Below are 205214 nucleotides of genomic sequence, written 5' to 3' on the forward strand. Positions count from 1 at the left end.
CTCCCGATAGATAGTGTATCCACCGAATAGTTCGTCGGCGCCCTCCCCCGAAAGCACCACCTTGACGTGCTTGCGGGCTTCTTTCGCCACGAAATACAGCGGGACCAGCGCTGGATCGGCCACCGGGTCGTCCAAATACCATACGATCTCGGGGATTGCCCGAGCGAACTCGGCGGGGGAGACCACCTTCACGATGTGTCGCGCGCCGATCGCCGCCGCGCTCTCGGCGGCCACGTCGACCTCGGAGTAGCCCGTGCGTTCGAACCCGGTGGTGAAGGTGATCAGGTTCGGATTGTGCCGCATGGCCAGTGCGGCGATCGCGGTGGAGTCGATCCCACCGGAGAGGAATGCGCCGACGGTCACATCGGCGCGCATGTGCTTGGCGACGGAGTCCTCCAGCGCCGTGGCGATCTCGCGGTAGCGTGCCGTCGCCGAGCCGGGAGCGAACGGCCGGACCGGGAATATCGGGGTGAAGTATCGAGTGACGACAGGCACCTTCCCTGGCCGCACAGTGGCGTAGCTGCCCGATTCGAGCCTGCGCACGTCCCGGTGCAGGGTTTCGGGCTCCGGTACGTACTGCAACACTGTGTAATGCTCCAGCGCGCGTGGGTCCACCGCGTCGCCCAGCCGCAACACGGACAGCAGTTCCAGCAGGCTCTTCTTTTCGCTGCCGAACGCGGTCCCGCCCGGCCCTGTGGCCAGGAACAGTGGTTTTATGCCGAAGGGATCGCGGGCGAGGAACAGTTCCTGCTTTTCGGTGTCCCAGATTGCGAAGGCGAACATGCCGCGCAGCCGCCGCACCGCTTCAGGACCCCAGTAATGGAACGCCGCGACAATCGCCTCACTGTCTCCCTCGGTTCGGAAGATCCCGCCGTCCGGAAACTCGGTGGCGTGCTGCGCGGCGATCTCCGCGCGTAGTTCCAGGTAATTGTAGATCTCGCCGTTGAAGGCGAGTGCGTAGCGTTCGGGGTGCTCGGGCGGGCCCCAGCGCAGCGGCTGATGCGAGTGTTCCAGGTCGATGATGGACAGCCGATTGAAACCGATGACCAGGTGCTCGTCGTGCCAGGTGCCACGTTCGTCCGGGCCGCGGTGGCGCACACAGTGTAAGGCGTTGTAGACCTGCTCCACCGTGTCCGGCGCCGCTTCGTCAGATGCTAGGAATCCGAGCAGTCCACACACGGCGTCGGTAACCTCGTTTCGCACAGTTGGGGTATGCGCTCATCGACCGGAGCGCCTAGCGGAAAATGTCGAGTCCGAGTATGCCGCACCCGTCGAATCCACGCGTCACGCACACGACATCCGGAATGGAAGCACAGGTGGTGATCATGGTCGGTGCCTTCGATCCGGTGTCGAAACCGACCCGGCGACATACCGGGGTGCTGTTTGGTCTACGCTGCGTAGTACTCAGGTCTCTCTCAGGCGATCCGTGCGCGGATGCCGCGGACGCGGTGGTCCGGAGAGCGTTCTGAAGCAAGCTTAGGACGCACTGTCAGGGTCGATCGCAGCCCCGGACAGTGCACTGTCGGAATGTGTGGCGACCAGGAAGGCGTGAGCGTGGCGCACAAGGCGAGCGAAGAGATCGGGGCACGACCCGCCGTGGGTCGGCAGGGCCGCGTCCTTCGGCGGGCCGGGCTGGCGGTGTCCTTGGGGATCACCGCGTTGCTCGTCTCGGGCTGCTCGATCGACAATGTTTGGTTGCGGTTCGGCTGGCCCTCCGGTGTCACACCGCAGGCCACCCGAATGCGGGAACTGTGGACTTGGTCGGTCATCGCAGCATTGGCAATGGGCGTGCTGGTCTGGGGTTTGACCTTCTGGACGATCACCTTCCACCGCAAGAAAGCGGACTCGCCGGAGTTCCCGCGGCAGACCGGTTACAACGTGCCACTGGAGCTGACCTTCACGGGCATCCCGGTCCTCATCGTTTTCGGATTGTTCTGGTCGACCGTCGTCGTGCAGAACTACGTACACGAGAGGGTGCCGAATCCTGACGTCACGGTCGATGTGACCGCCTTCCAATGGAATTGGAAGTTCGGTTACCGCGGTGTCGATTTCAAGGACGGCTACCAGTACAACGGCATCGATACCGCCCGTGAAGCGCTGAACAAGCAACAGCTCGACCAGTATGCGGAGCGGACAGAGAACGGCCACCCGCGGCCGGGCCCGGTGCACGGTAAGCCGGCTAATGACATCCTGTCCTACCTGCACTACGACAAGGTCGAGACAGTAGGTACCAGTACCGAGGTCCCGGTGCTCGTGCTGCCGACCGATAAGATCATCGAGTTCCAGCTCACTTCCGCGGACGTGATCCACGCTTTCTGGGTGCCGGAGTTCCTGTTCAAACGCGATGTGATGCCGAACCCGAAGGAGAACCATTCCGAAAATGCCTTCCAGATCTCCAAGATCGAGAGGGAAGGCGCGTTCGTCGGTCGCTGTGCTGAGATGTGCGGCACTTATCACTCGATGATGAACTTCGAGGTCCGAGCGGTCACGCCGGAGAAGTTCACCAAATATCTGGACGCGCGACGGGCGGGCATGACCAATGCCGAGGCGCTCGCTTCCATCGGTGAATCCCCTGTGGCCACCTCCACCACGCCGTTCAACACCAAGCGCGATATCAAGAGCGCGGCCCAGAGCAAGTGAGGAACTGATCTGACATGAAGATCGAAGCACGGATTTTCGAACTGCTCACGGTATTTTTCGTTTTCATCTCGATCGTTTACGGCTACTTCACCGGCCGATCGCGTACCGGCATCGAATGGGCGGGGACCACAGCCTTAGTGCTGACTGCGGGCTTGTCGCTGATCGTCGCGACCTATTTCCGCTTCGTCGCCCGCCGTATCGATCTGCGTCCGGAGGACTACGAGGACGCCGAGGTCGTGGACGGTGCGGGCGATCTGGGTTTCTTCTCGCCCGGTAGTTTCTGGCCCATCTGCCTGGCGGCCGCTGGTTCGGTGGCCGCTCTCGGCTTGGCGTTCTTCCAGTTCTGGCTGATCGGTCTCGGTGTCGTCCTTGTTCTGATCGCCGCAGGCGGACTGGTGTTCGAATACCATATCGGCCCGGAGAAGCATTGACCCGGATCAGTGCTTGGCTCGAACGCCCCACCGGATTCCCGGTGGGGCGTTGCGCGTATAGCGCGGATCAGTCGCTGACGGAGCGCGGGCTGCGAACCTGCTGGGTGGTACCACGGCCTACTCTGTCGAATAGCGTAGTGCCTTCTCCGAGCGACAAATCTCCTCGACCCCGGCGACAATGTCGCGCAGCAGTTCCGACGGTAGAGCTGTGGGCCGCAACCGGCAGGTGAATGTGATCAGCCCGTGATCCTCGACAGGCAGGCCGCGTGCGGCTGATTCCGCGCGTAGGTAGCGAGAGCGCACGCCGTAGGTCATCGCCGAAATGACAGTGAAGCAGCCGGTGCGTTCCCGGTACCCGGCGAATAGGTCATGCAGACGGTAGAACACCGACATATAGCTCGACAGCGGGGCGAAAACACCCACACGGTAGGCCGGGCCACGCTCGGATGAGCTGAGCGCAGTGTCAGCCAGATACTCCGCGTCGCGCAGCGTCTGCACCTTTGGTGCAAACAACACTGCACCCGCGGCCGCGTTGCGGACCGGCATGCCCGCCTTGCCGCTCGTTGCCGAGGCGATAGCGCCCAACGATTTCCGCGCCCGTGACCCCACCTCGCGGCGGGCCCGCAGTGATCTGGTGGGCGCGGTGGGGCAAAGACTCGACCACTGCCCGAACCGCACAGTGCCCAGCTGCACATGCCCGGTGCCGACCGGCCTGGCCACTTTCAGCGGCGCCGTATCGACCCAGCGGCCGACCTGCAGTTCCGCATTGCCTGGCCGGGCGATCTCGGCATGGGCGTGTTCGACGAACGAATCGAAGTCGAGGAAACGATCGGCGCTGGTGCTCAGCCAGGTGCGGTCTTTATCCACCTCGATCGTGTCCAAGGTGAGCGCGGTGATGATCCCCGCCCGCCCGCCCGCTCCGAGCAGGCGCTGGAATCGCTCGGTGTGGTGTGTGCGCCCACAGGTGCCGATGCGCCCGTCGGTATCCACGTATTCCAAATCGACAACCTGGTCGATGAACAGGCCGTACTTATGTGAGGCCGTGCTGACGCCGCCGACCGAGGCGAAGCCGCCCGCAGTGATATCGCGGTGATCACCGATGATAGGCAGACCCAGCCCGTGGGTGCCGAGCTTACGGTCTATCTCCGAAAGCTTGGCACCTGCCTGTACTCGGACGGTACGCCGACCGAGATTGATGTCCAGTACCTTGTTCATCCGCCGCAGTGACACCACAGCTGGCGCAGCAGGAAGGGACACTACAGCCGGCGCAGCCGGAAGGGGGACCACAGCCGGCGCAGCCGGAAGGGCGAGCTCTTCACCAGCCTGTCCGCCGCCGTACACCATCAACTGTTCTGATCTTCCGCGTGAATCCCGAACCGTGCGAACGACATCGGCGGTATCACGGGGGAGATATTCTTCGGTGGCGCAGGCAGTGCGCGGCGTGCTCATAGCAGAGAAGCTAACCACAGCACGGTTCATACCGCTTGTCCTGAGCTGGATGCTATCGCGAGGTAGGCGTCAGATCCGGAAGTGGACGGGTGAAAGGGTGCTGGATGCTTTGGAGATGGACAAAACGCTTCCCGTGTCTGCGGTCTCGGGTGGGCTTGGAGGTGTAGTCAGCCCGCGGCGGTGTCGGGGATGCGTACGTCCTCGGGGCGGTTGCCGCTCGGCACGCCCTTCTTCAGGCTGTGCGCGTAGACGTCGACGTATTCCTGGCCGCTGAGGAGCATCAGTTCGTACATAACCTCGTCGGTGACGGCACGCTCGACGAAGCGGTTGCCCGCCATGCCTTCATAACGAGAGAAATCGATAGGTTCACCGAATTTGACGGTTACCTTCCGGTGGCGCCAGCGGAACGGTCCGGGCGGGCTGACCTCATCGGTACCGATGACGGCCACCGGAATCACCGGAACACCGGTTTCCAACGCAAGTCGGGCCAGGCCGGTCTTGCCCTTGTACAGACGGCCATCGGGGGATCGGGTGCCCTCTGGGTAAAGACCTACCATGCGTCCTTGATCGAGCAGTTTGCGCGCTGCGGTGAGTGCGTCCTCGGCCGCATCCGCACCACTGCGATCGATCGGGTACTGACCGGTGGCGCTGAAGAAGAATTTCTGCAACCGTCCTTTGAAGCCAGGAGTGGTGAAGTACTCGGCCTTGGCCAGGTAGTTGATCCGTCGCGGACTCAGCAGCGGCGCGAACAGCCAGTCGGAGAAGGAGAGGTGGTTACCCGCCAGGATGGCTGGACCGTCTGCCGGGATGTTCTGCGCTCCTTGGACCGTAGGCCGGTTGTAGAGATGGATGAACGGTCCCAGTAGTACGAACTTCAGCAGCCAGTAGAACATGAACGTCCTTCCCCCGGACCTGGGATAGTAGCGGGTACCTGCGTCAATAGCCGACTCTACCGCTGGCGCGAGATCACATCCAACTGTGTTGGCGAATCTCACCACACCTCGGCGCCGACCGCAAGCACTGGAGCTGGTCGACGTGTCGCGATGTACTGGTGTGGCGTGGGGGTCGGGTCAGCGGCTGGTCTGCGCCACCTGCGCGTGTGTGCGCAGACCAGCCCGCAGCGCCGTTTTGGCCAGATCGGCGGCGCCGATCATGCCCGCTGCCTCGCCGAGCTGTGCGGTCCTGATGCGAGCCAGTGGCCGGTGGCCTGCGCCGGTCATCGCGCGGGCGTACTCTTCGCGTGCCTCGTCCAGAAACAGCGGTGCCGAACTACCGACACCACCCGCGATGACCACCAGGTCCGGATCGAAGAGGTCGCTGACGAAAGCGAGCCCGAGTCCGAGCCAGCGCGCGAAATCGGCCATCACCCGCAGCGCGAGTGGATCGCCATCCTGTGCGGCGCCTGCGACTCGGCGTCCGGTGAGTGAGCCCGGATCGCATGCTACGTCCCTGGCCAGTACCGACCGCGCCGGCGCAGTGGCAAGCATCTCGATCGCGGTATCGGCCAGTGCCGTCCCGCTGCAGTAGCGCTCCCAGCATCCTTGTTTGCCACACGGACAGGGTCTGCCTTCTGGAACCACTCGTAGGTGGCCGAGTTCCGGTGCGGCGCCGTGGGTGCCTCGATACAGCTTGCCTTCGACGAGCAGAGCCGAACCGATGCCGGTACCGATCGCGATGAGTACCACGTTGTGCCCGCCCGTCGCGGCGCCGAACCGGTATTCGGCCCACATCGCGGCGTTGGCGTCGTGCTCCAGGATCACCGGTAGTTCGAGACGCTCGGTGAGTCGGCGCGCGACCGGGGTGTCCTGCCAGGGCAGATGCGGGGCGAACCGGACAGTGGAGCGGTCGCCGTTGACGAACCCGGCGACCGCCAGGCCCACCGCACTGATCGGGTGCCTGTGGCGCAGATCGCGCACGGCCAAGTCCAGCGCGTCCTCCAGCGCTCGCGCCGAATGCGGCGTCGGCGCTTGGACGGTATCCAGCACCTCGCCACTGTCATCGACCACGGAAGCGCGAATATTGGTACCGCCGATGTCGATTCCGACGGTCAGCGGGCACGCGCGGGCCATCTGGCGTGTCATACCTTGATTGTCACGGGAATGTCCACGTATCGGGATCGTTCACGATCCTCCGCGTCCGTACGTGGGCCGTGCCGATGCGGCGCACCGGTTTCCGGGTCGGTATCGGTTGGCATGACCGGTTCTACCGGCACTCCCGCTAGAGCTTCGCGCAACACGGTGACGACCGCGGTGCCATGGTCGGCGACCGCGGTCAACACCTCATGGTGCTCCCCACGCACTAACGCTGCGGCCGCACACACTGGGCACCAAGTGCAGCTGGACCATTCGATCGGCCCGTCAGCGGCCCGTCGCAGCACCGGTTCGACCCGTTCCAGCACTGCCTCGGCCAGCAACTTCAGTTCCGTGACGAACTCTGCGGCACCATTCGGCGGGGCGTGGGCATCGGTTTCCTCTTTCTCAGGTCGGTGTGGATCACCGGTCATGTCCATCGCTTTCGGACTCGCGTGACCAGAGTTGTGGATCGGGTCGGAACCGGATCACCAGGTGCCCGTCGTCGAACTCGGCACCTTCGATCGCGCACCGTCGTAGTACCGGCGCCAGGCGCACCCGGCGCCGGACTCCGTCCGCTCCCACGATCAAATCGTCCTCCACTCGGCCAAGGCGCAGCGTTGCGGCGTCGACAACCGGAAGGTGCATGCGCATCGCGTACACCGACTGCACCCCGGTGCCGGATACCCGGCGAATCACCGGTGCGCCGGAACTCACGTCGACTTCCGCCGGATTCTTGCCCAGCATAAGCCTCGGATAGCCGATGCTTCCTGTCGAGTCCACCGCGTAGGACAGCGCGGTCAGCGAGTTCAGCCCGATCGGCTCGGGGCCGGTGTGTGGTGCGACCACCACCGGGATACCCGGCATTTTGCGCCGCAACTCGGCGATTACCTCGGTCTGTTCGCTGCGTCGATTCGAATACCATTGCACCGCAGGATGTTCGGCGCGCACCGAACCAGCAGGTGAGTCGAGGGCAGGTAGTACCTTGTTCACCACCACGGCATCCATCCGCAGACCCAGTAGTGCGGTGGCGGAGCGTACGCGCTCGGATTCGGCCACCGCGACTCGTTCGGCAAGCGCGATCAGCCGAGCCCCGGTACGTCGGTGGTCAGCAAGTAGATCGCGAACCTCGGTGACCGCCTTGATAATTCGTTCAACCGTGGCCGCGAGCACGGCGCGGCGCAGATCGGTGCCGATAGCCTCCAGCGTCCTCGCCCGTGGTGGCCAGATTCGCTCCAGATAGCCCAGTAGTGTGTCCGGCGCGGTGACAATGCGCAGCATGTCTGCCGATGGTGGGCAGTCGACCACAACCAGATCCCAGTCGTCCTCTGCGGCGAACTGGGTGATCTCCACCAGCATCAGCAGTTCCTGCACACCAGGAAGCCCGGTCAGCTCCGCCGGATCCAGTGCGGCGATATCGATGCCGTGGCCATGACCGCGCCCCATCGAGACCATCCGGACCACATCGCGGAACCGGTCTTCGAGCAAAGCGAGTGAATCCACCTCGATCACGTCCAGGCCGGGGAGCACAGTCGAGACTCCGGTCACGGTGCCCGGTTCGTGCGGAACCCGGAAGCCGAGCGCGTCGCCCAGGGAATGCGCCTGATCGAGTGAGGCGACCAGCACACGTAAGCCGGACTTGGCCGCGGACATAGCGGTGGCGCACGCCAGCGTGGTCTTACCTACCCCGCCCTTGCCGATGAACAGCTCGACCCGGGACTTGTGCGCGGTCAGCCCTCGACCCGTTTCTTCAGTTCTTTCAGCGCGGTATCGGTGATCACCTTCTCGGCCTTGCGCTTGAACATGCCGATCATGGGAATGTTCAGATCGACGGTCAGCGTGTAGACGACTTCGGTGCCGCCTCCGGGCTGATCGATCAGCTCGTAGGTGCCGTTCTGCATCTTTTGCAGTTCACCGCTGAGTAGCGTCCAGCTGACTGCCTTGCGATCAGGGCGCCAGTCGTAGGTCAGGACGTAGGTGTCTTTGACTACGCCGGCATCCAGAATGAAGCGGGCGGTCTCGGCCAGGCCGTCCGGGCCTCGCTCCAGCACTTCCACGGACTTTGCCGCCGATACCCACTCGGGATATGATTCCAGGTCGGCGATGACAGACATCACCTGCTGCGACGGGGCCTCGATGGTGATCGTTCTCTGGGTCCTGTCGGCCATGCGGACAGCAATTCCTTTCAGCGTGCGGGTGAGCCGGGTGTCATGACAGGTACGCGGGCGTGACACCGGCGGGGCGACCTGCCTCCAGCCGGGACTTCAGTTCGAACGACATGCCTTTACCCGCAACCCGGCGAGCTCGGTTGGCGGTGGCAAGCTTGCCCGCAGGCAGCGCGGGCACCGGCTCGGCATGTAAAAAGTAGTGCAGGATCACCCCGTCGAGCGAGGGCTCCAGCCATACCTCCATAGTTCCGTTCAACGCGCCTGTCACTGCCCAGCGGATACCGTTCTCCCCTCGATCCTCCCGGATTTCCAAGACCAGGTCCGGCCACCAGCGGCGCCAATTACTCGGTCCAGCCAGCAGCTCGGCGACGGCGGCCCCCGGTGCGGCGACGAAAGTCTGATCTGCGACCTGGATACTGCTCACTCTGCTGAGCGTAGTAGATACGGTGCTGATCACCGTAGCAACTGTCGCAAGCGTGCGCCCAGGTCGTCCCAGTGCCAACACTGCTCGACGAACGCGCGCCCCGCTCTGCCCATCCGCGCGGCTGCTTCCCGGTCGGCCAGAATCTCCACAAGAGCGTTAGCGATCTGCTGCACGGAGCGGCCGTCCACCACGCGACCGGTTTCGCCCTCACGAACGGTTTCCGGGGCGCCGCCGGAATTGCCCGCCACCACCGGGACGCCGGAGGCGGATGCTTCCAGGTACACAATGCCCAGGCCTTCCACGTCCAGTCCCGCGCCTCTGGTCCGGCACGGCATCGCGAAGACATCGGCGAGTGTGTGATGGGCGGCGAGTTCACTGGACGGAACCCGGCCGGTGAACACGACATCGTCGGAGACGTCCGCAGCGGCTGCCAGCCTGCGAAGCTTCCCCTCTGCGGGGCCGCTCCCCGCAATAACCAACACGGCGCCCCGGACCCGTGCGCGGATATCGCGCATCGCGAGGATCAGCGCGTCTTGCCCCTTCCGAGAAACCAAGCGCGACAGACACAGAATAGTCGGGCGGTCGCTCAGACCGTAGCGTGCGCGCAGCTCGGCGCGTGCTTCCGGATCCGGATGGAACACCTCGGTATCCACACCGGGCGGTAAGTACTCCAGCGCCGCATTCGGTCCGAACGCGGCGGCGAACCGGCGGCGAGTGTAGCGGCTGACATAGGTGACTACATCGGTGTGCTCGCCGATGCCACGCAGTATCTGCCTGGCTCCGGGCAGCATCGACCAACCGACTTCATGGCCATGCGTACTAGCCAGCACGCGCTCGGTGCCCGCCCGGCGTAGTGCCGGGGTCAGCAGCGCCAGTGGCGCCGCCGCACCGAACCACACCGTGTCGCACTTCTCGCTCTGGACCAGGCGCGCGGCCCGGCGCTGCACGAGTGGAGACGGAAGCATCAGCGTGGTGGGGTGGCGAACCACCTGGAACTTCTGATTGGCATCGAATTTCAGATGGCTGTCGCCGCGCCAGCGTGGAGCGTAGACCACCAGGTCATCAGGGGGCAGCTGACCGACCAGTGCTTGCAAATACGATTGGATACCACCCGGCCGTGGCGGGAAATCATTGGTAACCAGCAAAGTTCGGGCCATGAGCAACAAAGTACTCGGTCCGATTCGCGATGGTGCAGTCGCGGGTTCGCGACCCCGCGACGGCTTCAGGCGGTCCGGGCATCGAGCCAGGCGCGCCAGCCGGTGATGAGGTCGGAACGGGTGATACCGAGGACTTCGCGGAAGATGCGGTCTTCGGTGATGGCGTTCTGCTCGGCTGCGGCAATGTGCTCGTAGAGTTGGACAAGGCGGGCCTTGCCGTACTTTCCAGCGATGAAAGCGCAGAGTGACCACGCCTTCTCATAGGCGAATGCGGCGTCGGGGCCGGAGAAATCGGCGTCGGAGGGGAGACCGTACGGAGTATCGCCAGTGCGGACGTGCGCGGCGACAGTAGGGGCGACATCTGTGAAGCGCCGACCTCGGCCGTGGTTGGCGGTGTAATCGGCGAAACCTTCCAGCATCCACAGCGGTGCACCATCCACGGTGCGGGCACGGGTCGCGAGGTGGGTCAGTTCGTGTCGCAGCAGGGTCACGATACCGTCGGTGCCGAGGCGCCGACCGGCATAGGGACTGAAGACCACGCGTTGGCCGGTGGGTTGGGTACCCGGCGTGAACGGATCGGCGACCGTCGCAGCAGCGACCTCGGTGGGAACGAGGGTGCTCGTGCGTAACAGGCCGGCGAATTCGGAGGGGGAGGATGCCACGACCACCAGCGCCGACTGCGTCCACTCAGGTCCCAGCATCTCGGTCACCGCATCGATGGCGGCGGAGAGTTCGCGCTCTAGGATATCGATGTCGTTCTGCTGGCTCGGATGGCCGACAACCAGGGACTGCTGTCCATCGCCGGTCGGCACCGGGCGGATGATAGTCGGTCCGAACGGTTCGATGATGCGCTGTATCCTAGCTACCCTGGGGTCGACGGCGGCTGTACGGCCTACGGCGTAGGTCGTATCCGGCTGGGTGGTGCGTAGTGTAGGCAGTATCGCGTTCGGGGGCATGAGCAGTGTGGCACCCAGGCCGGTCAGAACGATCATGATCGTGACAGTGAGGAAGAAATCGAATCGCCGGCGCGCTGTGCACCAGACGCGAAATCTCCGTATTCCGGTTGTCATCGCGCCCTGTCCCGGCTGATGTCGCGGCATGTCCTGCCCAGTGCCGGGAAGCGAAGGCATCGCCGTTCGGCATCGGGCGCGCCGCGTAGACCGCTCGGATCGTTACCGGTCATCTGCCGCTCGGACTCGCGGAGCTGGTGCACGGCTTACTCATGACGATCAGTCCTACTCATGACGATCAGTATCGCCGAGCGGAGTGGAACGGTGTCGAGTCCATAGGCGCGACCGCAACGGGAACTCCGAAGGTAGAGGCATGCAGCATGAGCCCATTGCCCGCGTAGATGCCGACATGCGAGATATCGGGGTAGAAGAAGACGACATCGCCGGGTTGTAGATCCTTCTTGGCGACGGGTGTGCCGTAGGTGGCCTGCTGGGAGCTGGTGCGCGGCACTTTCTTGCCTACTTGTCCGAATGCCCACTGGACCAAGCCGGAACAGTCGAATTGATTCGGACCACTAGCACCCCAAACATAAGGGTCGCCGACGCGGGTGAGCCCGGCTGCCAGGGCACTGGTGTCGCTGCCGGGGATGAGACCTCGTAGCAAGGTGTCGCGGTCGAAGCCGGGTGGGAACGGAGAGCCGGCCAGCATCGACTTGTCTTTGGTCGACAGCGCGCTCCATGCCCGTACCACCTGGGTGATAGAGGTGTCGAGGTCGCTGCGTTTGCGGTCCAGTTCGATGCGTACCGCCTCGGCTTGCCGTGCTGCCGTGCGGGCGGCGTCGGCGGCCGCACGGGCCGCCGCCTCGGCCGCTTCGGCGGCGTTGGTGACCTTGTGATAGTGGTCGAGCTGTGCGGCGGTCTGCGCGGTGACCACGTCGAGGGTGGACATCTGGTCGAGCAGTTGTTGCGGCGAGTCGCTGACCAGGACGGCGAACAGCCGGTTGGTTCTGGCGCCCTGGTATGCGGCGATCGTGGTGCGGTCGATGACCGGCTGGTATCGGCGCACCTCGGCGCGGGCGCGGTCGGCTGTGGCGGTGCGTGCGGCCAGCTCGGCGTCGGCCTTATGCTGCTCGGCGAGCTTCGCGTCGGACTCGGCCGCTGCCGTTAGGGCCTGTTGGTTGAGTTGTTCGGATTGCCGGGACAGCTGGATCATCCGCTGGACGGCCGCGGTCGCGGTCGCGGGGACGGGGGCAGCGACCGGGTCGGCGCTGGCGGGACCGCCGCCGCAGAGGCCGGTGGCCAGGATTCCAGCTGTCAGCGCTGTTCCTATCAGACGTTTTGCTCGTCTGCTTCGTTGATGTCGACTTCGGTGACGTCGACTTCGGAGATGTTCTGCCACCGCCCGCGCCTGCTCCGTTCTTTCGTGCAGCGTTCTCTCGTGCAGCAGGCGAGAGGCTTTCGCTGAACCCGGAAGTGCGCCGGATAGGCATCTATACAGATGCGCAACCGGGCTACCCGATAAAGGTCTCAATCAGGTTACGGAACGGCATGGGTGATGTCCAGTAGGACGCAATGCGATCACGGGTTCCGTAATGCTACCGATTCACGGCTGCGGTTCGGCAGCGATTCTCGGAGGATTCCTCAGAATCGGCGAGCTCCCGCGACCGGCATCGAGGAAATCGGTGCTAACTGTACGGGCGTACCAGAGGTGGCCGCGTGCACCACGTTGCCGTCACCGGCATAGAGACCGGAGTGCCCCCCGCCGTAGAAGGACACCAGGTCGCCCGGCCGCAGATTGCTCAGCGACACCGGGGAGCCTGCGGCGAGCTGTGCGCCGCTTGTGCGTGGCAGCTCGCGGCCCGCCTGCCGATAGGACCACTGAACCAGCCCGGAACAGTCGAATGCGTTGGGACCTGCGGCGCCGTAGACATATGGAGAGCCGATCTTGCTCAGTGCCGCGCCGAGGGCGATATCGCCGACAGACTTCTTGGGGGTGGTGAAGGGCGCTGGGACGGCGGGGGGCTCAGGGGCAGTGAAGGGGCTGGGGGCCGGTGTGGGCAGCTCGAACCCTGGGATGCCGTGCGGAATCCGGATCTCGTTCGGGATCTCGATGGTTCCCACGCCGGGAATAGTCACTGGTTGGGCCGAAGCCGGGGCAGCGGGCAGCAGGAACGCGCCGAAGGTGGCAGCGCCGACGGCCCCGGCGGCAACAGTGCGCTGTGCCTGACGCTTGACGGCGTTGGTCGTCATGATGCGGTACTCCCAATCTGCCTCACGACGCCGCATCCGGTGATGCCGCGGACTTCGTCGGCGCCGCACCGTGCGGCGCGACGGACTCCGTGAGGTCTCGAAAAGGCTACGAAAAGATCACGGTGTTATGTAATCCCGGGAATGTGAATGACGAACTGCCGGTGAATTCATCGAACGGCCGGTGTGAGTTATGTCCCACCGATCACGAAAAGATAACAATAGTGAAATTCCGCATGTGTTACGGTTTGCCGCCTCGGTGTATCCCTGTGGATGAAGTAGCTTTCTTGCCTGGGGTGATAGCAGTTCTCGCAGGTGGATTCGATGGAATTGATATAGCTATCGACATGGCGGCCTGTTCGCTCTCCGGGGGAGCGGTGCGCCGACGCGCCCGGCGGCTATTTGTCGCACCCTATTCGGCGCGTCCGAATATTTGATGCATATAACGAATTACTGTGATCTACATCTCATTCAGGTATTTCTAGATCAGCTCCAGGTAAAGATGCTTCGTTGCCATGGCGTCATCCGAGTATTCGTGGTGTGCGCCGTGTTGTCGGACCATGGCTTTACGCTGCGAGTCGTGTCCGACCTCGCACCACGCCCGGCTGCCGACCAGCAACTGACTTTTGACGAGCTGGACGCCCCTCTTTTCGACACCACATTCGTGGTAGTGGACCTGGAGACCACAGGAACCAGCCCTGATGTCGATGCCATCACCGAGATCGGCGCGGTGAAAGTGCGTGGCGGGGAGGTGCTCGGCGAGTTCGCGACGCTGGTCGACCCGGGCCGTCCGATCCCGCCTGCCATTGTGCGCGTTACCGGGATCACGACTGCGATGGTGCATGCCGCTCCCCGGATCGAGGCGGTACTGTCCAGCTTCCTGGAGTTCGCGGGATTTGCCGGAGCCACCGACTGCACCGCGAGCGCGGTGCTCGTAGCGCACAACGCTCGGTTCGATACGGCGTTCCTGCGGGCCGCCGCGACTCGATCCGATATCTCCTGGCCCGCGCCGCGGGTGCTGTGCACAGTACAGCTGGCCCGGCGGGTGCTCGACCGCGCTGAAGCGCCCTCGGTGCGGTTGAGCGTGCTGGCCCGGTTGCTCGGCGCTGCCACGATACCGACGCACAGGGCACTGCAAGACGCTCGCGCGACCGTCGACGTCCTGCACGCCCTGATCGGACGGGTCGGTAACCAAGGCGTACACAGCTTTACCGAGCTGCTCGACTATCTACCCGATGTCGCGCCCCAGCAGCGCGCCAAACGCTTCCTCGCGGCCGATCTGCCCGCTGCCCCAGGAGTGTATCTGTTCCGTGGCCCCTCCGATGAAGTGCTCTATATAGGTACGGCCGTGCAGTTGCGCCGTCGCGTTCGTACTTACTTCACTGGTTCGGAGACCAGGAGCAGGATGAAGGAGATGGTGTCGCTGGCGACACGGGTCGACCACGTCGTGTGCGCGCATGCGCTAGAGGCGGGCGTACGGGAACTGCGGCTACTGGCGGCGCATACCCCGCCGTATAACCGAAGGTCGAAGTTCCCGCGACGAGCCTGGTGGCTCGCCTTGACCGAGGAACCGTTCCCGCGGTTGTCGGTGGTGCGGGAACCGTCCCGTGATGCGTTGGGGCCATTCAACTCTCGCGCTGACGCGGCCGATCTGGGCACGCTCATCGCGGAGTACACCGGTCTTCGAACCTGCACGAAACGGCTGCCTCGGCGCGGGATTCACGATTGTCCGCCCACGGCCGTAGGCGGGTGTCCGGCAGCGACGGAAGGTCACCCGCTGGACCAGGCGGAATACGCGACCGCTCCCGAGCTCGTGCGCGCACTGTTCGCAGGGCGCGCGGACGCACCGCTGCGGGCCATGCTCGACCGGATCGAGAGCCTATCGCGTGCCGAACATTTCGAGGCTGCCGCGCGCTTACGTGATCGCACGGCCCTTGCGATACGAGCGCTGTACCGGATCCAGCGACTGGTTGCGCTTGCGTGTATCGCCGAACTGATCGCCGCGCATCCCGACGGTAGCGGCGGTTGGGAACTCGCGGTCATCCGGTATGGCCGTCTCGCCGGAGCGGGTACCGCACCGCATGCCGTGCCACCGATGCCGATCGTGGACCAGATCACCGCTACCGCCGAGACAGTCGCACCCGTGCATGCCGCCGCCGGTGCGAGTACGGCACCGCTGCGTGGTGCCCTACCAGAAGAAGTGGCTTTGATCGTGCGCTGGCTGGCGCGTCCAGGAGTGCGGATCGTGCGGACCACCGAGGGCTACCGCGAGCGGATACACAGCGCGGCGCGCTGGCTGAGCTGGGCGGAGACGGCCGCCACAGCGGCGCGGGCGCAACCCGCCGAGCAGTCGTATCTCAACCACTTAGGCTGAGCACCATGATTACCGCGATTGTCCTGATTCACGCTGATAACGGTCGTATCCCCGAGACCGCGCAGGCGGTCGCGGACACTGAGGGGGTCGCGGAGGTCTATTCCTGCGCGGGAGATGTGGACCTGATCGCACTTGTGCGGGTTCGTGATCACGAGCGGGTCGCCGAGGTGGTGACCGGCCGGATCGACAAGACGCCAGGGGTGCTGCGCACCACGACTCATATCGCCTTCAAATCATATTCGCGCGTCGAGGTCGAGGCGGGTTTCTCCCTGGGGGAGTAGTCCAGCGGCTCAGCTGTCGCCTAGCGTCCGAGTCAGCTTGGCCCAGCGCGCCAGTAGCGCGGCTGCCTGGCCGGTATCGATCGCCGCTGCGGCGCGATCGATACCCGCGGTGAGTGCGTCGTGCACATCGCCCTCGGGATCGCCCTCGCCGCGTGACCAGCCGTAGGCCACGATCGCGGCGGCGGAGTTCAGCAGGACCGCGTCCCGGACTGCCCCGTCGGTGCCTGCGAACACGTCGCGGGCCACACCGGCGTTCACCTCGGAATTCCCGCCGCGCAGTGCGTCCAATGCGACGCGGGGAATGCCGAGCCGAATGGGATCGATGGTTGTGCGGCGCATCCGCCCACCAGAGACGATCCACGCGTCGGTGGTGTCGGAGGTGGTGATCTCGTCTAAACCGTCGTTGCCGCGCACCACCAGCGCGGCGTCACCGCGTTCGGCGAACACGCCCGCGAGCACCGGAAGCAGATCGGCGAACGCGCAGCCGACCAACCCGGCGCGCGGCTGTGCCGGATTTGTCAGTGGACCGAGCACGTTGAAAACAGTGGGGATACCGATCTCGCGGCGCGCCGCTCCCGCATAGCGCAGGGCGGGATGGAAGACGGGTGCGAAGCAGAATCCGATGCCGACTTCCCGCACACAGCGCGCCACCGCCTCAGGTCCGAGCGTCAGCCGTACCCCGAGCGCCTCCAGTACGTCGGCGCCGCCGCTCTTGGAGGACGCTGCCCGATTGCCGTGCTTGACGACCGGCGTGCCGGTCGCGGCCACCACGATCGAGGACATGGTGGAGATGTTCACCGAGCCACAGCGGTCGCCCCCGGTACCGACGATATCGACCGCATCGCCGTCGATCCGCACCAGGCGGGCGTGGTCGAGCATGCCTGCAGCCAAACCAGTCAGCTCGTTGGGAGTGGGGCCTTTGATCTTCATGGCGATACCGAAGGCCGCGATCTGTGCGGGGGTGGCGTTATCGGACATGATCTCGTTCATCGCCCATGCCGTGTCGTCCGTGGCCAGGTCGCTGCCATCGGCGAGGGCTCCCAGCACCTGAGGCCAGCTGCGCACGCTCATTCCACACTCCCGTCCCACCGATTCGCCGACCGACTCATCCGGAATGCAGCCTAGTCTGCGAGCGGTTGTCCCCGAGTGCCCGGTTGCAGTGCTTCCCAGCCGTCGGCAGTCCCATCGTGCCGCTGCGCGAGACCGGCCATCCGGACGCGCTCCTGCGCGCAATGCAGCGCGTTCAGCAGTTGGACGCGCTGCAGAAGCACCGATTCCAAGGTGTGGGTGCCCGGTTCGCCCACCCGTGGCGCTCGGGAGTAGCCGTCCTGCGCTGCGATCGCGCAGACCCTCTCGACCTGTGCGGGCGGAATACGCAGATGATGCCGCAGCACTACAGGCGCGTCCGCGTCCAGTGCTGTCGCGCGGGCCAATACGGTCGAGCACGCCTCCGCGTCGTCGAAGCCTGTCGCGACCACCACCAGCTCAGTGCTGTCCGGGTCCAGCGTCGTGGACCGGTGTCGCCGGAAGAACCGTCGCCATAGCCATACGGACCCCCTCGCCTCCATCTCAGCTTCTCCTTACCCTTATTTGTCATGCTGACGACACCCTTATTCGTCATGCTGACGACACCCTTATTCGTCATGCTGACGACACCCTTGTTCGTCATGCTGACGACGCGCTCGTAGGTCGGTGTGACTCACACACACCGCGCCCGGTCGAGCGCTTGCGGTCCGCTGTGTTCCTCGACACGAGGAACGAGTTCCGTACCCGGATATTGCTGTCGTACTACGACGAGTCATACTTACCCCGTGACGACCGCAGTAGGGACCCCAGGATCGGCCATTACCCAGCGTGTGCATTCGCTGAACCGGCCCAACATGGTCAGCGTCGGTACCATCATCTGGCTGTCGAGCGAGCTGATGTTCTTTGCCGGCCTGTTCGCGATGTATTTCGTCGCGCGCGCCCAGGCGGCCGGTAACTGGCCGCCGGAACCGACCGAGCTGAATCTGAAGCTCGCGGTGCCGGTCACGGCTGTGCTGGTTGCCTCGTCTTTCACCTGCCAGATGGGGGTGTTCGCTGCGGAACGCGGTGACGTGTTCGGCCTGCGTCGCTGGTATGTGATCACACTGCTGATGGGCACGTTCTTCGTCGCGGGCCAAGGGTACGAGTACCTGAGCCTCGTCCATGAGGGCACGACGATCTCCAGCAGCGTCTACGGATCGGTGTTCTACATCACCACAGGCTTCCACGGTCTGCACGTCATCGGTGGTCTGATCGCATTCGTGCTGCTGCTGATCCGCACGAAGCTCAGCAAGTTCACTCCGGCGCAGGCCACTGCGGCGATCGTCGTCTCCTACTACTGGCACTTCGTCGACATCGTGTGGATCGGATTGTTCGCCACGATCTACTTCGTCCGCTGAGTGTCGTCGCCATGCGGCCGAGCCCGTGCGGCGTAACCCGAAATCTTTCGTACAAGTCGGTTCCGTCTACTCCAAAGGGACACAGATGAGTTCATCCCCCCCGTCAGCGCCAGAGCCCGCGAGCCCAGGGAACGGCCAGGCCAGCAAGACGCGCAGGCAGCGCCGCGTCCGCCGTCGCATTGCGGGCGGGCTTGCGCTGCTGGTGGGTCTCGTCGGAGCAGGCTTTCTGGCATCGGCCCTGACTCCCGAACCGCAGCGCGCCACCGCGCACGCGGATCAGTCCGCGCTGATCCGCGAGGGCAAGCAGCTGTACGACACATCCTGCATCACCTGCCACGGTGCGAACCTGCAAGGCGTGCCCGACCGCGGTCCCAGCCTGGTCGGGGTCGGTGAGGCCGCCGTCTACTTTCAGGTGTCTTCTGGCCGTATGCCGATGACACGCAACGAGGCCCAGGTCGAACGCAAGCCACCGAAGTTCGACGCGCACCAGACCGATGCGCTGAGCGCGTATGTGGCGGCCAACGGCGGCGGTCCGACCGTGATCCGGAACAAGGATGGCAAGATCGCCCAGGAGTCGCTGCGCGGCTCGGATATCGCCCGCGGTTCGGAGCTGTTCCGGATGAACTGCGCGTCCTGTCACAACTTCACCGGCCGCGGCGGGGCCTTGTCGTCCGGTAAGTACGCGCCGCCGCTGGACCCCGCCAACGAACAGCAGATCTACACGGCTATGCTCACCGGTCCGCAGAATATGCCGAAGTTCTCCGACCGGCAGCTGAGCCCGGAGGAGAAGCGCGACATCATCGCCTACGTCAAGAACGCCACCGAGGAGCGGGGCCCAGGCGGCTGGGATCTCGGCGGGTTCGGTCCAGCGACCGAGGGACTGGTCATCTGGGTGGTAGGCATCACGCTCGTGGTCGGTGGCGCGATGTGGATCGGATCCCGGTCATGACGAGAATGGCGCCGGTCATGACCGGCCTGCGCCCGGAGGCGGTAGTTTGCGTGATCGCGGTAGTCCGAGAGACCCGCGGTAGTGGGCGTGACCACGGCGGGCGCCAGGTCATGTCGAAAGGACACAGGCCATGAGCGATAAGGAGCGAGACGACATGGGTCGGCCGGATAAGGGCCACGACGCACCATCGTCGAACGAACAGTCGGTGCCGGCCACCCCGGCTGAGCCGACCGTGCCGGAACTCGACGCGATGTCACGTGACGAGCTGGTCGAGCTCGGTACCGAACGTGACGATGTCGACGTCGTCTACCGTCGCGAGCGTTTCCCGATCCCGGGCACCCGCGCGGAGAAGCGGGCCGAGCGCGCGGTGACCTTCTGGTTCGCGGTGTCCGGTATCGCGGCCGCGGCGCTGGTCGGCGTCTTTCTGTTCTGGCCGTGGGAGTTCAAGGGCAAGGACGAGGAAGGCCATGGGGTCTACTCCCTGTTCACTCCGCTGATCGGCCTGACCTTCGGTATCTCGGTGCTGGTCATCGGTATCGCGGTGGTGTTGATCCGTAAGACGCTCATCCCCGCCGAGTTGTCCGTCCAGCAGCGGCATGATGGTCCCTCGCCTGAGGTCGAGCGCCGGACCCTGGCCGCCGAGCTGCAGGACGCGCTGGATACCTCCACTCTCGGCCGCCGTAAGATGCTCACCCGTACCGCGGGGGCCGGCGTCGGTGTACTCGGCCTCGGCTCGCTACTGGTGTTCGCCGGCGGCCTGATCAAGAACCCATGGGCCAAGGGCGACAAGTCGCCGCTGTGGGTCTCGGGCTGGACCCCGGACTACGAGGGTGAGACCATCTACATCCGCCGCGATACCGGTCGCCCGCAAGATGTGGTCCTGGTGCGTCCGGAGGATCTGGACGCGGGCGCCATGGAGACCGTGTTCCCGTGGAAGGAGAAGTGGCGCGGGGACGAGCACGCCACATTCAAATCGCTGCGCGGTATCCGCAACGCCGTCATGTTGATCCGGCTGCGCACCGAGGACGCAGAGAAGGCGATCAAGCGCAAGGGCCAGGAGAGCTTCAACTACGGCGACTACTTCGCCTATTCGAAGATCTGCACTCATCTCGGCTGCCCCACCTCGTTGTTCGAGCAGCAGACCAATCGGATTCTGTGCCCCTGTCACCAGTCGCAGTTCTCCGCGACCGAGTGGGGCAAGCCGGTCTTCGGTCCCGCTGCTCGCGCGTTGCCGCAGCTGCCGATCACCGTCAATGCTGAGGGCTTCCTGGTCGCCAACGGCGACTTCATCGAGCCGCTCGGCCCGGCCTTCTGGGAGCGCCGCTCATGAGTCCTTCTGTCGCATTACAAGCCAACGAGGCGGATGAGCGGTATCGTGCCGCGGCGTTCGTGAAGCGGTCGATCAACAAGGTCTTTCCGACACATTGGTCGTTTCTGTTGGGTGAGATCGCGCTCTACAGCTTCATTATCTTGTTGTTGTCGGGTGTGTATTTGACCTTGTTCTTCGATCCGTCGATGAGTGAGGTCGTTTATGACGGTGCGTATCAGCCGTTGCGCGGTGTGACGATGTCGCGGGCGTATGAGACGGCGCTGAACATCTCGTTCGAGGTGCGTGGTGGCCTGTTTGTGCGGCAGGTGCATCACTGGGCGGCGTTGTTGTTCGCGGCGTCGATCATCGTGCATTTGTTCCGGATCTTCTTCACCGGCGCGTTCCGTAAGCCGCGGGAGGCGAACTGGGTGATCGGTTCGCTGTTGCTGATCTTGGCGATGTTCGAGGGGTTCTTCGGGTATTCGCTGCCGGATGATCTGCTCTCGGGGACCGGGCTGCGGGCGGCGTTCTCCGGGATCACGATCTCGATCCCGATCGTCGGTACGTGGTTGCATTGGTTGATGTTCGGTGGGGATTTCCCGGGCGAGATCATCATCCCGCGGTTGTATGTGGCGCATGTGTTGTTGTTGCCCGGGATCATCCTGGCGTTGATCGCGGCGCATGTGGCGTTGGTGTGGTATCAGAAGCACACCCAGTTCCCCGGGCCGGGGCGCACGGAGAACAATGTGGTCGGTGCCCGGATCGTGCCGGTGTTCGCCGCCGATCAGGGGGCGTTTTTCGCCTTCACCCTCGGGATCGTGGGGATTATGGGTGGGGTATTGCAGATCAACCCGATTTGGAATCTGGGTCCCTACAATCCCTCGCAGGTGTCGGCGGGTTCGCAGCCGGACTTCTACATGATGTGGACCGACGGGATGGCGCGGTTGATGCCGGCGTGGGAGCTGTATCTGGGTCCTTACACGGTGCCCGCGGTGTTCTGGGTGGCGGTGGTGATGGGGTTGGTGTTCACGGTGTTGATCGCCTACCCGTGGATCGAGAAGCGGCTCACCGGTGACTCGAGTGCACATCACAACCTATTGCAGCGGCCGCGGGATGTTCCGGTGCGTACCGCTATCGGTGCGATGGCGATCACGTTCTATGTGGTGTTGACCTTGTCGTGTGTCAACGACATCATCGCGCTGAAGTTCGATATCTCGTTGAACGCGACCACCTGGATCGGCCGGATCGGTCTGCTGCTCGGGCCGCCGATCGCCTACTATCTGACCTACCGGTTCTGTTTGGGTCTGCAGCGCAGCGACCGTGCGGTGCTCGAGCATGGTATCGAGACCGGGGTGATCAAACGGTTGCCGCATGGTGAGTACATCGAGGTGCATCAGCCGCTGGGTCCGGTGGACGGGCACGGACACCCGATCCCGCTGCAGTACCAGGGCGCGGTGGTGCCGAAGAAGATGAGCAAGCTGGGTTCGGCGGGTAAGCCGGGCACCGGTAGCTTCCTGAGGCCGGATCCACGGCAGGAAAGTGAACAACACTTCCAGATCGAACACGCGGAAGAACACAAACAGCTGAGGGCGCTACAGCGGGTACAGGAAAGAGCCAACGGGAACGACGGCCACTGACCCTGTGCGGACCACGGCCCCGAGTCGCCTCAGGCGGGCTCGGGGCCGTTCGCTGTTTCGTGGCGGGGGCGTCAAAGGCGTGGTGTCGCGCGGCGGGCAGCCTCGATCGCTTCGAACTTGGCCAGATTGTGCCGAGCGTCGGCCAGCGCGTCGTGCGCGTCAGGCGGGGTCCGGGGGAGTTCGGGACGGCCGTGCGCCTCCCAGTGCTGGCGTAACTCGTTGGTGTATCGAGGCAGCGTGGTGGGCAGATCGACCATGGAACCCCACAGCTGACACAACGCCACATGATCATAGGCGCTGGCCCAGGCCCACAGCTGCGGCTGCACACTCGATCGCGGCACGAGGAACGTGTACAGCTCGTCACGGATCCGCGTGCGGCTACGCCATAACGGGGAGGAGGGCGAAGGTAGCTGTGGCAGCACATATTTGCGCACCCACGGACCCGCGCGGTCGGGATCGAATTCGGTGGACACCGCGTAATACTCCCGGCCGTCCTCGCAGACGACACCGATGGAGATCAAGTCGATGGTGTTGCCGTCTTCGATGAATTCACAGTCGTAGAAATATCTCAGCGAGATCGGTCTCTCCTCGGCATCGGTGCCGTTACGGCAGGGGTGTCGGTGCCATTGCGGCAGGTGACGGGTTCCCTGGCAACTTTATGGTGATGGGTGATGGTCGTTGCGCAAGGGGCCATAGGTGGAGATCTTCGCCACGTGGGGTGGCTGCGGAACCACCCGGATACCGGGTGTTCCCGAAGGGCCGGTGATCCGTATCCTGAACAAGTGAACTGGACCGTGGACGTACCCATCGATCGCCTACCGCAACTGCCGCCGCTGCCCACTGAGCTGCGCAGAAGGTTGGACGAGGCGTTGGCGCGTCCCGCTCTGCAGCAGCCTTCCTGGGATCCGGGGCAGGCGGCCATGATGCGCACGGTACTGGAGAGCGTGCCGCCGATCTGTGTGCCCGCTGAGGTGGAGGAGCTGCGCGGACAGTTGGCCGAGGTTGCCCGAGGCGAGGCGTTCCTCGTGCAGGGTGGCGACTGCGCGGAGACATTCGCCGACAACACCGAGCCGCACATTCGGGGCAATATCCGTACCTTGCTGCAGATGGCGGTCGCGCTCACTTACGGTGCGAGTCTGCCAGTCGTGAAGGTGGCGCGGATCGCGGGCCAATACGCCAAGCCGCGTTCGGAGAACATCGACGCGCTCGGCTTGGAGTCCTATCGCGGCGATATGGTGAACGCGCTGGTCGCGGACCCGGCACTGCGCGCGCACGACCCCTCACGGCTGGTCCGTGCCTACGCCAACGCGAGCGCGGCGATGAACCTCGTGCGGGCATTGACCGGAGCGGGCATGGCCGACCTGCACAAAGTGCACGACTGGAACCGCGATTTCGTGGCCAAATCACCGGCGGGCGCGCGCTATGAGGCGTTGGCTGAGGAGATCGACCGCGGCCTCGCGTTCATGACGGCGTGCCGGGTCGACGACCCGAGCCTGAAATCGGCTCGCATCTACGCCAGCCACGAAGCGCTCGTGCTGGACTACGAGCGCGCCATGCTGCGTTTGAGCGAGAACGCGAGCGGTGAGCAGGTGCTCTACGACCTGTCCGCGCACTTCCTCTGGATCGGTGAACGCACCCGCCAGCTCGACGGCGCGCACATCGCGTTCGCGGAGTTGATCGCCAATCCGATCGGCCTGAAGATCGGCCCGTCCACTACTCCAGAGCAGGCCGTGGAATACGTCGAGCGACTGGATCCGAACAACGAACCAGGCAGGCTGACCATCGTCTCTCGGATGGGACATACCAAGATCCGCGAAGTCTTACCATCCATCATCGAGAAAGTACAGGCCACCGGCCACCAGGTGATCTGGCAGTGCGATCCGATGCATGGCAACACACATAAGTCGTCCACCGGCTTCAAGACTCGTCACTTCGACCGCATCGTCGATGAGGTGCAGGGCTTCTTCGAGGTACACCGCGCGCTCGGCACCCACCCCGGCGGTATGCACATCGAACTCACCGGCGAGGATGTCACCGAATGTCTCGGCGGCGCCCAGGATATTTCCGATCTCGACCTGTCCGGTCGCTACGAGACCGCCTGTGATCCGAGGCTGAACACCCAGCAGTCCCTGGAACTGGCCTTCTTGGTCGCGGAGATGTTGCGCTGAGCGCCTGCGCTCCGGCTTCAGTCAGGGCAGTGCCACGAGGGTGACGGTGTCGCCCGCTTCGAGATTGGTGCCGATGGCGGGGATTTGTGAGACCACCAGTGAACCGTCCATCGACGCGAACTGTCTTACCTTGACTTTCAGGCCGAGGGACTGCAGTTTTGCGCGGGCGTTGGCGACGGTCGACCCGAGCACATCGGGCACTTTGATGGCATTGGAGACCAGCAGCACGACGCTGTCGCCGGTGTGCACAGTGTTGCCCGCTGCTGGAATTGTGCCGATGACCAGGTCCGCCCCGATACTACGGTCGAACTGCGTCGTGGTTTCGCGTACCTCGATCCCGGCGTCTGTGAGGACCCTAGTGGCTTCGTCGGTCGATTTGCCGCGTATATCGGGGATCCGCACCGGTTGCGATCCTTTGCTGCGGAATACCTTTACCCGAGCGCCGAGCGACAGTACTGTTCCCGGCGCCGGTTCCACCTTGGCGACGGTGCCCTTGGGGACAGTGCTCGGCGCCTCCCCGGCGTCGACCGGTTGCAGTCCGCCATCTCTGATCAACTGGTTGACCCGTGCCACCTCATCGCCCGGTCGGACGTCCGGCACCGTGGGTTTTCCGCTGGAGACCAGGACTGCGACCATCGTGCCTTTGGTGATCTTGGATCCGGCCGAAGGGTTGCTGCCGACCACCCCGCCTACCGGGATAGTGTCCGAAGCTCGCTGCCGGATCTCGGTATCGAATCCGGCGTCTCGAAGAATGGCGACGGCATTGTCGGTGTCCAGGCCCGCGATCGCAGGAACCGCCGAATAACGGCCGAACCCGAGCCACCAGCCGCCTGCGCCGACCAGCAGCGTGAGGACCGCGACGATGGCCACCCACAGCCATACCGTGCGTCGGGACCGGCCTGATATTCCGGTGTAGGACGAGTACGACGCCACGGGGCGTGTCTGGCGTGCTGGTGGCTGATCGTGAGTATCCGGTGGATTGTCCCCGAATCGAGGGTGCTGCGCGGTCACCACTTTGGTGTGCTGTACGGGTTGCGGTGGGGGCTGCTCGCGTAGCGAAGCTCCAGCGCGGCTCGGTCGTCCCTTGGGATCCGGCGCAGCAGCCTGATAGCCGGCGCTGAGATGCTCAGCCGATTCCTGCGGCGTGGGCACGCGGTAGATGGGCAGCTGCAGTGTCATGCCGATCTGTCGCACTGCTTGCGCCATCTCGTTCGCATCCGAGAACCGGTGCACGGGTTCGCGCGCGGTCGCCTTCGCAACCAACTCGTCGAATTCTGGTGGCACACCGGCGATGAACTCACTCGGGCTCGGCACATCGTTCTCGATGCGCTGATAAGCCACCGACAGTGAGGTGTCGCCGGTGAAAGGCACGTGGCCGGTGAGCATCTCGAAGATCAGCACACCGAATGAGTAGACATCGCTGCGCGCGTCAGCGGTGCCGCTGGTGACTTGTTCTGGAGACAAGTAGGCGGCGGTGCCGAGAATGACACTCGCCGAGGTGGTATTCGCCGCAGCAACCGCACGTACCAAACCGAAGTCTGCGATCTTCACCTCGCCCGAGTCGGAGATCAAGATGTTTTCAGGCTTGATGTCGCGGTGCACCAGCCCCGCCGCATGGGCTACCCCGATAGCCGCGAGCACCGGCTCGGCGACGGCGCGCACTGCGTGTGGCGGCATCGGGCCGCGTTCGCGCAGCAGTTCACGTAGGGTGCCGCCCTCGACCAGCTCCATGATCAGGAAGGGATGCTCGCCGTCGATACCCTGGTCATATACCGCTACCAGCGACGAATGCTTGAGCGTGGCAACCGAACGCGCCTCGAACTCGAATCGGGCCAGAAACTGCGGATCGCCGGCGAACTTCGGATCCATCACCTTGATGGCGACCGGGCGCCCCAGGCGGGTATCGACCCCGCGGAAGACCATCGACATGCCGCCGCGGGCGATCGGCGCATCGATTCGATAGCGCCCTTCCAGCATCTGGCCGATCAAGTAGTGTCCTCCGGCTTCCAGAAGTTTCCCCCGCGATGCCTGCGACAAGCGAGCAGCCGCCGTAGTGCGGCCCCACGATGGTAACGACATAACCGGCCTGGGTGTCTCGCGACGTGTGATGCGCGACCGTCTACCGTTGTTCGAGTGAGTGCATTTCCTTGCAGTGACGACGTCCTTTCACAGTCGGTTCCCTTGGTGTCGTTGCCGGAGGTGGCTGATCGGCTCGGGCTGGTGGTGACCCGAGTGCATCAGATGCTGCGCGATCATCAGCTGATCGCCGTGCGTAGAGCGGGTGTGGCAGGCGTCCCCGAGTGCTTCTTCGACGAAACCGGGGCGGTGGTGAAGCCATTGTCCGGGCTGATCACGGTGATGCGCGACGCCAAATACACCGACGAGGAGATCTTGGAGTGGATCTTCACCGAGGATGACAGTCTGCCGGGCAAACCGATCGACGCCCTGCACGGTCCGTTGGCTCGTGAAGTACTGCGCCGAGCGGCCGCAGAACCATTTTGAGTCGATCATCGGGTTCGGCCGATCCATCGGGCTCGCGGGTTACGCGGTACCCCGTCGCGTAACCCGTACGAGGTGTGGTGGTTCGGCGTGATGCTCGAGTGGCAGCTTCGGGGGTCAGTATCGGTGTCCACTGCGGAGGGCGGCGGTGGCGAATTCGGTGGCGGCTACGCGAAGGCGTTGGTGGCGGGGGACTACGGCCCGGTGGGCGAAGACAGTGTAGTCGCTGCGCTCGATGTACTGGAGGATATCGGCGTAGAGAGTAGCCGCAGTGCGGATAGCCGGGCGTACGCGCGGTTCGAGCAGGTCGATGCCGGGCTCGGCACGACGATAGAAGTCACGGTTGACCGCGATGAAATGGGCCAGCGCGCGGCGAACACGCTGATCGGTGCGTCCGGTGTCGCGGCAGTGGATGAGCAGGCTATCGGATACGCCGAACGCGGCGAGGGTATCGGCGGGCAGATAGACCCGATCGCGATCGAGATCTTCTGCGATATCACGCATGAAGTTGGTGAGCTGGAACGCTTCGCCGAGTGCGGCGGCGGCCGGTTCGGCCTCGGACACTGGGACGACCGTGCCGAGCACCGGAAGTAGCTGCAAGCCGATCGCGGCGGCGGAGCCGCGCATATACTCGCGTAATTCGGCCATGGTGGTATATCGGTTCCGGAAGGTCGCAGCGCCGGGCACGTCCATCCGCATGGAATCGAGGAACGTCCAGAAGTGTCGTGTATCGATGTCGTAGCGCTGGATGGTGTCGGCGACGGCGGTCAGAACAAGCCTTCGCAGCGATGACTCGGTTTCCGCGACAGGATCCGGCGATCTCTGGCGACCGTGCGGTTCTATTGCTGCTCGCAGCTCCCGCTCGATCGAGTCGATCTCTTCGCCCGGTCCGCATACAGGGATATCGCTGCCGAGTGCGACATCCTGCCTGCCCGGATGATCGACGATGTCGTCGACCATCCGGGCGAATGCGTACAGTGCGTGCACAGCGGTTCGTCGCTCGGCCGACAGAAGCCGAGTGGCCAGGAAGTAGGTGCGGCCATGGGTGGCCGCGACCTGCTTGCATGCGTGATAGGCGCGCGGCAGCACAGCCGAGGCCACACGATAGCTGCGGGTCATGAGGCGGAGGTGGTGCTGCGTGTCGATGTGGCGCGTAGCCGCAGTGGGTCTACGGTACGCAAAGAGAGTGCCGCCACGATGGCGGCGAAGGTGGCCGCGGCGACATGCCAGAAGTTGTCCAGGCCGTTCGAGCCGTCCGGCTGGAAAACCAGCATGAGCCAGGTGCACAACCCTACCAGCGTCATCAGCGTTGTCGTGGACAGCGCGAACCCGGCGGCCAGCGCAAGCGGCCATGAATAGTACCAAGGCAGCGCGGCGGGCGAGAGAATGACGATCGCGACGAACGCGATCAGGATGCCGAGCACTGCTTCCCGTTCGCTGTGCCGGAACCGCCACCAGGTCCAGGCCAGGACCGCGATCAAGGCCAGGGCGCAGCCCATCCTGGTTACGGTGAGCACCGAATCCAGCCCTAGCGGGGTCACCCAGGTGACCGCGTGGGCCATGGCGGTCGGCAGCGAGAGCCAGTTGATGATCTTCTTCGACCCCGATAGCGCGCTCAGCCAGCCGATTCCCACACCGGCGATGGCGGAAGCGGCCACGAACACCGTCGCGAAAACACTCAGGCCCAAGCCCGCGATCTTAGCGAAAGTCAGCGCGGGATGTGGCATGTCTTCGGTCGGCTCGGCCGCATCTCCGGGTTGCTCACTCGCGGGCAGATTCGCTGGGTCGTGCCCGACCCGCTGCGCTGCGCGGCGCTCGCGCTCGTGCAGCATCCAGATCCACACCAGGAACGGCAGCGCCACCCCTGCGGTCGCCTTGATGGCCACCCCGATCGCGACGACCACGATGCCGGCTACATGGCGACGCTCCAACACCAGCGCGATGCCCGCGCACATCAGGCCGACCATCAGCATTTCGTTGTGTACGCCGCCGATCAGGTGGATCAGCACCAGCGGATTGAGCACCGCCAACCACAACGCGAGAGCGGGTTTACCGCCGAGGTGTCTGGTCAGATACGGTACGGCCCACATCATCAGCATCAGGCCAGGTAGCATGACCAATCGCATCGCGATGGTGCCCGCCACGACATTGTCGCCGGTCACGGCGGTGATCGCGCGGCCGAGCAGGAGGAAGACCGGACCGTAAGGCGCTGTGGTCGTAGTCCAGACCTGGCTCACGTTGTCCAGCAGGACCCCGGGATTCGCCACCGGCCCGTCCTGATAGGGGTCGAAACCATCGCGCAACAGCGCGCCCTGGGCCAGATAAGAGTAGGCGTCCCGGCTGAACATCGGCACGGCGAACAGCAGCGGGGTGATCCAGATACCGACAATGGCGCGCAGCTCGTTGGGTGTCGGGCCGGTGCGGGCCCGGTCATCCGATCCGATCAGGACCCGCCCGAGCCGGACCCACGCGGTGATCATGAGCAGCACACCGGTCCAGACGCACACGGTCGACAACGCGTAGCCGTGTCCGAAGCGCAGCCAGGACAGATGCATGGCCTCCAACAGCGGGTCGCGTCGGCGTACGCTGCCCGCGCCGAATCCGCCGAAGGTGATCATCACCGCACCGAGGAATCCGAGCAGCGCGGCATGGCCCTCGGGGCTTCTGGCGAAGTCGGAGTAGACGCGCATCCTCCACAGGAAACCATGCGAGACGGCTGATTCGCGGTAGGGAGAGGTAGGTACTGTGTGGTCGGCGCTGTGGGGGGATTCCGGCCCTTCCGCGCGTGTTTCGGGGGATGCCATCTGGTGTCGGTTCCCCCGAGTGGTCGGCGGTCGTAACCGCGAGCGGATAGGTCGGCGCTCAGTTTACGGCGTCGTGCCGAATGCTGTCCGATTGGTGCGCGAGGCCGGGTGCCGAGCGGTCCGGGCCGCGCCGGAGATACGAGTTGCCGCCAGTTTTCCGGAAAGCAGTGCGGTCGGCACTCCGACACCAGGAGTGGTGCCGCAACCAGCGATGATTACGTTCGCACTGGACCGGGGGAAATTGTTCGGCCGGAACGGTCCGGTTTGCCGGAAAAGGTGTGCCGCGGAGAATGGAGTGCCTGCGAGCATGCCGTAGTCGAGCCACGTCTGCGGCGTGTCGAGTCGGTCGACGGTGAAATTCTCGGCAATCCCGCGATATCCCCGCGTTTCCAGTACCGTGAGCAGTTCCCGCAGATAAGCGGGGCCGAGCCGTGGCCAGTCCAAGGGTGCGGCTGCCAGGTTCGGGCATGGCGCGAGTAGGGAGAACGGCTCGTAGCGTGCCCCGGACCGTTCGATGAACAGTGTGGGATCGGTGTGCGCGGGGCGGGTCAGCAGCAGTGAGGGGTCGCTCATCAGCGCGCCGCGGCCGCGACGCGCGGTGATCTCGGAGAATGTATCGTCCCAGGCCCGTCCGAACTCGATGACATGGTGTGCTCGCACCGGCCAGCGCGCCGTGACCGCGGCGGGAACAGTGCCATGCGCGACCACCGCCGAAGGCGAGGCCCGCAGGCCGCGTCTCGGCCGCACACCGAAACGATCGAGCGACCCGAGGTCGGCGGTGAGCACGAGTGCGTCACAGTCGAAGGATCGCCCGTCGGCTGTACGAGCGCGCCGGGCCCTGCGGCCCGCGTAGTCGATTCCGACTACCTCGGTGCCGAGTTCCAGTGTGCCGCCCGCATCGGTGAACGCCTGTGCCAGCGCCACGGCGATCGCTCGCATACCGCCTCTGGGAAAATAGACGCCAAGCGAGGTGTCCATATGCGGAATCGCGCCGTACACGGCGAGCGCTTCGGCGGGCGGCACACCGACATAGAGGGCTTGGAAGGTGAACAGGCGGGCCAGGCGCGGCTCGCGCAGGAACCGGTGCACTCTGGGGCCGAGCTTGCCGAAGCCGCCCAGCCGCACCAATTCGACCAGCGCGCGCCGCTTTGCCCGCAGTCGTACCAGGTCCAGTGGCGAGTCGAAATTGGTGTCCATGAACTCGGTGAACTCGGCTGTGTAGATGCGCGCCAGCCAGTCGCGCAGGAGCAGGTAACCCCGCGCTTCGGCTGGGCCGCAGGTCCGTTCGACCTCCGCGGCCATCGCGGTAGGGTCGGCGAACAGTCTGATCTGGGTACCGTCTGCGAACCGTGCGTGATAGCTCGGCGTCAGCTGATGCATGCGCAGTGGAGGGACGCAGGTTTCCGGGCTGCGGCCGACAGCGCCGAGCGCGTCGGTGATCAGCTCGGGCAGGGTCAGTACGGTGGCGCCGGAATCGATGACATAGTCCGCGCCCAGATAGCGGCCGACTCGGCCGCCGGGATGATCGGCCCGTTCGAGCAGTGTCACCGTACGGCCCGCGCCGGTCAGGTATAGCGCGGCGGAGAGACCGGCCAGCCCGGCGCCGACGACCACCACTCGATCGGTGGGCCCGGCAACAGTTCTCATGTCGTTCTCCATTCTCGCCCGGACGTGCGCAGGATTGTGCGTCGTCGAGCGGTTCACGCGGTGCGCTCGGTCGCGGCCAGCGCCATGGCGTGTAGTCGTTCTTTCGCTACCGGAGTCGCCGAGCTGCCCTTGATGGCGGCAAGCCCCCGGTCGGTGAGCTCGGCGATTCTGTGCTCGACCGCGTCGACTGCGCCGAGTTCGATGAGTAGCGCGCGCAGTCGTTGTACCGCGTCCGCGGTCAATTCGGTGCCGATCCCGCTGCGTAGCAGCGTGGCCGCGGCGGGGGCGGTGGCGTCCGCACGGCGCAGTGCCTCGGCCAGCAGTACGGTGCGCTTGCCTTCGCGTAGGTCGTCGCCCGAGGGCTTACCGGTCACCGCCGGGTCGCCGAAGACCCCGAGTAGATCGTCTCGCAGTTGGAATGCGATGCCGATCGCGGTGCCGAACGTCCGGTACGCCTCGATCAGCCCCTGGTCGGCCGCGGCGAGGGCTGCGCCCAGTTCTAGTGGGCGTTCGACGGTGTAGGCAGCGGTTTTGTACCGATTGATCCGTAACGCGGTCTCGATCGATTCGTCGGCATCCGCCTCGCCGGTGATGTCGAGCAGCTGGCCGCCGAGTACCTCGGTGCGCATGGCGGCCCATACCGGCGCGAATCTGCTGAGTGCCGCGTGCGTCAGACCGGCCGCATGCACCATGTCATCTGCCCAGGTCATCGCCAGATCGCCGATCATGATGGCCACGCTGGTACCAAAGTGCGCGGCATCGCCTGCCCACCCGCGCTCGCGGTGGCGCTGTGTGAAATCCACATGCACAGTGGGGAAACGACGGCGGGTATGAGAAGAGTCGATGATGTCGTCGTGGATCAGCGCGCAGGTCTGGACCAGTTCCAGGGCCACGCAGGCGGTGAGTACCGCGTCGGCCTCTGGTCCGTGCGCATCGCCACCCGCGCCGAGCCAGCCGATCCACGCGAACGCGGGCCTGGTGCGCTTTCCGCCACGCAACACGAACTGCTCCAGCACGTCTACGGCCTCGATGAAGACCGGACCGAGTCGTTCGACAGTCGCGCGACGGGTGCTGAAGAAACTGGTCAAGACATCTTCTACGGCGATGCCGAAGGCAGAGGTGCCCGGCTGCGGCACGGCAGTGTGTGGAGTTCTGGCGGACAGGGAGGCCTCCAGGGTCGTGCGGACAATGGACGCACGGGGTCGAAGAGCGCCCGAGCGCTGCGGGTGATTCAATCAGCCGAACGGGTACGGTCCGGGCCGATCGGCACGGCGGACACGCCGCCTGTTTCGAAGAATACGCGGGAGTCCGAGCGAGCAGGCAGTGCCGCCACCGGACACCTCTAAACTAGATCGGTGACTTTCGACAACGCGCGGGGAAGCTCGAACCCTGCCCGGCCTGCTCGGACATCTCCGGGTGTCTCTGGAACACCTTCTGTTGTCCAGAGCTTGCGGGCTCATACGGGGCATGCGGTGCCGTTCTCGGTGGAGTTCAATCCACCCAGGGACGAGGCCGCCGAGGCGCGGTTGTGGCGTGCGGTGCGGCAATTCGAGCGCATGCATCCGGCGTTCGTGTCGATGACCTACGGCGCGGGCGGTTCCACCCGTGGCCGCACCGTGCGAGTCACCGGTGAACTCGCACGGGAGACGACGCTGTTGCCGGTTGCTCATCTGACCGCGGTAGACCACAGCGTCGCCGAGTTGCGCTCACTGGTCGGTGCATACGCCGATTCCGGTATCCGCAACATTCTGGTACTGCGTGGTGATCCGCCGGACGACCCCCTCGGGGAGTGGCACAAGCACCCCGACGGAGTCTCCTACGCCGAGGAGTTGGTGCGCATTGTGCGCGATCTCGGCGACTTCCATGTCGGTGTTGCTTCATTCCCACAAGGCCACCACCGTTCACCGGACCTGGCGACCGACACCGCGTTCCTGGCCGCGAAATTGCGGGCCGGCGCGGAGTACTCGATCACTCAGATGTTTTTCGACGTCGAGCACTATCTGCGTCTGCGCGATCGGATCGCGGTGTTCGATCCGATCGAAGGCGCCAAGCCGATCATCCCGGAACTGATGCCGATCACCTCGCTGCGCACTGTGCAGCGTGCCGAACAATTATCCGGCAGAGCGCTCCCCACCGCCGTCATGGAGCGGTTGCGCGCAGCGGCGGGCGATGATGAGGGGAACGCCGCGGCGGTGCGCGCCGCTGGTATCGAGATTGCCACTGAGATCGCGCAGCGGCTGATCGACGAGGGTGCGCCCTGCCTGCACTTCATCACCCTCAACTTCGCCAAGGCGACCAGCGAGGTGCTAGCCAATCTCGGCTACGGTGTCATGGGTGCGCCGATCAGTGCCTGACCCCGTGCGTCGGAAGTCCGGTCGCACACTGTAGGTGGGTGCGTGAATCGCTGTGGTCGTATAGTTTTCATGCCTCTGCCTCTGCGTGGGCCGGGATCGGAAGCCCGCCAGGGAGTCGCTGTCCGCCATACGCCCTGCTGTATGTGTTGCCGGAATACTGTGCTCGGCGATACGGCACAAGAGTTCAGGGGAGCGTGCGATCCTTCCAGCGCGCTGTGCCACGGCGCCGTGCCCGGTGCGAACGCGCCCACAGCAGCAGATATGCCCCTACTGACAGGGGATGGGCGAGGGCGGCGAGAATGTCGGCGCGACCGAGTGGCCCGCCGGTCTCGAGGGAACGGGCCAGCAGTCTGCTCATTACCGCGGCGAGCCAGCCGATCGAGCCCATGCGCCGGATCGAGCCCTTACCGAGGACGGCGGCCGCGGGCGGCACCAAATAGACAAGGGCGGACAACAGCCCTACCGCGGCCCCTCCTGCCACTGTGCCTCCATAAGCCGACCAGAGCCAACGGGTGTAGCCCATGCTCAGCTCGGCCGCACCGCGGTACATTCTGGTGCGGGTCAGCGGGCCCGCGGCCACTAGAGTGGTGGGATGCCCGGCTCGACGCAGCATGCGGGCGAGTTCGAGGTCCTCGGTGCGGCTTCCCGCCACCGCCGCGTGGCCACCCACCGCGCGATAGCGCGCGAGATCGAACACGAGAAACTGACCGCAGGCCACCGCGGTCGATGGCCGCGGGCTTCGTTCGGCCACGGTGATCGGCAGGGTCGAGGCCCATGACCAACACAGCAATGGTTGCACCACGGCCTCAGCTGCCGACCCGGTCAACTGCAGCGGCCACGGCGAGATCAGAGCGGCTCCCCGCTCGCGCAGGATGCCGACCGCTGCCGCGAGTGCGGTTGGGGCCAAACGCACATCGGCGTCCAGGAAGACCAGCACCGGCGCTGTCACTGTCGCGGCCAACCAGGCACAAGCCGCGGCCTTCCCGGTCCATCCTTGGGGTGGTTCGGATTCGGTGCGCGATAGGGTGAAGCGTGGATCACCTGCGATCGCCGCGCGGGCGGCGACAGCGGTGCCGTCGGTGGACCCGTCGTCGAGAATGCGTACCGACAGCTCTGGTATGCCTACCTGCGCGCGCAGATCGGCGATCAGATCAGGAAGCCGGTCGGCTTCATTACGCGCCGGGATACAGACAGTGATCGGCTCGCGCACCATGGCAGGCGTCTCTGTCAACTGCCGCACGGTGATTCGGTTGTACAGCGCGACACCCGCGCCGAGTATCGCCAGTGTGGCGGCGCAGGCGGTCGGGATCGAGCCCGCGGGTAACGGCTTCGGCTGATCGGCACTCAGCATATGCGCCACGCTATCCCGGTGCGCGGGCCGAGTGTTCAACGGTTCTGTGTCACCCAACGCCACCAGCGGATCAGGGAGAATCCGGTGCCGGGCGGGGCGGGGTTGCGGTCCATGTACGCCATAACGGCGACGATGGCGGCGACCGCGAGTGTGATGCCGCCGACAATGCCCGCCCAGCCTGCGAACGAACGAGTGTTCGGGTCGGCGTATCGGACCTCAGCGTGCACCGTGGAAACATCACCGGGCGAAAGTTTCCAGGAGACGGTGTTGTCGCCCTCGCGGATGCCGTTGGTTCTGGTGACGTGTGCCGGAAACGCGATGGTGAATCGCACATCGGAGCCGTGCGGTGGAACGGATTCCAGATCGATCCGGCCACTCAAGTCGACCAGATCTCCGGTGCGTTGGAATTGCAGCTGGAACAAGCCTTGGGTCTGTTCGGACAGCTGCCCGAGTTGCTGCACTTCGCCGAACGTCAGATCGTCGAAGAACACCTGACTGCCCACGTATCCATCTCGAGTGTACGGTTCTATCCGTAATTTCGCGGCGATGGCTTCCGGTGCTTTGAGCTGAGGGCCTTTGTCTCCGGGGTCGCCGGGCACCGCGGCGACTACGATCCGGCCCGATACCCGGTCGTTGGACGAGACGCCCATCGACACTTGGACGCGCAGGCAGCTCGCGAGCATCGGGACCAGTAATGCCGCGAGCAGGAAGGACGCCGTGGCACGTGCTCCGGTGTGTCGGGGCCGTTGCGGCGGGCGTTCCGGGGTGGCGGGCTTCATAGGGACTGGACTCGACTGCACGGGGATATCGTGCCAGGTGGCACGGCAGGCAAGGAAACGCTGGGCGCGAGACGTGTCGGCGTGCTGCGCCGAGTACCTCGGGCCGGTCATCTCTGTGTACGGGCCGCTCTGAGCAGTAGCGGGACGCCGAGCACCCCCATTCCGGCGAGACCGTAGCAAGCGGAGAAGGGGAGGTCGAGGAATACCGCATGCGCCAGTGCCGATCCCAGCCACGTCCACAGGAACAGTGCGACCGGTACGGCGAGCGCGATCGCGCCAGGTCGCGATGGCGGGAGGCGGTCAGGTGCCGCGTGTTCCCAGATCGTCAGTGCTCCGGCTATCGCGAGAGCGACGCCGAACCATCCCAGATAGTTCGTATATGGAATCTGCTCCAACCCAGGTAGCCCGGAGGTGGTGTCGCACCAGGTCCACTGCCCGTCGGCGACCATCTGCGGATCCAGGAACAGATCCCAGCCCACCGCGCCGGTCGCGGTCAGCACGATCCGCGGCACCGTACGTCGCGACACTATCCTGGCCACTATGTACACAGGATAAATTCCTCCTGCCCAGGCCAGCGCGATGAGCAACGGCACATCGAACAGGGTGGGGCCGAGCCGGTCGGCGGTGTATGCGTAGCGGCCGAACGGTACACCGGTCGCGACGCCGACCACCTCCGCCAGCAATCCGATACCCGAGACGAGCACCAGAAAACCGATGGCATACCGAATACCCCTGGTAGCAGTCGCGTTGGCCAGTGCAGCAGCAGCGCACAGCAGCACGATCGTGACGGTACTGCGGTCACGCGCAGCACCCGTAGTGAGGGGATAACTGATTTGCGCGACCACCGCCGCAGCGACGAGGGCCAGTGGTAGGAGGAAACGCGGCGAACGCGATCCCCGCGAGGTGGGACGTGCAGTCCGGGCGCGGTATGGCCGCGGTGACTCGGCGTTGTTCAGAGCCGTGTTCGGCGCGTCGTCCGGGTCTGTCATCGTCTCAGCCTGCGGCGCCGTATGTCGCGTAGTGCTATGTTCGCGGCGTTGCGGCCGCTCGTTCCGCAGACACCGCCGCCAGGATGGGTGGACGCGCCGGTCAGATACAGTCCTGGCGCGCCAGGTACTCGTTGACCGGACAGTTCCGGCAGGGGGCGCCATAGCATCATCTGGTCCAGCGACATCTCCACATGCATGACGTTTCCGCCGATAAGCCCGAGCTCACGCTCCAGATCTACTGGCGTCTGCACATGCCTGTGCAGCACCGTTTCGGTGAAACCAGGCGCATAAGAATCGACTTCGGCGATGATCCGGTCGCTCTCCTGCTGGGCGAGCGTAGCCCAGTCGCTGCCGTCGGCAGGTCGATAGGGGTGCCATTGAGCCCACAACGACAACTGATGTTCGTCGGGCGGCACGATGGTCGGGTCCAGCGCGCTGAAGCTCATCGCCAGCACCACTGGCCGCGGTGGTATCTCTCCTGCCAGTGCCGCACCGTGCGCGCGTCGCAACTGTGCGCGATCGGATACCAGTAATTGCAGCCCGTGAGCGGAGTGTGTGGCCGGGCTGCCCGGATAGTGGGGCAGTTCCCGGGTGGCGACTCGTACCACCATGCCGATCCCGGGCCCGACACGAATGCGCCGCCGCCACTCGTCGAGCACCGCACCGTCGAATCCACCCGCACGTAGCAGATCGATCGTGGTCAGTATGTGAGTGCCCGCGATAACGATGTCGGTACGCACTTCTCGTCCCGACACGGTGCGGACTCGCCAGCCCTTGCCGTCACGGAACAGTGCCGATACCGCGTCGCCCGTGGTCACTGTCCCGTTGGCGGCGCGGAGCCGCGCCGCCAGGGCCGCGGTCAGTGCGCCGCTGCCGCCGACCGCGCGACCGGGGGGCAGCGTGTGCATGAGTGCGGCGAAGCCGACCATCGGTGCCGTGCCTGGTTCCGACATCGGCGGGCCGGATTGCGCGCCGAACCACGCCAGTGCCGCTTTCAGGCGTTCATCCTCGAAGAAAGTGTCCAGCAACGCGTCTCCGGATTGCAGGAACTCCCGAGACAGCGCGCTGCCGCCGTTGGGTGCGTCCAGGCCCCAGAACGACCGCACCAGCCTGCCTGGCGTCGGACTGATACCGAAGGCCCGCATGACGCGGGTACTCCGTGGCCCCCACATCCGGACGAACCGGCGATACGCTGTGGCATCCCTGCTGCTACAGGCCGCGGCGATCGAGGAGCAGGTCGACTCCAGGTCACGGTGGAAAACGATCGCCGGGCGGTCTGCGTGAGCGGGGGCGAATCCCCAAGGATCGCAATCTATGTAGCGTAGCCCGAAGCGGTCGAGTTCCAGATCTTCGGGGATCCCGGTATGACGGATCATGATGTGTGCCGACGAGCCACGATCGACCTGATGGCCTGGGAACCGTTCGACCGTGGATACCGCGCCGCCGAGTACATCGTCGCATTCGAGCACTTCGACCGAGTGCCCGGCGCGGGCGAGGTAACACGCGGCGATCAGGCCGTTGTGGCCGGAGCCGACTACAACCGCTGTCATGGGACTCTCACAACGGCAGCCGCCGACCGAGGATCGCGAACGGCCTGGTGTCGCCCGCGAACACGAAGTTACGGATCACATCGGTGAATCCCTGCCTGCGGTACAGCCGCCAAGCGCGATTGTTCTCACCGACGACCTCGGGGGTGGACAGCAGTACGGTCTGCTCGGCCCGATCTCGTAGCAACCGTTCCAGCAGGGTGGCGCCGATGCCATGGCCTTGAGCGGTTGGATGCACATGGAGTTCGGTGAGCTCGAAGTAATCCGAGAGTAGTTCTCGCGCGGAATGTTCCGGCCAGCCCGACCGGCGCATTCCGTTGTGCACCTGTTGGTGCCACCACTGCTGGGTGGCACCGCGATAGCCGTAGGCGACTGCCATGATGGGTGCCTTCCTGAGATCGATCCGACCGGAGTCATCGGGTAACACGGCGGCGACCGCTCGCCAGCCGGGTCTGGTCATGTGTTCGGTCCACATCGGCGCGCGATGACGTTCGGTGCCACGCGGATAGTCCATGGCCGCCACGTATACCGCCAGCGCGTCGGGCAGCCGGGAGCGCAGAGCCGCCACGGAGAGGTCGACAATGGCGGGTGCGGGAATGTGATTGGGCTTGACAGCGGTCATGGCTCTCATCGGTTGCGCGCGGACACGGGAGTTTGTCGGGGGGTGTCTCTACTATTCGAGTTCAATTGAAACGTTCGAATACCTGTTCTGTTCGGGCAGTGCCGGAAGGCGGTGCGGCACGCCGCCTCCAGCCTAGAGACCCGGCCAGGGCGCGTGATGGTGGAGGGACGGCAATGTCTGGTCGAGTGGAACATCCGGGGCGGCCCGGCCGGGCCGGCAAGCTGTTGGCGCGGGCGGATGGCTTGCTCATGCAAGCGGCGGGGGAACGAGATCCGCGGGAGCGGTTTCGTACCGCCTATCTGGCTGCGCTGCGTGGTGCGGGGGCGGTGATCGCTCTCACGGCCGCCGATGCCGCGCCGAGGGCGCGATCACGGAACGCGTGGGTGCTCCTGCAGCGCGCCGCGCCCGAGTTCGTGATGTGGGCGGACTACTTCAGCGCGCACTCGGAGACCAGGGCCGCGTTGGAGGCCGGACTCGACCGGTGCATCGACAATCATGTGGCGGACGAGTTCCTTTCGCGAGTCGGCGCCTTCCTCCATGACGTGGAAGATCTCCTCTCGGCATCGGCTCGATTGCGACCTGCGCCGGGCGGTACCGGAGGTATGACAGCTTAGTTATCGGCGAGTAGGTGGTCTGGCCCTGTTCGAACTCGTATCATTAGTGTCGGATAGCCGCCAAGGTCGGCTATCTGCCGCCTACCCGGAGGCGGCAGCCACGTCCTAGTGCCGGGGGAGGTACCGTGCCACTCTCCGAGCACGAGCAGCGCATGCTCGAACAGATCGAGAGCGCTCTCTATGCTGAGGATCCCAAGTTCGCCTCGTCCGTCCGTGGTGGACGGCTTCGTACGACGTCGAGTCGTCGTAGACTTCAGGCCGCGGCGTTGTTCGTCCTCGGCCTCTCCCTCCTCGTCGCAGGTATCGCGGCGCCCGTGAAGCCTGGTGGCTTTCCGATCATCAGTCTGATCGGATTCATCGTCATGTTCGGCGCGGGTGTTCTGTTGCTACTCGGCGCATCCAGAAGCGCCGCCAAGAACGAGCGATCCGGTGGGGATGCTTCCTCCGGAGGCTCGGGCGGCCATGCGGGCCGTCAACGAAAGTCCGGCGGCTTCTCCGAGCGCATGGAGGACCGCTTCCGGAGACGGTTCGAACAGGAGTAGCCAACCCAGGCGATCGGTAACCTCAGCACAGACTGCGACGCCGCACCGTAGAGGGTGCGGCGTCGCAGTCTGTCGGTGTGCTCACTGGCGTCGCGGATGAGCTCCGGCGGAATTCTTGTTTCCCCACCTTCTCCCACGCCCTTCCCCGCAAGTGTTCTTCACGGGTGCGCATGAGCTGTACCAGGGCATTTGCTGAGTATTTTCGGGTACTAGATTGAAGACACGACGCGTGTCGGCAGAACTCGCGAAAGTCCCCCACCACAGTGATAGCTGTGCTGAGCTGCGGAATCGATTGAGCCAGGAGTCGGATCACTGCTTGTTTCGATTGAAAGTGGGGGAAAGTGGGGTAATGTGGGGCGCGCAGTACCGAAAGGCCGACCATCGAGGTGATCGACTAGGGAGGTATCGAGATGTTTCTCGGTACCTACACGCCTCGCTTGGATGACAAGGGGCGACTCACGTTGCCTGCGAAGTTTCGAGACGATCTGGCGGGAGGGTTGATGGTCACGAAGAGTCAGGACCACAGCCTTGCCGTGTATCCGAAAGAAGAGTTCATCGCGCTTGCCCGGCGTGCCGCCGCCGCGTCTCGAAACAATCCGCAGGCCCGCGCGTTCGTCCGGGCGCTCGCAGCCGGAACGGACGAGCAGCGTCCAGACGCGCAGGGCCGGATCATGTTGTCGGCCGAACATCGTCGCTACGCCGATCTGAAACGGGATTGTGTGGTGATCGGTTCGGTCGACTTCCTGGAGATATGGGATAAGCAGGCGTGGGAGTCCTACCTCGCCGAGCACGAGGAGGACTTCTCGCAAGCAAGAGACGAGTCGCTGGGCGGGATCTTCTAGCCGCGAGCGAACGAGTGCCGCGCGGTCTCTGCCCGGGCGCGGACCCTGACGTACTTCCCCGACGCCAGGCGCCGAAGTTCGGTCAGAGACCACGGGGCATTCGTATCCGTAGCAAAAGCACTGTGTATCAAGGCAGCACCGCCTATCCAGGCGATTTGGTCGTGGTGCGGGACAAGGCGAGGCAAGACTCCGGGAGGCCGAGGTGAACCGTGAACAGCGCGGCCCCCGCCATGTTCCGGTTCTGCTCGAGCGATCGGATGCGCTGCTGGGACCGGTTTTGGCCGAGCCGAGCGCGGTCTATGTCGACGCGACTCTCGGTCTCGGTGGTCACGCCGAGCATTTCCTGCGCACCTATCCCGGCCTCCGGCTGATCGGTCTGGACCGGGATACCACCGCATTGCAGCTGGCCAGTGCGCGGCTGGCGCCGTTTGCAGACCGAATCACGCTGGTACACACTCGCTATGACGGGATCGCCGACGCATTGCTCGAAGCAGGGCTTTCCGCCACCGGCTCGGTCGCGGCGATTCTGATGGACCTCGGTGTCTCATCGATGCAGTTGGATGAGGCCGAACGTGGCTTCGCCTACGCCGTCGACGCCCCACTCGACATGCGGATGGATTCGAGTGGTGGGCCCACCGCTGCCGATGTGCTCAACACCTACAGTCACGGCGATCTGGCCCGTGTGCTGAAAACCTATGGGGAAGAACGCTTCGCGAGCCGGATCGCTGCCGAAGTACTTCGGCGGCGCCGGAGTAAGCAGTTCAGTACCAGTGCCGAGCTGGTGGAGCTGCTCTACGCCACGATCCCCGCGGCCGCTCGCCGTACTGGCGGGCATCCGGCCAAACGCACCTTTCAGGCGCTGCGGGTGGAGGTCAACCGGGAACTGGAGTCGCTACGCGCCGCGATGCCTGCCGCGCTCGCCGCACTGGGCGCAGGTGGCCGCATCGTTGTCATGTCTTATCAATCGCTAGAAGACAAGGTGGTCAAGCAGGAGCTCTCCGTGCACACGACATCCAGAACGCCGGTGGGCCTTCCGGTCGAACTACCCGGTATGGGGCCGGAGTTCAGGATGCTGACTCGCGGCGCAGAGAAGGCGACAGAGCAGGAGATCAGGGAAAACCCGCGCGCGGCACCGGTAAGAATGCGCGCGGCAGAGCGTATCCAGGAGGCGCGGTGAGGAATCATGGCGCAGCGCCTTGTCGCGCCGATCGGGTGCGGGTGTCCCGCATGGGCACTGTAGGCGCGGTGAGGAATCATGGCGCAGCGCCTTGTCGCGCCGATCGGGTGCGGGTGTCCCGCATGGGCACACGAGGCCGGAGTGCGCGGCATCATGCTGCGTTGTCCCGGCGTCTCGCGAGGGCAGAGGAGGGGAACCGATGAGCATGCGGACACGAGCTGTCGAGGCGCCGGACCGGGTCGCCCGGCGGGTAAAGGATGCCGAGCGAGTGAAATCCGGTGCGGCGCAACGTGCCTACACGCGGCGTCGGGTGCGTGCTGAGAATCGTTCGGACACCGCGCTGCTACCTACTGTGCGGCGCTCGGCTACAGCCACGCGCGTCCCCTTCGTCGCTGCCGTTATCGCGCTGCTCGGTTGTGGGCTCGCGCTTACTCTTGTGCTGACCACCCGGGCCACCGAGGACAGCTATCAGCTCAGCGACGTGCGGGCAACCAACCAGCGGTTGGCCGACGAACGTGCCGCGTTGCAGCGTGAGGTGGAAGCCGCCGACTCCGCGCCGGAGTTGGCCGCGCGAGCACGGGAACTCGGTATGATTCCGGCCGAGGATCCGGCTCGTTTGGTGATCGGTCCGGATGGCGCGGTCACGGTGATCGGCACGCCGAAGCCCGCGCAGGGTACGCCGGTGCCGCCGTTGAATACTTCTCCGGCTCCCCGGACCGGCAACGTCGAGGCCAGGGGTGAGCGGGTGCTTCCGGCTCAGCCAACGCCCGGCGCACCGCCACGGGATCAGCCGGCTCCCGCGGCGCGTGACGACGCTCGTATGACCGTTGTGCCGACGAGCGCTGTTCCGGTGCCTCCTGCGGTCGGTGCGCTCCAGGGGAAGCCTGTCGAAGCGACGGCGCCAAGAACAGGAACGGGCGCATCGCACCAGGTATCGGCTGTCCCTGATGGAGGTCCCCGGTGACCTATCCCCGCCGGCCAGCACGGCGCCGACGGCGCATGTCGTCTGCGTCCCGCGGTGTGGGCAGACCGCGTCGAGCCGCCCCGCCCGCGCCATTGCGGTTGCGCCTCGGTGTCGGACGAGTGGTGATGTTGGCCGCACTCGCTGTTGTCGCGTTGCAGTTGCTGTGGGTGCAGAGCATCGCGGCCCCTGGACTGTCAGCACAGTCTGCCAGTCAACGCACCACCCACCAGGCCGACCCGGCGGTCCGCGGACCGATCACCGACCGCAACGGCAGATCGCTGGCCTTCACCATCTCCGCCAAAGCCTTGACTTTTCAACCGGTCCGGGTTCGCCGGGAGCTGGCAGCGGCCAAGGCTGCCAGTGACACGGCGCCCGATCCGGACGAACGGTTGCACGACATCGCCCGCACTGTTCACCAGAAGCTGGGCAAGGCCGCCCCCTCGGAAGCGGATCTGCTGACGAAGCTGCGTAGTGACGACCTGTTCGTGTATTTGGCCCGCAATGTGGATCCGCAGGTCGCGGGTGAGATCACCAAGCAGTTCCCCCAGGTCGGCTCAGAGCAGCAAAGCATTCGGGTGTATCCCGGTGGTTCCTTGGCAGCGAACGTCGTCGGTGCCACCGGGTGGGACGGTCACGGACAAATCGGGCTGGAATCCTCCCTGGACTCGATACTGGCCGGAACCGATGGGTCTTACACCTACGATCGTGGCTCCGACGGTACGGTCATCCCGGGCAGCTGGCGCGACGAGCAGCCTGCGGTCGATGGGTCGGCGGTCGAGCTGACCTTGGATTCGGATCTGCAGTACTACGTGCAGCAACAGCTGCAGCAGGCCAAAGATCTCTCCGGTGCGGGTGCCGCTTCGGCGGTTGTCCTGGATGCCAAGACCGGGCAAGTTCTCGCCATGGCCAACGACAACACCTTCAATCCGGCGCTGGGACCGCAGAGGTGGGCCGACGCCAACCTGAGCAATCCATCGGTCATGGACACGTTCGAACCTGGTTCGGTAAACAAGATCATCACTGCGGCCGCAGCTATCGAATACGGTGTCACTAGTCCCGACGAGGTGCATCAGGTGCCCGGCGCTATCCGGATGGCGGGTGTCACAGTGCACGACGCATGGTCGCATGATGTCGAGCCGTACACCACCACAGGAATTTTCGGCCGTTCGTCGAATGTGGGCACGCTCATGCTCGCCCAGCGGATAGGCGAGGATCGTTTCGCCGATATGGCGCACCGGTTCGGGCTCGGCCAGCGCACCGGGATCGGTCTGCCGGGAGAGAGTTCAGGGCTGATGCCGGACCAGGCGCAGTGGTCCGGTGGCACATTCGCGAACCTGCCCATCGGGCAGGGGCTTTCGGTGACCACGCTACAGATGACCGCCATGTACCAGGCCATCGCCAATGACGGTGTCCGTATCCCACCCCGGATCATCCGGGCGGTGATCGCGCCGGACGGTACCAAGACCGAGAGGACTCAGCCCGATGGGGTACGGGTGGTAAGTCCGCAGACCGCGGCCACCGTGCGGACTATGTTCCAAGCAGTTGTACAACGCGACCCGATGAATGCGAATCAGAACGGTACCGGTTGGCCTGCGGCTGTCGAGGGCTATCGGGTGGCGGGCAAGACCGGAACCGCGCAGAAGGTGGACCCCGATTGCCGGTGCTATTCCACGTCGTCGTTCTGGATCACTTTCGCGGGCATGGTCCCTGCGGACAACCCACGTTACGTGATCGGGCTCATGCTCGACGCACCCGTGCGTAGCTCCGACGGCAGCGGTGGTGGTTCGGCGGCTCCGCTATTCCACAACATCGCTTCGTGGGCGCTGCAGCGTGATCGCATCCCACCCTCGACGCAGCCGCCCGAACGATTCGTGCTGCAAGCGGGGTGATCGGTGCGCCGCCTCTGCACGATCGGCGTGTGAGGCATGCGGAAGGCATCGGCACTATATGGAGGAAATTGCAGGTGGAGGTGGCATTCGAGAAGCGGCGGCACACGGCGGTGCGTGCTGGCTGCCGCAGTCTCGTTTCGTGGCTTCCGCCCTCCGCGTGGGATGTTACGGGTAACAAAGGCGAAGTCATAGGGTGCGGTAGGCGTCGTCGGCGACTGTGCAATGGGGCCGCGTGGCCCCGTCGTGATCGGACGACGGTAATCTGACACGTCGATCGATTCCCGAAAGGAGCCTGGTTCCTGTGCAGTCCGGTCAACCGCGCGTGCTGCGGCCTGTGCATGTGCAGGCGACACCGCTGGCGTCGCTGGCTGCTTGTATCGGGGCTGTGGTGGGCCCGGACACTGCGATGAGCCCGAAATCGGTGATGCGTGATGTGTCGGTCACCGGCATCGAACAGCGCTCACATGCTGTCTTGCCCGGCGACATGTTCGCCGCGTTGCCAGGGGCTCGCGCACATGGCGCGCGTTTCGTGCGGGACGCGCTGGCCCGTGGCGCGGTCGCGATAGTGACCGATGCGGCGGGCGCGGAGTTGGCCGGTCGCCTGGAGGTGCCGGTGTTGGTGCTGGAGCATCCGAGGGCAGTGCTCGGTGAGCTGTCGGCAACGATCTACGGCAACCCATCCGACCGGTTGCGTATTGTCGGGATCACCGGAACCTCGGGCAAGACGACAACCTCTTATCTGGTAGAGGCTGGTCTGGCCGCTGCGGGGCTGTCCACCGCGCTGATCGGCACTATCGAGACGAGAGTCGGTGGCAGGCGGGTGCCGAGTGCGTTGACCACCCCGGAGGCGCCGCAGTTGCACGCGATGTTCGCTCTCATGGTCGAGCAGGGGGTGGACGCGGTGGTGATGGAGGTATCCAGCCACGCGCTGACGCTGGGCCGAGTGGACGGGGTGCGATTCGCGGTAGGAGCGTTCACCAATCTGTCCCAGGACCATCTGGATTTCCACGCTGACTTCGATGATTATTTCGCCGCCAAACGTAAGCTGTTCGAGCCGGATTCACCGGTGGCGGCGCGTACCGCCGTAGTATGCGTGGATGATGAGTGGGGGCGGCGACTGGCTGCCGGGTTGTCGAGCCCTACCACTGTATCGACCACTCGGGACGCCGTCTGGACTACCACAGGCGAGTTTTCGGCGCCCAGCGGTGAACAGGACTTCACCGTATCCGGGCCACAAGGGGAGGTCGCGGTGCGGCTGCGACTTCCCGGCCGTTACAACGTCACCAATGGTCTGCTCGCCGTCGCTGTGTGCGCCGAGGCGGGAGTCGAGCCCTCGGTCGCCGCGCCCGCGCTGGCAACTGTGGACGTGCCGGGCAGGATGCAGCGGGTAGAGCGCGGTCAGAGCTTTCTGGCGATGGTCGACTACGCGCACAAGCCTGCGGCGTTGGAGTCCGTGATCGCCACGCTGCGTAGCCATCTGGAGGCGGATACCGGGGGACGGCTCGTGGTGGTGGTCGGTGCGGGCGGCGATCGTGATACAGGCAAGCGACCGTTGATGGGCGCAGTGGGCGCGCGCGGCGCCGATTTGCTGATCATTACCGACGACAATCCGCGCAGCGAGGACCCGGTGGCCATTCGCGCCGCCATACGTTCAGGCACGCTGGAAGTGTCCGAGGTCGAACGCGGTGTGGTGTGCGAGATCGGCGACAGGGCGGAGGCGATCGCGGCCGCGGTGGCGTGGGCGCGCCCCGGAGATGTGGTGCTGATCGCGGGCAAAGGACATGAGATAGGGCAGGAGATCCAGGGCGTGAAGTACCCGTTCGATGACCGCGAGGTACTCGCGGACGCATTGGAGAGACTGAGTCCGCAAGGTAACCACGCGGAGGACTTGACGGTTTCATGATCGAGATGACATTGCGGGAGATCGCCGATGCCGTCGGCGGTACGCTGCACGATATCGCGGACCCAGAGGTGCGAGTGACCGGCGCGGTCGAATTCGATTCGCGTCGTATCGGTTTCGGTGATCTGTTCTTGGCGCTGCCCGGCGGCAGTTCCGACGGCCATGACTACGCGGGCGCGGCGATCACAGCAGGCGCGGTCGCGGTGCTGGCGGCACGGCCGGTCGGGGTGCCCGCCATTGTCGTCGCGCCTACTCCCGGTGCTGTGTCGGCGAGTTCGGTTGCCCTGGCCAATGATCCGGATGGTTCCGGTGCGGCTGTGCTCGCTGCCTTGGCCATGCTGGCGCGCACTGTCATCGCGCGTTTGATCGCCGAGAGCGGGCTCACTGTTGTTGGCGTCACCGGCTCTTCTGGCAAGACCTCGACCAAGGATCTGTTGGCCGCTGTATTGACTCCGTTGGGCTCAGTAGTCGCCCCGCCCGGATCGTTCAACAATGAGCTCGGTCACCCGTGGACCGCATTACGCGCTGATGTGGACACTCGATTCCTAGTGCTCGAGTTGTCCGCTCGGGGGCCGGGGCATATCGCCGCGCTGGCCGAAGTGGCGCCGCCGCGTATCGGTGTTGTGCTCAATGTCGGCACGGCGCACCTCGGTAAGTTCGGCAGCCGCGAGGCCATCGCGAAGACCAAGGGCGAATTGGTCGAGGCGCTGCCTTCTACGGGACTCGCCGTGCTCAACGCCGATGATCCCAAGGTCGCCGCGATGGCCGCACGCACTTCGGCGCGGGTAGTGCTGGTCGGGCAGGCCGAGACCGCCGATATCCGCGCCACCGAGATACGACTCGACGACCAGGCCAGGGCCGCGTTCACTGTGCACACTCCAGTAGGCAGCGCACCGGTTCGGTTGGCCGTGCACGGCGAGCACCATGTCGGCAATGCGCTGTCGGCGATCGCGGTCGCGCTCGAATGCGGTGCGGGTCTGCACGATGTGACAGCCGCACTGTCCGGTGCGCACGCCGCATCGGTGCGCCGAATGGATGTGCGGACCACCGCCGACGGGATCACGGTCGTCAACGATTCCTACAACGCCAATCCAGACTCGGTCCGCGCCGCACTCAAGGCGCTGGCGAGCATGGCGTGCGCAGGCCGGACTCGGCGACGCAGCTGGGCGGTGCTCGGCGAGATGGGCGAGCTCGGAGAGCAATCCGTACTGGAGCACGATGCGATCGGCAGGCTCGCTGTACGGCTGGATGTCAGCAGAGTTGTCGTCGTCGGTACCGGAAGGCCATCCAGGGCGTTGCATCAGGGAGCCGTGCTGGAAGGGTCGTGGGGTGAGGAATCGGTCCTCGTTCCGGATATCGAGGCGGCGATCGCCCTGTTGGACGAGGAAGTCGTAGCGGGTGACGTCGTGCTGGTCAAAGCATCCAAGTCGGTCGGCCTGTGGGAGGTCGCCGAGCATCTGACCGATCCGGGCGCCGTGGCTGTACGCAGTGTAGGCACGACAGGCGGTGGGGCGGGGCACGGTACGGGCGGTGGGGCGGGGCACGGCACGGAGGCAGCAGGATGAGACAGATTCTCTTCTCCGCAGCGATTGCGCTGACGGTCTCGATCCTGCTCACCCCGCTGTTGATCAGGCTGTTCGCCAAACAAGGCTTCGGCCAAGAGATCAGGGTCGACGGGCCGGCCAGTCATCAGGCCAAGCGCGGCACTCCGACCATGGGCGGCGTCGCCATTCTGGTCGGGATGTGGGCAGGCTATCTGGGATCCCATCTGATCGGTATCGGCTATAACGCTGAAGGGCCGACGGCATCGGCGTTGCTGGTACTCGGCCTGGCCACGGCGCTCGGCACGGTGGGTTTCATCGACGACTTCATCAAAATTCGTAAGCAGCGCAACCTTGGTTTGACCGCGGCGGGTAAATACCTTGGTCAGTTGTCCGCGGCTGTGGTCTTCGGCATACTCGCGCTGCAATTCAACGGGGCGAGCGGGCTGACTCCTGCCAGCAGACATCTGTCCTATGTGCGCGACATCAGCACGGTGACCATGGGTGTGGTCGTCTTCCTGGTGTTCGTGTGCTTTGTGGTCGTCGCGTGGTCCAATGCGGTGAACCTCACGGACGGATTGGACGGACTGGCCGCCGGATCGATGAGCCTGGTCTTGGGTGGGTACGTGATCATCACTTTCTGGCAGTACTATCACGCCTGCGAGACCAAGCCAGAGGCTGGTTGTTACAACGTGCGCGATCCGCTGGATCTCGCCCTTGTCTGTGCCGCGGGCGCGGCGGCGTGCGTGGGATTCCTGTGGTGGAACGCGGCTCCGGCCAAGATCTTCATGGGTGACACCGGTTCGTTGGCTCTGGGCGGCTTGCTGGCCGGTCTGTCCATCACCACTCGTACCGAGCTGCTGATGATAGTCATCGGTGCGCTGTTCGTCGCCGAAACGGCATCGGTGGTGTTGCAGGTCGCGGTCTTCCGCACGACGCGCAATCGATTGTTCAAGATGGCTCCGTTCCATCATCACTTCGAACTCAGTAAATGGGCCGAGACGACGGTGATCATCAGATTCTGGTTACTGGCCGCGATAGCCTCCGCTGTCGGGCTCGGACTGTTCTACAGCGAATACCTTTCTGCGGTCGGGTGAACGAGATGGTCGAACATTCTCCTCGGGCGCTACGTTCCCCTGGGCCCATGCTGGAATTCCTACGCGGTCGAGAGGTCCTGGTCGCGGGTTGGGGTGTCTCCGGGCGCTCGTTGGTCGAGCCATTGCGTGATATCGGTGCTCGCCCGGTGGTCACCGACAGCGGTGCCGCCGCACTGGCCGAGGCTGCCGGGCTAGGCGTGGATGTAGCCACCAGCGCGGAGCTGGAGGTCGTCGACTGGAGCCGGTTCGCGTTGGTGATCACGAGCCCGGGTTGGCGACCGGATTCGCCGGTGCTCGTCTCTGCGGTGACCGAGGGCACGCCGGTATGGGGCGATGTGGAATTCGCCTGGTGGGTCGACCAGGCCAGGATCTACGGACCAGTCCGAAAATGGCTGGTTATCACTGGTACCAACGGCAAGACCACGACAACACAGATGACCCATGCGATCCTGCGTGCTGCAGGTATCGCCAGTGTTGCTTGCGGCAATATCGGTCTTCCGATCCTGGACGCGTTGCGGCGTAATCCGGGTCCGCAAGTGCTCGCCGTCGAACTGTCCTCGTTCCAGTTGCATTGGGCGCCGTCGGTGCGACCGGAGGCTGGGGTGGTGCTCAATATCGCCGAAGATCATTTGGATTGGCATGGTGGTCTGGACGCCTATGCTGCGGCGAAGGCCCGTGCGCTGCTCGGTCGGGTCGGAGTGGTCGGTCTGGACGATCGGGTCGCGGCCTCGCTGGTGCGTAAATCCAAAGCTCGCCGGACTGTGGGTTTTCGGGTCGGGGTGCCTGCGGACGGCGAACTCGGTGTGGTCGACGGCAAATTACTCGACCGTGCGTTCACCAAGGCCGCGATTCTCGCCGAGGTCGGCGATATCAGCCCGCCTGGTCCTGCGGGTGTCGCTGATGCGCTTGCTGCGTCCGCGCTGACCAGAGCGATCGATGTGGCGCCCCAGTTCGTTCGAGAGGGCTTGATAGCGCACAAAGTCGGTCCGCATCGATCGGCGCTTGTACGCGAGCTGGCCGGGGTCGAGTTCGTGGATGACTCCAAGGCCACCAATCCGCATGCGGCCCGCTCCTCGATCCTGGCGCATCCACACGTGATCTGGGTGGCCGGTGGCCTGATCAAGGGTGCACATATCGAGGACCTGATCGAGGAGGTCGCAGCCAGGCTGGTCGCGGCGGTGTTGATCGGCGCCGACGCACCGGTGATCGCGGCCGCGTTGGCACGACACGCGCCCGAGGTACCGGTCGTGGAGTTGGCCTTAGGAGACGATGCGGGAATGGGTGATGAAGCGGCAGCGGTCGACAAAGCGTCGAAGATGGCTGCTGCTGAAGCCATGATGGCGCGTGCGGTACGCGCGGCGGCGGGATTCGCCCGCGGTGGCGACACCGTTCTCCTGGCGCCTGCCGCTGCGTCGCTGGACATGTTCGTCGATTACGCGCACCGGGGTCGCAGTTTCGCCGCAGCGGTGCATACCTTGGAAGACGGTGACATCGGACGGCGACTGTGACGGAAGCGGCGCGACGTAAGCGTGGGCCGGTTCCCCGATTCGGAACCTGGCTGGCGCGGCCGCTCGCGTCGTTCCATCTAGTGGTCACCATCGCCACCCTGCTCACCGTGCTCGGATTGGTGATGGTGTTGTCGGCTTCCAGTGTCGAAGCCTATGCAGACGGTGGATCGGCCTACTCGCTGTTCATCCAGCAAGCACTGTTCGCCGTGGTCGGAGTGGGGCTGTTCTACCTGGCGCTATGTATTCCGCTGCGCAGGCTGCGGCAGTGGTCTTTCCCGCTGTTCGCGTTGTCGGTGCTCGCGTTGGTCCTGGTGCTCATCCCTGGTATCGGCACGCAAGTGCAAGGAGCTCGACGCTGGCTGGTATTCGGGCCGATCTCGGTGCAACCATCGGAGATCGTGAAGGTGACTCTGGTGGTCTGGGGGGCGCATCTGTTGGCCTCCCGCCGTGCCGCGCACGCGAATCTCAAGGAGATTCTGGTTCCGCTGGTTCCCGCCGGCTTGCTGGTGTGTTTGCTCGTGGTGCTGCAACCGAATCTGTCCACCACGATCGCTCTTGGTATCGTGCTCGCTGCGCTGCTGTGGTTCGGTGGCCTTCCAGTGCGCCTTTTCGTGACGATCGCACTGTCCGGTGCGATCGCCGCAACAGTACTCGCATTGTCCGCGGGTTATCGCTCCGATCGTATGCGGGCCTACTTCAACCCGGGAGATGACCCTCAGGGCATCAACTATCAGGCCCGTCAGGCCCGGTATTCTTTGGCCGATGGCGGCATCTGGGGGCGTGGACTCGGTCAGAGTCGGGCCAAGTGGGATTACCTGCCCAATGCGCACAACGACTTCATCTTCGCGATCATCGGTGAAGAACTGGGATATTTCGGTTGCGCGCTGGTGCTCGGTTTGTTCGCCTTGTTCGTCTATACCGGTCTGCGTATCGCGTCCCGTTCGGTAGATCCGTTCCTACGGCTTCTCACTGCGTCCGCGACGACGTGGATCACCGCTCAGGCGCTGATCAATACCGGCTACGTGGTCGGCTTGCTTCCGGTGACCGGTCTGCAGCTGCCGCTGGTCTCCGCGGGAGGATCATCCCTGGCTATCACGCTGTTCATGTTCGGTGTCATCGCGAACGCGGCCAGACATGAGCCGGAGGCGGTGTCTGCACTGCGTGCCGGATACGACGGTCGTTTCAGCAGGCTGTTGCGATTGCCTGAGCCCGAGGTGTACGCACCGGCTCGCCCCAGCGTGGCGCGGCGGGGCCGGACGAGCGGATCTGCGGAGCTCGGACCGCCGCCGCTGTCGCAGAGCAGGCGTGCGCGGTACGGTACCGAACCGGTGCGGCGCCGATCAGCGCAGAGCAGGGGCACCAGCTCGGCACGCGCTACTCGAGCATGGGAACCCAGCTATCCGGTCAATCACGCAAGAGAACGGGGAAAGTCCAGGTGATCTCGGTAATTGTCGCAGGTGGCGGCACAGCGGGACACATCGAGCCCGCACTGGCAGTGGCGGACGCTTTGCGGCGACTCGACGGGTCGATCCGGGTGACAGCATTGGGTACCGAACGTGGGCTGGAGACTCGTCTGGTCCCCGAGCGGGGCTATCCGCTGGAGTTGATCCCTCCGGTTCCCTTGCCGCGTAAGCCGACGGCTGAACTGTTGCGGTTGCCAGGACGAGTGCGGGCCGCAGTGGTCGCCACCAGATCGGTGATCGAGGAGGTCGCCGCCGATGTGATCATCGGATTCGGCGGTTATGTGGCGCTGCCGGCGTATCTCGCTGCCAGCGGGGTGCTGCTGCCTCGTCGGCGCGCGGTTCCTGTGGTGGTGCACGAAGCGAACGTCAAGGCAGGCATCGCGAACAAGATCGGCGCACGCCGCGCCGCGCGAGTGCTTGCCGCCGTCCCCGGTTCGGGCCTGCCGAATGCTCAGGTCGTGGGGATACCGGTGCGCGAATCGATTACCGGACTCGACCGTGCCGCGCTCCGCGCTGAGGCACGCGCGCACTTCGGCCTGCCCGCCGTGGGGCCGGTACTGCTGGTTTTCGGCGGTTCCCAAGGGGCACGGACCTTGAATAAGGCGGTGTCCGCGGCCGCACCTCAGCTCGCCGCCGCCGGCATCTCGGTGTTGCACGCGCACGGTCCGAAGAACACGCTCGAGCTGGACGGCTCCGTTACCTCCGGTCAGCTGAACGCCCGCTATAGGGCGGTACCGTATCTGTCTCGGATGGATCTTGCATATGCGGCTGCTGATGCGGTGGTCTGCAGGTCGGGCGCGATGACCGTCGCGGAGGTCTCCGCAGTCGGGCTGCCTGCGTTCTATGTGCCACTGCCACACGGTAACGGGGAGCAGGAACTCAATGCTGGGCCGGTGGTGGGTCAAGGTGGTGGCAGAATCGTCCCCGATGCCGAATTGACGCCGAAGTATGTGATCGATGAGGTGATTGCGCTGCTCATGGATTCCGCACGGCTTATCGAGATGGGTCGGGCCGCCGCCAGCGCCGGACACCGCGACGCCGCCGACGCAGTGGCGCGAATCGCGAGGGAGGTGGCCTGCTGATGAGCGACGTCGTCGCGTCCGGGGTGAGGCCACACGTTCCAGAGCGGATCGCGCTGCCGCCGGAACTGACACGTGTCCATATGGTCGGTATCGGAGGGGCTGGTATGTCCGGTATCGCCCGGATTCTGCTTGCCCGAGGTGGTGCGGTGTCGGGTTCGGACGCCAGGGAGAGCCGTGGTGTACTCGCACTGCGAGCACGGGGCGCGCAGGTGCGGATCGGACACGACGCTACCGCGCTCGACCTGCTGCCAGGCGGCCCGACCTCGGTAGTCACCACGTACGCGGCTATCCCGAAGTCCAATCCCGAACTGGTCGAGGCCGCTCGACGTGAGATTCCCGTGCTACTGCGTCCCACCGTACTGGCCGCCCTTATGCAGGGACACCGCACTCTGCTCGTGTCCGGCACGCACGGCAAGACCTCGACTACCTCGATGCTGATCGTTTCATTGCAACACTGTGGGGTCGACCCGTCCTTCGCGGTAGGGGGTGAGTTGAACGAGGCGGGCACCAATGCTCATCACGGCACCGGTGATATCTTCGTGGCCGAAGCTGATGAGAGCGACGGCTCGCTGCTGCAGTACGAACCGGATGTCGCCATCATCACCAACATCGAGTCCGATCACCTGGACTTCTTCGGTTCCGACGAGGCCTACGTGCAGGTCTTCGATGATTTTGTCGACCGGCTCGCTCCGGGTGGTCTGCTGGTAGCGTGCCTGGACGATCCGGGTTCACTGGAGTTGGTCGAGCGGCTCGGCGCGCGATTGGCGCAGAAGAACGTTCAGGTCCTCGGCTATGGATCCGGTGATCTCGCTGACGCGCCGGTCGCGGTGGGCGCTCGGCTGCACAGTTGGCAGCCGCGTGATGTCGGAGGGATCGCGCAGTTCCAGCTTTCCGACGAGGCCGCTCCGCGCACTCTGCGGCTCTCGGTGCCGGGCAGGCATATGGCGCTCAACGCGCTCGGCGCCCTGCTCGCAGCCCGTGCTACCGGCGCCGACGTGGGCGACATCGTCCAGGGCTTGGAAGGGTTCGGCGGTGTGCACCGCCGGTTCCAGTTCGCCGGACGGGAGAACGGCGTACGCGTCTTCGACGATTATGCCCATCATCCCACCGAGGTGCGCGCTGTCCTCGGCGCTGCCGCCGAACTGGTTCAACAGGAGGCACGGGACGGCGCCCGGTCTCGGCAAGGGCGGGTCATCGTGGTTTTCCAGCCGCACCTCTACAGCCGCACCGCGACCTTCGCGCAGGATTTCGGTGCTGCGTTGAGCTTGGCCGACGAGGTCGTCGTGCTCGACGTTTACGGTGCCAGAGAAAAGCCGTTGCCCGGAGTGAACGGTGCGCTGGTGGCGCAGGCGGTTACGAAACCGGTGTACTACCAGCCGGACATGTCTCGGGTCGGTCGTCAGGTCGCAGGGCTGGCGCTGCCTGGCGATGTGGTGATCACCATGGGTGCGGGGGATGTGACCATGTTGGGTACACAGATCCTCGACGGGCTCCGGGCGCGGCCCCAGCACGGACGGTGACCCGACATGCGCGGGTTCGGAGCGGGGCGTTGGACCGGACGTCGCATGGGTGATCGGTTCGGCGCGCCAGAATGGCGCCGAATCCGGATATGGGGATCGCTGGTTGTGTGCGTGCTTGTCGGGGCAGGCATTATTGCCTGGTTTACTCCGGTGTTCTCGGTGCGCACTGTGCAGATCGAGGGCGCGGTCACCGTGCCCGAACAACAGGTGCGTGATCTGCTGGAAATCCCCCCTGGCCGCCCTATGCTGCGTGTCGACACCGCAGGGATAGCGCGGCGGGTGGCGAGTATTCCGAAAGTACGTGCAGTGCGGGTACAGCGGGTTTTTCCGTTCACTGTTCGGATCACGCTTGTCGAGCGGACTCCAGTGGTGTTCTATGAGGGCCCGCAGGGTGCGCACCTGCTCGACGCGGAGGGAGTGGAATTCGCGATCGGACCTGTGCCGATCGGCGTGCCGAAGCTGATCACCGATCATCCGGGCGGTGCGGACCCGGTGACCGAGGCTGCGGTATCGATACTCGCCGTCATGCCCGCCGCGTTGAGCATTCAGGTGGACGAGATTGTGGCACGGTCCATTTCAGATATTTCGCTCACACTGAAGGATGGACGCACGGTACTCTGGGGCGGGGCCAGCGACGCCGAGCGGAAGTCGGCGGTCGTACTTCCTCTGTTGACGCGTCCTGGAACGGTGTTCGATGTTTCGAGTCCCAATCTGGTCACGGTAAAGTGACACACGCCCAAGGTATTCAGCAGACTTTCACTGGTCCGGAAGCAGTCCCGGCGTGCGGGGGTGGGCCTGGGGGCACCGCCGTACCATACGGTGTATGGCGCGGCGTGGCGAGCAGGATCATGCAAGATTCCGACTCCGATCTCGGCGCGCCTGCTCGCGCATCGAGACGGTTACGAATAGCGTTCCACCCCAATGGGATACTTGACATAATGCTGACCCTATGGTTTAGCTTTAGGGTTTGCCCGAGCTACGGTTCGCTCACTACAGCGGTCCGGACCACGGCTCGGGTCGAAAAGTGGCGTGCCGAGAATCCGGAAACGACCGGCTTTAGATCTAAGGAAGGCGAGAGCCCATGACGCCCCCGCACAACTACCTTGCGGTGATCAAGGTCGTCGGTATCGGCGGCGGCGGTGTGAATGCCGTCAACCGGATGATCGAGCAGGGACTCAAAGGTGTCGAGTTCATCGCGGTCAATACCGATGCGCAGGCGCTGCTGATGAGCGATGCCGACGTCAAGCTCGATGTCGGCCGGGAACTGACCCGAGGTCTCGGGGCCGGTGCGGACCCCGAGGTCGGTCGTAAAGCCGCCGAGGACCACAAGGACGAGATCGAAGAGGTGCTCAAGGGCGCCGATATGGTCTTCGTGACTGCGGGGGAAGGTGGTGGTACCGGTACCGGTGGCGCCCCGGTCGTCGCGCAGATCGCTCGCAAGCTCGGGGCGCTCACGATCGGTGTGGTCACCCGTCCGTTCTCGTTCGAGGGCAAGCGACGCGGCAATCAGGCCGAAGTGGGCATCAATTTGCTGCGCGAGTCGTGCGACACACTGATCGTCATCCCGAACGACCGATTGCTCCAGCTCGGTGACGCTGCGGTGAGCCTGATGGACGCCTTCCGTTCGGCGGACGAGGTGTTGCTCAACGGTGTGCAAGGCATCACCGACCTGATCACCACTCCCGGTCTGATCAACGTCGACTTCGCGGATGTCAAGAGCGTGATGTCCGGAGCGGGCAGCGCGCTGATGGGCATCGGTTCGGCGCGCGGTGAGGGTCGTTCGGTCAAAGCGGCGGAGACGGCGATCAACTCACCGCTGCTCGAGGCATCCATGGATGGTGCGCACGGGGTACTGTTGTCGATCGCGGGCGGATCGGATCTGGGTCTGTTCGAGATCAACGAGGCCGCATCGCTGGTCCAGGAGGCCGCGCATATCGAGGCCAACATCATCTTCGGCACCGTGATCGACGACTCGCTCGGCGACGAGGTGCGGGTCACCGTGATCGCGGCAGGTTTCGACGGCGGTGGTCCTGCCCGGCGCACTTTCGACCCCGCGAGCCGAGTCACCATAGGCTCGGCGCGTTCTGGAGAGATCGGGCAGAGTCGCGTCGGTGAGCTTCCGCCGCGCAACTCCGACAGCACGACGGGCGCCTCCGCACCTGGCGCGGTGCCCAGCTATCGAGAGCCTGAACGGACACGCACCCAGGCCGAGCCTGCCGTCCCGAACAGTCCGCGCTCGCCCATCGCGCCGTCGGATGCCGACGACGATGACGATGTGGACGTGCCGTCATTCATGCGGAGGGGCTAGCTGCCCGCGGGTTTCCGAGAATCCGGGACTGAGTTCGGGAAGCGGTCCTTGTAGAGGCAGCGCGCGGGCTTCCGCTGCGCGGCACTAGGCTCGCGTTATGACTATCGCGTCGGCAACGACTGTTCGACGGGTCACCACGACCAGGTCCGGAGGCTACTCGGAACCACCGTACGACTCGTTCAACCTCGGTGGCCATGTCGGTGACGATCCGGTGGCTGTGCGGCGCAACCGGGAACGGCTGGCTGCGGGAATCGGTCTGACACCCGAGCGTCTGGTCTGGATGGAGCAGATCCATGGTCGTGCCGTGGAGATCGTCGATAGTCCGCGCGTCCAGCCCGTTCCCGCTACCGACGCCCTCGTGACGACCACGCCCGGCCTAGCGCTCGTGGTGCTTACTGCCGACTGTGTTCCCGTTCTGCTGTCCGACGAGGAGGCGGGCGTGATCGCCGCGGTACATGCCGGACGCGTAAGCGCGCGTATCGGCATAGTGCCGCGCGTGCTGGCTGCGATGGCGTCGGTCGGCGCGCGCCTGGATCGGGTCGGCGCTTTCCTCGGACCTGCCGCGTCCGGCAGGCAATACGAGGTTCCCGCCACGATGCGTGCGGATGTCGAAGCGCATCTGCCCGGTAGCGCGACCACGACGGTGCGCGGCACCCCGGGACTCGATCTGCGTGCGGGCATCGCACGGCAGCTCACCGAGGCGGGTGTCGCGGCAGTTGCAGTCGATCCGCGCTGCACCATTGAAGACCGAACTCTGTTCAGCCACCGACGTGGCGCGCCGACCGGTCGGATCGCCGGAGTGATCTGGATGGAGGCCTGAGCATGAGTAGTCAGGTCCGGAGGAGGCAGTGCAGGTGAGAAGCACCGAAGTGTGGGCTACCGGAACAGAGGGAGCTGCGGCCAGAGCCGCCGAGTTGTCCGAAAATCTCTCCAGCTTGCTCGCGCGGATCGAGGCGGCTTGCCGAACAGCGGGCCGGGAACCGGAATCGGTGCGACTGCTGCCGGTGACTAAATTCTTCCCTCCCTCCGACGCGGCGATCCTCTATCAGCTGGGCAGGCGGGAGTTCGGTGAGTCGAGAGAGCAGGAGGCCGCGGCCAAGGTCGATGTGTTGCGTGCTGCGGACCACTCGGACATCCACTGGCACATGATCGGACGGTTGCAGCGGAATAAAGCGCGGAATGTGGCCCGTTGGGCGCACACTGTGCATTCGGTCGACAGCGAACGTCTGGTAAACGCCCTTGCCGCCGGCGCACGCGCCGCGCTGGACGCAGGGGAACGAACCGAACCGCTCCGGGTATTGCTCCAGGTGAGTGTGGATGACGACTCGGCACGCGGCGGTGTCACGGCAGCAGGACTTCCGAAACTCGCCGAACAGACAGCGGCCGCACCGGAGTTGCTTTTATCGGGTCTGATGGTTATTCCGCCGCTGGATACAGAAGCTGATGCCGCATTCGCGCGGCTTGCGGCTTTGCGCACCCGATTACTCGCTAATCATCCGAAAGCGACAGAGTTTTCCGCGGGGATGTCCGGTGACCTCGAGTCCGCGATCGAACACGGTTCGACGCTTGTGCGTGTCGGTACCGCCTTGATGGGCGTGCGACCGATAACCTCGGCGTAGCAAGGAAACCTCATCAGTCACATTCGACACATATGCTGGGAAACTGACGGGGACTGAGCAAGACTTCAACACCCGGCCGCCACCGGGGCCGAAGGAAGGTCGACCAATGAGCACGCTGCACAAGTTCAAGGCGTACTTCGGCATGGTTCCGCTCGAGGATTATGAAGACGACTACGTCGATGATCGTGCCCCTCGAGGTGTGGACGAGCGCGGCATGCGCCGGCCCCGTGGCTACTCCGACCGCGACGGTTATGTCGACCATTACGGTGATGATCGCTACAGTGCGGACCGCTTCGACCCCGACTACCCCGAGCCTGCCTACAAGGCGCCGTACCAGGCGGGGTACTCGGTGTCGCGGCACGATGACTACGCCGACGAGCACTATGGCGCCGACCGTTACGAAACGTCCCGGCGACCCACCCGGATCGATTCCGCCCCGTCGGGACGCTTCCGGGCAGGCGGCAGTGCCTCGACGTTGCGCGGTACCACCCGTGGCGCGTTGGCTGTCGACCCCGACGCTGAGGAGCGCAGGCTGGAGGAGCGTGTTCGCCCTGAGCCCGCCTCCGTGCGCAGGCCAGGGATCTTCGAGGACGGAGGTCCCTTGTCCAGAATCACCACGCTGCGTCCCAGGGACTACAGCGAGGCTCGGATCATCGGCGAACGTTTCCGCGAGGGTAATCCGGTGATCATGGATCTGGTGGACCTGAGTAACGCCGATGCCAAGCGGCTAGTCGATTTCGCCGCGGGTCTCGCCTTCGCGCTGCGCGGGTCGTTCGACAAGGTCGCGACAAAGGTGTTCCTGCTCTCACCTGCTGATGTCGATGTATCGGCCGAAGAACGCAGACGCATTGCGGAAACTGGCTTCTATAACCAGAAATAAGTCCGTGATCGGGGGTTAGAGCGGACCGATAGAAGGTGACGCGGCGCGGCCATTTTGCGCGACGCGATTTTTACGGCAGAGTGAAGCCGTGGCCTTGTTCGCGGTGTTGTACTTCGTGCTGTTCATCTTCTGGCTGTTGCTGATCAGCCGGGTACTCATCGAGTTCATCCGTAACTTCGCCCGAGACTGGCGTCCTAGGGGTATCCTGGTCGTCGTTCTCGAGGTGATCTTCACGATCACCGACCCTCCGGTGAAACTCCTGAGGCGGTTGATACCACCGGTATCACTGGGCGGAATTCGCCTGGATCTGTCGATAGTGGTCCTGCTTTTCGTCGTCTTCATCCTGATGTCGGTAGTAGATGGACTCGGACAATCCGTAGCCCCCGTGTGACAGAATGGGCCGTGAAGACAGCTTGCTAGATCTCCAAAAGACGCTGAAGGGATCCTTCTATGCCGCTGACCCCAGCCGATGTGCACAACGTCGCGTTCAGCAAACCGCCGATCGGGAAGCGCGGCTACAATGAGGATGAAGTAGACGCATTCTTGGATCTTGTGGAGCAGGAGCTCTCACGTCTGATCGAGGAAAACGCCGACCTGCGCCAGCGGGTCGCCGAACTCGACACGGAATTGACCGACGCGAAGAAGAACCGTGGCTCTGCTGCGGTGAGTACCGCGAAACCGCCGCCGCAAGCTTCACCGGAGCCGGTCAAGCCGCCGGTTCCCGTCGCGCAGCCCGCTCCGGTGCCTGCCGCGCCCGCAGCCAAGGAGACTCCCTCCTCGGACGCGAACCAGCAGGCGGTCAAGATGCTCAATATCGCCCAGGAGATGGCGGAACGGGTAACCAGTGATGCCAAGTCCGAGGCGGAGAGCTTGCTGTCGAATGCCAGGGCGAATTCTGAGCGACTGGTCACCGACGCACGGACACGGTCGGAGACCATGATCGCCGACGCCCGCCAGAAATCGGATGAGATGCTGTCGGATGCGCAGACTCGTGCGGACAGCCAGCTGCGGCAGGCAAAGGAGAAGGCCGACGCATTGCAGGCCGACGCCGAGCGGCAGCACTCCGAGATCATGTCGACCATTACTCAGCAGCGCAATGTACTGGAGAGCCGGATCGAGCAGCTCAAGACATTCGAACGGGAATACCGGGTGCGGTTGAAGTCGTATCTGGAGTCGCAGCTCGAAGAATTGGAGAACCGCGGCTCGGCTGTCCCGGTCGACGGCGGCGAAGCATTCGCCGACACCGGTTCGACGAACAATCTCGCGCCTGCCTCGTTCGCCAAAGGGAGTAAGTAGCGGCCGAGCGCAGCAGTGTAGACCGCTGAGAGGAAATGTCGAACCGCCTGGCATGCCTTGGGGGTCATTGTGGTCGTCCTTACACTAGTCCTCGCTGCGATTGGTTTTGTCCTACTCATGGTTTCGCTTGTTACTGGATCGGTGGCCTGGGCGTGGGGATGCATCGTGGTATGTGCCCTCGGCGCGGTGATCTTGCTGGTGAGCGCTTTGTCCATGCGGAGACCGGATCATGATTCCCCGCATGCCCGCCGTAGCGTCGAACGCTGAAGGTGGTTTTCTCGATAGAGTTCCAGTCGGCCCCGCAATACGCATTGACTGCCTCGGTTAGAATCGAACAGGATATGGCGTCGATCCGGCTATCACCGGGGAGTCTTCGGAGGAACGGTGCCGCGGCTCTCGTAGTGTGCACTCAGTAGAACCGAACGGGTGAGCCCGTCACAGCTCGTGAAATAAGAGGTCCGGTGTTGCGCTACGCCGGACAAGCGGGGTGGTACCGCGGTTTCGGCGCACCAGGCGCTGTTATCGTCCCCGTGTCAGGATACGGCACGAGGAGACGCATCCGCGATGGCGGACCACACTTCCAGCGACAGCACCTACCCGCGCGTTGATATGAGCGCAGGCAACGGGATGTCCTTTCCCGAGATGGAACGTCGTGTACTCGACGCGTGGGCGGTTGCGGGCACATTTCGCGCCAGCATCGAAAACCGTTCCGGTGCATCGGAGTTCGTCTTCTACGACGGCCCGCCTTTTGCCAACGGCCTGCCGCATTACGGTCATTTGCTCACCGGATACGTCAAGGATCTCATTCCGCGTTTCCAGACTATGCGCGGTAAACGGGTGGACCGGCGCTTCGGATGGGACTGCCACGGATTACCTGCGGAAATCAAAGCCGAAAAACAGCTCGGTATCACGGACAAATCACAGATCGACGCGATGGGGCTCGCGGAATTCAACGAGGTGTGTAAATCCTCGGTGTTGCGTTACACCGGGGAATGGCGTGACTATGTGACACGTCAAGCTCGATGGGTCGACTTCGACAACGACTACAAGACCTTGGATACCGACTTCATGGAGTCGGTCATGTGGGCTTTCAAATCGCTCTACGACAAAGGCTTGATCTATCAGGGTTTCCGAGTATTGCCCTACAGCTGGTATGAGCAGACACCGCTGTCGAATCAGGAGACCCGTCTCGACGATGCCTACAAGATGCGACAAGACCCGGCGGTCACAGTCGATATGACATTGCAAGTCCCCACTGATCACCCGCTGCGCGAACTCGACGGGGCCAATGCGCTGATCTGGACCACCACGCCGTGGACATTGCCGTCCAATCTGGCGATCGCGGTGCATCCTGATGTTCGTTACGCGCACGTGCGTGCCGCCGATGGTAAGCGCTATCTGATCGCAGCCGAACGTGTCTCACACTATGCGCGGGAATTCGGTGCGGATGTGGAGGTACTCGGCGAGTTCGATGGCGTGGCGCTGGCCGACTTGTCCTATGCTCCCCCGTTCGATTTCTTTCTCGGCCATCCGAACGCACACCGTGTACTCAACGCCGATTACGTCACTACCGACTCCGGCACCGGAATCGTGCATCTGGCACCGGCTTTCGGTGAAGAAGACATGGACGCGGCCACGGCTGCCGGCATCGAGATCGTGCAGCCTCTGGACGCGGGAGGCAAGTTCACTTCGATGGTTCCCCCCTATGCGGGCCTGATGGTATTCGATGCCAATCCGGTAATCATCAAGGATCTCAAGGCTGCGGGAAAGTTGTTGCGGCACGAGACGATCGAACACTCCTATCCACATAGCTGGCGTTCCGGACAGCCGTTGATCTATATGGCCGTGCCGTCGTGGTTTGTCGCGGTTACCACGTTCCGTGAGCGGATGGTCGAGCTGAACAAACAGATCACCTGGGTGCCAGAAAACATCGGCAGCGGGCAGTTCGGTAAATGGCTCGAAGGTGCTCGGGATTGGAACATCAGCCGTAATCGCTACTGGGGAAGCCCGATTCCGGTGTGGGTGTCTGATGATCCGGCCTATCCGCGTATCGATGTGTACGGCTCTCTGGATGAACTCGAGCGTGATTTCGGCGTACGCCCGAAAGATCTGCACCGGCCGATGATCGACGCGCTCACCAGACCGAATCCGGATGACCCGACCGGTAGGTCGACCATGCGCCGGGTGCCGGAGGTATTGGACTGCTGGTTCGAGTCGGGCTCGATGCCGTACGCCCAGGTGCACTATCCATTCGAGAACAAGGAGTGGTTCGACAGCCATTTCCCTGGTGATTTCATCGTCGAGTACAACGGGCAGACCCGCGGCTGGTTCTATACGCTACATGTGCTCGCGACCGCGTTGTTCGACAGTCCTGCATTCAAAACCGTTGCCGCGCATGGCATTGTGCTCGGCGAGGACGGGCTGAAGATGAGCAAGTCCAAGGGCAACTACCCGGATGTGAACGAGGTATTCGACCGAGACGGCTCCGACGCGATGCGCTGGTTCTTGATGAGTTCACCAATTCTGCGTGGTGGTAACCTCATTGTGACCGAGCGGGGCATCCGTGAAGGTGTCGGTCACGTACTGCGGCCGTTGTGGAACGCCTGGACCTTTCTGCAGTTGTATGCCGTGGGTACCGGGACGTGGCGGACAGACTCGCCGAATGTGCTGGACCGCTATATTCTGGCGAAGCTGGCGCAGACCAGAAACGTCATGACCGATGCGTTGGAGATATACGACATTGCGGGTGCCTGCGAGGAACTGCGCTCGTTCGCCGACGCGCTCACCAACTGGTATGTGCGGCGGTCCCGTTCCCGATTCTGGAGCGAGGACCGTGATGCGGTGGACACGCTGCACACTGTGCTAGAGGTGGTCACCCGGCTGGCCGCACCATTGTTGCCGCTGATCACCGAGGCGATCTGGCGCGGCCTGACCGGTGCGGACTCAGTGCACTTGGCGGATTGGCCGCACGAAAGCGAGCTGCCGGATGATCCGGAGCTGGTCGCGGCCATGGACGAGGTACGTGTGGTGTGCTCGACGGTGCTCAGCCTGCGCAAGGCGCAGAATCTGCGGGTGCGGCTGCCGTTGGCCGAGGTCACCATCGCTGCGGCCGATGCGCGACGGTTGGCGCCGTTTGCCGACATCGTTGCCGACGAGGTCAACGTCAAGAAGGTGGACTTGACCACCGATGTGGATTCGCATGGACGTTTCGAGCTGGTGGTCAATGCTCGCGCCGCGGGGCCGCGCCTCGGCAAGGATGTGCAGTCAGTGATCAAAGCGGTGAAGGCCGGGGAGTGGTCCGAGGACGTCGATGGCGTCGTCACTGCGGCTGGAATCGCATTGTTACCAGAGGAATACACTCAGCGCCTGGTTGCCGCCGAACCGGAGTCGACTGCGGCGTTGCCCAAAAATGCCGGCTTGGTGGTGCTGAATTCGGTCGTCACCGAGGAGTTGGAGTCCGAAGGGTGGGCTCGTGATTTGATTCGTGACCTCCAGGAAGCTCGGAAGTCCGCTGGTCTCGACGTATCCGACAGGATCGCCGTGGTTCTGGATATCCCAGCCGACCGGGTCGGATGGGCCGACACCCATCGCGATCTGATCGCGGGCGAAATCCTCGCCATCGCGCTGACCTTCGGTGATGCGGGCCCGGAGGCCGTCGACCTGGTCGGTGGTGTGCGGGCCAAAGTGACCAAGGTCTGATAGCCCGAGCGCGAGACACGCCGGGCGCGACAGTATTGTCGCGCCCGGCGTGTCTGGGAGTGTGGCCAGACGGCCCGCGGTGACCACGGTTCCCACGAGGTTGCCGACGTGGCCGGGCGAGAGCTTCGCATGTTCCGATCTGATCGCGATAGCCGGATGTTATGCACATTATGTGAAACTAAGCCAGAGTTATTTATGTGATATAGATCACATGCTGAAAGTTTGCTGAATCTCTGTTCATGATCGAAGACGCACGGCAGAATCGCGATATTGCCCCTGGTTCGGGATAGTCGCAGGGGTGGCACGAGTTTTCATTCATGGAGTGTCCTATCTGAAACTGTGCGCATAGGGCGGTTGTGCGCCTGGGTGCGGTTGACCACGGCTCTGTCTCGATGACTTTGTTGGCGCCGTGTGTCAGTCATAGTTGCCGAGCGATTGCCTGCTGATCGGGCTCATGGAAAGGGCGAGCACGTGCCAACGAAATCTTTTCGATCTCTACGTCGCAGCACCCTCGGATTCTCACTATCAGTCATTGCGGTCATCCTGCTTGCCGGGCCCGCGTGGTCCGACACCAGCGAGTCGGGCAGCGTATCCGGCGGCCCCGGCCGCGCGTTCGTCAGCAGCAGCGCGGTCGCATTGCCTTTGCCCAGCCTGCGTGGTATCGGCGCGCTGGCAGCGGCTACGACACAGCTCGGCAAGCCTTATGAATGGGGCGGAACCGGCCCGTTCAGCTGGGACTGCTCTGGCCTGGTGCAGTGGGCGTACCGTCAGGTCGGAGTGAAGATCCCTCGCACGACCTGGCAGCAGGCGAAGGTGGGAACACCCGTCCCGCGATATGCTCTTTCGCCCGGTGATGTCGTAGTGCTGAACCGAGACGGTTCACACGTCGGGATCTACGCGGGCTACGGTCAGGTTCTCAACGCCTACGACTGGGGTGTGCCGGTCGGCTATACCCCGTTGCGTCAGTTCGATATCTACGCTATTCGTCGCTTCTGAGTGTTTCGTCGCTTCTGAGTGTTTCCAGGTCAGGAACACCTAGGTGCCGCGGCGAGTCCGCGCTGGAAGCATTTCTGGCGAGCGGCCCCGACCCGAGCTTGTGCGATGCGGTCGGGGCCATGGCGCGGAAACATACTCGTAGTCGAATCGGATAACACCTCGCTGCTGCCGGGGAAGGCGCGATCCAGATGTCGATCAGCTGCCGAGGTCGGCAGCGAGGCTGCGCAGCAGCGGTCCGTACTGCGGATGCGCCAGCGCCGAGGCGAACTGCGCGACCAAATAGTCGGCCGGATTACCGGTGTCGTACCACCGGCCCCGGATCACCTGGCCGAATACCGGATTGTCCGCGGCATAGACATTGATCGCGTCAGTGAGATACACCTCGCCGGTACGGTGCTCGCACCAGGCCTCGGTATGTGCGCGCAGTTCCTGGATGATTCCCGGGGTGACCACGTAACCACCGATTGCAGCGAAGGACGATGGTGCGTCCTCCGGCTTCGGTTTTTCTCGCAGCCCTGTGATGCGTAACAGGCCGTTGCCGTGGTCGTCGGTTACCACCGGAACGCCGTAGCGGTGCGATTCGGTGGAGTCCATCGGCATCAGCGCCAGGACGGGGGCGTCAGTGGCCGCGTAGGCGTCGATGAGTTGCTGAGCGCGCGGCACTTTCGCGACGAACACATCGTCCGGCCACAGCACCAGCATCGGCTCGTCACCGAGGTGGCGGGCGGCGTTGAGCACCGGGGTGCCGTTGCCGTATGGGCCGTGCTGATCGAGGTAGGTGATATGGCCGAGCCGGGACAGCTCGCCGACTTCCTCGACTGCGTCGGCGAAGACGACCTTCCCATCCGCGCGTAGCTGGGCCACTAGTGCCGGGTTGGGGCGGAAATGGTCTTGGATCAAGGATTTCCCGCCGCTGACCACAATGGTGATATCGGTGATGCCTGAGGCGACCAACTCTCGAACTGTGTGCTCGATCACCGGCTTATCCCCGACCGGAAGCATCTCCTTGGGGATGGCTTTGGTCAGCGGAAGCAGCCGTGAGCCGATACCGGCGGCCGGGATGACGGCCTTGCGGATGTCCATGGATCCGATCATCACACACCAGGACGTGCCTACCGTGCTGTCCGCACGGCTTGTCCATGGCTGTTCAGTACTTCTGGATACATCCCCTGCGCGGTGCATAGGAGCAGATCAAGGCATCGATGCGGAGCTGGTGATCCGGCGAGTATCTGTGCGGGTTTCGCGGCAAGCGGGCAGCGCCTGCGGGTGCGTCGTCACCAGACCGTGCCATCGGGTGCCGAAATATGTCGGTGGACCCGCGTACATTGCTGCTGTGCGTACCGAGAAGGCATCCGGTGAGTTCGCGCCTGCGGCCATGGTCGGTGCCACGCACAGCGAGAAACCGGTGCGCGGGCAGTATCCTGCCGTGTTCGATTCCGCCGTTCCCGCGGTGTTCGATTCCGCCGTTCCCGCCGATGCGGACAGTGTCGCGCGCCGCTGGGTTCTGCACATCGACATGGACGCGTTCTTCGCCTCGGTCGAACAATTGACCCGGCCTACATTGCGGGGTAGGCCGGTATTGGTCGGAGGGGCAGGCGCCCGTGGCGTCGTGGCCGGAGCGAGTTACGAGGCGCGGGTATTCGGCGCGCGCTCGGCGATGCCGATGCATCAGGCACGCAGGCTGGTCGGCGTCACCGCGGTGGTGGTACCGCCGCGTGGCGCGGTGTACGGGGCGGTGAGCGGACAGGTCTTCGACGTGCTGCGCAACCGTATTCCGGTGTTGGAGACGCTGTCGTTCGACGAGGCATTCGGTGAGCCCGCCGAGTTGGCGGGCGCTACGGTAGCCAGAGTCCACGCGTTCTGCGAAGAACTGCGTGCGCAGGTGCGCGCCCGCACCGGGCTGACCGCGTCGGTCGGCGCGGGCACCGGAAAGCAACTGGCCAAGATTGCTTCCGGGCTGGCCAAACCCGATGGGGTCCGGATTATTTCACCGGTCGAGCAGCAGCGCTTGCTGGCGGGGCTCCCGGTGCGCAAGCTGTGGGGTATCGGGCCGGTCGCGGAGAGCAGGCTGCGCACGCTCGGCATCGAGACGGTGGGCGCCTTCGCCGCCCTACCGGAATCGGAGGCGATATCAATCCTCGGCGGCGGTGTCGGCGGCGCGCTACACCGGCTGGCCAGAGGGATCGACGATCGACCGGTCACCGAACGGGCCGAGGTCAAGCAGATCGGTGCGGAGACCACCTACGACAACGATATCGTCACCCTTGTCCAGTTACGGCAGGCCATCACAGAGATGGCCGGTTCGGCACACCGGCGGTTGATCGAGGATGGTCGTGCGGCCCGCACCGTAGTGCTCAAACTGAGGAAATCCGACATGAGCATCGTCACCCGCTCCAGCACGTTGCCGTACGCGACCGAGGATTTGCCGACTCTCCGTGCCGCCGCGCAGCGTTCGGCTCTCGACCCGAGGGAGCTGGGCCCGATCCGGCTGGTCGGAGTGAGTTATGGGGGTTTGTCCACGGTCCGGCAGGAATCGCTGTTCCCCGAATTCGATCGTGGTCCGGCTGCCGAGATCCCTGTAGCAGGGACGTCGCCGGGGCAGGAGTCGCCCGAGGACACGGCAGCCGCGGCAGCCGCGGAGTCACTCGCCGCGCCCGCCAGGACCGCCACCGTCTGGCATCCCGGTATGGATGTGACCCATCCCGAGCACGGCCATGGCTGGGTGCAGGGTGCGGGGCAGGGCGTGGTGACCATTCGTTTCGAAACCCGTTCGACCGGTCCGGGGCCCACACGCACCTTCGCCGCTGCCGATATGGCCCTCGTCCCAGCCGATCCACTGGATAGTCTGGCGTGACGGACGCATGCCGCGGCTGATCTCGCCGCTCAGAAACTCGCGGTCGTCGCTGGCGACATTCGTCGATCAGGTATGTCCTGGTGGAGCGTTCGTTGCCGGTAGCCTGAGGCCTCATGCAGCGCTGCCGTTCGGGCGGCGGTTGTTACGGTGGAACACAATACGGACCTCCTCGAACGTAAAGGACGAGCAGTTGAAGCTTCGTAAGACTAGACGCATCGCGATCGCCGGCCTGGCCATCGTCGCCGCGCTCGGCATGACTGCCTGTAGTAGTGACGACAAGGACAGCGAGTCCGCCGCCAAGACGTCGACCAGTGCTAAAGCGTCGGCTACTACGACCGCCTTGCCGCCTGCCCCGACCGTCGCGGAACTGAACGCCGATCTCGCTCGCGCGCTGGACCCGTCGGTTCCAGCTGCGGAGAAGTTGGATAAGATCCAAGGCGCCGAAGCCGATCCGACACTGCCAGACCGCTTGGCCAAGGCCGCGGCAGGCTCCGATGTGAAGATCGTGGTCACCGACGTCACCTCGTTCGGTGACAGCGTGACCGCGAAGGCCACGTTCACTGTGAACGGCCAGGAGAACCCCGTTGACGTTCCGTTCGTCGTCGACAACGGCAAGTGGAAGATCCAGAAGGCATGGGCCTGCAACATGCTGACCAACCTGGGCCAGCAGTCGACGGCCTGCAGCTAGTTCGCGCGTTCCGGCCGGGCCGGTCGCCGGGGACGGACCTGGCGACCTGTCCGTTGTCGTAAGCGCCGAGGCAGACCGAATCGCCAAGCCTGCTGCGCGCCCGTGGGCAACCTGCGGGGCAGGGCCAGGCTCGGATGTGCCGTAGCCTTGCGATCATGTCGATTACCGTGCAGACGTCGGGGACTACCGGACTCACCACGGCGCAAGTCGAGCAGCGTCGCCGGGACGGTCTGACCAACGATGTCCCTGCTCGCGCGAGTCGCTCGGTCCGCGACATCATACGGGCGAATGTCTTCACCAGGATCAACGCCATTCTCGGCGTCCTGCTGATTGTGGTGCTTGCCACCGGTTCGATCATCGATGGCATGTTCGGCCTGCTGATCGTCGCCAACAGCGCGGTCGGAATCATCCAGGAGATTCGTGCCAAGCGCACGCTGGATCGGCTGGCCATCGTCGGTCAAGCCAAACCGACCGTGCGCCGGGACGGTACGGCTGTCGAGATCGCGCCGAGTGCGGTGGTGCTCGACGACTTGATCGAGCTCGGCCCTGGCGACCAGATCGTCGTGGACGGCACAGTCGAAGAATCCGCATTGCTCGAGGTGGACGAGTCATTGCTCACCGGCGAGGCCGATCCGATCGACAAGACGGTCGGCGCTCCGGTGCTGTCCGGCAGTTTCGTTGTTTCCGGATCGGGCGCCTATCGCGCCACCAAGGTCGGCCGGGACGCTTACGCGGCGCGGCTGGCCGAGGAGGCGAGCAAGTTCACCCTGGTGCGCTCCGAGTTGCGCAGCGGTATCGACAAGATCCTGAAGTTCATCACGTACCTGCTCATCCCCGCGGGTCTGTTGAGTATTTACAACCAGCTGGTCTCCAGTAAAGAGTCGTGGCAGCCCGCAGTTACCGGGATGGTCGCCGCGCTGGTACCGATGGTGCCGGAGGGACTGGTGTTGATGACCTCGATCGCGTTCGCAGTCGGTGTGGTGCGGTTGGGTCAGCGCAAATGTCTGGTGCAGGAGCTGCCGGCTATCGAAGGATTGGCCCGCGTCGATGTGGTGTGCGCGGACAAGACCGGCACGCTGACCGAGAACGGCATGCGGTTGTCGGACCTGAAGATCTTGAGCGCCTTCGACGACAGCGAGGTCCGCGCCGCGCTGGCCGCGCTGGCCGCCGATGATCCGCGTCCGAATGCCAGTGTGCAGGCGATCGCCGAGGTGCTGCCGGACAGACCAAGCTGGCAACGTACTGCTGTCGCGCCGTTCTCCTCGGCCAAGAAGTGGAGTGGCGGTTCCTATGGTGTGCACGGCGACTGGCTGCTCGGCGCGCCGGACGTGCTGCTCGACCCTGGCTCCGCGGACGCGGTTCTCGCCGAGAAATTGGGTTCCTCCGGTCTGCGTATCCTGTTGCTGGCGTGCAGCGACCGTCCAGTAGACGCGCCGGACGCCCCCGGTAGGGTGCGCCCCGCTGCCCTGGTCGTGCTGGAACAGAAAGTGCGACCTGATGCTCGGGACACCCTCGAATACTTCGCAGACCAGGATGTCTCGATCAAGGTGATCTCCGGTGACAACGCCGTGTCGGTCGGTGCGGTGGCTTCCTCGCTCGACCTGGCGGGTGGCGACCATGCCATCGACGCACGAGAGTTGCCGGAGGATCGCGACCGATTGGCCGATGTCCTGGAGTGCAGCACTACCTTCGGTCGGGTCCGTCCGGATCAGAAGCGTGCCATGGTCGCGGCCCTACAGACTCACGGGCATACCGTGGCGATGACCGGTGATGGGGTGAATGATGTTCTCGCGCTGAAAGACGCGGATATCGGAGTGGCGATGGGTTCGGGTAGCCCGGCCACTCGTGCGGTGGCGCAGATCGTGCTGCTGGACAATAAGTTCGCCACGCTGCCTTTCGTCGTCGGTGAGGGGCGTAGGGTCATCGGCAATATCGAGCGGGTGTCGAATCTGTTCCTCACCAAGACCGTCTATTCGGTGTTGCTGGCCTTCCTGGTCGGGGTCGCCGGGGTCGGCTCGCAGATCTTCGACTACGAACCCATCGCCTATCCGTTCCTGCCTCGGCATGTCACCATCGCGGCCTGGTTCACGATCGGTATCCCGGCATTCGTTCTTTCGCTCGCGCCCAACAATGAGCGCGCGCGTACCGGGTTTGTCGGGCGGGTGATGCGGTTGGCCATCCCCTCCGGTGTCGTGATCGGCGTGGCTACTTTTGTGTCCTACTTGATCGCCTACGCGGGTCCGGATGCGAGCGAAGAGCAGAAGATCCAGGCGGGCACTACCGCGCTCATCACGCTGATCATGATTGCGGTATGGGTGCTGGCCATTGTCGCGCGACCATATGTGTGGTGGAAGGTCGTACTGATCGCGATATCGGTGGCGGCGTATACCGCCCTGTTCACTGTTCCGTTCACCCGGAACTTCTTCAAGCTCGACCCTTCGGATCCCGCGTTGACCGGTGCCGCGCTGGCGTGCGGTGCGGTCGGTATCGTGCTCGTCGAGGTGGTCTGGTGGGTGAGTGCGGTGGTACGCGGTGAAGAGCGGAGGCTATTACCCAGCTCACCGAGCGGGGCTGCCCGATAAATCTGCCGCTCGAGGCATTGTGCTATGAGAAGCCTTGTGCGAGGAGGTATTCGGGATGAGAGTACCTTCTCCGAGTATGGAGATACTGCTGCACCAGATCGACGCGTTCGCAGAGGCACCGTTCTCGGGCAATCCGGCTGCGGTGATGCCGCTGCTGTCCTGGTTGCCAGATGTAGTGCTCCAACAGTTGGCCGAGGAGAATAATCTCGCCGAAACCGCTTTCTACACCGCGCGGTTACCACCAGAGGCCGGCGCGCCGCCTGGTGAGTGGCCGGCCTTTCACCTGCGCTGGTTCACCCCGAAGGTCGAGGTCGATATGTGTGGGCACGCTACCTTGGCCAGTGCCGCGCAGATTCTGGTCGATACCCATCCTGAGGCAGACCGGGTGAGCTTCTACACACGCAGCGGCTGGCTGCATGTCGATCGCACCGATGATGACGAATTCGTCCTCGATCTGCCTGTGGTGCCGAGCATTCCGGTATCGCCGGATCCGGCGCTCGTCGCGGCACTCGGGGTACATCCAGTGCGCGCGTATTCCGGCACTGACGAGGTGATCGTTGTGGCGACAGAACAGGAAGTGCGCGGCGCCGCGCCGATGCTGTCCAGTTTTCCCGCGTTGCCGCGCGCGGCGATCATCACCGCCCCCGGTGACTCGGTCGACTTCGTCTCCCGGCTCTTCGCCCCAGGCGTGGGTGTGCCCGAAGACCCGGTGACCGGATCCGCGCACGCTCAGCTGGTTCCGTTGTGGAGTGAGCACCTGGGCCGTACTGGGTTGCGTGCCAGACAACTGTCGCGTCGCGGTGGCAGCCTGCGCTGTGAGCTGGCCGGTGACCGTGTGCTGCTGGTCGGCCGTTGCTGCCGCTATCTGGATGGGGTCGTTACGCTGTCGGACTCATATTCGGTCGGAAAGTAGGCTTTATCGTATGGGCAGGTGCGGGTCGGAGCGCGCCCGCCGCGCGCAGCGCAGGCATATCGCTCACAGTAGCGGGATCGGTCCGTCGTCAGGGCCGGGCGCGACGATATCGCGATAGCCGGGAAGCAATGGGACGACTGCGAAACTGCCTGCCACCGCGTCGGCGGGGAGTGCTTGGACGGCGCGAATGCCATTCTGGTCGGCCAGGCTTCGCAGTTCGGCCGGCGTGCCGTGCACAACGAGTCCGACCACGCACGCGCAGCCCGCCCGAAGCTGTGCCGCGGAGAAGGCGGTGATACGGGCGGAGCGTTCGTCAGCGGGAGTGGGGAGCAGCCATGCCGCATAATGTGCGGAGTGCACCGCTGCGCCGATATACGCCGGAACGGGCACGGTGACCAGCGGAGTCCGCACCCGGATAAGCGCCACGTGGTACAGCACTTGGGCAATGCGCATCCCGCCGCTGTATGCCGGGATCTGTTCCGGTGTAAGGGGCTCGGTGAACGACACGAGTGCCCAGCGTCGATCGGCGGTCCGGTCGGCCAGCGAGTCTCGCGCTCGCGCCAGGTACGCCGCGACCCGCTCGCCTTGTTCCGGGCCGAGCCTATCGGTGGACACTGCGGGGCGATACGGCGGAATCAGCGCGCCCAGCGTGAAGACCAGGGCGGCCGACACAATGGCTACCGCGGTGAAGGCAGCCCGCCACGAAGGCATCCGGAGATCAGGCATCGCGAAGGATGTCGAGGGCGTATCGCAGGTCGTCCGGGTACTCGCTGGTTATCTCCAGATAGCGACCATCCACGGGATGCTGGAAACCCAGCGATCGGGCATGCAGCCATTGGCGTTGCAGTCCGAGCCGCTCGGCAAGCCGGGGGTCCGCGCCATAGGTGAGGTCGCCACAACAGGGGTGGCGGATCGCGGAGAAGTGCACCCGGATCTGGTGGGTGCGGCCGGTTTCCAGGTGGATATCCAGCAGGCTGGCCGAATGGAACGCCTCGACCGTATCGTAGTGTGTGATGCTGGGTCGACCCTGGGCGGTGACGGTGAACTTCCAGTCGTTGCCGCGGGCTCGGCCGATCGGGGCATCGATGGTGCCGCTGCTGGGGTCGGGGTGCCCTTGCACCAGAGCGTGGTACCGCTTGTCGATGGTGCGCTGCTTGAATGCGCGTTTGAGCACGGTATACGCATATTCGGACTGAGCGACCACCATCACTCCTGAGGTGCCGACATCCAGACGATGCACAATGCCCTGCCGTTCATGAGCGCCCGAGGTAGAGATGCGGTACCCAGCCGCGGCCAGCCCGCCCACTACAGTCGGTCCGCTCCAGCCGACACCGGTGTGCGCGGCCACGCCGACCGGCTTGTCCACCGCGACGATGTCGTCATCGGCATAGAGGATCTTCATACCCTCCACCGGTTCGGCCTCGATAGTGAGCTGCCGCCTGGGTTCGGGGAATATCACTTCCAGCCACGCTCCGGCGATGAGTCGATCAGACTTGCCCGCGGTCACGTGGTCAAGATGTATGGAGCCTTCCTCGGCGAGTGCGGCCACGGCGGTGCGGGACAGGCCGAGCAACCGGGACAGTCCCGCGTCGACGCGCATCCCGTCGAGCCCGTCGGGAACGGGCATGGTCCTGGTCTCCCTCATGTCGCGCTGTCCTCGCTCGCATTGTCTTGCTTGCCACGACCGATGCGGGTGCCGTTCGGCTCGAAGCCGAACATGGTCAGCGCTACGAGCATGATTGCTCCGCACACGATGGCGGAGTCCGCGACATTGAACACCGGCCACCAGCCGATCGCGACGAAATCGACCACATGTCCCTGTAAGGGACCCGGCTCGCGGAACAACCGGTCTACCAAGTTGCCCAGCGCGCCGCCGAGCACCATGCCCAGGCCGATCGCCCACCACAGCGAGCGCAAGGTGCGACCGATACGTACCACGCCGATCACCACCGCGACGGCGACCAGAGTCAGTAACCAGGTCATGCCGGTGGCCATGGAGAATGCCGCGCCCGGATTGCGCACCAGGCTCAGGCGCGCGAAGTCGCCGATGATCGGTACCGGTTCACCTGGTCTCAGGTGCGTGACCGCGAGGGTCTTGGTGAGCAGATCCAGGCCGAGTACCACTGCGGCGAGGGCGAGCAGGGCGGGAAGGCGCCGCGGCGAGGTGGTCGGGGTCGCAGGATCGGCGATGTCTGCTTGGCTTTCCTCGGGCGGCCGGTCGTCACTCACGCCGACCATCATCTCTCGAGCCGCATCACGGTCGGTGCGCGCGTCCGGTTGCCTCGGCAGGCGCGGCGATTCTCGGACACTTCGATCGGCGCGCACCCGGATGTCGCAACCGACACCCGAGTATCGCCCGTACCCTGTTCCATGTGACGGTGTTGCCTTCCCCCCACCTCTCCCGGATCGCGCATCCGGGTGTGCTGTTCATGGTGCTCGCGGTCGGGCTCTCCGCTTTCGGGGTCGGTTGTGCCGACCGCGCGAAATCGGGTGGCGAAACCGATACCACCGAGCCGTTGGGTATCGGTAAAGAAGTGACCGTTCCCATACCGGCAGCGGTGACCACGGTCGTCTCCAGTGGTACGGAGCCGCGCTCACTGCTTCGGCCGGAGTATCCAGCAGGCACTGTGCAGCAGGTTACGCTCTATTCCGCGCATCACATCGAACAGCAGCTCGACAGGCAATCACCACGTGACTTCTCTACTCCCGCGCTGACTATTCCCATGACCGCGCAGACCACTTCCGAGGGCATCGATCTGATCCTCGGCATGGTCACCTCGCCGGACCCGACGCTGGCCAAGGCACTCACCAAGATCGGTGGCTCACAAGCTGGTTTCGATCTCAGCGAGCTCGGCGCGATCACCGAGCTGCGGCTCGAGCCGGCGCCGGAGGTGTCGACTACTGCCCGTACCGCTCTGGAACAGGCGTTCTATCAGGCTGTTTACCGATCGATCGCGTTTCCCGACGAGCCTGTCGGCAAGGGCGCGGTGTGGACGGTGCGACAGGAGGTCACCAGTGGCGTCCCGCTCGATCAGGTGACCACTGCGACACTGACCGAACGCGAGGGCGATCGGCTCACTATCGAGCTGCATGTCACGCAGACGCCGAAGTCGTTGGTGTGGACTCTCCCGAACCACGCGGGCACCCTGGACATCCGGGACTATGTCATGCAGGGCACGGGCGTCATCACGGTAGACCTCGGCCTGCCGTTGCCGGTATCGGGGTCTATCACGGTCGGTGGCCATCAGGTCTACCGAGATCCGCGTACTGCCAGCACGCTGCGGCAGAAAATCGATACGCAGGTGTCGTGGGTCGAATGACGCGCGCGGACGATTTGTCGACCTGACCACCTGTGCGCGATGCAGCCCTCGCTTTCCAGGTGCGAATCACCGACACCGGCCCGGCACTCGGCTCATGGATGGTGATCGTACGGATCGGCAGCACATTGGCGTAGACAGCGATGAGCACGCCGGAGTCCGTCGACTCCGGCGTGCTCAGTGCGCTGAACACCGCGTAGGCGCGTTGGTCGCGGGATGGCGCAGTTCATTGATCCCTATGGATCGGCCTGTGGCACCGAGCCGATCAACCCGCGGTGATCGAACCACCCTCGACCCGGATTTTCTTCGGTGCGAGCGGAGTGGTGGCCGGCCCCTTCACCACCGAACCGTCCAAACCGAACTTGCTGCCGTGACACGGGCAGTTGATGGTGCCGTTGGACACGGTGGATACTGTGCACCCTGCGTGGGTACAGACCGAAGACAGCCCGACGAAGGTGCCCGCACTAGGTTGGGTAACCACGATGCCGCCGACGATCACGCCCCCGCCGACCGGGACATCGGCGGTTTTGGCCAGCACTTTCGCCGACTGTCCGGTACCGGAGGACTCGTTGTCGTTGTCGTCGTCGGCGGCGGGAGCTGGGTTCGCCGCGGGCGCCGCGTTGGTATCGCCATAGGTGGTGCATGCGGCGAGCGCTGCCACGGTGACAGCGCCCGTGCCCGCGATGACGACGCCGCGGCGGGTGTGGATTTGTTCGTCGAAGGTCATGTATCGGATTCCGTTCAGAAAATCAGGCCGTTGTTCTGGAAGAACCACAGCGCGGAGGTGAGCCAGAGGCCGGTGAGGCCGGTGAACACCAGGCCACCCGCGACCGGGAGAACCCAGCCGGGCAGGCCCTTCCTGGTGAGCAACAGCATCTTGGTGACGAAGGCTCCGTAGAAGAAGCAACCGAACAGCGAGTGCAGCAGAACGCGGGACTGGTACTCCTGGAAGCCCAGTGCGTACAGGCAATGCACCGCTACAGGGATGCTGGCCAGTACGGCCAGCCTGCCCGACCACACATGGGCGGCACCGATCCAGCGCGGTGTCACCAGGCCGGGAAGCTTGCCGTATATCGCCAGTGCCGAGACTACCTGTCCCAGGGCCAAGGCGAAGGCGAGCGTGGCCAGCCAGGTTTTCACCGCCGTCGGACTGGAGAAGCCGGCTATGTTGACAGAGAAGAACCGCGGATCGTGCGCTCGGCCGTACACGCCGAGCGCCACGGCTACTGCGGCGCCGACCAGCACGGGGAGCGCGATCGCCATGGCCGATCCGGCGCCGGGCCGGGCCGGGCCGGTCGGTGTGGTCGCGGGCTCAGCCGACATCGTCACCACCCTCGACCCTGCTCGCGGTGACTTGTTTACCGCCGACGAACGCCGTTGCATCCGATGCCAGGCCGGGAGCCGGTGCGGTCGCGCCGTCGGCCGTGCGGTGGACACCGGTGACGGTGCCGTCTGCGGCAATGATCCAACTCTGGCGGACGTCGCCCTCGCGGTAGACGTAGAGTCCAGCGGGCGCTTGCACGGGTGCGGTGGTGAAACTCCATCGCATGCCGCCGAGTGTCAGCGTCCCGGTCACGGTCGTGCCATCGTAGCGGCCGTCGAGCCGAGCATCACCCTTGCCGGTGAGTTGAAGTGCCGTGCCGAGCGCGTCACCACGTAGCCAGGCTTCGACGGTCGCGCCGTCACAAGCGTAGGCGATCGCCTTTTCGCCTTCGACGGCGATCGCCAAGGTGAGTGATGCGCCGGTCGCGAGAGGGATGGTGCCTACATAGTCGGCCTGCGCAGGCAGGGAAGGGCTGGTCGGTGGTGGTGGTTCGGCTGTAGGTGGCGGTGCGCCCGATCCGGTTGTTGTGCCCGGTGGCGTGGCTGCCGGCTCATTGTCTTTGGACATGTTGACTACCAGAAGGACCACACCGAGCGCGAGCGCCGCCGCCAGGGTGAACCAGGGCCCGAGACGTTTCATGCAATCTCCTCGAACATGCGATCGGCGCTGTGCCGATACCGCTTACCTCTTCTTCACGACGACAGGCGCTTGACGGTTCAATTCTGATCACAGTCCGGTGCTCTGGGTGGGTTGCGGTGGATTCGACGCTGGGAAGGTGGCTGCGCACCGCACTGCGGCAGTGCGGTGCGGATTCGCGTTATCGCGCGGGCCGCCCGGTCTACGTGGCGTAGGCGCGCGGACGGCAGCCGCCCATCGAGCGATTCGCCAGGACGCGCCGATGTTCGGTGTCGTCGACACGCCGGACGCCTGTACGGGGTGGCAAGCCCTGCCGAACTCGTCGGCGGGTCGTCTTAGAATCGGTCCAGCCACCCCCCGTCGAGACCTTGGGAGGAAGGACCGTCTTGGCCGCCTCGTCCGGATCGTTCGTCCATCTGCACAACCACACCGAGTACTCCATGCTCGATGGGGCGGCTAAGATCTCACCGCTGTTCGCCGAGGCGCAACGGCTGGGGATGTCCGCGGTCGGGATGACCGACCACGGCAATATGTACGGGGCTTCGGAGTTCTACAATTCCGCCAAGAAGCACGACATCAAGCCAATTATCGGGATCGAGGCCTACGTCGCGCCGGGCTCCCGGTTCGACAGCAAACGTGTGCGGTGGGGTGATCCCAGCCAGAAAGGTGACGATGTCTCCGGCTCGGGCGCGTATACCCACATGACCATGGTCGCGGAGAACGCGACCGGACTGCGCAATCTATTCAAGCTGTCCTCGCTGGCTTCGCTCGAGGGGCAGCTCGGCAAGTGGGCGCGGATGGACGCGGAGATCATCGCCGAGCATGCCGAGGGCATCATCGCGACAACCGGTTGTCCCTCCGGCGAGGTCCAGACCCGCTTACGGCTCGGGCATGACCGGGAGGCGCTGGAAGCCGCGGCCGGGTGGCAGGAGATCTTCGGCAAGGATAACTTCTTCCTCGAGGTGATGGACCATGGGCTGACCATTGAGCGCCGGGTCCGGGAAGGGTTGCTGGCCATCCGCGACAAACTGAGTATTCCGCCGTTGGCCACGAACGACTGTCACTACGTCACCAAGGACCAATCGAGTAACCACGAGGCACTGTTGTGCGTGCAGACCGGCAAGACGCTGTCGGACCCTACCCGTTTCAAGTTCGACGGTGACGGCTACTATCTGAAATCCGCCGCGGAGATGCGCGCGCTCTGGGATGCCGAAGTGCCCGGCGCGTGCGACAATACAGTGCTGATCGGCGAACGCGTTCAGTCCTATGACGAAGTGTGGGCCTTCAAGGACCGCATGCCGATCTTTCCTGTACCCGAAGGGGAAGACCAGGATTCCTGGCTGCGCAAAGAGGTCGACCGTGGCCTGGCGCGCAGGTTTCCTCGCGGTGTGTCGGAGCAGTACTACACTCGCGCCCACTACGAGCTGGATGTCATTGCGCAGAAGGGTTTCCCCGCGTACTTCCTCGTCGTCGGCGATCTTGTGGCGCATGCGCGGGCTGTCGGCATCCGGGTCGGTCCCGGCCGTGGTTCGGCGGCCGGGTCGCTGGTGGCGTATGCACTGGGCATCACCAATATCGATCCGCTACCGCACGGCTTGCTGTTCGAGCGGTTCCTCAACCCGGAACGCCCTTCTGCACCCGATATCGATATAGACTTCGATGATCGCCGTCGTGGTGAGATGGTTCGCTACGCTACCGAGAAGTGGGGCAGCGACCGGGTCGCTCAGGTGATCACATTCGGCACCATCAAGACCAAGGCCGCGATCAAGGACTCCGCGCGCGTTCAGTTCGGCCAGCCCGGCTTCGCTATCGCCGACCAGATCTCCAAGGCGCTGCCACCGCCTATCATGGCCAAGGACATTCCGCTGTCGGGCATCATGGATCCTGACCATGAGCGGTACAAGGAGGCCGCCGAAGTCCGTGAACTCATCGGCAACAATCCGGATGTCGCCAAGATCTACGAGACCGCGCGCGGCCTGGAGGGCTTGATCCGCAACGCCGGTGTGCACGCCTGCGCGGTCATCATGTCCTCCGAGCCGTTGATGGATGCCATTCCGGTGTGGAAGCGGCCCCAGGACGGGGCGATCATCACCGGCTGGGACTACCCGTCATGCGAGGCCATCGGTCTGCTGAAGATGGATTTCCTCGGCCTGCGCAACCTCACCGTGATCGGTGACGCGCTGGACAATATCAAGGCCAACCGCGGCATCGATCTGGATATGGACAATTTGCCGTTGGACGACCCCGCGACCTACGAATTGCTCTCACGTGGTGACACGCTCGGCGTTTTCCAGCTGGACGGCGGCCCCATGCGTGATCTGCTGCGCCGTATGCAGCCCACTGGCTTCAACGATATCGTCGCCGTGCTCGCGCTGTACCGCCCAGGCCCGATGGGCATGAACGCGCACAACGATTACGCCGACCGCAAGAACGGGCGGCAGCCGATCACGCCGATTCATCCCGAGTTGGCCGAACCGCTCGAGGATATCCTCGCCGAGACTTACGGACTGATCGTCTACCAAGAGCAGATCATGTTCATCGCGCAGAAGGTCGCTTCCTATTCGATGGGTAAGGCCGATGCGCTGCGCAAGGCAATGGGCAAGAAGAAGCTGGAGGTTCTCGAGGCAGAGTACAAGGATTTCCATGCCGGCATGACCACGAACGGGTTCTCCGAGGCCGCGGTGAAGGCGTTATGGGATACCATTCTCCCATTCGCCGGTTATGCGTTCAACAAATCGCATGCTGCGGGCTACGGCCTGGTCTCGTTCTGGACCGCCTATCTCAAGGCCAACTACCCGGCCGAGTACATGGCGGGCCTGCTCACTTCGGTCGGCGACGACAAGGACAAGGCAGCGGTCTACCTCTCGGACTGTCGTCGCCTCGGTATCACCGTGCTGCCACCGGATGTCAACGAATCCGAACAGAACTTCGCCTCTGTCGGCAAGGACATCCGCTTCGGCCTCGGCGCTGTGCGCAATGTCGGCGCGAATGTCGTCTCCTCGATCATCCAAGCACGCAAGGAGAAATCGAAGTACACCGATTTCTCCGACTACCTGAACAAGATCGATGCCGTCGCCGCGAGCAAGAAGGTCACCGAATCTCTCATCAAGGCAGGAGGTTTCGATTCGCTCGAGCACCCACGCAAAGGCCTGATGCTCATCCACTCCGATGCTATCGATGCTGTGATGGCCACCAAGAAAGCCGAGGCGATAGGACAGTTCGACCTATTCGGCGGTATGGACGCGGATGAGTCGGTGACGTCGGTATTCACTGTGAAGGTGCCCGATGAGGAGTGGGAATCCAAGCATCGGCTCGCGTTGGAGCGAGAGATGCTCGGGCTGTATGTGTCCGGACATCCGCTCACCGGCATCGAGCATGTGCTCGCGGCACAGGCAGATACGCAGATCCCCGCCATTCTGGAAGGTGATATCAAAGACGGCACGCAGGTGACCGTCGGCGGCATCCTGGCTTCGGTGAACCGGCGCATCAACAAGAACGGCCTGGCATGGGCGTCTGCGCAGCTGGAGGACCTCACCGGCGGTATCGAGGTGCTGTTCTTCCCGCAGGCGTACTCGGTGTACGGCATGGACGTCGTCGAGGATGCTGTGGTGCTGGTGAAGGCGCGCGTCTCGGTTCGTGACGACCGGATCTCGTTGATCGCCAACGATCTCGCCGTACCCGACCTGTCCGCGGTCGGTGTGGCCAAGCCGCTGTCGGTCACCATCCCGACTCGCATGTGCACCCCGGACAAAGTCGGTGCGCTCAAGCGGGTGTTGAGCAGCCATCCGGGTACTTCGGATGTGCACCTGCGCCTGGTCGGCACGGGTGATAGGACCACGCTGTTGAAACTCGACGATCGGCTACGGGTTTCGCAGTCCTCCGCGCTGATGGGGGACCTGAAGGCCCTGCTCGGCCCCGGCTGCCTCACTGCCTGATCGTCACCGCGATACCGCGATACCGCGGGTGTGCGCGCCTAAGAACCGGGGCGTGGCTTCGAGGTAGAACGACTCGGCGTAGCGGATCTCGAAGCCGGCGTTTGCCAGCAGGCCGCGAATATCGCGGTTCAGGTGGCAGCCACCGAATAATTTCTTCTGTATCGGGTTCAGGCGGTTCTGCCAGGTTCGCACCGTAGGGTCTGGTGCGAGTCCATGCTCGAGGAAGTGCAGGGTTCCACCGGGGATCAGCACGCGGCGCACCTCGGCCAAGGCGGTGGCGATATCGGGGATGGTGCACATGGTCCAGGTGGACAAAGCGCAGTCGAAGGCATTGTCCGCGGCAGGCAGCATCTGTCCGTCCAGTCCGATCCGGGCTATCGGCACAGTGGCCGCGGCGACGCGCTTGCGCGCAAGTCGCCAGCCGGTATCGGCGGGCTCTACCGCGCTGACCGACTGGACCGAGACTGGATAGAACGGGACATTCAGTCCCGAGCCGAAGCCGATTTCCACGACCTGTCCGTGTAGTTCGGCGCACACCCGTTCGCGCAGCGGATCGTTAGATCGTATTCCGCAGGTCATACTCACGATCCGGGGGAGAATTCGCTCGCGATAGCAGCTCACCCCTTCACTCTCACATGGATCACCGGCTCGGACCAGGGCCGAAGTGCTGTCGTGGGCGTGCGGTAGGGCTGTCGATACCGCAGGCGGACCTCGCGCGGCGGACGCGGCGGACCGAAAGTGCGGTCCGCGTTCGGGCCGTGTGTCCGCACCAGGCGAATCGGTCGTGTGCATGGGATGCTGGGCGAGTGACTGTGTTCGAGGTGTGGGCGCCGCTGCCGGAATCGGTGCGACTGGACCTGGACGGAGTCGTCCACTCGATGGCGCGGTCGCCGGGCGGATGGTGGCGGGCCGATGTGCCCGCCGAGGTGGGGGCCAGGTATGGGTTTCTGCTCGACGATGACCCGAAGGTGCTGCCCGATCCGCGCTCTCCCCGCCAACCGGACGGGGTGCACGCCCGCTCGGCGCTACACATCCTCGATCCGGCGCTGTGGACTGATGCGGACTGGACCGGGCGTCCACTGGCTGGGGCAGTCTACTATGAGCTGCACATCGGAACCTTTACCACGGAGGGCACCTTCGATGCCGCGATCGAGCGGCTCGATCATCTGGTCGAGTTGGGTGTCACTGTGGTCGAGGTGATGCCGGTGAATGCTTTCGACGGTACCCACAACTGGGGGTACGACGGTGTGCTTTGGTATGCGGTGCAGGAGAGCTACGGCGGACCCGACGGCCTGCAGCGGTTCGTGAACGCCTGTCATGCCCGTGGGCTGGCGGTCTGCCTGGATGTTGTCTACAACCACCTCGGGCCTTCCGGTAACTACCTGCCGCGCTTCGCGCCCTATCTCACCGAGGGAAACAACACCTGGGGACAGTGCCTCAACCTGGATGGTCCGCAGTCCGATCAGGTGCGCAAATACATCATCGACAACGCGCTGCGCTGGTTAGGTGTTTTCCATGTCGACGCACTGCGCCTGGACGCGGTGCATGCTTTGATCGACCGCACTGCGACACATCTGCTCGCCGAACTCTCCGTCGCCGCCGAGCGCTTGGCCGCCCATGTACGCAGGCCACTGACGCTGATAGCGGAAAGCGATCTCAATGATCCGTCGGTGATCACCCCGCGTGCGGCCGGTGGCTTCGGGCTGACCGCGCAGTGGAACGACGATTTGCATCACGCTGTACACACCGCCGTCTCTGGTGAACGGCAAGGCTATTACGCCGATTTCGGTTCGCTGCGTTGTCTGGCTCAGACTCTCACATACGGATTCTTCCACGCCGCGACGTATTCCAGCTTCCGTGGTCGCACTCACGGCCGTCCGATCGATCCGGCTCTGCTTCCTGGTAGTGCGCTGTTGGCCTATACCTGCGATCACGACCAGATCGGTAACCGTGCGCTCGGCGATCGGCCGAGCGCCTATCTGACCGATGGCCAGCTGGCGATCAAAGCCGCTCTGGTGGTGTGCGCGCCGTTCACGCCGATGCTGTTCATGGGAGAGGAGTGGGGGGCACGCACGCCGTTCTCGTTCTTCACCTCGCATACCGATCCGATGATCGCCGCTGCCGTCGCGAAGGGGCGCGAGGATGAGTTCGCCGCGCATGGCTGGCTCGCAGACGAGGTGCCGGACCCACAGGATACCCGGACATTCCTGCGCTCGAAGTTGGATTGGGGCGAACTGGAAGAACCGAGTCGTGCTCGGCTGTTGTCCTGTTACCGAGCATTGCTCGCGCTGCGCCGGGAACGTGCGGAACTCAGCGACCCATGGCTGTCACATGTTTCAGTGGACTACGACGAGCGGGCGCGGTGGTTCGTTGTCCACCGTGGCGCACTGTCCTTGGTGTGTAACCTGGACGAGGACCAAGTCGCCGTGCCGATTACTGGTATTCCGTTGCTGTCCTGGGAGCCGCCGACGATCGGCCCCACTGCGACGATCCTTCCGGGTCACTCCTTCGTACTGGTCGAAGCGACGTAACCAGCTTTGCGACGAGCTTGTGGAAGTCGATACCAGGTTCTTTTCTCGGTGACTGTCGAATAACAGGCCCGCAACTGTCCGAACCGGGACCTTTGTCAACTGTGAGATGCGCCACTACCCTGGGGGGTATGAGCACCATCCCTTCCGGGGACTCGGCAGTTCTCCCCCCGGGAATGGGCGGCAGCGCAGCCGCCGAATTCGCACCGTTCGTGCGTGCTTTCGCACGGGCATTCGGCAACCGCCGAGACACCGGCGCGGCATTCGCTCTATACCGGTATGAAGAGCCGCTGGTAGACATCTGGATTGGTTCCGGAGGCGACGCTCCGTGGACGAGAGACACCGGCACGATCGTCTTCTCCGCTACCAAAGGGATCTCCGCCACAGTCGTGCACCGCCTCGCAGACCGTGGATTGCTCGATTATGCGGCTCCTGTCGCCGAGTACTGGCCGGAGTTCCGTGCGAATGGCAAGCATAAGATCACTGTCCGCCAGCTGATGACCCACCGAGCCGGGTTGTCCGCACTGGCGCCGGTCGCGACCGGTATGGCCGATGTGCTGGACCATCAACTCATGGAGCATCGCCTCGCCGCGGCGAAGCCCGACCATCTGCTCGGAGTTCCCGCCTACCACGCTCTTACTTTCGGGTGGCTGGTCTCGGGCCTGACTCGCGCTATCACAGGTACCGCTCTGCGCGAGTTGATTCGTACCGAGGTCGCCGAGCCGCTCGGCATAGACGGCCTACACCTGGGCAGGCCCCCAGCCGGGGCGGCGATCACCTACGCGCCACTGACTGGTCTCCAGCTCGGCATGTTCGGAAAGTCGCTCAGTACTGCGTTTCTCGGCCGCGGCCATCGGCTTCCCGGTGCTCTCGGTGCCGTCACTCGCTGCTTGTTCTTGCCCGGCCTGGAAGGCATTCTGCAGGGCGCGAACCCGCCGATCCTGGACACAGAACTCGGTTCGGCGAATGGAGTGTGCACCGCGTCCGCGCTGGCCGCCATGTACGGCGCGCTTGCTTGCGACGATTCCCCGGCCGAGTGCGGGTACCTCGGTGGCCGGACGGTCAAGGCGTTGCGGCGCATCGAGACCTTCCAGCCCGATCGCGCGCTGTTCTACGCGCCGATGCTGTGGCGTCTCGGCTATCATTCGATGCCGATACCGGGTGCCCCCACTGGGTTCGGACATATCGGTATCGGCGGGTCGTTCGGCTGGGCCGAACCACGACAGGGACTCTCGGCCGGGTTCGTGCACAATCGGTTCTCGGCTACTCAACTCGGCTACGACCAGTCGGCAGCCTTCTGGCTGCTGCCGCTCGCCCTGAAGTGCCTGCGCACTATGCGTTCTGGGGTGCGGGTGGCGAAGACGGCGGCGGCGGCCTGAGGTGTGTAGCGCAGCCCGCGCGATGCAGTTCGGTCAGGTCAAATAGCGGTAGGCCGGTGAGCCGGGCTCGAGACGCTCGCACTGGATCGGGGAGCGCAACATCCGTTCCAATAGCGGTGCCAGCCCGCCAGGGGTGCCGAGTTCGATGCCGACCAGCGCCGCGCCCGTCTCTCGGTTGTTCCGCTTGACGTATTCGAACAGCGTGATGTCGTCGTCGGGTCCGAGTACCTCGTCGAGAAAGCGGCGCAGGGCTCCGGGCTCTTGTGGGAAGTCCACCAGGAAATAGTGCTTGAGACCGCGATGCACGAGCGAGCGCTCGATGACCTCACCATAGCGGGACACGTCGTTGTTGCCGCCGGACACCAGACATACCACCGTAGCTCCTGGCTGCAGAGCGAGCTCTGCGAGTGCTGTGACAGCGAGCGCGCCCGCTGGTTCGGCGATGATGCCCTCATTCTGATACAGGTCGAGCATGGCCGTGCAGATCGCGCCCTCGTCGACCTGAACCATCTGAAAAGCGCCTGCGCCGCCCTTGGGCTCGGTAGTGGTCAGTAAAGGTAGCGAGGCATGTGAGACCACCCGGCCACCGAACCCGGATACCGCGGCGAACGGGACGGCGCCGACTCTGCGCACCGCGGCGCCGTCCACGAACGGATCGATCTCCGGCAGCGTCACCGGGCCGCCTGCCACCAGCGCAGCGGTCATCGAGGCCGCGCCCGCGGGCTCGACGCCGAGAATGCCGGTACGCGGCGACCGCGCGCGCAGGTAGGTGCCGACACCCGCGAGGCAGCCGCCGCCGCCCACCGGCACCACCACCAGGTCCGGGGAGGTATCGAGCTGTTCCAGGATCTCCACGGCGATAGTGCCCTGGCCTGCCGCGGTACGGGCATCGTCGAAGGGCGGAACCATGGTCGCTCCGGTACGCGCTACATCGGCGGCGGCGGCCATGGCCGCGGCATCATAGGTCTCGCCGACGGCGATCAGTTCGACGAACTCCCCGCCGTGCGCCCGGATACGATCGCGCTTCTGCCTCGGCGTGGTGGTGGGCACATAGATGCGGCAGGTGATCCCCATCGCCTGGCAGGCGAACGCGACGCCCTGCGCGTGATTGCCCGCGCTGGCCGCGACCACGCCCGCGGCGCGCTCGTCCCCGGTCAGCTGTACCACCAGATTGTAGGCCCCGCGCAACTTGTAGGAGCGGACCGAGCTGAGGTCTTCCCGTTTGAGATAGACGTTCGCTCCTGTCAGAGTGGACAGTCGTCGGCTGCGTTGTAGAGGGGTGGGATCGATGACGTCGGCAATTCGCTTGCCGGCAGCATCGATCTCGTCCACGGTGAGCACGGGACGAGAAGCGGACAGTGCGTCGAGGACCTCGAGCGGATCGGGCATCTGAATATGCTGCCACCTGGTGTGCTGGTGTGTTGCGGCGGGTAGCGACCTGGCGGTCGTACCGGAACCGAGTGGCCAGGTCCGTAACCAGACAGCCGGAGGCCGTCACGGTGGATCGATTCCGTGACGATCACGCTTCGGTTACGCGACCTGGCCCACTCACCATGAGCTGCCGGGCGCGACCTAGCGAGGGGTGAGGACGAAGACGGGGATCCGTCGATCGGTCAGCGTTTGATACTTGGCGTAGTCCGGCCACGCCACCACAGCACGATCCCACCACAATGTCTTCTCGGCACCGAAGACCTCCCGGGCGGTGTAGTCCTTGGTGACCGTACCGTCACGCAATTCGACGTGTGGTTCGGCCTTGATGTTGTAGTACCAAACCGGGTGTTTCGGCGCACCGCCCAGCGAGGCGACAACAGCGTACTCGCCATCGTGTTCAACTCGCATCAAGGGGGTTTTGCGCAGCATGCCTGTTCTGGCCCCCTTACTGGTCAACAGGACAACAGGCCGACCCTGTATGGTAGCGCCCTCGGTGCCTCCGGAAGACTCGTATTCCTCCGCGTGCGCGCGCGCCCAGTCGGAAGTGCTCGGTGCGTACTCACCTGTCAATGCCATATCAGCGATAACGTGACACTGACGGGATATATTCCCCGCGAAGGAAGTTCGCCGGCCCGAACTTCTGTTTCCCGATACTCTGTGAAGGTGGCACTCGGCTCTTCCTCGGCGCACGTCGCGACACTCGATATCGCTGGCAGTGCGTGGCCGGTGTACAAACTCGACGCACTGGTCATCGGGCTGGCAGCCTGCCTGCCTTTGGCGTTGATCACTGGATCGCCGCAGATCGCGGTGCTGGTCGCGGCCGGGGGCGGTGTGGCCAGGTGGCTCGGGGGGCGGGTGGCTGTCCGCTGCGCCGCTCGAGCACGCGGTATCTCGTAGCCGCGCCCTCGTTGTGATCAGCGGACCAGCAACGCGACCGGCAACCGGGCGAACACGGTGCTCAGCCTGGCCTTTCCTTGGAATGTGTGGCCGGTCAGCCGGTCGGTCCACCTCCCTGGAGGGAAATCGAGAATGGTTTCTCCCCAACCGCTTTCGGCCAGACGAATGCTGTGTCGGGTCGTGGCGACGATCACCTCGGGTGACTCGCCCACCCGACCGCGGGCATAGGCAACCACATTGCCAGCATGCGCACCGGTGGCGAACAGGGGTCGGTAGCTGCCGCCGACGAAGCAGCTGGGGCGCTCGCGGCGCAGCCACAACGCATAGGCGACGATCCACATCTTCGCAGCACCGGTGGTATCCAGTGCCGGTGTACCGGTGAGCGACTGGAGCATAGCCGTACGCGCGGCAAAGTCCACCAAGCGGCGATTGTCCGGGTCGACCAGAGAATCCTCCCACAGTTCACACCCTTGGTAGACGTCCGGGATACCTGGGCCGCACAGCTGTAACAGCTTCTGCGCTAATGAGTCCGACCATGCATGCGGGGCCAGCTCGTGCACCAGGTCACCGAGTTCCATACCGACAGGTCCATCTATTACCGCGTCCAGCCATGTGTGCACGGCGGCTTCGAACTCGGCGTCAGGCTCTTCCCATGAGGTCTTGGTGTTCGCCTCTCGGATCGCTTTCTCGGCGAACCCGTGCAGACGTTCGCGCAAGCCGGGCACCGATGCGGCAGGACGCCCGTCCGCAGGCCACACGCCGAACATGTTCTGCAACAGGAAAAGCGCGGTCGCGCCGTCTGGAGCCGGAGTGGTCGCCAACCAGGCTTCCACGCTACGTGCCCAGGTCTCGGCGGCTTGGGACAACACGCCGATGCGGGCTCGTACGTCCTCGCCACGCTTGGTGTCGTGCGTCGACAGCGTCGTCATGGTGGCGGGCCAGCGCAGTGCGCGTTGGCTGTTGGACAGGTGGAACTCGTTGAGCGAGTAGCCGAACCGGGCCGGGTTGCCGCCGACTTCCTGCAAGGAGACCAGCCGCACGGCCTGATAGGACATGGTGTCCTCGATGGCCTTGGCAGTCACGGCGCCGCATACCTGGCTGAAGCGTACCGCGGCGGTTCCGTCGACGGCCAGCGCCGTGACCAGTACCGACAGCGGCTCGGACAGCTCGCTATCGCGCTTTTCCACCTCGGCGATGACTGCGCAGGTTGTCTCGGCCAGCGGGGCATAGTCGGCTCGGTATACCGGCATGAACGCCAGCACTTCGATGGTGGCATTCGTCAGCGCAGGCGTATCGACGTTCTCGGCATTCGCATCCCGCTTGATTGCCGTCACCAACCGCCGGACTTCCGGAACCAGAATGCTTTCCGCGATCTCGCGCTTGATCCGGTGTTCGGTTTCATCCATCCATACCCGGTCACTACCGTGCCCGGCGACGCGCCGCGACAGTTCGGTGAGCGCTGTCGCGCCGTGCGGGTCGATCAGCACGCCGCCGAAGCAGGCTAGTGCCTCGTATCCAGTGGTGCCGTCGATCGGCAGCGTCGCGTCCAGTGGCTCTCGCTCGGACAGGACTTTCTCTGCCAGCAGCAGCCTGCGCGGGCCGATGAGCCTGCGCAGCCGAGCGAGGTAGCCGGTGGGGTCGGACAATCCGTCCGGATGATCGACCCGCACACCGTCGATCAAATCGTGTTCGCACCAGGCGGCGAGTTCGCGGTGGGTGATGTCGAAGACCTCGGGGTTGTCCTGGCGGATCGCGGCCAGGCCGCTGACTGCGAAGAACCTTCGATACGTGCACAGCCCGGCCTTCCAGCTCACCAGACGATAGTGCTGCTTGTCGTGGATACGCAGAGCATTGTCGCCGTCGGTGCCCGGTGCGATCGGGAACCGCAGATCGTGTAGTGCCAGCATGGGTTCGACACCGGAGCGGTCCACACTCAACAAGGCTGGATCGTTCTCGCTGTGTAGCACCGGCAGGGCCAACCTACCGCCCGCGCCGTTTCCCTGACTCCAGTCGATGTCGAAATAATGGGCGAACCTGGATTCTCGGCCGTTGCGCAGTACATCCCACCACCAGGGATTCTGCTGCGGGTCGGCGACACCGACATGATTGGGCACCAGGTCGATGATCAGCCCCATACCCCGGCTGCGCACTTCGTCGGCGAGGGCCTTGAGCCCCGCAGGCCCGCCGAGGGCCGCGGAAACCGTAGTCGGGTCGGTGACGTCGTAGCCGTGCGTGGAACCGCGCTTCGCGGTCATGACCGGAGAAAGGTAGAGATGCGAAATGCCCAGCTGTTGCAGGTATTCCGCAATGTTGCGAGCTTCGGCGAAGGTTATCGCGTCCGGTCGTAACTGCAGTCGATAGGTGCTGCGGATCGCCGTCGGGCGGGTGGGCTTGCGACGCAGGGGTACTGGGTCGGTTATGTGCATCTCGGGAGAATCGTTTGCGTTCATCGGCATTCGGGTCGGGCGGCCTGGCGGAAGACGAGCAGACAACGAGCCTCGACGGTAACAGTGGCGCCCCCGGCATAGCTGATATCGGTCGGGACGACCGACGTCGAGCAGTCCAGTGCTACCGACCATTCCGCATTGTCGTAGGTGGTAGGTAGCGCGAAGTCGAGGGACTCGTCATGGGCGTTGAAGCACAGCAGGAACGAGTCGTCGGTGATGCGTTCACCGCGTGGTCCCGGTTCGAGAATGCCCGCGCCGTCGAGATAGACCGCCAGCGATTTGCCGAATCCGCTGTCCCAGTCGGCTGCGGTCATCTCTTCTCCGGCCGGGGTGAGCCACGCGATGTCGCGTGCGTTATCGGTCGACCGGATCCGTCCGCCGGCCAGGAAGCGCCTACGGCGGAAGACAGGATGGGCAGCGCGCAGTGCGATCACGGTGCGAGTGAATTCGAACAGATCGGCATTCGTGTCCCGTAAGGACCAGTCCATCCACACCAGTGGCGAGTCCTGGCAGTACACGTTGTTGTTCCCGTGCTGGGTGCGCCCCATCTCATCGCCGTGCGCCAGCATCGGTACGCCCTGGCTGAGCACTAGTGTCGCCAGCAGATTGCGGCTTTGGCGGGCTCGCAGCGCGAGGATCTCCGGATCGTCGGTCGGCCCCTCGGCGCCGCAGTTCCAGGACCGGTTCCAGTTCTCGCCGTCGCGGTTGTCCTCACCGTTGGCTTCATTGTGTTTCTCGTTGTAGGACACCAGATCGCGTAGTGTGAACCCGTCGTGCGCAGTGACGAAGTTGATGCTTGCGCTCGGCCTGCGTCCGGTCGCCTCGTACAGATCCGAGGAGCCGGTGAGTCGGGAAGCGAACTCCCCCAGTGTCGCCGGTTCTCCACGCCAGTAGTCGCGCACGGTGTCGCGGTATTTGCCGTTCCACTCCGTCCACAGGCCGGGGAAATTACCGACCTGGTAGCCTCCCTCGCCTACATCCCATGGTTCGGCGATGAGCTTGACCTGGCTCACTACCGGGTCCTGTTGCACCAGATCGAAGAACGTCGACAGCCGGTCCACATCGTGTAGTTCGCGTGCCAACGTCGCGGCCAGGTCGAAGCGGAACCCGTCGACGTGCATATCCAGAGCCCAGTAGCGCAGTGAGTCCATGATCAGCTGAAGAGTGTGCGGATGGCGTACGTTGAGACTGTTGCCGGTGCCCGTGTAATCCATATAGCACGAGAGGTCGTCGTCGGCCAGACGGTAGTAGGCCGCGTTGTCGATGCCACGAAAGCCGATCGTCGGGCCGTGGTGATTGCCTTCGGCGGTGTGGTTGTAGACCACGTCGAGAATCACCTCGATACCCTCGGCGTGCAGGGCCCGTACCATGGCTTTGAACTCGGTGACCGCTGAGCCTGCGCGGCCTGTCGCCGCGTACTCATTGTGCGGCGCCAGATAGCCGAAGCTGTTGTAGCCCCAGTAATTCCGCAGGCCCTGGTCCAGCAATACCCGATCGTGCAGGAACTGATGTACCGGCATCAGTTCCAGGGCGGTGATGCCGAGCCCCTTCAAGTGCGCGATGACCGCGGGGTGCGCAATGCCGGAGTAGGTGCCGCGTAACTCCTCTGGCACCTCGGGATGCGTCATCGTCATGCCCTTGACATGTGCTTCGTAGATCACCGTCTCGTGGTAGGGCCGCCGGGGTGCGCGGTCGGCGCCCCAGTCGAAATACGGGTTGATCACCACGCCGGTCATGGTGTGGCCGAGCGAGTCCAACCCATGGGTGTAGAGCGAGGGGTGGTCGTCGAAGGTGCCGTCGAATGCTTTGCCGTACGGATCGAGCAGCAGTTTACTCGGGTCGCAGCGCAGACCCCGGGCCGGATCGTATGGCCCGTGCACTCGGAATCCGTAGTGTTGGCCGGGGCCGATGGAGGGGAGATAGGCATGCCAGACATAACCGTCGACCTCGTCGAGCTCGACCCTGGTCTCGGTGCCGTTCTGGGCGATGAGGCAGAGTTCGACCGCGTCGGCGACCTCGGAGAACACCGAGAAGTTGGTGCCTGCGCCATCGTAGGTCGACCCGAGGGGGTAGGCGGCGCCGGGCCAGACACCAAGAGGTGCTGGGTCGCCGGGAACTGCTTCGGGCTGAGCCATGGCAACGACAGTAGCGGGCCGCGCGGCATCTGCCAGGGGCAGCGGTAGTGGCTGGGTGCATCGACAGAGACCCGAGCTGCCACGTCGGTCGCGGCCGCGACCGCGAACGGGCCTTGGGATCGGCCACGGTAGCCGCGGTCATACAGTGGAATCCGAGGCATCGGGGTGTGCTGGTCGTGGTGGCCGCATTATCGGTTACTCGCAGCCGCCACGACAGGAGACGGGGATGGCCGATCCGTAGTGCGAATGCTAACTTGAACGGTGTTCAAGTCACCCCGCCTGTCGGGGCCGAGGCGCGAGGATTCCTGTGGTAAAGACCCCTGACGAGATCGCCGCTCGCGATGCCGAGCATGTCTGGCATCCTTACGGAGGCTTCCCCGCGACCACTGTGCCATTAGTGGTGGCGAGTGCCGCGGGCACCAGGTTGAATTTGGCTGATGGGCGCGAACTGGTAGACGGTATGAGTTCGTGGTGGGCCGCCATCCATGGCTACCGGCATCCGGTGCTCGATGCTGCGCTGGCGGCTCAGGCACAGCGGATGAGCCATGTGATGTTCGGTGGCCTCACTCATGAGCCTGCGGTCCGGTTGACCGAGATGCTGGTCGAATCGGCCCCGGCCGGGCTGGACAAAGTGTTCCTGTGCGACTCCGGCTCGGTGTCGGTCGAGGTCGCTATAAAGATGTGCCTGCAGTATTGGCGTTCTTTGGGTAAGCCGGGTAAGAGGCGGCTGCTCACCTGGCGCGGCGGTTACCACGGCGACACGTTCACTGCGATGAGTGTCTGCGACCCGGAGGGCGGCATGCACTCGCTGTGGACCGATATTCTGGCGCCCCAGGTATTCGCGCCGGTACCGCCGCGGGAGTACCGGCCGGAATATGTTGCGCAGTTGCGGCATTTGATCAGCGCGCACGCCGATGAGCTCGCGGCGGTCATCGTGGAACCGGTGGTTCAAGGTGCGGGTGGGATGCGCTGGCATCACCCCGATTATCTGGCTGACTTGCGCAGGCTGTGCGATGAGTATGGTGTGCTGTTGATTTTCGATGAGATCGCGACCGGTTTCGGCCGCACCGGAACGCTTTTCGCGGCCGAGCAGGCTGCGGTGTGCCCGGATGTGATGTGTGTGGGTAAGGCGCTGACCGGCGGCTACCTCACGTTGGCCGCTGCGCTGTGTACCACGCGGATCGCCGAGGCGATCAGCGCGGCGCACGGTGGTCTCATGCATGGGCCGACATTCATGGGTAATCCGCTGGCCTGCGCAGTCGCGGTCGCGTCGATCGAGTTGTTGCGATCGCGAGACTGGCGCGGAGAGGTGGCGCGAATCGAAGCCGAGTTGGAGGCGGGGCTCGCCCCCGTACGCGACAGGCCTGGCGTGGTCGATGCGCGAGTGCTCGGCGCGATCGGTGTGATCGAGCTGGATCATCCGGTGGATATGCGTGTCGCGACCGACGCCGCTATCGCGGCCGGGGTATGGCTGCGACCGTTCCGCAACCTGGTGTACACCATGCCGCCGTTCATCAGCACGTCCGATGACATTGCCACGATCACTGCCGGAATGCGGTCTGTGGTCGCCTCGTAGCGGCAGTAGCGGCTCGCGCTCAGGCGATCCAGGCCGAGGCGGCAGTGCTGTTTCGGCCGCAGTGAGTTCCGTGCCGACGATGGCGGCGTCGATCCGTTCCACGACAGTCGACAGCGGACGGGTGCTGCCATCGTGTTGGCGCCGTTCACCACGGGACGATGTGGGTATCGACGCTGGATCCGCAGTACCGCCTTGCTCGGAGGCTAGTTGAATTGAACAGTGTTCAAGTATGCTGCCCAGCTGTGATGACCGATCCGCTGGCCTGGTTGGACTCCAACGCTATCGCCCGTACTGCCTCGGGACTGCGTCGTGAGCTGCGACCGCGCTCTACCCAGACGCCGTTGATCGACCTCGCCTCCAACGACTATCTGGGGCTGGCCCGCCATCCCGAAGTGATCGACGGTGCGATCGAATCGGTGCGCCGCTGGGGTGCGGGATCGACCGGGTCGCGCCTGGTCACCGGCACCACTGTCGAACACGAACTGTTGGAGAACGAACTGGCCGAATTCGTTGGCGCCCAGGCAGGACTCGTGTTCTCTTCCGGATACGCTGCCAACCTCGGCGCAGTCACCGCGCTCACCGGTCGGGGCTCGCTCGTAGTCTCCGACGCGGGCAATCACGCCTCGCTGGTAGATGCCTGTCGGCTCTCCCGGGCTCGAGTGGAGATCGCGCCGCACTGCGATGTGGGGACGGTGGACCGGCTGTTGTCGGAGCGCGCCGAGGAACGCGCAGTGGTGCTCACCGATTCGGTGTTCAGCGCTGACGGCGATCTCGCGCCATTGGTCGACTTGTATCGGGTGACCAGAGTCAACGGCGCGGTGCTTCTCGTGGACGAGGCGCATGGTCTCGGTGTACGTGGCGCTGGTGGGCGCGGGCTCGCGCACGAGCTAGGGCTGGCAGGGATGCCGGACCTGGTGATCACCGCGACACTGTCGAAATCCCTTGCCGCACAAGGTGGTGTCGTGCTAGCCAGTTCGCGGGTACGGGCCCATTTGATCGATACTGCACGTACCTTCATCTTCGACACCGGCTTGGCGCCCGCTGCGGTCGGGGCGGCACGGTCCGCGCTGCGTCTGCTGCGCGCCCGGCCAGAGTTGGCTGGGCGGGTGCTGCAACGCGGTGCGGACATCGCCAGGATCGCCGGTGTGTCCGCCCCGGATTCGGCGGTGGTTCCGATTGTGCTCGGTCCAGCACAGGTGGCTTTCCAGGCTGCGCAGACGTGCCGGACGCGTGGACTGGAGGTGGGCTGTTTCCGTCCGCCGTCGGTTCCGGAGGGCACCTCGCGGCTACGCTTGACCGCGCGTGCCGACCTCACCACAGTCGAACTCGATACCATCGCAGCAGTACTCGGCGAAATACTCGCCGAGGCAAGGACTGTCGCAGCCGCGCGAGCGGTCAGGCCCGGAGGCGGCAGCGTAGCGTGTCCACGCAGGGCTCCGCTCGCGCGGGGAGTGGGCACAGCGTGAGCGGTCAGGCCCGGAGGCGGCAGCGTAGCGTGTCCACGCAGGGCTCCGCTCGCGCGGGAAGGAGGACAACAGCATGACCATTCTGCTGATCACCGGAACCTCGACTGATGTCGGTAAAACCGTCGTTACCGCCGCCCTCGCCGCTACAGCGCTGGCGGATGGCCGGTCGGTAGCGGTGTGCAAGCCGGGACAAACCGGCGTCGCGACCGGTGCGCCCGGCGATCTCGCGGAGATCCAGCGTCTGTCCGGCGTCACCCGGACGGTCGAACTTGCCCGCTATCCCGATCCGCTGGCACCGGATACCGCTGCCCGGCGAGCCGGGCTACCGGAGCTGACTCTGGCCGAGACCGCCGCCGCCGTCGATGCCTTGACCGACGCTGATCTCGTCCTGGTCGAAGGCGCGGGTGGATTGCTGGTGCGTTTGGGCGACTTCACGCTACTGGAGCTGGCACAAAAGCTCCGTGCGCCGGTCCTGTTGGTTACCGCACCCTGGCTCGGCACGCTCAACCACACCGAGCTGACCACTCGTACGCTGTCTTCAGCGGGTGTGCGGTGTACCGGGCTGGTGATCGGCGCATGGCCCGCCGAGCCGGATCTGGCTGCCGAGTGCAACTGGACCGACCTCCCCCGAGTCACTGGTGTCGACTTGGTGGGCGCGGTGCCCGCAGGAGTAGGTGGCTGGGAGCGCGACCGGTTCACCGCCGCTGCCCCGGGCTGGTTCAACTCGCGCTGGTCGCCTCTCGGCTGATCGTGCGCCCGGTTCGGGCGGTGTCACCGATCCTGTGGGCTTGGCGGCCCCTGGTACGTGTGCTTACAGTGGAATGGGTGTCGCCCTTGGCCGAAAGGCACCCGTCTACTGTCTCCGACTGGGATGATGCGCGGCGCCGGGCCCGGCTACGAGCCACCCGATCGGGGCGTGGGTGGAAGACCTTGCGGCGCACCAGGATGACATTACTGCGGGCAGCTGTCCTGCTATTGGCCGGACCCTTGCTGTTCGCGCAGTACTGGAAGTACGACGTTGTTCCGGAACAGGTGCGGTTGGCGCACACTGTCCCGGCTATCCTGCCTGTCGCGCCGCCACTCGATCCGAAGAACTGGGATACCGTCGTGGTGGATCTCGTCGGGCTCGGTGGCTTGGACGCCAGTGATACCGCCGCGGCGTTGCCCGCGCTGCGTACGATGGGCATGGTATGGGCGATCCGTTACGACAACCGCGGTATCGACACCAAGGTGATCGCTGATCTGATAATCCGAGCCGCGGAGTCATCAGGACTGAAGAACGTGGTGCTGGTGGGGCACAGTATGGGGGGCGTGATCGCGCTGGAGGTCGCCGCGCATATCCATCTACACAGTGATCGCAGAATGGTCGGCGTGATCCTGGATTGCACACCGATGGATCTGGACGCGGTTCGCCAGGAGAGTCGTGTTCACGGTGAGGAAATGTTGCGCTGGATGGGCTGGTTGCCCGGTGCGAGGGAAAGCCGCATCCTGCGCCTGGCTGTGGAAACCTATGCTCGCCGAGACCGTTTCCTCGTCCGCAGTGACATAGTGCCCAGCATCCGGTTCGGTGACTTGAGTGAAGTGCTGGCTGAGGTGATGCGGGAGAAGATCTTTTCCAGTAAAGCCGCGAGCAACGGTTTGATCGAGTCCCAATTCACTGCCATTGTGGCGGGCGGCGCCTCGGATGATTTACGGGCACTGGCCAAACGCTCGGGTCATAAGCCGCGTCCCGCCATTGTGTTCATCCGGCCACGCGACCCTGGGCGTGACCGCGTGGTCGATGTCGAGTACTCCCACCGTGAGCTGATCGAGCAGTCCGGTGGGGTGAACGGCACATTGCTGGTCGTGCTCGCGCGGAACACCGGGCATGCCAATCCGAAGCAACGGCCCGTCGAGTACAACAGGCTGATCGAGCAGCAGATTCTGCCATTCATCCAGCGCTATCAGCAGCAGGTCAGGCAATCGGTCGTAGCGGCGCCACCACGCTGACCAGGTTCTGGTCGGCGGGAACCGGTCCGGATTCCGGTCAGCGGGCACTGGTGCCGAGCAGGTGGCGTACACCGGTGACGAAGATGCGCAGACCGAAGTCGAACCGTGCTGTGGCATCGGGGGTCTGCTCCAGCGGGGTCGCCGGGTCGGGAAGAGCGCCCACCGAATCCATCTGCATTCTGGACTGCTCGTCGACGGTCTGCCCTAGAACGTAGTACAGCAGGGTGAATGCCGCGAGTTCGGCCTCTTGGCGTGGTATGCCCGAGCGGATCATCGTGTCTACCATGCGCTCTCGCCCCCTGCTCGTGGTGAGGCGGGACGCGTATGTCGCCGAGACCAGTTCGGCGCCATCGCGATAAGCCAGCAGGCAGTCGCGCAGACGATGCGCCAATTCGGTGACTTGTCCAGACCAGTCACCGGCCTCGGTCGGATCGGACATGGGTGCGAGAATCTTGTCCGCGACCGCGCCGAGCAATGCCTGTTTGTTGGGGAAATGCCAGTACAGTGCGCCTGGCTGGACCTGAAGGGATCCGGCCAGCCTGCGCATCGTGAGATCGGCGAGGCCGTACTGATCGAGAATCGCGACGGCGCCTTCGATCACGTCCGCCCGGTGCAGCTGCACAGGAAACCTTTCCGCGTGTTTTGACTCACTCCTGTCGCTACCCTAGCCTGAACGGCGTTCAAGTTGCACGGCCGCCTCGGCCGGACGAAGGGATGCGTGCAGTGACCCAGGCCCCCGCAGATTCCGCAGCACCACGGACTCATGTCTCGGCGTCGGACATCCTGTCGATCGCTCGTGAGCAGGTACTGGAGCGCGGTGTGGGACTGGACCAGGACCAGACTCTAGAGGCGCTCCGGCTCGGTGAAGACCGACTGGAAGAACTGCTGGCCTTGGCCCATGAGGTGCGCATGAAGTGGTGCGGCCCCGAAGTCGAGGTCGAGGGCATCATCAGCCTCAAGACCGGTGGCTGCCCCGAAGACTGTCACTTCTGCTCGCAGTCGGGTCTGTTCCAGTCGCCGGTGCGCGCAGCCTGGCTGGACATCCCGAGCTTGGTCGAGGCTGCCAAGCAGACCGCGAAGACCGGGGCCACCGAGTTCTGCATCGTAGCGGCCGTCCGCGGCCCGGACGAGCGGCTGATGGCTCAGGTCGCCGCAGGTGTCGAGGCGATCCGCAATGAGGTCGACATCCAGGTCGCCTGTTCCCTGGGCATGCTCACTCAGGAGCAGGTCGACCAGCTCGCCGCCATGGGCGTGCACCGCTACAACCACAATCTGGAGACTGCCCGCTCCTACTTTCCGAAGGTAGTCACCACGCACTCCTGGGCCGAGCGCTGGGACACCCTACGCATGGTCCGCGAAGCGGGAATGGAGGTGTGTTGCGGCGGTATTCTCGGTATGGGTGAAACCCTGGAGCAGCGCGCCGAGTTCGCTGCGAACCTGGCCGAGCTGGAGCCCGACGAGGTGCCGCTGAACTTTCTCAACCCGCGCCCGGGCACTCCGTTCGGTGACCTAGAGGTACTGCCTGCCGCAGATGCGCTGCGGGCCGTCGCCGCGTTCCGGCTCGCGCTGCCGCGCACCATGCTGCGTTTCGCGGGTGGCCGGGAGATAACTCTGGGCGATCTCGGCGCCGAGCGGGGCATCCTGGGCGGCATCAATGCCGTTATTGTCGGTAACTACCTGACCACCCTCGGCAGGCCCGCGGAGCGGGATCTAGACTTGCTCGGCGAACTGAAGATGCCGATCAAGGCGCTCAACGAAACCCTCTGACCGGGATCGATGTGACGCAAGAGGCTCCAGCCGTGAGTACTGTCGTGGATATGGATGAGCGCTATAACCCGTTCACCGGTAAGCGGATCGTGCCGGGGCTCGACGACGTGATCCCCGAGGCCGCCGTGCTGGGCCTGGAGCCGCCACGGTTCTGCGCTGAGTGCGGGCGCCGCATGATCGTGCAGGTGAGCCCGGACGGCTGGTGGGCCGAATGCTCCCGGCACGGCGTGCTCGATTCGGCGCAGCTGGAACACCGCTAGTGGCTTCGGCAGCGGCGTCGCCGCCGGAGTGGGTTCATCGCGAGGCACGTGCCGCGACGGTGGTCGCCCTCGCGGTGCTGGTGTTCAGCGCGATCGGCGGTGTCGGATGGGCCATGCTGGCGCCGACCCAGCGACTGCTGGTGGTCGGGCCGGAAAGCGGTGTTCCATTGACCGGCGAGAGCTTGCATCAGTTCGATGCGCTGGCGCTGTTCGTACTCGTCGGGGCGGTGACCGGTGTGCTCTCGGCTATAGCGGTGTGGCGGTGGCGCTCGATGCGCGGGCCACTGCTACAGCTCGGCCTGCTGATCGGCTCCGGGGTGGGGGCGCTGGTGATGGGTGGGGTCGGCGAACAGGTTTCCGAGTGGCTGCATCCGCGCTCACACAACCCGCCGGTCGGCCAGGTCATCGAGCTGCCTGCGGCGGTGGGCAGCCTGTTCGCGCTGATCGTGCAACCGCTGATCGCGTCCTTCGTCGTGCTGTTCCTCGCCGCGTTGAGCACATCGGAGGATCTGGGCACCGGTCGCCGAACGTTCGGCAATAGCGGCGGATTCCGTGGTGTCGGAAGAGCTTTCCCATTCTCCGGTGCCACCGCAGCCGGGGGAGAATTGTCCGGGTCCGGCTGTCGGCCTGTCGCCGAAGGACATTCACTGCCGGAGTTTCGGTCATAGCCCTGACCCGGCGACCGAACCGCTGCCACGGGCATCGGGTCGCGTCGAGCGGTGTCCGTGTCCTGCGCTGTAACCCAGTTATGTACGGCCATCGTCGTATGGTCTGCTCGATGGCGGCTAGCGGACCTCGTCCAGCGCTGGAAGCAGCTGGTGACGCCATGGTCGCGTGGGCTACGCTCACGGACGATGAAAAAGGTTTCACCACAACGGCTCGGAGTCGATTTCGGCCGGGTCATCCAGGGGGCTTGCTTCGAGCCGGGAGCCGAGGACACCACGTTCCGCTCCGGCAGCGCCGACGATGCTCTGCGAACACCACCCAGTGATAATAGTTTCGAAGTGCTGGCCCGGTTGGTGCCGCGCTTCGAGGATGTCTGGATCATCTCGAAATGCGGTCCCGAGATCGAGCGACGAACCCGGCGCTGGCTGGACTACCATGAATTCTTCGACCGCACTGGCATTCCTCGCGGCCACATCCGCTTCTGCCGCGCTCGCGCCGACAAGGCGATCCACTGTGCGGAACTGGGAATTACCCACATGATCGATGACCGCCTCGATGTTCATATCGCCTTACGCGGTCTGGTGACGCATTTGTTTCTGTTCGGCGCGCAACAACAACCTCCTCCTGGTTGGGTTCGACACACGATCGATTGGTTCGATGTCGAGCGGTCGGTCGTAGAGACGTTATGAGATCTTGTGATGTACGCCGGGCCGGTGGTGTCGCCGAGATCAGATGGCGTACGCCGCCATGCGGATCAAAGCAGCTTCGGCCGCGTGTACCGCGCCCCATCGCATCTGTGGAAGTTCGGTTCAGGTGGGCGGGCGCAGCGCCGCGAATTCGTCTGTCACCCGCAGTTCGGAATCGGTGAAGCGGTAGACCGCGGCGGGGCGGCCGCCCGCACGCCCTGGTGCGGCGGTGGCACCGGTGGGGCTGATCACCTTGCGGCGGGTGAGTACTCGCTGTAAATTCGTGGTGTCTACTTCGTAACCCAATGCTGCGCAATATATTTCGCGCAATATCGACATGGTGAACCGATCAGGTGCGAGCGCGAAGGCGATATTGGTGTACGACAGTTTCGAAACCAGGCGGGTGCGTGCGTGGTCGACCACCGTGCCGTGATCGAAGGACATGTCCGGCAGTGCGGAGACCGGATGCCAGGTGGTGTCCGCGGGTAGCTTCGGGTCGGCGGTCAGCGGTACCAGGCCGAGGTAGGCGGAGGCGATCCGGCGCGGGCTCGGTACCCGGTCCGGGGCACTGAACACCGAGAGTTGCTCCAGATGGGTCAGTTCGCGCACATCGACCTTCTCGGCCAGTTGTCGGCGTGCGGAGGTGTCCAGGTCCTCGTCGTCGCGCAACCGGCCGCCGGGTAGTGACCAAGTGTCTTTCTGGGGGTCGAGCGCGCGTTCCCACAACAGCACCGCCAGTTCGGTCCGCGCGCTCACTGCGCTGTTGTTCTGGCTTCGACCTGCGGTGATATCGACCGGAAAGCGGCGAACCTGGAACACCGCAGTGAGCGATTCGTGCATGGTGCTACTATGGGACATAGTTTTCGATTATAAGTCGAAAACCGGATTTGGTGCGAATCGGCGATGTAGCCGATTCGCACAAGGAAGGGAGCCATCCATGGCGATGACGGGTGTGAAACTGGCGCCCCCGCTGATGGGGCAGGTGTTCGACGGACCCTCCGGGTTCGCCGGGATCGAAGCGACACCAGAATGGGCGCAGGAGATCAAACGACTGGCCGTGCAGCGCGACGCAACCATTCTCGCGCACAACTATCAGCTACCCGCGATACAGGACGTGGCCGATCACGTCGGCGATTCACTCGCCCTGTCCCGTATCGCGGCCGAGGCGCCGGAAGACACCATCGTGTTCTGCGGTGTGCATTTCATGGCCGAGACCGCCAAAATTCTCAGCCCGGCGAAGACCGTTCTCATTCCGGACCAGCGTGCCGGATGCTCGCTGGCGGACTCCATGACGGCCGAGGAGCTGCGTGCGTGGAAAGCCGAGCACCCGGACGCGGTGGTCGTCTCATATGTGAACACCACCGCCGAGGTCAAGGCGCTCACCGACATCTGCTGCACCTCGTCCAACGCGGTCGACGTGGTCAACTCGATCGATCCGGACCGTGAGGTGCTGTTCCTGCCGGACCAGTTCCTCGGCGCGCACGTCAAACGGGTGACAGGTCGGTCGAACATGCACATCTGGGCGGGAGAATGCCATGTGCACGCGGGCATCAACGGCGACGAGCTGACCGAACAGGCGCGCACCCACCCTGATGCGGAGCTGTTCGTGCACCCCGAATGTGGCTGTGCCACCTCGGCGCTGTATCTGGCGGGTGCGGGTGCGTTCCCGGCCGAGCGGGTGCACATCCTGTCCACCGGCGGCATGATCGACGCGGCCAAGGCGGCGACGTCGAACCAGGTGCTGGTGGCCACCGAGGTCGGCATGCTGCACCAGCTACGCAAGGCCGCCCCTGGCATCGATTTCCAAGCCGTGAACAACCGGGCTTCGTGCAAGTACATGAAGATGATCACCCCGGCAGCGCTGCTGCGCTGTCTGGTCGAGGGCTGCGACGAGGTCCATGTCGATCCGGAAACCGCTGCCCTCGGACGCAATTCGGTGCAGCGGATGATCGCGATCGGTAATCCGGGCGGTGGTGAATGAGTTCCGGCGAGCATTGATGAGCACCGGAGTCCTACCCGGCTGGGAAGCGGTAGCCGACCTGATCGTGATCGGTGGTGGTGTCGCAGGCCTGACCGCTTCGCGCGCGGCGTCCCTGCGTGGCCTGCGGGTGCTCACGCTGAGCAAAGGCGGACCGACCGACACGTCGACGCAGTACGCGCAGGGTGGTATTGCTGTTGTCGCGCCGCACGGGGATTCGGTCGATTCGCATGTGCTCGACACAGTGGCGGCAGGTGCCGGGCTGTGCGACGTGGCTGCCGCGCGCTCCATCATCGAGGGTGGCCGGACCGCGGTGGCCGCGCTGACCGATGTGGGCGCGGTGTTCGATCTCGGTCGCGACGGCCGGATCTCGCGGACCCGTGAAGGCGGGCACAGCACCCGCCGGATCATCCACGCCGGCGGCGATGCCACCGGCGCGGAGGTACAGCGGGCTCTGAACCAGGCCGGTCTGCCGGTGCTGTTCGGCGCCGCGGTCGGGCAGATCATCACCGGACCGAAGGGCGTGTGCGGTGTGGTTGTGCTGTCGGACCAGGGAACCGGCGTTATCCACGCGCCTGCGGTGTTGCTGGCCACTGGCGGGCTCGGGCAGCTGTACGCGTTGAGCACCAACCCACCCGGCGCTACCGCCGACGGCATCGCGCTCGGGCTGTGGGCAGGCGCGACCGTCGCCGATCTCGAGTTCGTACAATTCCACCCGACCGTCCTGTACACCAAGGGCGGGATGGGACGCAGGCCGCTGATCAGCGAAGCAGTACGAGGTGAAGGCGCGACACTGCTCGACACCGAAGGCGACTCGCTGACCGAGGGAGTGCATCCCCTCGGTGATCTCGCGCCGCGCGATGTGGTCTCGCGTGCCATCGCGGCGCGCATGCGCGCTTTGGGCACCGAGCATGTCTATCTCGACGCGCGCTCGATCGACGGGTTCGCGCAACGATTTCCGACGATCACCGCGTCGTGTCTGGCCGCGGGCATTGATCCGGGCACAGAGCTGATCCCGGTCGCACCGGCTGCTCATTATCAGTGTGGCGGGATCGTCACCGACACGCATGGTAGGACCGAAGTGCCCGGCCTGTACGCCGCGGGTGAGGTCGCGCGCACCGGCTTACACGGGGCGAATCGGCTGGCCTCCAATAGTTTGCTCGAGGGTTTGGTGGTCGGTGAGCGGGCCGGGATCGCCGCGGTCGAGCGGCACGGCACACCGGCCGAGGTGACCGAGATCCCGGTTCGCGACGTCGAGCTCGCCGAACGTGCGGTGGTGCAGCGCTTGATGACCACACACGCTTCGGTGGTCCGCGACGGCGCTGGTCTGACAGGCGCGCTCAAACAGCTGGACGATGTCGTCTCCCGACACGACCCGTGCGGCGGCGTCCATCCGGTCAGCGAGACAGCGGATGCCGCACTCACCCTCACTGCGCGTGTTCTGCTGCTGGTCGCCCTCGCCCGCACCGAAAGCCGTGGCTGTCATACTCGGTCGGATCATCCGGACTCCCGGCCCGAGTTGTGTCGCAGTATTACGGTCCGCCTGAACGGTGACGGCCTCCCCGAATACCCACCACTCACCCCATGAGCTCAGCCGCCGAGCCGGGCATGCAACAGCGCCGCGAGCCGCTCACGCGTCCTGCTCGGCCAGAGAGGAACGCTTCGATGACACTGCATGCCGGACTGGATCACGATGAGGTACTGCGGACCATCCGCACGGCACTGGAAGAGGACCTGCGTTACGGACCCGATATCACCACGTTGGCCACTGTGCCTGCCGAGGCGGTGGCGCGGGCCTCGATGGTTCCTCGGCAGTCCGGGACGGTGGCGGGCCTGGACGCCGGGTTGCTGGTGCTCGACGAGGTGATCGGCACCGGCGACTACGAGATCGTCGATCGGGTCGCAGACGGGACCAGGGTGGCGCCGGGACAGTCGGTGCTCACTGTGGTAGCGCCGACCCGTGGTCTGCTCACCGCTGAGCGCACCATGCTCAACCTGGTCTGTCATCTGTCCGGTATCGCGACCGCGACAGCCGTCTGGGTCGATGCGGTCGCGGGTACCCGTTGTCGGATCAGGGACAGCCGCAAGACCCTACCCGGACTGCGTGCCGCGCAGAAATACGCGGTCCGCGTCGGCGGTGGTCTCAATCATCGGATGGGTCTCGGTGATGCCGCACTGATCAAAGACAATCATGTGGTCGCCGCGGGGTCGGTGACCGAGGCCCTGCGGGCGGTCCGGGCCGCGGCCCCCGACATCACTTGCGAGGTCGAGGTCGACAGTCTCGAACAACTCGATGCTGTGCTCACCGAGAATGTTGAACTCGTTCTGCTGGACAATTTTCCGCTCTGGCAGACCCAGATGGCCGTGCAGCGCCGCAATGCGGTGGCCCCGCGGACAAAGCTGGAATCCTCCGGTGGCCTGAGCCTCGATACCGCCGCCGACTATGCCCGCACTGGTGTCGACTATCTCGCCGTGGGCGCGCTCACTCACTCGGTCCGCGCTCTCGACCTCGGCCTGGACCTATACGCGCCAGGTACGTACCCAGGTGTGACGTTGTTCGCACATCCGGGCGCCGAGTGCGTGGCGTGAGGATGTCGGACGTGAGCGGGAGCACGATCTGATGTGGCGAGTGCCGCGGTGATGTGCGCGGCTCGGTGGCCATGGTGAATTTTGCAGGCCGCGGCTGCGTGTGCTGGGATGGCCTGTTCGGGCGATCCGCGCCTGGAGCAAGGTCCGGCTGAGGCGTGCGAACATTCCGACGCCCGCTACACTCATCCCGGGACCGTGTGAGTAATCAATATGCGGGATATCACGATTTCGAGAAGGTTCGGAGTAGGCGCCATCGATACCGGTCAGTTGATCGCGGAACACTACCGCCTGGTCGAGCGGATTGGTAGCGGCGGCACGGGTGTGGTCTGGCGTGCGGTCGACGAGCGCCTGCAGCGCTCTGTGGCCGTCAAGCAGATCCATATCCAGCCGAGCCTGCCCGAGTCCGAGCGCGCTATGGTGCGCCAACGTGCGATCCGGGAAGCGCGTAACGCCGCCCGTTTCCAGCATCCGAATGCGATCGTTGTGTTCGACATCACCGAGCATGAGGGTGACCCCTGCCTGGTGATGGAGTATTTGAAGTCCAAGAGCCTCGCCGCGGTGATCGCGGCACAGGGCACCTTGCCGCTGACCCGGGTCGCGCGGATCGGTGAGCAGGTCGCCTCGGCGCTGATCGCCGCGCACCAGGCCGGCATCGTCCATCGCGACGTGAAACCGGGCAATGTCCTACTCGATGATCACGGTACGGTAAAGATCACCGACTTCGGTATCTCCCGCGCGACCGGCGATGTCACGCTCACCGAGACCGGGCTGATCTGTGGTACGGCAGCTTATCTCGCGCCGGAGATCGCTCGCGGTGCCGATCCCTCGCCTGCGTCGGATGTGTTCGCTCTGGGCGCCATGCTGTTTCACGCGCTGGAAGGCGAGCCACCCTATGGCGGCGGGGCCAATCCGCTCGCGGTGCTCTACGCCGCTGCCAATGGTCAGCTGAGCGAGCCACGCAACGCTGGTCCTGCGACGGATTTCCTACTCGCCCTGCTCAGTCCAGATCCGGCGGAGCGGCCGAGCATGCGTATGGCGCATGATCAGCTCGCCGCGTTCGCCGACGCGGGTACCGCTCCTGTCGCCGCGGGCTTCGTCCCGGCCAGTGAGACCTTCGCCCGGCAGGACACGCGGGGAGCCGAATCGGCGACCCGCGCACTGCGCCCCCCTGTCGCGGCGCCCGCGCCCCACACACCGATCGAGCGGCAGCCGCACCCGGTGTCGGCCGCTTCTGCTGCCGCCGCGCATCCGCGCACCATGGCCCAACCACGCCCGGAACCAGCGCAGCAGTCGGGTAGTACGGGCGGCAGACGGCGCGCCGTGCTGATCGGCGTGGCGGGCAGCGGCATCGTAGCAGTGGTCGCCGGGGCCATCGCACTGAGTTCCGGAGGATCGTCGCCACCCAGTTCGCAGAGTAGCTCATCTTCTGTGACTACATCGGAGCCGAGCGGAAGTAGCACAACAGTCGCTGTTCCCGCGGTGGGGCAGACACCGAGTGTCGGCGCGGCGGATGTACGGCAATCCATTGACCGTGTGGTGGCCTTCTACAACAATCTCACTTACTTGCGGCTCGCCGCCGCATGGCAGCAGCTGACCCCGGCTGCCCAGCAGGTCTACGGCAGTCAACAGGCTTTCCAGGAGTACTGGACACAGAATCGGGTCACTGCCTTCAAGACCGTTGATGTGGCGGGCAATGGTGTCGGCGCCAATCCGGACGGTTCGGTGGACATCAGGGTCGCCAGTGTGACTTATGGTGGCCGGAGCAGGTCGGTGACACTTCGGCTGATCAACCCCGGTAGCGGTCCTCCGCTTATCGACAGCGATACCCGTTGACCGCGACATCCGCACCCGTGCAGTGCGCTGAGCAGCGTATCGACGGGGCGAACCGGAAAATCCCTTCGGCGGCGATCGGGCTGCGCGTACCGCGTCGATAGCAATCGGCGTCGGCCCATTAGTCTGGTAGCGCCAACTTTCCCATTGCGGAATCCGCTGGAGACAAGGACCGACACCACATGACAACCCGCATCGAGCTCGCCCGCGTCGATCTGCGCGGTCGTACTCCTTCTCGCACCGAGCTGTGTGCCGCGCTGCCGCGTGGGGGAGTCGACGTGGACTCGGCGTTGCATCACGTGCGGCCGGTAGTCGAGGCAATCCGCGATCACGGCGTGTCGGCGGTCCTGGAGTACAGCGAGCGGTTCGACGGGGTGATCCCGGCGGCGGTGCGGGTACCCGCCACCGAGCTGGAAGCCGCATTGGACACACTGGATCCGTCGGTGCGCGCGGCCCTGGAAGAGGCCATCGCCAGGGCCCGCACCGTGCATGCCGATCAGCGTCGCGTCGACAAGACCACCGAGGTGGTTTCCGGCGGTACCGTGACCGAGCGCTGGGTGCCGGTCGACCGGGTCGGTCTGTATGTGCCGGGCGGCAATGCCGTCTACCCGTCCAGTGTCGTGATGAATGTGGTACCCGCGCAGACCGCGGGAGTCGGCTCGTTGGTGGTGGCCTCGCCGCCGCAGGCGCGGTTCGGCGGGTTGCCGCACCCCACCATTCTCGCCGCCGCGCAGCTACTCGGCGTCGATGAAGTGTGGGCAGTCGGCGGCGCACAGGGCATCGCACTGCTGTCCTACGGTGGTGTGGACACCGATGGTGCGTCGCTGGAACCGGTCGATCTGATCACCGGGCCCGGCAACATCTATGTCACCGCGGCCAAACGATTGTGCCGCGGCCTGGTCGGCATCGATGCCGAGGCGGGCCCCACCGAGATCGCGATCCTCGCCGACGCGACCGCGGATCCTGCGCACGTCGCCGCCGACCTGATCAGCCAGGCCGAGCACGATGTGTTGGCCGCCAGCGTGCTGGTCACCGACAGCGAACAGCTGGCCGACGCGGTGGACGTAGCGCTGACCGCGCAACTGGACGTGGTCAAGCACGCCCACCGGGTGCGCGAAGCGCTGCGCGGCACGCAGTCCGGCACGGTCCTGGTCGACGATATCGACCAGGGCTTGCGCGTGGTGAACGCTTATGCCGCTGAGCATTTGGAGATCCAGACCGTCGACGCGTCCGCGATCGCGGCCAAGGTGCGCAGTGCGGGCGCGGTATTCGTCGGCGCGTACGCGCCGGTCAGCCTCGGCGATTATTGCGCGGGTTCCAATCACGTTCTGCCGACCGCGGGTTGTGCACGGCATTCTTCGGGTCTGAGTGTGCAAACCTTTCTGCGCGGAATCCACGTCGTGGAGTACACCGAGGCAGCACTGAAAGACGTCGCCGGTCACGTGGTAGCGCTGGCGAATGCCGAGGACCTGCCCGCGCACGGCCAGGCCGTGCAGGTGCGCTTCGAGGCGCTGTTGTGACGGCTGCAGTGCGAGTGCCCGGTGCGCGGGTGACTCTGGACGAGCTGCCGCTGCGGGCCGATCTGCGCGGCAAAAAGCCTTACGGTGCACCACAACTGACGGTGCCTGTCCAGTTGAATACGAATGAGAACCCGCATCCGCCGAGCCGGGCGTTGATCGACGATGTCGCCGAAACCGTGCGCGCGGTGGCCGCGGATCTGCACCGCTACCCGGACCGCGACGCGGTCGCGCTGCGTACCGATCTGGCGCGATACCTGTCCGTGCAGACCGGTATTGCAGTGGACACCGGCAATGTCTGGGCGGCTAACGGCTCCAATGAGATCCTGCAGCAGCTCTTGCAGGCGTTCGGTGGGCCCGGTCGCAGCGCACTCGGTTTCGTGCCCTCGTATTCGATGCACCCGATCATCGCTGAGGGCATCGACACCGAGTGGATCGAAGCCGAGCGCAGCGCCGACTTCTCCCTCGATATCGACTACGCTCTGGCCGCTATCGCCGAACGCGCTCCTGATGTGGTCTTCGTGACCAGCCCGAACAATCCCACCGGTCACAGCATTCCGCCACAGGACCTGGCGCGTATTCTCGCGGCAGCGCCCGGCATCGTGGTGGTCGACGAGGCTTACGGCGAGTTCTCCGCGCAGCCGAGCGCCATCGGACTGATCGACCGGTTCCCGACCAAGCTCGTGGTGACCAGAACCATGAGCAAGGCCTTCGCCTTCGCCGGTGGGCGTCTCGGCTATCTGGTCGCCGCGCCCGCGGTGATCGATGCGCTACTGCTGGTACGGCTGCCCTACCATTTGTCGGTGGTTACTCAGGCCGCGGCACGCGCGGCGCTGCGGCACGCCGAGGAAACCCTTGGTAGCGTCGCCGAATTGGCGGCGCAGCGCGATCGGGTAGCGGCGGCATTGCGGGAGATGGGTTTCGACGTGGTTCCCAGCGACGCCAACTTCTTGTTGTTCGGCCGCTTCACTGATGCCGCACGCACCTGGCAGCGCTATCTGGACCGTGGCGTGCTGATCCGCGATGTAGGTATCCCCGGCTACTTGCGTACCACCATCGGCCTCGTCGCGGAGAACGACGAACTGCTGAAGGTCAGTGCCGCGCTGGCGGGCACCGACCTCGTACCGCGATGAACCCGCGCCGAGAGACTCTCGGCGACAACTCGATTGGATGTGAGCATGAGTAGGGCCGCCAGGGTGGAGCGGGTCACCAAGGAATCCAGCATTGTCGTCGAATTGGACCTGGACGGCACCGGCAAGACCGAGATCGCCACCGGGGTTCCCTTCTACGACCACATGTTGACCGCGCTCGGCGCGCATGCCGGTTTCGACCTGACTATTCGCGCTGAGGGCGATATCGAGATCGAGGCGCACCATACGGTGGAGGATACCGCGATCGTGCTCGGCCAAGCGCTGGGTAAGGCGCTGGGCGGCAAAGCGGGCATCCGACGGTTCGGCGACGCCTACATACCGATGGACGAGACGCTGGCGCATGCCGCGATCGATCTGTCCGGTCGCCCCTATTGCGTGCACACCGGCGAACCGGAGCATTTGCTGCACGCGGTGATTCCCGGTTCGGGGCCTGGTGCGCCGTATTCCACCGTGCTGAATCGGCACGTATTCGAGTCGATCGCGTTGAATGCGCGGATTGCCCTGCATGTGCGGGTGCTTTACGGCCGTGATCAGCATCATATCACCGAAGCCGAATTCAAAGCGGTGGCGCGGGCTCTGCGCGCTGCGGTGGAACTCGACCCGCGGGTGAGCGGAGTTCCGTCGACGAAGGGAACCTTGTGAGCACGAAATCCGTCGCGCTGCTCGACTACGGCTCGGGCAACTTGCACTCGGCAGAGCGGGCGCTGACGAGAGCGGGTGCCCGGGTCGAGGTGACCGCCGACCCGCAAGCCGTGTTGGCTGCCGACGGTCTGGTCGTGCCAGGGGTCGGAGCTTTCGCCGCGTGCATGGCGGGATTGCGCGCGGTGCGGGGCGAGCGCTTGATCGGTCAGCGGCTGGCCGGCGGGCGCCAAGTGCTCGGCATTTGTGTCGGCATGCAGATTCTCTTCGAGCGTGGCGTCGAATTCGGTGTGGAAACTGATGGGTGCGCCGAATGGCCGGGTACCGTCGAACGCTTGTCCGCGCCGGTGCTACCGCACATGGGCTGGAACACCGTGTCCGCTCCGGCCGACAGCGTTCTGTTCGCCGGCCTCGACGCCGATACACGTTTCTATTTCGTGCATTCCTACGCCGCGCAGACGTGGGATCTGCCGCCCAGTGAACATTTCGCCTCGCCCAGGTTGACCTGGTCTGAGCACGGGGCATTGTTTTTGGCGGCGGTGGAGAACGGTGCGTTGTCGGCGACCCAGTTCCATCCGGAGAAGTCCGGCGACGCGGGCGCGCACCTGCTGCGCAACTGGGTGAACTCGCTGTAGAGCAGGTGGTCCCGCGCCCGTGGGGCACACGTGGGCCAATTCCTCGATTCAGCACAAGGAGATGCCACGCGCACTCCGTCTGAGCTGCGGGTGATCGAGATCGCCTCCGTTCCGGCCCGAGGCTGGGACACGGCTCGGTAGCCACTAGGCTGCTCTCGTGAGTCTTGTACTGCTGCCTGCCGTCGATGTCGCCAATGGGGAGGCCGTGCGCCTCGTGCAAGGGGAGGCTGGTAGCGAAACCAGCTACGGTTCACCGCGAGAGGCGGCGTCGGCTTGGCAGGAAGCCGGTGCGGAGTGGGTGCATTTGGTCGACTTGGACGCTGCTTTCGGGCGCGGCTCGAACCGGGAGCTGCTCGCCCAGGTAGTCGGCGAGCTCGATGTCAAGGTGGAGCTGTCCGGAGGCATCCGCGACGATGAGAGCTTGGCGGCGGCGTTGGCCACCGGCTGCGCCCGGGTGAACCTGGGCACCGCGGCATTGGAGGATCCGGCCTGGTGTGCTCGAGCCATCGCACGCCACGGTGAGCGCATCGCGGTGGGCTTGGACGTGCGCGTCATCGACGGCGAGCATCGCTTGCGCGGTCGTGGCTGGGTCAGTGACGGTGGCGATCTGTGGGAGGTACTCGAACGTTTGGAACGCGATGGTTGCTCACGCTATGTAGTGACCGACGTGACCAAGGACGGCACGCTCACCGGCCCCAACCTGGACCTGTTGCGCGAAGTTTGCGCGGCCACCGATGCGCCGGTCATCGCTTCCGGAGGCGTTTCCACTCTCGGGGACCTGATCGCGATCGCCGAGTTGGTGCCGGACGGTGTCGAGGGAGCGATTGTGGGCAAGGCGTTGTACGCGGGCCGCTTCACGTTGCCCGAGGCGCTGGCCGCGGTGAGATGACCAAGGAACTGTCGGCACTGCTCGCGGTGGCGAGCGAGGTTCTGGATTCGGCGCACGTGCGATTCGTCGAGGGGGTCGGCGCGCCGAGCGCGGTGGCCAAAGGTCGGGCCGATTTCGCCACCGAGCTCGATCTGGAATTGGAACGCACGATCTCCGCTGAACTGTGGCAGCGCACCGGAATCGAGGTGCATGGGGAGGAATTCGGTGGCCCGCGGCTCAATTCGGGCACCGCATGGGTACTCGATCCGATCGACGGCACGTTCAATTACTCGGCTGGGCACCCGCTGTCGGGAATGCTGCTCGCACTGGTATGTGACGGTGAGCCGGTGCTCGGCCTGACCTGGCTACCGTTGCTCGACCGCCGCTACACTGCGATAGCAGGCGGCCCGGTCCTGCTGAACGGTCGCGCGCTTCCGCCTTTGCCCCGCGGCACGTTATCCGAGTCGATGATCGGGTTCGGAGCGTTCAACGTGGACTCGCGTGGCCGCATACCAGGACAGTTCCGCTTCGATCTACTCGGCCCGTTGAGCAGATTGTCTTCGCGGGTACGGATGCACGGGTCCACGGGCATAGATCTGGCCTTCACAGCTTCCGGCGTGCTCGGTGGCGCGATCGTCTTCGGGCATCATCCCTGGGACAATGCGGCGGGCGTCGCGTTGGTGCGGGCGGCAGGCGGGGTGATCACCGACCTGGCCGGCCTGCCGTGGACCATTACGTCCGGATCGGTATTGGCTGCCGCGCCGGGTGTGCACGAAGAACTACGCGACATGATCTGCACGGTCGCCGATCTGGAGGCGGCGGAGAGAGGGTGAGGCAATGACGTTGGCAGTACGTGTGATTCCGTGCCTGGACGTCGATGCGGGCCGGGTGGTCAAGGGCGTCAACTTCGAGAATCTGCGGGACGCGGGCGACCCGGTCGAGCTGGCCGCCCTGTATGACGCGCAGGGTGCCGACGAGCTGACCTTCCTCGATGTGACCGCCTCCACCGGCGACCGCGGCACGATGATCGATGTGGTGACGCGCACCGCCGAGCAGATCTTCATCCCACTCACCGTTGGTGGCGGGGTACGTACTGTCGAGGATGTTGATCGGCTACTGCGCGCGGGGGCCGACAAGGTCTCGGTGAACACCGCGGCGATCGCCCGGCCCGAGGTGCTGCGTGAGATGTCCGAGAGATTCGGGTCGCAATGCATCGTGCTCTCGGTGGATGCGCGGACAGTGCCGGACGGCCAGCCGGACACCCCGTCCGGCTGGGAAGTGACTACTCACGGTGGTAAACGGGGAACTGGCATTGATGCCGTGGAATGGGCGGTGCGCGGCGCTGAACTCGGCGTCGGTGAAATCCTGCTCAACTCGATGGACGCTGATGGCACCAAGGCGGGCTTCGACCTGCCGATGATTCGTTCCGTCCGGGCCGTTGTCACGGTTCCGGTGATCGCCAGCGGAGGTGCCGGAGCGGTCGGGCACTTTGCCCCGGCTGTACACGCGGGTGCCGACGCGGTGTTGGCGGCCAGTGTGTTCCATTTCGGCGAACTGACCATCGGCCAGGTCAAGGAGGCGATGCGAGCGGAGAAAATCGTTGTCCGCTAGCGTCGGGTCCGCAGGGCGATACCCCACCCTGTTATAACGGTGCGTATGAGCCTCGATCCCGCTATCGCCGCCCGTCTCAAGCACAACGACGCCGGATTGGTGTCGGCTGTCGCGCAGGAAAAGACCACCGGTGCCGTGCTGATGGTCGCGTGGATGGACGATGAGGCGCTGGCTCGGACGTTGGAAACCCGCAAGGCGACGTATTATTCGCGTTCCCGGCAGCAGTACTGGGTTAAGGGGGAGACCTCCGGCCACACTCAGTACGTTCATGAAGTGCGGCTCGATTGCGACGGCGATACTATTCTGCTCGTCGTCGACCAGGAAGGCGCGGCTTGCCACACCGGCACGTACACCTGCTTCGATTCGGATGTGCTGCTGGCCGCTCCGGCCTGAGTGCGCCGGTCAGGTGTCGGAGGGGCGCTGGTGGTCTCTGGCTGCCGCGCTGAGCCCGCCGACTTGGTCGAGTGCGTCGGTGAGGTGGGTGGCCAGCAGTTCGCTCAGCTCGGCGAGCTGAGCCTTCTGTCCGGTATCCAATCCATCGAAGATCAGGTGCCGTACCGCAGCCAGATAGCGCGGCGTGGCCTCGGTGATCCTCAGGTAGCCGTCTTCGGTGAGCACGGCATGGACGCCGCGCCGGCCTGCGGTCGTCGATCGCTGAGCCCAGCCCACGCGCTCCAGCTTGGACATCACATGAGAAAGTCGCGATAGCGATGCACTTGCCTTTTGGGCGAGCTCGTTCATTTGCAGCCGGTGACCAGGTTCTTCCGACAACAGCGTCAGCACCCAGTACTCGAAATGTGTCATTTCGGATTCGCGCTGCAGTTCGGTATCCAAAGCGCCAGGCAGGCGAGTCAGCAGCGCCACTATCGCGCGCCATGCTCGCTGTTCGACAGGATCGAGCCACTTCGTCACCATGCGCCTTCTTTCAAGCCACGTGACGTATTTCCGGTACGGGTGCCCGTGTCAATGAGTTTGCCACGACTTCACTCGTCCGTCATAGAGATGGCCAATGACGTGATTTCGCTCACATATTTCAAGGGTGTTTGGTGTTATGTGCAGGTTCCTGCGCTCGCGTAGTACGTGGATGCGCGCGGCGCCACTTGCGCAGTAGCAACAGGCCGACTGCGGCGAGAAACAGCAGCAGCGCCAGGATCGCGCCGGCCAGAGTGGCGCCGCGGAATGCGGGCGCGTCGACATCCAGGATCCGTTCGCCCGCGTGAGCGGCACCGCTGGTGCCGAGCATGATGGTCAGAGTCATCAGATTGGGGATCGTGAAAAGGATCGCGATGACTACAGCGGCCCCCGCCAGAAACCGGCCTGCGGTGCGGCGCCAGATCAGTATGGCGAACAACAGGAGTGAAAGGGCTGCAGCGGTGCACAATCCGCCATAGCACAGTCCCCAGGCGATGCCCTTGGTGAAGCTTCCGCTCACCATTGCTCCGATCCGCTGCGCCCACCAGCGTGGGATGAACGCGGACAGGACGAAGTAACTGATGACAAGGACAGTGAGGACCGCGGCAGCGCCGATGATCCGGGCGCGCCAGACAGTAGCTTTGTTGGAGCGCGCGTCCGGCGGAACCCCGGTCGAAGTCATCAATCCAGCCTAAGCCGCAGTCCGGGCGTGTACCCGCCGTGTCGGTCCGGCGCGTCGCTGGTTCATTCGGCGCGTGGACGCTGCTGGTTCATTCGGCGCGCAGATACTTCAGTGCCTCGTCGGCATGAATCGTGGCGCGCAGCTCGCCGGTGATGACTTTGCGGATGGTGCGGTCGGTGTCGATGACGAAGGTCTTGCGTTTCACCGGCGCCAGTGCGCCCAGTAGGCCGCGTTTCACGCCGAACTGGGCAGCGACGGCTCCGTCGGTATCGCAGAGCAACGGATAACCGAGGCGTTGGTTTTCCGCGAACCCGGCCTGGGTTCGCACGTCATCGGCGCTGATACCGGCACAGGTAGCGCCGACAGTGGCGAACTCGGTGGCCAAGTCGCGGAAGTGACAGGCTTCGGCCGTGCATATCGGGGTGTTGGCCGCAGGATAGAAGAAGAGGACCAAGGGGCCTTCGGTCAGCAAGGCACTCAGCGAGCGAAGGGTACCGGACTGATCGGGAAGCTCGAATTGCGGAGCGAGCTGTCCTGGTTGCATACCTGAGTAACTTACCGGGCGTACGGCTGCGGCAGGTATCCGGTCCGGCTCCATACGCTCGCGGCCCTCGGCGGCAGGTTTCTCGCCCGCGCGGCGCGGTCAGTGGCACCACTCACCGGTCTGCCGACCCGACCTGGGATGATGTGTTCATGGCAGGCGCGTCCACTCCCACCACAACCCGCGAACAGTTCCATCAGCTCGCTGCGGAGCATCGGGTGGTCCCGGTAATCCGGAAGGTACTGGCGGACTCCGAAACTCCGCTGTCGGCCTATCGTAAGCTAGCGGGTGATCGGGCAGGCACCTTCCTGTTCGAATCCGCGGAGAACGGGCGCTCGTGGTCACGGTGGTCGTTCATCGGCACGGGCAGCCCCTCGGCGCTGACCGTCATCGACGGCGAGGCGGCATGGTTGGGCCATATCCCGGCCGACGCGCCCTCTGGCGGTGATCCACTGCGCGCACTGCACGAGACCTTGGAGCTGCTGCGTACCGAACGTCTGCCTGGGTTGCCTCCACTGACCGGAGGCATGGTCGGATACCTCGGCTATGACGCGGTGCGCAGGATGGAGCGACTGCCGAACCTGACACTGGACGATCTGGAATTGCCGGAGATGGTGCTGTTGCTGGCCACCGATCTGGCTGCGTTCGACCATCACGAGGGCGCGATCACGCTGATCGCGAACGCGGTCAATTGGAACGGCACCACCGAGCGGGTCGACGAAGCCTACGATGACGCGGTAGCCCGGCTGGACCGGATGACTGCCGCGCTCGGCGCGTCCGCCGATTCCACCGTGTCGGTGTTCGACCGACCCGAGCCGCACTATCGGCGTAGAAGCACCGCTGAAGAATTCAGTGCCGGAGTCCGTCGTCTGGTCAAGGAGATCGAGGCAGGTGAGGCATTCCAGGTAGTGCTGTCGCAGCGGTTCGAGATGGACTATGCGGGCGCGCCGCTGGAGGTGTACCGGATGCTGCGCGCATCGAACCCGAGTCCGTATATGTATCTGTTGCACATCCCGGACCAGGATGGCGGGACCGCGTTCTCCATTGTCGGTTCCAGTCCGGAAGCACTGGTTACTGTGCAAGACGGTGTGGCGACGACTCACCCGATCGCGGGCACCCGTTGGCGCGGTAGCACCGAGGAAGAGGATCTGCTATTGGAGAAGGGTCTGCTCGCCGACGAGAAGGAGAACGCAGAGCATCTCATGCTCGTCGACCTCGGCCGCAACGATTTGGGCCGAGTGTGCGAGCCGGGTACGGTGCGGGTCACCGACTATCGGCACATCGAGCGCTACAGCCATGTCATGCACCTGGTATCGACGGTGTCGGGGCGATTGGCGCCCGGCCGGATCGCGCTGGACGCGGTGCGAGCCTGCTTCCCGGCGGGCACTTTGTCCGGCGCCCCCAAGGTGCGGGCGATGGAGCTGATCGAAGAACTGGAGCCGACCCGGCGCGGCATCTACGGAGGCGTGGTCGGCTATTTGGACTTCGCCGGTGACGCCGATACCGCGATCGCTATCCGTACCGCGTTGTTGAAGGAAGACACGGCCTACGTGCAGGCAGGCGCTGGTGTCGTCGCGGACTCCGAGCCGGGGTACGAGGAGCTGGAATCGCGCAACAAGGCGATGGCGGTATTGAAAGCGGTAGCGGCTGCCGGGACGGTCCGGGCTTACGGTACGCAACCAGGTGTGCCGGATGGCAGAACGCTATGACAGTGCCCGGTCCGGAAGGAGAGCCGGGGCGGTCCAGCGAACCCGTCCCGGCCGCCGACGAGTTACCGGTTCCCAAGGTTGTGGGCGAGCCCGGCGGCGAATCCCGCCGCGCGTATCCGGTGGGGCCCATTACCTTGCTCGCCATCGCCGCCGCCGCGCTCTGGGCATCATCCCGGATGACCTGGGTGACAGTCGACTCCTCCGATGGTCTCACTCAGCCGCGCTCCGACCGGTTGGTCGGCGGGGTCTGGTTCGGTGCGTTGACGCCGCTAGCGCTGGTGTTGCTCGCCTCGATCACTGCTGTACTGGCCACCAGGGGCTGGCCACGCCGTGTGGTCGGAGTGTTGATCGCCCTGGTCGCCGCGGTTGCCGCTGTGCCGGCGTTCGCGTTGTTGACCAATTCCGGCGCAATCGCCGAACGGGCCGCGCGGATCGCCGAACTCCCGGCTCGTGCGCAGGTGGCTGCGGTGACTACGGCGACGTTCCCCGCCACTGTCGCATTAGTGGGCGCGATCGCGGCATTGGGGGCTGGCGTCTTGCTGGCGCGGATGTCTTCGGAAACAGCGCGGCTGTCCGGCAAGTACGACAACCCGGTCTTCCGGCGTGCGGCGGCCACGGCGCAGGTCACCCAGCGACACGCGCAGTCCGACCGAAGCGGAGCAGTTCCCCAGCTGTCCGAACGGGTGCTGTGGGATGCGTTGGACGCGGGCACCGATCCGACCGAAAAGCCCGTGCGCGGGCCGGTGCAGCCAGATGGTCCGGATGATCCAGCCGCGGGTGAGGTGGGTCGACGTGAACGCTGAACAGTTCTCACGTGACGATTGTGGTGGTTCCCACCTTGCGCTGAGCCCGTCCACATGGTCCAACTCGAGACCCGGCGCGAACGCGCCCGGTAGGTCCATTTATTCTTTGTCAGCATCGGTGAGACAGCACCTGGGGGGATTCTCAGGTAGCAAGTCCGTCTCCCCAGAAAGGATTCGAGCCAGATGACGGTACTCGACTCGATTCTCGACGGGGTCCGCGCGGATGTGGCCGCTCGGGAAACCCTTCTCGACTTTCAGGCGGTCAAAGCCGCGGCCGCGGCCACGGCCACGGCACTGGACGCCCGCGCCGCGCTGCTCGAGGAAGGCATCGGCGTTATCGCCGAGGTCAAGCGAGCCAGCCCTTCCAAGGGGGAGCTGGCGACGATCCCGGACCCGGCGAGCTTGGCCAAGGCTTATGAAGACGGTGGTGCGCGGATTATCAGCGTGCTCACCGAAGGTCGTCGGTTCCACGGATCATTGGACGACTTGGACGCCGTTCGCGCCACAGTGAACATTCCGATCCTGCGTAAAGACTTCGTCATCGGTCCGTATCAGATCCACGAAGCCCGCGCCCATGGCGCGGACGTCATTCTCTTGATCGTCGCCGCGCTGGAACAGGATGTGTTGACCTCGCTGATCGATCGCACCGAATCGCTCGGGATGACTGCGCTGGTGGAGGTGCACACCGAGGAGGAGGCCGATCGCGCGTTGGAGGCGGGCGCCTCGGTGATCGGGGTGAATGCCCGTGATCTCAAGACGCTCGAGGTCGACCGCGATGTGTTCGCCCGGATCGCGCCTGGATTGCCCACCGAGGTCATCCGGATCGCCGAGTCGGGCATCCGCGGTACCGCGGACCTGTTGGCCTACGCGGGCGCGGGCGCGGACGCTGTCCTCGTCGGCGAGGGGTTGGTGACAAGTGGTGACCCGCGTGCGGCAGTATCGGAGCTGGTGACAGCGGGTACGCATCCGTCTTGTCCGAAGCCGGCCCGGCGGGGCAGGTGATGGGCGTGTCGGTGGCAGCGCAGGCCAGCGATGGCGTGGCTCAACGTAGTGCGCACGAGCCGGACGCGGGCGGGCATTTCGGTGTCTACGGCGGCAGGCATGTTCCCGAGGCGCTGATGGCCGTGATCGAGGAGGTCACCGCCGAGTACGCGAAATCCCGGATCGACGGGTCCTTCCTCAACGAACTCGATCGGCTGCAACGCGACTACACCGGCCGTCCTTCTCCGATATTCGAGTGCACGCGCTTGGCTGAGCACGCGGGTGGCGCTCGCATCCTGCTCAAACGAGAAGACCTGAATCACACCGGCTCACACAAGATCAACAATGTGCTCGGCCAGGCGTTGCTCGCCAAACGGATGGGAAAGACCAGGGTGATCGCCGAGACCGGCGCGGGCCAGCACGGTGTGGCCACGGCGACAGCTTGCGCGCTGCTCGGTCTGGACTGTGTCATCTACATGGGCGCTGTCGACACCGCGCGTCAGGCGCTGAATGTGGCGCGGATGCGGTTGCTCGGCGCCGAGGTGAACGCGGTGACCTCTGGTTCGCAGACGTTGAAAGACGCCATCAACGAGGCGCTGCGTGATTGGGTGAGTAATGCCGAAGACACCTATTACTGCTTCGGTACTGCTGCGGGACCGCACCCCTTCCCGTTGCTGGTGCGTGATTTCCAGCGCATCATCGGTATGGAGGCACGCGACCAGGTGCAGGCCGCGACCGGTCGGCTGCCCGATGCGGTTGTCGCCTGCGTCGGCGGAGGTTCTAATGCCATCGGTATCTTCCACGCGTTTCTCGATGACGCCGATGTCCGGCTGATCGGTTACGAGGCGGCAGGCGATGGCGTAGAAACCGGTCGCCACGCGGCTACGTTCACCGGAGGGACACCCGGTGCTTTCCAAGGCGCGTATTCCTATTTGCTGCAGGACGAAGACGGACAAACCGTCGAGTCGCACTCGATCTCGGCGGGACTGGACTATCCGGGTGTCGGCCCCGAGCATGCTTATCTCAAGGATATCGGCCGCGCCGAGTACCGGCCGATCACCGATACCGAGGCGATGGATGCGTTGCTGCTGCTCAGTCGCAGCGAGGGCATCATCCCGGCGATCGAGTCGGCGCACGCGGTGGCGGGCGCGCTGCGACTGGGTGCGGAGCTCGGTCCCGGTGCGATCATCCTGGTGAACCTGTCGGGCCGGGGGGACAAGGACATGGATACGGCAGCGCGGTGGTTCGAGCTGTTCGACACCGAACCGAGGGAGGCGACCCAGTGAACGAGCTCATCGTGCCCATGGTCGCGCCCCATCCGAGCGGAGAGGTGTCATGAGTCAGCAGTCCCGTCTGGCGAACACGTTTGCCGCCTGTCGCGCTGAAGGGCGCGCCGCGCTGATCGGCTATCTGCCCGCAGGTTTTCCCGATCTCGCCGGTTCGATCGAGGTCGTGCGCGCGATGGTCGAATCCGGGTGCGACATCATCGAAGTCGGTGTCGCCTACTCCGACCCCGTGATGGACGGACCGACCATTCAGGCTGCTGCCGAGCAGGCGCTGCGTGGCGGCGTTCGGGTACGTGACGTGTTCTCCGTGGTCGAGGCGATCACTGGCGTCGGCGGTCAGGCGGTAGTGATGAGTTACTGGAATCCGGTGCTCAAATACGGTGTCGATCGCTTCGCGCGCGATCTGGCCGCTGCGGGCGGGGCGGGTGTCATCACCCCCAATCTGATCCCGGAGGAGGCCGACGACTGGTTCATCGCTTCGTCCACACACAACCTGGACCGTATCTTCCTGGTCGCGCCATCGTCCACGGAGGAGCGGCTGGTGAAGACACTAGAGGCCAGCAGCGGTTTCATTTACGCAGCCTCGACCATGGGCGTTACCGGCGCGCGCGACGTGGTGTCCGCGGCCGCGCCCGCGCTGTGCGCGCGCATCCGGGCCCACTCCGATATGCCGATCGGCGTCGGGCTCGGCGTGCGTTCGGGACAGCAGGCCGCCGAGATCGCCTCGTACGCGGACGGAGTTATCGTCGGCTCGGCACTCGTGAGTGCCGCAGGGCAGGGACTGGCCTCGGTCCATGCGCTCGCTACCGAACTCGCCGAAGGGGTGCGCTCGGCAACTGTCGTCTCGTAGGCGGGTCCGCGTCACGGCAAGCCGCACGACCTGCGATGTGATCCGAGAGCGCACGGGCATCGCGCTATGGCAGGCCCCGCCTGCTGTGCCGGATCGGTCGTGCTCCGCTTCCGTTCGACCATCCGCATGCCCCGGCGGCGGCTGAGTCGAGCGCGTGACGATGGATTCCAGTACGGCCGGCACAGTGCGGCGGTAGCGGAGGCAGGAAGGCATCTCCGCTACGGTGGCCCCGTGACCTTTCGAGTCCTGGCAGACAGTGTCCCGGCCGACGGCGGCGTCAACAGCGCCTTGCTGGCCTATATCCCCAGCCCGCCGCAGGGCGTATGGCATATCGGGCCGTTTCCGTTGCGGGCCTATGCGCTGTGCATCATCCTCGGTATCGTCATCGCGATCTGGTGGGGGGAGCGGCGTTGGCGCGAGCGCGGTGGGCAGCCCGGCGCGATTCTCGATGTCGCGATGTTCGCTGTGCCGTTCGGTCTGGTCGGTGGCAGGCTCTACCATGTGGCCACCGACTGGCAGAAGTACTTCGGTGCGGACGGGAATCCAGGTGACTGGTGGAAGGTCTATCAGGGTGGTCTCGGTATCTGGGGTGCGGTGCTGCTGGGTGGTGTCGGCGCGTGGATCGGCTGCCGAATATACCGGATTCCGTTGCCCGCACTGGGCGATGCCCTCGCCCCGCCGATCCTGCTCGCTCAGGCCATCGGCCGACTCGGCAACTACTTCAACCAGGAACTGTACGGCCGCGAGACCGATGTGCCGTGGGGCCTGGAGATCTTCCACCGGGTCGGGGAAGGCGGCAGGCTCGACGAGATGAACGGTGTCTCCACCGGTGTGGTCGACAAGGTCGTGCATCCCACCTTCCTGTACGAGATGCTCTGGAACCTGCTCGTAGTGGCGCTGCTGGTGTACCTGGACAAACGCTTCCGGATCGGCCACGGCCGCCTGTTCGCGCTCTACGTTGCAGGCTATTGTTTCGGGCGATTCTTTGTGGAGCTGATGCGCGACGACCCGGCCACGCATATCGCGGGTATCCGGATCAACTCGTTCACCTCGGCGGTAGTGTTCCTGGCCGCGATCGCCTACTTTCTGTTCGCGACAAAGGGGCGCGAGACGCCCGAGCAGTTGCAGCCCGCCGCAGGCCCGCGACCGTGGCCATGGCAGATCCGCGCGCTGCGCACGCGCGGGTCCGCCGATGCGCCTTCGGTCGAGAAATCTTCGGACGCCGTATCCACCGTGCCTGGAACTGATGCGGTCATTGCCGAGGTACCCGAGGACGCGGAGTCCAGTGCGGGCGAGCAGGCCGGGTCCACGGCTCCTGGTACGGCTCCCGTCGAAACCGGTGTGGATAAAGCGGATTCGGAGAAGAACTGATCTGTGCGTGCTTCATGGCGGATCCAGTTCGCGCATCGGCTGAGGACTTGCCCTTATCGGCTGTCGAGCCTTCGTCCATATTCTTCACCGAAGCTTCCCCCGGCCGCAGCACAACCTTTGCACCCAGCGGGACTACGCTCGACCCGTGATGCGACGGACGAAGATTGTGTGCACCCTCGGCCCGGCTACTGCGACCGAGGACCGTATTCGCGAGCTTGTCGAGAGTGGTATGGACGTGGCTCGGCTGAATTTCAGCCACGGCGAGCACACCGACCATGCCGAGAATTACAAGAAGGTGCGTCAGGCTTCCGACCACCTCGGCCGAGCTGTCGGCATTCTCGCGGACCTGCAGGGACCGAAGATCCGCCTCGGCCGCTTCGTGGAAGGCAAAGCCGTCTGGGCGACAGGTGAGCAGGTAAGCATCACCGTCGACGATATCGAAGGAACTCGTGACCGAGTGTCGACCACGTACAAGGAACTGGCCGAAGACGCCAAGCCAGGTGACCGGTTGTTGGTCGACGACGGCAAGGTCGGTCTGATCGTCACCAGCGTCGAGGGCAACGACGTGATCTGCCGAGTTACTGAAGGTGGTCCGGTCTCCAACAACAAGGGTGTCTCGCTGCCTGGCATGGATGTATCGGTACCCGCGCTGTCGGAGAAGGACATCGAAGATCTGGAGTTCGCGCTGAAACTCGGCGTCGACTTCATCGCGTTGTCGTTCGTGCGTTCTCCGTCCGATGTCGAGTTGGTGCACGATGTGATGGATCGAGCCGGCCGTCGCGTGCCGGTGATCGGCAAACTGGAGAAGCCGGAGGCGATCGACAACCTGGAGGCTGTGGTCCTGGCCTTCGACGCGGTGATGGTCGCCCGCGGCGACCTCGGCGTGGAACTGCCGTTGGAGCAGGTACCGCTCGTGCAGAAACGTGCCATCCAGATGGCGAGGGAGAATGCCAAGCCGGTCATCGTCGCCACTCAGATGCTGGAGTCGATGATCGATAACTCCCGCCCGACCAGAGCCGAGGCCTCGGATGTGGCCAATGCGGTGCTCGATGGTGCCGACGCGGTGATGCTGTCGGGTGAGACCTCGGTGGGTAGATACCCGATCGAGACCGTGCGCACGATGGCGCGCATCGTGCACGCGGTAGAGACCGAATCGACCCGAGTTCCCCCTTTGACCCATGTGCCGCGCACCAAACGCGGCGTGATCTCTTATGCCGCCAGAGATATCGGCGAGCGGCTCAACGCCAAGGCCCTGGTGGCGTTCACCCAGTCGGGTGACACAGTGCGTCGTCTGGCGCGATTGCACACGCCGTTGCCGCTGCTGGCGTTCACTCCGCTGCCGGAGGTCCGCAGTCAGCTGGCGTTGACCTGGGGTACGGAGACGTTCATCGTCTCGACCGTGGACACCACCGACGCGATGATCCACCAGGTCGATGTAGCACTTCTGTCGATGGGGCGATATCAGAAGGGAGACCTAGTGGTCATTGTGGCCGGGTCGCCGCCGGGGACCGTCGGCTCCACCAACCTGATCCACGTGCACCGCATCGGTGAGGAGGACCATTTGTGACTGTTTTCTCGCATAGCGGCGTCGGCACGTCTTCCGCTGCGCGTTCCGACCTGACTGTATTGATGGGGCTGCTCGATCTGGAGCAGCGGGATGAGGACGTTTTCGTCGGCGAACACCCGGAGAAGGTGTGGAGCAGAACCTTCGGCGGTCAGCTCGTCGCGCAGGCCATGGTAGCGGCGGGGCGGACGGTCGGTGGCCGCTCGGTGCATGCGGTGAACGCGCATTTCGTGCGCGGTGGCGATGTGAAGAAGCCGATCGAGTACCGGGTGGACCGGCATCGCGACGGTCGCGCGTTCGCCAATCGCACGGTCACTGCCAGCCAGGACGGCCAAGAGCTCTTCGTGATGTTGGCCTCGTTCCAGGACGGGGGCAGGGGGCTCGAACACGCGCACGCACAACCGGAGGTGCCCAGCCCGGAGACACTACCGCGGGTGGAGGAGAGTTTCGCGGGCTTGGAAGACAAGCTCCAGATGTTCATCAAGGCGCCGCGTCCGGTCGAGACGCGTTATGCCGACGATCCGGCTTGGATTCTCAAGGGCACGGGGGAGCGGCGCAATCACAATCGGGTGTGGATGCGCGCGGACGGCAGGCTACCTGATGATCCGTTGATTCACGTGGCGACGCTCGGTTATTCATCCGACACTACGGTGCTGGATTCGATCATCACCACCCATGGGCTTTCCTGGGGCCTGGACCGGATCGTGGCGGCCACGGTCAACCACTCGATTTGGTTCCATCGCCCCTTTCGGTTCGACGAATGGGTGCTGTATGCCACCGAGTCGCCAGTGGCCGCAGGTTCTCGTGGTCTGGCGACCGGTCGCTTCTACTCGCGTGAGGGCGACCTGCTCGCCACCACGGTGCAGGAGGGAGTCATCCGTCACTTCCCCTAGCACGTGCGGGCTCCGTGCTGCTATCGCAGCTCGCCGACGCGATCGATATCGAGATCGGCAGCGGCGCGTTGCCTGGCGTGAATCGAGAGTGGGATCCGCTGTCCTGGCTCGGTTCCGGTGAGGTCGGAGATCTCTTGGCGCAGATGATGTGCCAGCGTCGCCATATCGTGGTCGGTCAGCTGGTCTGGCGTGCCGACCAGGCTGAGCGCGATCTCGTAGGTGCGCTGGTTCACCGGCGCTTCGCCAGGCTGGTCGGCGCGACAGCGGCTCGCCAGCGCCACATGAGCCGGATCGTCGGCATCGACCGGCACGGTGCAGCGCCAGGCGAATACGTCGCGGTCGAGTAGATGGCTGTCCACTACCGCGCGCACGGTGTCGACGACGCGCTCGAGGGTTTCCGGTGTCACATAAACATGGAGCGAAACATCCGAAGTTCGCTTCGGCATGTCTGATTCCTGTTCTGTATCGAACCAGTAGCGGCGGAGGGTAGCATCCGCGGGGAGTCTAAACCGTCCCGGTCCGGAACGGACACAGCCGGGTGGTCCGGATGTCGTAGGTGCTCAGGTATGGTACCTGGAACGTTGGGCAGCGAGGAAAGTCGTCCACGACGCGGCCGGTGCGCTGGGCTGGATCACCAGTCCCCTGTGCGCGTCATTCTGGGAGTGCGATCGTTCCTGGAGGGTGAGTGTCTGTAGTAAGGGGATAAGCGCCTCGGCGATGCGGTCGCCCACTTCGCAGACTGTTTCGGCGGAGAGCCCGATCGGGTCGGCGATGTTCTCCCGGCCGACCAGCTGCAGGTCGTTGCGCGCGTGGTGTAGCTCGGCGATGGTGCGCGCGCCGGTGACATGGGCGATGCGGCTTGCTTCCAGCAGAGTGAAGATACGAGGCTTGGCGTCGAAGGCCAGCTCGACCGCCTGGTCGCGGATCTGCTCGGTCATCGTGAGCACTATGTCGGCCTTGTCGATCAGTTCCGGCCGCAGACGGCGGGCCCGGAAGCCGCTCGCGTCGGCACCGAGCCCTACGATAGTTTGCGCGGCGAGCGGTTCGATCGGGAATCCCACCAAAGCACGGGTTCCGGCGCTTTCGGTGGTGAGATGGGGCAGAGCGTGTTCGACTGCGAGGGCGCGGGTGAGTCGCTCGGCGATTGCCGAACGGCAGACGTTGCCGGTGCAGACGAACAAAACGTGCATACCGGACACGATAAACGGCCGGGGAGATGCCTGAGGGCCGCGAATCGGATAGCCCCAGGTATGAGAATGCATGTTCATCTACTTGTAGCGCGCTGTATACAAAGCGCGCTGCGTGCTCCCCGGTGCGGTGAAGTCGTAGGTGATCACAGCGTGCTCGACAACAGCACGTCGATTCGGATCACAGCAGGGGCCCGCTCGTACTGTCATGGCTGATTCTGTTCTGGCCTCTGGTGCCGTGGCCGACGGGGTGGATGGTCGGTTCTGCACCGCCTCGTCCGCGGATCGTGTGCAACGAGTGGAGCGGGCGTGACCTGGAAAAGATCCATTCTTGGTGCCGAGTGTGGGACTCGAACCCACACGTCCTTTCGGACAACGGTTTTTGAGACCGTCGCGTCTGCCAGTTCCGCCAACTCGGCGCACCGGATGGCAACTATAGCTGGTCAGCGCGATGGAAGCGAATGCGTTGGCAGAAGCGGTGCGGGCATACGGCTTGCGCAGGGCATATGCGTTCTGTTTCGAAATGAAAGGTACTCTCTACATCACTCGGTAGCCAGATGGTCGGCCTATGGTCGTCCGGTTCGATCGCGGCCTTCTTGCGGTGTGCCGGGACAGGGCAGTGGAACCAGAGGGGTCTATCTATGAGCACAACAGCTGGGGGCGTCGGCGCCAAGCGAGACGCCGGGACAAAGCGGGTCGTCGTCGCCGAGGACGAAGCGCTCATTCGCATGGATCTGGTCGAGATGCTGACCGAAGAGGGGTATCAGGTGGTCGGTGAGGCCGGTGACGGCCAGCAGGCGGTGGATCTCGCGGTCGAACATCGACCCGATCTAGTCATCATGGACGTGAAGATGCCGCGTAGGGACGGCATCGACGCGGCGGCCGAGATCGCGTCCAAACGTGTTGCCCCCGTGGTTATTCTGACCGCCTTCAGCCAGCGTGATCTGGTGGAGCGCGCTCGTGACGCGGGTGCGATGGCCTATTTGGTGAAGCCGTTCACGAAATCGGATCTGGTGCCGGCAATCGAATTGGCGGCCAGCCGTTTCCATGAGATCACCGCGTTGGAGGGTGAGGTGGCGAATCTCACCGAGCGGCTGGAAACGCGCAAGCTGGTCGAACGCGCGAAGGGGGTCCTGATGCAGACTCAAGGTCTGTCGGAACCCCAGGCGTTCAAGTGGATTCAGCGGACAGCGATGGATCGGCGCACCACCATGAAGGCGGTCGCGGAGGTCGTACTGGAGAATCTGACGCCCCAGTGACACGGATGCGGTTGCCGCAGAAGAATTTACGCGGAAGAAACGTCATCGCGAAAAGAATTTGGCGATATGCCATCTGTATGAGCCGAATGTGATGCAGAGGCAACGCATCGACGCTATGTTCTCACCGGGCTGACATAGTCGGCCTCCTCGGTGTTCCGGGGAGTACAGAACGTAGAGGTGAAACGTGCTTAGTTCGACATGGCGCAGTCGTTCGACGCGGGGTGTTCTGGCTGTAGGTGCCGCCGCCGCGCTGGTGCTGACCGGTTGTAGCGAAAAATCCGGCGCTACGGATGAGCTGTCCATTCAGCCGGTCATGCGGGTGGACCAGGAGGGGAAGGAGGTGAAGACGGCTACCGCGGCCTCGGCAGCCGACCCCGCTGGAGATGGCAAAGCGACCTGCGCACCTGGCACGTCGATCGCTATGGCGGGTGCGCTGACCGGTTCGGCCGCCGCGCTCGGCATCAATATCCTCAACGGCGTCGAGCTTGCCATCGAACAGCACAACAAGGCCAACCCAGGATGCGTGATCGAGCTGAAGAAGTTCGACACCGAAGGCGACCCGCAGAAGGCTACCCAGGTGATCCCACAGATCATCAACGACCCATCGATTGTCGGTCTGGTCGGTCCCGCGTTCTCCGGGGAGACGAAGGCAACCGGCCAGATCCTCAGTGATGCCGGCCTAGTTGCGGTCAGCGCGTCAGCGACCCTGGCACCGCTGACGCGGAACGGCTGGACCAGCTTCTTCCGTGGTTTGGCCAATGATGACGCGCAAGGCTTGGCGCTGGCGAAGTACCTGGTCAATACCGTGGGCTACCAGAAGGTCTGTGTCATCCAGGACAACACCGACTACGGCGTGGGCTTGGCGAAGTCGGTTACCGAGGGTCTCGGCGCGGCCGCCGACCCGGCGTGTGCCGCCAGCGTCAAGGAGGGCGACAAGGATTTCTCCGCGACAGTCACCAAAGTCGCGAGCGCGAATCCGGACGCAGTTTTCTATGCCGGCTACTACGCCGAGGCCGCACCACTGGCCCAACAGCTGAAAACCGGTGGTGTCGACGCGGTTTTCGTCTCCGCTGACGGCGCGAACGACCCGCAGTTCGTCGTCCAGGCGGGTAGCGCGGCCAAGGGGGCGACGCTGTCGTGCCCATGTGGTCCTCCGCCCGAGAAGTTCACCCAAGAATACGAAGAGCGCTTTGGTCAGGCACCCGGCGTCTATTCGGCCGAGGGATACGACTTGGCGACGATTCTGGCCAGGGGTATCGACAGCGGTGAAGTCACCCGCTCGGATCTGCTCGAGTACGTGCGGAACTACGATGGTGCAGGCTTCGCGCGGCACTACAAGTGGGATTCGACCGGTGAGCTGTCCAGCGCCCTGATCTGGGTATACGAGGTCAAATAGGCCCTGATTCCTGGCATACGGCACGTACGGGGTCTGCACGGACCCCGTACGTGCCGTTTCGAGGGGTACGTGGATGAGGCAAGAACACATGGAATCAACGGCATTGGCCGATGGGGCGCAACTCCTCAGCAGTTCGATCGGCTTCCACTACGAGGCGGTGTTCGAGAGTTTTTGGCAGCTGACCGCTGATGGATTGACCTATGGCGCTATTTACGCTTTGGTCGCTGTGGGTTACACCCTGGTCTACGGTGTCTTGCGGCTGATCAATTTCGCCCACTCGGAGATCTTCATGCTCGGCATGTTCGGGCAATTGGTCGGGTTGATGATCTTCGGGTTCTCCGCGAGCCCTGAGGCATACTCCCAGGGGGTCGTGCTCACGATCGTCTATCTGGGGATGGCGATGGTGGTGGGCATGCTGGTGTCCGGCGGTGTGGCTGTCGGGTTGGAGCGGGCAGCGTATCGTCCGCTGCGCATGCGGGGCGCCAAGCCGCTGGCCTTCCTGATCACTGCGATCGGTATGTCGTTCGTGCTTCAGGAGCTGGTGCACTACGTGCTGCCGAAGCTGCCTCTCGACCTTGGTGGCAGTAACGCGCAGCAGCCGATCCGGCTCGTCGAACCCACGGTGCAGTTCGGTTTCGGTGGTGCGAACATCACCAATGTCATGCTGCTCATCGTATTCGCGGCAGTGGCGCTGGCATTCACCACCGAAATCCTGATCAACCGGACAAAATTCGGCCGCGGCATCCGCGCAGTGGCCCAGGATCCGGACACCGCGACGCTGATGGGGGTATCGCGGGAGCGGGTCATCATGCTGACCTTCCTCATCGGTGGCGTACTGGCAGGCGCGGCGGCGATGTTGTACACGCTCAGGATCCCGAACGGGATTATCTACTCCGGCGGATTCATCCTCGGCATCAAGGCATTCAGCGCGGCGGTGCTCGGAGGCATCGGCAATCTGCGAGGTGCGCTGCTCGGTGGTCTGTTGCTCGGCGTAGTAGAGCAGTACGGACAGATGCTGCTCGGCGACCAGTGGCGCGACGTGGTCGCGTTCACGGTGCTGGTTTTGGTGCTGATGGTGCGTCCGACCGGCATCCTCGGCGAGAGCCTCGGAAGGGCACGCGCATGATCGACACGACCAAGACGCAGCCGGACGTTTCGGCCACCCCGCCTACCGCGAGCCACGGCCTCGGTGATGCGATCCGCTCCTGGTGGGAGGGATTGAGCAGGCCCGCGCAGTGGGGGGTCGGTGTTCCGTTTCTGATCCTGCTCGCCCTGCTGCCACTGTTCCCGCCATCGCTGCTGAACACCCCTTCGTACAACTTCGGCCTGGTGATGGCACAGGTTGCGATGTTCGCGCTGGTGGCCATCGGCCTCAACGTAGTGGTCGGCCAGGCCGGTCTGCTCGACCTCGGCTACGTCGGTTTCTATGCTGTCGGTGCGTATACCGTTGGTTTGCTCACCAGTCCGGAGAGCCCGTGGAACCAGACCGATGGCGGTTGGCTGGATTCGAAGTGGGCGTGGTTGGCGTGCTTGCCGATCGCGGTCGCGGTGACTGCCGTCTCCGGCTTGATCCTCGGTTCGCCTACCTTGCGTCTGCGTGGCGACTACCTAGCGATCGTTACTCTCGGCTTCGGTGAGATCATCCGGTTGATGGCCGACAATCTCGGTGAGATCACCAATGGCAGTCTTGGTTTGTCCGGCGTGGCTTACCCGCATATCGGCGAATCGGAGAACACACCGAATGGTGTGTTCTCCTCCGGTAACGGCGGTAACCCCGACAGCGCGAACATTCTCGAACGCGCCAATTACGGCACCTACTGGTACTGGTTCGGCCTGGTACTGGTGATCATCGTACTGCTGGTAGTCGGCAATCTGGAACGCAGTCGAGTCGGCCGAGCCTGGGTAGCCATCCGGGAGGACGAGGACGCGGCCGAGATCATGGGGGTTCCAGCCTTCAAATTCAAGCTGTGGGCCTTCACGATCGGTGCCGCGGTCGGCGGTATATCTGGCGCGCTCTATGCCGGTCAAGTACAGTTCATCAACCCGACCGGGTTCGACATCATCAACTCTATGCTGTTCTTGTGCGCCGTGGTCATCGGTGGTCAAGGCAACAAGCTCGGGGTGATCTTCGGTGCGTTCCTCATCGTCTATCTGCCCGCGCGGTTGCAGTCGGTGAACCTGGTGAACAATGAGACGACCGGCTATACGCTGCTGGTGTTCGATATCGCGGTATTCGTGGTGCTGTCCATCGTCTGGCGGCGGCGAGCCGATTGGCTGGGCTCGTGGCTGCGGCGCGGGGTGATCACCGGAATGATTGTGACCGGTGTGCTGGCGCTGCTGCTGCTCGGCAGTGTGCTGTTGTTCCGCCTGGGCGGTGCGCAATCGCTGGGTGATCTCAAGTATCTGTATTTCGGTATCGCGTTGGTGGTGATGATGATTCTGCGTCCGCAGGGTCTGTTCCCGGTGCGGCAGAAGCTGCTCACTTATGGCAGGCAGGTCTACCATGCCGTGCGCAGACCGGACGTGAACGAGCCGACCGGAGTGGGCCGATGACCGGGCCCGACGCGGGTGACGCACCGTTCGACAACGAGGACATGGCGGCGGGACATACGGACGAACCGCGGGCCGAGAACACGGGCACGGTCGATGTGACCGCGGTGCGCGCCGATGTCGAAGCCGTCGCAGATGCCATCGCGCCGCATCGGGATATCCATACCTCGGTGGGTGCGCCACTGCTGCGCACCGAGGGTCTCACGGTGAAATTCGGTGGACTCACTGCTTTGGACGAGGTGAGTTTCGAGATCCGCCGTGGCGAAATCCTCGGTCTGATCGGCCCCAATGGCGCGGGAAAGACCACCTGTTTCAACGCGATCACCGGCGTCTACCAGCCCGCGTCCGGGCTGGTTTTCTTCGACGGTAAGCCGTTGACGAAGAGCAAGCGTAACGAGATCACTCGGCTCGGTATCGCACGTACCTTCCAGAATGTGCGGCTGTTCAGCGAGATGACCGCGCTGGAGAACGTGGTGGTCGGTACCGATGCCAGACACCGGACCTCGGTGCCTGGTGCGATATTCCGGACGCCGCGGCATCGGCGTGAGGAACGCGACGCTGTCGAGCGTGGTATGGCGCTGCTGGAGTTCGTCGGCATCGCACCGCGTGCGGCGGAAAAGGCGCGCAACCTGCCTTATGGCGACCAGCGGAGGCTGGAAATCGCCCGCGCGCTGGCCACCGAGCCGAAACTGCTGTGTCTGGACGAGCCTGCGGCCGGGTTCAATCCGAGCGAGAAATCCGCGCTCATGGACTTGATCCGCAAGATCCGCGATGACGGGTACACGGTGCTGCTGATCGAGCACGACATGCGGCTGGTCATGGGAGTGACCGATCGGATCGTGGTGTTGGAGTTCGGCCGTAAGATCGCCGACGGCTTGCCCATGGACATCCGGGAGAATCCGGCTGTGATCGAGGCGTACCTTGGAGTGCCGGACGCCGCCGCGGGCGGCTCCGACACGCCGTCCGGTGCTTCCTCGGCCGTTCAACCGCCCGCGCGGGCCGTCCTCGCCCAGGACCTCGCGGACGTCCGTACGTCCGCTCCGCTGCTCGAAGTCGAGGATGTGGTTGTCAACTACGGCAGGATCCGAGCATTGCATGGGATCTCGCTCACCGTGGCCGAAGGTGAGTTGGTCACTCTGCTCGGCGCTAATGGCGCGGGCAAGACCACGACTATGCGCGCACTATCCGGGCTGCTGCCGTTGACCAGAGGCCGGATCCTGTTCGAAGGTCGCGACATCACCCGGATCAAAGCGCACGAACGGGTGCTGGCCGGTCTGATTCAGTCGCCGGAGGGCCGAGGCGTCTTCCCTGGTATGACCGTGCGGGAAAACCTCGATATGGGCTGTTATGGAAGAGGGTTCGAGCATAAGGCTGAGTACGACCGGACGCTGGAGTGGGTGTTCGAGCTGTTTCCGCGGTTGCGTGAGCGGCGCAAGCAAGTCGGCGGTACGCTTTCCGGCGGTGAGCAGCAGATGCTGGCTATCGGTCGCGCGCTGATGGCACGGCCCAGGCTCCTGCTGCTCGACGAGCCATCGATGGGACTGGCGCCCATGGTGATCCAGCAGATCTTCCGGATCATCTCCGAGATCAATGCGCAGGGCACCACGGTGCTACTGGTCGAGCAGAATGCCCAGCAGGCACTGGCCCGCAGCGACCGCGCTTACATTTTGGAGACCGGCGCGGTCACCAAGTCGGGCCGCGGCGGCGAACTGCTCACCGATCCCGCGGTGAAGTCGGCCTATCTCGGGGTGGGGTGATACCGCTGCCGGATAGCTGATTATCCGGTGCGCGGGGCTGCTGCTTCGCTCGTCTCGAGGCATGATCATGGTCATGGATGGTCACGACGAGTTGTCGAGCCTGGCCGAACGATACTGGGACAGCGTGCTGGAGGCGTCGCCGAGCGAGGCGACCCTGCTGGGCGATCATCGATTCGATGACCGGATCGAGGATCTGTCCGTCGCAGCCGAACAACGGCTGTTGTCGACGTGGCGCGAGCTGCTGCACGCGGTCGACGCGCTTCCGGTCGGCCGGCTGGACTCGACCGACCGTATTACCCACAGTTTGTTGCGCACCGAGTTGAGCGGCGCCATCGACCATCTGGAGTGGCGACCGGTGGAGATGGCTTCCGACCAGATGAGCGGCGTGCACGCCGGGGTGCTGATGGTAGCGCCGCGAGCCAACGCTCCGCAGCCGGAGCACGCGATGGCTCTGGCGCGTCGTTACCGGCAGTTCGATGAGCTGCTCGGCCAAGCCGTGCAACGGTTTCGCGCAGGATTGGCCGCAGGCCGCACGCCTGCGCGAATAACCATCGAACGCTCGCTCAACCAGCTCGACGGCTATCTGAATTCCGATCTGGCCACCGACCCGTTCGTCACTGTCGCCGGGCCGGAGGGCTGGACAGGCGAAGCCGCATGGCGCGCTGAATTGGCCGAGGTGGTACGGGACACCATCCGGCCTGCGTTCCAGGCCTATCGTGACGCGCTGCACGATGAATTGCTGCCGGTGAGCCGTCCCGACGATATACCGGGTTTGTGCCTGCTCGGCGCTGACGGCGAGGACATCTACCAGCGATTGCTGCGCCACCACACCACCCTGCCCGATCTCGGCGCCGAAGCGATCCACGAACTCGGACTCCGCGAGCTGGCCGAGCTCCGTGCGGAATACGCCACGATCGGGACGCGATTGTTCGGTACAGGGGATCTCGGTGAGATATTCGGCAGGCTGCGCGACGATCCCACGCTGTGCTACGACGATGCCGAGCAGATCATGGTCGATGCGCGCCGGGCATTGTCGCTGGCTACGGCTGAGATGGGGAACTGGTTCGGCCGGTTGCCGAGACAATCCTGCGACATCGTGCCCGTGCCGGAGTTTTTGGCAGCGGATTCGCCTGCAGCGTACTATTTCCCACCCGCTGCCGACGGGTCGCGGCCGGGCACCTATTTTGTCAACCAGCACCATCCTACTGGTCGTAGTCGCTACGAGACCGCGGCGGTGGCCTACCATGAGGCGATCCCAGGTCATCATCTCCAGCTCACCATCGCCAACGAACTGGATCATCTGCCGCGCTTCCAACGCCAGTCCTTCGCCAACACCGCTTTCGTCGAGGGCTGGGCGCTCTATACCGAGCGGCTGGCCGATGAAATGGGTTTGTACGAGGATGATCTGGACCTTCTTGGCATGTTGGCCGCGGATTCCTGGCGCTCCTGCCGCCTGGTGGTCGACACCGGTCTGCACGCTAAGGGATGGAGCAGACAGCAGGCCATCGATTTCATGGTGGCCAATACTCCGGTCGGGTCGGCCGAGATCACTGTGGAGGTGGACCGCTACATCGCCATGCCGGGGCAGGCAGTCGGTTACAAGGTCGGCCAGCTGGAGATCCGTCGTCAGCGGGTGGCTGCCACTGAGCGGCTCGGTGCGGACTTCGATATCAAGGCATTTCACGATGTGGTGCTCGGCTCGGGGTCGGTGAGCCTGCCTGTGCTGCGTGAACTGGTCGCCACACTGTGAGCACGGTCGGGGTGCTCAGCGTTCTCCTGGCGCGTGGACGGAAAGCGCGACCCGGCTTCGCGTGGAATGGTCGGTCGGGTGTGGCATGTCACCGTGTCGGTGCCGATCCCTAGACTCTGAGGCGTGAGTTCACCCTCGACCGCTCCGCGTTCCGCTACCTCGTCCGGCTCCAACGATCCCGCGTTGGCGGACCGGCCGATATTGTTGCTGCTGGATGGGCATTCGATCGCCTACCGCGCGTTCTTCGCGCTACCCGCGGAGAACTTCAAGACGGTCGCCGGGCAGACTACGAACGCGGTGTACGGCTTCACCGCGATGCTGATCAATCTGCTGCGCGACGAGAAGCCGACACATGTGGCCGCGGCCTTCGATGTGTCCCGCCAGACTTTCCGCACCGAGGCGTATCCCGAGTACAAGGCCAATCGCAGTGCCACGCCGGACGAGTTCCGCGGCCAGGTCGAGCTCACCAAGGAGGTGCTCGGGGCGCTGGGTATTCCGGTGATGGCGATCGGAGGCTTCGAGGCCGACGACATCATCGCCACACTCACCACGCAGGCCACCGCGGAGGGCTTCCGCGTACTCATAGTCACCGGAGACCGGGACTCCATCCAGCTGGTCGGCGAGGATGTCACGGTGCTGTATCCCCGTAAGGGCGTCTCTGATCTGACCCGGTTCACCCCGGACGAAGTGCTGGCCAAATACGGACTCACCCCGAGCCAGTACCCTGATTACGCGGCGTTGCGCGGCGATCCGAGCGATAATCTGCCCGGCATTCCAGGTGTCGGAGAGAAGACCGCCGCCAAATGGATCCGTGAGTACGGTGATCTGAGCACCTTGGTCGACAAGGTCGACGAGGTGAAGGGCAAAGTCGGTGCGGCCTTGCGGGCCAACTTGAGCAGTGTGGTGCTCAATCGACAGCTCACCGAGATGGTGCGTGACGTTACACTGCCTTACACACCCGAGCAGCTGGCGCAGGGACCGTGGGACCGAGACAAGATCCACCGGCTGTTCGACGACCTCGAGTTCCGTGTGCTGCGCGACCGGTTGTTCGAGACACTGGCTCCGCCTGTGCCAGAGGCGGAGGTCGGTTTCGAGATCAGCGGCGGCGTACTGGCGGTGGGAGGGGTTGCCGACTGGCTCGCTGAACATGCGAAAGCCGGTGTGCGCCATGGCATCTCAATTGTCGGAACAGGCGCTCCGGCGCGCGGTGACGTGCGTGCGCTTGCTATCGCGGCGGCCGATGGCGAGAGTGGCTACATCGATGTCACCGCGCTCACCCCTGCGGACGAGGCCGCGTTGGGTACCTGGCTCGCCGACTCTGCTGTGCCGAAGGCACTGCACGAGGCCAAGGCAGCCGTGCACGCACTACGCGGGCGCGATTGGTCACTCGGCGGACTGACCAGCGATACGGCGCTGGCCGCTTACCTGGTTCGTCCCGGCCAGCGCACCTTCTCCTTGGACGATCTCTCTCTGCGCTACCTGCGCAGGGAATTGCGCGCCGAAGCCGACGACACTCCGCAGTTGTCGTTGCTCGACGATGAGGACACCGTCGATGCTGAACTGGCCTGGACACATATGCTGCGGGCCCGCGCCATCGCAGACCTGGCCGACGCACTCGACGAGGAACTGCGCACGATCGAATCCACCGGACTGCTCGCCGACATGGAGCTGCCCTTACTCGGTGTGTTGGCCACCTTGGAAGACGCGGGCATCGCAGTGGATACCGAGCAGCTGGCCGTATTGCAGCGACAGTTCGCCGCCAGGGTCACCGCGGCGGCGAACGCGGCCTACGAGGTGATCGGCAAGCAGATCAACCTTGGTTCGCCCAAACAGTTACAGGTGGTGCTGTTCGACGAGCTGGACATGCCGAAAACCAAGCGCACCAAAACCGGCTACACCACCGACGCGGATGCGTTGGAGTCGCTGTTCGAGAAGACTCAGCACCCGTTCCTGGAGCACCTGCTCGCGCATCGCGACGCCACTCGACTGAAGGTCACGGTCGACGGCCTACTCAAGTGCGTTGCCGAGGACGGCCGCATTCACACCACGTTCAACCAGACGATCGCCGCTACAGGCAGATTGTCTTCGACCGAGCCGAATCTGCAGAACATCCCGATCCGCACCGACACCGGCAGGCAGATCCGCGACACCTTCGTGGTCGGTCCTGGCTATCGAGCACTGATGACCGCGGATTACAGCCAGATCGAGATGAGGATCATGGCGCACCTTTCTGGGGACGAGGGGCTGATCGAGGCGTTCAATTCCGGCGAGGATCTGCATAGCTTCGTCGCGTCGAAAGCGTTCGATATCCCGATCTCCGAGGTAACCCCGGAGCTGCGCCGCCGGATCAAGGCGATGTCCTATGGCCTGGCCTATGGATTGAGCTCCTACGGCCTTTCCGCGCAGCTGAAGATCAGCACCGCAGAGGCGAAAGAGCAGATGGAAGTCTATTTCGCCCGATTCGGTCGGATTCGGGACTACCTTCACGAAGTGGTCGAGCAGGCGCGCAAAGTCGGTTACACCCAGACGTTGTTCGGTCGCCGCCGCTATCTTCCCGATCTGGACTCGGGCAACCGGCAGCGCCGGGAGGCAGCCGAGCGGATGGCGCTCAACGCCCCGATCCAGGGTACCGCTGCCGACATCATCAAGGTCGCGATGATCAACGTGCATCACGGGATGCGGGTTGTTGGGTTGCGTTCCCGGATGCTGCTGCAGATCCACGACGAATTGCTGTTCGAGGTCGCTGAGGGAGAACAAGAGGTACTCGAGGCATTGGCGCGCGAACAGATGTCCTCGGCGATCGCGTTGTCGGTGCCGCTGGAGGTTTCGGTGGGAGTCGGCCGCAGCTGGGACGCTGCCGCACACTGAAACGCAGGCGAGTCGCCCAGCATCTAATACGGCAGTACGGCAGCGAGCTCTGGATGTATACAAGGAGCTGCCCACAGCGTAGGGCGTTCTATAGATAGATCGGACTATAGATAGATCGGACATCGGGGAAGGTTGCTATTGCGCCATGATGTCCCTATCCTCGGTGACGTGCCGAATCCCGCCGACCGCTACAGCACAGCGTCTCATGTCGCAGATCGCGGCAGCGCCGAGCTGTCGGCATTGCTCAACGGGACCTCCGTGGCTACGCAGGCTACCGCCGCTGTGCCGGAGGTTCGTGCCGCGCTGATTCCGCCTACCGCGATGGTGGCGCGGCCTCATCGACTCCCCGTAGTAACCCGCCGTAGCGGGGTTTGACTCGGGCTGGCTCCTCGCTGCGGGTTTCCACGTGCTAGTGCTGGTCCTCGCCGTCAACTGAGTCACGACATTCTTGGGGGAGACCTTCTTGCCATGACTACCCTTACTCTTGATATGGATACCTTCCATGCTGCCGCGCCGAAGAGCTTGCGCGCCGAAAGTTCCGACCTGACCCCAGCGGAGTTCCACAACCGTTACTGTGAATGCAGCGGCCGCGGCCCTATTCGTCTCGGCGACTGGTCGCCTGCGGGCAGCCGCGCTACCGAGTGCACCGCCACGCTGGAATTGGACGACCATCTGCGGACCGTTGTCGCTACCGGTAACCCGGTCGCAGCGATGACCTCGGCTCTCTACGAAGAGGGCTACCCGGTGGAGATTCTGCAGTTTCATCAGCGGCGCACTGCGGATGGCACCGCCACCTTCGTGCAGTGCGAATGTGACGGTAGGCGGGGCTGGGGAGCGGCGATCGCCCAGGACGGCGCCGAGTCGGCGGTTCGTGCCATGATCGCGGGCGTTAACCTGCTCGGCACACCCTGACAACCCTCTGAGTGGATGGTGGACGCAGTGCGTCCACCATCCACAGCGGCTACCTCACTCTGAACCCGAACCGCCTGGGTGGAAAGCGTCGCCTCGGACTGCATCGCCCGGCTCGATCCCGTGCCATGGGGGAGGCGTGCAAGAAAAACGGGGATCTACAGCGTCACGTGACTATTGCTCGGCGGCCTGCTGCTTGGCGAGCTGCTCGCGAACGTCGTCCATATCCAGCGCCTTGACCTGGGTTACCAGATCCTCTAGCGCGGCAGATGGCAGTGCGCCCGGTTGCGCGAATACCAGTACACCCTCCCGGAAAGCCATGATGGTCGGGATCGAGCGGATATTGGCGGCCGCCGCGAGGCCCTGTTCGGCTTCGGTATCGACCTTTCCGTGTACCACGTCGGGGTGTTTGTCGGAGGAAGCTTCGAAGGTCGGCGCGAAACTCTTGCACGGACCGCACCACTCGGCCCAGAAATCGACGAGTACTATGTCGTTCCCGGTGACTACCTCGTCGAAGTTGTGCTGTGTCAGCGTCTGGGTGGCCATGACGTCCTCTCGTATTCGGTATGCCTGCTGTAACGCGGGCTTTGCCGGTTATCTTCCACGGCGTAGTCGGCCGACTCGCCACTCGCGCCGCTGATCCCCGTCCCATCGACGGATACCCAGCACCGTAGCCGGGAAATCCCGGTCACGGGCGACAGCCTGGACCGCTGCGCCGAGTTGCTGTTCCGATACCCGTCTGGCCAGCGTGATGTGCGGCGTCCACGCATCCGGGTGCACGTTGGCCGGAATACCGGGGCAGGGGGCGATCGTTTGAAAGATCCGCCGGTGCAGCGCGAGCAGCGGCTCGCACGGCACCACCAACCGCACCAGAACGAGGCGGCGCGCACCGAAGATCACCAGCCCTCCGAGCCGCACCTGGATCGGTGAGAAGACCTGCTGGTCCAATGCCCTCTCGATGCGTGGCCAGATCTGTCCGGCCACCGCGGCGGTGATGTGGGGGCGGTTCCACTCCTCAGTGCGGGTGGCCGGGCTCGAGACACCGGTCGCCGTGAGCATTCGCCACTGGCGGCGAATCTCCGTGTCCGCGGCGTCATCGAGGAGTAGCTCGACCGACTGCACCATGGTTCTTTGAAGTTAACCGCATCCGGTAGGCTTACGGGCCGTTTCTCACACAGACGCACCCGGCGGTGTGATCCGCAAACGCTATCGGGCAGATCCAGTGATGTTACAGCTGTCATCGGCAATACTGTTGCGCTGGTAGGCTTCTAGGGACGTCGGCAGCGTATCGGCGCTGGCGGGCGAGCGTATCGCATGGGCCGCCGCCGGGACGCTGGAGACCGGGATCGCTACCGTCGATCTCGGTGGACTGGCTTCTGCAAGCGAATTCACCGAGCAAATACGCCAGAGCGCATCACGGGTAAGTCCGGATTTACTGAGCGGAACAGTTGGCGCTATGCAGGCAGAAAGGCATTGCTACGTAATCGTAAGAGCTGGACACCGCTCGGCCCGCAACAGTGCATCCCTCTGGACAGCAGCGATTCATTCAGCGGATAGCGGCAGTTCACCCTGTGGATAGAGCGACCTTGAATGCTCTTCTATGCCTCCCGGAGGCCGGTCGTCTCGATGGACGGGGCGAATCGTCAGAACCTGATGAGGGAAGTATGAACAACAACCACACCAGTGGTTTGCGTCGCGGTGGCCGCGTTGTAAGTGTCGGCGCTGCTGCGACCGTGGCCATGGGACTGTTCTCAGCCGGTGCTGCCAACGCCGACACCTTCGTGCCGCTGCCGAATGGCGAGAAACTCGGCCCCGGCGTGACGATCACCCGGACCGGAGAACACGCCCTGATCTCGCCGTCGCTGGCCGCCAATGGTGCTGGACGCGTCGTCTGGGTCTCGGGCACTGCCACGGCTGACGTCACCGCCACTCCCAAGGGTGAGGATGGCCCCCACGAAGGCCCGACCGGAAAACCGGGCACCAACAACTCCTCGACGCACGGCGCGTCGCAGTTGAACACCGGCTACATCGTCGGCTGCCAGGTCAGCATCGCCGATAACGCGATCTCTGCGGGCGTGTCCGCTGGTATCGCTCTCGATGGCGCCAAGGCCGGTGGCTCCATCGGCTTGAACATCGGCCCCGGCGAAGTCAAGTTCGTGCAGATCTCCCACAAGGACATCCTGAAGCCGGGTGTCTACTCGGTGCAGTACCAGGACACTGAGCTCGCGATCCAGGGTTGTGCGGGTTACGCGCAGGCGCGGGCGTACACGGTTGTCGAGATCATCGGCGACCACTACTCGAAGACCACCCTCTACGGGATGCCGTTCAGCATCGGCTGACGTCTGTCGAAACCACTGAAACATCCTCCTGCTGAAGCGAACTCAACCCTCGAGGGATATCGATCATGATCAACCGTAAGAACGTGGCGCGGATGGCCGGCGTCGGCGCCGCCGCCACCATCGCCATGGGCCTGTTCTCCACGGGTGCGGCGAACGCCGACACCTTCGTCCCGCTGCCGGGCGGAGAGATCACCAAGACGTTGCCGGACGGCACGGTGGTGACGGTCCGCCTGGTCGGCGAGTCGGCCAACATCAACCCGTCCATGGGCGCGACCCCGTTGCACCGCAATGCGTGGGTGTCCGGTAGCGCACAGGTCGAGCTGTCCGGCGATAAGGTCAAGTATGGCAAGATCTACCCCGGTTATGTCGTCGGCTGCCAGGTGAACATCTCCGGCGGCGCTGTCACCGGCGGTGCCAAGGCCGGCACAGATTGGGCGGGCAAGAAACCGAGTGCCGGTGTTTCCACCGGTGGCCAGCTGTCGCTGGGTCCAGGGCAGGCGCAGTCCTTCTATATCCTAGATCTCGAGCAGCCCGACCAATTCGGTAACGAATCGCATAAGACGCGCAACGAGTTCAAGGGCACCAGTGGTTCGGTGACCTGGTCTGACGAGACCATCGGCCTGACCGGTTGTGGCGGCTACGCGCAGGCGCGGGCGTTCGTCAAGGTCACGGTCGATACTGACAACGTGTTGTCTACGGTGACCCTGTGGGGCCAGCCGTTCAGCCTCGGTTGATATCCGAGAGCTGGATTACTTCAGCGAAACAGGCCCGGTGCAACGCACCGGGCCTGTTTTCCGTTGGTCGGGGTCGCGCTAAGGCGCTGTCTGTTGTGTCGGGGTCGCGCTAAGGCGCTGTCTATGGATTGGATGCGCCGGTTGCCCGGCCCAATGCTCGGGCTTCGAGTTGTTCATATCTCTTCACGGTGATCACACCCGAGTTGGGTAGAGCCTTGGCATCGGCGATGTGCTCGGCTGGGGATTTGCCCGCGATCTGCCGGATACCCTGCTCGGTTCGGCGGCAGGGAGACCTCACAAAGAGCTTGTGTATCCGTTCCGTTACTGTCCAGCGCGGAGCGTTCTGGTCGCTTAGATTGCCAACGGGCGACAACGCTCAGGTTACGTGTATTCGAAATGTGGAGGGCTGCTGTGTCTGATCGATCGTTCCTCGGCAGGCGCGCCCTGCGAGCCGCGACAGGCGCGCTCGTCGTGGGCGCGCTGGCGTTGACGGGCTGTGCGACGAACACCGAGGAGTCCGGCCCCACCGGGCCGAAGGTGCAGGTGAACAAAGTCGACGAGATCGCCGCACAACTTCCCGATGGGATCAAAAAGGCTGGCAAGATCGTTGTCGGCGTGAATATTCCTTACCAGCCCAACGAGTACAAGGATGCCGACGGCCGCATCGTCGGGTTCGACGTCGATCTGATGGACGCGGTCGCCGAGGTGCTCGGCGTCGAGGCGGAATACCGCGAGTCGGCGTTCGAGAAGATCATTCCGGCGATCCAAGCGGGCACCTACGACGTGGGCATGTCCTCGATCACCGACTCCAAAGAACGCGAAAAGCAGGTCGATTTCACCACCTACTTCAACGCGGGCGTACAGTGGGCGCAGCAGAAGGGCAAGCCGATCGATCCGGAAAACGCCTGTGGCCTGCGGGTCGCTGTCCAGGCCAATACCGTGGAACACACCGAGGAAGTGCCTGCTAAGAGCGCTGCGTGTGTCGCGGAGGGCAAGCCCGCTATCGACATCAAGGCGTTCGACGAGCAGAGCGCCGCGACCAACGCGTTGATGCTCGGCCAGGTCGACGCGATGTCGGCAGATTCTCCGGTGACCGCGTACGCGATCAAGCAGAGCGGCGGCAAAATCGAGATGGCGGGGCCGGTGTTCGATTCCCAGCCGTATGGCTGGGCGGTCGCCAAGGGGTCGCCGCTCGCCGTGGCACTTCAACAGGCGGTCCAGCATTTGATGGACAGCGGCGACTACCTCGAGATCACGAAGACTTGGGGTGTTCAGGAGGGCGCCATCACAAAGTCCGTCATCAACGGCGCCGTGAGCTGATCGATGGCGGACAACGACACCCTTCCAGTGCCCGGCGATCCCGGACGAGATGGGGCGGATGCGGAACAGGAGCCGGCGCCGATCAAAGCGGTTCCGCTGCGTAGGCCTGGTCGCTGGATAGCGGCGGCGGTCATCCTGATCCTTATGGCGCTGTTCGGCTACGGCGCGGCGACGAACCCGGCCTATCGCTGGGATACCTACGGGAAATACCTGTTCGACAGCAGAGTCGCCGAGGGCGCCCTTGTGACGCTGCAGTTAACCGTACTCGCGATGGCCATCGCGGTCGCGCTGGGGACGGTGCTGGCCGTGATGCGACTGTCGCCGAACCCGGTCTTGCAGGCCACGGCGTGGGTGTACTTGTGGGTCTTCCGCGGTACACCAGTTTTCGTGCAGTTGGTGTTCTGGGGGCTGTTTCCCTCGCTGTACCGGCAGATCCAGCTCGGCATCCCGTTCGGACCGCAGTTTTTTCACCTCGATGTGCAGGGATTGCAGGCCGCGTTCGCCTTCGCCGTGATCGGCCTCGGCCTCAACGAAGCCGCCTATATGGCCGAAATCGTCCGGGCAGGCATCAATTCTGTCGGTGAGGGACAGCAGGAGGCGTCCATCGCGCTCGGTATGTCCTGGAGCCAGACCATGCGCAGGACTGTGCTGCCGCAGGCCATGCGAGTGATCATCCCGCCGACCGGTAACGAATTGATCGGCATGCTGAAGACCACTTCGCTGGTCACTGCGATCCCGCTGTCGACCGACCTCTTCGGCCGGGCGCGCGATATCTACGGCGTGAACTTCCAGCCCATTCCACTGCTGTTGGTGATCGCCACCTGGTATCTGGCTATCACCAGCGTGCTCATGATCGGGCAGTATTACCTGGAACGCTATTACTCGCGCGGCGCTTCTCGGCAGCTGACCGCTAAGCAGCTGCGGGAACTCGCCGACGCCAAGCAGGTGGTGAGGGCCAAATGAGCGTCGATATCGAGAATGCCACACCGATGATCATCGCGGATCGGGTCTGTAAGAATTTCGGAGCGCTACGGGTGCTGGAAGGTGTTTCGCTCGAGGTGAGCCGCGGCGAGGTGTTATGTGTGATCGGGCCTTCCGGCTCAGGTAAATCCACCCTACTGCGCTGTATCAACCACCTGGAGCAGGTGAACGCGGGTCGTTTGTACGTGGACGGCAAGCTCGTGGGCTATCGGGAGAAGAGGGGCAGGCTCTATGAGCTGCACCCGCGTGAGGCTGCCAGGCAGCGCCGGGAAATCGGTATGGTATTCCAGCACTTCAACCTGTTCCCGCATCGGACTGTGCTGGAAAACGTCATCGAGGCGCCCACTCAGGTCAAGAAGATCCGTAAGGCGGAAGCGGTGGCCAGGGCACGGGAATTGTTGGCCCGGGTCGGCTTGGCGGAGAAAGCGAACGCCTACCCGGCACAATTGTCCGGCGGTCAGCAGCAGCGTGTGGCCATCGCCCGTGCGCTGGCTATGGATCCGAAGCTCATGCTCTTCGACGAACCGACCTCCGCCCTGGACCCGGAACTGGTCGGCGAGGTGCTCACCGTCATGCGGGAACTCGCGCAATCAGGCATGACGATGGTCGTGGTCACCCATGAGATGGGGTTCGCGCGGGAGGTCGCCGACCGGCTGGTGTTCATGGACGGTGGTGTCGTCGTAGAGTCCGGACCACCTCGAGAGCTGTTGACCAACCCGCGGCAGGAGCGCACCAAGGCGTTCCTCTCGCGACTGCTCTGAGCTTTTCGCGACTGCTCTGCGCGAGGTGGCCGCGAGAAGTGAGCAAGTGGCGGGCGCTCTCGGGCATCCGCCCGTGCGCTGCGTCGTTTCTCGCCCTCTTCAGCCGGACTAGCAGCGGCCTCAGTGGATTGTGCTATCTTTTTGATATCATAATGATACTGGGAGGATGTCATGCAGCTTCGAACCGCATTCCATGTCAACGGCTTTCTGGTGCTGCTGGGATGGCTTGTGTCGACGCTCCTGTTCGGTGGGGCCGCGGCATTCGGTTTCGTCACAGGAGTCGACAACGGTAATGCACTCGCTATTGCCGGCGCGGTGGTCGCGACGGTCATCGTGCTCGTCTTGCTATTGCTTGCGACCGGCCTTACCGTGGTGAACCCGAACGAGGCCAAAGTGATCCAATTCTTCGGGCGTTACATCGGTTCGGTGAACGAGCCGGGCTTCTTCTCGGTGCTACCTTTGACCGACCGCAAGAGTATCTCGCTACGCGTGCGTAACTTCGAGACCCAGAAGCTCAAGGTCAACGACGCCGACGGTAGCCCGGTCGAGATTGCCGCCGTAGTCGTCTACCGGGTGGTGGACAGCTTCAAAGCCGCTTTCGCTGTCGACGATTACGAGGAATACGTCGAGACCCAGTCCGAGGCGGCAGTCCGCCATCTGGCCACAACACACCCCTACGACGCGCACGAAGACGATCGCACCAGCCTGCGGGACGGCACCGAGGTCGCCGAGGAACTTACTGTCGAACTGCGGGAGCGGACCGAGCTGGCGGGTATCGAAGTACTGGAGGCCAGGATCACCCACCTCGCCTACGCGCCGGAGATCGCCCAGTCCATGCTGGTTCGGCAGCAAGCCGCTCAAGTGGTCGCCGCGCGCACCAGGATCGTCGAAGGCGCGGTCGGTATGGTCGGCCTCGCGCTGGATCGACTCAAGGAGGAGGGCATGGTGGACTTGGACGAGGAACGCAAGGCGACGATGGTGTCGAATCTGCTCGTAGTGCTGTGTGGCGACCGCCCGGCCCAGCCCGTTGTCAACGCCGGCTCGCTCTACTCGTGAAGGTGGGGGTCTGTGGCTGAGCGCAAAAAACTGCTGCTACGCCTGGATCCGGCCGTCCACGACGCGATCGCGAAGTGGGCGGCCGACGATCTGCGCAGTATCAACGCCCAGATCGAGTACGCGCTGCGCCTGGCTCTGGAGCAGGCCGGACGGAAACCGAAAACGAACTGACGGACCCTGTGGTGTGGGCGTGCGAACACACCTCGCTCATGGCTTTCTGGTGACGAAGATGGCGGTGCCGGGGAACAGTTCGCCGCGTAGCGGGCTCCACTGCCCCCACTCACGGTCGAGCCATTCCGGCCATTCCGGTTCGACGATGTCCTCCAGTACCAGTCCCGCTGCGGCGATCTCGCGGACTCGATCGCCGATGGTCCGGTGATGCTCGACGTAAGTCGGGATGCCGCCTTCGTCCACCTCGACATAGGGGGTGCGGTCGAAATAGGGTATGGTGGCCGTCAGCCCGATCGGGCCGGGATCGTCCGGAAAGATCCAGCGCATCGGATGATTCACCGAGAATACCCAGCGTCCACTCGGCCGCAACACTCGGGCCACTTCTCGCATCACCAGCGCCGAGTCGGCGACAAAGGGCACCGCGCCGAACGCCGAGCAGGCCAGATCGAATGAGGCTTCGGCGAACGGGAGGGCCTCTGCGTCCGCTTGGACCAGCGGTACTTGCGGACCGCCGCGCGCCATGACAGTCAGCCCGCGTTCCAGCATGCCCTGGGACAGATCGAGACCGACCACCCGCGCGCCCTGTCCGGCCAGCCAGCGCGCGCAGGGCGCCGAGCCGCAGCCAACCTCCAAGATCAGTTTCCCCGTGACGGGACCGAGGAAGTGCATGTCACCCTCGTGCAGTCCCTCCGGGCACCAGATGAACTCGCCTCGGGGAGAGTCCACGCCGAGGTAATCCGCGTGCGCGTCATGGTACTGGGCAGCGTCGGCATCCCACCACCGGCGGCTGGCGTGTCGGCTCGCCGCCGATCCGACCCGGGTCCGCGTCGTGCTCGAGGTTGCGAGCAGTCCGTTTGCGTGTGCATGGCGATCTTCCGACACGCTGATCAGGCTACCGCTGTGGCGAGCCGTACGGTTTGCCCGGCCGGACCGGGGTCGCGTACGCTGAACGCGCGAGTGCCTTGCGTCCAGCTATGCCGTGTGTACAGCTGTATGGAATTCACTTCGTCCTGGTTCGATGCGATGAGTTTGACGCGCGGTGCGATGCGGTACGTTCCTCAGTATCCGTCTCCGCGTCCCGCGTGAGATCGCAGCGTACCGAAAGTTCCACTGTCCGCAACCGACCACAATCCGTCCGGAGCACACCGACATATGCCCACCACCGTCACCTCGCCGCAGGTAGCCGTCAACGACATCGGCTCCGCCGAGGATTTCCTCGCCGCCATCGACGCCACGATCAAGTACTTCAACGACGGCGATATCGTCGAAGGGACCATCGTCAAGGTCGATCGCGACGAGGTCCTGCTCGACATCGGTTATAAAACCGAAGGCGTCATTCCCTCTCGTGAGCTCTCCATCAAACACGATGTCGACCCCAATGAGGTCGTTTCCGTGGGCGATGAGGTCGAGGCGCTCGTGCTCACCAAAGAGGATAAGGAAGGCCGCCTGATTCTGTCGAAGAAGCGGGCGCAGTACGAGCGTGCGTGGGGCACTATCGAGGAGCTCAAGGAAAAGGACGAGGCTGTTCGCGGCACCGTCATCGAGGTCGTCAAGGGTGGCCTGATCCTGGACATCGGCCTTCGCGGCTTCCTGCCCGCTTCGCTCGTCGAGATGCGCCGGGTGCGTGATCTGCAGCCATACGTCGGCAAGGAGATCGAAGCCAAGATCATCGAGTTGGACAAGAACCGCAACAACGTCGTGTTGTCCCGTCGTGCCTGGCTGGAGCAGACCCAGTCCGAGGTCCGCAGCGAGTTCCTGCACCAGCTGCAGAAGGGGCAGGTCCGCAAGGGTGTGGTCTCCTCCATCGTCAACTTCGGCGCCTTCGTCGATCTGGGCGGTGTGGACGGGCTGGTGCATGTTTCCGAGCTGTCCTGGAAGCACATCGATCATCCGTCCGAGGTCGTCGAGGTCGGCAACGAGGTCACCGTCGAGGTGCTCGATGTCGATCTGGATCGTGAGCGCGTCTCGCTGTCGCTCAAGGCGACTCAGGAAGACCCCTGGCGTCAGTTCGCCCGTACCCACGCGATCGGCCAGATCGTGCCGGGCAAGGTCACCAAGCTCGTTCCGTTCGGTGCGTTCGTTCGCGTCGAAGAGGGTATCGAGGGCCTGGTGCACATCTCCGAGTTGGCAGAGCGCCACGTCGAGGTCCCGGACCAGGTTGTCGCTGTCGGCGACGACGCGATGGTCAAGGTCATCGACATCGATCTGGAGCGTCGTCGGATCTCGCTGAGCCTCAAGCAGGCCAACGAGGACTACCACGCCGAGTTCGACCCCTCGAAGTACGGCATGGCCGACAGCTACGACGAGCAGGGCAACTACATCTTCCCCGAAGGCTTCGACCCCGAGACCAACGAATGGCTCGAGGGCTTCGACAAGCAGCGCGAGGAGTGGGAGGGCCGCTACGCCGAGGCGGAGCGTCGGCACAAGATGCACACCGCGCAGATGGAGAAGATGGCGGCCGACGCCGCGGCTGAGGCTGCGAGTGGAGCTGGCGCGTCGAACTACTCCTCCGAGAGCAACGCGCAGTCCTCGGTCGGCCAGGTCGAGTCTGCGAGTGGCTCGCTGGCCAGCGATGCTCAGTTGGCGGCGCTGCGAGAGAAGCTCTCCGGCAACGCCTGATCGATCGGTAGCGACTGAACCCACCGCGCCCCCGACCGGAATGGTCGGGGGCGCGGTGGGTTCTGTGGTACTTACCGATAGGTAGCGGTGCTAGAGAGGGGAACTCGACCGGCCCGCATATCTCGATATCTCGACACCCGGTTTCGGGGGCATAGAAGTTTCGGGGGCATAGAAGTGGCCCAGCCGCAGTGCGGTTGGGCCACCTCGATACCGGATTCAGCTTGCGGTGGCAGGTACCCAACGGATCGCGGGCGTTGTTACGCGTTTGCGCGTAGCAGTGCGACTGTGTCGAGCGGGACTGATGAATGTGGTGAACCAAGAACGGCGATGCGCAGCGAGCGCCGCCGCCACAGCAGGGATCCGAATGCAGTGCACTCGGTCCTCTAGACCCAGGCGGTGGCGACCCGACTGGTTGATTCTGGTGCCCAATAGTTTTCCTTTGTTAGCTGGTATCGGCCTGGATCGCCACAGCGAAGATTAGCCGAGCAAATCTACTCGACAGGGTATTTTGCGCTAATAATCGCCTTCGGCGTGTCGGAATGACGTCGACGCGAACCGGATTCACGCATAATGTTGCGAATCGGTATCGGAGCAGTCACGGATCAGGTAGATGGAGGCGTGGGCGGTTGGTTATGTGACTTTTCGGGTATCCAAAAAGTTTTGGTTATGCGCCGATGGTGAGTGAGGCTCTGGTTCTGTTCTGTCATGGCTGGTATCCGAAGTCTGCCCCGGGGTGGGAAAGCTAGGGCCTCTCCGGGATGCAAGACTGGTCGAATGTTACGAATCGGCCTCACCGGAGGCATAGGAGCTGGTAAGTCGACGGTGGCTCGGGCACTGGCCGAAATGGGGGCGGTGATCATCGATTCCGACTTGATAGCACGTGAGGTGGTCGCACCGGGTACCGAGGGTCTCGCGGCGCTCATCGCGGCGTTCGGCGCCGATATTCTGGCTTCGGATGGCAGCCTCGATCGGCCCACATTGGCAGCTAAGGCATTCGGTGACGACGCCGCGCGCGCAAAGTTGAATTCGATCACCCACCCATTGGTCGGAAAGCGCACCACGGAATTGATTGCCGCAGCGCCGCCGGAGGCGATTGTTGTGCAGGATATTCCGCTGCTGGTGGAAAACGGCCTCGCGCCGTTGATGAATCTCGTTCTGGTTGTCGATGTCGATGTCGAAACTCGAATTCGTCGCCTGGTCGAATTTCGTGGAATCATCGAAGCGGATGCGCGGGCGCGTATCTCGACACAAGCTACCGACGAACAGCGCCGGGCTGTTGCCGATGTGCTGCTCGACAATAGCGGTGCTCCCGGCGAAATCGAGGCTGAGGTGCGCAGGCTGTGGAAGCACCGTTTGGTCCCGTTCGAACACAACCTGCGTACCGGGACACCCGCGCAGTGCGGTGTGATCCGGGTCGTGTCACCGAACCCTGGTTGGCCCACGCAGGCGCTGCGGCTGATCGCCCGGCTGCGGGTCGCATGCGGGACCATCGCGTCCCGGATCGACCACATCGGCTCGACTGCGGTGTCGGGACTGCCCGCCAAGGATGTGGTCGATCTGCAGATCACGGTCGCCGATATGGCCGCTGCGGACAGCTTGCGGGATGCGCTCGGCGCAGCAGGCTTCCCGTGCCGGTCGGATATCACCCGAGATGATCCGAAACCGATACCGCAAGACCCGGCAGGCATCGATACTGCCTTGTGGGCCAAGCGTTTTCATCAGAGTGCCGATCCTGGGAGATTGGCGAATGTCCATGTGCGTGTCGAGGGTTCTCCTGGACAGGAGTATGCCTTGCTGCTGCGGGACTGGCTGCGCGCCGACGCCGACGCCCGCGCGGCGTATCTCGCGGTGAAACGTGCGGGCGAGGCTGCGGCGGCTGGGTTGACCGGGGCGGCGGCGGCATCGGCTTACCAGGAAGTCAAGAAGCCGTGGTTCGACGCCGCGTATCCACAGGCTCTGGTCTGGCGGGACAGTTAGCGGCGCGGTATGCGGGATGTCGGCAGCGCGGGATGTCTACAACCAGGTCAGGGTGATACCCATGGACTCGAGCCAGCCTTCTAGGGAGTGTCCGTTCGCGGCGATACCGTCGATGGCGGCGCTCGCGTGCTGTACGGCGGCCTCGGCTTCGGCGAGTGTGATCAGTCCGGCAACATGCGCGGCGAGCAGTTCGTCGACGTCGAGCAGCTGGGTTTCCCGCGCCGAGCGCACGACGATATCGAGATAGTGGTCGACGGATTTCCATTTCTGGGGTGCGACCATGGTGAACTCGCCCACGTCGAGATAGTAGTCCTGGTCGCGCCGATATGCCGCGTGGTAGTGGAATACGGTCGCGCGGAGGAACAGCTTCGGCAGTAGCCAGGACTCCATGTAGTGGAATTGTGGATGGTCAGAGGTGCGTGCCATGTACAGGCCCCACGGTTCGATGTGGTATCTATCGACTGGGCGCACGTAACCCTTCGGGTCCGTATTGGTCAGATCTGTGATATCGAAGTATTCGACTTTAGGCCGGTGCATGTCGACGATAGGTGCCTGCGTCATACATCAAGAATTTACCGCCGCGCCAGGCATGTCGAGCCGGGCGCGGCGACCAGCGGGCTACATCCAGGTCAGTGTGATGCCGTGCGCGGCTAGCCAGTCCTCGACGTAGTGGTCGTGTGTGGCCAGCCCGTCCAGCACAGCGGTGGCTCGCTCGAAGGCTTGATGCGCCTGCGTCATGTCCATCAGTCCTGCGGCGTGGGCGGCGAGCAGTTCGTCGACACCGCGGAGCTGGGCGGCGCGCCCGTGCACGACGACGTCCAGGTAGTGGTCTACCGCTTTCCAGCGTTTCGGGCCGATCCGGGTGAATTCACCGATGTCCAGGCAATAGCCAGGTGCTCGGTGATGGGCTGGATTCCGTCGCGCGACTGTCGCGCGGAGGGAGAGTTCCGGCAGCAGCCAGGATTCGAGATAGTACCCGTCCGGGCCGTCGACCGCACGTGCCATGTACAGGCCCCATGGCTCCACGCGGAAACGTTCGACCGGACGCACGAAGCCCCTGGTGTCGGTATTGGTGGATTCAGCGAGATCGAAGAACTCGACTCTGGGACGATGCGGCGTGGTAGGCGAGAGCGGAGTCTGCTCGGGTGGTGCGGCCGCGCCTGCCCCCGCGACAGCGGGACGCAGTCGGCGATCTCCGGCGAGGTACCCGGCGAGGCCGGTGACAGCGGGCACGGAGGCAAGGAATGGAATCAGACCGTTCATGGCTCTTTTCCTTCACCAGGGCTGAACAACGAGACCAGGCTACACCCGGCGGAATCTGTCAGTGGCCGGGCTTACGCTGAGAAGCATGGCATTCGCAACCGAGGTACCGGCGTACAGTGACGAGGGCGGGGTGGCCGAGCAGCCGCTCGCGCACTCAGAATTCCGTCCCGTCGGTGAGGTCGAGCGCATCGACAGTCGGTTCGAGGTTGTCAGCGCGTATCAGCCGGCCGGCGACCAGCCCGCTGCGATCGCCGAGTTGGAGCGCAGGCTGGAGGCGGGGGAGCGTGACGTGGTACTGCTCGGCGCCACAGGCACCGGCAAATCGGCTACCACGGCCTGGCTGATCGAGCGGTTGCAGCGGCCCACGCTCGTGATGGCGCCGAACAAGACGCTCGCCGCTCAGCTGGCCAACGAGCTGCGCGAGATGCTTCCGAACAATGCTGTCGAGTACTTCGTTTCGTATTACGACTACTACCAACCCGAGGCGTATATCGCGCAGACCGATACCTACATCGAGAAGGACAGCTCGATCAACGACGATGTCGAGCGGCTACGCCATTCGGCGACCTCCAGCTTGCTGTCCCGACGGGATGTGGTGGTGGTGGCCTCGGTGTCATGCATCTATGGCCTGGGCACGCCGCAGTCATACCTGGATCGGTCGGTGCACTTGCAGGTGGGGACCGAAATAGATCGTGACGCACTGTTGCGGCTGCTGGTCGATGTGCAGTACACCCGCAACGACATGGCGTTCACCCGTGGCTCGTTCCGGGTGCGCGGCGATACCGTGGAGATCATTCCGTCCTACGAAGAACTCGCCATTCGCATCGAATTCTTCGGCGACGAGATCGAGGCACTGTACTACCTACATCCGCTCACCGGTGATGTGATCCGTCGAGTCGACATACTGCGGATCTTCCCGGCCACGCACTATGTGGCCGGTCCGGAGCGGATGGAGCGCGCGGTGCGCGACATCGAGGCGGAACTGGAGCATAGGCTCGCCGAATTGGAACGTCAGGGTAAATTGCTCGAGGCACAGCGGTTGCGCATGCGTACCCAGTACGACCTGGAGATGATCCGGCAAGTCGGCTTCTGCTCCGGTATCGAGAACTACTCGCGCCATATCGACGGGCGTCCGGCGGGGTCGGCTCCCGCGACGCTGCTGGACTACTTTCCGGAAGATTTCCTGCTCGTCATCGACGAATCGCACAACACAGTCCCGCAGATCGGAGGTATGTACGAAGGCGACATGTCCCGTAAGCGCAACCTGGTGGAGTACGGTTTCCGCCTCCCGTCCGCAGTGGACAACCGGCCGCTCACCTGGGAGGAATTCGTCGATCGCATCGGACAGACAGTCTACCTGTCGGCCACCCCGGGACCATATGAGCTCGGGAGGTCCGGCGGTGAAGTGGTCGAGCAGGTCATCCGGCCGACCGGCTTGGTCGATCCGAAGGTCGTGGTGAAGCCGACAAAGGGCCAGATCGATGATCTGCTCCACGAGATCAGGGAGCGAGCAGAGCGTGACGAGCGGGTGTTGGTCACCACGCTCACGAAGAAGATGGCCGAAGACCTCACCGACTATTTGCTCGGGCTGGGAGTCCGGGTGCGCTATCTGCACTCGGAGATCGACACGTTGCGCCGCGTCGAGTTGCTACGGCAGCTGCGCCTCGGCGAATACGACGTGCTGGTAGGTATCAACCTGCTGCGCGAGGGCCTCGATTTGCCTGAGGTGTCGCTGGTGGCGATTCTCGATGCGGACAAGGAAGGATTCTTGCGTAGCACCACCGCGCTGATCCAGACTATCGGCCGGGCAGCGCGCAATGTCACTGGCGAAGTGCACATGTACGCGGACAAGATCACCGACTCCATGCAGTACGCCATCGGCGAGACCGAACGTCGCCGCGCGAAACAGATCGCCTACAACGAGGAAAAGGGCATCGATCCGAAGCCGTTACGCAAGAAGATCGTCGACATCCTCGATCAAGTGTACCGGGAGGCTGAGGAAGCCGAGGTGGAGGTTGGTGGCTCCGGCCGCAATGCCAGCCGAGGTAGGCGCGCACAAGGCGAGCCGGGGCGCGCGGTGAGTTCGGGAGTGTACGAAGGCCGCGATATCACGTCGATGCCGCGCGCCGAACTCGCAGGCTTGGTCACCGAACTCACTGCGCAGATGATGAACGCGGCCAGGGAATTGCAGTTCGAACTCGCCGGCCGGTTACGCGACGAGATCGCGGATCTGAAGAAGGAGTTACGCGGCATGGACGCCGCTGGATTGCAGTGAGTCGCATTGCTGCGGCTGGGTGCCCGCGTATCGAACAGCCGCTGAGGCGGCCTGCCGTGCAGCCACTGCCGTATGGGGTCGCGATGCTCAGGTGGCTATGCTCGAGTGGTCATCCACTTGTTCACACGTCGTTCAGCCTCCGCACGAGAGACGTCCTCGACTTCGGTGAGCACCGCCCAGCGGTGGCTGAACGGATCGATGATCACACCGTAGTGCTCGCTGGTCACGAAAATCCGCGGCTCCTCGGCGCCGAGGGCGCCGTGCTCGACGGCACGTAGCACGACCGCGTCGACATCGGGGTATTAGTGCAGGATCGAGGTGTGTACCCACTCGCCGTTCGGGGCGAGTACACCGTTATCCGGAATCGGCATTCCAGGTCGCAGAATCGACTCGCCGATCTTCAGCTCCGCGTGCGCCGGCTGGCCAGCGGACCGGGCCGTAGTGGCTTGATGGTGGCCAGAAGAACTCGAATCGCCGCTCCGACGGCTTGATGTTCTAAGTGCGTCATGTCGTGGCCCTAACAGGTGAGTTGCGCGGTGACGATGGTTTTCGCGTCATCGAGCTCGATGTCACGCCGGTGTCGCGTAGGACGTTCTGCATGCTTGTGCCTGCTCAGCCGTGCTCGCGGATAGATAGAGCAGCACAACCTCGGTGAGTCGGTTCGCAGCGTCGGATGGCATTGGTGTGTTCGGTACTTTGCCAGCTCAACCGGGGAATGTGCAGCCGCCGGGACGGGCGAAGTCAGCGCGGACCGGTTATGTGATGGATATCCCAGAACTGCAACGTCCTTCGATTCAGTTTCGGTATGTCACCGTTCAGTGCAGGTATGACCGGGTCCGAGCTGGTTGTTCTGGTTCTTCTGGCTTCCCTGGAGAATCCGCTGCGGTAATGGCTGGACACCTCCACTGTGATGTCGTGCAATTCTTAGAAATTTCCGCGTCGTTTGCCGCTATGGTCGAGCCCAGTCGCCGCGCCGTCGCCCGACCTGGCCGGGGCGTTACCGCGCGCAGCACCCGACCTACCGCATAGTTGGAGGATAGTATGACAGTTTACCGAACCGTTGTCGTCGGTACCGATGGCTCGGACTCATCGTATGTCGCGGTCGAGAAAGCCGGAGCCTTGGCCGGTATATCCGCCGCGACCTTGATCGTAGCTTGCGCGTACTACCCGACCGGCAATCGTGACACCGCCGCTGCCGCCGATGTCCTCAAAGAGGAGGCCTACCAGGTGCGCGGTTCCGCGCCGACCAACGAGATCTTGCGTATCGCACGGGAGAAGGCTACTGCGGCGGGTGCGATCGATGTCGTTGAGCGAGCTATTGTCGGCGAGCCGGTGGATTCCCTGCTGTCGCTGGTCGCGGAGGTCGACGCCGATCTGCTCGTGGTCGGAAACCGTGGACTGAACACCCTGACCGGCCGGTTGCTCGGTTCGGTACCTTCCGACTTGGCGCGCAAGTCGGGCTCGGACGTACTGATCGTGCACACCGTCCGCTGAGCCCCGCTCCTCCCGCTGCCGTAAACCGCGTGGTTGTCGTGAACCACGATGTGCTGCGGGGCCTTTGGGTGTTCATGGAGTACCGGAGCGGTCAGCGCAATCGGCTGAGCACACCCGGTAGCTCGGCACTGTGCACGACATCGAGTCGTTGGGTAGCTCGGGTGAGTGCGACGTAGAGATCGTTGAGCCCACGCGGGGATTCGTTCAGAATCGACTGTGGTTCGACTAGATAGACCGCGTCGAACTCCAAGCCTTTCACCTCGTGCACGGTCAGCACCCGTACCGATTCGCCTGCGAGGCTGTCCAGCTGCGCCAGCCGTGCGCGCGGAGCGATCACCGCCGTAGTGCCAGGGCCGGTCTCGGCGGCGACCAGCCGGGCGACCTGCTCTGGTACGGCGCTTGGCTCGACCCGGTAGGCACGTGGCGCGACGCCTGTCTCGCGGACCGAGCGTGGTGTAGTCGCCATGGGATCGATCGCGGCGAGCACATCGGAGGCGATGTCCATGATTTCGGCGGGTGTGCGGTAGTTGACCGTCAGCTCGGTCAGTTTCCACCGGGTAGCGACGTAAGGTTCCAGCATCCGCTGCCAGGATGATGTGCCTGCTGGGTCGCCGGTTTGTGCGACGTCGCCGACCACGGTAACCCACCGGTTCGGGATGCGTCGCATCACCATGCGCCAGGCCATCTCCGACAGCTCCTGTGCCTCGTCGACGATGACGTGTCCATAGGTCCAAGTGCGATCGCCTGCCGCACGTTCCGCGGTCGTCTGTCGGGAGCGCACATCCTGCCGCTCGGCCAGTTGGCTCGCATCGATCAGGTCGTAGGCCATCAGGATCTCCGGGTCGAGTTCGTCTTCGAGATCCTGTGGTGCGGAGCCGGTCAGGATGTCCAGTGCGTCCTGGGCCTCGGCGATCTGGGCGCGCCAGCGCCTGCGGGCGTGCTCGCGCTCGTGGGCGTCGTCCACGCCGAGCAGTTCGGCCAGCTCGTCCAATAGTGGCGTATCGGCGGCACTGAATTGCCCGTTGTCCGCCCGTAGCAGCTCGGCGCGATCAGCAGGAGCCAGCGAGCGCGCGGCTCTATCCAGCCGATCCGGTTCGGCGAACAGATCGGCGAGAACTTTCTGCGGCGACAGTATCGGCCACAGTCGGCCGATAGCGGCCTGAATGTGCGGGTCGTTGCGCATTTCGTCCCGGATTTCGGTGAGATCGGCCGAGCTGAGCAGGCTGGGACCGCTGGTGAGGTCGGCACCCATGGTCTGGGCCAGCTGGTCGGTCAGCGCGTCGATCAACGAGCCGGCGAAGATCGGCCGGGCCAGATTGTGCGGGCGGCGCGAAGTCCGCGCGCGGCTACGGGCCTTGGTGACGATCTTGCGATCCAGCGTGACCGGATATCCGTCGAAGCTCAGCCGGACCGGTTCGGCGGGCACCTCCTGCCGGTCGCGCACCGCCTGTTTGAGCACCTCGAGCATCGTCAGCGAACCTTTGACCTCACCTGCCCGTAGCGAGTCCGCGCGGGTCGCCTGAACGCCCGGATACAGGTCACCGATGGTGGACAGCAGTACGCCGGTCTCGCCGAGCGAAGGGAGTACTTGGCCGATGTAGTCCAGGAAGGTGGCATTCGGCCCGATGATGAGCACGCCGCTTTTGGCCAGCTGTTGACGATAGGTGTACAGCAGATAGGCAGCACGGTGCAGTGCCACGGCGGTCTTGCCTGTGCCAGGTCCGCCCTGTACGACGAGCACACTTTTGTGCTCGGAGCGGATGATGGCGTCTTGTTCGTGTTGGATGGTCTCGACGATGTCGTTCATATGGCCGGTGCGGGCGGCGTTGAGCGCGGCCAGGAGCGCGCTCTCGCTGCCGACCCCGCCGTCGGATTCGGTGAACCCGGCCCGACGCGCGGCCTCCAGATCGAGATATTCATCGTTGATCGCGGTGACCGCGCGGTTGCGTGAGCGGATATGCCTGCGCCGGGTCACGCCATCCGGTGCCGCGGTGGTGGCCAGATAGAACGGCCGGGCCAGCGGAGCACGCCAGTCCAGCAGCAAGCTCTCGTAATCGTCCTTCTCGTCGAGGATGCCGAGCCTGCCAATGTAGCGGTACTCACCGTCGAGGTCGATGCGGCCGAAGCAGAGACCGTGTTCGGCGGCATCGTATTTCGCCAAGTCTTCGGTGTAGAGCTGAGTGAAGGACTCCCGTTCGCTGCGGGCTTGCGGAGTGCCGCCGGATTCGAGCAGCACAGTACGCAACCGGTTGCGAGCGTAGCTACGCATCTCATCCAGCCTGCTGTACAACACCGAGAGGTAGGTCTGCTCCTGTTCGGTCTCACGAGTCTGCTCGGGTGTGTCATTGTGGTCGGCACGGTCCTGAGTGAGGTCGGGCAAACTGAACTCCTTGTCACCGCGAAAAGCCGTGCACGCTACCCGGACCGGGCAGGTGCACACTCGGAAAAGCAGAGTCGTCGAGTGTACTGGGATCGAGATGACACCGCAGCAGTCGCGGCACCGGCATGAAATGCCGGGCCGCGGGGAACAGGGCGTAAAACGATGCAACAGGCCTTTCCCGTGCTGGTATTCCGGCGAACCGCGGAATCCGTCGCCATGGTCGGCCAGGTGGTCCCACGACACCACAGTCAGACAGTTGCCCGGTGACCCGATATCGCACGACAGTACAGGTGACCGAGATCCGGGCATGTTCGCGGTAATCGGCCGCCCGGTCGCGGAGGCGGCTTCGAAATCTATGGCCGGCTCGGGACGCACCTACAACAGGGCACAGTCGATGATCATGCGAGAACCTGTCAGGACACCTGGGAGTTGTCCGGCCTGCGGCCCGGTATGACGCCGCCCTCGCGGCGCTCGGACAGCTTCGCACGGTACATCGCCACATCCGCGTCGTGCAGCACCGCCTCTGGAGTGCGTCGGTCGCGGTCGCTCAGCTCGGTGACACCGATAGAGGCGTTCACCTCGATGCGGTGCCCGCGTGCGACGATCGGTTCAGTCATGGCGGTGCGCAGCCGGGTCACCAGCGCATCGAGGTCGATCCGACGGGTGGTGCCGGACAGCAGCACGAGGAACTCGTCGCCGCCGAGCCTGCCGACGAGGTCGTTACGGCGCAGCACGCGTTGTAACCGCTGAGCGACGATCTGCAGGACTGTGTCGCCGATGGCGTGTCCGAGGGTGTCATTGATGGTCTTGAACCCATCCAGGTCGATGAATAGCACAGTAGATACCGGCAGCATCTTCTCGGCGCTGTTCAATGCGGCTGCCAGCTGGGACAGGATCAGGGAACGGTTGGCCAGGCCGGTGAGAGAATCATGTGTGGCCTGATACTCCAGCTGTCGCCTGCTGGCCCGGAACTCGGTGATGTCGGCGAAGGAGGAGACCGCGGAGGAGCGGATGTCACCGGGGTTGAGCAGGCGACTGCTGCCCGAAAGCCAGCGGCGTTGACCGTCGGGCCGGTCGATGCCGAAGACATAGCCGGTGATGGTCTCGCCGGTGGCGAGCGTGCGCGCGATGGGGTGACGGCCCGGTGGCAGTGGCCGCGCGTTCGAGTCCAGCAGGATCAATGGCAGCGATTGGATCGTACGGCCGATCAGCTGTCGGTTAGAGCCTTCGATGCCGAAGATACGCTTGGCCGCCGGGTTCATCGATTCGATTCGCCCCTCTGGATCGATCACCACGACTCCTTCCTCCAGCTGGGAGACGACTGTGGTGAAGTAGTGCTCGGCCTTGCGTTGCGCCGCCTCGGCGTGACGCTGAGCGGTGAGATCGTGAATGACCACCTGGTAAGCGAGCCGATCGTGCCAGGCGGTCAACACCGACACCGTCTCGACCGGTACGCTGCCACCGTCCAGTCGCATCAGCATCATTTCCGTCGGAGTCGAGGCCGCGCCTGCGGTGTTCAGGGTGCTGATGCGGTCGAGCATCATGGGCACCGAGGCCGGATGGACGAAGTCGGTCAGGAGCCTGCCGATCAGCTGCTCGGCGCTTTCGGCGGCGAGTAAACGGACAGTGGCGGGATTGACGTAGACGATCGTTCCTCCCTCATGTACGCAGATACCGTCGGGCGTGTGCTCGACCAGGGAGCGATAGCGCGCGGCCATCTGTTCGGCGGCGTCGACCGCGGCGGCCAGCTTGTCATCACCCACTCGAACCCCCATCGTCGACCCCATTATGGCCATTGGATCACGGATTATTCTGGTTTCGACGTGCACCAGGCCACACTGTCCATGGTGTTGCTTCGATCACAGTACCGGCAGTTTCCGGAGTTCGATCCGGCGACCACGACAGAACCCGTTTCTCGTTGAGGTGAGTCGTCCTTGGAGTGGCTCGCGACAGTCTGCGCTGGAGTTGTGCGTGTCGGATCGCGACCTGTGCGCACGACTCCGGAACCAGGCAGTGTGCGGCGGCCGAGAGCTATCCGACCGAGCATCTGTTCTCAGATTGTCCGCACATCTTCGCGCTGAAACCGCTTGTGGGCTATCGGTCGAGCCTCGGCGGCCGCTGTCGAAGTGGCGGTGGCCGTGCTGAGCTACGTCCGTGGTGTCGTGCAGGCAGTCCCGATCGCCGCGCCCGTGTGGCGGTGGCTACCGGATAGTTCGGCGACGTTCGGTAGCAGTAGCACCGTGAGGCTTTTGCTGGGCTGGGTGGCAACAACTCCGTCGTGGTAGTCGGCGGAACATGTCGGTGCCCGTGTCTAGCATGGCGATCGGAAGTATGTCCGGACGCTGAACACAGCTGAACACATGGGAGAAGGGACGGCTCGTGGCGGAACGCCTCACTGTGCGCGGAGCTCGGGAGCACAACCTCAAAGGGGTCGATCTGGACTTGCCGCGCGACAGCCTCATCGTGTTCACCGGTCTGTCCGGATCCGGGAAGTCGAGCCTGGCATTCGACACTATTTTCGCAGAGGGTCAGCGGCGTTACGTCGAATCGCTGTCCGCGTACGCGCGGCAGTTCCTCGGACAGATGGACAAGCCCGATGTCGACTTCATCGAGGGGCTCTCGCCCGCGGTGTCCATCGACCAGAAGTCGACCAACCGTAACCCGCGCTCGACTGTCGGCACCATCACCGAAGTCTACGACTACCTGCGCCTGCTCTACGCGCGAGCGGGCACGCCGCATTGCCCGGTGTGTGGTGAACTGATCGCGAGGCAGACGCCGCAACAAATCGTCGACCAGGTGCTCGCTATGGCGGAAGGCCTTCGGTTCCAAGTGCTCGCCCCGGTGGTGCGTACCCGTAAAGGTGAGTTCGTCGATCTGTTCGACCAGCTGAATGCCCAAGGCTATTCCCGCGTGCGGGTCGATGGCGTGGTGTATCCACTCACCGATCCGCCGAAATTGAAGAAGCAGGAGAAGCACGATGTCGAGGTCGTGATCGACCGCTTGGCGGTGAAGCCGAGCGCCAAACAGCGCCTGACGGATTCGATCGAGACCGCGCTGCGGCTGGCCGACGGCATCGTCGTGCTCGATTTCGTCGACCGTGACGAGCATGCGCACGATCGGGAGCGCCGTTTCTCCGAGCGGCTCGCCTGCCCGAATACCCATCCACTGGACATCGAGGACCTGGAGCCACGTTCTTTCTCGTTCAACTCACCCTACGGCGCTTGTCCGGACTGCACTGGTCTCGGTATCCGCAAGGAGGTCGACCCGGAACTGGTGGTGCCGGATCCGACACTGAGCCTGAACGAGGGCGCGATCGCCCCGTGGTCGCGCAGCGGCCAGACTTCCGAGTATTTCACCAGGCTGTTGTTCGGTCTCGCCGAAACCATGGGCTTCTCCATGGACACCCCGTGGCAGGACCTGCCGCTGAAGGCGCGTAAGGCGGTACTGGAGGGCAGCGCCGATCAGGTGTACGTGTCCTACACCAGTCGCTATGGACGCAAACGCTCGTACTACGCGGATTTCGAGGGCGTGATGCCGTTCCTGCAGCGGCGCATGGAGAGCACCGATTCCGAGCAGATGAAGGAGCACTATGACGGGTACATGCGCGATATCCCGTGTCCGGTGTGCGGCGGTGCGCGGTTGCGCCCGGAGATCCTCGCGGTCACCATCGCCGCGAATGGTGACAGGAAGTCCATCGCCCAGGTCAGCGACCTCTCTATCGGTGAATGCGCTGCTTTTCTGAACTCGCTGACCTTGGGGGAACGCGCGGCCGCCATCGCAGGGCAGGTGCTCAAGGAAGTGCAGGCGAGGCTGGGTTTCCTGCTCGATGTCGGTTTGGAGTACCTGACACTCTCCCGTGCGGCGGGCACGCTCTCCGGCGGAGAAGCGCAACGCATCCGGCTTGCCACGCAGATCGGCTCCGGCCTGGTCGGTGTGCTCTACGTACTCGACGAGCCGTCTATCGGCTTGCACCAGCGGGATAATCGCAGACTCATCGACACACTCACCCGGCTGCGCAATCTCGGCAACACGCTGATCGTCGTCGAGCACGATGAGGACACGATCCGGGCTTCGGACTGGGTGGTCGACATCGGTCCGTTCGCGGGTGAGCACGGCGGCACAGTGGTGCACAGCGGACCCTATGAGCGGCTGCTCACCAATTCGGATTCGTTGACTGGCGCGTACCTTGCCGGACGGGAGCGGATCGATGTGCCGCCTGAACGCCGTCCAGTCGAGAAGAAGCGACAGCTCACTGTAGTCGGTGCCAGGGAGCACAACCTCAAGGGCATCGATGTCGGCTTCCCGCTCGGCGTGCTCACCTCGGTGACTGGTGTGTCCGGTTCAGGGAAGTCGACGCTGGTGAACGACATCCTGGCGACAGTGCTGGCGAACCGCCTCAACGGCGCACGACAGGTACCGGGCAGACACACCCGAATCAATGGGCTCGACCACTTGGACAAGCTGGTGCAGGTGGACCAGTCGCCGATCGGTCGCACGCCGCGATCGAATCCGGCCACCTACACAGGTGTCTTCGACAAGATTCGCACGCTGTTCGCGGCCACCACCGAGGCCAAGGTGCGAGGCTACCAACCGGGCCGATTCTCCTTCAATGTCAAAGGCGGTCGCTGTGAGGCGTGTTCCGGCGACGGCACCTTGAAGATCGAGATGAACTTTTTGCCAGACGTCTATGTTCCGTGCGAGATCTGCCACGGCGCCCGGTACAACCGGGAGACATTAGAAGTGCACTACAAGGGCAAGACCATCGCCGAGGTGCTGGATATGTCGATCGAGGAGGCCGCGGAGTTCTTCGAGCCGGTCACCTCGATCCACCGGTATCTCAAGACCCTGGTGGATGTCGGTCTCGGTTACGTGCGTCTCGGGCAGAGCGCGCCGACCCTTTCCGGTGGTGAGGCCCAGCGGGTGAAGCTGGCCGCCGAGTTGCAGAAGCGGTCCACCGGCCGAACAGTGTATGTCCTCGACGAGCCGACCACCGGTCTGCACTTCGAAGACATCCGCAAGTTGCTCGCTGTTGTCAACGGGTTGGTCGACAAGGGCAACACAGTGATCGTTATCGAACACAACCTGGACGTCATCAAGACCTCCGATTGGATCATCGACATGGGTCCTGAAGGTGGCTCCGGAGGAGGGGAAGTGGTGGCCCAGGGCACACCTGAAGATGTCGCGGCCGTTACCGCCAGCTACACCGGCCGCTTCTTGCGGGAGGTGCTGAACCAACCCGCGTCGCAAGGCGCGGTGCGGAAGGCACCGGCGAAGAAAACAGCGGCGAAGGCTGCCAAGCGGGTGGCGAAGAAGGCGATGGTCGGCTGACCGAGCATTCGGCGCGGCGCGGCGCGGCGCGGTCGAGCGCGGACCGCGCCGGTTTCCCTCTTCTTCATGCCCTCCGTTCCTCATGTCTTCCGCGCATCAGCGGTCGGCGATGGTGTGGATCAGCTCCGCGAGTTCCTTCGGTTTGGACCACATCGGCCAGTGGCCGGTAGGAAGGTCGATATATTCGGCGTCGATGCGCGCCAGTTCGGCGAAGGTTCCCGCACCGGTGTCGTCCCGTAATTTCTTGACCAGCTCGGCGGTCATGCTGCTGCAGATCACGGTGGTCGGAACGGTCAGCCGGGCAGGTGAATCGCTCAATCGCAGCGGTGCCGCGGCGACGGATACCGGCTGCGACACGGCACGCTCCCGAAAGCGCGCCAAGACTGTCTCGTCCAACCCTGCCAAGCTGTTGCCTTCGGCTTCCAGCCGGGTCCACTCCGGCAACGGCCACTCCCGTACGGCGATGTCCAGCGCGGAGTTGATGACGAAACCGTTCGGAAGCGGCGCGCTGTCGACGTAGATCGCCCGACGGAACAGATCGGGTTTGCGGTCGATGGCGAGATAGCCGGGCGCCGCGCCGCCGGAGTGAGCGACAAGCACGACGGTTTCGTTCGGCGGCACCGCGTCGATGATGGCCTGTGCCTGGATTTCCAGAGTCGCCGACAAGCGGTCGGGGTCCGCGGCATCCAGGCCCGGTAGAGTGAGTGCCTGTACCTCGTGGCCATGCTTGCGCAAAACGGGAACGATTTCGTCCCACGCCCATGCGCCGAGCCAGAATCCGGGGGCGAGAAGAATCTGAGTAGCCATAGCTTTACTGTGCCTTACCCGGAACTCTATCGTGCCCTACCCGCAGTTTCACTGCGCCCTACACACAGGGAATATTCCGGAATGCCGCCGTGAAGAGTATGCCGTCGGTAGCTCGGAGGCCCGCAGAACGTGCGCTGCGATCGCCACCGTGGGTCAATGAACCGGGCCGGTGTACTTCTCGCCAGGACCTTTGCCCAGCTCGTCAGGGTGGGCTGAGGTCTCACGGAAGGCGCGCTGCAACGATTGCAGGCCCTCACGAATCGGTCCGGCATGCGGGCCCAAGTACTCCACCGAGGCCGTCACCAGCCCCGCCAGCGCCGTGATCACACGCCGAGCCTCATCCAGATCACGGCGTGGGCTGGTATCCGGTTCTTCGTCGGCCAAGCCGAGTTTCTCCGCCGCCGAGCTCATCAACATCACACAGGCGCGGCTGATCACCTCGACCGCGGGGATATCGGCCAGTTCGCGTACTGAGGCGTCGAGCTCGTCGGTCATGCCCTTCAGGCTAGCGACGCCGGCTAAGACACTCAGCGGTGGGCGGGAGAGTCTGGGTGGCCTTACCTATCGGCTCCATGTCCGCTCGGTTCCTGGTGCGGTGATCAGAGACTGCGGTGATCAAAGCCAAGGTGGCCCGCGTACCGAGTGGGGTCGCACGCGTGATGTGACCGAGAGCCATTCCGTTCTGATTCGGCGATAGCCGAAGAGAATGTTAGACTCTCCGCTGACGACCGCCCTGGACTTGTCCAGGGCTGATAAGTGGAGCCCGACTCCCACCGTTGCCGACGAATGCTCGTACGGGTCAACGGTCCGGTCACCCGTACGATGAGGCGGGTTTCTCGTATCGGGGTTCTCGCAGGAGGGCCGCCGTGTGAGAGATGATTCGCGGTAACTCGCGATCGGTGATCGGTCGACATCGGGCCCCGTGCGTGGAATACCGCACCGGGGCCCCTGTGTTGAACAGGGGTTGCAGTTATTGCGTGCGGTCGTCCGATGACACCGCTTGACCTAGGAGGCCCCATCAGCACTGAGACCCGCATCAACGATCGCATCCGTGTTCCCGAGGTCCGGCTCATCGGACCCGGCGGCGAACAGGTTGGGATCGTGCGTGTTGAAGATGCACTACGCGTCGCCCTCGAAGCCGACCTCGATCTGGTCGAGGTGGCACCCGATGCCCGCCCGCCGGTCTGCAAGATCATGGATTACGGCAAATTCAAGTACGAGACGGCGCAGAAAGCGCGTGAGTCTCGGAAGAACCAGCAGCAGACCGTGATCAAGGAGCAGAAGCTCCGGCCGAAGATCGATGACCACGACTACGAGACCAAGAAGCGCAACGTTGTGCGCTTTCTCGAGGCCGGATCCAAGGTCAAGGTGACAATCATGTTCCGGGGGCGTGAGCAGTCCCGGCCCGAGCTCGGATTCCGGCTACTACAGCGGCTGGCCTCTGATGTCGCCGATCTCGGGTTCGTGGAGACCTCGGCCAAGCAGGACGGTCGCAATATGACCATGGTCCTCGCCCCACACAAGGGCGCGAAGACCAGGGCCAAGGCGCAGCAGGATTCGGCCCCGCGCCAGGCGCCCGCCACCGCACCGGGTGGTAAGCCCGCAGCGGAGCAGGCCGAGACGGCCGGCCCGCAGTAAACACCGATCAGAACACGGCGGCCCCGACCGCCGGGACGACAGATAGAGGAATCCATGCCGAAGATGAAGAGCCACAGCGGCACCTCGAAGCGATTCAAGGTGTCCGGTAAAGGCAAACTGCTGCGCCAGCAGGCGAACCGTCGCCATCTGTTCGAGCACAAGCCCACCCGCCGGACTCGTCGCCTGGATGGCACGGAGGTCGTCGCGGCCGCCGATGTTCGCCGAGTGAAGAAACTGCTCGGCATCTGATTGCGCCGCTGCGCAGGCCGGCCGGTACGACGTGACAGAAGCGTCTCCGGCGCGCTACTTCTCCCGACCCATTTCCGGGCGCCGTCCGCGCCCCAGATCGAACAGGACTGATCAGTGGCACGCGTCAAAAGAGCCGTCAACGCTCAGAAGAAGCGCCGTTCCATCCTCGAGGCATCCAAGGGCTACCGTGGCCAGCGTTCGCGGCTGTACCGCAAAGCCAAGGAACAGCAGCTGCACTCGCTTACCTACGCCTACCGGGATCGCCGGGCGCGTAAAGGAGACTTCCGCAAGCTGTGGATCGCTCGGATCAATGCCGCGGCGCGGATCAACGACATCACCTACAACCGTTTCATCCAGGGCCTGAAGGCAGCGGGCGTCGAGGTGGACCGCAAGATTCTCGCCGAGCTCGCGGTGTCGGATGCCGAGGCGTTCGCCGGCCTCGTCGCGGTGGCCAAGGCCGCCCTGCCGCAGGATGTCAACGCGCCTGCCGCATGAGTGCGATGCGCAGCGGGCATTACGTCCGTGTGGCATGACAGTGCCGAGCACCGATGCGGCGCGATCATGAGCAGGCGATCATCGGTACCAGGTCGGTCGACGCACGGACAGTTGTCGCAGCGACCCGTGGCGGCGCTCAGCGAGCGTAATCCGCGGGTCGTTTCCGCTGTCAAACTGCAGCGCGGCACGGAGCGTCGCAAAGTGGGACGGTTCCTCGCCGAAGGCGCCAATGCTGTGGCCGCGGCTTTGGACACCGCGCATGTGCATGAGCTGTTCTACTCGATGGCCGCCGCTGAGCGTGACCACGCGCTGATCGCAGGTGCGGTCGCCGCGGGGATTCGCGCTACGTTGGTCAGTGATCGGGCGGCGCGGCAGCTCGGCGAAACCGTCACGGTGCCGGGATTGGTGGCAGTCTGTGATCTGCTCGACGTTCCGCTCCGGCGCATACTCGACGCGAAGCCACGCATGCTGGCCGTTCCTGTCGAGATGGCCGAGCCTGGCAATGCCGGAACTCTCGTCCGGCTCGCCGACGCCGTCGGTGTCGATGGTGTGGTGCTTGCGGGCGACAGTGTCGACCCGCACAACGGCAAGTGTGTGCGAGCCAGCGCGGGCAGCGTCTTCCATGTGCGGATTTCCCGACAGCGGGATATCGGGCAGACACTGGACTCGATCGCGGCGGCAGGCCTTACGATCCTGGCGACCGCGGCGAACGGCGAAGTCGATCTCGACGACGCCGACGAGCTGTTCGCTGGACCGGTCGCGTGGTTGTTCGGCAGCGAGGCGCACGGCCTCGCCCCTACCGTCGCGTGCCGTGCCGATCATCGCATTCGCATCCCGATCCGAGGCCGGGCCGAGAGCCTGAATCTGGCCACCGCCGCGGCGATCTGTCTTTACGCGAACTCCCACGTCCGCTACCGCACTGGTTCCTGATCGATGCTCCGCGCCGAGCCCAGGACAGTTGAGCCCAGGACAGTTGAACCCAGGACAACAGCTCCGACTCCGTGCTTCTTGCCATGACCGTGGCGGGCAATCCATGTGAACCGCTCCCGGCCCATCGAATACGATGCGACCAGCAGCAATGCGGACCAGCAAACAGCTGTGCCCGCGAACCGATCCCAAGGGGAGAGACTGAGTATCGTGGCCGACGACATCGACGTAGGCGAGCAGAACGCGGTGCTGACCGAGGAGGCACTGGCCGCGGCCGCGGCAGCCGCCGAAAAGGCGTTCGCCGCGGCTGCCGACCTGGATGCGCTCGCGGTCGCGAAGACCGACCATCTTGGTGGTAAGACACCGCTCGCCCTGGCCCAGCGTGCGCTGGGCGGCCTGCCGAAGTCGGAGAAGGCAGGCGCGGGCAAGCGGGTCAACCTCGCCAGGTCCAGGGTGGCCGAGGCGTACGAAGCTCGCCGCGCCACATTGTCGGCCGAGCGGGATACCGCGGTCCTGCTCGCCGAGACTATCGACGTGACGCTGCCCGCTCGGCGCGCGGCGGTCGGCGCCAGACATCCGATCACGGTCATCTCCGAGCAGATCGCCGACGTGTTCGTCGCGATGGGCTGGGAGATCGCTGAGGGACCAGAAGTGGAAACCGAACACTTCAATTTCGATGCGCTGAACTTCTTGCCCGACCATCCGGCGCGCACCATGCAGGACACCTTCCATATCGCGCCAGAGGGTTCGCGACAGGTCCTGCGTACGCATACCTCCCCGGTGCAGGTGCGTTCGATGCTGGAACGTGATCTGCCGATCTATGTGGCCTGCCCCGGCCGGACTTTCCGCACCGACGAGCTGGACGCTACGCACACCCCGGTGTTCTCTCAGGTCGAAGGACTGGCGGTGGACAAGGGGCTGACCATGGCGCATCTGCGTGGCACTTTGGACGCGCTGGCCAGGGCGCTGTTCGGGCCGCGGACTCGGACTCGCATGCGCCCCAACTACTTTCCATTCACCGAGCCCTCTGCCGAGGTCGATGTGTGGTTTCCGGACAAGAAAGGTGGTCCCGGCTGGGTCGAATGGGGCGGCTGCGGCATGGTGAACCCGAAGGTGCTGATTGCCAGTGGGATCGATCCCGAGACTTACAGTGGGTTCGCGTTCGGCATGGGCCTGGAACGGACGCTGCAGTTCCGCAACGGCATCCCGGACATGCGCGATATCGTCGAAGGCGACGTGCGTTTCACACTGCCCTTCGGTATCCAGTCCTGACCTCACCCTTCGATCGAGAGAGCGAAACGTCACGTGCGAGTAGCGCAGTCCTGGCTAACCGAAATCATCCAGCGCACCAACCCGGAATGGTCGGTGACACCGGAAGAACTCGACGCGGGATTCGTCCGGGTCGGTCTGGAGGTCGAAGAGGTCGAAACGCTGACACGAGTAGTGGGTTCGGCGAGCGACGAGGCGGAGCAGGGCGGCGAGCCGCCGTTAGTGGTCGGTCGGGTCGTCGAGATCACCGAGCTGACCGAGTTCAAGAAACCGATCCGTTTCTGCAAGGTGGATATCGGTAAACCCGAGCCGCAGGAGATCATATGTGGCGCGCGGAATTTCGCCGTCGGAGATCTGGTGGTCGTGGTGCTGCCCGGCGGTGTGCTGCCCGGTGGATTCCGCATCGCCGCACGTAAGACCTATGGCCGTGTCTCCCACGGGATGATCTGTTCGGTCGCCGAACTCGGTATCGGCAAGGACCATTCCGGCATCCTGGTGCTGGAGCCGGGCACCGCCGAGCCGGGCACCGATGCCAATGAGTTGCTCGGTCTGGACGACACCGTCATCGAGCTGAATATAACTCCCGACCGTGGCTATTGTTTCTCGGTGCGCGGACTGGCGCGCGAGCTGGCCTGTGGTTTCGATCTCGACTACGCCGACCCGGCCGTGCGGACTTTGTCCGATCACGAGCGACAGGCTTGGGCGATCCGGGTCGAGCCGAGTTCTCGGTGCACTCGGTTCGCGGCGCGTCGGGTCACCGGCATCGACCCGGAAGCGGTCAGTCCATGGTGGTTGCAGCGCAGGCTGCTGCTTTCGGGTGTGCGTCCGATCTCGCCCGCAGTCGACGTCACCAACTACGTCATGCTAGAGCTGGGGCAACCGCTACACGCTTTCGACGCGGCAAAGGTGTCGGGTGCTTTGGTGGTCCGCACCGCGAACCAGGGGGAGACCCTGCGGACTCTGGACGATGTGGAGCGGGTGCTCGCCGCCGAGGATGTGGTGATCGCCGACGAGTCCGGGATCATCTCACTGGCCGGTGTGATGGGCGGGGCAAGCACCGAGGTAGGGGCGAAGAGCACCGATATCCTGCTGGAGGCGGCCACCTGGAACCCGCTGCTGATCTATCGGACCGCGCGCAGGCACAAGCTGGTTTCGGAGGCGGGTAAGCGGTACGAGCGGGTCGTCGATCCGGAGATCAACGTCGCCGCGCTCGACCGCGCGGCCACCTTGCTCGCCGAGATCGCCGGTGGAACCGTGGAGCCCGAGCTGAGCGATATCCGGGTCCTGGTCCCCGCGCCTGAGCCCATTCGGATGGATATCGAGCTGGCCGACCGGGTCGCGGGTGTAACTTACCCGACCGGGACCTCGGCCCGGCGGCTGGCCCAGGTCGGCTGCGCCATCGAGGTCGGTGTCAGTACGGCCGGACACGGTCAGCTGGTGGTGACCGCGCCGAGCTGGCGACCCGATCTGGCTGGTCCTGCCGACCTGGTGGAGGAGGTGTTGCGGCTGGAGGGGCTCGAACAGATCCCGTCTGTGCTGCCCACCGCCCCGGCGGGGCGTGGCCTCACCCCGACGCAGCACCGCCGCCGTGCGGTGAGCCGCGCGCTGGCCTTCGCTGGATGTGTGGAGGTCTTGCCACCGGTATTTCTTCCTGCCGGCGTATTCGACACTTGGGGGCTGGCTGTCGACGATCCGCGTCGCGTCACCACCCGGGTAGTGAATCCGCTCGACGTGGAACGCGCCGAACTGGCCACTACCCTGCTGCCCGGCCTGCTGGAGGTCGCCGCCCGAAACATCGCACGTGGCGCTCGTGACCTCGCTATCTATGGTATAGCTCAGGTCGTGCTGTCCGGGCCCGACACCAGGACGGTGGAAGCGCTGCCGGTGGATCGTCGCCCTACTGACGCTCAGATCGCGGAGCTGCTCGACTCGCTCCCGGCACAACCGGTGCATGTGGCCGCCGTTCTGACCGGACATCGCGAACCGCGCGGGCCATGGGGGCCGGGCCGTCTGGTCGAAGCTGCCGATGCCTTCGCCCTCGTCGATGCCGTCGCGGACGCGGCGGGCGTGACCATCGATCGTCGCTCCGGCGCTCGATTGCCGTGGCATCCTGGTCGGTGCGCCGAGCTGGTGAGCGAGGGGATCGTCGTCGGATATGCCGGCGAACTGCACCCTGCGGTGCTGGAACGTTCCGGTTTGCCGCCGCGCACCTGCGGCGTAGAGCTCGACCTGGACGCATTGCCGCTGCGCGAAGCACGGCCAGCTCCTACCGTGTCGCCGTTCCCCGCGGTGTTGCAGGATGTCTCGGTGAGTGTCGAGAAGACGGTTCCCGCCGCGTCGGTGGAATCCGCGCTGCGGGCAGGCGGCGGCGAGTTGCTGGAAGACATCGCTTTGTTCGACGTATACGAGGGCGAACAGGCGGGTGCGGGGCGCAAGTCGCTCACCTATGCTCTGCGCTTCCGTGCAACTGATCGGACGTTGACCGAAGGCGAAGCCAGCGCGGCTCGTGACGCGGCCGTCGCTGTCGCGACCGAGTCCGTCGGGGCGGTACTTCGCGGCTGATCGCCGCCCTTGCGGTATCCGCGCGGCCGGTGTGGTCGCGTGGATATCGTTCGGTCCGCTGTTTCCCGCGACCCGATGCACATGCGGCAATCCGTTCCTGCTGTGGATGCTCGTCGGTCGCGCAGGTCGCTCGTCGAGGCGTGCCCTCTGCTATCGATCAGGAGTAAGAACGAGGGTATGCGACATCCGATCAGTCCATTCTTCGATGCGCTTTCCTACAAACGGGAGCAGAAGCTGACCCGGACCCCGGCGTTGCTCAGTATGAAATACACCGACTTGTCACTGATCACCTCGGACGGAGAAACCCTGCACGGCTGGTGGATGCCTGCGCGGGATTCGATGGGGCACATTCTTTTCACGCATGGCAAAGGGGGCAATATCGGCGATTGGGTGCCGTTGTTCGCCTTGCTCGTCAAGGCAGGTTTCGATGTGCTGGCCTTCGATTACCGTGGTTTCGGGCGCAGCACCGGAAGGCCTACTGAGCGCGGTACGTATCTCGATGCCCACGCGGCCCACGCGGCGTTGCTGAAGCAACCTGGAACCGATTCTGAGCGAGTGCTCTTCTTGGGCGAATCGCTCGGCTGCGGAGTCGCGCTCGAGCTGGCGCAGCAACACCCACCGACCGGGTTGATGTTGATGTCCGCTTTCACCAGCATTCGCGATATGATGCGCTCCAGGTATCCGTTCCTGCTCGCAATGCTGATCCCGGATGCCTACCCGAATGAGCGTCGTATCCGCATGCTGGGTGTCCCGGTGCTGATCATGCATGGTGAACAGGACGAAGTGCTGCCGGTATGGCATGCGGAACGGCTCTACGCTGCGGCGCAACGGCCAAAGCGCCTGGTTGTCTTCCCTGGCGCGGGGCATAGCGACCTGTTCATCGTAGGTGGTTCGGCTTGGTTCAACCTCGTGCGCGATTGGGCCGGCGCCCTCGTTCGGCAATGAACAACGCTACGCATCCTCGACCTGGCGGCGGTGGTGACACCAGTGGTGCTGTAGAAGACAGATCGTCCGGGCAGGTCGGTATCGAATCGATCGGGTCGTCGAGTACCCGGCCAGTGGCGTGGCACCGCCCCACATGAGTGATACAACTGCTTCTCCTATTATGACTCCCGACACTCCTGTGGCGACCGCCTCGTGGCGCAGGCAGATAACGGAGATAGTCCGGGCAGGTCTATGGCTTGTTCACGGAGGCAGAGCTGCCGATACCGTCATCAGGTACTTCCAGGCCGGCCGTGCGCGGTGGCGGTTGTCCCTCGGTCGGCACTCCTTTTCGGCCGGTTCACGATAGGGTCGAGCAGTATTTCGGCGCCGTGCGGGGAAGGGGCGAACTCGACCGGCGAATGTCGGCGGGCCGGAATACGGACGACCACAGCGATGCGCGTGAGAAAGTCGCGCGCGAGCGCCTGGACCGAACCAGAAATCGTTGTGCGGCAACGGTATCGACCTATATCAGTGGCAATTCGGTCAGGTGTCGGACTACGACTGCGATGAGGGTGGAACTCGATGAGTGAGCCGCGTGAAATTGCCGAACGGCTGCTGGATGCCCAAGTGGAATTCCTGCTTGCCGAAGTAACCGGAGAGCGCTTCACCGAGGTGATCGTGCGAGATACCGAAGCTGTGCTCGGGGTCGCAGACACCCTTGTCTTCCGGGATACCGTCGAGATCGAGCAGGCCAAAGAGACCATCCGTACCGTTATCGAGCTGATCGGTGGCAGCCCGGTGCTCGCCGATATGGTCGGGGTGTTCGCCGATACCATCTACGATCGCATCGCCGCCGATCACGACTACACGCTCGGTGAAGTGGTCGACCGTGAGCCGGTGGAGGCACTGCTGGAGAAGCTTGTCGGCATGCATCAGACGCAGGAGCGTCTGTTGGACCGGCTCACCGAGAGTCCGCTGATCGCCACCGTCGCCTCTAAGTTCGTGGACAAGTTGATCAATGACTTCGTACAAGCCAACCGGGAACGTGCCGAGAAGATCCCCGGTGTCTCCTCGCTCATGTCGCTGGGGCAGTCCGCGGCCACGCGCGCGAAGAAGGTCGCCGACGGAACGTTTGTGGGCGATCTGGCGGGTAAGGGTGCGTTGTTCGCGCTCAAGCGCACCAATAACGCGATTCGTGAGATGTTGCGTGACGCCCCGGTGCACGACGCCGCGATGGAGTTCTGGGATCTGCACGCCGACGAACCGGTGAGCGGACTGCGTGAGTACCTCACCCAGAAGGATCTCAACGAGTTGGTGCTTCTGTGCTACGAAATCGCTGTCACCACCAGAGAGAAGGAGTACTTCGGCCTGCTCGTGGACGAGTGCGTCGAGGTGTTCTTCACCAAATACGGTGATTACACACTGGCGGCCTTACTGCCAGAACTCGGGCTCAGTGGTGCCGATATCATGAGGGAGATCGTGCGTTACGGACCGGCGGTCATCGAAGGCGCGAAGCGCGAGGGTGTCCTGGCTACTCTGATTCGCGAGCGCCTCGCCCCCTTCTATACTTCAGGCACCGTGCTCGACATTCTCGCCGGGAAGTAGATCATCGCAGCGCTGGGTGATCGCGGGGGTCGGCTACGATCTGATACATCGATTCCATCGCCGGTGTGGGCTGTGTCGCATACCCGTGCCTGCCGCAGCGCAATAGTGTCTGATCATGGGCGAATCGATGATCGACACGGCGCAGGACGCTACCAGGCCGCTGCGTGACGACATCCGGTTCCTCGGCGGCGTGCTCGGCGACATCATCCAGGATCATGAGGGCCCTGAGGTCTTCGACCTCATCGAGCGGGTACGCATCGAGGCGTTTCGGGTGCGTCGCGAGGAGGTCGGACGCAGCGCTGTCGCGCAGATGCTGGACGGGGTGGATATCACAGTGGCCCTCCCGCTCATCCGCGCGTTCAGCTATTTTGTCTTGCTGGCCAACTTGGCCGAGGACATCCAGCGCGACCGGCGTCGCGCCGCACATGAGGCGGCCGGGGAACCGTCACAGGATTCCTCGCTCGCGGCAACCTACCGCAAGCTGGACGCGGCGGCACTGGACGGGAACCGGGTCCGGGATCTGCTGGCCGATGCGCTGGTGTCGCCGGTGATCACCGCCCACCCGACGGAGACCCGCCGCCGTACTGTTTTCGATGCGCAGGCCCGGATCACCGAGCTGATGCGCTTGCGTCAGCGCTATGTCGGAAGCGATCGCGCCGAGCTGGAACTGCAGATCCGCAAGCAGGTGCTCAGTCTGTGGCGAACTGCACTGATCAGGTTGGCCCGCTTACGGATCCAGGACGAGATCTCGGTGGGCCTGCGCTACTACGACCTCACCCTGTTCGAGGTGATCCCGGCGATCAACGCCCAGGTGCGTGCCGCATTACGCGCCCGCTGGCCGGATGCCCAGTTGCTGCCGCGCCCGATCCTGCGTCCTGGTTCGTGGATCGGCGGCGATCGGGACGGAAACCCGTACGTCACCGCGGACGTGGTACGGCAGGCCGCCCATCGTGCCGCAGGCGTTGCTTTCGAACATTACCTGCGCGAGCTGGTGGAGCTGGAGAAGACGCTGGCCCTGTCGGCCCGACTGGTTACGGTGACGCCCGAAGTGGCCGCGCTCGCAGCGACTGGGTACTCCGATCCGACCGTGCACGCCGATGAGCCGTATCGTCGCGCGCTGCATCACATCCGCGTCCGGCTGACCACCACCGCCCGCGTTGCGCTCGGGGAAGCCCTGCCGGGTGACCTGGCCGCCGAGGCCCGGCCTTATCCGACGCCACAGGCAGTCCTGGACGACCTCGATGCCGTGGACGCCTCGCTGCGCGACAGTGGAGACGGCTTACTCGCCGATGATCGCCTCGCCACCTTGCGTCACGCCCTGGAAACCTTCGGCTTCCACTTGCAGGGGCTGGATATGCGGCAGAATTCCGAAGTGCACGAACACGTGGCCGCAGAGCTGCTGGCCTGGGCCGGGGTGCACCCGGATTACGCGGCTCTGCCGGAAGCGCGGCGGGTGGAGTTGCTCGCGGCAGAGCTGCGCACCCGTCGTCCGCTGCTCGGTCCGCACGCGCGGTTGAGTGAACTCACCACGGAAGAACTCGACATCGTTCGTGCCGCACGGGACATCGTAGACGCGTTCGGCGCGGAGGCGGTGCCGAACTACATCATCAGCATGTGCACTTCGGTCAGTGACCTGCTCGAGGCCGCCCTGCTACTGAAGGAGGGCGGACTGCTCGATCCGGGAGAGCCGAATGAGCCGCCGAGCTGCTCGGTGGGTATCGTGCCGCTGTTCGAAACTATCGAAGATCTGGGCGCCGGAGCGGCGACTCTGGCCGCGGCACTCGATGTTCCCGTGTATCGAGAGTTGGTGACGGCGCAGGGGATGCGTCAAGAGGTGATGCTCGGGTACTCCGACTCCAACAAGGATGGGGGGTACTTGGCCGCGAACTGGGCGCTGTACCGGGCGGAGCTGGATCTGGTCGAGGTGGCCCGCACGACCGGAATCCGGCTGAGGTTGTTCCACGGACGTGGTGGCACGGTCGGCCGCGGCGGTGGGCGCAGTTATGACGCGATTCTAGCCCAGCCCGCAGGTGCGGTTCGCGGCTCGTTGCGGCTCACCGAGCAGGGGGAGGTGATCGCGGCCAAGTACGCCGAACCCGGTGCGGCGCACCGTAATCTGGAATCACTGCTCGCAGGCACGTTGGAGTCGACCCTACTGGACATGGAGGGCCTCGGCGCCGACGCGGAGCCTTCTTACGAGATCATGGATGACTTGGCGGCACGCGCCCGCGCGGCGTATGCGCTGCTGGTGCACGAAACTCCAGGATTCGTCGAGTACTTTCGTCAGTCCACACCGATCGCCGAGGTCGGAGACCTGAACATCGGCAGCAGACCCGCTTCGCGCAAGCCGACGAACTCGGTCGCGGACCTGCGCGCCATTCCGTGGGTGATGTCCTGGAGCCAGGCGCGGGTGATGCTGCCGGGCTGGTACGGCACCGGCACCGCACTGGAAGAGTGGATCGGTGGCGACATACAGCGTTTAGCGATCTTGACGGATCTGTACCATCGCTGGCCATTCTTCCGGACGGTGCTGTCCAACCTGGCGCAGGTGATGGCCAAGAGCGACTTGGATATCGCCGCCAGGTACGCCGAACTCGTCGACGATGTGGTGTTGCGGGAACAGATCTTCGGCATGATCCGTGACGAACACGCCCGCACCATCCGTATGCACGCCGCGATCACCGGCAACGATCACTTGCTCGCCGACAACCCCGCGTTGGCGGAATCAATCCACAATCGCTTCCCGTACCTGGAGCCGCTCAACCAGATGCAAGTGCGACTGCTGCGCCGCCTGCGCGCAGGCGACGACTCTGAGTTGGTCAAGCGCGGGATACTGCTGACCATGAATGGTCTGGCCACCGCCCTGCGCAATTCCGGCTGAGCCGCCGAACGTGGTCCGCGCACAGCGACCCGGCAGCATCCCAGCCGGGTGCGTGACCAGTTTATCCGAGCACTGCGGCGTGCGCCGCCATCGGTTACACTCCGACCTCGGTATCCGCCGTGCTGATGCCGAACACTACTGCGTGCGGAGGACACCGTACTCGAGGAACACCGGACTCAGGGAATGCCGTGACGATCGACAAAGCAGCTGTAGCGGCGCTCGGGGATCGAGTGATAGGTCCCGAGCACAAGGGTATGCCGCCGGCTTCCTGGGGGCGCACCGTGCGAGAATTCCTTGCCACCGGGCCAGTTCTCGAGCAGCTGCAGACGCCGGTGCTGACCGTCGACAGTACGGTTGTCGGGACGAATATCGAGGTTATGGCCAACTGGGTGCGCGAGGCGGGCGTCCGGTTGGCACCACACGGCAAGACCACAATGGCTCCTCGGCTGTGGGCCGACCAGCTGGCTGCGGGCGCATGGGGGATCACTCTGGCCACCATCTGGCAGACGCAGGTGGCGCGCGCCTTCGGCGTCTCGCGGGTGTTGTTGGCCAATGCGTTGGTCGATCCGGTCGGCTTGCGCTGGGTAGCAGCGGAAGTGGCACACGACCAGTCCTTCGAGTTCATCTGTTGGGCCGACAGCGTCGAGACGGTCGCGCTGATGGATGCGCACCTGTGCGCCGCACCAGGGACCGGACGCCTTCGCGTGCTGGTGGAACTCGGCAGGCCCGGTGGCCGTACCGGCGCACGTACAGTCGAACAGGCGCATGCCGTGGCTCGAGCGATCGATGAGGCTTCCCGGTTGACGCTGGCTGGGGTGGGCGGTTACGAGGGTGCGTTGGCGCACGATCGCACCCAGGACGGTCTTCGTGAGGTAGGTGATTATCTCGGCGAACTCGCCCGTCTGCATCGGGAGCTCGCGGAGGCCGGGCGATACCGCGACACAGCGATCATCACCGCGGGCGGCAGCGCCTACCCGGATCTGGCGGTCGACTATCTAGCCCCGCTCGCCGACGAGCACGGCGCCCGTGGTGTCGCGACCACCGTCGTGCTGCGCTCGGGGGCGTACATCGTCCATGACGACGGCTTCTACGCGAGCATGTCGCCGTTGGCTCAGCAGCACAGGGCGAATCCGCTGCGTTCGGCTATGCACGGATGGGCACGGACGCTTTCCCGTCCGGAGCCCGGTCTCGCCCTGCTGGATGCCGGCAGGCGCGATCTGCCCTTCGACGCAGGTCTTCCGGTTCCACAGCGTGTCGCCGGAGCCGCCGGTGCGCTGCCCGCTGGTGCGACGGTTTCGGCGCTCAATGACCAGCATGCCTTCCTTCGGTTGCCGGGCGATGGCGCGGCGGAGCTGCCGATCGGCGCGGTCGTGCGTCTCGGTCTGTCCCATCCGTGCACCGCTTTCGACAAGTGGCGGCTCATCCCGATGATCGATGCCTCCGATGCCCAGGTTCCGCGGGTAGTCGACTTCCTGCACACCTTCTTCTGACACGCACCCAATAGCGGGGACCTGAAGCCGGAGTATATGGTCATAGCCGAGTGCGTGGCAGCGATCGCAGGCTCATTGCCGTTTGCCGCTGCGCCACCGATCAGTGCGCGGACCAACAGATCCGGCGGGGATGTCGCAGTGTTCGAGCGGGCGTCCGGTCTTTCCGCCGTGTGGTAGCAGCGGTTCCAGCCTCGCCCATTGAGCGACGGTCAGATCCGCGCGCCCCGCCACCATTACTGCGGTCATGAGGTCTCCGGTTTGTCTCGGGGTTGTGTTTGGTCGTTCAACCCACTTACCGGAGATCTCGCCAATCTGCCAACGCGGACAATGCCTTTCAAAAACTATTGATGGGATGGCACTACGTAACGGTGCCATCCCATCAACTACTTCGATACAGGCCCTAGGTCTCGATACAGGCCCTAGTTCGCCAAGTAATCGATGCGCATTGCTTGTCGGGCGTCACGCATTTTGTGTTGGCGGAGTCGACTTGAAGTGATAGACTTCATGGCAATTTGGGAGGGCACATGTCTGAGAGTTCTTCTTTTTCGACGGTCTTATTGGATAGGATTCACCAGCGCACCGGTAAGACCGCGCTGCGGATGGCTTCTTATGACAATTCCTCATCCGTAGAATGGCGATACGAGGACCTCGGTGCATACGCTGTCGCAGTTGCCGAAGAACTGAGACCGATCATAACGCCGGGTAATCGTGTCCTGTTGGTGTATCCGCCGGGGCTGGATTTCTGCGGGGCCTTTATCGGCGCGATGTTCGCAGGTGCCATCCCGGTACCCGTCTATCCACCGGATGTTGCGCGTCCCGACATATCCTCGGTTCATATCATGAACGTTATCGAGGATTGCAAACCCACAATAGTGCTCACGTTGTCGTTATTCGAGGAGTCCGTTTCGCAACTGATCAATCGACACAAGACGGCGACGGGTGTCATCCGGGTGGTCGGCACGGATAGGATTCGCCGATCGGTTAGTACCCTGTCGGACTTCCGGCCGGTCGATTCGGGGCGGGTCGCCTTCTTGCAGTACACCTCTGGGTCCACCTCGAATCCCAAAGGCGTCGTCGTGTCTCACGACAACCTGCTGCATAATGCGAATCAGATCTGGATTCGGGCCGGACGGCCGGATCCAGATACCGGTATCGTGGTGAGCTGGCTGCCGCTCTACCATGACATGGGCCTTATCGGTATGATTCTGGAACCGCTGTACTTCGGTGGTTCGGTGACCCTCATGTCTCCACTCGACTTCCTGCAGGAACCATTCCGATGGTTGTCGGAAATAAGCAGAACCCGTGCGACTCATTCGGGTGGGCCGAATTTCGGATACGAACTGTGCGTGAAGCGGATCTCGGATCACGAAGTGGATGAACTGGATCTTTCCAGTTGGTCTTTTGCCTACAACGGCGCGGAAAGAATACAGCAGCGAACCCTCGAGGCTTTCTCGCAGAAGTTCGGGCGCGCCGGTTTCGACCCGGCCGCATTCTTCCCCTGTTACGGGCTCGCTGAATCGACACTCATCGTTACCGGTTCTAGGGTGAGCCACAGTGGCTTGAAAAGCTTTGCACTACCCGATGACCCCAATGCTACAGAGCATGTCAGCTGTGGTGAGCCGATCGGTGACATGGAGGTTGTCGTCGTCGACGGTGAATCCGGTCGTGAAGCCGCCGGCGGCGAGGTCGGTGAGATCTGGGCTCGTGGCCCGAGCATTACCTCCGGCTATTGGGACCGGGGTGAATCCGGAGAGGGATTCGACGCATACCTCGCAACGGGAGTAGGCCCATATCTTCGTACCGGAGATATGGGCTTCAAGCAGGACAATGAGCTCTACGTCACGGGACGGACCAAGGATCTGCTGGTCCTCCGCGGACGAAATCTGCATCCCGAAGACATCGAAGCTACGGCGAAGGCGAGTCACACCGCCATTCGTGGCGGGGGTGTCGCGGCCTTCAGCTCAGAAGTGGACGGCACTGAGCGCCTGATTATACTGGTCGAATCGAAGTCGACGAGCGACAGCGGTATAACACGGGCCATTCGGGCCGCTATAGCTCGAAACTATGGTATTGCGCCCTATGATGTGGTGCTGGTTCCGCCGCGTGATATCCCGAAGACGTCCAGCGGAAAAATTCGCCGATTCATGTGTCGGGAGATGTACGAAGCCGGCAAATGGTCGAAGCATGTCGAGAACGGGCTGTCGAAGCAAGGGGTGATTTCTGAGAAAAGTGGGGTTGTCGCGCTCGTCTGCAGCATCCTGAAGAATCTGTTCGAAGCCGGCGACGTGGATCCGCACGCGGACTTCTTCGCCGATCTCGGTGGCGACTCCATCATTGCTGCGGATGCGATTCGAAGTCTGCGTCAAGAGTTCGAGATCGCCATTCCGCTTCGCGCACTGTACGACTACCCCTCAGCTTATATGCTGGCGAACTTCCTGACACAACTCACCGATGACGGGTCATCGTACGCCGCGGCAGACTCCAGGTCTGCGCTACTGGCGGAGGACGCGACTTTCGCACCGACGCTGCCGCCGGGTGTCCTTCGGTGCCTTCCTGGGTCTCGGGGCGCGATCTTCGTGACCGGTTGCACCGGCAATATCGGACCATATTTGATCTCCGAGCTGATGAAGCAGACTAATTCAACGCTGTACTGCCTGATACGCGCGGAGTCCTCCGAGCGTGGAAAGGCGCGGATCATGGGGGACCTACTCCGCTGCGGAAGGTGGGATGCCGCTGTCGAATCGCGTATCGTCCCAGTCGTCGGGGACCTGAGTCTACCGAGATTGGGCCTGGGCGAACGGTCTTTCGTGGAGCTCGCGGAACGTATCGACTCGATATTCCATAATGGTGCCCGCGTCAACTTCCTGCATCAGTACGAGCGGCTACGCTCCCCGAATGTCCTTGGAACACGAGAGGTTATCGAGCTGGCTGCCATCGGCGGGGTGAAAGACATCTTCCACTCGTCGACCGTAGGGGTATTCGACTCCGATTCCTTCTCGCAAGAGATGAACGAGACGATGACACCCATTGATGTCGAACTGCTTCCCAAGGGCTACACACAGAGCAAGTGGATCAGCGAAGCGATGATGTCGAACGCCCGCACGAGGGGCATCCCCGTGACGATCCTCCGGCTCGGTATCACGGGTGGTGACAGCGTGACCGGCAGGTGCGCGGATGATTCGCTGATCGACCGGGTCATAGTGAGTATTCTGCAAATGGGGATGGGTCCCGATATCAACGGAGGTATACAGGTCGCCCCTGTGGACTTTGTTGCCCGTGCCATGGTCTACTTGGCGCTCAACAAGCCCTCGAACGAGGGGGCATATCATATTGTCAATCCGGTGGGCATTCATACGGATTCTGTGTACGAAACCCTCAATTCGTTCGGATATCCGGTGACCGCGGTGCCGTACAAGAGCGTATGGCGGCCGGCTTTGCTGAATTCCACCGATTCGAACTCGCTGTATCCGCTGTTCGCGTTCTTCGATTCGGTTACCGAGAGTCCGAAATGGCCGATCTATGAGTCGAAGTGTATGCAACAGGCGCTGGCGGGGAGCGGAATAGAGTGCCCTCCGCTCGATGACCGGATCATAGGTAAGTATCTCGAATACTATGAGCAGAGGTGGAGTTTTCCTGTCAAGACTTTCATGCCCTAGCCTCGATACCGTTTATTTAGTGGCGCGTTGATGTGCCCCCGGTTCTACGGAGTCGGTTTGCTCGACTCTTGGCTACGAAGTCATCGAAGGAGACTTGTTCGTGTCAAGAGATGGTCCTGCTGTCGGCCGGGGCCACCCAGGGTGTGAATGAGATTGCATAGTCATGCATAATCATCGCATGGTTGATTCCTCGGATGCGCTCCACTCGTCCGGGCCGGTCGTGCGAGTAGCGGTGGCCGGCGCCAGCGGGTATGCGGGCGGTGAAGTGTTGCGCCTGATGCTGGGGCATCCGGCCTATCGAACCGGGCGCCTCGTCATCGGGGCGCTGACCGCGGGAAGCAACACCGGAACCACGCTGGGGGAGTTGCAGCCGCATCTGCTGCCGCTGGCCGAACGGGTGCTGGCGCCGACTACGGTCGCCGAATTGGCCGGGCACGATGTAGTCTTTCTCGGCCTGCCGCACGGCCAGTCCGCGGCCATCGCCGCGCAGCTGCCCGATTCCACGGTGATCATCGATTGCGGCGCCGATTTCCGGCTCACCGACCCCGAAGTGTGGGAGAAATATTACGGTAGCCCGCATGCGGGCAGCTGGCCTTACGGCCTGCCCGAGTTGCCTGGTGGCCGGGAGAAACTGTGTGGTGCGACCCGGATCGCGGTCCCCGGGTGTTACCCGACCGTGGCCAGTCTCGCTCTGGCCCCTGCCTTGGCTGCGGGCATCGTGCAGCCCTCCGTGCAGGTGGTCGCGGTCAGCGGCACCTCGGGAGCGGGTCGCAAGCTGGATGTGGCGCTGCTGGGATCGGAGGTGATGGGCTCGGCGCGTGCTTACGGCATCGCGGGCGCGCACCGACACACTCCGGAGATCGCGCAGAACTTGACTGTGGTGGGTGGCGCGGACGTCGCGGTGTCGTTTACCCCGGTGCTCGCACCGATGCCGCGCGGTATCCTCGCCACCTGCACCGCGCCGACCGGCGTGGATACCGCGCAGGCGCGTGCGGTCTACGAGAAAGCTTATGCGGATGAACCTTTCGTGCACCTGCTGCCGGAAGGGGTGCTGCCGCAGACTGGTTCTGTGCTCGGTTCCAATTCGGTTGCCCTGCAGGTCGCGGTGGATGCCGCCGCGGGATTGCTGGTGGTGATCGGCGCGATCGATAACTTGACCAAGGGAACGGCGGGAGCCGCAGTGCAATCGATGAACCTGGCCCTCGGATTCGACGAGACCGCAGGACTTTCCACTGTAGGAGTAGCACCGTGACGGCAACCGATATCGCGATCGGCAAGTTGGTCCGGACCCAAGGTGTGACCGCGCCGCTCGGCTTCCGCGCGGCGGGTATCGCTGCGGGCATCAAGGCAGGCGGCAAGCCGGACCTCGCGCTAGTGTTCAATGAGGGCCCCGAGTACCCGGCCGCAGGCGTATTCACCCGTAACAAGGTGAAGGCGGCTCCGGTGCTGTGGTCACAGCAGGTGCTCACCGGCAAGCGGCTGCGCGCGGTGATCTTGAACTCTGGCGGTGCCAATGCCTGCACCGGTCCTGGCGGATTCCAGGACACGCACAAGACCGCGGAGGAACTCGCCGCCGCGCTGAGCAACTGGGGTACGGAGACCGGCGCGGGGGAGATCGCGGTCTGTTCGACCGGGCTGATCGGCGACCGGCTTCCGATGGCTACGCTGATCCCCGCGATCACCGAGATCGTGCACGAGATGGCAGGCGGCCTCTCTGGCGGCACCGAAGCCGCTCGCGCCATCATGACCACCGACACCGTGCCCAAAGAAGCGGCATTCCACCACAAGGACAAGTGGAACGTCGGTGGTATGGCCAAGGGTGCTGGCATGCTGGCCCCATCGCTGGCCACCATGTTGGTGGTGCTCACCACTGACGCTGTGGTCACCGCCGACCGGCTCGATCGCGCCTTGCGCGCCGCTACCGCGAGTACCTTCGACCGGCTCGACGTCGATGGCTCCTGCTCCACCAACGACACCGTGTTGCTGCTGGCCAACGGCGCCAGCGGGGTCACTCCTAGCCAGGAGGAACTCGATGCCGCTGTATTCGCGGTGTGTGACGATTTGGCCGCACAGCTGATGGCTGATGCCGAGGGCGTCACCAAGCGGGTGCTGGTCACTGTGGCGGGCGCGGTCAGCGCAGACGAGGCGGTGACCGCGGCGCGTACCGTCGCCCGCGACAGCCTGGTCAAGACGGCCCTGTTCGGCTCCGACCCGAACTGGGGTCGGGTACTTGCGGCGGTGGGTATGGCTCCGATCACGCTGGAGGCAGACCGGATTTCGGTGTCGTTCAACGGAAAACCGGTGTGCATCGATGGCATCGGAGCGCCGGGTGCCCGAGAGGTGGACTTGTCAGGCAGTGATATCGATGTGCTGATCGACCTGAATGTCGGCTCCGCGCGCGCGACCATCCGTACTACGGACCTCTCGCACGGGTATGTCGAAGAGAACTCGGCGTACAGCTCATGAACAATCAGATGCTGCATACACTTTCCGCGCTGGACAAGGCGCATGTTCTGGCCGACGCCCTGCCTTGGTTGCAGAAGTTCCGGGACAAGATCGTCGTGGTCAAATACGGCGGCAACGCCATGATCGATGAAGAACTCAAACGGGCTTTCGCCGCCGATATGGCTTTCCTGCGTACGGTCGGCGTACACCCGGTGGTAGTGCACGGCGGCGGCCCGCAGATCACCGCAATGCTGCGCCGACTCGGCCTGCAAGGGGAATTCCGCGGTGGCTTCCGGGTGACCACTCCCGAGGTGATGGATGTCGTGCGGATGGTGCTGTTCGGTCAGGTCGGCCGGGAACTGGTGGGCTTGATCAACGCGCACGGACCGTACGCGGTCGGCATCTCCGGCGAGGATGCCGGGCTGTTCACCGCGACCCGCCGTGGCGTCGAAGTGGACGGTGAGCTGACCGACATCGGTCTGGTCGGCGATGTCAGCGAGGTGAACCCGGACGCTGTGCTCGATCTGATCGGCGCAGGACGTATTCCAGTGGTCTCGACCATCGCCCCGGACGCCGACGGCGTGGTGCACAACATCAATGCCGATACCGCCGCCGCGGCGCTCGCTGCCGGTATCGGCGCGGAGAAGCTGGTGGTGCTCACCGACGTCGAGGGCCTGTACACGAACTGGCCGGACCCGTCGTCGCTGACCACGCGGATCGACGCGGCCGCGTTGGCGGAGTTGCTCCCACGTTTGGATGCGGGCATGGTGCCCAAGATGGAAGCCTGCTTGCGTGCCGTGCGAGCGGGTGTGCCGACCGCGCATGTGATCGATGGCCGGACCCCGCACGCGGTGTTGTTGGAACTGTTCACAGGAGAAGGAATCGGAACGATGGTGACGCCCGCTTCGCTCGACCCGAGCGGCTCACCCGCGGCGAATGGAACGAAACAATGAGCACAGCCGAACTCCAGCAGCGGTGGTCCGCCGCGCTGATGAACAACTATGGCACGCCCAAGGTCGCACTGGTGCGTGGCTCCGGCGCTGAGGTCTATGACGCTGAGGGCGAACGCTACCTCGATCTCCTCGGCGGCATCGCGGTCAACAGTCTGGGTCATGCGCATCCCGCGATCCTGGAGGCGGTTACCCAGCAAATCGGCACATTGGGGCATGTATCGAATCTGTACGCCACCGAGCCGGTGATCGAGCTGGCAGAGCGGCTGCTCGCGCACTTCGGCGACGGCGGGGGCCGAGCATTCTTCTGCAATTCCGGTACTGAGGCTGTCGAGGCAGCGTTCAAGATCGCCCGGCTGACCGGGCGGCGCACCATCGTCGCGTGCGAAGAGGCATTCCACGGCCGGACGATGGGGGCGCTCGCACTCACTGGACAACAAGCCAAACGGACACCGTTCGAGCCGATGCCGCCCGGTGTGACGCATGTGCCCTACGGTGATGCCGCGGCGTTGGACGCCGTAGTCGGCGCGGATACCGCCGCAGTGTTCCTCGAACCGATCATGGGAGAGAGCGGCGTGGTGGTGCCGCCGCTGGACTACCTGGCCGAGGCGCGCGAGATCACCGCACGCAGTGGTGCATTGCTGGTGCTCGACGAGGTACAGACCGGTATCGGCCGCACCGGCACGTTCTACGCGCACCAAGCCGCGGGCGTCGTGCCGGACGTGATCACTCTGGCCAAGGGCCTCGGCGGTGGTTTGCCCATCGGCGCGGTGTTGGCCAACGGACGGGCGGCGGATCTGCTCACGCCCGGTTCGCACGGCACGACTTTCGGCGGCAATCCGGTATGCGTGGCGGCCGCGCTCGCGGTGCTGCGCACGATCAACGATACCGATCTGCTCGCACATGTGGAGTTGGTCGGCAAGCGGCTCAGCGATGGTATCGAGTTGTTGCGGCATCCGCTGGTCGCTCAGGTGCGCGGCGCGGGACTATTGCTGGGCATCGTGCTCACCGATGCGCTGTCGGCGCAGGTCGAGGCACGGGCGCGGTCTGCGGGATATCTGGTCAATCCGGCTAAACCTGATGTGATCAGGCTTGCGCCGCCGCTGGTGCTTACCGAGACCCAGGCGGACAGTTTCGTCGCGGATCTGCCGAAGATCCTGGACGGCGCCATTGAAGATGCGAAAGGTGTTGTGGCGCAATGATTTCTGAGCGGGTACGGCATTTCCTGCGTGATGATGATGTCAGTCCGGCCGAGCAGGCCGAGATTCTCGCCCTCGCGGTCGAGCTCAAGCAGGCGCCGCTGTCGCGGCAACCGCTGGCGGGCCCACGCGGTGTCGGCGTGATCTTCGAGAAGAACTCCACCCGCACCAGATTCTCCTTCGAGATAGGCATCGCCCAGCTCGGCGGGCATGCGGTAGTCGTAGACGGTCGCGATACCCAGTTGGGACGGGAAGAGACGCTCGGCGACACCGGTCAGGTGCTCTCGCGCTATGTCGATGCGATCGTATGGCGCACTTTCGAGCAGTCCAGGCTCGACGAGATGGTCGAAACCGCTACGGTCCCGGTGGTCAACGCGTTGTCCAACGAGTTCCATCCGTGTCAGGTGCTCGCGGATCTGCAGACCCTGACCGAGCACTATGGCGACCTGAAAGGGCGCGAACTGGCCTACTTCGGTGACGGCGCCAACAACATGGCGCACTCGCTGCTGCTCGGTGGTGTCACCGCAGGGTTGAATGTGACTATCGCCGCACCTATCGGATTCGAGCCGCTGCCCTGGATCATGGAGGCCGCGCGCAAGCGGGCCGCCGAGACCGGCGCTACCATCACCGTGACCGACGATCCGATCGCTGCGGCAGAGGGTGCAGACGCGCTGGTCACGGATACTTGGACTTCGATGGGCCAGGAGAACGACGGCCTGGACCGAGTCGGGCCGTTTCGGCTGTTCCAGCTCAATGACGATTTGCTCACCCGCGCTCGGCCGAAGGCAGTGGTACTGCACTGCCTGCCCGCGCATCGTGGGGGGGAGATCACCGACGAGGTGCTCGACGGGCCGCACAGCGTGGTCTGGGACGAGGCCGAGAACCGGCTGCACGCGCAGAAGGCGCTGCTTGTCTGGCTGTTGGAGCGACGATACGGGGGTGCGGCGTGACCGCGCAGGGCCCCGCTCACGCGCGGACGTATCGCGTCGAGCCGAGTGGGATGGCGCGGTGAGTGTCTCGCAGTCGACATCGGACAAGGGTGGTCCGACGATCGCGCGTACCCGTGCGGGCAGGCAGTCACGCATCGTCGAATTACTGTCCGCGCATACGGTGCGCAGCCAGACGGAGCTGGCGGCGCTGCTCGCGGCCGAAGGAATCGAGACCACTCAGGCGACCCTTTCTCGGGATCTGGACGAACTGGGTGCGGTAAAGCTGCGTGCTGCTGATGGCGGCGCGGGTATCTATGTGGTGCCTGAGGACGGCAGCCCGGTCCGTGGCGTGACCGGTGGCACCGGCAGGCTGTCCAAGCTGCTCGGTGATCTGCTCGTGTCCACCGACTCCAGTGGCAATATCGCGGTTCTGCGCACTCCGCCCGGCGCCGCCCATTACCTGGCCAGTGCGCTCGATCGTGCTGCCCTGACCTATATCGTCGGCACCATCGCCGGTGACGACACCATCGCTGTCATCGCGCGCGAACCCCTGACCGGCGCTGAGCTGGCCGCGAAGATCGAACAACTCGCCTGAGCTCGAGCCTGTGGTCGCATGCCGGATCGGCTTTGGGTGCCAAGGTCTTTCTGGCATGTGGTTGCCGGAACGCGGGGTAGTGGTTGTATCAGGATGTAGGCATAGCCGTTGTCCCTGTTGAGGGCCGACACCCGATTGTGAATGAGCTTGCATCATCATGCATAATCATTTGTGGGACGGCGCGGGCCGCTGTGGTGGAGGCCGGTCCGGGTCACGTCTACGCGCGACTACGCACGTGGGCAGCTACAGCAACTACGCAGATGAGCATCGAAATCGAGGAGCACACGAACATGTCCGAGCGCGTCGTACTCGCCTACTCCGGTGGGCTGGATACCTCCGTCGCGATCAGCTGGATCGGCAAGGAGACCGGTGCCGAGGTGGTAGCCGTGGCTATCGATCTCGGTCAGGGTGGCGAAGACATGAACGTGATACGCCAGCGCGCACTGGACTGCGGCGCTGTCGAGGCGGTTGTGGTCGATGCCCGTGAGGAATTCGCCAATGGGTACTGTCTGCCCACCATCCAGGCCAATGCGATGTATATGGACCAGTACCCGCTGGTGTCCGCTATCAGTCGCCCGCTGATCGTCAAGCACCTGGTCGAGGCCGCCAAGTTCCACGGTGCGGGCACTGTCGCCCACGGCTGCACCGGCAAGGGCAACGACCAGGTCCGCTTCGAAGTCGGCATCGGCGCGCTCGCGCCCGATCTGACGGTAATCGCTCCGGTGCGCGACTACGCATGGACCAGGGAGAAGGCCATCGCATTCGCCGAAGAGAACGCGCTGCCGATCAATGTCACCAAGAAGTCGCCGTTCTCCGTCGATCAGAACGTGTGGGGTCGCGCGGTGGAGACCGGGTTCCTCGAAGATCTGTGGAATGCCCCGACCAAGGACGTGTACGACTACACCGCTGATCCGACGGTCAACTTCGAGGCCCCCGATGAACTCATCGTCACGTTCGACAAAGGTGTTCCGGTAGCCATCGACAGCCGTCCGGTCAGCGTGCTGGAGGCCATCGTCGAGCTGAACCACCGCGCCGGTCGCCAAGGTGTGGGTCGGCTGGACATGGTCGAAGACCGGCTGGTCGGCATCAAGAGCCGGGAGATATACGAGGCGCCCGGTGCGATCGCGCTGATCACCGCGCATCAGGCCCTGGAAAATGTCACCATCGAGCGCGAGCTGGGCCGTTACAAGCGGCAGGTCGAGCAGCGTTGGGGCGAGCTGGCCTACGATGGACTCTGGTTCTCCCCGCTCAAGCGGGCGCTGGACGCTTTCATCGCCGATACCCAGCAGCAGGTCTCCGGTGATATCCGCATGGTCTTGCACGGCGGCTCCGCCGTGGTCAACGGTCGTCGTTCGGAGCAATCGCTCTACGATTTCAACCTCGCGACCTACGACGAGGGCGACACCTTCGACCAGTCACTGGCCAAGGGCTTCGTGCAGATCCACGGCCTGTCGTCCAAGGTCGCCGCACGCCGTGACCTGAACCAGAAGTAATCCCCCGACGCAGGACCTGGCCACACATCCTGCGGCACTTGACCAGCACGGCCCGAATCCTGGAGAGGCGGACATGACGCAGAGCGGCAGCACCAACCAAGGCACACTCTGGGGCGGTCGATTCGCTTCAGGACCAGCCGAGGCTATGGCCGCGCTGAGCAAGTCGACGCACTTCGACTGGGCGCTGGCCCGCTACGACATCCGCGCGTCCAAGGCACATGCTCGGGTGCTGCACAAGGCGGGGCTGCTGTCGGAGACTGATCTATCCGCCATGCTGGCCGGGCTGGATCAGCTCGCGGTGGACGTGGATTCGGGTGCGTTCGGTCCTGCCGACTCCGACGAAGATGTGCACGGTGCGCTGGAACGAGGCCTGATCGAACGGGTCGGCGCCGAGCTAGGTGGCAGGCTGCGGGCGGGACGCTCACGCAATGACCAGGTGGCGACCCTGTTCCGGATGTGGTTACGCGACGGCGTACGCCGGGTAGCGGCGGGTGTGCTCGCTGTGGTGGACGCGCTGGTCGACCAGGCTGCCGCGCACCCGGATGCGGTGATGCCGGGTAAAACCCATCTGCAGGCCGCCCAGCCAGTGCTTTTGGCTCACCATCTGCTCGCGCACGCGCATCCGCTGCTGCGTGATCTCGACCGGCTGCGCGACTTCGACCGTAGAGCAGCGGTGTCACCCTATGGTTCCGGCGCACTGGCGGGCTCCTCGCTCGGCCTCGATCCAGAGGTGATCGCTGCGGAGCTGGATTTCGTGGCCGCCGCCGCCAATTCGATCGATGCCACCTCCGCGCGGGACTTCGCCGCTGAAGCGGCGTTCGTGCTCGCTATGATCGCTGTCGACCTGAGTAGGATGGCTGAAGAGATCATTCTGTGGAGTACACCGGAATTCGGCTATGTAACCCTCGCCGACGCTTGGTCGACAGGCTCCTCGATCATGCCGCAGAAGAAGAATCCGGATGTCTCCGAACTCACTCGCGGTAAGGCGGGCAGGCTGATCGGTAATCTCACCGGTTTGCTGGCCACTCTCAAAGCCCAACCGCTGGCCTATAACCGTGATCTCCAAGAAGACAAGGAACCCTTGTTCGACTCGGTCACACAGCTCGAGTTGCTGCTTCCCGCTATGGCGGGGTCGGTCGCCACACTGACCTTCCATACCGACCGGATGGCCGAACTCGCGCCCGCCGGTTTTACACTGGCCACCGATATCGCCGAATGGCTTGTCCGCCGAGGTGTGCCGTTCCGCGTCGCGCACGAGGCGGCGGGCGCGTGCGTGCGTGCCGCCGAGTCCCGTGGGGTCGGTCTCGACGAACTCACCGACGAGGAGTTCACCGCCATCGACCCGGCGCTGACCGGACAAGTGCGTGAGGTGCTCACTGTGCCTGGGTCCATCGCCTCCCGTAATGCCAAGGGAGGAACGGCGGGTGCGCAGGTCATGACACAGTTGCAGGAGGTACGCGCAGCTGCGGTCGCGGCGCGCGCCTGGCTGAGCTGAACCGGTCAGACCTCTGTGGGGCTCCGAGCGAGCTACACACGATACCTGACGTTGGCTACGCTGCGACAATGACTTCGTTGCTGCTCGCGCTAGCCATTGTCACCGAGGTCACCGCGACCGTTTCACTGAAACTCTCCGACGGGTTCACCAAGGTGACCCCCTCGATCGTCGTGGTCGTCGGCTACTGTGCGGCCTTCTTCTTCTTGGCGCAAGCACTGAAGCGCGGTATACCGATCGGGGTGGCCTATGGAGTCTGGTCGGCGGTCGGTGTCGCGGTGATCGCGCTGATCGGCGTGCTGTTCCTGGATGAACGACTGAGCCCGGTGCAGGTCGGTGGCATCGCGTTGGTAATCCTCGGTGTACTGGCACTGGAACTCGGTGATGTGCACTGATTTCCCTGATACGACTTGCTCAGTCCGCATGCGCCGGGCTTCCCCACGCTGACTTGTGCTGCTGAGACGCACCGATCGGCGCGACCGGATCAATCCGTCACGCGAACTGGATATCCCGCGTTGCCGAGTGCGGTAAGCACCTCGTCACGATGGCTGGAGCCCTTAGTTTCCAGAGTCAGTCCCACCTCGACCTCGTCGATCGCCAGCCAGGTGCCGGTGCGAGAATGAACCACGTCGACAACACTGGCGGCGGTTTTTCCGATAACGGCCAGCAACGCGCCGAGCGCGCCGGGGCGATCGGAGATGGTCACGCGTACCGCGAGATAACGGCCTGCCGCGCTCAGTCCGTGCCCGACCAGACGGGTCAGGAGCAATGGGTCGATATTGCCGCCGGACAGGATTGCGCAGACCGGGCCGCGCAGTTCGAGTTCCTCTGGTGTGGAACTCATCAGCGCGGCGACCGCCGCGGCACCAGCGGGTTCCACAATCAGCTTCGCGCGTTCCAGACACAGCAGCAGTGCCTGCGACAGTGCTTCCTCATCGACTGTCACAATGGCCGAAACGTACTGGGCTACTTCGGTGAACGGTACGACGCCCGGTCGGCCGACCGCAATGCCATCGGCCATCGTCGACATCCGGGCGACCCGGACCGGCCGACCCACCGCCAGTGACTCCGGCCATGCGGCCGCTCCCGCGGCTTGGACTCCGATCACACGCACATCCGGCGCCAAGTGCCGCAGGGCGACCGCGATGCCTGCCAGCAGTCCGCCACCGCCGGTGGGCACCAGTACCGTGCCAAGGCTGGGTAGTTGCTCCAGCAACTCCAGTGCGACACTCGCCTGTCCGGCCACAATGTCGGGGTGGTCGAACGGGTGGATCAGGGTCGCCCCGGTCCGGTCGGTGAAGTCCATCGCGGCGTCAAGCGATTCGTCGATGGTCTCGCCGATCTGATGCACCTGGGCGCCATACGCTTTGGTTGCCATCAGCTTTGGTAATGATGCCCCGATCGGCATGAACACCGTCGACTCGATACCGAGTTCGGTCGCTGCCCACGCGACCCCTTGCGCGTGATTGCCCGCGCTTGCCGCGACGACGCCATGTGCCCGTGATTTCTGCGGCAGGTTCGCGATCCGGTTGTAGGCGCCGCGCGGTTTGAACGAACCGGTTCGCTGCAAGTTCTCACACTTCAACCACACCTCGGTGTTCGCTCGCTCGGATAACACGCGAGATGCCACTAGCGGCGTGTGCCGGACCACCGGAGCCAGCAGCTGCATCGCTGCCTGGATCTGGTCCATTTCTACCGATTCCATACCGCCATGTTGCCATCTCCGGCAGCACTCACCGGCAGGTGGCAGTGTTCGCCCGGCGGATGCTGGCGATCAGGCGGTCCGAGCGAGACGGTGAGCGAGCACGCTCAGCCGGGTGAGACGAGCGTCGCCGAGCGGAGTAAGTTTGCCGCCCAAGCGATTGGTGATGAAGCCGAGCGACATTCCGGTTGCGGGATCGGCGAAACCTCCTGAGCCACCGAGACCGAAATGGCCGAAAGCCGAGATCGGATCTTGTTTGGATGGTTTCATCGGCACGCCGTGATAGCCCATGGCCCATGGGACGCGGAAGGCCAGCACGTAGTCGGGGGTGAACACCTGTCGTCGCGTCATCTGCTCGATGGTGTCCTGGCGCAGCAACTGGTATCCACCGAGCTGCCCGCCATTGGCGAGGGCACCGTACACGCGAGCCAGCGCGCGAGCGGAGAAGACCCCATTGAGGCCGGGCATTACCGAATCGTGCAGGCGTGGATCGGCAACTAGATCGGCGAAACCCTCCGGCATGGTTTCAGCGGCGGCCGCGAAGCGGGTACGGGTGAGCAATCGGGAGCTGCGTTCCCAGCTCATGCCCGCCACGGTCAGGCGAGGGAAGTTGGTAGCGATGCGTTCGCGCTCGGCGAGCGGAACCCGGAACCACAGTTCTTCGGCCGCGAGTGGCTGTGCGACCTCTGTGCGCAGTGCGTCCTCGAATTCAGCTCCGCTGACCCGGCGCACCAGCTCGGCGGCCAGGTGACCGTAGGTGATGCCGTGATAACCACTGGTCACTTCATGTCGTGCGTCGGGTGGGGCAGCGGCAAGAGCCGCGGTCACCGCCGCGTCATCGAAGAATTGCTCGGCAGGTCCGGAGAGCAGTCCACGTAGCCGGTGCAGCCCGGCCCGGTGGGTGAGCATCGCGCGTACGGTGATGCGGTCTTTGCCGGCGGCCGCGAACTCTGGCCAGTAGGTCGCGAGCGGCTCGTCGTAGTCGATCAGGCCTCGCTCGGCCAATCTGTGCACGAGCGTGCTGGCAATGCCCTTGCTCGTGGAATATGTCATCGCGACGGTATTGTGTGCCCACGGTACGCCAGGGTGTGCGAAGCCTGCCCAGACATCTACCACCGGTTCGCCGTGCAGGTAGACCGTCAGCGCCCCGCCGCCGTCGGAAGGTCGCCGGAAAAGCCGGTCGAACTCGACAACCAGGCGCGCGAAGCGGCGATCGACGAACTGTGCTGTCGAAGCGGTCATGGGAACTCCCTGTCGTACTGATCTATTCAGCATGGTATGCCCCAGCGTGTGCGGTTGATTCGCGCTGCGGAGAGTCCGTGCCCAGTCGATGGGCTGGTGCTCGATGCGTTCCTGATCCGGGATGCCGCCCGGCCATTACGGGTCATCGCACGGCACTAAGGGGAACCGATCTGCCACAATGTGTGAGCTGAGCGGCCAAAAGCGTCAGGGTTCCGCCTGACGGTAGGCCTGCTCGGCGACCTCGAGAACACCGGTCAGCCATGGTGTATAAGCGTCCGGGTCCTCTACTAGAGCGGCGTGTAGCGCATCCGGTCGGATCCAGGTGTAGTCGAGGACTTCGGCCGGATCGGGCCGAAGCGGGGCGACCGCCGCCCGACCGATCAGCACATGATCCCATTCGAACTCGACGCGGCCGGTGCTCGGGTCCGTGGCGTGATAATGGTAGATCCCAGCCTCGATGAGCGTGGCGCGCAATCCCATTTCCTGCTCCAGCCGCCGTGCCGCCGCGGTGGTGATTGATTCACCGGGAGCGGGGTGGCCACAGCAGGTATTGGCCCAGAGCGCGGGAAACCTGGACTTTTCCCGCGCGCGTTGTTGTAAGAGCGTCTGGCCGGTGGCGTCGAAGAGCAATACGGAGAACGCACGATGCAGCAGCCCCGGAGGTCGATGGGCCTGCGCGACCGAACAGGTGCCGATCGTTCGCCCGGAATCGTCGACGAGTTCGACGGGCAGAGCCTCACGGTCGATGCTCGGTCGGCTTGGGGTGTCGGTCATCTGTCTACCTTATCGACGGCGATCGAGCTCGGGTCGAGCATCGAATCCGTTATGCGGGCCGGCCGTGTCGGCCGTGTGCGGGGCCGGACGCGAACATCCGGCATGTGACATGTCACAGCAGACACATAATGGACACCAGATATGGGATGCTCGTCTGAACATCTCAGTGTATGCGGCGTGTCACGTTCTAGGGTAGGGGCCAGGAGCGATGGTGAAGTTGAGTGCGAAGGATGTCACGGGCTCGGTGCAGCGGTTGTTGGCGACCGCGCAGAACGGCCTGGAAGTCATCCGCTTCGGTGGATTGAGCCATGATGTCGAATCGTCGCCGTTCGAGGTTGTCGAACGGCGACGCATGTACCGGTTGCGGCGTTATTTCCCTGAGGACACCACCCCCGGTCGTCCGGTGGCTCTGCTGGTTCCTCCGCTAATGGTGAATGCCGATATCTGGGACGTGAACGCCGAAGGTGGTGCCGTCGGTATGTTGAATCGAGGCGGAATCGACTGCTGGGTGGTCGATTTCGGTTCGCCTGCGAGTGAGGAGGGTGGTTGGCAGCGCGACCTCGCCGACCACGTGCTCGCTATCAGCAGCGCCATTGATACCGTCACCGAGGTCACCGGTGGTGGCGTGCACCTGATGGGCTATTCCCAGGGCGGCATGTTCGCTTATCAGACCACAGCCTACCGGTACGGCAAGGGTGTGGACAGCATCGTGACTTTCGGTAGCCCGGTCGATATCGTTGCGGGCATTCCGTTCGGGTTGCCTTACGACATGGTCTCCGACGTCGCCGATTTCCTGGCCGACCATGTAGTCACCCGGTTGCCGATCACCGATTTCATGGTGCGGACGGGTTTCCAGCTGCTCGATCCGGTGAAGACGGCCAAGTCCAGAATCGATTTCCTGCGTCAGCTACACGACCGTGAAGCTCTGCTACCGAAAGAGCGGCAACGCCGCTTCCTCAACAGCGAAGGTTGGGTCGGTTATGCGGGCCCGGCCGCAGCGGATCTGCTCAAGCAATTCGTCGCGCACAACCGGTTGATGCTCGGTGGTTTCGTGATCCGCGATCAGCCGATCTCACTGGCCGAGCTGAAATGCCCGATCCTGGCATTCGTGGGCGAAGTCGACGATATCGGCCAGCCCGCGGCTGTGCGCGGTATCGTGCGCGCCGCGCCGAATGCGGAGGTCTATGAGGCAACTCTGGTCGCGGGACATTTTGGTTTGGTGGCCGGGAGCATGGCCACCAATCACACTTGGCCGCTGGTACGAGAGTGGGTCGAATGGATGAGCAGCGGCAAATCGCTGCCCTCTGAGATCACGCCGATGACAGAGTATGCGGCGAGCAATCGCCCGCGTTCGGCGGCTACCCGGATGATCCACACCGCCGCGAGCCTGGCCGAGGCGGGTACCGGGGTGGGGAAGGCTCTGGAGGGCATCGCGAACAACACGGTGCGCGGTTCGATCGAATTGGCCGGTGAGGCGGCCCGGGCGCTGCCCAGGTTGGCTCGTCTCGGCATGATCCAGCCGCACACCAGGATCTCGCTCGGCAGGTTACTCGCCGAGCAGGCCCGCCGCGCGCCGCTGCGGGACCTTTTTCTGTTCGATGACCGGGTGCACACCAATGCGGCGGTCAGTACGCGCATCGACAATGTGGTGCGTGGTCTCGTCTCGGCTGGTGTGCGTCCTGCGATGCGCGTCGGTGTGGTGATGGAAACTCGACCGAGTGCGCTGGCGGCAGTTGCGGCGCTTTCCCGGATCGGTGCCGTTGCGGTGTTGCTGGCCCCTGGTAGCAAACTGGACCGAGCGATCGAACTGACCGGTTCCGAAGCCTTGATCGCGGATCCGGAGAATCTGCGCCAGGCCGCCGCGACGGGGTTCAGAGTGCTGGTGCTCGGTGGTGGCGCCGCCCGCGAACTAGGAGTTCCCGCCGACGATCGGATCATCGATCTGGAGCAGATCGATCCCGCCGAGGTGTCGCTACCCGCCTGGTACCGGCCGGACCCGGGGTTGGCCAGAGAGCTGGCTTTCGTACTCGTCACGGGTGCGGGCGAGCGGCTGGAAGCAAAGTACATCACCAACTATCGTTGGGCGCTGTCGGCGTTCGGCACCGCGACCACCGCCGATCTCAACCGCAGGGATACGGTGTATTGCCTTGCGCCACTGCATCATTCTTCTGGCTTGCTGGTCAGTATCGGCGGAGCTGTCGCAGGCGGGAGCAGAATAGCGCTGGCGCGGTCGCTGGACCCGGTGCGCTTCGCCGAAGAAGTTCATCGCTTCGGTGTCACCGTGGTGACCTACACCTGGACCATGCTGCGTGACATCCTCGACGCCGAGGTCTTCCCGGTAGGGCACCGCCACCCGATCCGGTTGTTCATCGGTTCCGGGATGCCTGCTGGGCTGTGGCGCCGCACCGTCGAGCAGTTCGAGCCCGCCCGCGTGCTGGAGTTCTACGCATCGATCGAAGGCGATGTGGTGTTGGCCAACGTAACCGGGATGAAGCGTGGCTGTAAGGGAAGGCCGGTCCCCGGCACCGCGAAGGTTGAACTGGTCTCCTGTGATCCGCTCACCAAACAAATTCGGGTCGATGATGCCGGTTTCGCCCGGCGCTGCGCGGATAACGAGGTCGGATTGCTGATCGGCAAGGCTTCGGAGGAAACCGACCTCTCGGCGGGAGGTTTACGCGGGGTGTTCGCCGCGGGCGATTCATGGATGCCTACGGAAAACTTGTTCCGCCGTGACAGTGATGGGGACTATTGGCTGATCGACCGCGCGGACACAGTGATTCGTACCCGCCGCGGCCCAGTCTTCGGTCAGCCGATCGCCGATGTGCTCAACGACATCACCGCGGTCGATCTGGACGTCGTCTATGGGCTCGATGCCGGCGACTACCGTCTCGCGGTAGCGGCAGTGAGCGTGCGCAAAGGTCTGCGGCTCGAACCGCAGGAGGTCACCGAAGCATTGCGTGCGTTGGAGCCGGACCAGCGTCCAGACGTGGTGTACTTGGTGGACGATATCCCGCGCAGCCCGTCTTATCGCCCCTCCGCCGGCGCTGTGCAGGCGGCAGGTCGACCGGAGCCGGGGCCGAGTACTTGGTGGTACAACCGGGATTCCGACCTCTACGAGATTCTCACCGAAGAACAGGCGCCGATACTGTTCGGCGGCTGAGGATGCGCGGCGCCGGCAGGCGCTGGGGCATCGGCCGCGGTATCGAAGTGCCGGGTTCTCGGGCACACGTGGTTCGGTGCCATGCCCATGCCCATGCCCATGCCCATGCCCATGCCCATGCAGTGCAGTGTCGACGCGTGTCTTGGACGGTTTCCGGTCCGGCTCGTCCGGAAGGTAGGTTTCTGGTATGCCTGAGCACACCACCTTGGACGCCACACTGTTGAACCTGCTGGCCTGCCCACAGGACAAGGGACCGTTGTGGCTGGTTCGCGCGGCCGATGGCACTGCGCAGCTCTACAACCCACGCTTGCGCCGGGCATACGCCGTGGAGAACGGCATCCCGGTGTTGCTCATTGATGAGGCCAGGGACGTCACCGATGCCGAACATGAGACGTTCATCGCTGTGCAAGCCGGTGTCTGACCCTGCGCGCATTCCGCTGCCGCCGAGGATGTGCGGTGGTCAGTTACAGGGTGATCGAGCTGCCGTAGCATCGTGGTTCTGGCGATTCGGGTCCTGACGATCCGCGGACCGGGACTTCGGTTCTGGTCCGATGCCGTCCAACCCGATATCGCCGGTCAGGTAGCGCTGTATTGTGGGCCCCACCGCAGTGGCGAGGTCGAGTACCGGCATAGCAGCCAGCGGTTCGACACCGATGATCTTGCGACCCACCAGGACACCGATCATCTGTGAGGCAACCAGCGCGACCCGGCCACGGCCGTCGTCGTCTGGGGTGGCGATGCGTTTGCGGACGCGTTCCAGCACCACTTCCAGCAGGAATTTCCTGGCCAAAGCTGGGGCGTCGCCGCCGGCCAGGATGCTGCGCACCACCGCGACGATACCGGGGCCCGCAGGGGAATCCCACATTGTGACCACCGCGCGAATGATGTTCTCGCCCAATTGGTCCAATGGCGCCGAATCGATGATCCGCAATATCGACTCCGGATCCACCGGAAGATCCACCACCGCGGCGAACAGTTGTTGCTTGGTGCCGAAATAGTGGTGCACCAGGGCTGGATCGACACCGGCATCGGCGGCGATCGCGCGTACTGAGGTCTTGTCGAAGCCGACGTCGGCGAAACGTGCGCGGGCGGCCGCGAGGATGGCCTCGCGGGCGCCCGACTGCCCCGGTCGGCGGCCGGTGCGGGTGGAACTCGTAGTGCTATGGGAACTGTTTCCTGTCGTCATGTGGTCCGCCGACGTAGTGTCGCCGTACCGAGGCACAAGGCGACGATCGAGAATCCGGCAATGATGCTCAGGTCACGCCACAGCTCGCCGGTGGCATCAGGGCTCGTCGAAACCTGTTGCAGTGCATCGACCGCGTAGCTCAACGGCATCACGTTGCTGATCACCTCCAGCCAACCGGGCAGCTGGCCGCGGGGAACAAGTAAACCGCACAGGAAGATCTGCGGCGCGACCACGACCGGCATGAACTGTACGGCTTGGAATTCGGTACGCGCGAATGCGCTTGCCAGTAGACCCAATGCCACCCCACATATCGCGACAACCACCGCGATCAGTATGACCCAGCCGGGGTTGCCCGCTGCGTCGAGCCCGAGCAGGCCGAAAGAGACCAGGCAGGCGACTGTTGCTTGGGCGCCTGCCGCCAGGGAGAAGGCGGTGCCGTATCCGGCCAGCAGATCGAGCTTCGACAACGGTGTCGACAACAATCGCTCCAATGTGCCCGACGTACGTTCTCGCTGCATGGCGATCGCGGTGATCAGGAACATCACGATGAACGGCAGGATGCCGAGCATGCTGATGCCGACTCGGTCGAACAGTGAGAATGGTTTCGTCGGGTCGGTCGGAGTGTCCGCGTAGATAAAGTACAACAGCGCCATCAGTAGGGCAGGCACCACCAGAATCATGGCGACGGTGCGGTGGTCGTTGCCCAGCTGGCGCAGGATGCGGCCGGTGGTCGCGATATAGGGCCGCAGAGTCGGCGCCTGTCGTGGTATGGACTCCAGGGTGGCGGTCATGCGTTCGATCCCATCGTGATCAGGGTGAGGAAGGCAGTCTCTAGGTTTTGTTCGCCGGTCTGCGCGCGCAGCTCGTCTGGGCTGAGTTGGGCGAGTAGGTGGCCTTCTCGAATCAGCAGCAGCCGGTCGCAGTGCTCGGCCTCGTCCATGACATGACTGGACACCAGTAGCGTCGTCCCCTTCGCGGCCAGTTCATGGAACTGTTTCCAGAGCTCGACCCGCAACACCGGGTCCAGGCCGACTGTTGGTTCGTCCATTACCAGTACTTCGGGCTGGGCGACCAGGGCGCATGCGAGTGATGCGCGGGTCTGTTGTCCGCCGGAGAGTTCGTCGCCACGTTGGCGAGCCTGCGCTTGCAAGCCGACGGCTGTGATTGCGTCATCGATATCACCGCGAGTACGGCCATAGAGCGCGGCGAAGTACGCGACGTTTTCGCGGACGCTGATATCGGAGTAGACGCTCGGCGCCTGGGTGACATAACCGATCCGATGCCGTAGTGCCGCCGAGCCTGCCGGGAGGTCGAGCGCGTAGACCTCTCCCGACTCGATGATCTGGGTGCCGACGATACTGCGCATCAGCGTGGTCTTGCCGCAACCAGAGGGGCCGAGCAACCCGGTGATCGACCCGTGCGGGATGGTCAGCGAGACGTCGTGGAGCACTTCACGGCCGCCACGGCGGACCCGCAGGTTTCGGACTTCGATGGCGGGGGATGGAGAGTATTGCGGCATAGTAGCCTCAATTCATCTAGTGTTGAATTCACTAAGTGATGAATTTAGTAGGCCCGCGACGCTCAGACAAGAGTGCGGTCCGGATCAGTAGCCGTAGTGTGGTGGCAGCGCCCCTGCTGTCTCGTTCGGGTTCACGCCCACGAACTGGCCCACCGTGCCCGAGTCCGCACGCCACAGCAGGTGGTAGTGATACATGTTCAGGCAAAGGTAGATCGAGGCCGGACCATTGAACCGCATGGTCAGGCCGCACTGTGATGTTCGGTGGGGCCAGTCAGTGCGATGAGTGACCGCGAAATCGACGAGGGTACAGTTGCCGAGCCGATTCGACTGCGCACACGAGCAGGAGTTTCTAGCATAGACATTCGGCCGAATGGTAGGAGTGTCAGCAGTGAAAGCAGTCCGATACACCAGATACGGCCCGCCGGAGGTATTGGGCATCCACGAGGTCGATCGACCTGTTCCCCGAGCCGATGAAGTTCTTGTCGAAGTGCGTGCGTCCACGGTGACTTCGGCGGAAACGCTTATGCGACAGGGGCGGCCGATGTGGGGACGGTTGATAATCGGTCTCATTCGGCCGCGTGGGAACTGGCAGCGGCTCGGGCTAGAGCTGGCCGGAACTGTAGCAGCGGTCGGCGCGAATGTGCGTCGATTCGCGCCTGGTGACGAAGTATTCGGGTTCACCGGATTCGGTGTCGGGGCCTGTGCCCAGTACATCTGCCTGCCGGAAACCGCGTCCCTCGAGCACATGCCCACCGGTATCGATTTCGAACAAGCGGCCGCCGCCGTCGATGGCGCCTCTACCGCGCTCTATTTCCTGCGCGATCTGGCGCAGGTGCGCAGTGGGCAGCATGTTCTGGTCAACGGCGCATCCGGCAGTATCGGAACCTACGCGGTGCAGTTGGCCAAACATTTCGGTGCCGAGGTGACCGCAGTGTGTAGCGCTCGCAACGTCGATTTGGTGAGCGAACTCGGCGCCGACCGAATAATCGACTATGAAAAAGAAGACTTCACCGATCACCACAATACCTATGACGTCATCTTCGACACTGTTACCGCATACTCGTTCACTCGATGCCGACGAGCGCTGACAGCCCACGGCCGCTACCTCCCGACGACCGGTCTCACGAACTGGTTGCTCACCGCGGTGACCGCGTTGCGTAGGGGAAGGACGGTCAGGACAGGAATGTCCGTGGACAAGAGAGAGGCACTGCTTTTTCTGAAGGTTCTCATCGAGTCCGACCACCTTCGTATCGTCATCGACCGCAACTATTCGATGGATCGAATCGTCGACGCCCATCGATATGTCGGGCTGGGGCACAAAGTCGGCAATGTCACCGTCACCATTGCCCACTGAAGCAGCTTGCGGATCGCTGAAAGGTTCCTGCTGCTGCGCCACTCCGTGTGCGGAGCTCCCCGTCGGGTGGGCAGTCGCCACCTTGCCAGAGCAGTCCAGGACAATGCTCATGTGACCACCGAGGAACTCGCTGTCGAACCGTCTGCGGCTGCTCGGCGCCTACTCGGCGCGACATTGCGGTCAGGGCCGGTCGGGGTGCGGATCGTGGAAGTCGAGGCTTATGGGGGAGATCCGACAGGGCCGTGGCCGGACCAGGCTTCGCATTCGGGGCGCGGACGGACCGAGCGCAACGCCGTGATGTTCGGACCAGCGGGAGTGTTGTATGTGTACCTCAGCTATGGGATACACACCTGTGTGAATGTCACGAGCGGTCCGGACGGCACCGCCAGCGCCGTTCTGATCCGATCCGGTGAGGTGATCGAAGGGCTGACGGCGGCGCGAGGTCGGCGTCCGGCCGCCCGTTCCGATCTGGACTTGGCTCGCGGCCCAGGCAATCTCGGCAGTGTACTGGGTGTCACACTGAGCGACTACGGTACCGCGCTGTTCGATCCGTTCTCCCCGATTCGGCTGGAGCTGAGCGATTCGGTCGAGGCTACTGCGGTCGCCAGCGGCCCGAGGGTGGGCGTCAGCAGCGCAGCGGATGTGCCGTGGCGATTCTGGCTCTCTGATTCGCGGGCGGTGTCGGTCTACCGGCGCAGCCCACGTGCTCCCCTGTCCACGATGAAGCAGGCGTGACCGGTATGCCTCGGACCAGTGCGTCGCGTATGTCGCTCGCCCCGACGATGCTTGCCGCGGTGATATCCGTCCGCTCCGGAGCGCGGCGCGTCAGAACTATGAGCCGCTGCGGCCGTTCGACGACGCCGAGTCGCATCTGGAGCTGTGGACCGCGTACGGAAAGATAGGGCACTGTGAGCGGCGATATCATCGATGAACTGACCTGGCGCGGACTGATCGCGCAGTCCACCGACTTGGATGCCCTGCGCGTGGCGGTGGCCGCTGGACCGCTGACGCTTTATGCCGGCTTCGACCCCACCGCCGCCAGCCTGCACGCAGGCCACCTGGTGCCGTTGCTCGCGCTGAAACGTTTCCAGCGTGCTGGCCACCGTCCGATCGTGCTGGCAGGCGGCGCCACCGGGTTGATCGGCGACCCACGTGACGTCGGTGAGCGCACCATGAACTCGACTGACACTGTGGCGAGCTGGGCCGATCGGATCCGCGCCCAGTTGGAGCGTTTCGTGGATCTGAACGATTCTCCGACCGGAGCTGTCATCGTCGACAACATGGATTGGACAGGGTCACTGACCGCTGTCGATTTCTTGCGCGATATCGGCAAGCATTTCTCAGTGAATGTCATGTTGGCCAGGGACACCATCAAGCGACGCCTCGACGGCGAAGGCATTTCCTACACCGAGTTCAGCTACATGCTCTTACAGGCCAACGATTACCTGCAGCTACGCCGTAACTACAGCTGCACATTGCAAGTCGGAGGCTCCGACCAGTGGGGTAACATCATCGCTGGCGTGGAGCTCAACCGCCGTGTCGACGGTGTATCTGTGCATGCGCTGACTGTGCCACTGGTGACCTCGACCGACGGGAAGAAGTTCGGCAAGTCCACCGGCGGCGGCAGCCTATGGCTCGATCCGGAGATGACCAGCCCCTACGCTTGGTATCAGTACTTCGTGAACACAGCGGACGCCGATGTGGTGCGCTACCTGCGTTGGTTCACCTTCCTGTCCCGCGAAGAACTCGACGAGCTGGAACAGGCGACCGCCGAGCGACCGCACATGAGAGAAGCGCAGCGCAAGTTGGCTGCCGAGATGACGACCCTGGTACACGGTGCGGACAACACCCGCGCGGTCCAGTTGGCCAGCCATGCGCTGTTCGGTCGCGGTGAACTGCGCGACTTGGACGAGGCCACGCTCGGCGCCGCACTGCGCGAGACTACGACCGGCGGCGGGGTTGCGCAGACCAAGACCGGCGAGCCGAACACGATCGTGGATCTGCTTGTCGCGACCGGCCTGTGCGAGAGCCGTGGCGCCGCTCGGCGCGCCGTGAACGAAGGCGGAGCCTCGGTGAACAACGCCAAGATCTCCGACACCGAATGGACTCCCGCGGACACCGATTACCTGCATGGACGTTGGCTTGTGCTGCGCCGTGGCAAGAAGAACCTCGCCGGGGTATTGCGGGCAGAGGCATGACCAGCGCA

At 64.2% G+C, this 205214-nt stretch carries 179 protein-coding genes, 1 tRNA gene and 2 pseudogenes (1 of these 182 only partly in view); 118 read left to right on the plus strand and 64 right to left on the minus strand.

The features are described 5' to 3' along the window. A protein-coding gene (gene asnB / locus ACX4ZE_RS01765; RefSeq protein ID WP_480271645.1) for an asparagine synthase (glutamine-hydrolyzing) crosses the window boundary here: on the minus strand, positions 1 to 1179 show its 5' portion. 765 nt of this gene lie to the left of the window's left edge; 1179 of the gene's 1944 nt are visible here — the first part of the coding sequence; the start codon lies at positions 1177 to 1179; the stop codon falls past the left edge of the window. 375 nt (positions 1180 to 1554) lie between these two features. Here asnB and ctaC point away from each other — a divergent pair, with 375 nt between their 5' ends. After that, a complete protein-coding gene (gene ctaC / locus ACX4ZE_RS01770; RefSeq protein ID WP_480271461.1) occupies positions 1555 to 2640 on the plus strand; it encodes an aa3-type cytochrome oxidase subunit II in 1086 nt (361 codons plus the stop codon). Positions 2641 to 2654: 14 nt separating this feature from the next. Further along, positions 2655 to 3071, plus strand: a complete 417-nt coding sequence (locus ACX4ZE_RS01775; RefSeq protein WP_480271462.1) for a cytochrome c oxidase subunit 4 — start codon at positions 2655 to 2657, stop codon at positions 3069 to 3071. 117 nt (positions 3072 to 3188) lie between these two features. Here ACX4ZE_RS01775 and ACX4ZE_RS01780 read toward each other — a convergent pair whose 3' ends face one another. The 11 genes from ACX4ZE_RS01780 to ACX4ZE_RS01830 all read right to left on the minus strand — a co-directional run bounded on the left by ACX4ZE_RS01780 (position 3189) and on the right by ACX4ZE_RS01830 (position 13538). Next, on the minus strand, positions 3189 to 4520 hold the full coding sequence (locus ACX4ZE_RS01780; RefSeq protein WP_480271463.1) for an FAD-binding protein: 1332 nt from the start codon (positions 4518 to 4520) through the stop codon (positions 3189 to 3191). Positions 4521 to 4687: 167 nt separating this feature from the next. Continuing rightward, positions 4688 to 5413, minus strand: coding sequence for a lysophospholipid acyltransferase family protein (locus ACX4ZE_RS01785; protein ID WP_480271464.1), 726 nt, complete (start codon positions 5411 to 5413; stop codon positions 4688 to 4690). Positions 5414 to 5590: 177 nt separating this feature from the next. Continuing rightward, entirely contained in the window at positions 5591 to 6601 is a 1011-nt protein-coding gene (locus tag ACX4ZE_RS01790) for an ROK family glucokinase (protein WP_480271465.1), read from the minus strand. Continuing rightward, a complete protein-coding gene (locus ACX4ZE_RS01795; protein WP_480271466.1) occupies positions 6598 to 7023 on the minus strand; it encodes a hypothetical protein in 426 nt (141 codons plus the stop codon). Before ACX4ZE_RS01795 ends, ACX4ZE_RS01790 begins: the two co-directional genes overlap by 4 nt. Further along, positions 7013 to 8323, minus strand: a complete 1311-nt coding sequence (locus ACX4ZE_RS01800) for an ArsA family ATPase (protein ID WP_480271646.1) — start codon at positions 8321 to 8323, stop codon at positions 7013 to 7015. The genes ACX4ZE_RS01795 and ACX4ZE_RS01800 overlap by 11 nt, the downstream gene beginning before the upstream one ends. Continuing rightward, entirely contained in the window at positions 8320 to 8757 is a 438-nt protein-coding gene (locus ACX4ZE_RS01805; protein ID WP_480271467.1) for an SRPBCC family protein, read from the minus strand. Before ACX4ZE_RS01805 ends, ACX4ZE_RS01800 begins: the two co-directional genes overlap by 4 nt. A gap of 40 nt (positions 8758 to 8797) precedes the next feature. After that, entirely contained in the window at positions 8798 to 9181 is a 384-nt protein-coding gene (locus ACX4ZE_RS01810; RefSeq protein ID WP_480271468.1) for a polyketide cyclase / dehydrase and lipid transport, read from the minus strand. 29 nt (positions 9182 to 9210) lie between these two features. Then, the gene (locus ACX4ZE_RS01815) at positions 9211 to 10338 is read right to left on the minus strand and encodes a glycosyltransferase family 4 protein (RefSeq protein WP_480271469.1); all 1128 of its coding nucleotides are present in this window, start codon (positions 10336 to 10338) and stop codon (positions 9211 to 9213) included. Positions 10339 to 10403: 65 nt separating this feature from the next. Beyond that, on the minus strand, positions 10404 to 11330 hold the full coding sequence (locus ACX4ZE_RS01820; protein ID WP_480271470.1) for a hypothetical protein: 927 nt from the start codon (positions 11328 to 11330) through the stop codon (positions 10404 to 10406). Between the two features lie 256 nt (positions 11331 to 11586). Next, positions 11587 to 12501 carry an NlpC/P60 family protein gene (locus ACX4ZE_RS01825; protein ID WP_480271471.1) on the minus strand — a complete coding sequence of 305 codons (915 nt, stop codon included), beginning with the start codon at positions 12499 to 12501 and terminating at the stop codon, positions 11587 to 11589. A 428-nt stretch (positions 12502 to 12929) separates the two neighbouring features. After that, positions 12930 to 13538 carry a C40 family peptidase gene (locus ACX4ZE_RS01830; RefSeq protein WP_480271472.1) on the minus strand — a complete coding sequence of 203 codons (609 nt, stop codon included), beginning with the start codon at positions 13536 to 13538 and terminating at the stop codon, positions 12930 to 12932. A gap of 577 nt (positions 13539 to 14115) precedes the next feature. Here ACX4ZE_RS01830 and ACX4ZE_RS01835 point away from each other — a divergent pair. Together ACX4ZE_RS01835 and ACX4ZE_RS01840 are read left to right on the plus strand one after the other, a co-directional pair. Then, positions 14116 to 15909 (plus strand): DEDD exonuclease domain-containing protein, encoded by a 1794-nt coding sequence (locus ACX4ZE_RS01835; protein ID WP_480271473.1) that lies wholly within the window; start codon positions 14116 to 14118, stop codon positions 15907 to 15909. Between the two features lie 5 nt (positions 15910 to 15914). Continuing rightward, positions 15915 to 16190, plus strand: a complete 276-nt coding sequence (locus ACX4ZE_RS01840) for an Lrp/AsnC family transcriptional regulator (protein WP_480271474.1) — start codon at positions 15915 to 15917, stop codon at positions 16188 to 16190. Positions 16191 to 16199: 9 nt separating this feature from the next. Here the strand turns inward: ACX4ZE_RS01840 and trpD are convergent, their stop codons facing one another. Beyond that, on the minus strand, positions 16200 to 17261 hold the full coding sequence (gene trpD / locus ACX4ZE_RS01845; RefSeq protein ID WP_480271475.1) for an anthranilate phosphoribosyltransferase: 1062 nt from the start codon (positions 17259 to 17261) through the stop codon (positions 16200 to 16202). Between the two features lie 50 nt (positions 17262 to 17311). Then, positions 17312 to 17758, minus strand: coding sequence for a hypothetical protein (locus tag ACX4ZE_RS01850; protein WP_480271476.1), 447 nt, complete (start codon positions 17756 to 17758; stop codon positions 17312 to 17314). Between the two features lie 243 nt (positions 17759 to 18001). Between ACX4ZE_RS01850 and ctaE the strand changes: the two genes are divergently transcribed. The 4 genes from ctaE to qcrB all read left to right on the plus strand — a co-directional run bounded on the left by ctaE (position 18002) and on the right by qcrB (position 22508). Continuing rightward, positions 18002 to 18613 carry an aa3-type cytochrome oxidase subunit III gene (gene ctaE, locus ACX4ZE_RS01855; RefSeq protein WP_480271477.1) on the plus strand — a complete coding sequence of 204 codons (612 nt, stop codon included), beginning with the start codon at positions 18002 to 18004 and terminating at the stop codon, positions 18611 to 18613. A gap of 85 nt (positions 18614 to 18698) precedes the next feature. Continuing rightward, positions 18699 to 19562, plus strand: coding sequence for a cytochrome bc1 complex diheme cytochrome c subunit (qcrC, locus tag ACX4ZE_RS01860; RefSeq protein ID WP_480271478.1), 864 nt, complete (start codon positions 18699 to 18701; stop codon positions 19560 to 19562). Positions 19563 to 19716: 154 nt separating this feature from the next. Then, the gene (gene qcrA / locus ACX4ZE_RS01865) at positions 19717 to 20892 is read left to right on the plus strand and encodes a cytochrome bc1 complex Rieske iron-sulfur subunit (RefSeq protein WP_480271647.1); all 1176 of its coding nucleotides are present in this window, start codon (positions 19717 to 19719) and stop codon (positions 20890 to 20892) included. Then, a complete protein-coding gene (gene qcrB, locus ACX4ZE_RS01870) occupies positions 20889 to 22508 on the plus strand; it encodes a cytochrome bc1 complex cytochrome b subunit (protein WP_480271479.1) in 1620 nt (539 codons plus the stop codon). Before qcrA ends, qcrB begins: the two co-directional genes overlap by 4 nt. 71 nt (positions 22509 to 22579) lie before the next feature. Here the strand turns inward: qcrB and ACX4ZE_RS01875 are convergent, their stop codons facing one another. Continuing rightward, positions 22580 to 23080: a polyadenylate-specific 3'-exoribonuclease AS gene (locus ACX4ZE_RS01875; protein ID WP_480271648.1), complete on the minus strand. Its 501-nt coding sequence runs from the start codon at positions 23078 to 23080 to the stop codon at positions 22580 to 22582. 210 nt (positions 23081 to 23290) lie between these two features. Between ACX4ZE_RS01875 and ACX4ZE_RS01880 the strand changes: the two genes are divergently transcribed. Then, complete coding sequence (locus tag ACX4ZE_RS01880; protein ID WP_480271480.1) at positions 23291 to 24676, plus strand: class II 3-deoxy-7-phosphoheptulonate synthase; 1386 nt, start codon at positions 23291 to 23293, stop codon at positions 24674 to 24676. 21 nt (positions 24677 to 24697) lie between these two features. Here ACX4ZE_RS01880 and pknB read toward each other — a convergent pair whose 3' ends face one another. Then, positions 24698 to 26653: a Stk1 family PASTA domain-containing Ser/Thr kinase gene (pknB, locus tag ACX4ZE_RS01885; protein WP_480271649.1), complete on the minus strand. Its 1956-nt coding sequence runs from the start codon at positions 26651 to 26653 to the stop codon at positions 24698 to 24700. Positions 26654 to 26809: 156 nt separating this feature from the next. Here pknB and ACX4ZE_RS01890 point away from each other — a divergent pair, with 156 nt between their 5' ends. Beyond that, positions 26810 to 27178 carry an Rv2175c family DNA-binding protein gene (locus tag ACX4ZE_RS01890; RefSeq protein ID WP_480271481.1) on the plus strand — a complete coding sequence of 123 codons (369 nt, stop codon included), beginning with the start codon at positions 26810 to 26812 and terminating at the stop codon, positions 27176 to 27178. A gap of 114 nt (positions 27179 to 27292) precedes the next feature. On the opposite strand, the gene ACX4ZE_RS01895 is transcribed toward ACX4ZE_RS01890, so the two are convergent. The 4 genes from ACX4ZE_RS01895 to ACX4ZE_RS01910 all read right to left on the minus strand — a co-directional run bounded on the left by ACX4ZE_RS01895 (position 27293) and on the right by ACX4ZE_RS01910 (position 32801). Next, positions 27293 to 28294 (minus strand): phytoene/squalene synthase family protein, encoded by a 1002-nt coding sequence (locus ACX4ZE_RS01895; RefSeq protein WP_480271482.1) that lies wholly within the window; start codon positions 28292 to 28294, stop codon positions 27293 to 27295. Further along, positions 28291 to 29865 (minus strand): alpha-(1->6)-mannopyranosyltransferase A, encoded by a 1575-nt coding sequence (locus tag ACX4ZE_RS01900; RefSeq protein WP_480271483.1) that lies wholly within the window; start codon positions 29863 to 29865, stop codon positions 28291 to 28293. The genes ACX4ZE_RS01895 and ACX4ZE_RS01900 overlap by 4 nt, the downstream gene beginning before the upstream one ends. A gap of 177 nt (positions 29866 to 30042) precedes the next feature. Further along, the gene (gene crtI, locus ACX4ZE_RS01905; RefSeq protein WP_480271484.1) at positions 30043 to 31626 is read right to left on the minus strand and encodes a phytoene desaturase family protein; all 1584 of its coding nucleotides are present in this window, start codon (positions 31624 to 31626) and stop codon (positions 30043 to 30045) included. Between the two features lie 53 nt (positions 31627 to 31679). Continuing rightward, positions 31680 to 32801: a polyprenyl synthetase family protein gene (locus ACX4ZE_RS01910; RefSeq protein WP_480271650.1), complete on the minus strand. Its 1122-nt coding sequence runs from the start codon at positions 32799 to 32801 to the stop codon at positions 31680 to 31682. 180 nt (positions 32802 to 32981) lie between these two features. Here ACX4ZE_RS01910 and ACX4ZE_RS01915 point away from each other — a divergent pair, with 180 nt between their 5' ends. Then, positions 32982 to 33980, plus strand: a complete 999-nt coding sequence (locus ACX4ZE_RS01915) for a methylenetetrahydrofolate reductase (RefSeq protein WP_480271485.1) — start codon at positions 32982 to 32984, stop codon at positions 33978 to 33980. Between the two features lie 184 nt (positions 33981 to 34164). Here ACX4ZE_RS01915 and ACX4ZE_RS01920 read toward each other — a convergent pair whose 3' ends face one another. The 5 genes from ACX4ZE_RS01920 to ACX4ZE_RS01940 all read right to left on the minus strand — a co-directional run bounded on the left by ACX4ZE_RS01920 (position 34165) and on the right by ACX4ZE_RS01940 (position 39268). Beyond that, a complete protein-coding gene (locus ACX4ZE_RS01920) occupies positions 34165 to 35331 on the minus strand; it encodes a glycosyltransferase family 2 protein (RefSeq protein ID WP_480271486.1) in 1167 nt (388 codons plus the stop codon). A gap of 35 nt (positions 35332 to 35366) precedes the next feature. After that, positions 35367 to 36110 carry an LppM family (lipo)protein gene (locus ACX4ZE_RS01925; protein ID WP_480271487.1) on the minus strand — a complete coding sequence of 248 codons (744 nt, stop codon included), beginning with the start codon at positions 36108 to 36110 and terminating at the stop codon, positions 35367 to 35369. 107 nt (positions 36111 to 36217) lie between these two features. Further along, a complete protein-coding gene (locus ACX4ZE_RS01930; protein WP_480271488.1) occupies positions 36218 to 37099 on the minus strand; it encodes a carotenoid biosynthesis protein in 882 nt (293 codons plus the stop codon). Next, positions 37096 to 38649, minus strand: a complete 1554-nt coding sequence (locus tag ACX4ZE_RS01935; protein ID WP_480271489.1) for a phytoene desaturase family protein — start codon at positions 38647 to 38649, stop codon at positions 37096 to 37098. Before ACX4ZE_RS01935 ends, ACX4ZE_RS01930 begins: the two co-directional genes overlap by 4 nt. 7 nt (positions 38650 to 38656) lie before the next feature. After that, complete coding sequence (locus ACX4ZE_RS01940; protein WP_480271490.1) at positions 38657 to 39268, minus strand: GNAT family N-acetyltransferase; 612 nt, start codon at positions 39266 to 39268, stop codon at positions 38657 to 38659. 173 nt (positions 39269 to 39441) lie between these two features. Here ACX4ZE_RS01940 and ACX4ZE_RS01945 point away from each other — a divergent pair, with 173 nt between their 5' ends. From ACX4ZE_RS01945 to ACX4ZE_RS02050, 22 genes are all read left to right on the plus strand, one after another. Continuing rightward, complete coding sequence (locus ACX4ZE_RS01945) at positions 39442 to 39882, plus strand: SAV_6107 family HEPN domain-containing protein (protein WP_480271491.1); 441 nt, start codon at positions 39442 to 39444, stop codon at positions 39880 to 39882. 125 nt (positions 39883 to 40007) lie between these two features. Continuing rightward, positions 40008 to 40424: a DUF3040 domain-containing protein gene (locus tag ACX4ZE_RS01950; protein ID WP_480271492.1), complete on the plus strand. Its 417-nt coding sequence runs from the start codon at positions 40008 to 40010 to the stop codon at positions 40422 to 40424. Positions 40425 to 40834: 410 nt separating this feature from the next. Then, positions 40835 to 41266 (plus strand): division/cell wall cluster transcriptional repressor MraZ, encoded by a 432-nt coding sequence (gene mraZ, locus ACX4ZE_RS01955; RefSeq protein ID WP_480271493.1) that lies wholly within the window; start codon positions 40835 to 40837, stop codon positions 41264 to 41266. Positions 41267 to 41468: 202 nt separating this feature from the next. Next, complete coding sequence (gene rsmH / locus ACX4ZE_RS01960) at positions 41469 to 42443, plus strand: 16S rRNA (cytosine(1402)-N(4))-methyltransferase RsmH (RefSeq protein WP_480271494.1); 975 nt, start codon at positions 41469 to 41471, stop codon at positions 42441 to 42443. Between the two features lie 199 nt (positions 42444 to 42642). Further along, complete coding sequence (gene ftsL, locus ACX4ZE_RS01965; protein ID WP_480271495.1) at positions 42643 to 43407, plus strand: cell division protein FtsL; 765 nt, start codon at positions 42643 to 42645, stop codon at positions 43405 to 43407. A gap of 35 nt (positions 43408 to 43442) precedes the next feature. Continuing rightward, the gene (locus tag ACX4ZE_RS01970; RefSeq protein ID WP_480271496.1) at positions 43443 to 45296 is read left to right on the plus strand and encodes a peptidoglycan D,D-transpeptidase FtsI family protein; all 1854 of its coding nucleotides are present in this window, start codon (positions 43443 to 43445) and stop codon (positions 45294 to 45296) included. Positions 45297 to 45702: 406 nt separating this feature from the next. Beyond that, positions 45703 to 47199: a UDP-N-acetylmuramoyl-L-alanyl-D-glutamate--2,6-diaminopimelate ligase gene (locus tag ACX4ZE_RS01975; protein ID WP_480271651.1), complete on the plus strand. Its 1497-nt coding sequence runs from the start codon at positions 45703 to 45705 to the stop codon at positions 47197 to 47199. After that, on the plus strand, positions 47196 to 48761 hold the full coding sequence (locus ACX4ZE_RS01980; RefSeq protein WP_480271497.1) for a UDP-N-acetylmuramoyl-tripeptide--D-alanyl-D-alanine ligase: 1566 nt from the start codon (positions 47196 to 47198) through the stop codon (positions 48759 to 48761). The genes ACX4ZE_RS01975 and ACX4ZE_RS01980 overlap by 4 nt, the downstream gene beginning before the upstream one ends. Further along, complete coding sequence (gene mraY, locus ACX4ZE_RS01985) at positions 48758 to 49834, plus strand: phospho-N-acetylmuramoyl-pentapeptide-transferase (protein WP_480271498.1); 1077 nt, start codon at positions 48758 to 48760, stop codon at positions 49832 to 49834. Before ACX4ZE_RS01980 ends, mraY begins: the two co-directional genes overlap by 4 nt. Before the next feature lie 47 nt (positions 49835 to 49881). Next, positions 49882 to 51342, plus strand: coding sequence for a UDP-N-acetylmuramoyl-L-alanine--D-glutamate ligase (gene murD / locus ACX4ZE_RS01990; protein WP_480271652.1), 1461 nt, complete (start codon positions 49882 to 49884; stop codon positions 51340 to 51342). After that, complete coding sequence (ftsW, locus tag ACX4ZE_RS01995; RefSeq protein WP_480271499.1) at positions 51339 to 52781, plus strand: putative lipid II flippase FtsW; 1443 nt, start codon at positions 51339 to 51341, stop codon at positions 52779 to 52781. The genes murD and ftsW overlap by 4 nt, the downstream gene beginning before the upstream one ends. Further along, entirely contained in the window at positions 52727 to 53887 is a 1161-nt protein-coding gene (gene murG, locus ACX4ZE_RS02000; RefSeq protein ID WP_480271500.1) for an undecaprenyldiphospho-muramoylpentapeptide beta-N-acetylglucosaminyltransferase, read from the plus strand. Before ftsW ends, murG begins: the two co-directional genes overlap by 55 nt. Continuing rightward, positions 53887 to 55407 (plus strand): UDP-N-acetylmuramate--L-alanine ligase, encoded by a 1521-nt coding sequence (murC, locus tag ACX4ZE_RS02005; protein ID WP_480271501.1) that lies wholly within the window; start codon positions 53887 to 53889, stop codon positions 55405 to 55407. The genes murG and murC overlap by 1 nt, the downstream gene beginning before the upstream one ends. 6 nt (positions 55408 to 55413) lie before the next feature. Then, the gene (locus tag ACX4ZE_RS02010; RefSeq protein ID WP_480271502.1) at positions 55414 to 56136 is read left to right on the plus strand and encodes a cell division protein FtsQ/DivIB; all 723 of its coding nucleotides are present in this window, start codon (positions 55414 to 55416) and stop codon (positions 56134 to 56136) included. Positions 56137 to 56488: 352 nt separating this feature from the next. After that, entirely contained in the window at positions 56489 to 57715 is a 1227-nt protein-coding gene (gene ftsZ, locus ACX4ZE_RS02015) for a cell division protein FtsZ (RefSeq protein ID WP_480271503.1), read from the plus strand. Between the two features lie 97 nt (positions 57716 to 57812). After that, positions 57813 to 58535 (plus strand): peptidoglycan editing factor PgeF, encoded by a 723-nt coding sequence (gene pgeF / locus ACX4ZE_RS02020; RefSeq protein WP_480271504.1) that lies wholly within the window; start codon positions 57813 to 57815, stop codon positions 58533 to 58535. A gap of 34 nt (positions 58536 to 58569) precedes the next feature. Further along, the gene (locus ACX4ZE_RS02025; RefSeq protein ID WP_480271505.1) at positions 58570 to 59334 is read left to right on the plus strand and encodes a YggS family pyridoxal phosphate-dependent enzyme; all 765 of its coding nucleotides are present in this window, start codon (positions 58570 to 58572) and stop codon (positions 59332 to 59334) included. A 106-nt stretch (positions 59335 to 59440) separates the two neighbouring features. Beyond that, a complete protein-coding gene (locus ACX4ZE_RS02030; protein WP_480271506.1) occupies positions 59441 to 60214 on the plus strand; it encodes a cell division protein SepF in 774 nt (257 codons plus the stop codon). 88 nt (positions 60215 to 60302) lie between these two features. Next, the gene (locus ACX4ZE_RS02035; protein WP_480271507.1) at positions 60303 to 60605 is read left to right on the plus strand and encodes a YggT family protein; all 303 of its coding nucleotides are present in this window, start codon (positions 60303 to 60305) and stop codon (positions 60603 to 60605) included. Positions 60606 to 60664: 59 nt separating this feature from the next. After that, positions 60665 to 61510, plus strand: a complete 846-nt coding sequence (wag31, locus tag ACX4ZE_RS02040; RefSeq protein ID WP_480271508.1) for a DivIVA-like cell division protein Wag31 — start codon at positions 60665 to 60667, stop codon at positions 61508 to 61510. A 564-nt stretch (positions 61511 to 62074) separates the two neighbouring features. Further along, positions 62075 to 65209 (plus strand): isoleucine--tRNA ligase, encoded by a 3135-nt coding sequence (gene ileS, locus ACX4ZE_RS02045; protein WP_480271509.1) that lies wholly within the window; start codon positions 62075 to 62077, stop codon positions 65207 to 65209. A 471-nt stretch (positions 65210 to 65680) separates the two neighbouring features. Beyond that, the gene (locus ACX4ZE_RS02050) at positions 65681 to 66205 is read left to right on the plus strand and encodes a C40 family peptidase (protein WP_480271510.1); all 525 of its coding nucleotides are present in this window, start codon (positions 65681 to 65683) and stop codon (positions 66203 to 66205) included. Positions 66206 to 66400: 195 nt separating this feature from the next. Here the strand turns inward: ACX4ZE_RS02050 and ACX4ZE_RS02055 are convergent, their stop codons facing one another. Next, positions 66401 to 67288 (minus strand): UTP--glucose-1-phosphate uridylyltransferase, encoded by an 888-nt coding sequence (locus ACX4ZE_RS02055; protein ID WP_480271511.1) that lies wholly within the window; start codon positions 67286 to 67288, stop codon positions 66401 to 66403. Between the two features lie 433 nt (positions 67289 to 67721). On the opposite strand from ACX4ZE_RS02055, the gene ACX4ZE_RS02060 reads away from it, so the two are divergent. The 4 genes from ACX4ZE_RS02060 to ACX4ZE_RS02075 all read left to right on the plus strand — a co-directional run bounded on the left by ACX4ZE_RS02060 (position 67722) and on the right by ACX4ZE_RS02075 (position 73242). Further along, positions 67722 to 69059, plus strand: coding sequence for a DNA polymerase IV (locus ACX4ZE_RS02060; RefSeq protein ID WP_480271653.1), 1338 nt, complete (start codon positions 67722 to 67724; stop codon positions 69057 to 69059). A 190-nt stretch (positions 69060 to 69249) separates the two neighbouring features. Continuing rightward, complete coding sequence (locus ACX4ZE_RS02065; RefSeq protein WP_480271512.1) at positions 69250 to 69747, plus strand: WKL family lipoprotein; 498 nt, start codon at positions 69250 to 69252, stop codon at positions 69745 to 69747. A gap of 155 nt (positions 69748 to 69902) precedes the next feature. Next, complete coding sequence (locus ACX4ZE_RS02070) at positions 69903 to 72329, plus strand: cation-translocating P-type ATPase (protein WP_480271513.1); 2427 nt, start codon at positions 69903 to 69905, stop codon at positions 72327 to 72329. 76 nt (positions 72330 to 72405) lie between these two features. After that, complete coding sequence (locus ACX4ZE_RS02075; protein ID WP_480271654.1) at positions 72406 to 73242, plus strand: PhzF family phenazine biosynthesis protein; 837 nt, start codon at positions 72406 to 72408, stop codon at positions 73240 to 73242. Positions 73243 to 73305: 63 nt separating this feature from the next. On the opposite strand, the gene ACX4ZE_RS02080 is transcribed toward ACX4ZE_RS02075, so the two are convergent. Genes ACX4ZE_RS02080 through lspA form a run of 3 tightly spaced genes read right to left on the minus strand, consistent with a single transcriptional unit; the run spans position 73306 to position 75483 of the window. After that, positions 73306 to 73968 carry a hypothetical protein gene (locus tag ACX4ZE_RS02080; RefSeq protein ID WP_480271514.1) on the minus strand — a complete coding sequence of 221 codons (663 nt, stop codon included), beginning with the start codon at positions 73966 to 73968 and terminating at the stop codon, positions 73306 to 73308. Next, positions 73961 to 74887, minus strand: a complete 927-nt coding sequence (locus tag ACX4ZE_RS02085; protein WP_480271515.1) for an RluA family pseudouridine synthase — start codon at positions 74885 to 74887, stop codon at positions 73961 to 73963. Before ACX4ZE_RS02085 ends, ACX4ZE_RS02080 begins: the two co-directional genes overlap by 8 nt. Further along, the gene (gene lspA, locus ACX4ZE_RS02090; RefSeq protein ID WP_480271655.1) at positions 74884 to 75483 is read right to left on the minus strand and encodes a signal peptidase II; all 600 of its coding nucleotides are present in this window, start codon (positions 75481 to 75483) and stop codon (positions 74884 to 74886) included. Before lspA ends, ACX4ZE_RS02085 begins: the two co-directional genes overlap by 4 nt. 131 nt (positions 75484 to 75614) lie before the next feature. On the opposite strand from lspA, the gene ACX4ZE_RS02095 reads away from it, so the two are divergent. Next, a complete protein-coding gene (locus tag ACX4ZE_RS02095) occupies positions 75615 to 76562 on the plus strand; it encodes a hypothetical protein (RefSeq protein ID WP_480271516.1) in 948 nt (315 codons plus the stop codon). A gap of 262 nt (positions 76563 to 76824) precedes the next feature. On the opposite strand, the gene ACX4ZE_RS02100 is transcribed toward ACX4ZE_RS02095, so the two are convergent. Genes ACX4ZE_RS02100 through ACX4ZE_RS02110 form a run of 3 tightly spaced genes read right to left on the minus strand, consistent with a single transcriptional unit; the run spans position 76825 to position 78522 of the window. Beyond that, entirely contained in the window at positions 76825 to 77286 is a 462-nt protein-coding gene (locus ACX4ZE_RS02100) for a QcrA and Rieske domain-containing protein (protein WP_480271517.1), read from the minus strand. 14 nt (positions 77287 to 77300) lie between these two features. Beyond that, the gene (locus tag ACX4ZE_RS02105; RefSeq protein ID WP_480271518.1) at positions 77301 to 77882 is read right to left on the minus strand and encodes a DUF6529 family protein; all 582 of its coding nucleotides are present in this window, start codon (positions 77880 to 77882) and stop codon (positions 77301 to 77303) included. Further along, positions 77872 to 78522, minus strand: coding sequence for a hypothetical protein (locus ACX4ZE_RS02110; RefSeq protein ID WP_480271519.1), 651 nt, complete (start codon positions 78520 to 78522; stop codon positions 77872 to 77874). The genes ACX4ZE_RS02105 and ACX4ZE_RS02110 overlap by 11 nt, the downstream gene beginning before the upstream one ends. A 383-nt stretch (positions 78523 to 78905) precedes the next feature. On the opposite strand from ACX4ZE_RS02110, the gene dnaE reads away from it, so the two are divergent. After that, a complete protein-coding gene (gene dnaE, locus ACX4ZE_RS02115) occupies positions 78906 to 82454 on the plus strand; it encodes a DNA polymerase III subunit alpha (RefSeq protein ID WP_480271520.1) in 3549 nt (1182 codons plus the stop codon). Between the two features lie 3 nt (positions 82455 to 82457). Here the strand turns inward: dnaE and ACX4ZE_RS02120 are convergent, their stop codons facing one another. Continuing rightward, positions 82458 to 83075: a class I SAM-dependent methyltransferase gene (locus ACX4ZE_RS02120; protein ID WP_480271521.1), complete on the minus strand. Its 618-nt coding sequence runs from the start codon at positions 83073 to 83075 to the stop codon at positions 82458 to 82460. A 185-nt stretch (positions 83076 to 83260) separates the two neighbouring features. Between ACX4ZE_RS02120 and treZ the strand changes: the two genes are divergently transcribed. Next, a complete protein-coding gene (treZ, locus tag ACX4ZE_RS02125; protein ID WP_480271522.1) occupies positions 83261 to 84985 on the plus strand; it encodes a malto-oligosyltrehalose trehalohydrolase in 1725 nt (574 codons plus the stop codon). A gap of 128 nt (positions 84986 to 85113) precedes the next feature. Beyond that, complete coding sequence (locus ACX4ZE_RS02130; protein ID WP_480271523.1) at positions 85114 to 86361, plus strand: serine hydrolase domain-containing protein; 1248 nt, start codon at positions 85114 to 85116, stop codon at positions 86359 to 86361. Between the two features lie 33 nt (positions 86362 to 86394). Here ACX4ZE_RS02130 and ilvA (ACX4ZE_RS02135) read toward each other — a convergent pair whose 3' ends face one another. After that, the gene (gene ilvA / locus ACX4ZE_RS02135) at positions 86395 to 87750 is read right to left on the minus strand and encodes a threonine ammonia-lyase IlvA (RefSeq protein WP_480271524.1); all 1356 of its coding nucleotides are present in this window, start codon (positions 87748 to 87750) and stop codon (positions 86395 to 86397) included. Between the two features lie 183 nt (positions 87751 to 87933). After that, positions 87934 to 88368, minus strand: a complete 435-nt coding sequence (locus ACX4ZE_RS02140; RefSeq protein ID WP_480271525.1) for a nitroreductase family deazaflavin-dependent oxidoreductase — start codon at positions 88366 to 88368, stop codon at positions 87934 to 87936. An 87-nt stretch (positions 88369 to 88455) separates the two neighbouring features. On the opposite strand from ACX4ZE_RS02140, the gene ACX4ZE_RS02145 reads away from it, so the two are divergent. After that, positions 88456 to 88689, plus strand: a complete 234-nt coding sequence (locus ACX4ZE_RS02145) for a hypothetical protein (protein ID WP_480271526.1) — start codon at positions 88456 to 88458, stop codon at positions 88687 to 88689. A 17-nt stretch (positions 88690 to 88706) separates the two neighbouring features. Here the strand turns inward: ACX4ZE_RS02145 and treY are convergent, their stop codons facing one another. After that, positions 88707 to 91115 carry a malto-oligosyltrehalose synthase gene (gene treY / locus ACX4ZE_RS02150; protein ID WP_480271527.1) on the minus strand — a complete coding sequence of 803 codons (2409 nt, stop codon included), beginning with the start codon at positions 91113 to 91115 and terminating at the stop codon, positions 88707 to 88709. A 20-nt stretch (positions 91116 to 91135) separates the two neighbouring features. Next, positions 91136 to 93271 carry a glycogen debranching protein GlgX gene (glgX, locus tag ACX4ZE_RS02155; protein WP_480271528.1) on the minus strand — a complete coding sequence of 712 codons (2136 nt, stop codon included), beginning with the start codon at positions 93269 to 93271 and terminating at the stop codon, positions 91136 to 91138. A 307-nt stretch (positions 93272 to 93578) separates the two neighbouring features. Between glgX and ACX4ZE_RS02160 the strand changes: the two genes are divergently transcribed. The 4 genes from ACX4ZE_RS02160 (at position 93579) to ACX4ZE_RS02175 (ending at position 98302) form a co-directional block, all read left to right on the plus strand. Next, positions 93579 to 94847, plus strand: coding sequence for an adenosylmethionine--8-amino-7-oxononanoate transaminase (locus tag ACX4ZE_RS02160; protein WP_480271529.1), 1269 nt, complete (start codon positions 93579 to 93581; stop codon positions 94845 to 94847). 245 nt (positions 94848 to 95092) lie between these two features. Next, a complete protein-coding gene (locus ACX4ZE_RS02165; RefSeq protein WP_480271656.1) occupies positions 95093 to 96313 on the plus strand; it encodes an 8-amino-7-oxononanoate synthase in 1221 nt (406 codons plus the stop codon). Between the two features lie 73 nt (positions 96314 to 96386). After that, positions 96387 to 97061, plus strand: coding sequence for a dethiobiotin synthase (gene bioD, locus ACX4ZE_RS02170; protein ID WP_480271530.1), 675 nt, complete (start codon positions 96387 to 96389; stop codon positions 97059 to 97061). Between the two features lie 77 nt (positions 97062 to 97138). Next, entirely contained in the window at positions 97139 to 98302 is a 1164-nt protein-coding gene (locus tag ACX4ZE_RS02175) for an alpha/beta fold hydrolase (RefSeq protein WP_480271531.1), read from the plus strand. A gap of 37 nt (positions 98303 to 98339) precedes the next feature. Here the strand turns inward: ACX4ZE_RS02175 and ACX4ZE_RS02180 are convergent, their stop codons facing one another. Further along, complete coding sequence (locus tag ACX4ZE_RS02180) at positions 98340 to 98924, minus strand: TetR/AcrR family transcriptional regulator C-terminal domain-containing protein (RefSeq protein ID WP_480271532.1); 585 nt, start codon at positions 98922 to 98924, stop codon at positions 98340 to 98342. A 92-nt stretch (positions 98925 to 99016) separates the two neighbouring features. On the opposite strand from ACX4ZE_RS02180, the gene bioB reads away from it, so the two are divergent. The 4 genes from bioB to ACX4ZE_RS02200 all read left to right on the plus strand — a co-directional run bounded on the left by bioB (position 99017) and on the right by ACX4ZE_RS02200 (position 101684). Then, positions 99017 to 100069: a biotin synthase BioB gene (gene bioB / locus ACX4ZE_RS02185; RefSeq protein ID WP_480271533.1), complete on the plus strand. Its 1053-nt coding sequence runs from the start codon at positions 99017 to 99019 to the stop codon at positions 100067 to 100069. A gap of 50 nt (positions 100070 to 100119) precedes the next feature. Beyond that, positions 100120 to 100329 (plus strand): biotin synthase auxiliary protein BsaP, encoded by a 210-nt coding sequence (bsaP, locus tag ACX4ZE_RS02190; RefSeq protein ID WP_480271657.1) that lies wholly within the window; start codon positions 100120 to 100122, stop codon positions 100327 to 100329. Beyond that, on the plus strand, positions 100329 to 100997 hold the full coding sequence (locus ACX4ZE_RS02195) for a DUF2567 domain-containing protein (protein WP_480271534.1): 669 nt from the start codon (positions 100329 to 100331) through the stop codon (positions 100995 to 100997). Before bsaP ends, ACX4ZE_RS02195 begins: the two co-directional genes overlap by 1 nt. 186 nt (positions 100998 to 101183) lie before the next feature. Continuing rightward, positions 101184 to 101684, plus strand: coding sequence for a hypothetical protein (locus ACX4ZE_RS02200; RefSeq protein ID WP_480271535.1), 501 nt, complete (start codon positions 101184 to 101186; stop codon positions 101682 to 101684). A 120-nt stretch (positions 101685 to 101804) separates the two neighbouring features. On the opposite strand, the gene ACX4ZE_RS02205 is transcribed toward ACX4ZE_RS02200, so the two are convergent. Continuing rightward, on the minus strand, positions 101805 to 102539 hold the full coding sequence (locus ACX4ZE_RS02205; RefSeq protein ID WP_480271536.1) for an NUDIX hydrolase: 735 nt from the start codon (positions 102537 to 102539) through the stop codon (positions 101805 to 101807). A gap of 79 nt (positions 102540 to 102618) precedes the next feature. On the opposite strand from ACX4ZE_RS02205, the gene nadA reads away from it, so the two are divergent. The 12 genes and pseudogenes from nadA (at position 102619) to hisI (ending at position 114892) form a co-directional block, all read left to right on the plus strand. Then, positions 102619 to 103662 carry a quinolinate synthase NadA gene (gene nadA / locus ACX4ZE_RS02210; RefSeq protein ID WP_480271537.1) on the plus strand — a complete coding sequence of 348 codons (1044 nt, stop codon included), beginning with the start codon at positions 102619 to 102621 and terminating at the stop codon, positions 103660 to 103662. Between the two features lie 16 nt (positions 103663 to 103678). Then, positions 103679 to 105247, plus strand: coding sequence for an L-aspartate oxidase (locus tag ACX4ZE_RS02215; protein WP_480271538.1), 1569 nt, complete (start codon positions 103679 to 103681; stop codon positions 105245 to 105247). A gap of 77 nt (positions 105248 to 105324) precedes the next feature. Beyond that, positions 105325 to 106182 (plus strand): annotated as a pseudogene (gene nadC / locus ACX4ZE_RS02220) (carboxylating nicotinate-nucleotide diphosphorylase); the annotation flags it as partial. A gap of 276 nt (positions 106183 to 106458) precedes the next feature. Further along, the gene (locus ACX4ZE_RS02225) at positions 106459 to 108081 is read left to right on the plus strand and encodes a serine/threonine-protein kinase (RefSeq protein ID WP_480271539.1); all 1623 of its coding nucleotides are present in this window, start codon (positions 106459 to 106461) and stop codon (positions 108079 to 108081) included. A gap of 179 nt (positions 108082 to 108260) precedes the next feature. Beyond that, positions 108261 to 109598, plus strand: coding sequence for a histidinol dehydrogenase (gene hisD / locus ACX4ZE_RS02230; RefSeq protein WP_480271540.1), 1338 nt, complete (start codon positions 108261 to 108263; stop codon positions 109596 to 109598). After that, on the plus strand, positions 109595 to 110728 hold the full coding sequence (locus tag ACX4ZE_RS02235; protein WP_480271541.1) for a histidinol-phosphate transaminase: 1134 nt from the start codon (positions 109595 to 109597) through the stop codon (positions 110726 to 110728). Before hisD ends, ACX4ZE_RS02235 begins: the two co-directional genes overlap by 4 nt. Before the next feature lie 45 nt (positions 110729 to 110773). Continuing rightward, on the plus strand, positions 110774 to 111388 hold the full coding sequence (gene hisB / locus ACX4ZE_RS02240; RefSeq protein ID WP_480271542.1) for an imidazoleglycerol-phosphate dehydratase HisB: 615 nt from the start codon (positions 110774 to 110776) through the stop codon (positions 111386 to 111388). Then, positions 111385 to 112020 carry an imidazole glycerol phosphate synthase subunit HisH gene (gene hisH / locus ACX4ZE_RS02245; protein ID WP_480271543.1) on the plus strand — a complete coding sequence of 212 codons (636 nt, stop codon included), beginning with the start codon at positions 111385 to 111387 and terminating at the stop codon, positions 112018 to 112020. The genes hisB and hisH overlap by 4 nt, the downstream gene beginning before the upstream one ends. Positions 112021 to 112177: 157 nt before the next feature. After that, positions 112178 to 112909, plus strand: a complete 732-nt coding sequence (gene priA, locus ACX4ZE_RS02250) for a bifunctional 1-(5-phosphoribosyl)-5-((5-phosphoribosylamino)methylideneamino)imidazole-4-carboxamide isomerase/phosphoribosylanthranilate isomerase PriA (protein WP_480271544.1) — start codon at positions 112178 to 112180, stop codon at positions 112907 to 112909. After that, a complete protein-coding gene (locus tag ACX4ZE_RS02255) occupies positions 112906 to 113721 on the plus strand; it encodes an inositol monophosphatase family protein (protein ID WP_480271545.1) in 816 nt (271 codons plus the stop codon). Before priA ends, ACX4ZE_RS02255 begins: the two co-directional genes overlap by 4 nt. 4 nt (positions 113722 to 113725) lie before the next feature. Beyond that, positions 113726 to 114499 (plus strand): imidazole glycerol phosphate synthase subunit HisF, encoded by a 774-nt coding sequence (gene hisF / locus ACX4ZE_RS02260; RefSeq protein ID WP_480271546.1) that lies wholly within the window; start codon positions 113726 to 113728, stop codon positions 114497 to 114499. 45 nt (positions 114500 to 114544) lie between these two features. Further along, on the plus strand, positions 114545 to 114892 hold the full coding sequence (hisI, locus tag ACX4ZE_RS02265; protein ID WP_480271547.1) for a phosphoribosyl-AMP cyclohydrolase: 348 nt from the start codon (positions 114545 to 114547) through the stop codon (positions 114890 to 114892). Between the two features lie 9 nt (positions 114893 to 114901). On the opposite strand, the gene ACX4ZE_RS02270 is transcribed toward hisI, so the two are convergent. From ACX4ZE_RS02270 to ACX4ZE_RS02280, 3 genes are all read right to left on the minus strand, one after another. Next, entirely contained in the window at positions 114902 to 115414 is a 513-nt protein-coding gene (locus ACX4ZE_RS02270; protein ID WP_480271548.1) for a MarR family winged helix-turn-helix transcriptional regulator, read from the minus strand. A gap of 118 nt (positions 115415 to 115532) precedes the next feature. Then, positions 115533 to 116093: a permease gene (locus ACX4ZE_RS02275; RefSeq protein ID WP_480271549.1), complete on the minus strand. Its 561-nt coding sequence runs from the start codon at positions 116091 to 116093 to the stop codon at positions 115533 to 115535. A gap of 88 nt (positions 116094 to 116181) precedes the next feature. Beyond that, positions 116182 to 116637 carry a peroxiredoxin gene (locus ACX4ZE_RS02280; protein WP_480271550.1) on the minus strand — a complete coding sequence of 152 codons (456 nt, stop codon included), beginning with the start codon at positions 116635 to 116637 and terminating at the stop codon, positions 116182 to 116184. A 149-nt stretch (positions 116638 to 116786) separates the two neighbouring features. Here ACX4ZE_RS02280 and ACX4ZE_RS02285 point away from each other — a divergent pair, with 149 nt between their 5' ends. The 8 genes from ACX4ZE_RS02285 to ACX4ZE_RS02320 all read left to right on the plus strand — a co-directional run bounded on the left by ACX4ZE_RS02285 (position 116787) and on the right by ACX4ZE_RS02320 (position 126091). Next, entirely contained in the window at positions 116787 to 118343 is a 1557-nt protein-coding gene (locus ACX4ZE_RS02285) for an anthranilate synthase component I (protein WP_480271551.1), read from the plus strand. Further along, a complete protein-coding gene (locus ACX4ZE_RS02290; RefSeq protein ID WP_480271552.1) occupies positions 118340 to 119146 on the plus strand; it encodes a TIGR02234 family membrane protein in 807 nt (268 codons plus the stop codon). Before ACX4ZE_RS02285 ends, ACX4ZE_RS02290 begins: the two co-directional genes overlap by 4 nt. Before the next feature lie 183 nt (positions 119147 to 119329). Beyond that, positions 119330 to 120148, plus strand: coding sequence for an indole-3-glycerol phosphate synthase TrpC (trpC, locus tag ACX4ZE_RS02295; protein WP_480271553.1), 819 nt, complete (start codon positions 119330 to 119332; stop codon positions 120146 to 120148). Then, positions 120148 to 121413, plus strand: a complete 1266-nt coding sequence (gene trpB, locus ACX4ZE_RS02300) for a tryptophan synthase subunit beta (RefSeq protein WP_480271658.1) — start codon at positions 120148 to 120150, stop codon at positions 121411 to 121413. Before trpC ends, trpB begins: the two co-directional genes overlap by 1 nt. A gap of 49 nt (positions 121414 to 121462) precedes the next feature. Then, entirely contained in the window at positions 121463 to 122263 is an 801-nt protein-coding gene (gene trpA / locus ACX4ZE_RS02305) for a tryptophan synthase subunit alpha (protein WP_480271554.1), read from the plus strand. A 231-nt stretch (positions 122264 to 122494) separates the two neighbouring features. Then, the gene (gene lgt / locus ACX4ZE_RS02310) at positions 122495 to 123634 is read left to right on the plus strand and encodes a prolipoprotein diacylglyceryl transferase (protein WP_480271555.1); all 1140 of its coding nucleotides are present in this window, start codon (positions 122495 to 122497) and stop codon (positions 123632 to 123634) included. 145 nt (positions 123635 to 123779) lie between these two features. Next, positions 123780 to 125201, plus strand: a complete 1422-nt coding sequence (gene pyk, locus ACX4ZE_RS02315) for a pyruvate kinase (RefSeq protein ID WP_480271556.1) — start codon at positions 123780 to 123782, stop codon at positions 125199 to 125201. A gap of 62 nt (positions 125202 to 125263) precedes the next feature. Continuing rightward, a complete protein-coding gene (locus ACX4ZE_RS02320) occupies positions 125264 to 126091 on the plus strand; it encodes an acyl-CoA thioesterase (RefSeq protein WP_480271659.1) in 828 nt (275 codons plus the stop codon). Positions 126092 to 126111: 20 nt separating this feature from the next. Here ACX4ZE_RS02320 and ACX4ZE_RS02325 read toward each other — a convergent pair whose 3' ends face one another. The 3 genes from ACX4ZE_RS02325 to ACX4ZE_RS02335 all read right to left on the minus strand — a co-directional run bounded on the left by ACX4ZE_RS02325 (position 126112) and on the right by ACX4ZE_RS02335 (position 127697). Then, positions 126112 to 126537, minus strand: a complete 426-nt coding sequence (locus ACX4ZE_RS02325) for a hypothetical protein (protein WP_480271557.1) — start codon at positions 126535 to 126537, stop codon at positions 126112 to 126114. A gap of 114 nt (positions 126538 to 126651) precedes the next feature. Next, positions 126652 to 127281: an arsenate reductase/protein-tyrosine-phosphatase family protein gene (locus ACX4ZE_RS02330; RefSeq protein WP_480271558.1), complete on the minus strand. Its 630-nt coding sequence runs from the start codon at positions 127279 to 127281 to the stop codon at positions 126652 to 126654. A gap of 329 nt (positions 127282 to 127610) precedes the next feature. Beyond that, a tRNA-Leu gene (locus ACX4ZE_RS02335) sits at positions 127611 to 127697 on the minus strand. A 222-nt stretch (positions 127698 to 127919) separates the two neighbouring features. Between ACX4ZE_RS02335 and ACX4ZE_RS02340 the strand changes: the two genes are divergently transcribed. From ACX4ZE_RS02340 to ACX4ZE_RS02385, 10 genes and pseudogenes are all read left to right on the plus strand, one after another. Beyond that, positions 127920 to 128537 carry an ANTAR domain-containing response regulator gene (locus tag ACX4ZE_RS02340; protein WP_480271559.1) on the plus strand — a complete coding sequence of 206 codons (618 nt, stop codon included), beginning with the start codon at positions 127920 to 127922 and terminating at the stop codon, positions 128535 to 128537. Positions 128538 to 128721: 184 nt separating this feature from the next. Beyond that, positions 128722 to 129933, plus strand: a complete 1212-nt coding sequence (locus ACX4ZE_RS02345) for a branched-chain amino acid ABC transporter substrate-binding protein (protein WP_480271560.1) — start codon at positions 128722 to 128724, stop codon at positions 129931 to 129933. 73 nt (positions 129934 to 130006) lie between these two features. Beyond that, positions 130007 to 131059 (plus strand): branched-chain amino acid ABC transporter permease, encoded by a 1053-nt coding sequence (locus ACX4ZE_RS02350; protein ID WP_480271561.1) that lies wholly within the window; start codon positions 130007 to 130009, stop codon positions 131057 to 131059. Further along, on the plus strand, positions 131056 to 132486 hold the full coding sequence (locus tag ACX4ZE_RS02355; RefSeq protein ID WP_480271562.1) for a branched-chain amino acid ABC transporter permease: 1431 nt from the start codon (positions 131056 to 131058) through the stop codon (positions 132484 to 132486). The genes ACX4ZE_RS02350 and ACX4ZE_RS02355 overlap by 4 nt, the downstream gene beginning before the upstream one ends. Beyond that, positions 132483 to 133418 (plus strand): annotated as a pseudogene (locus tag ACX4ZE_RS02360) (ABC transporter ATP-binding protein); the annotation flags it as partial. The gene ACX4ZE_RS02355 and the pseudogene ACX4ZE_RS02360, both read left to right, overlap by 4 nt. Before the next feature lie 108 nt (positions 133419 to 133526). Then, positions 133527 to 134240: an ABC transporter ATP-binding protein gene (locus ACX4ZE_RS02365; RefSeq protein ID WP_480271660.1), complete on the plus strand. Its 714-nt coding sequence runs from the start codon at positions 133527 to 133529 to the stop codon at positions 134238 to 134240. A 61-nt stretch (positions 134241 to 134301) separates the two neighbouring features. Further along, positions 134302 to 135990: a DUF885 domain-containing protein gene (locus ACX4ZE_RS02370; RefSeq protein WP_480271563.1), complete on the plus strand. Its 1689-nt coding sequence runs from the start codon at positions 134302 to 134304 to the stop codon at positions 135988 to 135990. 123 nt (positions 135991 to 136113) lie between these two features. Beyond that, a complete protein-coding gene (gene polA, locus ACX4ZE_RS02375) occupies positions 136114 to 138858 on the plus strand; it encodes a DNA polymerase I (RefSeq protein WP_480271564.1) in 2745 nt (914 codons plus the stop codon). A 168-nt stretch (positions 138859 to 139026) separates the two neighbouring features. Further along, positions 139027 to 139233 carry a hypothetical protein gene (locus ACX4ZE_RS02380; protein WP_480271565.1) on the plus strand — a complete coding sequence of 69 codons (207 nt, stop codon included), beginning with the start codon at positions 139027 to 139029 and terminating at the stop codon, positions 139231 to 139233. 93 nt (positions 139234 to 139326) lie between these two features. Beyond that, positions 139327 to 139770 carry an alpha-isopropylmalate synthase regulatory domain-containing protein gene (locus ACX4ZE_RS02385; RefSeq protein WP_480271566.1) on the plus strand — a complete coding sequence of 148 codons (444 nt, stop codon included), beginning with the start codon at positions 139327 to 139329 and terminating at the stop codon, positions 139768 to 139770. Positions 139771 to 139941: 171 nt separating this feature from the next. Here ACX4ZE_RS02385 and trxA read toward each other — a convergent pair whose 3' ends face one another. Continuing rightward, entirely contained in the window at positions 139942 to 140313 is a 372-nt protein-coding gene (trxA, locus tag ACX4ZE_RS02390) for a thioredoxin (protein ID WP_480271567.1), read from the minus strand. Positions 140314 to 140361: 48 nt separating this feature from the next. After that, positions 140362 to 140892 (minus strand): 2'-5' RNA ligase family protein, encoded by a 531-nt coding sequence (locus ACX4ZE_RS02395; RefSeq protein WP_480271568.1) that lies wholly within the window; start codon positions 140890 to 140892, stop codon positions 140362 to 140364. A gap of 539 nt (positions 140893 to 141431) precedes the next feature. Between ACX4ZE_RS02395 and ACX4ZE_RS02400 the strand changes: the two genes are divergently transcribed. Both ACX4ZE_RS02400 and ACX4ZE_RS02405 read left to right on the plus strand, forming a co-directional pair. Further along, positions 141432 to 142106, plus strand: a complete 675-nt coding sequence (locus ACX4ZE_RS02400) for an MspA family porin (RefSeq protein ID WP_480271569.1) — start codon at positions 141432 to 141434, stop codon at positions 142104 to 142106. Between the two features lie 65 nt (positions 142107 to 142171). After that, entirely contained in the window at positions 142172 to 142840 is a 669-nt protein-coding gene (locus ACX4ZE_RS02405) for an MspA family porin (protein ID WP_480271570.1), read from the plus strand. A gap of 121 nt (positions 142841 to 142961) precedes the next feature. On the opposite strand, the gene ACX4ZE_RS02410 is transcribed toward ACX4ZE_RS02405, so the two are convergent. Then, entirely contained in the window at positions 142962 to 143138 is a 177-nt protein-coding gene (locus tag ACX4ZE_RS02410) for a hypothetical protein (protein ID WP_480271666.1), read from the minus strand. A gap of 98 nt (positions 143139 to 143236) precedes the next feature. Here ACX4ZE_RS02410 and ACX4ZE_RS02415 point away from each other — a divergent pair, with 98 nt between their 5' ends. The 5 genes from ACX4ZE_RS02415 (at position 143237) to ACX4ZE_RS02435 (ending at position 147129) form a co-directional block, all read left to right on the plus strand. Continuing rightward, entirely contained in the window at positions 143237 to 144160 is a 924-nt protein-coding gene (locus ACX4ZE_RS02415) for an ABC transporter substrate-binding protein (protein WP_480271571.1), read from the plus strand. A 3-nt stretch (positions 144161 to 144163) separates the two neighbouring features. Beyond that, the gene (locus ACX4ZE_RS02420; protein WP_480271572.1) at positions 144164 to 145123 is read left to right on the plus strand and encodes an amino acid ABC transporter permease; all 960 of its coding nucleotides are present in this window, start codon (positions 144164 to 144166) and stop codon (positions 145121 to 145123) included. 26 nt (positions 145124 to 145149) lie between these two features. Beyond that, positions 145150 to 145902: an amino acid ABC transporter ATP-binding protein gene (locus ACX4ZE_RS02425; protein ID WP_480271661.1), complete on the plus strand. Its 753-nt coding sequence runs from the start codon at positions 145150 to 145152 to the stop codon at positions 145900 to 145902. Between the two features lie 171 nt (positions 145903 to 146073). Continuing rightward, entirely contained in the window at positions 146074 to 146958 is an 885-nt protein-coding gene (locus ACX4ZE_RS02430; protein WP_480271573.1) for an SPFH domain-containing protein, read from the plus strand. A gap of 12 nt (positions 146959 to 146970) precedes the next feature. Further along, positions 146971 to 147129 carry a type II toxin-antitoxin system antitoxin gene (locus ACX4ZE_RS02435; RefSeq protein WP_480271574.1) on the plus strand — a complete coding sequence of 53 codons (159 nt, stop codon included), beginning with the start codon at positions 146971 to 146973 and terminating at the stop codon, positions 147127 to 147129. Between the two features lie 36 nt (positions 147130 to 147165). On the opposite strand, the gene ACX4ZE_RS02440 is transcribed toward ACX4ZE_RS02435, so the two are convergent. Continuing rightward, positions 147166 to 148011, minus strand: a complete 846-nt coding sequence (locus tag ACX4ZE_RS02440) for a class I SAM-dependent methyltransferase (RefSeq protein WP_480271575.1) — start codon at positions 148009 to 148011, stop codon at positions 147166 to 147168. 270 nt (positions 148012 to 148281) lie between these two features. Here ACX4ZE_RS02440 and rpsA point away from each other — a divergent pair, with 270 nt between their 5' ends. Continuing rightward, positions 148282 to 149748: a 30S ribosomal protein S1 gene (gene rpsA / locus ACX4ZE_RS02445; RefSeq protein ID WP_480271576.1), complete on the plus strand. Its 1467-nt coding sequence runs from the start codon at positions 148282 to 148284 to the stop codon at positions 149746 to 149748. A gap of 774 nt (positions 149749 to 150522) precedes the next feature. Then, positions 150523 to 151725, plus strand: a complete 1203-nt coding sequence (coaE, locus tag ACX4ZE_RS02450) for a dephospho-CoA kinase (protein WP_480271577.1) — start codon at positions 150523 to 150525, stop codon at positions 151723 to 151725. A 36-nt stretch (positions 151726 to 151761) separates the two neighbouring features. Here the strand turns inward: coaE and ACX4ZE_RS02455 are convergent, their stop codons facing one another. Together ACX4ZE_RS02455 and ACX4ZE_RS02460 are read right to left on the minus strand one after the other, a co-directional pair. Beyond that, positions 151762 to 152286 carry a ribonuclease FAU-1 family protein gene (locus tag ACX4ZE_RS02455; RefSeq protein ID WP_480271578.1) on the minus strand — a complete coding sequence of 175 codons (525 nt, stop codon included), beginning with the start codon at positions 152284 to 152286 and terminating at the stop codon, positions 151762 to 151764. Positions 152287 to 152343: 57 nt separating this feature from the next. After that, positions 152344 to 152988 carry a ribonuclease FAU-1 family protein gene (locus tag ACX4ZE_RS02460; protein WP_480271579.1) on the minus strand — a complete coding sequence of 215 codons (645 nt, stop codon included), beginning with the start codon at positions 152986 to 152988 and terminating at the stop codon, positions 152344 to 152346. Between the two features lie 85 nt (positions 152989 to 153073). Between ACX4ZE_RS02460 and uvrB the strand changes: the two genes are divergently transcribed. Then, positions 153074 to 155263 (plus strand): excinuclease ABC subunit UvrB, encoded by a 2190-nt coding sequence (gene uvrB / locus ACX4ZE_RS02465; protein ID WP_480271580.1) that lies wholly within the window; start codon positions 153074 to 153076, stop codon positions 155261 to 155263. Between the two features lie 95 nt (positions 155264 to 155358). On the opposite strand, the gene ACX4ZE_RS02470 is transcribed toward uvrB, so the two are convergent. Next, positions 155359 to 155544, minus strand: a complete 186-nt coding sequence (locus ACX4ZE_RS02470) for a hypothetical protein (RefSeq protein WP_480271581.1) — start codon at positions 155542 to 155544, stop codon at positions 155359 to 155361. Positions 155545 to 156304: 760 nt separating this feature from the next. Here ACX4ZE_RS02470 and ACX4ZE_RS02475 point away from each other — a divergent pair. Continuing rightward, positions 156305 to 156757, plus strand: coding sequence for a universal stress protein (locus ACX4ZE_RS02475; protein WP_480271582.1), 453 nt, complete (start codon positions 156305 to 156307; stop codon positions 156755 to 156757). Between the two features lie 91 nt (positions 156758 to 156848). On the opposite strand, the gene ACX4ZE_RS02480 is transcribed toward ACX4ZE_RS02475, so the two are convergent. Further along, entirely contained in the window at positions 156849 to 159137 is a 2289-nt protein-coding gene (locus ACX4ZE_RS02480; RefSeq protein WP_480271583.1) for a HelD family protein, read from the minus strand. 413 nt (positions 159138 to 159550) lie between these two features. After that, the gene (locus ACX4ZE_RS02485) at positions 159551 to 160924 is read right to left on the minus strand and encodes a diguanylate cyclase domain-containing protein (RefSeq protein WP_480271584.1); all 1374 of its coding nucleotides are present in this window, start codon (positions 160922 to 160924) and stop codon (positions 159551 to 159553) included. Between the two features lie 592 nt (positions 160925 to 161516). Here ACX4ZE_RS02485 and uvrA point away from each other — a divergent pair. Then, the gene (gene uvrA, locus ACX4ZE_RS02490; RefSeq protein WP_480271585.1) at positions 161517 to 164465 is read left to right on the plus strand and encodes an excinuclease ABC subunit UvrA; all 2949 of its coding nucleotides are present in this window, start codon (positions 161517 to 161519) and stop codon (positions 164463 to 164465) included. A gap of 96 nt (positions 164466 to 164561) precedes the next feature. Here uvrA and ACX4ZE_RS02495 read toward each other — a convergent pair whose 3' ends face one another. Continuing rightward, on the minus strand, positions 164562 to 165272 hold the full coding sequence (locus tag ACX4ZE_RS02495; protein WP_480271586.1) for an alpha/beta fold hydrolase: 711 nt from the start codon (positions 165270 to 165272) through the stop codon (positions 164562 to 164564). Between the two features lie 153 nt (positions 165273 to 165425). Next, positions 165426 to 165767: a DUF1844 domain-containing protein gene (locus ACX4ZE_RS02500; protein WP_480271587.1), complete on the minus strand. Its 342-nt coding sequence runs from the start codon at positions 165765 to 165767 to the stop codon at positions 165426 to 165428. 495 nt (positions 165768 to 166262) lie between these two features. On the opposite strand from ACX4ZE_RS02500, the gene infC reads away from it, so the two are divergent. The 10 genes from infC (at position 166263) to ACX4ZE_RS02550 (ending at position 179312) form a co-directional block, all read left to right on the plus strand. Then, complete coding sequence (infC, locus tag ACX4ZE_RS02505; RefSeq protein WP_480271588.1) at positions 166263 to 166910, plus strand: translation initiation factor IF-3; 648 nt, start codon at positions 166263 to 166265, stop codon at positions 166908 to 166910. A gap of 54 nt (positions 166911 to 166964) precedes the next feature. After that, complete coding sequence (gene rpmI, locus ACX4ZE_RS02510; protein WP_480271589.1) at positions 166965 to 167159, plus strand: 50S ribosomal protein L35; 195 nt, start codon at positions 166965 to 166967, stop codon at positions 167157 to 167159. 114 nt (positions 167160 to 167273) lie between these two features. Next, positions 167274 to 167654 (plus strand): 50S ribosomal protein L20, encoded by a 381-nt coding sequence (gene rplT, locus ACX4ZE_RS02515; protein WP_039797323.1) that lies wholly within the window; start codon positions 167274 to 167276, stop codon positions 167652 to 167654. A gap of 126 nt (positions 167655 to 167780) precedes the next feature. Next, positions 167781 to 168584: a TrmH family RNA methyltransferase gene (locus tag ACX4ZE_RS02520; RefSeq protein WP_480271662.1), complete on the plus strand. Its 804-nt coding sequence runs from the start codon at positions 167781 to 167783 to the stop codon at positions 168582 to 168584. 207 nt (positions 168585 to 168791) lie between these two features. Beyond that, positions 168792 to 169853, plus strand: coding sequence for a phenylalanine--tRNA ligase subunit alpha (gene pheS, locus ACX4ZE_RS02525; protein WP_480271590.1), 1062 nt, complete (start codon positions 168792 to 168794; stop codon positions 169851 to 169853). Positions 169854 to 169886: 33 nt separating this feature from the next. Continuing rightward, on the plus strand, positions 169887 to 172412 hold the full coding sequence (gene pheT, locus ACX4ZE_RS02530; RefSeq protein WP_480271591.1) for a phenylalanine--tRNA ligase subunit beta: 2526 nt from the start codon (positions 169887 to 169889) through the stop codon (positions 172410 to 172412). A gap of 177 nt (positions 172413 to 172589) precedes the next feature. Next, positions 172590 to 173357, plus strand: a complete 768-nt coding sequence (locus ACX4ZE_RS02535) for an alpha/beta hydrolase (RefSeq protein WP_480271592.1) — start codon at positions 172590 to 172592, stop codon at positions 173355 to 173357. A 561-nt stretch (positions 173358 to 173918) separates the two neighbouring features. Further along, complete coding sequence (locus tag ACX4ZE_RS02540; protein WP_480271593.1) at positions 173919 to 174941, plus strand: hypothetical protein; 1023 nt, start codon at positions 173919 to 173921, stop codon at positions 174939 to 174941. Positions 174942 to 175068: 127 nt separating this feature from the next. Beyond that, complete coding sequence (ppc, locus tag ACX4ZE_RS02545; RefSeq protein WP_480271663.1) at positions 175069 to 177822, plus strand: phosphoenolpyruvate carboxylase; 2754 nt, start codon at positions 175069 to 175071, stop codon at positions 177820 to 177822. A gap of 194 nt (positions 177823 to 178016) precedes the next feature. Next, a complete protein-coding gene (locus ACX4ZE_RS02550) occupies positions 178017 to 179312 on the plus strand; it encodes a type III PLP-dependent enzyme domain-containing protein (RefSeq protein WP_480271664.1) in 1296 nt (431 codons plus the stop codon). 72 nt (positions 179313 to 179384) lie between these two features. Here the strand turns inward: ACX4ZE_RS02550 and ACX4ZE_RS02555 are convergent, their stop codons facing one another. After that, positions 179385 to 179558 carry a transposase gene (locus ACX4ZE_RS02555; protein ID WP_480271594.1) on the minus strand — a complete coding sequence of 58 codons (174 nt, stop codon included), beginning with the start codon at positions 179556 to 179558 and terminating at the stop codon, positions 179385 to 179387. A gap of 278 nt (positions 179559 to 179836) precedes the next feature. Here ACX4ZE_RS02555 and ACX4ZE_RS02560 point away from each other — a divergent pair, with 278 nt between their 5' ends. The 10 genes from ACX4ZE_RS02560 (at position 179837) to ACX4ZE_RS02605 (ending at position 192466) form a co-directional block, all read left to right on the plus strand. After that, positions 179837 to 182968 (plus strand): thioester reductase domain-containing protein, encoded by a 3132-nt coding sequence (locus ACX4ZE_RS02560; RefSeq protein WP_480271595.1) that lies wholly within the window; start codon positions 179837 to 179839, stop codon positions 182966 to 182968. Between the two features lie 178 nt (positions 182969 to 183146). Then, complete coding sequence (gene argC / locus ACX4ZE_RS02565) at positions 183147 to 184220, plus strand: N-acetyl-gamma-glutamyl-phosphate reductase (protein ID WP_480271596.1); 1074 nt, start codon at positions 183147 to 183149, stop codon at positions 184218 to 184220. Then, a complete protein-coding gene (argJ, locus tag ACX4ZE_RS02570; RefSeq protein ID WP_480271597.1) occupies positions 184217 to 185434 on the plus strand; it encodes a bifunctional glutamate N-acetyltransferase/amino-acid acetyltransferase ArgJ in 1218 nt (405 codons plus the stop codon). The genes argC and argJ overlap by 4 nt, the downstream gene beginning before the upstream one ends. A gap of 8 nt (positions 185435 to 185442) precedes the next feature. Beyond that, positions 185443 to 186366, plus strand: coding sequence for an acetylglutamate kinase (gene argB, locus ACX4ZE_RS02575; RefSeq protein WP_480271598.1), 924 nt, complete (start codon positions 185443 to 185445; stop codon positions 186364 to 186366). Then, the gene (locus tag ACX4ZE_RS02580; RefSeq protein WP_480271599.1) at positions 186363 to 187565 is read left to right on the plus strand and encodes an acetylornithine transaminase; all 1203 of its coding nucleotides are present in this window, start codon (positions 186363 to 186365) and stop codon (positions 187563 to 187565) included. Before argB ends, ACX4ZE_RS02580 begins: the two co-directional genes overlap by 4 nt. Then, complete coding sequence (argF, locus tag ACX4ZE_RS02585) at positions 187562 to 188512, plus strand: ornithine carbamoyltransferase (RefSeq protein WP_480271600.1); 951 nt, start codon at positions 187562 to 187564, stop codon at positions 188510 to 188512. The genes ACX4ZE_RS02580 and argF overlap by 4 nt, the downstream gene beginning before the upstream one ends. 58 nt (positions 188513 to 188570) lie before the next feature. Continuing rightward, positions 188571 to 189086, plus strand: a complete 516-nt coding sequence (locus tag ACX4ZE_RS02590) for an arginine repressor (protein ID WP_480271601.1) — start codon at positions 188571 to 188573, stop codon at positions 189084 to 189086. 290 nt (positions 189087 to 189376) lie between these two features. Then, positions 189377 to 190579 (plus strand): argininosuccinate synthase, encoded by a 1203-nt coding sequence (locus ACX4ZE_RS02595; RefSeq protein WP_480271665.1) that lies wholly within the window; start codon positions 189377 to 189379, stop codon positions 190577 to 190579. Between the two features lie 73 nt (positions 190580 to 190652). After that, positions 190653 to 192074, plus strand: coding sequence for an argininosuccinate lyase (argH, locus tag ACX4ZE_RS02600; protein WP_480271602.1), 1422 nt, complete (start codon positions 190653 to 190655; stop codon positions 192072 to 192074). A gap of 68 nt (positions 192075 to 192142) precedes the next feature. Further along, entirely contained in the window at positions 192143 to 192466 is a 324-nt protein-coding gene (locus ACX4ZE_RS02605; protein ID WP_480271603.1) for a DMT family transporter, read from the plus strand. A gap of 89 nt (positions 192467 to 192555) precedes the next feature. Here ACX4ZE_RS02605 and ilvA (ACX4ZE_RS02610) read toward each other — a convergent pair whose 3' ends face one another. Together ilvA (ACX4ZE_RS02610) and ACX4ZE_RS02615 are read right to left on the minus strand one after the other, a co-directional pair. Then, positions 192556 to 193776, minus strand: a complete 1221-nt coding sequence (gene ilvA / locus ACX4ZE_RS02610; RefSeq protein WP_480271604.1) for a threonine ammonia-lyase — start codon at positions 193774 to 193776, stop codon at positions 192556 to 192558. 69 nt (positions 193777 to 193845) lie between these two features. Continuing rightward, positions 193846 to 195015, minus strand: coding sequence for a serine hydrolase domain-containing protein (locus tag ACX4ZE_RS02615; protein WP_480271605.1), 1170 nt, complete (start codon positions 195013 to 195015; stop codon positions 193846 to 193848). A 36-nt stretch (positions 195016 to 195051) separates the two neighbouring features. On the opposite strand from ACX4ZE_RS02615, the gene ACX4ZE_RS02620 reads away from it, so the two are divergent. Further along, positions 195052 to 195174 carry a hypothetical protein gene (locus ACX4ZE_RS02620; RefSeq protein ID WP_480271606.1) on the plus strand — a complete coding sequence of 41 codons (123 nt, stop codon included), beginning with the start codon at positions 195052 to 195054 and terminating at the stop codon, positions 195172 to 195174. 45 nt (positions 195175 to 195219) lie between these two features. Here the strand turns inward: ACX4ZE_RS02620 and idi are convergent, their stop codons facing one another. After that, positions 195220 to 195789, minus strand: a complete 570-nt coding sequence (idi, locus tag ACX4ZE_RS02625; protein ID WP_480271607.1) for an isopentenyl-diphosphate Delta-isomerase — start codon at positions 195787 to 195789, stop codon at positions 195220 to 195222. A gap of 208 nt (positions 195790 to 195997) precedes the next feature. Here idi and ACX4ZE_RS02630 point away from each other — a divergent pair, with 208 nt between their 5' ends. Both ACX4ZE_RS02630 and ACX4ZE_RS02635 read left to right on the plus strand, forming a co-directional pair. Then, positions 195998 to 198949, plus strand: a complete 2952-nt coding sequence (locus tag ACX4ZE_RS02630; RefSeq protein WP_480271608.1) for an AMP-binding protein — start codon at positions 195998 to 196000, stop codon at positions 198947 to 198949. A gap of 187 nt (positions 198950 to 199136) precedes the next feature. Next, on the plus strand, positions 199137 to 199370 hold the full coding sequence (locus tag ACX4ZE_RS02635; RefSeq protein ID WP_480271609.1) for a Trm112 family protein: 234 nt from the start codon (positions 199137 to 199139) through the stop codon (positions 199368 to 199370). Between the two features lie 39 nt (positions 199371 to 199409). On the opposite strand, the gene ACX4ZE_RS02640 is transcribed toward ACX4ZE_RS02635, so the two are convergent. From ACX4ZE_RS02640 to ACX4ZE_RS02655, 4 genes are all read right to left on the minus strand, one after another. Continuing rightward, positions 199410 to 200135 (minus strand): TetR/AcrR family transcriptional regulator, encoded by a 726-nt coding sequence (locus ACX4ZE_RS02640; RefSeq protein ID WP_480271610.1) that lies wholly within the window; start codon positions 200133 to 200135, stop codon positions 199410 to 199412. Then, complete coding sequence (locus ACX4ZE_RS02645; RefSeq protein ID WP_480271611.1) at positions 200132 to 200926, minus strand: ABC transporter permease; 795 nt, start codon at positions 200924 to 200926, stop codon at positions 200132 to 200134. The genes ACX4ZE_RS02640 and ACX4ZE_RS02645 overlap by 4 nt, the downstream gene beginning before the upstream one ends. Next, positions 200923 to 201654, minus strand: coding sequence for an ABC transporter ATP-binding protein (locus tag ACX4ZE_RS02650; protein WP_480271612.1), 732 nt, complete (start codon positions 201652 to 201654; stop codon positions 200923 to 200925). Before ACX4ZE_RS02650 ends, ACX4ZE_RS02645 begins: the two co-directional genes overlap by 4 nt. An 84-nt stretch (positions 201655 to 201738) precedes the next feature. After that, positions 201739 to 201891 carry a hypothetical protein gene (locus ACX4ZE_RS02655; protein WP_480271613.1) on the minus strand — a complete coding sequence of 51 codons (153 nt, stop codon included), beginning with the start codon at positions 201889 to 201891 and terminating at the stop codon, positions 201739 to 201741. Positions 201892 to 202042: 151 nt separating this feature from the next. On the opposite strand from ACX4ZE_RS02655, the gene ACX4ZE_RS02660 reads away from it, so the two are divergent. The 3 genes from ACX4ZE_RS02660 (at position 202043) to tyrS (ending at position 205206) form a co-directional block, all read left to right on the plus strand. Continuing rightward, positions 202043 to 203008 (plus strand): NAD(P)-dependent alcohol dehydrogenase, encoded by a 966-nt coding sequence (locus ACX4ZE_RS02660; protein ID WP_480271614.1) that lies wholly within the window; start codon positions 202043 to 202045, stop codon positions 203006 to 203008. Between the two features lie 111 nt (positions 203009 to 203119). Beyond that, on the plus strand, positions 203120 to 203743 hold the full coding sequence (locus tag ACX4ZE_RS02665) for a DNA-3-methyladenine glycosylase (RefSeq protein WP_480271615.1): 624 nt from the start codon (positions 203120 to 203122) through the stop codon (positions 203741 to 203743). Positions 203744 to 203916: 173 nt separating this feature from the next. Further along, a complete protein-coding gene (gene tyrS, locus ACX4ZE_RS02670; protein WP_480271616.1) occupies positions 203917 to 205206 on the plus strand; it encodes a tyrosine--tRNA ligase in 1290 nt (429 codons plus the stop codon). The last annotated feature ends 8 nt before the right edge of the window (positions 205207 to 205214 follow it).

The sequence above is a fragment of the Nocardia sp. TBRC8007 genome (assembly GCF_056629435.1).

What these genes read in the sequence shown, in the direction of transcription:
- ACX4ZE_RS02055 (WP_480271511.1), bottom strand. Translation starts at nt 67,288, where the DNA reads ATGGACATCCGCAAGGCCGTCATCCCGGCCGCCGGTATCGGCTCACGG.
- pknB (WP_480271649.1), bottom strand. Translation starts at nt 26,653, where the DNA reads ATGCTGGAAGGGCGCTATCGAATCGATGCGCCGATCGCCCGCGGCGGC.
- ACX4ZE_RS02325 (WP_480271557.1), bottom strand. Translation starts at nt 126,537, where the DNA reads ATGCCGAAGCGAACTTCGGATGTTTCGCTCCATGTTTATGTGACACCG.
- ACX4ZE_RS02110 (WP_480271519.1), bottom strand. Translation starts at nt 78,522, where the DNA reads ATGAAACGTCTCGGGCCCTGGTTCACCCTGGCGGCGGCGCTCGCGCTC.
- ACX4ZE_RS02215 (WP_480271538.1), top strand. Translation starts at nt 103,679, where the DNA reads ATGAGCACCGGAGTCCTACCCGGCTGGGAAGCGGTAGCCGACCTGATC.
- trpB (WP_480271658.1), top strand. Translation starts at nt 120,148, where the DNA reads ATGGGCGTGTCGGTGGCAGCGCAGGCCAGCGATGGCGTGGCTCAACGT.
- ACX4ZE_RS02395 (WP_480271568.1), bottom strand. Translation starts at nt 140,892, where the DNA reads ATGGTGCAGTCGGTCGAGCTACTCCTCGATGACGCCGCGGACACGGAG.
- ACX4ZE_RS02555 (WP_480271594.1), bottom strand. Translation starts at nt 179,558, where the DNA reads ATGACCGCAGTAATGGTGGCGGGGCGCGCGGATCTGACCGTCGCTCAA.
- ACX4ZE_RS01830 (WP_480271472.1), bottom strand. Translation starts at nt 13,538, where the DNA reads ATGACGACCAACGCCGTCAAGCGTCAGGCACAGCGCACTGTTGCCGCC.
- ACX4ZE_RS02320 (WP_480271659.1), top strand. Translation starts at nt 125,264, where the DNA reads ATGGGGCTGCTCGATCTGGAGCAGCGGGATGAGGACGTTTTCGTCGGC.
- argH (WP_480271602.1), top strand. Translation starts at nt 190,653, where the DNA reads ATGACGCAGAGCGGCAGCACCAACCAAGGCACACTCTGGGGCGGTCGA.
- lspA (WP_480271655.1), bottom strand. Translation starts at nt 75,483, where the DNA reads ATGATGGTCGGCGTGAGTGACGACCGGCCGCCCGAGGAAAGCCAAGCA.
- ACX4ZE_RS01780 (WP_480271463.1), bottom strand. Translation starts at nt 4,520, where the DNA reads ATGAGCACGCCGCGCACTGCCTGCGCCACCGAAGAATATCTCCCCCGT.
- qcrA (WP_480271647.1), top strand. Translation starts at nt 19,717, where the DNA reads ATGGGTCGGCCGGATAAGGGCCACGACGCACCATCGTCGAACGAACAG.
- ACX4ZE_RS02060 (WP_480271653.1), top strand. Translation starts at nt 67,722, where the DNA reads ATGGACGCGTTCTTCGCCTCGGTCGAACAATTGACCCGGCCTACATTG.
- ilvA (WP_480271524.1), bottom strand. Translation starts at nt 87,750, where the DNA reads ATGCCCGATCCGCTCGAGGTCCTCGACGCACTGTCCGCTTCTCGTCCC.
- ftsL (WP_480271495.1), top strand. Translation starts at nt 42,643, where the DNA reads ATGAGCATGCGGACACGAGCTGTCGAGGCGCCGGACCGGGTCGCCCGG.
- idi (WP_480271607.1), bottom strand. Translation starts at nt 195,789, where the DNA reads ATGACCGACACCCCAAGCCGACCGAGCATCGACCGTGAGGCTCTGCCC.
- ACX4ZE_RS01785 (WP_480271464.1), bottom strand. Translation starts at nt 5,413, where the DNA reads ATGTTCTACTGGCTGCTGAAGTTCGTACTACTGGGACCGTTCATCCAT.
- hisB (WP_480271542.1), top strand. Translation starts at nt 110,774, where the DNA reads ATGAGTAGGGCCGCCAGGGTGGAGCGGGTCACCAAGGAATCCAGCATT.
- mraZ (WP_480271493.1), top strand. Translation starts at nt 40,835, where the DNA reads ATGTTTCTCGGTACCTACACGCCTCGCTTGGATGACAAGGGGCGACTC.
- wag31 (WP_480271508.1), top strand. Translation starts at nt 60,665, where the DNA reads ATGCCGCTGACCCCAGCCGATGTGCACAACGTCGCGTTCAGCAAACCG.
- ACX4ZE_RS01825 (WP_480271471.1), bottom strand. Translation starts at nt 12,501, where the DNA reads ATGATCCAGCTGTCCCGGCAATCCGAACAACTCAACCAACAGGCCCTA.
- ACX4ZE_RS02370 (WP_480271563.1), top strand. Translation starts at nt 134,302, where the DNA reads ATGATCATGGTCATGGATGGTCACGACGAGTTGTCGAGCCTGGCCGAA.
- ACX4ZE_RS02650 (WP_480271612.1), bottom strand. Translation starts at nt 201,654, where the DNA reads ATGCCGCAATACTCTCCATCCCCCGCCATCGAAGTCCGAAACCTGCGG.
- ACX4ZE_RS02105 (WP_480271518.1), bottom strand. Translation starts at nt 77,882, where the DNA reads ATGTCGGCTGAGCCCGCGACCACACCGACCGGCCCGGCCCGGCCCGGC.
- ACX4ZE_RS02495 (WP_480271586.1), bottom strand. Translation starts at nt 165,272, where the DNA reads ATGGCTACTCAGATTCTTCTCGCCCCCGGATTCTGGCTCGGCGCATGG.
- bioD (WP_480271530.1), top strand. Translation starts at nt 96,387, where the DNA reads ATGACCATTCTGCTGATCACCGGAACCTCGACTGATGTCGGTAAAACC.
- ACX4ZE_RS02460 (WP_480271579.1), bottom strand. Translation starts at nt 152,988, where the DNA reads ATGAACGGTCTGATTCCATTCCTTGCCTCCGTGCCCGCTGTCACCGGC.
- ACX4ZE_RS02255 (WP_480271545.1), top strand. Translation starts at nt 112,906, where the DNA reads ATGACCAAGGAACTGTCGGCACTGCTCGCGGTGGCGAGCGAGGTTCTG.
- ACX4ZE_RS02655 (WP_480271613.1), bottom strand. Translation starts at nt 201,891, where the DNA reads ATGCGGTTCAATGGTCCGGCCTCGATCTACCTTTGCCTGAACATGTAT.
- ACX4ZE_RS02330 (WP_480271558.1), bottom strand. Translation starts at nt 127,281, where the DNA reads ATGCACGTTTTGTTCGTCTGCACCGGCAACGTCTGCCGTTCGGCAATC.
- argB (WP_480271598.1), top strand. Translation starts at nt 185,443, where the DNA reads ATGCTGCATACACTTTCCGCGCTGGACAAGGCGCATGTTCTGGCCGAC.
- rpsA (WP_480271576.1), top strand. Translation starts at nt 148,282, where the DNA reads ATGCCCACCACCGTCACCTCGCCGCAGGTAGCCGTCAACGACATCGGC.
- qcrB (WP_480271479.1), top strand. Translation starts at nt 20,889, where the DNA reads ATGAGTCCTTCTGTCGCATTACAAGCCAACGAGGCGGATGAGCGGTAT.
- trpA (WP_480271554.1), top strand. Translation starts at nt 121,463, where the DNA reads ATGAGTCAGCAGTCCCGTCTGGCGAACACGTTTGCCGCCTGTCGCGCT.
- infC (WP_480271588.1), top strand. Translation starts at nt 166,263, where the DNA reads ATGACACCGCTTGACCTAGGAGGCCCCATCAGCACTGAGACCCGCATC.
- ACX4ZE_RS01805 (WP_480271467.1), bottom strand. Translation starts at nt 8,757, where the DNA reads ATGGCCGACAGGACCCAGAGAACGATCACCATCGAGGCCCCGTCGCAG.
- qcrC (WP_480271478.1), top strand. Translation starts at nt 18,699, where the DNA reads ATGAGTTCATCCCCCCCGTCAGCGCCAGAGCCCGCGAGCCCAGGGAAC.
- coaE (WP_480271577.1), top strand. Translation starts at nt 150,523, where the DNA reads ATGTTACGAATCGGCCTCACCGGAGGCATAGGAGCTGGTAAGTCGACG.
- ACX4ZE_RS01840 (WP_480271474.1), top strand. Translation starts at nt 15,915, where the DNA reads ATGATTACCGCGATTGTCCTGATTCACGCTGATAACGGTCGTATCCCC.
- ACX4ZE_RS01980 (WP_480271497.1), top strand. Translation starts at nt 47,196, where the DNA reads ATGATCGAGATGACATTGCGGGAGATCGCCGATGCCGTCGGCGGTACG.
- ACX4ZE_RS02405 (WP_480271570.1), top strand. Translation starts at nt 142,172, where the DNA reads ATGATCAACCGTAAGAACGTGGCGCGGATGGCCGGCGTCGGCGCCGCC.
- bsaP (WP_480271657.1), top strand. Translation starts at nt 100,120, where the DNA reads ATGGATGAGCGCTATAACCCGTTCACCGGTAAGCGGATCGTGCCGGGG.
- ppc (WP_480271663.1), top strand. Translation starts at nt 175,069, where the DNA reads ATGATCGACACGGCGCAGGACGCTACCAGGCCGCTGCGTGACGACATC.
- ACX4ZE_RS02165 (WP_480271656.1), top strand. Translation starts at nt 95,093, where the DNA reads ATGACCGATCCGCTGGCCTGGTTGGACTCCAACGCTATCGCCCGTACT.
- rpmI (WP_480271589.1), top strand. Translation starts at nt 166,965, where the DNA reads ATGCCGAAGATGAAGAGCCACAGCGGCACCTCGAAGCGATTCAAGGTG.
- ACX4ZE_RS02200 (WP_480271535.1), top strand. Translation starts at nt 101,184, where the DNA reads ATGAAAAAGGTTTCACCACAACGGCTCGGAGTCGATTTCGGCCGGGTC.
- ACX4ZE_RS02290 (WP_480271552.1), top strand. Translation starts at nt 118,340, where the DNA reads ATGACAGTGCCCGGTCCGGAAGGAGAGCCGGGGCGGTCCAGCGAACCC.
- ACX4ZE_RS02130 (WP_480271523.1), top strand. Translation starts at nt 85,114, where the DNA reads ATGAGCACCATCCCTTCCGGGGACTCGGCAGTTCTCCCCCCGGGAATG.
- argF (WP_480271600.1), top strand. Translation starts at nt 187,562, where the DNA reads ATGATTTCTGAGCGGGTACGGCATTTCCTGCGTGATGATGATGTCAGT.
- trpC (WP_480271553.1), top strand. Translation starts at nt 119,330, where the DNA reads ATGACGGTACTCGACTCGATTCTCGACGGGGTCCGCGCGGATGTGGCC.
- ACX4ZE_RS02605 (WP_480271603.1), top strand. Translation starts at nt 192,143, where the DNA reads ATGACTTCGTTGCTGCTCGCGCTAGCCATTGTCACCGAGGTCACCGCG.
- uvrB (WP_480271580.1), top strand. Translation starts at nt 153,074, where the DNA reads ATGGCATTCGCAACCGAGGTACCGGCGTACAGTGACGAGGGCGGGGTG.
- ACX4ZE_RS02580 (WP_480271599.1), top strand. Translation starts at nt 186,363, where the DNA reads ATGAGCACAGCCGAACTCCAGCAGCGGTGGTCCGCCGCGCTGATGAAC.
- ACX4ZE_RS02070 (WP_480271513.1), top strand. Translation starts at nt 69,903, where the DNA reads ATGTCGATTACCGTGCAGACGTCGGGGACTACCGGACTCACCACGGCG.
- ACX4ZE_RS02340 (WP_480271559.1), top strand. Translation starts at nt 127,920, where the DNA reads ATGAGCACAACAGCTGGGGGCGTCGGCGCCAAGCGAGACGCCGGGACA.
- ACX4ZE_RS02485 (WP_480271584.1), bottom strand. Translation starts at nt 160,924, where the DNA reads ATGGGGTCGACGATGGGGGTTCGAGTGGGTGATGACAAGCTGGCCGCC.
- ACX4ZE_RS01820 (WP_480271470.1), bottom strand. Translation starts at nt 11,330, where the DNA reads ATGATCGTTCTGACCGGCCTGGGTGCCACACTGCTCATGCCCCCGAAC.
- ACX4ZE_RS01920 (WP_480271486.1), bottom strand. Translation starts at nt 35,331, where the DNA reads ATGCTGAGTGCCGATCAGCCGAAGCCGTTACCCGCGGGCTCGATCCCG.
- ACX4ZE_RS01850 (WP_480271476.1), bottom strand. Translation starts at nt 17,758, where the DNA reads ATGGAGGCGAGGGGGTCCGTATGGCTATGGCGACGGTTCTTCCGGCGA.
- ACX4ZE_RS02275 (WP_480271549.1), bottom strand. Translation starts at nt 116,093, where the DNA reads ATGACTTCGACCGGGGTTCCGCCGGACGCGCGCTCCAACAAAGCTACT.
- hisF (WP_480271546.1), top strand. Translation starts at nt 113,726, where the DNA reads ATGACGTTGGCAGTACGTGTGATTCCGTGCCTGGACGTCGATGCGGGC.
- ACX4ZE_RS02385 (WP_480271566.1), top strand. Translation starts at nt 139,327, where the DNA reads ATGACTACCCTTACTCTTGATATGGATACCTTCCATGCTGCCGCGCCG.
- ACX4ZE_RS02560 (WP_480271595.1), top strand. Translation starts at nt 179,837, where the DNA reads ATGTCTGAGAGTTCTTCTTTTTCGACGGTCTTATTGGATAGGATTCAC.
- ACX4ZE_RS01940 (WP_480271490.1), bottom strand. Translation starts at nt 39,268, where the DNA reads ATGACCGCTGTCAAGCCCAATCACATTCCCGCACCCGCCATTGTCGAC.
- ACX4ZE_RS02535 (WP_480271592.1), top strand. Translation starts at nt 172,590, where the DNA reads ATGCGACATCCGATCAGTCCATTCTTCGATGCGCTTTCCTACAAACGG.
- murD (WP_480271652.1), top strand. Translation starts at nt 49,882, where the DNA reads ATGCTGGAATTCCTACGCGGTCGAGAGGTCCTGGTCGCGGGTTGGGGT.
- mraY (WP_480271498.1), top strand. Translation starts at nt 48,758, where the DNA reads ATGAGACAGATTCTCTTCTCCGCAGCGATTGCGCTGACGGTCTCGATC.
- ACX4ZE_RS02225 (WP_480271539.1), top strand. Translation starts at nt 106,459, where the DNA reads ATGCGGGATATCACGATTTCGAGAAGGTTCGGAGTAGGCGCCATCGAT.
- murG (WP_480271500.1), top strand. Translation starts at nt 52,727, where the DNA reads ATGGGAACCCAGCTATCCGGTCAATCACGCAAGAGAACGGGGAAAGTC.
- hisD (WP_480271540.1), top strand. Translation starts at nt 108,261, where the DNA reads ATGACAACCCGCATCGAGCTCGCCCGCGTCGATCTGCGCGGTCGTACT.
- crtI (WP_480271484.1), bottom strand. Translation starts at nt 31,626, where the DNA reads ATGAGAACTGTTGCCGGGCCCACCGATCGAGTGGTGGTCGTCGGCGCC.
- ACX4ZE_RS02355 (WP_480271562.1), top strand. Translation starts at nt 131,056, where the DNA reads ATGATCGACACGACCAAGACGCAGCCGGACGTTTCGGCCACCCCGCCT.
- trxA (WP_480271567.1), bottom strand. Translation starts at nt 140,313, where the DNA reads ATGGCCACCCAGACGCTGACACAGCACAACTTCGACGAGGTAGTCACC.
- ACX4ZE_RS02280 (WP_480271550.1), bottom strand. Translation starts at nt 116,637, where the DNA reads ATGCAACCAGGACAGCTCGCTCCGCAATTCGAGCTTCCCGATCAGTCC.
- ACX4ZE_RS02635 (WP_480271609.1), top strand. Translation starts at nt 199,137, where the DNA reads ATGCCTGAGCACACCACCTTGGACGCCACACTGTTGAACCTGCTGGCC.
- ACX4ZE_RS02475 (WP_480271582.1), top strand. Translation starts at nt 156,305, where the DNA reads ATGACAGTTTACCGAACCGTTGTCGTCGGTACCGATGGCTCGGACTCA.
- ACX4ZE_RS02415 (WP_480271571.1), top strand. Translation starts at nt 143,237, where the DNA reads ATGTGGAGGGCTGCTGTGTCTGATCGATCGTTCCTCGGCAGGCGCGCC.
- ACX4ZE_RS02500 (WP_480271587.1), bottom strand. Translation starts at nt 165,767, where the DNA reads ATGACCGACGAGCTCGACGCCTCAGTACGCGAACTGGCCGATATCCCC.
- ACX4ZE_RS02645 (WP_480271611.1), bottom strand. Translation starts at nt 200,926, where the DNA reads ATGACCGCCACCCTGGAGTCCATACCACGACAGGCGCCGACTCTGCGG.
- ACX4ZE_RS01935 (WP_480271489.1), bottom strand. Translation starts at nt 38,649, where the DNA reads ATGACAGCGGTTGTAGTCGGCTCCGGCCACAACGGCCTGATCGCCGCG.
- ACX4ZE_RS01790 (WP_480271465.1), bottom strand. Translation starts at nt 6,601, where the DNA reads ATGACACGCCAGATGGCCCGCGCGTGCCCGCTGACCGTCGGAATCGAC.
- ACX4ZE_RS02140 (WP_480271525.1), bottom strand. Translation starts at nt 88,368, where the DNA reads ATGGCATTGACAGGTGAGTACGCACCGAGCACTTCCGACTGGGCGCGC.
- ilvA (WP_480271604.1), bottom strand. Translation starts at nt 193,776, where the DNA reads ATGGAATCGGTAGAAATGGACCAGATCCAGGCAGCGATGCAGCTGCTG.
- ACX4ZE_RS02100 (WP_480271517.1), bottom strand. Translation starts at nt 77,286, where the DNA reads ATGACCTTCGACGAACAAATCCACACCCGCCGCGGCGTCGTCATCGCG.
- ACX4ZE_RS02630 (WP_480271608.1), top strand. Translation starts at nt 195,998, where the DNA reads ATGGTGAAGTTGAGTGCGAAGGATGTCACGGGCTCGGTGCAGCGGTTG.
- ACX4ZE_RS01775 (WP_480271462.1), top strand. Translation starts at nt 2,655, where the DNA reads ATGAAGATCGAAGCACGGATTTTCGAACTGCTCACGGTATTTTTCGTT.
- ACX4ZE_RS02425 (WP_480271661.1), top strand. Translation starts at nt 145,150, where the DNA reads ATGATCATCGCGGATCGGGTCTGTAAGAATTTCGGAGCGCTACGGGTG.
- ACX4ZE_RS02085 (WP_480271515.1), bottom strand. Translation starts at nt 74,887, where the DNA reads ATGAGGGAGACCAGGACCATGCCCGTTCCCGACGGGCTCGACGGGATG.
- ACX4ZE_RS01945 (WP_480271491.1), top strand. Translation starts at nt 39,442, where the DNA reads ATGTCTGGTCGAGTGGAACATCCGGGGCGGCCCGGCCGGGCCGGCAAG.
- ACX4ZE_RS01925 (WP_480271487.1), bottom strand. Translation starts at nt 36,110, where the DNA reads ATGAAGCCCGCCACCCCGGAACGCCCGCCGCAACGGCCCCGACACACC.
- pgeF (WP_480271504.1), top strand. Translation starts at nt 57,813, where the DNA reads ATGACTATCGCGTCGGCAACGACTGTTCGACGGGTCACCACGACCAGG.
- ACX4ZE_RS02400 (WP_480271569.1), top strand. Translation starts at nt 141,432, where the DNA reads ATGAACAACAACCACACCAGTGGTTTGCGTCGCGGTGGCCGCGTTGTA.
- ACX4ZE_RS02350 (WP_480271561.1), top strand. Translation starts at nt 130,007, where the DNA reads ATGAGGCAAGAACACATGGAATCAACGGCATTGGCCGATGGGGCGCAA.
- ACX4ZE_RS02080 (WP_480271514.1), bottom strand. Translation starts at nt 73,968, where the DNA reads ATGCCTGATCTCCGGATGCCTTCGTGGCGGGCTGCCTTCACCGCGGTA.
- ACX4ZE_RS01970 (WP_480271496.1), top strand. Translation starts at nt 43,443, where the DNA reads ATGTCGTCTGCGTCCCGCGGTGTGGGCAGACCGCGTCGAGCCGCCCCG.
- ACX4ZE_RS02455 (WP_480271578.1), bottom strand. Translation starts at nt 152,286, where the DNA reads ATGACGCAGGCACCTATCGTCGACATGCACCGGCCTAAAGTCGAATAC.
- ACX4ZE_RS02430 (WP_480271573.1), top strand. Translation starts at nt 146,074, where the DNA reads ATGCAGCTTCGAACCGCATTCCATGTCAACGGCTTTCTGGTGCTGCTG.
- ACX4ZE_RS02285 (WP_480271551.1), top strand. Translation starts at nt 116,787, where the DNA reads ATGGCAGGCGCGTCCACTCCCACCACAACCCGCGAACAGTTCCATCAG.
- ACX4ZE_RS02620 (WP_480271606.1), top strand. Translation starts at nt 195,052, where the DNA reads ATGCCCCAGCGTGTGCGGTTGATTCGCGCTGCGGAGAGTCCGTGCCCA.
- ACX4ZE_RS01895 (WP_480271482.1), bottom strand. Translation starts at nt 28,294, where the DNA reads ATGACCCGCAGCTATCGTGTGGCCTCGGCTGTGCTGCCGCGCGCCTAT.
- ACX4ZE_RS01930 (WP_480271488.1), bottom strand. Translation starts at nt 37,099, where the DNA reads ATGACAGACCCGGACGACGCGCCGAACACGGCTCTGAACAACGCCGAG.
- nadA (WP_480271537.1), top strand. Translation starts at nt 102,619, where the DNA reads ATGGCGATGACGGGTGTGAAACTGGCGCCCCCGCTGATGGGGCAGGTG.
- ACX4ZE_RS01815 (WP_480271469.1), bottom strand. Translation starts at nt 10,338, where the DNA reads ATGGCCCGAACTTTGCTGGTTACCAATGATTTCCCGCCACGGCCGGGT.
- ACX4ZE_RS02030 (WP_480271506.1), top strand. Translation starts at nt 59,441, where the DNA reads ATGAGCACGCTGCACAAGTTCAAGGCGTACTTCGGCATGGTTCCGCTC.
- ACX4ZE_RS01795 (WP_480271466.1), bottom strand. Translation starts at nt 7,023, where the DNA reads ATGACCGGTGATCCACACCGACCTGAGAAAGAGGAAACCGATGCCCAC.
- ACX4ZE_RS01900 (WP_480271483.1), bottom strand. Translation starts at nt 29,865, where the DNA reads ATGCGCGTCTACTCCGACTTCGCCAGAAGCCCCGAGGGCCATGCCGCG.
- ACX4ZE_RS02540 (WP_480271593.1), top strand. Translation starts at nt 173,919, where the DNA reads ATGAGTGAGCCGCGTGAAATTGCCGAACGGCTGCTGGATGCCCAAGTG.
- ftsZ (WP_480271503.1), top strand. Translation starts at nt 56,489, where the DNA reads ATGACGCCCCCGCACAACTACCTTGCGGTGATCAAGGTCGTCGGTATC.
- hisI (WP_480271547.1), top strand. Translation starts at nt 114,545, where the DNA reads ATGAGCCTCGATCCCGCTATCGCCGCCCGTCTCAAGCACAACGACGCC.
- ACX4ZE_RS01975 (WP_480271651.1), top strand. Translation starts at nt 45,703, where the DNA reads ATGAGCCCGAAATCGGTGATGCGTGATGTGTCGGTCACCGGCATCGAA.
- ACX4ZE_RS02640 (WP_480271610.1), bottom strand. Translation starts at nt 200,135, where the DNA reads ATGACGACAGGAAACAGTTCCCATAGCACTACGAGTTCCACCCGCACC.
- ACX4ZE_RS02270 (WP_480271548.1), bottom strand. Translation starts at nt 115,414, where the DNA reads ATGGTGACGAAGTGGCTCGATCCTGTCGAACAGCGAGCATGGCGCGCG.
- ACX4ZE_RS02595 (WP_480271665.1), top strand. Translation starts at nt 189,377, where the DNA reads ATGTCCGAGCGCGTCGTACTCGCCTACTCCGGTGGGCTGGATACCTCC.
- ACX4ZE_RS02420 (WP_480271572.1), top strand. Translation starts at nt 144,164, where the DNA reads ATGGCGGACAACGACACCCTTCCAGTGCCCGGCGATCCCGGACGAGAT.
- ACX4ZE_RS02075 (WP_480271654.1), top strand. Translation starts at nt 72,406, where the DNA reads ATGGAGATACTGCTGCACCAGATCGACGCGTTCGCAGAGGCACCGTTC.
- ACX4ZE_RS02205 (WP_480271536.1), bottom strand. Translation starts at nt 102,539, where the DNA reads ATGTCCCATAGTAGCACCATGCACGAATCGCTCACTGCGGTGTTCCAG.
- ACX4ZE_RS02010 (WP_480271502.1), top strand. Translation starts at nt 55,414, where the DNA reads ATGCGCGGGTTCGGAGCGGGGCGTTGGACCGGACGTCGCATGGGTGAT.
- argC (WP_480271596.1), top strand. Translation starts at nt 183,147, where the DNA reads ATGGTTGATTCCTCGGATGCGCTCCACTCGTCCGGGCCGGTCGTGCGA.
- ACX4ZE_RS02615 (WP_480271605.1), bottom strand. Translation starts at nt 195,015, where the DNA reads ATGACCGCTTCGACAGCACAGTTCGTCGATCGCCGCTTCGCGCGCCTG.
- bioB (WP_480271533.1), top strand. Translation starts at nt 99,017, where the DNA reads ATGCGTGCAGTGACCCAGGCCCCCGCAGATTCCGCAGCACCACGGACT.
- ileS (WP_480271509.1), top strand. Translation starts at nt 62,075, where the DNA reads ATGGCGGACCACACTTCCAGCGACAGCACCTACCCGCGCGTTGATATG.
- trpD (WP_480271475.1), bottom strand. Translation starts at nt 17,261, where the DNA reads ATGAGCGTGCGCAGCTGGCCTCAGGTGCTGGGAGCCCTCGCCGATGGC.
- murC (WP_480271501.1), top strand. Translation starts at nt 53,887, where the DNA reads ATGAGCGACGTCGTCGCGTCCGGGGTGAGGCCACACGTTCCAGAGCGG.
- treY (WP_480271527.1), bottom strand. Translation starts at nt 91,115, where the DNA reads ATGCACATAACCGACCCAGTACCCCTGCGTCGCAAGCCCACCCGCCCG.
- glgX (WP_480271528.1), bottom strand. Translation starts at nt 93,271, where the DNA reads ATGGCTCAGCCCGAAGCAGTTCCCGGCGACCCAGCACCTCTTGGTGTC.